Origin of the sequence: Pseudophaeobacter sp. A-200-2 (assembly GCF_041008815.1) — a bacterium.
Classification (GTDB): Bacteria; Pseudomonadota; Alphaproteobacteria; order Rhodobacterales; family Rhodobacteraceae; genus Phycobacter; species Phycobacter gallaeciensis_A.
In genome coordinates, this window is the sequence record NZ_JAXGFU010000003.1 from 283,092 (window position 1) to 478,116 (window position 195,025).

The 195,025-nt window shown below is 63.0% G+C and carries 194 protein-coding genes, 2 tRNA genes and 2 pseudogenes (1 of these 198 running past the window's edge); 91 read left to right on the top strand and 107 right to left on the bottom strand.

Translation table 11 applies throughout. The features are described from left to right. A protein-coding gene (locus SM766_RS06260; RefSeq protein WP_274831390.1) for a tripartite tricarboxylate transporter TctB family protein crosses the window boundary here: on the bottom strand, nucleotides 1–395 show its 5' portion. The gene continues 136 nt to the left of window position 1, outside the view; 395 of the gene's 531 nt are visible here — the first part of the coding sequence; its start codon is at nucleotides 393–395; its stop codon lies off the left edge, out of view. A 73-nt stretch (nucleotides 396–468) separates the two neighbouring features. After that, nucleotides 469–1,413 carry a tripartite tricarboxylate transporter substrate binding protein gene (locus tag SM766_RS06265; RefSeq protein WP_065272570.1) on the bottom strand — a complete coding sequence of 315 codons (945 nt, stop codon included), beginning with the start codon at nucleotides 1,411–1,413 and terminating at the stop codon, nucleotides 469–471. Between the two features lie 181 nt (nucleotides 1,414–1,594). On the opposite strand from SM766_RS06265, the gene SM766_RS06270 reads away from it, so the two are divergent. Both SM766_RS06270 and SM766_RS06275 read left to right on the top strand, forming a co-directional pair. Beyond that, entirely contained in the window at nucleotides 1,595–2,374 is a 780-nt protein-coding gene (locus tag SM766_RS06270) for an IclR family transcriptional regulator (RefSeq protein ID WP_368947255.1), read from the top strand. Between the two features lie 76 nt (nucleotides 2,375–2,450). Then, nucleotides 2,451–3,806 (top strand): aspartate aminotransferase family protein, encoded by a 1,356-nt coding sequence (locus SM766_RS06275; protein WP_368947256.1) that lies wholly within the window; start codon nucleotides 2,451–2,453, stop codon nucleotides 3,804–3,806. A gap of 173 nt (nucleotides 3,807–3,979) precedes the next feature. Here SM766_RS06275 and SM766_RS06280 read toward each other — a convergent pair whose 3' ends face one another. The 4 genes from SM766_RS06280 to SM766_RS06295 form a co-directional block, all read right to left on the bottom strand. Continuing rightward, nucleotides 3,980–4,714, bottom strand: coding sequence for an FkbM family methyltransferase (locus SM766_RS06280; RefSeq protein WP_368947257.1), 735 nt, complete (start codon nucleotides 4,712–4,714; stop codon nucleotides 3,980–3,982). Nucleotides 4,715–4,844: 130 nt separating this feature from the next. Further along, complete coding sequence (locus SM766_RS06285) at nucleotides 4,845–5,162, bottom strand: 2Fe-2S iron-sulfur cluster-binding protein (RefSeq protein ID WP_347508644.1); 318 nt, start codon at nucleotides 5,160–5,162, stop codon at nucleotides 4,845–4,847. A 30-nt stretch (nucleotides 5,163–5,192) separates the two neighbouring features. After that, a complete protein-coding gene (locus tag SM766_RS06290) occupies nucleotides 5,193–6,482 on the bottom strand; it encodes a type I glutamate--ammonia ligase (protein WP_368947258.1) in 1,290 nt (429 codons plus the stop codon). Nucleotides 6,483–6,661: 179 nt separating this feature from the next. After that, nucleotides 6,662–7,921 carry a cytochrome P450 gene (locus SM766_RS06295; RefSeq protein ID WP_368947259.1) on the bottom strand — a complete coding sequence of 420 codons (1,260 nt, stop codon included), beginning with the start codon at nucleotides 7,919–7,921 and terminating at the stop codon, nucleotides 6,662–6,664. 79 nt (nucleotides 7,922–8,000) lie between these two features. Here SM766_RS06295 and SM766_RS06300 point away from each other — a divergent pair, with 79 nt between their 5' ends. Then, nucleotides 8,001–8,708: a type 1 glutamine amidotransferase gene (locus SM766_RS06300; RefSeq protein WP_368947260.1), complete on the top strand. Its 708-nt coding sequence runs from the start codon at nucleotides 8,001–8,003 to the stop codon at nucleotides 8,706–8,708. 6 nt (nucleotides 8,709–8,714) lie between these two features. Here SM766_RS06300 and SM766_RS06305 read toward each other — a convergent pair whose 3' ends face one another. The 3 genes from SM766_RS06305 to SM766_RS06315 form a co-directional block, all read right to left on the bottom strand. Further along, entirely contained in the window at nucleotides 8,715–9,365 is a 651-nt protein-coding gene (locus SM766_RS06305) for a GntR family transcriptional regulator (RefSeq protein ID WP_368947261.1), read from the bottom strand. 95 nt (nucleotides 9,366–9,460) lie between these two features. Beyond that, a complete protein-coding gene (locus SM766_RS06310) occupies nucleotides 9,461–9,775 on the bottom strand; it encodes a DUF2834 domain-containing protein (protein WP_368947262.1) in 315 nt (104 codons plus the stop codon). Between the two features lie 201 nt (nucleotides 9,776–9,976). Next, nucleotides 9,977–11,617, bottom strand: coding sequence for a sulfatase-like hydrolase/transferase (locus SM766_RS06315; RefSeq protein WP_065272560.1), 1,641 nt, complete (start codon nucleotides 11,615–11,617; stop codon nucleotides 9,977–9,979). A 216-nt stretch (nucleotides 11,618–11,833) separates the two neighbouring features. Here SM766_RS06315 and SM766_RS06320 point away from each other — a divergent pair, with 216 nt between their 5' ends. Beyond that, nucleotides 11,834–12,370 carry a GNAT family N-acetyltransferase gene (locus tag SM766_RS06320; RefSeq protein ID WP_368947263.1) on the top strand — a complete coding sequence of 179 codons (537 nt, stop codon included), beginning with the start codon at nucleotides 11,834–11,836 and terminating at the stop codon, nucleotides 12,368–12,370. 18 nt (nucleotides 12,371–12,388) lie between these two features. On the opposite strand, the gene SM766_RS06325 is transcribed toward SM766_RS06320, so the two are convergent. The 4 genes from SM766_RS06325 to SM766_RS06340 form a co-directional block, all read right to left on the bottom strand. Continuing rightward, nucleotides 12,389–13,531 (bottom strand): nitronate monooxygenase, encoded by a 1,143-nt coding sequence (locus SM766_RS06325; RefSeq protein ID WP_368947264.1) that lies wholly within the window; start codon nucleotides 13,529–13,531, stop codon nucleotides 12,389–12,391. Then, nucleotides 13,528–15,498, bottom strand: coding sequence for an acetyl-CoA carboxylase biotin carboxylase subunit (locus tag SM766_RS06330; protein WP_368947265.1), 1,971 nt, complete (start codon nucleotides 15,496–15,498; stop codon nucleotides 13,528–13,530). Before SM766_RS06330 ends, SM766_RS06325 begins: the two co-directional genes overlap by 4 nt. A gap of 14 nt (nucleotides 15,499–15,512) precedes the next feature. Next, nucleotides 15,513–17,129: an acyl-CoA carboxylase subunit beta gene (locus SM766_RS06335; protein WP_368947266.1), complete on the bottom strand. Its 1,617-nt coding sequence runs from the start codon at nucleotides 17,127–17,129 to the stop codon at nucleotides 15,513–15,515. Between the two features lie 129 nt (nucleotides 17,130–17,258). Beyond that, entirely contained in the window at nucleotides 17,259–19,049 is a 1,791-nt protein-coding gene (locus tag SM766_RS06340; protein WP_368947267.1) for an acyclic terpene utilization AtuA family protein, read from the bottom strand. A 298-nt stretch (nucleotides 19,050–19,347) separates the two neighbouring features. Between SM766_RS06340 and pcaF the strand changes: the two genes are divergently transcribed. The 20 genes from pcaF (at nucleotide 19,348) to SM766_RS06440 (ending at nucleotide 37,128) form a co-directional block, all read left to right on the top strand. Next, complete coding sequence (gene pcaF / locus SM766_RS06345) at nucleotides 19,348–20,550, top strand: 3-oxoadipyl-CoA thiolase (RefSeq protein ID WP_065272555.1); 1,203 nt, start codon at nucleotides 19,348–19,350, stop codon at nucleotides 20,548–20,550. Between the two features lie 22 nt (nucleotides 20,551–20,572). After that, nucleotides 20,573–21,550 (top strand): 1,2-phenylacetyl-CoA epoxidase subunit PaaA, encoded by a 978-nt coding sequence (gene paaA / locus SM766_RS06350; protein WP_065272554.1) that lies wholly within the window; start codon nucleotides 20,573–20,575, stop codon nucleotides 21,548–21,550. An 81-nt stretch (nucleotides 21,551–21,631) separates the two neighbouring features. Then, complete coding sequence (paaB, locus tag SM766_RS06355; protein ID WP_368947268.1) at nucleotides 21,632–21,916, top strand: 1,2-phenylacetyl-CoA epoxidase subunit PaaB; 285 nt, start codon at nucleotides 21,632–21,634, stop codon at nucleotides 21,914–21,916. After that, nucleotides 21,916–22,677 (top strand): 1,2-phenylacetyl-CoA epoxidase subunit PaaC, encoded by a 762-nt coding sequence (gene paaC, locus SM766_RS06360; protein ID WP_065272552.1) that lies wholly within the window; start codon nucleotides 21,916–21,918, stop codon nucleotides 22,675–22,677. Before paaB ends, paaC begins: the two co-directional genes overlap by 1 nt. A gap of 121 nt (nucleotides 22,678–22,798) precedes the next feature. After that, nucleotides 22,799–23,272: a 1,2-phenylacetyl-CoA epoxidase subunit PaaD gene (paaD, locus tag SM766_RS06365; RefSeq protein WP_065273708.1), complete on the top strand. Its 474-nt coding sequence runs from the start codon at nucleotides 22,799–22,801 to the stop codon at nucleotides 23,270–23,272. A gap of 10 nt (nucleotides 23,273–23,282) precedes the next feature. Beyond that, nucleotides 23,283–24,356 (top strand): 1,2-phenylacetyl-CoA epoxidase subunit PaaE, encoded by a 1,074-nt coding sequence (paaE, locus tag SM766_RS06370; RefSeq protein WP_065272551.1) that lies wholly within the window; start codon nucleotides 23,283–23,285, stop codon nucleotides 24,354–24,356. 80 nt (nucleotides 24,357–24,436) lie between these two features. Continuing rightward, entirely contained in the window at nucleotides 24,437–25,198 is a 762-nt protein-coding gene (locus SM766_RS06375) for a Phenylacetic acid catabolic protein (RefSeq protein WP_274827623.1), read from the top strand. Between the two features lie 376 nt (nucleotides 25,199–25,574). Next, nucleotides 25,575–26,438 (top strand): branched-chain amino acid aminotransferase, encoded by an 864-nt coding sequence (locus tag SM766_RS06380; RefSeq protein WP_065272549.1) that lies wholly within the window; start codon nucleotides 25,575–25,577, stop codon nucleotides 26,436–26,438. After that, nucleotides 26,431–27,501 (top strand): AbrB family transcriptional regulator, encoded by a 1,071-nt coding sequence (locus tag SM766_RS06385; RefSeq protein WP_368947269.1) that lies wholly within the window; start codon nucleotides 26,431–26,433, stop codon nucleotides 27,499–27,501. Before SM766_RS06380 ends, SM766_RS06385 begins: the two co-directional genes overlap by 8 nt. Before the next feature lie 21 nt (nucleotides 27,502–27,522). Next, entirely contained in the window at nucleotides 27,523–27,978 is a 456-nt protein-coding gene (locus tag SM766_RS06390) for a universal stress protein (RefSeq protein ID WP_065272547.1), read from the top strand. A 121-nt stretch (nucleotides 27,979–28,099) separates the two neighbouring features. Further along, on the top strand, nucleotides 28,100–28,663 hold the full coding sequence (locus SM766_RS06395; protein ID WP_368947270.1) for a NifU family protein: 564 nt from the start codon (nucleotides 28,100–28,102) through the stop codon (nucleotides 28,661–28,663). Between the two features lie 48 nt (nucleotides 28,664–28,711). Further along, on the top strand, nucleotides 28,712–29,308 hold the full coding sequence (tsaB, locus tag SM766_RS06400; RefSeq protein ID WP_065272545.1) for a tRNA (adenosine(37)-N6)-threonylcarbamoyltransferase complex dimerization subunit type 1 TsaB: 597 nt from the start codon (nucleotides 28,712–28,714) through the stop codon (nucleotides 29,306–29,308). A gap of 31 nt (nucleotides 29,309–29,339) precedes the next feature. Further along, nucleotides 29,340–29,738, top strand: coding sequence for a GNAT family N-acetyltransferase (locus tag SM766_RS06405; RefSeq protein ID WP_368947271.1), 399 nt, complete (start codon nucleotides 29,340–29,342; stop codon nucleotides 29,736–29,738). Between the two features lie 159 nt (nucleotides 29,739–29,897). Beyond that, the gene (locus tag SM766_RS06410) at nucleotides 29,898–30,893 is read left to right on the top strand and encodes a BMP family lipoprotein (RefSeq protein WP_065272543.1); all 996 of its coding nucleotides are present in this window, start codon (nucleotides 29,898–29,900) and stop codon (nucleotides 30,891–30,893) included. A 190-nt stretch (nucleotides 30,894–31,083) separates the two neighbouring features. Continuing rightward, nucleotides 31,084–32,613, top strand: coding sequence for an ABC transporter ATP-binding protein (locus SM766_RS06415; RefSeq protein ID WP_368947272.1), 1,530 nt, complete (start codon nucleotides 31,084–31,086; stop codon nucleotides 32,611–32,613). Beyond that, nucleotides 32,614–33,708, top strand: a complete 1,095-nt coding sequence (locus SM766_RS06420; protein WP_368947273.1) for an ABC transporter permease — start codon at nucleotides 32,614–32,616, stop codon at nucleotides 33,706–33,708. Continuing rightward, the gene (locus tag SM766_RS06425; protein WP_368947274.1) at nucleotides 33,708–34,715 is read left to right on the top strand and encodes an ABC transporter permease; all 1,008 of its coding nucleotides are present in this window, start codon (nucleotides 33,708–33,710) and stop codon (nucleotides 34,713–34,715) included. The genes SM766_RS06420 and SM766_RS06425 overlap by 1 nt, the downstream gene beginning before the upstream one ends. A gap of 192 nt (nucleotides 34,716–34,907) precedes the next feature. Beyond that, nucleotides 34,908–35,828, top strand: coding sequence for a sulfite exporter TauE/SafE family protein (locus SM766_RS06430; RefSeq protein ID WP_368947357.1), 921 nt, complete (start codon nucleotides 34,908–34,910; stop codon nucleotides 35,826–35,828). After that, a complete protein-coding gene (locus SM766_RS06435; protein WP_065272538.1) occupies nucleotides 35,828–36,622 on the top strand; it encodes a TIGR02186 family protein in 795 nt (264 codons plus the stop codon). Before SM766_RS06430 ends, SM766_RS06435 begins: the two co-directional genes overlap by 1 nt. 89 nt (nucleotides 36,623–36,711) lie before the next feature. Next, the gene (locus SM766_RS06440; RefSeq protein ID WP_368947275.1) at nucleotides 36,712–37,128 is read left to right on the top strand and encodes a VOC family protein; all 417 of its coding nucleotides are present in this window, start codon (nucleotides 36,712–36,714) and stop codon (nucleotides 37,126–37,128) included. 147 nt (nucleotides 37,129–37,275) lie between these two features. Here SM766_RS06440 and SM766_RS06445 read toward each other — a convergent pair whose 3' ends face one another. The 6 genes from SM766_RS06445 to SM766_RS06470 all read right to left on the bottom strand — a co-directional run bounded on the left by SM766_RS06445 (nucleotide 37,276) and on the right by SM766_RS06470 (nucleotide 44,329). Beyond that, nucleotides 37,276–38,016, bottom strand: a complete 741-nt coding sequence (locus tag SM766_RS06445; RefSeq protein WP_065272536.1) for an SDR family oxidoreductase — start codon at nucleotides 38,014–38,016, stop codon at nucleotides 37,276–37,278. After that, nucleotides 38,013–39,548: an ATP-dependent DNA helicase gene (locus tag SM766_RS06450; RefSeq protein ID WP_274827613.1), complete on the bottom strand. Its 1,536-nt coding sequence runs from the start codon at nucleotides 39,546–39,548 to the stop codon at nucleotides 38,013–38,015. Before SM766_RS06450 ends, SM766_RS06445 begins: the two co-directional genes overlap by 4 nt. Before the next feature lie 83 nt (nucleotides 39,549–39,631). Then, nucleotides 39,632–40,273: an acyl-homoserine-lactone synthase gene (locus tag SM766_RS06455; RefSeq protein ID WP_065272534.1), complete on the bottom strand. Its 642-nt coding sequence runs from the start codon at nucleotides 40,271–40,273 to the stop codon at nucleotides 39,632–39,634. A 112-nt stretch (nucleotides 40,274–40,385) separates the two neighbouring features. Beyond that, on the bottom strand, nucleotides 40,386–41,105 hold the full coding sequence (locus tag SM766_RS06460) for a helix-turn-helix transcriptional regulator (protein WP_065272533.1): 720 nt from the start codon (nucleotides 41,103–41,105) through the stop codon (nucleotides 40,386–40,388). Between the two features lie 374 nt (nucleotides 41,106–41,479). Continuing rightward, a complete protein-coding gene (gene ccrA, locus SM766_RS06465) occupies nucleotides 41,480–42,766 on the bottom strand; it encodes a crotonyl-CoA carboxylase/reductase (protein WP_065272532.1) in 1,287 nt (428 codons plus the stop codon). 111 nt (nucleotides 42,767–42,877) lie between these two features. After that, complete coding sequence (locus SM766_RS06470; RefSeq protein WP_274834611.1) at nucleotides 42,878–44,329, bottom strand: 1-acyl-sn-glycerol-3-phosphate acyltransferase; 1,452 nt, start codon at nucleotides 44,327–44,329, stop codon at nucleotides 42,878–42,880. A 163-nt stretch (nucleotides 44,330–44,492) separates the two neighbouring features. On the opposite strand from SM766_RS06470, the gene SM766_RS06475 reads away from it, so the two are divergent. The 3 genes from SM766_RS06475 (at nucleotide 44,493) to deoD (ending at nucleotide 47,639) form a co-directional block, all read left to right on the top strand. Beyond that, nucleotides 44,493–46,469, top strand: coding sequence for a protein meaA (locus SM766_RS06475; protein ID WP_065272530.1), 1,977 nt, complete (start codon nucleotides 44,493–44,495; stop codon nucleotides 46,467–46,469). 120 nt (nucleotides 46,470–46,589) lie between these two features. Beyond that, on the top strand, nucleotides 46,590–46,910 hold the full coding sequence (locus SM766_RS06480) for an H-NS histone family protein (protein WP_065272529.1): 321 nt from the start codon (nucleotides 46,590–46,592) through the stop codon (nucleotides 46,908–46,910). Between the two features lie 24 nt (nucleotides 46,911–46,934). Continuing rightward, nucleotides 46,935–47,639 (top strand): purine-nucleoside phosphorylase, encoded by a 705-nt coding sequence (gene deoD, locus SM766_RS06485; protein WP_368947276.1) that lies wholly within the window; start codon nucleotides 46,935–46,937, stop codon nucleotides 47,637–47,639. Between the two features lie 172 nt (nucleotides 47,640–47,811). Here the strand turns inward: deoD and SM766_RS06490 are convergent, their stop codons facing one another. From SM766_RS06490 to SM766_RS06555, 14 genes are all read right to left on the bottom strand, one after another. Further along, on the bottom strand, nucleotides 47,812–48,669 hold the full coding sequence (locus SM766_RS06490) for an urea carboxylase-associated family protein (protein WP_368947277.1): 858 nt from the start codon (nucleotides 48,667–48,669) through the stop codon (nucleotides 47,812–47,814). Nucleotides 48,670–48,933: 264 nt separating this feature from the next. Then, nucleotides 48,934–50,115, bottom strand: a complete 1,182-nt coding sequence (locus SM766_RS06495) for a type III PLP-dependent enzyme (RefSeq protein ID WP_368947278.1) — start codon at nucleotides 50,113–50,115, stop codon at nucleotides 48,934–48,936. A gap of 361 nt (nucleotides 50,116–50,476) precedes the next feature. Then, nucleotides 50,477–50,686, bottom strand: a complete 210-nt coding sequence (locus SM766_RS06500) for a hypothetical protein (protein ID WP_274827608.1) — start codon at nucleotides 50,684–50,686, stop codon at nucleotides 50,477–50,479. A 60-nt stretch (nucleotides 50,687–50,746) separates the two neighbouring features. Continuing rightward, nucleotides 50,747–50,911, bottom strand: coding sequence for a hypothetical protein (locus tag SM766_RS06505; RefSeq protein WP_274831414.1), 165 nt, complete (start codon nucleotides 50,909–50,911; stop codon nucleotides 50,747–50,749). A 187-nt stretch (nucleotides 50,912–51,098) separates the two neighbouring features. Beyond that, entirely contained in the window at nucleotides 51,099–51,809 is a 711-nt protein-coding gene (locus SM766_RS06510) for a ZIP family metal transporter (protein WP_368947279.1), read from the bottom strand. 121 nt (nucleotides 51,810–51,930) lie between these two features. After that, nucleotides 51,931–52,710 (bottom strand): succinate dehydrogenase iron-sulfur subunit, encoded by a 780-nt coding sequence (locus SM766_RS06515; RefSeq protein WP_065272523.1) that lies wholly within the window; start codon nucleotides 52,708–52,710, stop codon nucleotides 51,931–51,933. Between the two features lie 147 nt (nucleotides 52,711–52,857). After that, nucleotides 52,858–53,739, bottom strand: coding sequence for a hypothetical protein (locus SM766_RS06520; protein ID WP_368947280.1), 882 nt, complete (start codon nucleotides 53,737–53,739; stop codon nucleotides 52,858–52,860). Between the two features lie 128 nt (nucleotides 53,740–53,867). Beyond that, the gene (gene sdhA / locus SM766_RS06525) at nucleotides 53,868–55,673 is read right to left on the bottom strand and encodes a succinate dehydrogenase flavoprotein subunit (protein ID WP_274827605.1); all 1,806 of its coding nucleotides are present in this window, start codon (nucleotides 55,671–55,673) and stop codon (nucleotides 53,868–53,870) included. Between the two features lie 15 nt (nucleotides 55,674–55,688). Continuing rightward, nucleotides 55,689–56,060: a succinate dehydrogenase, hydrophobic membrane anchor protein gene (gene sdhD, locus SM766_RS06530; RefSeq protein WP_065272520.1), complete on the bottom strand. Its 372-nt coding sequence runs from the start codon at nucleotides 56,058–56,060 to the stop codon at nucleotides 55,689–55,691. A gap of 21 nt (nucleotides 56,061–56,081) precedes the next feature. After that, nucleotides 56,082–56,465, bottom strand: coding sequence for a succinate dehydrogenase, cytochrome b556 subunit (gene sdhC, locus SM766_RS06535; RefSeq protein WP_065272519.1), 384 nt, complete (start codon nucleotides 56,463–56,465; stop codon nucleotides 56,082–56,084). Between the two features lie 299 nt (nucleotides 56,466–56,764). Beyond that, entirely contained in the window at nucleotides 56,765–57,811 is a 1,047-nt protein-coding gene (locus SM766_RS06540; RefSeq protein WP_274834617.1) for a MaoC family dehydratase, read from the bottom strand. After that, a complete protein-coding gene (locus SM766_RS06545; RefSeq protein ID WP_065272517.1) occupies nucleotides 57,811–58,014 on the bottom strand; it encodes a DUF1737 domain-containing protein in 204 nt (67 codons plus the stop codon). Before SM766_RS06545 ends, SM766_RS06540 begins: the two co-directional genes overlap by 1 nt. Before the next feature lie 7 nt (nucleotides 58,015–58,021). Next, on the bottom strand, nucleotides 58,022–58,570 hold the full coding sequence (locus SM766_RS06550; RefSeq protein WP_065272516.1) for an NnrU family protein: 549 nt from the start codon (nucleotides 58,568–58,570) through the stop codon (nucleotides 58,022–58,024). Between the two features lie 36 nt (nucleotides 58,571–58,606). Continuing rightward, complete coding sequence (locus SM766_RS06555) at nucleotides 58,607–59,461, bottom strand: HpcH/HpaI aldolase/citrate lyase family protein (protein ID WP_368947281.1); 855 nt, start codon at nucleotides 59,459–59,461, stop codon at nucleotides 58,607–58,609. A 412-nt stretch (nucleotides 59,462–59,873) separates the two neighbouring features. Here SM766_RS06555 and SM766_RS06560 point away from each other — a divergent pair, with 412 nt between their 5' ends. Continuing rightward, nucleotides 59,874–60,188: a hypothetical protein gene (locus SM766_RS06560; protein ID WP_065272514.1), complete on the top strand. Its 315-nt coding sequence runs from the start codon at nucleotides 59,874–59,876 to the stop codon at nucleotides 60,186–60,188. A 42-nt stretch (nucleotides 60,189–60,230) separates the two neighbouring features. Here the strand turns inward: SM766_RS06560 and SM766_RS06565 are convergent, their stop codons facing one another. Beyond that, nucleotides 60,231–60,986, bottom strand: coding sequence for a sulfite exporter TauE/SafE family protein (locus SM766_RS06565; RefSeq protein WP_368947358.1), 756 nt, complete (start codon nucleotides 60,984–60,986; stop codon nucleotides 60,231–60,233). A gap of 160 nt (nucleotides 60,987–61,146) precedes the next feature. On the opposite strand from SM766_RS06565, the gene mdh reads away from it, so the two are divergent. Continuing rightward, nucleotides 61,147–62,109, top strand: coding sequence for a malate dehydrogenase (gene mdh, locus SM766_RS06570; RefSeq protein WP_065272512.1), 963 nt, complete (start codon nucleotides 61,147–61,149; stop codon nucleotides 62,107–62,109). A gap of 67 nt (nucleotides 62,110–62,176) precedes the next feature. On the opposite strand, the gene SM766_RS06575 is transcribed toward mdh, so the two are convergent. After that, nucleotides 62,177–62,764, bottom strand: coding sequence for a TetR/AcrR family transcriptional regulator (locus tag SM766_RS06575; protein ID WP_368947282.1), 588 nt, complete (start codon nucleotides 62,762–62,764; stop codon nucleotides 62,177–62,179). A gap of 84 nt (nucleotides 62,765–62,848) precedes the next feature. On the opposite strand from SM766_RS06575, the gene SM766_RS06580 reads away from it, so the two are divergent. From SM766_RS06580 to lpdA, 9 genes are all read left to right on the top strand, one after another. Then, nucleotides 62,849–63,262 (top strand): DUF4345 domain-containing protein, encoded by a 414-nt coding sequence (locus SM766_RS06580; RefSeq protein ID WP_274837556.1) that lies wholly within the window; start codon nucleotides 62,849–62,851, stop codon nucleotides 63,260–63,262. A gap of 370 nt (nucleotides 63,263–63,632) precedes the next feature. Continuing rightward, nucleotides 63,633–64,826 carry an ADP-forming succinate--CoA ligase subunit beta gene (gene sucC / locus SM766_RS06585; protein ID WP_065272510.1) on the top strand — a complete coding sequence of 398 codons (1,194 nt, stop codon included), beginning with the start codon at nucleotides 63,633–63,635 and terminating at the stop codon, nucleotides 64,824–64,826. A 5-nt stretch (nucleotides 64,827–64,831) separates the two neighbouring features. Next, nucleotides 64,832–65,545 carry a hypothetical protein gene (locus SM766_RS06590; protein WP_368947283.1) on the top strand — a complete coding sequence of 238 codons (714 nt, stop codon included), beginning with the start codon at nucleotides 64,832–64,834 and terminating at the stop codon, nucleotides 65,543–65,545. Between the two features lie 18 nt (nucleotides 65,546–65,563). Next, complete coding sequence (sucD, locus tag SM766_RS06595) at nucleotides 65,564–66,451, top strand: succinate--CoA ligase subunit alpha (protein WP_065272509.1); 888 nt, start codon at nucleotides 65,564–65,566, stop codon at nucleotides 66,449–66,451. Between the two features lie 288 nt (nucleotides 66,452–66,739). Next, nucleotides 66,740–67,030: a hypothetical protein gene (locus SM766_RS06600; protein ID WP_065272508.1), complete on the top strand. Its 291-nt coding sequence runs from the start codon at nucleotides 66,740–66,742 to the stop codon at nucleotides 67,028–67,030. 41 nt (nucleotides 67,031–67,071) lie between these two features. Next, nucleotides 67,072–70,023: a 2-oxoglutarate dehydrogenase E1 component gene (locus tag SM766_RS06605; protein WP_065272507.1), complete on the top strand. Its 2,952-nt coding sequence runs from the start codon at nucleotides 67,072–67,074 to the stop codon at nucleotides 70,021–70,023. Between the two features lie 11 nt (nucleotides 70,024–70,034). Further along, nucleotides 70,035–71,564 carry a 2-oxoglutarate dehydrogenase complex dihydrolipoyllysine-residue succinyltransferase gene (gene odhB / locus SM766_RS06610; RefSeq protein WP_368947284.1) on the top strand — a complete coding sequence of 510 codons (1,530 nt, stop codon included), beginning with the start codon at nucleotides 70,035–70,037 and terminating at the stop codon, nucleotides 71,562–71,564. Nucleotides 71,565–71,666: 102 nt separating this feature from the next. Continuing rightward, nucleotides 71,667–72,056 (top strand): MAPEG family protein, encoded by a 390-nt coding sequence (locus SM766_RS06615; RefSeq protein WP_065272505.1) that lies wholly within the window; start codon nucleotides 71,667–71,669, stop codon nucleotides 72,054–72,056. Between the two features lie 96 nt (nucleotides 72,057–72,152). After that, a complete protein-coding gene (gene lpdA, locus SM766_RS06620) occupies nucleotides 72,153–73,547 on the top strand; it encodes a dihydrolipoyl dehydrogenase (RefSeq protein WP_368947285.1) in 1,395 nt (464 codons plus the stop codon). A gap of 124 nt (nucleotides 73,548–73,671) precedes the next feature. Here the strand turns inward: lpdA and SM766_RS06625 are convergent, their stop codons facing one another. The 4 genes from SM766_RS06625 to SM766_RS06640 are packed head-to-tail and all read right to left on the bottom strand — an operon-like array spanning nucleotide 73,672 to nucleotide 76,586. Beyond that, nucleotides 73,672–74,277, bottom strand: coding sequence for a pyridoxamine 5'-phosphate oxidase family protein (locus SM766_RS06625; protein ID WP_368947286.1), 606 nt, complete (start codon nucleotides 74,275–74,277; stop codon nucleotides 73,672–73,674). Further along, nucleotides 74,255–75,004, bottom strand: a complete 750-nt coding sequence (locus SM766_RS06630; protein WP_368947287.1) for a lysophospholipid acyltransferase family protein — start codon at nucleotides 75,002–75,004, stop codon at nucleotides 74,255–74,257. Before SM766_RS06630 ends, SM766_RS06625 begins: the two co-directional genes overlap by 23 nt. Further along, on the bottom strand, nucleotides 75,001–75,912 hold the full coding sequence (locus SM766_RS06635) for a cell division protein FtsX (protein ID WP_274831423.1): 912 nt from the start codon (nucleotides 75,910–75,912) through the stop codon (nucleotides 75,001–75,003). The genes SM766_RS06630 and SM766_RS06635 overlap by 4 nt, the downstream gene beginning before the upstream one ends. Next, complete coding sequence (locus SM766_RS06640) at nucleotides 75,909–76,586, bottom strand: cell division ATP-binding protein FtsE (protein WP_065273706.1); 678 nt, start codon at nucleotides 76,584–76,586, stop codon at nucleotides 75,909–75,911. Before SM766_RS06640 ends, SM766_RS06635 begins: the two co-directional genes overlap by 4 nt. 205 nt (nucleotides 76,587–76,791) lie before the next feature. Between SM766_RS06640 and SM766_RS06645 the strand changes: the two genes are divergently transcribed. Beyond that, entirely contained in the window at nucleotides 76,792–77,727 is a 936-nt protein-coding gene (locus tag SM766_RS06645) for a zinc-ribbon domain-containing protein (protein WP_368947288.1), read from the top strand. A gap of 100 nt (nucleotides 77,728–77,827) precedes the next feature. Here SM766_RS06645 and SM766_RS06650 read toward each other — a convergent pair whose 3' ends face one another. From SM766_RS06650 to SM766_RS06660, 3 genes are all read right to left on the bottom strand, one after another. Continuing rightward, a complete protein-coding gene (locus SM766_RS06650; RefSeq protein ID WP_368947289.1) occupies nucleotides 77,828–80,470 on the bottom strand; it encodes a TIGR02302 family protein in 2,643 nt (880 codons plus the stop codon). A gap of 75 nt (nucleotides 80,471–80,545) precedes the next feature. Continuing rightward, a complete protein-coding gene (lysA, locus tag SM766_RS06655) occupies nucleotides 80,546–81,811 on the bottom strand; it encodes a diaminopimelate decarboxylase (protein WP_274831425.1) in 1,266 nt (421 codons plus the stop codon). A gap of 74 nt (nucleotides 81,812–81,885) precedes the next feature. Then, the gene (locus tag SM766_RS06660) at nucleotides 81,886–82,473 is read right to left on the bottom strand and encodes a TetR/AcrR family transcriptional regulator (protein WP_368947290.1); all 588 of its coding nucleotides are present in this window, start codon (nucleotides 82,471–82,473) and stop codon (nucleotides 81,886–81,888) included. A gap of 141 nt (nucleotides 82,474–82,614) precedes the next feature. Here SM766_RS06660 and SM766_RS06665 point away from each other — a divergent pair, with 141 nt between their 5' ends. Next, nucleotides 82,615–83,508, top strand: coding sequence for an SDR family oxidoreductase (locus tag SM766_RS06665; RefSeq protein ID WP_368947291.1), 894 nt, complete (start codon nucleotides 82,615–82,617; stop codon nucleotides 83,506–83,508). A 168-nt stretch (nucleotides 83,509–83,676) separates the two neighbouring features. Here SM766_RS06665 and SM766_RS06670 read toward each other — a convergent pair whose 3' ends face one another. Beyond that, entirely contained in the window at nucleotides 83,677–83,853 is a 177-nt protein-coding gene (locus tag SM766_RS06670; protein ID WP_165832669.1) for a hypothetical protein, read from the bottom strand. A gap of 99 nt (nucleotides 83,854–83,952) precedes the next feature. After that, nucleotides 83,953–85,347, bottom strand: coding sequence for an argininosuccinate lyase (argH, locus tag SM766_RS06675; protein WP_368947292.1), 1,395 nt, complete (start codon nucleotides 85,345–85,347; stop codon nucleotides 83,953–83,955). Between the two features lie 20 nt (nucleotides 85,348–85,367). Here argH and SM766_RS06680 point away from each other — a divergent pair, with 20 nt between their 5' ends. From SM766_RS06680 to phbB, 6 genes are all read left to right on the top strand, one after another. Further along, complete coding sequence (locus SM766_RS06680; RefSeq protein WP_197492318.1) at nucleotides 85,368–85,931, top strand: TlpA disulfide reductase family protein; 564 nt, start codon at nucleotides 85,368–85,370, stop codon at nucleotides 85,929–85,931. A gap of 109 nt (nucleotides 85,932–86,040) precedes the next feature. After that, nucleotides 86,041–86,427 carry a hypothetical protein gene (locus SM766_RS06685; protein WP_368947293.1) on the top strand — a complete coding sequence of 129 codons (387 nt, stop codon included), beginning with the start codon at nucleotides 86,041–86,043 and terminating at the stop codon, nucleotides 86,425–86,427. Between the two features lie 13 nt (nucleotides 86,428–86,440). Further along, nucleotides 86,441–87,388 (top strand): sterol desaturase family protein, encoded by a 948-nt coding sequence (locus SM766_RS06690; RefSeq protein ID WP_368947294.1) that lies wholly within the window; start codon nucleotides 86,441–86,443, stop codon nucleotides 87,386–87,388. A 141-nt stretch (nucleotides 87,389–87,529) separates the two neighbouring features. Beyond that, entirely contained in the window at nucleotides 87,530–88,369 is an 840-nt protein-coding gene (locus SM766_RS06695) for an EAL domain-containing protein (protein ID WP_065272490.1), read from the top strand. 290 nt (nucleotides 88,370–88,659) lie between these two features. Beyond that, nucleotides 88,660–89,835: an acetyl-CoA C-acetyltransferase gene (locus SM766_RS06700; RefSeq protein ID WP_368947295.1), complete on the top strand. Its 1,176-nt coding sequence runs from the start codon at nucleotides 88,660–88,662 to the stop codon at nucleotides 89,833–89,835. Between the two features lie 190 nt (nucleotides 89,836–90,025). After that, nucleotides 90,026–90,748 carry an acetoacetyl-CoA reductase gene (gene phbB / locus SM766_RS06705; protein WP_274827588.1) on the top strand — a complete coding sequence of 241 codons (723 nt, stop codon included), beginning with the start codon at nucleotides 90,026–90,028 and terminating at the stop codon, nucleotides 90,746–90,748. A 79-nt stretch (nucleotides 90,749–90,827) separates the two neighbouring features. Here phbB and SM766_RS06710 read toward each other — a convergent pair whose 3' ends face one another. Further along, nucleotides 90,828–90,974: a hypothetical protein gene (locus SM766_RS06710; protein ID WP_156767922.1), complete on the bottom strand. Its 147-nt coding sequence runs from the start codon at nucleotides 90,972–90,974 to the stop codon at nucleotides 90,828–90,830. A gap of 115 nt (nucleotides 90,975–91,089) precedes the next feature. Between SM766_RS06710 and SM766_RS06715 the strand changes: the two genes are divergently transcribed. After that, nucleotides 91,090–92,037: a transcriptional regulator GcvA gene (locus SM766_RS06715; RefSeq protein WP_368947359.1), complete on the top strand. Its 948-nt coding sequence runs from the start codon at nucleotides 91,090–91,092 to the stop codon at nucleotides 92,035–92,037. A 162-nt stretch (nucleotides 92,038–92,199) separates the two neighbouring features. On the opposite strand, the gene SM766_RS06720 is transcribed toward SM766_RS06715, so the two are convergent. The 3 genes from SM766_RS06720 to SM766_RS06730 form a co-directional block, all read right to left on the bottom strand. Continuing rightward, complete coding sequence (locus SM766_RS06720) at nucleotides 92,200–92,379, bottom strand: YdcH family protein (RefSeq protein WP_065272486.1); 180 nt, start codon at nucleotides 92,377–92,379, stop codon at nucleotides 92,200–92,202. Between the two features lie 322 nt (nucleotides 92,380–92,701). Continuing rightward, a complete protein-coding gene (locus tag SM766_RS06725) occupies nucleotides 92,702–93,484 on the bottom strand; it encodes a tRNA1(Val) (adenine(37)-N6)-methyltransferase (RefSeq protein WP_368947296.1) in 783 nt (260 codons plus the stop codon). Further along, nucleotides 93,481–93,696 (bottom strand): putative signal transducing protein, encoded by a 216-nt coding sequence (locus SM766_RS06730; protein WP_065272484.1) that lies wholly within the window; start codon nucleotides 93,694–93,696, stop codon nucleotides 93,481–93,483. The genes SM766_RS06725 and SM766_RS06730 overlap by 4 nt, the downstream gene beginning before the upstream one ends. Before the next feature lie 57 nt (nucleotides 93,697–93,753). Here SM766_RS06730 and SM766_RS06735 point away from each other — a divergent pair, with 57 nt between their 5' ends. Beyond that, the gene (locus SM766_RS06735; RefSeq protein WP_368947297.1) at nucleotides 93,754–94,752 is read left to right on the top strand and encodes a polyprenyl synthetase family protein; all 999 of its coding nucleotides are present in this window, start codon (nucleotides 93,754–93,756) and stop codon (nucleotides 94,750–94,752) included. A gap of 267 nt (nucleotides 94,753–95,019) precedes the next feature. Here the strand turns inward: SM766_RS06735 and SM766_RS06740 are convergent, their stop codons facing one another. The 4 genes from SM766_RS06740 to soxR all read right to left on the bottom strand — a co-directional run bounded on the left by SM766_RS06740 (nucleotide 95,020) and on the right by soxR (nucleotide 100,041). Next, nucleotides 95,020–95,859: a 4-(cytidine 5'-diphospho)-2-C-methyl-D-erythritol kinase gene (locus SM766_RS06740; protein WP_368947298.1), complete on the bottom strand. Its 840-nt coding sequence runs from the start codon at nucleotides 95,857–95,859 to the stop codon at nucleotides 95,020–95,022. Then, nucleotides 95,849–97,588: a tetratricopeptide repeat protein gene (locus SM766_RS06745; RefSeq protein WP_368947299.1), complete on the bottom strand. Its 1,740-nt coding sequence runs from the start codon at nucleotides 97,586–97,588 to the stop codon at nucleotides 95,849–95,851. Before SM766_RS06745 ends, SM766_RS06740 begins: the two co-directional genes overlap by 11 nt. Before the next feature lie 161 nt (nucleotides 97,589–97,749). Beyond that, the gene (locus tag SM766_RS06750; RefSeq protein WP_274827582.1) at nucleotides 97,750–99,399 is read right to left on the bottom strand and encodes an electron transfer flavoprotein-ubiquinone oxidoreductase; all 1,650 of its coding nucleotides are present in this window, start codon (nucleotides 99,397–99,399) and stop codon (nucleotides 97,750–97,752) included. A gap of 174 nt (nucleotides 99,400–99,573) precedes the next feature. Then, nucleotides 99,574–100,041, bottom strand: coding sequence for a redox-sensitive transcriptional activator SoxR (gene soxR / locus SM766_RS06755; protein ID WP_368947300.1), 468 nt, complete (start codon nucleotides 100,039–100,041; stop codon nucleotides 99,574–99,576). A 95-nt stretch (nucleotides 100,042–100,136) separates the two neighbouring features. On the opposite strand from soxR, the gene SM766_RS06760 reads away from it, so the two are divergent. The 3 genes from SM766_RS06760 (at nucleotide 100,137) to SM766_RS06770 (ending at nucleotide 102,371) form a co-directional block, all read left to right on the top strand. Then, nucleotides 100,137–100,517: a VOC family protein gene (locus SM766_RS06760; RefSeq protein ID WP_368947301.1), complete on the top strand. Its 381-nt coding sequence runs from the start codon at nucleotides 100,137–100,139 to the stop codon at nucleotides 100,515–100,517. Nucleotides 100,518–100,857: 340 nt separating this feature from the next. After that, nucleotides 100,858–101,328: a transcription elongation factor GreA gene (greA, locus tag SM766_RS06765; RefSeq protein WP_065272478.1), complete on the top strand. Its 471-nt coding sequence runs from the start codon at nucleotides 100,858–100,860 to the stop codon at nucleotides 101,326–101,328. A gap of 20 nt (nucleotides 101,329–101,348) precedes the next feature. After that, a complete protein-coding gene (locus SM766_RS06770; protein WP_368947302.1) occupies nucleotides 101,349–102,371 on the top strand; it encodes a hypothetical protein in 1,023 nt (340 codons plus the stop codon). A gap of 218 nt (nucleotides 102,372–102,589) precedes the next feature. Here SM766_RS06770 and SM766_RS06775 read toward each other — a convergent pair whose 3' ends face one another. The 5 genes from SM766_RS06775 to SM766_RS06795 all read right to left on the bottom strand — a co-directional run bounded on the left by SM766_RS06775 (nucleotide 102,590) and on the right by SM766_RS06795 (nucleotide 106,772). Next, the gene (locus tag SM766_RS06775) at nucleotides 102,590–103,846 is read right to left on the bottom strand and encodes a molybdopterin-binding protein (protein WP_368947303.1); all 1,257 of its coding nucleotides are present in this window, start codon (nucleotides 103,844–103,846) and stop codon (nucleotides 102,590–102,592) included. After that, nucleotides 103,843–104,655 carry a molybdopterin guanine dinucleotide synthesis gene (locus SM766_RS06780; RefSeq protein ID WP_368947304.1) on the bottom strand — a complete coding sequence of 271 codons (813 nt, stop codon included), beginning with the start codon at nucleotides 104,653–104,655 and terminating at the stop codon, nucleotides 103,843–103,845. Before SM766_RS06780 ends, SM766_RS06775 begins: the two co-directional genes overlap by 4 nt. Continuing rightward, entirely contained in the window at nucleotides 104,652–105,143 is a 492-nt protein-coding gene (mobB, locus tag SM766_RS06785; protein WP_274827577.1) for a molybdopterin-guanine dinucleotide biosynthesis protein B, read from the bottom strand. The genes SM766_RS06780 and mobB overlap by 4 nt, the downstream gene beginning before the upstream one ends. Then, on the bottom strand, nucleotides 105,140–105,775 hold the full coding sequence (mobA, locus tag SM766_RS06790; RefSeq protein ID WP_368947305.1) for a molybdenum cofactor guanylyltransferase MobA: 636 nt from the start codon (nucleotides 105,773–105,775) through the stop codon (nucleotides 105,140–105,142). Before mobA ends, mobB begins: the two co-directional genes overlap by 4 nt. Nucleotides 105,776–105,884: 109 nt before the next feature. Next, nucleotides 105,885–106,772, bottom strand: coding sequence for a formate dehydrogenase accessory sulfurtransferase FdhD (locus SM766_RS06795; protein WP_368947306.1), 888 nt, complete (start codon nucleotides 106,770–106,772; stop codon nucleotides 105,885–105,887). Between the two features lie 65 nt (nucleotides 106,773–106,837). Between SM766_RS06795 and SM766_RS06800 the strand changes: the two genes are divergently transcribed. After that, nucleotides 106,838–107,572 carry an AzlC family ABC transporter permease gene (locus SM766_RS06800; protein WP_368947307.1) on the top strand — a complete coding sequence of 245 codons (735 nt, stop codon included), beginning with the start codon at nucleotides 106,838–106,840 and terminating at the stop codon, nucleotides 107,570–107,572. Further along, nucleotides 107,569–107,916, top strand: a complete 348-nt coding sequence (locus SM766_RS06805; RefSeq protein ID WP_065272470.1) for an AzlD domain-containing protein — start codon at nucleotides 107,569–107,571, stop codon at nucleotides 107,914–107,916. Before SM766_RS06800 ends, SM766_RS06805 begins: the two co-directional genes overlap by 4 nt. Before the next feature lie 58 nt (nucleotides 107,917–107,974). Here the strand turns inward: SM766_RS06805 and SM766_RS06810 are convergent, their stop codons facing one another. Genes SM766_RS06810 through SM766_RS06835 form a run of 6 tightly spaced genes read right to left on the bottom strand, consistent with a single transcriptional unit; the run spans nucleotide 107,975 to nucleotide 112,285 of the window. Next, nucleotides 107,975–108,616, bottom strand: coding sequence for a hypothetical protein (locus SM766_RS06810; RefSeq protein WP_237028373.1), 642 nt, complete (start codon nucleotides 108,614–108,616; stop codon nucleotides 107,975–107,977). 10 nt (nucleotides 108,617–108,626) lie between these two features. Further along, entirely contained in the window at nucleotides 108,627–108,761 is a 135-nt protein-coding gene (locus SM766_RS06815) for an aa3-type cytochrome c oxidase subunit IV (RefSeq protein WP_065272469.1), read from the bottom strand. 11 nt (nucleotides 108,762–108,772) lie between these two features. Then, on the bottom strand, nucleotides 108,773–108,913 hold the full coding sequence (locus tag SM766_RS06820) for a hypothetical protein (protein ID WP_368947308.1): 141 nt from the start codon (nucleotides 108,911–108,913) through the stop codon (nucleotides 108,773–108,775). Nucleotides 108,914–108,953: 40 nt separating this feature from the next. Continuing rightward, nucleotides 108,954–109,493, bottom strand: coding sequence for a DUF6173 family protein (locus SM766_RS06825; RefSeq protein ID WP_370570628.1), 540 nt, complete (start codon nucleotides 109,491–109,493; stop codon nucleotides 108,954–108,956). A 42-nt stretch (nucleotides 109,494–109,535) separates the two neighbouring features. Continuing rightward, nucleotides 109,536–110,582, bottom strand: coding sequence for an MBL fold metallo-hydrolase (locus tag SM766_RS06830; RefSeq protein ID WP_065272468.1), 1,047 nt, complete (start codon nucleotides 110,580–110,582; stop codon nucleotides 109,536–109,538). Beyond that, a complete protein-coding gene (locus tag SM766_RS06835) occupies nucleotides 110,582–112,285 on the bottom strand; it encodes an acyl-CoA dehydrogenase family protein (protein WP_065272467.1) in 1,704 nt (567 codons plus the stop codon). Before SM766_RS06835 ends, SM766_RS06830 begins: the two co-directional genes overlap by 1 nt. A gap of 155 nt (nucleotides 112,286–112,440) precedes the next feature. Between SM766_RS06835 and SM766_RS06840 the strand changes: the two genes are divergently transcribed. Next, nucleotides 112,441–113,406: an L-threonylcarbamoyladenylate synthase gene (locus SM766_RS06840; RefSeq protein WP_065272466.1), complete on the top strand. Its 966-nt coding sequence runs from the start codon at nucleotides 112,441–112,443 to the stop codon at nucleotides 113,404–113,406. Nucleotides 113,407–113,524: 118 nt separating this feature from the next. After that, nucleotides 113,525–113,971 carry a DsrE family protein gene (locus tag SM766_RS06845; RefSeq protein WP_065272465.1) on the top strand — a complete coding sequence of 149 codons (447 nt, stop codon included), beginning with the start codon at nucleotides 113,525–113,527 and terminating at the stop codon, nucleotides 113,969–113,971. A gap of 76 nt (nucleotides 113,972–114,047) precedes the next feature. On the opposite strand, the gene SM766_RS06850 is transcribed toward SM766_RS06845, so the two are convergent. After that, the gene (locus SM766_RS06850; RefSeq protein WP_274831441.1) at nucleotides 114,048–114,602 is read right to left on the bottom strand and encodes a YqgE/AlgH family protein; all 555 of its coding nucleotides are present in this window, start codon (nucleotides 114,600–114,602) and stop codon (nucleotides 114,048–114,050) included. A gap of 275 nt (nucleotides 114,603–114,877) precedes the next feature. Here SM766_RS06850 and SM766_RS06855 point away from each other — a divergent pair, with 275 nt between their 5' ends. Together SM766_RS06855 and SM766_RS06860 are read left to right on the top strand one after the other, a co-directional pair. Next, nucleotides 114,878–115,645 (top strand): protein-disulfide reductase DsbD domain-containing protein, encoded by a 768-nt coding sequence (locus tag SM766_RS06855; RefSeq protein ID WP_274834704.1) that lies wholly within the window; start codon nucleotides 114,878–114,880, stop codon nucleotides 115,643–115,645. After that, nucleotides 115,642–116,106 carry an NUDIX hydrolase gene (locus SM766_RS06860; protein WP_368947309.1) on the top strand — a complete coding sequence of 155 codons (465 nt, stop codon included), beginning with the start codon at nucleotides 115,642–115,644 and terminating at the stop codon, nucleotides 116,104–116,106. Before SM766_RS06855 ends, SM766_RS06860 begins: the two co-directional genes overlap by 4 nt. On the opposite strand, the gene SM766_RS06865 is transcribed toward SM766_RS06860, so the two are convergent. The 6 genes from SM766_RS06865 to SM766_RS06890 form a co-directional block, all read right to left on the bottom strand. Continuing rightward, entirely contained in the window at nucleotides 116,028–119,474 is a 3,447-nt protein-coding gene (locus SM766_RS06865) for an efflux RND transporter permease subunit (RefSeq protein ID WP_368947310.1), read from the bottom strand. The two genes, SM766_RS06860 and SM766_RS06865, sit on opposite strands and share 79 nt — an antisense overlap. Before the next feature lie 3 nt (nucleotides 119,475–119,477). Further along, nucleotides 119,478–120,947, bottom strand: coding sequence for an efflux RND transporter periplasmic adaptor subunit (locus tag SM766_RS06870; RefSeq protein WP_368947311.1), 1,470 nt, complete (start codon nucleotides 120,945–120,947; stop codon nucleotides 119,478–119,480). A 124-nt stretch (nucleotides 120,948–121,071) separates the two neighbouring features. Beyond that, nucleotides 121,072–121,614 (bottom strand): molybdenum cofactor biosynthesis protein B, encoded by a 543-nt coding sequence (moaB, locus tag SM766_RS06875; protein ID WP_274834649.1) that lies wholly within the window; start codon nucleotides 121,612–121,614, stop codon nucleotides 121,072–121,074. A gap of 13 nt (nucleotides 121,615–121,627) precedes the next feature. Further along, entirely contained in the window at nucleotides 121,628–122,248 is a 621-nt protein-coding gene (locus SM766_RS06880; protein WP_368947312.1) for a LysE family translocator, read from the bottom strand. Then, nucleotides 122,241–122,843, bottom strand: coding sequence for a metallophosphoesterase family protein (locus SM766_RS06885; RefSeq protein ID WP_368947313.1), 603 nt, complete (start codon nucleotides 122,841–122,843; stop codon nucleotides 122,241–122,243). The genes SM766_RS06880 and SM766_RS06885 overlap by 8 nt, the downstream gene beginning before the upstream one ends. A 13-nt stretch (nucleotides 122,844–122,856) precedes the next feature. Next, the gene (locus tag SM766_RS06890; RefSeq protein WP_368947314.1) at nucleotides 122,857–123,633 is read right to left on the bottom strand and encodes a uracil-DNA glycosylase; all 777 of its coding nucleotides are present in this window, start codon (nucleotides 123,631–123,633) and stop codon (nucleotides 122,857–122,859) included. 164 nt (nucleotides 123,634–123,797) lie between these two features. Here SM766_RS06890 and SM766_RS06895 point away from each other — a divergent pair, with 164 nt between their 5' ends. Genes SM766_RS06895 through plsY form a run of 5 tightly spaced genes read left to right on the top strand, consistent with a single transcriptional unit; the run spans nucleotide 123,798 to nucleotide 127,626 of the window. Next, complete coding sequence (locus SM766_RS06895) at nucleotides 123,798–124,778, top strand: aspartate carbamoyltransferase catalytic subunit (protein ID WP_274839403.1); 981 nt, start codon at nucleotides 123,798–123,800, stop codon at nucleotides 124,776–124,778. Between the two features lie 5 nt (nucleotides 124,779–124,783). Next, nucleotides 124,784–125,317 carry a hypothetical protein gene (locus SM766_RS06900; protein ID WP_368947315.1) on the top strand — a complete coding sequence of 178 codons (534 nt, stop codon included), beginning with the start codon at nucleotides 124,784–124,786 and terminating at the stop codon, nucleotides 125,315–125,317. 1 nt (nucleotide 125,318) lies between these two features. Then, the gene (locus SM766_RS06905) at nucleotides 125,319–125,714 is read left to right on the top strand and encodes a hypothetical protein (RefSeq protein ID WP_368947316.1); all 396 of its coding nucleotides are present in this window, start codon (nucleotides 125,319–125,321) and stop codon (nucleotides 125,712–125,714) included. Then, the gene (pyrC, locus tag SM766_RS06910; RefSeq protein WP_368947317.1) at nucleotides 125,711–127,021 is read left to right on the top strand and encodes a dihydroorotase; all 1,311 of its coding nucleotides are present in this window, start codon (nucleotides 125,711–125,713) and stop codon (nucleotides 127,019–127,021) included. Before SM766_RS06905 ends, pyrC begins: the two co-directional genes overlap by 4 nt. Further along, on the top strand, nucleotides 127,021–127,626 hold the full coding sequence (gene plsY / locus SM766_RS06915) for a glycerol-3-phosphate 1-O-acyltransferase PlsY (protein ID WP_368947318.1): 606 nt from the start codon (nucleotides 127,021–127,023) through the stop codon (nucleotides 127,624–127,626). Before pyrC ends, plsY begins: the two co-directional genes overlap by 1 nt. A 25-nt stretch (nucleotides 127,627–127,651) precedes the next feature. Here the strand turns inward: plsY and SM766_RS06920 are convergent, their stop codons facing one another. Continuing rightward, a complete protein-coding gene (locus tag SM766_RS06920) occupies nucleotides 127,652–128,368 on the bottom strand; it encodes a GGDEF domain-containing protein (RefSeq protein ID WP_274827559.1) in 717 nt (238 codons plus the stop codon). Nucleotides 128,369–128,765: 397 nt separating this feature from the next. Here SM766_RS06920 and SM766_RS06925 point away from each other — a divergent pair, with 397 nt between their 5' ends. The 4 genes from SM766_RS06925 to SM766_RS06940 all read left to right on the top strand — a co-directional run bounded on the left by SM766_RS06925 (nucleotide 128,766) and on the right by SM766_RS06940 (nucleotide 130,770). Continuing rightward, nucleotides 128,766–129,242, top strand: a complete 477-nt coding sequence (locus tag SM766_RS06925) for a YHS domain-containing (seleno)protein (RefSeq protein WP_065272451.1) — start codon at nucleotides 128,766–128,768, stop codon at nucleotides 129,240–129,242. A gap of 138 nt (nucleotides 129,243–129,380) precedes the next feature. Then, nucleotides 129,381–129,914 carry a GbsR/MarR family transcriptional regulator gene (locus SM766_RS06930; RefSeq protein ID WP_065272450.1) on the top strand — a complete coding sequence of 178 codons (534 nt, stop codon included), beginning with the start codon at nucleotides 129,381–129,383 and terminating at the stop codon, nucleotides 129,912–129,914. A 35-nt stretch (nucleotides 129,915–129,949) separates the two neighbouring features. After that, entirely contained in the window at nucleotides 129,950–130,384 is a 435-nt protein-coding gene (locus SM766_RS06935) for a hypothetical protein (protein ID WP_065272449.1), read from the top strand. 17 nt (nucleotides 130,385–130,401) lie between these two features. Next, nucleotides 130,402–130,770, top strand: coding sequence for a hypothetical protein (locus SM766_RS06940; protein ID WP_368947319.1), 369 nt, complete (start codon nucleotides 130,402–130,404; stop codon nucleotides 130,768–130,770). Nucleotides 130,771–130,824: 54 nt separating this feature from the next. Here SM766_RS06940 and SM766_RS06945 read toward each other — a convergent pair whose 3' ends face one another. The 4 genes from SM766_RS06945 to SM766_RS06960 form a co-directional block, all read right to left on the bottom strand. Beyond that, the gene (locus SM766_RS06945; RefSeq protein ID WP_274827554.1) at nucleotides 130,825–132,195 is read right to left on the bottom strand and encodes a glutamate--cysteine ligase; all 1,371 of its coding nucleotides are present in this window, start codon (nucleotides 132,193–132,195) and stop codon (nucleotides 130,825–130,827) included. A gap of 67 nt (nucleotides 132,196–132,262) precedes the next feature. Continuing rightward, nucleotides 132,263–132,790: a hypothetical protein gene (locus tag SM766_RS06950; RefSeq protein ID WP_368947320.1), complete on the bottom strand. Its 528-nt coding sequence runs from the start codon at nucleotides 132,788–132,790 to the stop codon at nucleotides 132,263–132,265. Further along, nucleotides 132,787–133,620, bottom strand: coding sequence for a GNAT family N-acetyltransferase (locus SM766_RS06955; RefSeq protein ID WP_368947321.1), 834 nt, complete (start codon nucleotides 133,618–133,620; stop codon nucleotides 132,787–132,789). Before SM766_RS06955 ends, SM766_RS06950 begins: the two co-directional genes overlap by 4 nt. Nucleotide 133,621: 1 nt before the next feature. Next, nucleotides 133,622–134,404 (bottom strand): 16S rRNA (uracil(1498)-N(3))-methyltransferase, encoded by a 783-nt coding sequence (locus SM766_RS06960; protein ID WP_368947322.1) that lies wholly within the window; start codon nucleotides 134,402–134,404, stop codon nucleotides 133,622–133,624. Between the two features lie 12 nt (nucleotides 134,405–134,416). Here SM766_RS06960 and ubiA point away from each other — a divergent pair, with 12 nt between their 5' ends. From ubiA to SM766_RS06975, 3 genes are all read left to right on the top strand, one after another. Further along, nucleotides 134,417–135,379, top strand: coding sequence for a 4-hydroxybenzoate octaprenyltransferase (ubiA, locus tag SM766_RS06965; protein WP_368947323.1), 963 nt, complete (start codon nucleotides 134,417–134,419; stop codon nucleotides 135,377–135,379). 61 nt (nucleotides 135,380–135,440) lie between these two features. Further along, on the top strand, nucleotides 135,441–137,444 hold the full coding sequence (locus tag SM766_RS06970; RefSeq protein ID WP_368947324.1) for an OmpA family protein: 2,004 nt from the start codon (nucleotides 135,441–135,443) through the stop codon (nucleotides 137,442–137,444). After that, entirely contained in the window at nucleotides 137,441–137,755 is a 315-nt protein-coding gene (locus tag SM766_RS06975) for a hypothetical protein (RefSeq protein ID WP_274866876.1), read from the top strand. Before SM766_RS06970 ends, SM766_RS06975 begins: the two co-directional genes overlap by 4 nt. A gap of 109 nt (nucleotides 137,756–137,864) precedes the next feature. On the opposite strand, the gene cynS is transcribed toward SM766_RS06975, so the two are convergent. From cynS to SM766_RS06995, 4 genes are read right to left on the bottom strand one after another with little or no spacing between them, the layout of a single operon-like run. Further along, the gene (gene cynS / locus SM766_RS06980) at nucleotides 137,865–138,335 is read right to left on the bottom strand and encodes a cyanase (protein WP_237028372.1); all 471 of its coding nucleotides are present in this window, start codon (nucleotides 138,333–138,335) and stop codon (nucleotides 137,865–137,867) included. A 43-nt stretch (nucleotides 138,336–138,378) separates the two neighbouring features. Continuing rightward, complete coding sequence (locus SM766_RS06985; RefSeq protein WP_368947325.1) at nucleotides 138,379–139,299, bottom strand: ABC transporter ATP-binding protein; 921 nt, start codon at nucleotides 139,297–139,299, stop codon at nucleotides 138,379–138,381. Nucleotides 139,300–139,309: 10 nt separating this feature from the next. After that, nucleotides 139,310–140,146: a nitrate ABC transporter permease gene (gene ntrB, locus SM766_RS06990; protein ID WP_274827548.1), complete on the bottom strand. Its 837-nt coding sequence runs from the start codon at nucleotides 140,144–140,146 to the stop codon at nucleotides 139,310–139,312. Between the two features lie 3 nt (nucleotides 140,147–140,149). Next, a complete protein-coding gene (locus tag SM766_RS06995) occupies nucleotides 140,150–141,538 on the bottom strand; it encodes a CmpA/NrtA family ABC transporter substrate-binding protein (protein ID WP_274834664.1) in 1,389 nt (462 codons plus the stop codon). Nucleotides 141,539–141,739: 201 nt separating this feature from the next. On the opposite strand from SM766_RS06995, the gene SM766_RS07000 reads away from it, so the two are divergent. Continuing rightward, complete coding sequence (locus SM766_RS07000) at nucleotides 141,740–143,599, top strand: sigma 54-interacting transcriptional regulator (RefSeq protein ID WP_368947326.1); 1,860 nt, start codon at nucleotides 141,740–141,742, stop codon at nucleotides 143,597–143,599. A 3-nt stretch (nucleotides 143,600–143,602) separates the two neighbouring features. Here the strand turns inward: SM766_RS07000 and cobA are convergent, their stop codons facing one another. The 14 genes from cobA to SM766_RS07070 form a co-directional block, all read right to left on the bottom strand. Continuing rightward, the gene (cobA, locus tag SM766_RS07005; RefSeq protein ID WP_347509821.1) at nucleotides 143,603–144,547 is read right to left on the bottom strand and encodes a uroporphyrinogen-III C-methyltransferase; all 945 of its coding nucleotides are present in this window, start codon (nucleotides 144,545–144,547) and stop codon (nucleotides 143,603–143,605) included. Between the two features lie 11 nt (nucleotides 144,548–144,558). Then, nucleotides 144,559–145,518 (bottom strand): glycosyl transferase family protein, encoded by a 960-nt coding sequence (locus SM766_RS07010; RefSeq protein WP_368947327.1) that lies wholly within the window; start codon nucleotides 145,516–145,518, stop codon nucleotides 144,559–144,561. Then, nucleotides 145,515–148,139 carry a molybdopterin-dependent oxidoreductase gene (locus tag SM766_RS07015; RefSeq protein ID WP_368947328.1) on the bottom strand — a complete coding sequence of 875 codons (2,625 nt, stop codon included), beginning with the start codon at nucleotides 148,137–148,139 and terminating at the stop codon, nucleotides 145,515–145,517. The genes SM766_RS07010 and SM766_RS07015 overlap by 4 nt, the downstream gene beginning before the upstream one ends. Then, a complete protein-coding gene (gene nirD, locus SM766_RS07020; protein WP_274839391.1) occupies nucleotides 148,136–148,468 on the bottom strand; it encodes a nitrite reductase small subunit NirD in 333 nt (110 codons plus the stop codon). The genes SM766_RS07015 and nirD overlap by 4 nt, the downstream gene beginning before the upstream one ends. Next, nucleotides 148,465–150,909 carry a nitrite reductase large subunit NirB gene (gene nirB / locus SM766_RS07025; RefSeq protein WP_368947329.1) on the bottom strand — a complete coding sequence of 815 codons (2,445 nt, stop codon included), beginning with the start codon at nucleotides 150,907–150,909 and terminating at the stop codon, nucleotides 148,465–148,467. Before nirB ends, nirD begins: the two co-directional genes overlap by 4 nt. A 5-nt stretch (nucleotides 150,910–150,914) precedes the next feature. Next, complete coding sequence (locus tag SM766_RS07030) at nucleotides 150,915–152,594, bottom strand: ABC transporter ATP-binding protein (RefSeq protein ID WP_368947330.1); 1,680 nt, start codon at nucleotides 152,592–152,594, stop codon at nucleotides 150,915–150,917. Nucleotides 152,595–152,599: 5 nt separating this feature from the next. Further along, nucleotides 152,600–153,682: an ABC transporter permease gene (locus SM766_RS07035; protein WP_065272434.1), complete on the bottom strand. Its 1,083-nt coding sequence runs from the start codon at nucleotides 153,680–153,682 to the stop codon at nucleotides 152,600–152,602. Nucleotides 153,683–153,776: 94 nt separating this feature from the next. Continuing rightward, nucleotides 153,777–155,144, bottom strand: coding sequence for a CmpA/NrtA family ABC transporter substrate-binding protein (locus SM766_RS07040; RefSeq protein ID WP_368947331.1), 1,368 nt, complete (start codon nucleotides 155,142–155,144; stop codon nucleotides 153,777–153,779). Nucleotides 155,145–155,417: 273 nt separating this feature from the next. Beyond that, entirely contained in the window at nucleotides 155,418–156,593 is a 1,176-nt protein-coding gene (locus tag SM766_RS07045) for a CmpA/NrtA family ABC transporter substrate-binding protein (protein ID WP_274866864.1), read from the bottom strand. Next, the gene (locus SM766_RS07050) at nucleotides 156,590–157,174 is read right to left on the bottom strand and encodes an ANTAR domain-containing response regulator (RefSeq protein WP_065272431.1); all 585 of its coding nucleotides are present in this window, start codon (nucleotides 157,172–157,174) and stop codon (nucleotides 156,590–156,592) included. Before SM766_RS07050 ends, SM766_RS07045 begins: the two co-directional genes overlap by 4 nt. A 216-nt stretch (nucleotides 157,175–157,390) precedes the next feature. Next, nucleotides 157,391–158,356 (bottom strand): ABC transporter ATP-binding protein, encoded by a 966-nt coding sequence (locus SM766_RS07055; protein ID WP_274831468.1) that lies wholly within the window; start codon nucleotides 158,354–158,356, stop codon nucleotides 157,391–157,393. Further along, the gene (locus SM766_RS07060) at nucleotides 158,353–160,239 is read right to left on the bottom strand and encodes a dipeptide/oligopeptide/nickel ABC transporter permease/ATP-binding protein (protein ID WP_368947332.1); all 1,887 of its coding nucleotides are present in this window, start codon (nucleotides 160,237–160,239) and stop codon (nucleotides 158,353–158,355) included. The genes SM766_RS07055 and SM766_RS07060 overlap by 4 nt, the downstream gene beginning before the upstream one ends. Continuing rightward, nucleotides 160,236–161,183: an ABC transporter permease gene (locus SM766_RS07065; RefSeq protein WP_065272428.1), complete on the bottom strand. Its 948-nt coding sequence runs from the start codon at nucleotides 161,181–161,183 to the stop codon at nucleotides 160,236–160,238. Before SM766_RS07065 ends, SM766_RS07060 begins: the two co-directional genes overlap by 4 nt. Before the next feature lie 57 nt (nucleotides 161,184–161,240). After that, entirely contained in the window at nucleotides 161,241–162,815 is a 1,575-nt protein-coding gene (locus tag SM766_RS07070; RefSeq protein WP_368947333.1) for an ABC transporter substrate-binding protein, read from the bottom strand. A 91-nt stretch (nucleotides 162,816–162,906) separates the two neighbouring features. Between SM766_RS07070 and SM766_RS07075 the strand changes: the two genes are divergently transcribed. The 3 genes from SM766_RS07075 to SM766_RS07085 all read left to right on the top strand — a co-directional run bounded on the left by SM766_RS07075 (nucleotide 162,907) and on the right by SM766_RS07085 (nucleotide 169,467). Beyond that, the gene (locus SM766_RS07075; protein ID WP_368947334.1) at nucleotides 162,907–163,572 is read left to right on the top strand and encodes a DUF1028 domain-containing protein; all 666 of its coding nucleotides are present in this window, start codon (nucleotides 162,907–162,909) and stop codon (nucleotides 163,570–163,572) included. Nucleotides 163,573–163,867: 295 nt separating this feature from the next. After that, nucleotides 163,868–168,322, top strand: coding sequence for a LamG-like jellyroll fold domain-containing protein (locus SM766_RS07080; protein ID WP_368947335.1), 4,455 nt, complete (start codon nucleotides 163,868–163,870; stop codon nucleotides 168,320–168,322). A 290-nt stretch (nucleotides 168,323–168,612) separates the two neighbouring features. Further along, the gene (locus SM766_RS07085) at nucleotides 168,613–169,467 is read left to right on the top strand and encodes a DMT family transporter (protein ID WP_274827530.1); all 855 of its coding nucleotides are present in this window, start codon (nucleotides 168,613–168,615) and stop codon (nucleotides 169,465–169,467) included. 24 nt (nucleotides 169,468–169,491) lie between these two features. Here the strand turns inward: SM766_RS07085 and SM766_RS07090 are convergent, their stop codons facing one another. From SM766_RS07090 to cydD, 9 genes are all read right to left on the bottom strand, one after another. Next, nucleotides 169,492–169,851 carry a DUF5368 domain-containing protein gene (locus SM766_RS07090; protein ID WP_274827529.1) on the bottom strand — a complete coding sequence of 120 codons (360 nt, stop codon included), beginning with the start codon at nucleotides 169,849–169,851 and terminating at the stop codon, nucleotides 169,492–169,494. A gap of 13 nt (nucleotides 169,852–169,864) precedes the next feature. Further along, entirely contained in the window at nucleotides 169,865–171,181 is a 1,317-nt protein-coding gene (locus tag SM766_RS07095; protein WP_368947336.1) for an NAD(P)/FAD-dependent oxidoreductase, read from the bottom strand. A 64-nt stretch (nucleotides 171,182–171,245) separates the two neighbouring features. Beyond that, nucleotides 171,246–171,683: a DsrE family protein gene (locus tag SM766_RS07100; RefSeq protein ID WP_368947337.1), complete on the bottom strand. Its 438-nt coding sequence runs from the start codon at nucleotides 171,681–171,683 to the stop codon at nucleotides 171,246–171,248. Between the two features lie 20 nt (nucleotides 171,684–171,703). After that, the gene (locus SM766_RS07105; RefSeq protein WP_368947338.1) at nucleotides 171,704–172,690 is read right to left on the bottom strand and encodes an SLAC1 anion channel family protein; all 987 of its coding nucleotides are present in this window, start codon (nucleotides 172,688–172,690) and stop codon (nucleotides 171,704–171,706) included. A gap of 80 nt (nucleotides 172,691–172,770) precedes the next feature. Further along, the gene (cydX, locus tag SM766_RS07110; RefSeq protein ID WP_274827525.1) at nucleotides 172,771–172,908 is read right to left on the bottom strand and encodes a cytochrome bd-I oxidase subunit CydX; all 138 of its coding nucleotides are present in this window, start codon (nucleotides 172,906–172,908) and stop codon (nucleotides 172,771–172,773) included. A 13-nt stretch (nucleotides 172,909–172,921) separates the two neighbouring features. Beyond that, nucleotides 172,922–174,085, bottom strand: coding sequence for a cytochrome d ubiquinol oxidase subunit II (cydB, locus tag SM766_RS07115; RefSeq protein ID WP_368947339.1), 1,164 nt, complete (start codon nucleotides 174,083–174,085; stop codon nucleotides 172,922–172,924). 5 nt (nucleotides 174,086–174,090) lie between these two features. Beyond that, entirely contained in the window at nucleotides 174,091–175,704 is a 1,614-nt protein-coding gene (locus SM766_RS07120) for a cytochrome ubiquinol oxidase subunit I (RefSeq protein WP_347509804.1), read from the bottom strand. A 115-nt stretch (nucleotides 175,705–175,819) separates the two neighbouring features. Continuing rightward, nucleotides 175,820–177,466, bottom strand: a complete 1,647-nt coding sequence (locus SM766_RS07125; RefSeq protein WP_368947340.1) for an amino acid ABC transporter ATP-binding/permease protein — start codon at nucleotides 177,464–177,466, stop codon at nucleotides 175,820–175,822. Next, nucleotides 177,454–179,088 (bottom strand): thiol reductant ABC exporter subunit CydD, encoded by a 1,635-nt coding sequence (gene cydD, locus SM766_RS07130; protein ID WP_368947341.1) that lies wholly within the window; start codon nucleotides 179,086–179,088, stop codon nucleotides 177,454–177,456. Before cydD ends, SM766_RS07125 begins: the two co-directional genes overlap by 13 nt. 140 nt (nucleotides 179,089–179,228) lie before the next feature. Here cydD and SM766_RS07135 point away from each other — a divergent pair, with 140 nt between their 5' ends. Next, on the top strand, nucleotides 179,229–179,708 hold the full coding sequence (locus tag SM766_RS07135) for an RrF2 family transcriptional regulator (protein ID WP_065272416.1): 480 nt from the start codon (nucleotides 179,229–179,231) through the stop codon (nucleotides 179,706–179,708). Between the two features lie 5 nt (nucleotides 179,709–179,713). Here SM766_RS07135 and SM766_RS07140 read toward each other — a convergent pair whose 3' ends face one another. Both SM766_RS07140 and SM766_RS07145 read right to left on the bottom strand, forming a co-directional pair. Beyond that, nucleotides 179,714–180,586 carry an MBL fold metallo-hydrolase gene (locus SM766_RS07140; protein ID WP_368947342.1) on the bottom strand — a complete coding sequence of 291 codons (873 nt, stop codon included), beginning with the start codon at nucleotides 180,584–180,586 and terminating at the stop codon, nucleotides 179,714–179,716. A 94-nt stretch (nucleotides 180,587–180,680) separates the two neighbouring features. After that, nucleotides 180,681–181,325, bottom strand: a complete 645-nt coding sequence (locus tag SM766_RS07145) for a peroxiredoxin (RefSeq protein ID WP_368947343.1) — start codon at nucleotides 181,323–181,325, stop codon at nucleotides 180,681–180,683. A gap of 103 nt (nucleotides 181,326–181,428) precedes the next feature. On the opposite strand from SM766_RS07145, the gene SM766_RS07150 reads away from it, so the two are divergent. Beyond that, entirely contained in the window at nucleotides 181,429–182,322 is an 894-nt protein-coding gene (locus SM766_RS07150) for a hydrogen peroxide-inducible genes activator (protein WP_368947344.1), read from the top strand. Nucleotides 182,323–182,344: 22 nt separating this feature from the next. Here the strand turns inward: SM766_RS07150 and SM766_RS07155 are convergent, their stop codons facing one another. Next, complete coding sequence (locus SM766_RS07155; RefSeq protein ID WP_368947345.1) at nucleotides 182,345–183,568, bottom strand: M20 family metallo-hydrolase; 1,224 nt, start codon at nucleotides 183,566–183,568, stop codon at nucleotides 182,345–182,347. 92 nt (nucleotides 183,569–183,660) lie between these two features. Here SM766_RS07155 and SM766_RS07160 point away from each other — a divergent pair, with 92 nt between their 5' ends. After that, entirely contained in the window at nucleotides 183,661–184,422 is a 762-nt protein-coding gene (locus tag SM766_RS07160; protein ID WP_368947346.1) for a FadR/GntR family transcriptional regulator, read from the top strand. Nucleotides 184,423–184,689: 267 nt separating this feature from the next. Here SM766_RS07160 and SM766_RS07165 read toward each other — a convergent pair. Further along, nucleotides 184,690–184,764, bottom strand: a tRNA-Thr gene (locus tag SM766_RS07165). Nucleotides 184,765–184,849: 85 nt separating this feature from the next. Here SM766_RS07165 and SM766_RS07170 point away from each other — a divergent pair. The 15 genes and pseudogenes from SM766_RS07170 to SM766_RS07240 form a co-directional block, all read left to right on the top strand. Then, nucleotides 184,850–185,005, top strand: coding sequence for a hypothetical protein (locus SM766_RS07170; protein WP_165832670.1), 156 nt, complete (start codon nucleotides 184,850–184,852; stop codon nucleotides 185,003–185,005). Nucleotides 185,006–185,010: 5 nt separating this feature from the next. Continuing rightward, the gene (gene murA, locus SM766_RS07175; protein WP_368947347.1) at nucleotides 185,011–186,279 is read left to right on the top strand and encodes a UDP-N-acetylglucosamine 1-carboxyvinyltransferase; all 1,269 of its coding nucleotides are present in this window, start codon (nucleotides 185,011–185,013) and stop codon (nucleotides 186,277–186,279) included. Next, the gene (locus SM766_RS07180; protein WP_274831484.1) at nucleotides 186,279–186,758 is read left to right on the top strand and encodes a DUF2948 family protein; all 480 of its coding nucleotides are present in this window, start codon (nucleotides 186,279–186,281) and stop codon (nucleotides 186,756–186,758) included. Before murA ends, SM766_RS07180 begins: the two co-directional genes overlap by 1 nt. Before the next feature lie 110 nt (nucleotides 186,759–186,868). Beyond that, nucleotides 186,869–188,170 carry a histidinol dehydrogenase gene (gene hisD, locus SM766_RS07185; RefSeq protein WP_368947348.1) on the top strand — a complete coding sequence of 434 codons (1,302 nt, stop codon included), beginning with the start codon at nucleotides 186,869–186,871 and terminating at the stop codon, nucleotides 188,168–188,170. 98 nt (nucleotides 188,171–188,268) lie between these two features. Then, the gene (locus SM766_RS07190; RefSeq protein WP_065272408.1) at nucleotides 188,269–188,748 is read left to right on the top strand and encodes a UPF0262 family protein; all 480 of its coding nucleotides are present in this window, start codon (nucleotides 188,269–188,271) and stop codon (nucleotides 188,746–188,748) included. Between the two features lie 3 nt (nucleotides 188,749–188,751). Continuing rightward, nucleotides 188,752–189,210, top strand: a complete 459-nt coding sequence (locus SM766_RS07195; RefSeq protein ID WP_065272407.1) for an arsenate-mycothiol transferase ArsC — start codon at nucleotides 188,752–188,754, stop codon at nucleotides 189,208–189,210. Continuing rightward, nucleotides 189,207–189,602, top strand: a complete 396-nt coding sequence (locus tag SM766_RS07200; protein WP_065272406.1) for a ketosteroid isomerase-related protein — start codon at nucleotides 189,207–189,209, stop codon at nucleotides 189,600–189,602. Before SM766_RS07195 ends, SM766_RS07200 begins: the two co-directional genes overlap by 4 nt. Further along, nucleotides 189,602–190,183 (top strand): GNAT family N-acetyltransferase, encoded by a 582-nt coding sequence (locus SM766_RS07205; RefSeq protein ID WP_368947349.1) that lies wholly within the window; start codon nucleotides 189,602–189,604, stop codon nucleotides 190,181–190,183. Before SM766_RS07200 ends, SM766_RS07205 begins: the two co-directional genes overlap by 1 nt. Before the next feature lie 53 nt (nucleotides 190,184–190,236). Next, complete coding sequence (locus SM766_RS07210) at nucleotides 190,237–191,115, top strand: carbon-nitrogen hydrolase family protein (RefSeq protein WP_368947350.1); 879 nt, start codon at nucleotides 190,237–190,239, stop codon at nucleotides 191,113–191,115. Nucleotides 191,116–191,200: 85 nt separating this feature from the next. After that, the gene (gene infA / locus SM766_RS07215; protein ID WP_005620785.1) at nucleotides 191,201–191,419 is read left to right on the top strand and encodes a translation initiation factor IF-1; all 219 of its coding nucleotides are present in this window, start codon (nucleotides 191,201–191,203) and stop codon (nucleotides 191,417–191,419) included. Nucleotides 191,420–191,540: 121 nt separating this feature from the next. Continuing rightward, a complete protein-coding gene (locus SM766_RS07220; RefSeq protein WP_274827512.1) occupies nucleotides 191,541–192,122 on the top strand; it encodes a Maf family protein in 582 nt (193 codons plus the stop codon). Beyond that, the gene (locus SM766_RS07225; protein WP_368947351.1) at nucleotides 192,119–193,141 is read left to right on the top strand and encodes a ribonuclease E/G; all 1,023 of its coding nucleotides are present in this window, start codon (nucleotides 192,119–192,121) and stop codon (nucleotides 193,139–193,141) included. The genes SM766_RS07220 and SM766_RS07225 overlap by 4 nt, the downstream gene beginning before the upstream one ends. Continuing rightward, nucleotides 193,138–193,341 (top strand): DNA gyrase inhibitor YacG, encoded by a 204-nt coding sequence (locus tag SM766_RS07230; RefSeq protein ID WP_274831491.1) that lies wholly within the window; start codon nucleotides 193,138–193,140, stop codon nucleotides 193,339–193,341. The genes SM766_RS07225 and SM766_RS07230 overlap by 4 nt, the downstream gene beginning before the upstream one ends. Nucleotides 193,342–193,422: 81 nt before the next feature. After that, a tRNA-Phe gene (locus SM766_RS07235) sits at nucleotides 193,423–193,497 on the top strand. Between the two features lie 616 nt (nucleotides 193,498–194,113). Next, nucleotides 194,114–194,506: pseudogene (locus SM766_RS07240) on the top strand (Shedu anti-phage system protein SduA domain-containing protein); the annotation flags it as partial. A gap of 46 nt (nucleotides 194,507–194,552) precedes the next feature. Here the strand turns inward: SM766_RS07240 and SM766_RS07245 are convergent. Beyond that, nucleotides 194,553–194,906: pseudogene (locus SM766_RS07245) on the bottom strand (integrase core domain-containing protein); the annotation flags it as partial. Nucleotides 194,907–195,025: the final 119 nt, after the last annotated feature.

The following is a 195,025-nucleotide window of genomic DNA, read 5'->3' on the forward strand; positions in this document are numbered from 1 at the left end:
ATCAGGCGACTGCGATAGCCCATGCGCCAGGTCAGCAGCGGCACGAAGACCAGCGTCACCGGCAGATAACCCACAAGCGGCACCAGCAGCACGTAGGCCATGAACCAGGCGACGTATTCCACCGCCTGCCCCCAGCGCCGGGCCTCGTTCAGGTCGAAACGCGTCGTGCGCCGCCAGGGCAGCCGGTAGAGATGCAAGCCCCCCATCAGAACCATGCCGCCCAGGGCCACGCCGGGCCAGAACCGGGGCTGGGCAAAGAGTTTGGTCTTTTTCACCCAAGCGGTCTGATCACCAATCAGCACCAGCAGCAGCACGGAGAGCCCAAGAAACCCTAGGGCAAAAACCAGCTGTCCGCGCCGGGGTCCGGGGAAACGGCGTTCGCGTTCTGTCGTCATGGAGGGGAACTTCTGTCGCGCAGGAAACAAGGGTCCGGGGCGCCCGCGAGGCGCCCCGATCCGGGAGGGTGGGTTATTCGAGGATCGAACCGATCCGCGCCATTGTGTCGATGTCAGCGGCAACACGGGCAGCGCTGTCCTCGGCGTTCTGCCAGTAGATCAGCGCGCCGGTTTCCTTGGCCACGTTCTGGGCGCGTTCGCTCATCACGGTTTTCTCGGCCACCGCGATGATCTTGTCGCGCACGTCCTGCGGCGTGTCCTTGGTCACGAAGAGACCATTCCACAGCGCGATGTTGAGGCTGTCGTCCAGCTCGCCGATCGCAGGCGCATCGGGCACCAGCGGAATGCGTTCATCGGTGATCGAGACCAGCACCTTCACGTCATCAAGGCAGGGCAGGATCAGCTGCAGCGTGGTGTTGATCACATCCGCATCGCCCGAGGCCAGGGTGTTGCAATCCAGCGCGTCAAAGGCCGCGTCAGAGCCCCATTCGAAACCGGCGTTCTTAGCAAAGGCCTTGGTCACTTGGGTCGGGGTCAGCACGTCGCCGAAATGGCCCAGCGCCACGTCGTTTTCCTTGGCGTATGCTGCCAGTTCCTCCATCGAGGAATAGGGCGCATCGCCCGAGGTGGCGATCACGAAGGGATAGGTCAGGAAGATGCCCAGCGGGTCGAACTTGGCCGGGGTCAGCGGCGGGATGTCGATCTGGTGGCCAACAACCGGCACGCCGATCACGAAGGAGCCGATGGTGTAACCATCAGCGGGCGCATTGGCGACCTCGATCGCACCGGGGAAGGGTCCACCACCGCCACCGGGCTTGTTCACCACCGCCGCCGCAACGCCGTATTCGTTCTGGAAATCCTCGGCAATCATCCGGGTCAGCACGTCTTCCAGATCGCCCGGAGGCCAAGGCACGATGAAGTTCACCGGCTTTTCCGGATACTCGGCCTGCGCCGCAACGGCGCTGAGGCCAAGGGCGGTGGCCGCCGCTGCGCCTTTGACGATGGTGGTCAGTTTCATTGCAAGTCTCCCGGTTGCTGTCAGTTGGACTCTGTTGGGTCATGTTGGTTCATTATTCGAACCGTTGGTTTGAATTTAGATTGACAGCCTCCCCGGTTATCTGTCAACAAATTTGAAAGGCAGAGGCGGAAATTCCTGGACTTTGCCTGATCACACAGCACTTACGGGATCGCCGAACCACATGGGTACAGTCTCCAAAGCCTTGTCATTGCTGACATATTTCAATCATGGCCGCACCGAGATCGGCCTCAGCGATCTCACGCGCCTGTCAGGCATGAACAAGGCGACTGTTTATCGGCTGATGGGTGAAATGCAGGAATCAGGCTTTGTCGAACAGGCCGATGGCGACCGGTCCTACCGGCTGGGTCCGCAGGTTCTGCGCCTCGCCGCCCTACGCGAAGCCGCGGTTCCGATCCTGTCCGTCTCGCGCCGGGTGCTGAAGGATCTGAGCGAGGAAACCGGGGAAACCACCCATCTGTCGCTGGTGCAGGGCACCCACCTCAACTCGCTCAGCCACGCCTATTCCCCGCGCCACGCCACCCGCGTGATGATGGAGGACGCCGAGGTGCTGACCTATCACGGCACCGCCTCCGGCCTGGCCGTGCTGGCCTATGCCGATCCCGAGTTCGTCGATGCGGTTCTGTCCGGGCCGCTGCACAGCCACACCGCCGCCACCGTCACCGATCCAGAGGCGATCCGCCGCCAGCTGGAAGAGGTCCGCCGCAGCGGCATGGCGCAATCCGTCGGCGGCTTCGAAGCCGAAGTACATTCCCATGCGGTGCCGGTCTTTGGCGCCGACCGTCAGGTGATCGGCGCCCTTGCCGTGGCCGCGCCGGTGTCCCGCATGACGCCGGAACAAGCCGTTCTGATCCCCGCCGCCCTGCACCGCGCCGGTCAGACCCTGACCCATCGTATCGGCGGCGCCGCCCCGGCCGACTACCCCCAAGAGGCCGCCGCATGATGCCGCATATGATCCCGTTTTTCCGCCTTTCCCCCACCGGCGCCGCCGGATGGCCCCGCAATCAGGAGCTCGTTCCATGAAAGATTCCAATTTCCTCAAAGAACATAACGCCAAATCACTCTGGCACCCGATGGCGCATCCGGCCGACAGCCTTGCCAATCCCCCCACCATCGTGACCGGCGCCCGGGGCGTTTCGATCACCGATGTTGACGGGCACGAGGTCGTGGATGCGGTCGGGGGCCTCTGGAACGTGAACCTCGGGTTCTCCTGCCAGCCGGTGAAGGATGCCATCGCCGCGCAACTGGACGTGCTGCCCTATTATTCCACCTTCCGGGGCACCACCAATGATCAGGTGATCCAGCTCGCTGAAGAACTGAAGGACTTTTTCGCGCCCGATGGCCTCAGCCGCGCGTTCTTCACCTCAGGCGGTTCGGATTCGGTGGAAACCGCCCTGCGGCTGGCGCGCCAATACCACAAGATCCGCGGGCAGGAGGGGCGCACCAAGTTCCTCAGCCTCAAGAAGGGCTATCACGGCACCCATATGGGCGGCGCCTCGGTCAACGGAAACGCGAATTTCCGCACCCAGTACGAACCGCTTTTGCCCGGCTGCCATCACATTCCGGCGCCCTATACCTATCGCAACCCCTTCAATGAGAGCGATCCTGAGCGTCTGGCGCAGCTCTGCCTGCAGGCGCTAGAGGATGAGATCGCCTTTCAGGGCGCGGGCACCATCGCCGCCTTCATCATGGAGCCGATACTGGGCGCCGGCGGGGTGATCCCGCCGCATGAAAGCTTCATGCCCGGCGTGCGGCAGATCTGCTCGAAACACGGGATCCTCTTGATCGCGGATGAGGTGATCACCGCCTTTGGCCGCACGGGATCCTGGACCGGATCGCGTCACTGGGGGGTGCAGCCCGACCTGATGTGCACCGCCAAGGCGATCACCAATGGGTATTTCCCCTTTGGCGCGGTGATGATCGCCGATGCGGTGGCCGACGTCTTTGAAAGCGACGAGAGCGGCAAGGCGGCCATTGGCCACGGTTACACCTACTCCGGCCACCCGGTGGGGGCGGCGGCGGCGCTGGCGTGTCTTGCGGAAACCAAGCGTCTGAACGTGCCGGAAAACGCCGCAGCGCGCGGAACGGAACTGCACGAGGGTCTTCTGGCGCTGAAGGACAAATACAGGCTCATCGGTGATGTGCGTGGTGGCCACGGGCTGATGTGCGCGCTGGAACTGGTTGGCGATCACGTCAGCAAGACCCCGATCGACAAGAAGACCATCGGCATGGTGCAGGAGGTTGCCTATCAATCGGGCGCCATGGTGCGGGTCTCTGGTCCAAATATCATCCTGTCGCCGCCGCTGGTGCTGGAGGCCGCCGATGTCAGCACCATCCTTTCGGCCCTTGATGCGGGCCTTGCTGCCGCCAGCTGATCTGCGCTCTGCTCTGCATTCGTGCGCGGGCGCCTGTGCCGGGCCAATGGCCCGGCACAGGCCACCAGATACCATGGCGGTCCCGAAGCCTCCGCTTCGGGACCGCGCCTCTCGGTGGCGCCGCTGACGCGGCGCGGCACCGGGGTACAGCCAGAGCACTTTATTTCGAGAATTCAGGTGGTTTCCGCTACAGAGGCCCCATCGCCCTCGACCTTTGCCTCCATCCGCAGACAGGTCCAGACGATACGGGTCGACTTCTCCGCGATGCGGGTAAATCCGGCATCCCGTAGCACATTCTTGCATTCCCGCATGCCGCCGATGCCATAGGCCTCTGGGTGAAATTCCAGCACCACGCCCCGGAAACCCGACAGATCCATGTGGCGCAGCAGTTCCAGCTCGCCTCCCTCAATATCCATGATCAGAACATTGGGCTGCAGTTCGGCACAAACCTCGGCAAAGGACCGCGTCGGCACCCGGACCAGGTCCGACGGACGTCCCTCCGGGTTCAGCAGGGAAGAGCCGAGGTAGCTGCTGCGCACATGGAATTCCATCGCCTCCGGCGCATCGGGCGCCGCCACCAGCACTTCGTTGCGCACCTCGATCCGTTCTTCCAGCCCGTTCATCGCATAAAGCGCGCGAGCCACCGGGATCAGCTGCGGGTTGGCCTCGAACGATAGAATACGCTCTGCCCCACTGTGGCGCGCCATCACGCCACCGACGACGCCGATCCCGGCGCCGATTTCCAGCACCCGGTCGCCCTTTTCGATCACATGCAGCGCACCGGCAATCTCCTGCCTCTCATAGCGGGCCGCGTTGATCCGTGCGATGCGCTTTTCATTGAGGAAGCGTGATTGCGGCACCAGAACGCCAAGACAATTGGCCGCCACGACATCGGGCTGCAATTCCAAATCGTCTGCCCTCTGCCCCGTCTCCGCCACGCGCTTGCCCTCGTCCCGTTGTTGGTCTGGCGCAGCCTGCGCAGCGCCCGGACCAAAAACAAGAGCAGCCGCGCCGGGCACCGCTGTTTCGCCGGGCGCGTTACTCTTCGGGCACGATCAGCACCAGCCCGTCCAGATCTGGATGCGCCTCGATCTGGCAGCTGAGGCGGGAGCTGTCGCGCCGTTCCTCGGCCATATCCAGCATCGCGTCCTCGAAATCCTCGGGCGCACCGCACTTGTCGGACCAGGCCGGATCCACATAGACATGGCAGGTGGCGCAGCTGAGTGTGCCGCCGCATTCACCGATGATCCCCGGCACATCATGAGCCAGCGCGGCCTGCATCAGGTTCTGCCCGTTTTCCGCTGCGCCGGTGATCTCTGTGCCATCCGGCAGTTTCCAGGTCACTTTCACTGTCATCTCTCCCCCACTCGGTCCCGCCTGCCGCAATCAGACAAAATGCACATAGAAATCGCGCATCCCGTCGCCTTCCAGATCGCGGGTCTTGCGCACTTCCTTGCGTTTCATGAAGACGTGGTTTGCCACCAGTTCCTCCCCGACTGCCTTTGCCAGAACCGTGTCGCGCTCCAGATCATTGACCGCGCCTTTCAGGTCGATCGCCGTGCCTTCGCGCGCATCGGTGCGGTCAAAACCGTCGCCGGTTTCCATCGGCGGCAGGGAGTAACCCTTCTCGACCCCCAAGAGAGACGCCTGCAGCACCGCCGCCACCGCCGTGTAGGGATTGGCCGAGGCATCGGCCATCCGGTGTTCCAGCCGCGCCTTGGCGCCGCCTTCGGAGCTGATCCTTGTGGTGACGTTGCGGTGATCGCCGCCCCAGTTCTGCCAGTACCCCGACAAGCTGCCGGGCTGCAGCCGCATATAGCTGTTGGCGGTCGGTGCAATCAGACCGGCCAGTCCCTTGTGGTGGTGCAGCACACCAGCAAGGCAACCGCGCGCCAGATCGTTCATGTGCTCGGGCCCGCCGCGTGGGCCGGAGGACAGAGCATTGCCGCCCGCCTCGTCCACGAAGGAATAGTTGATATGCATGCCCGATCCGCCCGCCTCGGCGATGGGTTTGGGCATGAAGGTCAGCACGATGCCGTATTCCAGCGCGATCTCCCGCGCCATCAGGCGGAACAGCACGATATCGTCCACTGCCTTCACCGCATCATCAAAGGTCAGCGTGTATTCGAACTGGGGGCTGTCGAATTCAGCGGTGATCATATCAAGGCTAAAGCCCATCTCATCCGCCATCGCCCAGATCCGGTCGTTGAACCGCAGGGGGTCAGCAAAAGGGCCGGTGCCATAGACCACGCCACCCGGCGCATCGTATGGCATCAGGCGGCCGTTCTCATCGGCCTGCAGGGCAAAGGCTTCAAGCTCGATCCCCACTTTCGGCTGCAGCCCCTTGGCGGACCAGGCCGCCACTGCCCGTTTCAGCGCCCCGCGTGGGCAAAGGGAGAGCGGCTCCCCCGCATCGTCGTAGAGATCGCCCAGCACCACCTTGGTCGAGGCATGCCAGCTGTCGCGGATATCATCGTGCAGCCATTTCAGCTCCATATCCGGCAAGCCCTGTTTGACCAGCGATCCGGGCGCATCCAGCAGGTCCTTGTCGTAATGGGTGCCAAAGACCGAGCGGCAGAACCGCGTGGCATCGTCACCGATCTTGGAATTGGGGAGGTATTTTCCCCGCATGATGCTGAGGTGATCGCAGAACATCGCGCGCAGGCGGGTCTTCATAGCTCAAGGTCCTTCCTGTTGGACGGGCTGCGGCATCTTTTGCGTGCCGTTATGCCCATATCATTTCACCCAATCACCAGAGGACAGCGGCCGACCTCGGGTGGGTGCGTAAGCGCCCTCCCGTGCGGGAGGTCGGGCGCTGTCCGGGCCTTTGCCCCGGACCAAAGGTTTATCCCAGCCTATGCCGCCTTAACCCGCACCGGCAATTCCTTGATGCCGCCGACAAAGTTGGAGCGCAGGAATTTATGCGGCCCCGCCGCCTCGATATGCGAAATCCGCTTGGCCAGTTCCTGAAACAGCACCGTGACCTCCAGCCGGGCCAACCACATGCCAAGACAGACATGCGGGCCGAACTGCCCAAAGGACACATGCCGGTTGGGGCTGCGCATCAGGTCGACTCGGAAGGGATCACCGAAATAGCTTTCGTCCCGGTTGGCCGAGATGAACCAGTAGAGCACCTTGTCGCCTGCGCGGATCGTCTTGCCGTGCATCTCAACGTCGCGGGTCGCGGTGCGGCGGAAGTAAAGCGCGGGCGTGGCCCAGCGGATGATCTCATCCGCCGCCGTCTCCCACACCGCGCCGCCCGCCTGCATCTGCGCGAGCAGCTCGGGCTGATGGCACATGGCCTGAATGCCAGCGGCGATGGAATAGCGCGTGGTATCGTTGCCCGCTGCAACAAGCAGGCAGAAGAAATTGCGGAACTCGGTCTCGGTGATGGTGGATCCATCCTTGGCCGGTTCCAGGATCAGGTTCAAAACGCCAGAGGTGTCGCCCTTCTTCGCCTTCGCCTCCATCAGCTCCTTGGCATAGACATAAAGCTCTGCCCCGGCGGGGGAGTTGAAGGGCATCATCCGGAATTCATCCGTGTCCATCTTGTCAAGAACATGGGTGGTGAAATCCGGGTCCGTATTGGCAATCAGCGCATCGCCCTTTTCCACCAGCCAGGGCAGGTCTTCCTCCGGCAGGCCCACCACGCGCCCCAGCATCCTCATTGGCAATTGCCGGGCAATTTCCTTGGTGGCGTCAAATGTGCCCTTCGCCAGCGCCTGATCCAGGATCTCGGCACAAAGCGTGCGAATATCCTCTTCGTATTGCGCCATGGTGGTCTTGGAGAAGGCCTTGATCAGCTTCATGCGCACCTTGGAATGCTCCGGCGGATCAGTCTCCTGAAAGGTGCGGCGGGCGAGGTATTCCTCGTAGGACTGATCCTCCATCCGGATACCGCGCGCCGAGGAAAACACCTCGGTGTTCTTGTTCATCGCGGTGATGTCTTCATAGCGGGTGACGGACCAGTAGTTTTCACCGCCCGCATAGTCCGTCCAGTGCAGGGGATCGTCGCGGCGCAGCCGGGCAAAGGTGTTGTGCGGCGCGCCATTGGCAAAGGTGTCGTGGCTGCTGAGATCGGCAAAGCCGTCGTCCTGCGGTGTCCAGATCGTCATGAGGGGCTTCCCGAATGGTTGCTTTGTGTATATTATTAGACCTCATAAATATGTAAACGAAAATCTTGCGAGGCATATCATGCACTTGGCCATTCTGATGACCAACACGGACGAGAGCGACTTTGCCGCGCATCACCCCAAGGATGGTGAGAAGTTCACGGACCTCATCCATATGGCCCGCCCCGGCTGGGACGTTTCGGTCTTTTCGGTAAAGGATGGCGTGTTCCCCAAGGACATCGCGGATTTTGACGGTGCGATGATCACCGGCAGTCCGGCCTCGGTCCGTGATGATCTGCCCTGGACCCCGCCGCTGATGGATCTGATCCGGGACATGAACGCCCGCAAGCAGCCCCTCTTTGGTGCCTGTTTTGGCCACCAGGCCGTGGCGCAGGCCCTTGGCGGTGCTCTTGGTAGCAACCCTTGCGGCTGGGTGCAGGGGCTGACGCTCAACACCTTGCAGGACACCCCGCCCTGGGCGCGGGAGCTACCCGATCCCCTGCGCCTTTATGGGTCTCACAAGGAATGCGTCTGCGCCATGCCGCAGGGCGCGGTGCGGACAGCCACCAGCAACGGCATGATCGCGGGGTTCACCATCGGCCGCCACATCTGGACCACCCAGCATCACCCGGAAATGAGCCATGGCTTCATCACCGCCCTGACCGAGGAAATGAAGGGCATGTTGCCGGAAGATGTGCATGCGCAGGCTGTGGCAAGCCTTGCGGAGACATCTGATCAGGCCCGCTTCGCCGAGGCGCTGGCGCGGTTCTTCGAGCAGGGCATCGGCTGAGGCAGCTCAGCCCAGCGCCGCCAGCAGATCCATCACCGTGACCTGATCAAATTGCACATGAGCGGCCATCTCGGCCTCCGCTGCTGCGCTGTCATGCGCCGCAATCAACCCAGCCAGCCTGCGGTGGTCCTTGGCCGATTGCGCGATGGAACCGGGATAGCGGTAGCGCGCCCGGTAATAGGCCATCAGTTTGCGCGCGTTCGTTTTGATCATCTCCACAAGGAAGGGATTACCCGAGCCAAGCGCGATCACCTCGTGAAAGCGCAGGTTTAGCTGATAGTAACCATCGGGATCGCCGTCGCCCTTCTCGGCCGCGTGCGCCTCGCAGGCAGAGACGATGCGCTCCAGCTCTTTGCCCTGCGCCTTTGTCATGCGGCGCGCGGCAAGGCCCGCGGCCTGTCCTTCCAGCTTGGCGTGCACTTCGAGGATGGCGAGGAATTCCTCCAGCGTCGGCTTGAACAGCACCGCGCCCTTCCTCGGCAGACGGCGGATCAGCCCGGCGGTTTCCAACTGGATCAGCACCTCCCGCACTGGCGTGCGCGAGACGTTGTGCCGGGCCACAAGACCGGCTTCGTCCAGCACATCGCCCGGACTCAGCCGCCCGGCGTCGATATCGCTGAGGATCGCATTGAGTAGCTGCTCGCTCTGCCCGGCCATGCCTGTTCCGTTCTCCCGCCTCTTTGGCTTTGGCCGCAGGATAGGGTGCCCCCCGGCCAGAGGCAACGGCGCCCGGCCCCGGCAGTCTGACAAGATCAGGTCGGGCCCATCCGCCCTTCGCGCATCCAGAGATACAGCGGCAGTGCAAGGGATAGCCCAACGGTGCAGCCTGCAGGTAGGACCAACCACCAGCGGCGCAGGCCCAGATCGCGGGCGTCCCGCCAGCTCCAGACCCAGAACACCAGCATCGACAGCAGAACATCGGCAGAGAACCCTGCCGCCGCGCCATTGGCAAACAACCCACGCAGAAAGGCCGGGATATCAATCCCGTTGAGGGCAAAGAAGGAGCCGAAGAACAGCCAGGGCACCAACGTGCCGATGATGGCTGAGACGGCATAGAATGTGCGCATCCGATCTCTCCTCACGAAGGGGGCGGAAGGCTCCCGCGCCCGCAGGACCACCAGCGGGGCCGGGTCGTCCCTGGCGGCCTTGGGCATGGCACCGTGCTTTGCACGGTGCAGCGCCGCGCCCTGCGCGGCGCCCGGCCCAACGGGCCTGCGTCCTTTTTCAAAAGGACCCGGCCGGGCGGGAGCCTCCCCGTATTGCCTGCCCTATTCTGACGGAACAGCGCCCCTGTATTTCGCTGTCAGCTCGGGCGCCAGCTCATCCGGTTCATAGACGCCCAGCAGGATGCCCTTGCGCGGCGCCTTGCCACGGCGTGCGGCAATCTGTTCATCCGACAGGGTGATGCGCTGGGACATGCGCAGCCCCCAGGCCAGCAACCGGTCGTACATCAGGTCGATCACCTCGGCATGCTCGGCGCTGGCGCCCAGATCCACCAGCTCGTCCGGATCGGTTTCCAGATCGAACAGCATCGGGCGCAGGCCGCCTTCGGCATGCATGAACTTCCAGCGCCGGTCCACCACCATGAACAGCCGCGCATCCTTTGGCGCCAGCCCCAGCGTTTCGCAGATCGGGTTGGTGGCGTAATCGAATTCGGCCACCGCATGATCGCGCCACTCGGTTTCCTCCCCGCGCAGCAGCGGCATCAGTGAGCGCCCCTCCAGGATATGCGGCGCCGGAGCGCCGCCCGCGACCTCAAGGAAGGTGGGCAACAGGTCGATCGCCTCCACCAGCTCATCACAGGTAGTGCCCCGGGTGACATCGGCCTCGGCGCGCGGATCGTAGATGATCAGCGGCACCTTGATCGACGGTTCGTGAAACAGGTTCTTCTCGCCCATCCAGTGATCGCCCAGATAATCGCCATGGTCCGAGGTCACCACGATCATCGTGTCCTTCATCCGCCCGGTCTCTTCCAGCCAGGCGAACAGTCGGCCCATCTGGTCGTCGGCCTGCTTGATCAGCCCCATGTAGGCGGGGATCACCCGCTCGCGCACTTCATCACGCGAGAATGTCTTGCCGATACGGTTGTTCATCATGCCGCCAAAGACCGGATGCGGATCTTCCCGCTCCGCTTCCGAACGCACGGCGGGTAGCACGTGTTCGGGGCCGTACATGTCGTGATAGGGCGCCGGAACGATATAGGGCCAATGTGGCTTGATATAACTCAGATGCGCGCACCAGGGCTGATCGCCCTTCGCCTCAGCCTGCGTGATGAACTCCATCGCCTGGGTGGTCAGCCAGGGGGTTTCGCTGTCCTCCTCGGCGATATTGGCAGGCTTGTCGGCATTGACCATGAACCAGCCCGAGGCGACGTCATTACCCTCGACCCCGGCATTGGCAAAGTCGTTCCATGGGTTTTCGCCAGGATAGCCCTTGGATTTCAGGTATTCGTTATACGGGCTGCGCTTGGCATCGTAGAACCCGTCCGGCCCCTCGGCCCAAAGCCCGTCGTCGCGAATGAATGGATCAAAGCCGCATTCGCTCTGCCGCACGCCGATCACACTGTCGGGCGCCAGCCCCAGACGCTCCATCCCGTCGGCATCGGCCACCATATGGGTCTTGCCGATCAAATGGCAGCCCATCCCGGCACGGCGCAGGTGATCGCCCATAGTCCATTCCCCAACCCGCAGGGGATAGCCGTTGAACTGCACCCCGTGGCTGGAAGGATAGCGCCCGGTATAGCTGGACATCCGCGACGAGCCGCAGGTCGGCGACTGCACATAGGCGCGGGTAAAGCGCACGCCCTTTGCTGCCAGCGCATCGATATGCGGCGTCTGCAGATGAGGGTGCCCCGCACAGCTGAGGTAATCGAACCTCAGCTGGTCAAACATGATGTAGAGAATATTCATCGGCGCTCCCCTCCCGTTGCTCCGCGATTTGTCCGCAAACTATTAAACAGGTGAAGCAAGAAGGCCAGCCGCAAAAGCCTAAGATCAGCGCACCCGGCCTGTTGCCGCCACACCGCAACCACAGCGCGAAATGCAGGCGCGCCATTTCCACCGCTGCCGGGATGTGATCCCTGTTGCGGCGCAACGGATGCGCAGACAGAAAACGGAAAGACCCCCATGTCCGCAAAGCCCCAAACCAAACACCTCCTGCAGCTGCGCCCGGCAAAAACCACCGATTGCGCCGCGCTGGCGGCGCTGTCGATCGAGGTCTGGACCGGCACCTACCTGCGCGAGGGCGTCAATGACACCTTTGCCACCTTTGTGCTGGAGGCCTTTACCCCCGCCCATTTCGCCGCGCTGCTGCAGGACCCGGGTGAGACGCTGATCGTGTCGCAGAACCGGGTCGGGATCGATGGTTATATCCGGATCACCGAAGATCGCCCCTCACCAGTCGGCGGCACAAACACCGAGATCACAACCCTTTACGTGCAGCCGCGCCACCACGGGCGGGGCATCGGACAGGCGCTGTTACGGGCTGGACTGGACCATTGCCGCGCCAAGGGATTGGGCGCGCCGTGGCTCTCCACGAACTCCGAAAACACTCCCGCCATCGGGTTTTATCACCGTCACGGATTTGCCTCGGTTGGCGAAACCGTCTTTGAGATCGACGGCACCGGCTATCCCAACACGGTGCTGCACTACACCGGCGATTGACCGCTCCGGCCCTTTGCCTCAGCCCTCCAGCGCCGCCTGAAGCCTTTCGTAGCCACGCAGGAAATCCTCCTTGAAGGCCTGCACCACCGCGCCTGCGGACATGGCCTGCGTCATCAGACCAACGCCCTGCCCGACCCAATAGGTGGCCAGCTCCTGTGCGCCTGCATCGCCTGTCTGGCTCAGCTGGTCGATCCGCGCCAGCGCCGGTTCAGATACCAGCGTCTGCAAGGGCATCGGCAGCGGTTTGGGCGCGCCTTTCCCTTCCCAGGCCTCGGTCCAGCCGCTGATGAGCTGGCGCGAGGGCTTGCCGGTGCGCGACCGCGCCCGCACCGTATCGGCGCTGCTGGCCGCCAGCATCTTTTCCTTCACCACCGGGTTGGTCTCCGCCTCGGTGGTGGTCAGCCAGACCGAGCCGCACCAGGCCCCCGCCGCCCCCATCGCCATGGCGCCCGCCATCTGCGCGCCGCTGGCGATGCCGCCCGCCGCCAGCACGGGCACATCAGCGCCCATATCGGCGATGGACTGAACCACCTCGGGCACCAGCACCATGGTGGAAATTTCACCCGTGTGCCCGCCGGCCTCTCCGCCTGCGGCAACGATGATATCCACCCCGGCCGCGACCTGCGCGCGGGCGTGCTGTGCCGTGCCCACCAGCGCCGCCACGGCGACGCCTTGTGCCTTGCCCATCTCCAGCATGTCGGCAGGCGGCACGCCCAGCGCATTGGCAATCAGCGCGATGGGGTGGCGAAAGGCGACCTCCAGACTGCGTCGTGCCCCATCCGCACTGATATTGTCGCGAAAGACCAACAGCTCCTGCCGCCGCGCGTCCAGATCACCGGGATCAAGGCCCTTGTCGCGCAGCACCGAGGCCGCGAATTCCTTATGCCCCTCGGGCACCATGGCAAGGATCTGTTCGTCAGGAATGTCCTGCCCCTTGGCCTCGAACTTATTGGGCACGATCAGATCGACGCCATAGGGTCGCCCGTCCACGTGATCGTCGATCCAGCTTAGTTCCTCTTCCAATTGCTCGGGGCTCATCATCGCGGCGCCAAAGACGCCCATGCCGCCCGCATTGGTGACGGCGGCCACCACATCGCGGCAATGGGAAAAGGCAAAAAGCGGAAATTCAATGCCAAGCTGCTTGCACAGATCCGATTTCATGCCGCGCCGCCTGCCACGTCGATGGAAACCAACAGATCGCCTGCCTTGACCTGCGTGCCTGCGGCGACCGGAACCTCGACCACCACGCCAGCAGCGGGGGCAAGGATTTCATGCTGCATCTTCATCGCCTCCAGCACCGCGAGGCGGCTGCCCGGTTCAACATTGTCGCCCACCACGACGCAGACCTCCAAGAGCGCGCCATGCATCGGCGCGGTGATCTGGCCATCAGCCTCTCCTGCTGCCGCGCTGGCCCCGGCGCGGATGCGCGTGACCTCGAAAATGCGCGCGCCCGTCGCCAGGAAAAGACAATCGCCCTCCATATGAGTGTGCCGCAGATCCGCGCGGGTGCCATCCACGCGCAGCGCGCTGTCCAGCCCGGTCACTTGATGCGACCACTCCCCCCCTGCGACGGTCAAGACACCGCCCATCTCGCTGAGCCTCAGATCATGGACCGCCTCACCGGCAGCGATCTTCAGCCGCGCTTGCAAAGCCCCTTGCGCGGACCAGCCAAGAAGCTCGGGCGCAACGCCGCTGGTCTTGGCCATCGCCGCCTGATCACTGCGATAGATCAGCGCCGCCGCCAGAGCGACCTCTGCCGAACCAAGCGGTGCGGTCAGATCCTCAGGCAGATGATCTGCAATGAAACCGGTGGTGGCCTTCCCCTCGGCGAACTCGGGATGGTTCAGCACCCTGAGCAGGAAATCGCGGTTGCTCGCCGGGCCGAACAGCGCCAGATCCTTCAGTGCGCCGATCAGCCGTTCCAACGCCTCGGCCCGGGTCGCGCCATGGGCGATCAGTTTCGCCAGCATCGGATCGTAATAAGGAGAGACCTCCTGCCCGCTGGCAATCCCCGCATCGACGCGGATGCCCGTGCCAACCGGGGGCTGCCACTGGGCAATGCGCCCGGCCTGCGGCAGGAAATCCTGTGCGGGGTCCTCGGCATAAAGGCGCACCTCAATGGCGTGGCCGGTCAGGGTCACATCCTCTTGCACGATGCCAAGGGGCTGCCCCGCCGCCACGCGGATCTGCAGCGCCACCAGATCCAGACCGGTGACCATTTCGGTGACCGGGTGCTCCACCTGCAGACGCGTGTTCATCTCAAGGAAGTAGAAGGCACCGCTGTCGTCCAGCAGGAACTCCACCGTGCCGGCGCCGACATAGCCAATGGCGCGGGCGGCCTCCACGGCGGCGGCGCCCATGCGGGCGCGCAGATCCGCATCAAGCGCCGGGCTTGGCGCTTCCTCCACCACCTTTTGATGGCGGCGCTGCACGGAACAATCGCGTTCGCCCAGATGGATCGTGTTGCCATTCCTGTCGGCAAAGACCTGTATTTCCACATGGCGCGGGCGGATCACCGCTTTTTCCAGGATCACCTCGTCTGATCCGAAGGCGGACAAAGCCTCGCTTTGCGCCAGCCCCAATGCACCTGCGAACTCCGCTTGCGCCTCCACCAGACGCATGCCGCGCCCGCCGCCACCTGCTGCTGCCTTGATCATCACCGGATAGCCGATGCGCGCAGCCTCTGCCGCCAAGACATCCGCCGACTGATCCTCGCCCTCGTATCCCGGCACACAAGGCACCCCCGCCGCGATCATGCGGCGCTTGGCGGCGGCCTTGTTCCCCATCAGCGCAATCGCCTCGGCACCGGGGCCGATGAAGATGAGGCCCGCCCCTGTGCAGGCGCTTGCGAATTCGGCGCTTTCCGACAGGAAGCCATAGCCCGGATGCACCGCATCCGCACCCGCCTCCCGTGCCGCCGCGATCAGTTTTTCCGCCGCAAGATAGCTGTCGCCCACTGGCCCCGCGCCAATGCAAATGGCGCGGTCGGCAAAAGCCACATGCGGGCTGGCGGCGTCCGCCTCGGTGTGGACCGCGATGCAGGTGATGCCCATGGCGCGGGCGGTTTTCATGATGCGCAGGGCGATCTCGCCTCGGTTGGCCACAAGGAGTGATGTGATCTGTGTCATGTCCGTCTCCCCCGTCATGCCCGCGCCACGCCAAAGGCGTTGGGCCGCAAATCGCGCGCGCGCCCTTCGGCGCAGGTGGCAAGGCAAAAGCCGATCACCCGGCGTGTGTCACGCGGATCGATCATCCCCATGTCGAGCATATGGCCCGAGGTGTAAAACGCATCCGATTGCCGGTCGAAATGCGCTGTGATCTTGGCCCGCTGGGCGGCAAGTCGTTCCTCATCCACCGGGAAGCCCTTGCGTTCGGCGGTGCGGCGGGCGACCTGCTCCATGGTCAGCGCGGCTTGTTCGCCGCCCATCACGCCGGTCATGGCATTGGGCCATGTGAACAGGAAGTCGGCGCCAAAGGCATGGCCGCACATGCCATAGTTCCCGGCCCCGAAACTGGCCCCCACATAGAGCGAGATCTTGGGCACCCGCAGGTTTGTGACCGCCTGGATCATCTTGGAGCCGTGTTTGATCATACCGCCGCGTTCATATTCGGTGCCGACCATGTAGCCGGTGGTGTTACCCAGAAAGACAACCGGCGTGCCCGCCTGATCCATCGCCTGCAGGAAATGCGTCGCCTTGGTGGCGCCGTCCGGGTCGATGGGGCCGTTGTTGGCGAGGATCCCCACCGGCTGCCCCATTATGCGCGCCTGCAGACACAGGGTTGCAGGCCCGTAGCCCGGTTTGAAATCCAAAAGGCGCGAGCCATCCACGATCCGCGCCGCGACCTCGCGCATGTCGTAGGGTTTGCGGTAATCAACCGGCACAACGCCTGCGAGTTCATCGGGATCGTGGTGCGGCGCGTCATAGTCTGGAACCTGCGCAGCCCCCGAAGGCCAGCCCAGCCCGGCGACCACATCGCGGGCGATTTCGATCCCGTGGGCGTCATCCTCGGCCAGGTACTCCACCAGTCCGGTCACCTCGGCGTGCATCTCGGCACCGCCAAGGTCGACGTCCTTGGCGACCTCTCCGGTGGCGGCCTGCACCAGCGCGGCACCCGCCAGCATAGCCATGCCGTTGCCCTTGACCCCGATCACATAGTCCGACAGGCCCGGCTGATACGCGCCCCCGGCGGTCGATGCGCCATGCAGCACCGTGATCACCGGAATGCCTGCCGCCGAGAGCCTTGCAAGCCCAGCAAACATGCCCCCGCCATGGGCCCAGAGTTCCACCGTGTAGCGCATCAAATCGGCGCCCGCGCTTTCGACCAGATGAATAAAGGGCAGCTTCTGGCGATGCGCGATCTCCAGCGCGCCCAGCGCCTTGTCCACCGATTTGCCGGTCATCGCGCCCGCGTTGATCCCCGCATCATCGGCAAAGACCATGCAGCGCACACCCGAGACATAGCCGATCCCGGTGATGATCGAGGCACCGGGGATCGAGGTCTCGGGATCCGGGTCATCCACGAGGTATGAGGCCATGTTGTAGAGTTCGACAAAGGGCATGCCGGGATCCAAGAGCGCCGAGATCCGCTCACGCGGGGAGAGCTGGCCACGCTTGTCAAAGACCGGGCGGCGCTCATCGGATTTCGCGGCCGCGCGGGCCTCAAGCGCGCGCATCCGATCCACCAGCGCCAGCATCTCGGCGCGGTTCTGCTGAAAGGCATCGCTGGCCGGGCTGATCCGGCTTTGAAAGACTGTCATGTCACGGCTCCCTGTATCATCTTGCCTTGTCCCGCCCGGCCAACAGGCCGGGCAGCGCCCGTCCGCCCCCATGGGCGGGCGCTTCGCTTCCGCCCGCGGACGAGCTCTGCCCTTCTGGCTGACACTTCGTTATTCATCCCACTCCCCCAGCAGATCCGCATCCACCGGCACCGGGGCGGCCAGCAGCAGCTGGGCGTATCCCTTGGCCTGCGGGTCATTGCGCAGCGAGGAGGTGCCGCCCCCGCCCAGCGCGCCATGCAGCAGGATGTTCATCGACGCACTCCCCGGCAGGTAGAACCGCTCAATCCGGCCTTTGGTGAAATGACCAAAGACGCGGGTCAGGTGGTCCGCGTCCAGCGCGGACCAGATCCAGGGCATGAAGTCTGGGCGACGGGCGAGAATGCCAATATTGGCGGTGTCACCCTTGTCACCGCTGCGCCCATAGGCCAGGCGCACGAGCGGCACCTCGACCACCCTATTCGCTGCCGAAGCTACCGGCAGCGCAGGGCGCCTGGGCGGATCGGCGGGCTGCGGCGCAGCCGCCGGGATCTCGACCTCTCCCGCCCCGTCACGCAGGGTGACCGACACCTGATCCTTTGGCGTGAGGTAGGAAAACAACGCCAGCACCGGGCTAGGCCGGGGCCGTGTGCCCGCAAATCCTGAAAGGCCCGGCGGAGTGGCAAGACCCAGGCCGGTTGCCTCTTTCATGAACAGCCCCACGGCGCGGGCATCGACGTGGCGCACGGCGATCTTGGCGGCGACCTCGCGCGCAGGCGGACTTTGGCGCATCGCGCCGAACTGGCTTTCGGTGCCGATCAGCTCCACGCTGACATCGGTGAAATCCGGCGCGTTCATGCGGGTCAGAGACGCGCGGGTCCGCGCCAGCGCCGCATCGGCAAAGGCCTGGGCCTTTTCCTCGGCCTCCAGCCCGTAGAAGGTAAAGATATGCCCGCCGCGATAGCCATCGGCATGGGTGAGGCAGGTCTTGTAGTCGCCGGGGACGCCGCGCCCCTTGGCCCCCGCCACATGCACCCGGTTCGGAGCGGTCTCTGTCAGTGTCACATTCGAGAAGTCACAGATCACATCCGGCAGCACGTAGGATTGCGGATCGCCGATCTCATAGAGCATCTGCTCGCCCACCGTGCCGCAAGAGACCAGCCCGCCGGTGCCTTCGGGCTTCACGACATCAAAGGAGCCATCGGGACAGACTTCGGCAATGGGATAGCCAATGCGGTCCAGCCCCTGCACCACATCGCGCCAATCGGTGAAATTCCCACCGGTGGCCTGCGGTCCGCATTCCAGGATATGCCCTGCCAGTGACCCGCCTGCGAGCCGGTCCAGATCCTGCGGCGCCCAGCCGAAATGATGCATGCAGGCGCCAAGGGTGACGGCGCTGTCGACGCAACGACCTGTAATGACGATATCAGCGCCCCGGTCCAGCGCGGCGGCAATGGGAAAGGCGCCAAGATAAGCGTTGATGCTGGCGATCTTGTCCTTGGGCGGGAAAGGCGCGCCCGAGAACATCTCGACCGGGCCTGTTGCGGCGATCTCTTCAGCCTGCCCGGTCAGATCGTCGCCTTCGATGGTGGCCACTTTCAACGACAACCCCTGCCGGGCGATTTCCTCGCGCAGGGCTGCAGCACAGGCGCCGGGGTTCACCCCACCCGCGTTGGAGATGATCCGCACACCCTGCGCCGCGATCTGGGACAGGTTGGGCGCCATGGCGCCGCTGACGAAATCCGTGGCGTAGCCTGCGCCCGGATCCTTGGCGCGCGCGCGGGCCAGGATCGCCATGGTGATCTCGGCCAGGTAGTCATAGACGATGAAATCCAGCCCGCGCGCTGCCAGCAGTTGCGGTGTGGCCAGCGCAGCATCCCCCCAGAAGCCGCTGGCGCCGCCGATGCGCAGAATATCCGCCATGTCCTCTCCCCCGTGACGCAATGCGCCTGTTTCAGGCCTAGCAAAGCTGTCGCGATGTCCTCCGCACCACAACAGACCGATCGTTCTGTTTCAGCCTGCCTGAAAGCGCAGGCAGGCCGCAACAGAAAATCCGCGCCGATGGAAAAGGACGTTAAGTCATTCAGATTCCGACAATGTGTTACAGATTTTCCAATCATCTACCTTTTACGTTACATTTTGCTTGCCGCGAATCGCTGCTTTAATGTACACCGACTACACGGTCGGCTAATTTTTGAGCCAAACAGGAGACGCGAACCCCATGGATGCATTCATCTGCGATGCCACCCGGACCCCCATTGGCCGCTACGGCGGCGCCCTCAGCCAGGTCCGCACCGACGATCTGGCCGCTGCCCCGATTGCCGCGCTGGTCGCGCGCAACCCGGACGTGGACTGGGCCAGCATTGACGATGTGATCTTTGGCGATGCCAACCAGGCCGGGGAAAGCAACCGCAACGTGGCCCGCATGGCGGCCCTGCTGGCAGGCCTGCCGGTGGATGTGCCCGGCACCACCATCAACCGCCTATGCGCATCCGGCATGGACGCAGTGGGCATGGCCAGCCGCGGCATCCGCGCCGGAGACTATGACATGGCCATCGCAGGCGGCGTCGAAAGCATGAGCCGCGCGCCCTTCGTGATGCCCAAGGCAACCAGCGCCTTTACCCGCGCCAATGCGGTTTACGACACCACCATCGGCTGGCGCTTCGTGAACAAGAAGATGCACGAGATGTATGGCACCGACTCGATGCCGCAGACCGCTGATAACGTTGCAGAAGATTATGATATCTCGCGCGAGGATCAGGACGCATTCGCCGCCCGCAGCCAGGCCCGCTGGGCCAGCGCACATGAGGCAGGCGTCTTTGCCGAAGAGATCACCCCGGTGACCATCCCGCAACGCAAGGGCGATGCCCTGGTCGTGGACACCGACGAACACCCCCGCCCCGGCACCGGCGCCGACAAGCTGGCGAAGCTGAAGGGCGTCAACGGCCCGGACAAGAGCGTGACCGCAGGCAATGCTTCGGGCGTCAACGACGGCGCCGCTGCCATCCTGATGGCGAATGAGGCAGCCGCGGCCAAGAACGGCCTGAAACCGATGGCCCGCATCGTCGGCATGGCCGCCGCCGGGGTCGAACCCCGCGTGATGGGCATCGGCCCGGTCCCCGCGACGCAAAAGGTTCTGGCCCGCACCGGCCTCACCATCGACCAGATGGACGTGATCGAACTCAACGAGGCCTTCGCCTCGCAGGGGCTTGCGACCCTTCGCGCCCTTGGCGTGGCGGACGATGCGCCCCATGTTAATCCCAATGGCGGTGCTATCGCCATCGGCCATCCGCTTGGCATGTCCGGCGCCCGGCTGGTGCTGACCGCCGCCTATCAACTGCAACGTACTGGCGGGCGCTACGCGCTGTGCACCATGTGCGTTGGTGTCGGACAGGGCACCGCCCTGATCCTTGAACGTGTGTAATCAGTAAGGGAGGAAACGCGCTATGTATGCTCAGATGGTGAAATCCGAGGCCACGCAAGACGACCCCGAAAAACTCGCCGCCTTTCAGGCGCGGATCGACCGGGGCGAAAAGATCGAGCCCAAGGACTGGATGCCCGAGGGCTATCGCAAGACGCTGATCCGCCAGATCGGCCAGCACGCCCACTCGGAAATCGTCGGCCAGCTGCCCGAAGGCAACTGGATCACCCGTGCCCCGACGCTGGAGCGCAAGGCGATCCTGCTGGCCAAGGTGCAGGACGAGGCGGGCCATGGTCTGTATCTTTACTGCGCGGCGGAAACGCTGGGTGTGTCCCGTGACGAGCTGACGGAAATGCTGCTGGATGGCCGCATGAAGTATTCCTCGATCTTCAACTACCCGACGCTGAACTGGGCCGATATCGGCGCAGTGGGCTGGCTGGTGGACGGCGCTGCGATCATGAACCAGGTGCCGCTGCAACGGACCTCGTTCGGCCCTTACAGCCGCGCCATGATCCGGGTCTGCAAGGAAGAAAGCTTTCACCAGCGCCAGGGCTATGACGCCATCCGCAAGATGGCCGAAGGTACGCCTGAGCAGAAGAAGATGGCGCAGGACGCGCTGAACCGTCTGTGGTTCCCGTCGCTGATGATGTTCGGTCCCTCGGACAAGGATTCGGTGCACTCGGCGCAATCGATGGCCTGGAAGATCAAGATGAACACCAATGACGAACTGCGTCAGAAGTTCGTCGACCAGACCGTGCCGCAGATCGAGTTCCTGGGTCTTGAGCTTCCCGATCCCGGCATCAAGTGGAACGAGGAACGCGGTCACTATGATTACACCGATCCCGACTGGTCGGAGTTCTTCGACGTGATCCAGGGCAACGGCCCCTGCAATACCGACCGTCTGGCCGCGCGCAATGACGCCTGGAAAGACGGCGAATGGGTCCGTGACGGCCTGCTGGCCCACGCCCAGAAAAAGGCCGCGCGCAAACACGCCGCCGAATAACCGACCCAAGCCTTATCTGCCCCCTGCCCAGTCCATCATAGACCTGCGGCAGGGTGGCCCCTCAGCCAGGAGGAACACCCCATGAAACATGAATGGCCCCTTTGGGAAGTCTTTATCCGCGGTCAGCATGGCATGAGCCACCGCCACGTCGGATCGCTGCACGCGCCGGACGCCGAAATGGCGATCAAAAACGCTCGCGACGTCTACACCCGCCGCAACGAAGGCGTGTCGATCTGGGTGGTAGAGGCGAAAAATATCGCCGCTTCCTCGCCCGGTGACAAAGGCCCGCTGTACGAGCCGTCGGAATCCAAGGTCTACCGTCACCCGACCTTCTTTGACATCCCCGAAGAAGTGGGAGCGATGTGATGACCCGCGAGGAAGCCTTTACTCAGTTCCTTTTGCGGATGGGTGACAACACCCTGATCCTGGGCCATCGCGTCAGCGAATGGTGCGGCCACGCGCCGGTTCTGGAAGAGGATATCGCGCTGGCCAATACCGCGCTCGACCTCATCGGCCAGACCCAGATGTGGCTTGGCCTTGCGGGCGAAGTGCAGGGTGAAGGCAAGAGCGCCGATGACCTCGCCTTCCTGCGCGACGTCTGGGATTTCCGCAATGTGCTGCTGGTCGAGGTGCCGAACGGCGACTTTGGCCGCACCCTGATGCGCCAGTGCCTGTTCGATGCCTGGCACTCGATCCAGCTGGGTCACCTGATGAAATCCAGTGACGAACGGGTCGCCGCGATTGCCGCCAAGGCCAGCAAAGAAGTCGCCTATCATCTGGAACGCTCGGCCGATACGGTCGTAGGTCTGGGCGATGGCACCGAGGAAAGCCACCGCCGCATGCAAGAGGCGCTGGACTACCTCTGGCCCTATGTGGGCGAGATGTTCCAGTCCGACGATGTGGACGCGGAGATGGTGAAGGCGGGTATTGCGCCCGATCCGGCCAGCCTGCGGGATGATTTTGATGCGCTGATCGGCCGGATCATGGGCGAGGCAACGCTGACCATCCCGGACAGTTCCTTTGGTCACAAGGGCGGGCGCACCGGCAAGATGCACACCGAGCACCTGGGCCACCTGCTGACCCATATGCAGTGGCTGCAGCGCGCCTATCCCGGCGCCAAGTGGTAACGACAACCGCATCACAGTAAGGGCACCCCCGGCCTCGGGTGGGGGTGAAGCCCCCTCCCGTGGGGGAGGTCGGGGGCTGCCCGGCCTATCGACCGGGCAAAGCTAAAGTGGAGTGAGCCACATGAGCCAAACAGTAGACAAGCCAAGCGTGGAGCAGATCTGGGAATGGCTGGACGCCGTGCCCGATCCGGAAATCCCGGTGATCTCTCTGGTCGATCTCGGCATCATCCGCGGTGTCGCCTGGGACGGCGATACGCTGGAGGTGGCTGTCACCCCGACCTATTCGGGCTGCCCTGCGACGGCGGTGATCAACATGGATATCGAAACCGCCCTGCGCGATCACGGGGTCGAGGACATCCGCCTCAAAACCCAGATCGCCCCGCCCTGGACCACCGACTGGTTGTCGGAAAAAGGCCGCGCCAAGCTGGAAGAATACGGCATCGCCCCGCCGCAAGCGGCAGGCGGCCCGGAAAAATGCCCCCATTGCGGCAGCAAGAACGTCACCCGTGTGAGCCAGTTCGGCTCCACCCCGTGCAAGGCACACTGGCGCTGTCAGGACTGCCTCGAACCCTTTGATTATTTCAAGTGCATCTGAGGAGACCTCCATGGCGCGCTTTCACGATCTAGAAGTCACCGATGTCCGCAAGACGATCCGCGATGCGGTTGTTGTCTCCCTGAAGCCCGCCAATGGCGCGGCGGCGGAGTTCGATTTCACCCAAGGCCAGTACCTGACCTTCCGCCGCGATTTCGACGGCGAGGAGCTGCGTCGCAGCTACTCGATCTGCGCGGGCAAGGAGGACGGCATCCTGCAGGTCGGCATCAAGCGCGTCGATGGCGGCGCCTTTTCGACTTGGGCCAATACCGATCTCAAACCCGGTGACACCCTACAGGCGATGGCGCCGATGGGCACCTTCTTCACGCCGCTCGATGCTGGCGCCGAAAAATCCTACCTCGGCTTTGCCGGCGGATCCGGCATCACCCCGGTACTGTCGATCCTGAAGACCACCCTGGCGGCCGAGCCAAATTCGACCTTCACGCTGGTTTACGCCAACAAGGGCGTCAACACGATCATGTTCCGCGAGGAGCTGGAGGACCTGAAGAACCTCTACATGGGGCGCTTCAACGTCATCCACATTCTGGAAAGCGATGCGCAGGAGATCGACCTCTTCACCGGTCTGGTGACCGAGGAGAAATGCGCCCAGCTGTTCGAGCACTGGATTGATATCGACAACGTCGACACCGCCTTTATCTGCGGGCCGGAACCGATGATGCTGGGCATCGCCGCAGCGCTGCGCACGGCTGGCCTGAAGGACGATCAGATCAAGTTCGAACTCTTCGCCAGCGCCCAGCCCGGCCGGGCCAAGCGCAAGGCAAGCGCCGCCGATGCGGCCAGCAACGCGAACCAGACCTCTGCCGCGATCACCCTTGATGGCGCCACCCAGACCATCGAGATGGGCAAGGACACCACCATCCTGGATGCGGCGCTGGAGAACGCCATGGACGCGCCCTATGCCTGCAAGGCCGGGGTCTGCTCCACCTGCCGCTGCAAGGTGCTGGAAGGCGAGGTGGAAATGGTCACCAATCACGCGCTCGAAGATTACGAGGTCGAAAAGGGCTACGTCTTGTCCTGCCAGGCCTATCCTGTCACCGATAGGGTGGTCGTGGATTACGATCAGTAATGCATTTCATGGCGCGCCCTTCCGGGCGCGTCTGTGTTTAAGGGCCCGTTTCACAGGGCCGAATTCAGGGAGGATCAGATATGGCCGAGGACATGAGCCTCAGCAGCTATCTTGCGCAGGGCGGCAAGCTCACCAATCCATCCAACGTGCCGCCGCGCTATCGTGCGGAACTCTTGAAACTGATGGCGACCTTTGTCGACAGCGAGCTCGCCGGGGCGGCGGGCTTTGCCGATATCATCAACGAAGGTCCCGGCATCAAGGCCCGCATCGCCGCCGCCAAGATCGTGCTGGAGAAATCCGACAATGCCGACAAGGTGCTGCGGATCATGGGGGAATTCGGCGCCGATACCGAGGCCTACGCCGATCACCATCCCTGGACCGCGCGGTTGACCCGCGATGCCGACATCGGCCAGAGCCGCAGCAAGCACGACATGCGCCTTGCGGTGTTCAACTACCCGCTGGAAGGCTGGCTTGACGCGGTGGTGATGAACCTTCTGATGGGCCGCGCTGTCACGGTGCAGCTTGGGGAGTTGTCGCAGGTGTCCTACCAGCCTCTGGCAGAGGCTTTCCGCAGCATCGCCCCGATCGAGCAGCGCCATGCGGAGCTGGCCGAAGAGGGGCTGACCCAGCTGGTAGAGAACGGCGAGACAGCGCAGGCGCAGGAAGCGGTGGACTACTGGTGGCCCCGCGTTGCCGCCTCTTTCGGCTCGCAAACCTCGGAGAAATTCGACGGGCTGCGCGCGATGGGCCTGCGCCATGACACCAATGCCGAGCTGCACGACCGCTGGGCCGCAGACGCGGGTGCGATCCTTGGGAAGCTGGGCCTGACACCGGGCAACTGAGCCGCTCCGGTCCCCCAATCCGGCGCAGGTCCCGACACAGGGTCCTGCGCGGTCTCCCAGTAAAGCGCCCATATAGTCAGGCGGGCAGGCAGGCGGGGCACTCCCGCCCGGACGCTGCGCATCACAAATGCGCCTTGTCCCCTTGGGCCGGGCGCGCGCCGGGCGGCGCGCGCAAAGCGCCCGATCCTCGGTGTTTTCCCATTTGTTTCGCGTGCGAAACAGCTTGCCAGCTCCTTGTCCCGGCGCGCAGTGGCAACGCAACACCTCCACAGCCCCCACACACCCATGTGCAAAGAAGCGCCGACCGGGCACTGGACCTTGCCCGAAGAGCCTCCTAGTGTCCCGGGGACGCAAGACATTTTGAAAGGCCCCGATCATGGCAGCTGGCAGCACCATCCACACCTACTTCAACGGTCAGTGGCACGACGGGGACGTGCCAATCATGTCCGCCGCCGACCACGCGGCCTGGCTTGGCTCTTCGATCTTTGACGGGGCGCGGCTGTTTGACGGGGTGACGCCGGATCTGGATCTACACTGCGCCCGCGCCAATGCCTCGGCCTCGGCGCTGATGATGAAACCAACCGTCTCGGTCGAGGATATGGTGGAGATCACCCGCGAGGGGCTGAAACGCTTTGCCCCCGGCGCTGCGGTCTATATCCGCCCGATGTACTGGGCCACCGATGGCGATGCGACGATGATTGCGCCCGAGCCGGAGACCACCAAGTTCGCGCTCTGCCTGGAAGAGATCCCGATGGCCCCGGCGGATGCCAGCGCCACGCTGACCCGCACCCAGTACCGCCGCCCGGTGCTGGAAAACGCCGTAGTCAACGCCAAGGCCGGCTGCCTTTACCCCAACAACGCCCGCATGCTGCGCGAAGCCCGCGCCAAGGGCTTTGCCAACGCGCTGGTGCAGGATGCCATGGGCAACGTGGCCGAAACCGCTACCGCCAATATCTTTATGGTGCGCGATGGCGAGGTCTTTACCCCCATCGCCAACGGCACCTTCCTGGCCGGCATCACCCGCGCCCGTCACATCAAGAACCTGAAAGCCGACGGCGTCACCGTGCATGAGACCGTGCTGAGCTTTAAGGACTTTGAGGAGGCCGACGAAGTCTTCATGTCCGGCAACATGAGCAAGGTCACCCCGGTCACCGCTTTCGACGACCGTCAGTATCAGATCGGCCCCATGGCCCGCCGCGTGCGTGAGATGTATTGGGACTGGGCTGCCACACATGGGTGAGTGGCGGCAAAGCTTTCTGACCATCGCCGTCGGCGGGGTCGGAGCTTTGATCGCCTCCCTGATCCATATGCCGATGGCCCTGCTGGCCGGGCCTGCCATCGGCGTCAGCCTTGCCGGGCTCTGGGGCGCACCGATGGATATCGCGCCCCGGCTGCGGGATGCGGCGTTTCTGGTGATGGGGCTCAGCATCGGTTCGATGGTCAGCCCCGAAAGTTTTGCCGCCATGATGCGCTGGCCAGTGGCCTTTGGCCTGCTGGCGGCCCTGACCATTGTCACGCCCTTCGCCGGGCGTAGCCTGGTGCCCCGCATCCTGCCGTTTGAACGACACGAATCCTTTCTCGCCGCCGCGCCCGGGCATCTGGGGCTGGTGATCGCGCTGGCGGACAGCCTGTCTCTGTCCCTGACGCGGCCGATGGTGCTGGCCTCGATCCGGTTGATGTCGCTGACCCTGCTGGTGCCGCTGGGGGCAACCATTGCGGGGATGGAGATCGGTTTTGGCCTGCCGGGCAGCGCTGCGGTGACACCACTGGGCTGGATCGCGATCCAAATCGCCATCGCCCTTGCTATCGCGCCGCTGCTGCGCCGGATCAAACTGCCCGCCCCGACGCTGATTGCCGGGATAACCGTCGCTGCGACGACCCATCTTGGCGGCTGGACTGCGGGCGGGTTGCCCGGCTGGGGGGCGCAGGGCGCGCTGATCCTGATGGGCAGCCTTATCGGGGGACGCTTTACCGGCATGAGCTGGCGCGAATTGCAGGGCAGCCTGCTGGCGGGCGGCGTGATCGTCCTTCTGACCTGCGGGCTGGCAGCGATAGCGGCCCTGCCGGCGGCCTATCTGTCGGGCCTGCCGCTGTTGGATGTGCTGCTGGGATTTTCCCCCGGCGGGCTGGAAACCATGATCATTCTCGGCGCCGCGCTTGGCGCCGATCCTACCTTTGTCGCGGCGGCGCATCTGTTCCGCCTGATGGTGCTGGCGGTGGTCCTGATGCTCTACGCAACCCGGGTGGCAAACAGCGCCGCACTGAAAAGCAATGGACAGGACGCGGCCCCTCGGGCAGATTGATCAGGATTGTGGAGGCTACAGATGCGCAAATTTCTGGTTGTGCTGGATGACAGCCGCGAATGTCTGAACGCCATGCGGTTCGCCGCGATGCGGGCGGCCCGCACCGGTGGCGGGGTGGCGATCCTGTCGGTGATCCCACCCGATGAATTCAATCACTGGATCGGCGTGGGCGAGGTCATGCGCGAAGAGGCCCGCGAACGCATCCATGCCCATTTCGAGGTTTTCGCCAAATGGATGCGCGACCGTCAGGGGGTGGATCCGGAGCTGATCATCCGCGAAGGCGAGGCCGTGCCCGAGATCCTGGCGCAGATCGAAGCCGATCCCGACATCGGCGTTCTGGTGCTGGGCGCGGGCACCGACCGCAAGGGGCCGGGACCGCTGGTAAACCAGCTTAGCAAGACCTCGGGCAGTCTGCCGGTGCCGATCACCATCGTGCCGGGCGATCTGTCCAAGGACCGGCTGGAAGCGATTACCTGAGCCCTCAATTGCTGCCGCTGTTCCCTGATGCACAGGTGGCTCTGGCAATTTAGAACGGTTCCAAACCTTGACTTGTGCGGCCACGGCGCGCATATCTCCTGCAGACCAACGGAGACCCGAAATGTTCATTCAGACCGAATCCACGCCCAACCCGGCGACGCTGAAATTCCTTCCGGGACAGACCGTTCTGGAGGCAGGCACCGCCGATTTCGCCAGCCCCGAAGCGGCAGAGAGCTCTCCTATGGCCAGCCGCATCTTCGCCGTCAGCGGCGTCACCGGCGTGTTCTTCGGCAATGATTTCGTCACCGTCACCAAGGCCGACGACGTCGAATGGGATCACATCAAACCTGCCATCCTGGGCGCGGTGATGGAGCATTACCAATCCGGTCAGCCGGTGATCAGCGCAGGCGGTGAGCAGGCCTCGGGCCATGCCGAACACAGCGGCGAGGACGGCGAAGTCGTGAACCAGATCAAGGATTTGCTGGACAGCCGCGTGCGCCCGGCCGTGGCCCAGGACGGCGGCGATATCACTTTCCACGGCTTTGAACGCGGCGTCGTCTACCTGCATATGCAAGGCGCCTGCGCGGGCTGCCCTTCTTCGACGCTGACCTTGAAAATGGGCATCGAGAACCTGCTGCGCCACTACATCCCCGAAGTCACCGAGGTCCGCCCGGTCGCCGTCTGAGCGGCAGGACAGACCCGTCGCCATGCTGGCGACCTGAAAGGACAGAGGATGACAACCGAACCACTGGTTCTGGGCTTTGACACATCGGCCGCGCATTGCGCGGCCGCTTTGCTGCGCGGTGACACCCTTGTTGCCGAGGCGCTGGAGCCGATGACACGCGGGCAGGCCGAACGGTTGATGCCGCTGCTGGAAGAGGTGCTGGCGACTGGCGGCGCCACGTGGGCGGATCTGGATGCCATCGGTGTTGGCGTCGGCCCCGGCAATTTCACCGGTATCCGCATTGCCGTTTCCGCCGCCCGAGGTCTGGCGCTGGGTCTTGGCGTTCCGGCGGTGGGCATCGACGGTTTTGACGCCCGCGCCGCCACAGGAACCCTGCCCGGCATTCCCGCCCCGCGTGATCAGGTCTATGCCGCCCTGCCGGATCAGGCACCGCGTCTGATGCCCCGCGAGGAAGCTGAAGAGGCCGCGCGCGGTGCCGGGCTGACCTTTGCGCCCGAGGCCTCTCCCGCAGGGCTGGCCGAGGCGATCGCGCGTCTGGCAGCCGCCCGGATGGATCAGGACACCGCCGCCCCCGCGCCCCTCTATCTGCGCGCTGCCGATGCCGCGCCCGCGCGCGATACTCCGCCTGCGCTGATCGATGGCTGACGCCGTGGCCTCTGCCCCAGCCACAGACGACATGGCTAGGACACACGCGGCGGCCTTTACCCAGTCCCGCCCCTGGAGCGCTGCGGAATTCGCCGACCTTCTGGACAGCCCCCTGACCTTTGCAATCGGTGATGCCCGCTGTTTCGCCCTTGTCCGCGTTATCGCGGATGAGGCCGAATTGCTGACCATCGCCACCCATCCGGAGCATCAGCGCCAGGGTCTGGCCCGGCAAGTGATGCAGGACTGGCAGGATCTCGCCCGCACACGCGGCGCCACCGAAGCCTTTCTGGAGGTGGCCGCCGACAATGCCCCGGCGCAGGCGCTGTATGACGCATGCGGATTCGCCACTTGCGGCACCCGGCCCGGTTATTATGCCCGCAAAGGCGCCGCCCCTGTGGACGCGGTGCTTATGCGGTGCAGCTTACGTTAGGCCACCCGTATGGAATTCCACCGTTTGGTCAAAAAGCGGTTGACCCTGCCGCGATGCTGCGGGCTAAATTGCCGCACCTCTATTCGTCCCGGTCACATAACGCACCGGGCAGCCCAACGGCGGCTGTGACAATCATAAAACACAACTGGGAGTATTCTAATGAGCCTGATGAAAACCCTGATGGGCGGCTCGGCCGCACTGGCCGTCACTGCGGGCGCGGCCCTGGCGGATCCGGCGCTGATCTTTGACCTTGGCGGCAAATTCGACAAATCCTTCAACGAAGCGGCGTTCATGGGCGCAAAACGCTGGGCAGACGAGACCGGCGGCAGCTTCCGCGAGATTGAACTGCAATCCGAAGCCCAGCGCGAGCAGGCCCTGCGCCGCTTTGCCGAAGCGGGCTCCAACCCGATCGTGATGGCAGGCTTTGCCTTTGCTGACGCTCTGGGTCAGGTTGCTGCGGACTACCCGGACACCAAATTCACCATCATCGACATGGTTGTGGACGCGCCCAACGTGCGCTCGGTTGTCTTCAACGAGCACGAGGGCTCCTACCTCGTCGGCATGATGGCAGCTGAGGCCTCCAAATCCGGCACCGTCGGCTTCATCGGAGGCATGGACATCCCGCTGATCCGCAAATTCGCCTGTGGCTATGCACAGGGCGTGATGGCCGCCAACCCCGACGCCAAGGTGATCGCCAACATGACCGGCACCACCCCGGCGGCCTGGAATGACCCGGTAAAAGGCTCCGAGCTGACCAAGGCGCAGATCAGCCAGGGCGCTGACGTGGTCTATGCTGCGGCAGGCGGCACCGGCGTGGGCGTTCTGCAGACCGCTGCGGATGAGGACATCCTGTCCATCGGTGTGGACAGCAACCAGAACCACCTGCACCCGGGTAAGGTACTGACCTCGATGATGAAACGCGTGGACAACGCGGTTTACGAGGCCTTCAGCGATGGCGCTGACATGGAAACCGGTTTCTCGGTCATGGGGCTGGCCAATGGCGGCGTCGGCTACGCGCTGGACGACAACAACGCACCGCTGGTTTCGGACGAGATGAAAGCCATGGTGGACGCTGCAGCAGCCAAGATCGCCTCGGGCGAGCTGAAGGTGCATGACTACATGTCCGACGACAGCTGCCCGGCGCTGTCGTTCTGATCGGCAACCGCTCTGGCCCGTCCTGAAAAGGCATAGCCAGAGCCCACTTTACCCGGAGGCTGCCGCAACGCCGCCTCCGGGTTTGGTTTTTCCACCCCATCCGAGGGACGCGCCGCCGCACCGGTATCCGCCCCCTGCGCATCACACCGGCATCCCCCCGGTCCGCGCCCCCGCATGTTGAGGAGCCAGAATGACGGCACCAGCGATTGAACTGAAAGGCATCTCCAAGGCCTTTGGCCCCGTCCAGGCCAACAAGGACATCTCCATCAGCGTCGCCCCCGGCACGATCCACGGGATCATCGGCGAAAACGGCGCCGGAAAATCCACCCTGATGAGCATCCTTTACGGCTTTTACAAGGCCGACAGCGGCGAGGTCTGGATCAACGGCAAGAAGACCGAGATCCCAGACAGCCAGGCCGCCATTTCCGCCGGGATCGGCATGGTGTTCCAGCATTTCAAGCTGGTCGAGAATTTCACGGTGCTGGAAAACATCGTTCTGGGCGCCGAGGACAGCGGGCTGTTGATGCCCTCGCTGACCCGCGCCCGCAAGGAGCTGAAGGCGCTGGAAGAGGAATACGAACTCTTCGTGGACCCGGACAAGCGCATCGACGAGATCGGCGTCGGCATGCAGCAGCGTGTGGAGATCCTGAAGGCGCTGTACCGCAAGGCCGAGATCCTGATCCTTGACGAACCCACCGGCGTTCTGACCCCGGCAGAGGCCGACCAGCTGTTCCGCATCCTCGACCGGCTGCGCGCCGAGGGCAAGACGATCATCCTGATTACCCACAAGCTGCGCGAGATCATGGAGGCGACCGACACGGTCAGCGTCATGCGCCGCGGCGAGATGACCGCAACGGTAAAAACCGCCGAGACCAGCCCCGAACATCTGGCCGAACTGATGGTGGGCCGCAAGGTGCTGCTGCGCGTGGACAAGGTCCCCGCGAAGCCCGGCAAGCCGATCCTGGAAGTCGAGAACCTGCGCGTCGTGGACGAGGCAGGCGTCGAGCGCGTCAAGGGCATCGACCTCAATGTGCGCGCCGGAGAGATCCTCGGCATCGCCGGTGTGGCGGGCAATGGCCAGTCCGAGCTGCTGGAGGTGCTGGGCGGTATGCGCCCCGGCACCGGCACGATCCGCCTCAATGGCACACCGCTGCCGCTGTCTGGCCCCGGATCGGACGGGCGGGCACGCCGCGCCGCCCATGTGGCCCATGTCCCTGAAGACCGACAGCGCGAAGGGCTGATCATGGATTTCCACGCCTGGGAAAACGTCGCCTTTGGCTATCACCACGCGCCGGAATACCAGCGGGGCCTTCTGATGGACAACGCCGCCCTGCGCGCCGATACCGCTGCGAAGATGGAGAAATTCGACGTGCGCCCGCCGGATCCCTGGCTGGCCGCCAAGAGTTTTTCCGGTGGCAACCAGCAAAAGATCGTCGTCGCCCGTGAAATCGAGCGCAATCCCGACCTCTTGCTGATCGGCCAGCCCACTCGCGGCGTCGATATCGGCGCCATCGAATTCATTCACAAGCAGATCGTCGCCCTGCGCGATGAGGGCAAGGCGATCCTTCTGGTCTCGGTCGAGCTGGAAGAGATCCTGTCCCTGTCTGATAGGGTGGCGGTGATGTTTGACGGTATGATCATGGGCGAACGCGCCGCCGATCAGACCGATGAAAAGGAACTGGGCCTTCTGATGGCCGGTGTCGCGGGGGAGGCCGCGTAAATGGAAAAGATGCCGAAATGGGCCGATGTGGTCCTGATCCCGCTGATCAGCCTGATACTGGCGGCCCTCCTCTCTGCCCTCGTAATCCTGGCCATCGGCGAGGATCCGATTGCTGCGGTCAAGATGATGGTAACCGGCGCGCTCGGCTCCACCTATGGCTGGGGCTACACGCTGTACTATGCGACCAATTTCCTGTTCACCGGCCTTGCGGTCGCCGTCGCCTTCCACGCCCGGATGTTCAACATTGGCGGCGAAGGTCAGGCGATGCTGGGGGGGCTTGGCGTTGCGCTTGTCTGCCTTTACATCCCCTGGCCTCACTGGTCTTTGGCGCTGATCTTTGCCTCCCTCGGCGCCGCCCTCTTTGGGGCCGCCTGGGCTGCCATACCGGCCTATCTTCAGGCCAAGCGCGGCAGCCATATCGTCATCACAACCATCATGTTCAACTTCATCGCAGCCGCGGTTCTGAACTATATGCTGGTCAATGTGCTGAAGCCCGCAGGGGCCATGGATCCAGCCACAGCCCGCTTTGCCGAAGCTGTTCACCTGCCAAGCCTGCACGAGCTTCTGGCCCCATTCGGTATCGCCTTTTCCAAATCGGCACCGGCCAACGTGAGCCTTCTGGTGGCCGTTGCCGCCTGCGTGGTGGTCTGGCTGCTGATCTGGCGTACGCGGCTGGGGTATGAAATCCGCGCCTATGGCCATTCCGAACCCGGCGCTCTTTATGCCGGGATCTCTCCGGTGAAGATCATCATGATCTCGATGCTGATCTCGGGTGGGCTTGCGGGCATGATGGCGATCAACAACGTCATGGGCGAGGCCGAGCGTCTGGTTTTGAACTCTACCGAGGGCGCTGGTTTCATCGGCATCGCCGTGGCGCTGATGGGGCGCAACCATCCCTTTGGCGTTTTTCTGGCCGCGATCCTCTTTGGCTTCCTCTATCAGGGCGGCGCGGAACTGGCGCTCTGGACCTCGATCCCGCGCGAATTGATCGTCGTCATTCAGGCGCTGGTCATCCTCTTTACCGGCGCGCTGGACAATATGGTGCGGATACCGCTTGAAAAGATCTTCGTTGCATTGCGGAAGGAGAAAGCCTGATGGAATTCCTGACCATCATTCAGGTGCTGGACAGCACCGTCCGTCTGGCGACGCCGCTGCTTTTGGCCTGTCTGGCCGGCCTGTTCTCAGAGCGCGCGGGCATCTTTGACATCGGCCTTGAAGGCAAGATGCTGATGGCCGCCTTTCTGTCCGCTGCAGTGGCCGCAGTCACCGGCAATGTCTGGCTGGGACTGCTCGCGGGTATCGCCTCCTCGCTGGTGCTGGCTGGGCTGCACGGGGTCGCTTCGATCACCTTCCGGGGCAACCAGTTGATTTCCGGGGTTGCCATCAACTTTCTGGCCGCAGGCATGACCGTGCTGATCGCCCAGGATTGGTTCCAGCAAGGCGGGCGCACCCCCTCCCTGCTGCGCGAAGGACGCTTTGGCGGTCTTGAACTGCCATTTGCCATCGGCCCCAGCGACGCCGAGGCAGCGGGCCGCCCCCTGTCCGAACTGATCGCCGAAGCGGGCATGTTCCAGCAGATCTATTCCGAGCTGCTGTCGGGGCATTCCATCCTCGTCTATGCCGCCTTCCTCGCGGTGCCGCTCACCTGGTGGGTTCTGTTCCGCACCCGTTTCGGCCTACGTCTGCGCGCGGTCGGGGAAAACCCGGCAGCGGTGGACACGGCCGGTGTTTCGGTGGTGGGGCTGCGGTTTGCCGCCGTTGCGATCTGCGGCCTTCTGTGCGGCATCGCGGGCGCCTATCTGGCCACGGCCCTGCAGGCTGGTTTCGTGAAAGACATGACCGCCGGGCGCGGCTTCATCGCGCTGGCGGCGCTGATCTTTGCCAAATGGCGCCCCTGGCACGCAATGGGCGCCTGCCTGCTGTTCGGCCTGTTGCAGGCGGTCGCGTTGCGGTTCCAGAATATCGAACTGGGCAGCGTTACCATCCCGGTGCAGGTGATGGATGCCCTGCCCTATATCCTGACCGTGGTGATCCTGGCCGGTTTCGTCGGCAAGGCCATTCCGCCCCGCGCCGGCGGCGAGCCTTACGTGAAGGAGCGCTAAGAGCGCACCGCTCACATAGCTGCATGACCCAGTCAAACCGCCCGGCCCCGCGCCGGGCGGTTTTGCGTTTTGCACGTGCCCTTCCCCCTCAGCCGAGGTGATAAGTCCAGATTGATCCCGATTATCGGTCCTGAATGCTGCGGGGCGGCATCGCCAGTTGATTTTGCACCGGCAAAGGGGTCTAAATTGAGTATGCAGATCTACCTTCCCATCGCCGAGGTTTCGGTCAATGCCTTCCTTCTTCTGGGGCTGGGTGGGCTGGTGGGTATCCTTTCCGGGATGTTCGGCGTCGGCGGTGGATTTCTGATGACGCCGCTGTTGTTCTTCATCGGCATTCCGCCTGCTGTGGCGGTCGCGACCGAGGCCAACCAGATCGTCGCCTCCTCCTTTTCCGGCGTCCTTGCCCATTTTCGAAGGCGCACCGTCGACATCAAGATGGGCCTTGTGCTGCAGGCCGGTGGTCTGCTTGGTGCCGCGCTCGGCGTGGTGGTCTTTAACCATCTGAAACAGATGGGTCAGGTCGATCTGCTGGTGAAGCTCTGCTACGTTGTCTTCCTTGGCGTCGTTGGCGGGTTGATGTTCATCGAAAGCCTCAGCGCCCTACGCAAATCCCGCAAATCGGGCGGCGCGCCCTCAGCGCGGCGGCAGCGCAGCTGGGTGCATGCCCTGCCCTTCAAGATGCGATTCCGCACCTCCGGTCTTTATATCTCGGTGATCCCGCCGGTTCTGGTCGGCGTCGCTGTCGGCATTCTGGCCGCGATCATGGGCGTGGGCGGCGGTTTTATCATGGTGCCCGCGATGATCTATATCCTCGGCATGCCGACCAAGGTGGTGGTCGGAACCTCGCTGTTCCAGATCATCCTCGTCACCGCCTTTACCACCATGCTGCACGCCACCACCAACTTTACCGTGGACATCGTGCTGGCCGTGCTCCTATTGGTTGGCGGCGTCGTCGGGGCGCAGATCGGCACCCGCATCGGCACCTATCTCAAGGCCGAACAGCTGCGGATCCTGCTGGCACTGATGGTGCTGCTGGTCTGCGGTAAACTGGGGCTTGAGCTTCTTATTCAGCCGGACGAGCTGTTCTCGCTCGGCGTGGCAGGAGGTCACTGATGACGCCGCTCTTCCGCCTGTTGCTAATTGCCCTGCTCAGCCTTCCTGCGGTTCTCGCTTCCCCGGGTCGCGCTAACGAGCGCGAAGCGGTTGTGCTTGGCCTCAGCCAGAACCGCGTCGCCATTACTGCTGATTTTGACGGCTCTGAAATTCTGGTTTTTGGCGCGGTGAAACGCGACACTCCGATCCCGGCGGATGCGCCGCCGCTCGAAGTGATCGTCACCGTGTCCGGCCCCTCCGCCCCGGTCACCGTGCGTCGCAAGGAAAAGAAGCTTGGCATCTGGGTCAATGTCGACAGCGTGCTGGTCGACTCCGCGCCTAGCTTTTACGCCGTAGCCACCAGCGCCCCCTTCGGCGCGGTGCTGACGGATATCGAGGACCTGCGCCACAAGGTATCGGTCGAACGCGCCATCCGATCGGTCGGGGCCGCGATGAACATCCGCGGCGCCCAGGATTTTGCCGAGGCCGTGGTGCGCATCCGCCGCGAGGAAGGGCTTTACTCCCTACGGCCCAGCACCGTCACCGTGGACCAGCAAACCCTGTTCCGCACCGCGATCGACATGCCCGCGAACCTGACCGAGGGCGCCTATACCACCCGCGTGCTGCTGACCCGCGGCGGCGAGGTGGTCTCCAGCTATGAAACCGCAATCGACGTGCGCAAGGTCGGGCTGGAGCGGTTCCTCTACGCCCTCTCGCGCGAACGGCCCTTCATTTACGGGATCATGTCACTGGTTATTGCCGTCCTTGCCGGCTGGGGCGCCTCGGCAGCCTTCCAGCTGCTGCGCGACCGGTAGGAGCGTCAATTCATGCCGTTTCGCAGTCTAAACAGCCAGTCGGATTGCCACCTTGGCAATCAGATGTATCGCGCAATGGGACAGCAAGCATGATCGCCTATGTCACCGTCGGAGCTGACGATATCACGCGTGCCAAACAGTTCTATTCTGCCTTCCTACCGGCCCTTGGCTATGGGCTATCGGAGGGGCCTGAAGGTCTAAGCTACGCCCTGCCAGTGGAGCCGGGCCAGTCTCCCGCTCTGCCTGATTTCTACGTCAAACCGCCCTTCGATGGAGAGGCGGCCTCGGCTGGCAATGGCGCCATGGTGGCCTTTGAGGCGCGCAGCCAGGAACAGGTGCGCGCCCTCCACGCCGCCGCGCTGGCCGCAGGTGGCTCTGACGAAGGGCCGCCAGGATTTCGTGACACCTATGGCCCCCGGTTCTTTGTCGGCTACTTGCGCGATCCACAAGGCAACAAGATCGCATTGTTTTCCAGCAACCCGAACGAGCCGGGACGAGACGGTTAGCCCAGGTCTTCAAGGGCGACAGGATCACGACCACTCGAAACAGGCAGCGCGCCATGCGCGGTGCCGGGCCCAACGGGATGAGAGCTGCGTCCGCAGACCGAAGACGGGCGGGAGCGCTCCCCCGCCATGTCCCCTGCCCTGCCTTGATCAGCCGCGGCCGATATAGGGCATCTTGGTGGCCATCACCGTCATGAACTGCACATTGGCCTCCAGCGGCAATTCAGCCATATGCAGCACCGACCGCGCCGCATCCGCCACATCGAAAGTGTCCATCGGCGCCGCCTCGGGATTGGCCTCGGCATGGCGATGGGCCAGATCCTCCACCATTGGGGTGCGAGCATTGCCGATGTCGATCTGCCCGCAGGCGATGTCAAAGGGCCGACCGTCCAGCGAGATGCTGCGCGTCAGCCCGGTGATCGCCGATTTGGTGGCAGCATAGGGCGCCGAGCCGGGACGCGGCACATGGGCAGCGATGGAGCCGTTGTTGATGATCCGTCCGCCCTGCGGTGCCTGATGGCGCATCTGCCGAAAGGCCGCCCGCGCCGCCAGGAACATGCCCGTGAGGTTCACATTGACCGAGGCATGCCAGTCCTCCAGCGCGATCTCATCGATGGTACCGGGCGGCGTGAAGATACCCGCGTTGTTGAACAGCACATCCAGCCGTCCGGCCTGCATGGCAAAGCTGTTGACCGCATGATCCACGGCAGTGGCGTCGGTCACGTCCGCAGGCAGCACATAGGCCCGGTCGTGCCCCAGCGCCACATCCGCCAGCTTGTCCGCGCGCCGGGCCAGCAGGCCCACGGTCCAGCCTTGGGTCAGGAACTGTTCGGCCACCGCCCGGCCAATGCCCGAGCTGGCGCCGGTGATCAGGATGGTCTTGTTGCTCATAACGCGGTTTCCTCCTCTGCCTCGAGTGTCAGCGCCGCCACCGGTGCGGCGCGCAGATCGTCCACCCGGAGCGGACCGGTGGGTTTTGCCAGCCGGTTGCGCACCACCCAGATCAGCCGTTCCTGCGCCCTGGTAATCGCCACATACGCGAGCCGCTTCCACAGCGGCTGACCGGCCTCGACCCGGCCCATGCGCGCAGCGGCATAGATATCGGGGGCAAAGACCTGCGCGGTCTCCCATTGCGAACCCTGCGCCTTGTGAATGGTCACCGCCGCCCCATGCAGAAAGGTCGCCCCCATACGCGCGGCAAAGGGGATGAAGGGCTCTTCCTCATCCGGTTTCTCGATCTTCACGATGGAGGCAGCCGAGACCTGCGGATCCTCGGCGCCCATCACGTGCAGGCGGGAAAATCCGGGCTTGCGGCCGGGGCCAAGGTAGATCACCTGCGCCCCTTTGATCAGCCCGCGCGCTTCAAGATCAAGACGTTTCTTGCGGTGTTTCAGCGGCAGTTCGATGCCATCGCAGATCAAAGGTTCGCCTTCGATCAACGCATCCTCGGGGGCGCCATGGACGCTGCGGAAGGCGTTGATCAGACGGATGCGGGTGTTGTTGCGCCAGACCAGCACCGGAGAGCGCGCCATCAGGTCGACCTCGACCCGCTGCCCCCAGACCACGCGCTCGTCGCGGCGGGCGGTGTCTTCGACCATGCGCTCAAAATCCTCGAACCCCAGCTGTGGATCGGCCAGCGCATGCGCCAGATCCAGAATGGGGTTATCGGCCTCCTGCCGGTGAATGCGGCTCAGCACCAGTTTGCGCGTCTCGGGCAGCCCGTCAAAGACCATGGCGCCGGATTGGTTCACCGGTGCCAGCTGCGCCGGGTCGCCAAACAGCAGCAGGGTCGGGAAAATCTCTTTGAGATCGCTGAACTGGCGGTCATCCAGCATCGAGGCTTCATCGACAAAGCCGATGTCCAGCGGATCCTCGCGGCGTTTCCAGCCGGTGATAAAATCGGAGCCGCGCAGCCCTGCCGCCGCCAGCGCCCCGGGGATCGATTTGTTGCGCTCGTAAAAGGCCGCCGCGCGGGCCAGCGCCTCTTCGGTAAGACCTTCGATATCAGGCTCTTCGCCGTTTCCGGCCAACCATTCGGCGATGCGTTCGTATTCGGGATCGTAGACCGGCGTGTAGAGAATCCGGTGAATGGTGGTCGCGGGCACCCCGCGCAGCCGCAGCACGCTGGCTGCCTTGTTGGTGGGGGCCAGGATCGCAAGGGTGCGCTTGCCGCTTTTCTTGCGGCTTTCGTAATCGCCCGACACCACTTCGACGCCGGCATCTTCCAGCGCCTTGTAAAGCTCGGCCAGCAGCAGGGTCTTGCCCGATCCCGCCTTGCCGATCACCGCCATCACCCCGGCATCGCCGCGCGGCGGATGCAGCAGACCATCGTCCAGATCCACCCCGGCCTGGTGCAAAAGCGCAGTCACGCTGTCAAAAGCGGCGGCCTGATCGTCGGAGAATTGAATAAGCGGCTTTGTCATGGCGCGACCCTACAGCTGCGGGGTCGGCTGCACCAGATGCAACCGGCCCCGTGGCATGTGGGGTCGCAAGACAGACCCGGGTCCTAGCCAGTCAGCGCCATCTGCTTCATCGGGTCGGCACCGCCAAAGGAGCGGTCGAACCACAGCCGCGACAGCTCGGGCGCGATGCCCGCGCGGCTGGCCACCATGTCATAGCTGTCCGGAGTGAACTCCCACAGACCGACGTTGATCTGGTCGCGGCCTTCTCCCTCGGTGCCCAGAACCTCGGGGCTGGAGCCGATGGCGCGATAGATCCGGATCATCCGACGGTCAAAGACACCGACGAAATGGCGAATGCCGAAATTGCGCATGATCTCACCCCCGCCCAACATCAGCGCACCTGCCACCTTGGACGGCGCATTGCGCGACAGGCAGAACCGGGTGCATTCCCAAATCAGCGGGCTGGTGATCGGACTGCCGCCAGTGAGATGGCCAAAAATTTCATTCACCATCACGCGCCCGGTGGTCGGCAAAAACCGCATGGAGCCGCCATGGCTGCCATCCGGCATTTCCCAGATCACATAAAGCGGATCCAGCGCATCGTATTGATCGCGTTCCTGTCCGTTGGCATCGACGCTGACCTCCCAGCCCAGACGGGTGCGGAATTGGTCGGCGCGATCCTGAAACATGGAGCGGGCCAGTTCAGGATGTTTATGCAGGTCGTGTCCGTAGATATAGCGAAGCATTTTTTCGTCCCCTTTTGCTTGAAATGCAGGGGGAGCTTACGCCCAGAAGGCGATGCGCCAAAGACATTAACGAATTCATAAGATTGGATTTGAGCAGATTTTCGCGCCCGGATCAGACAACGATAAAACCGCAGCTTAATGCGCGGGCAATTGCATGAGTCGTATTCAGCGCGCCGAGTTTAAATCGAGCACTTTCAATGTAAACGCGCAAGGTATGTTCCGAAATTGAAAGCGTTTGTGCGACCTGCGCACGGCTGTAACCAATTGCCAGCAGGGTCAGTGCATCAATTTCCCTTGGCGACAGGGTTTGGGCCTGTTCCGGGCCGCGATCAGGTTCGAATTCCAGCGCTTTGCGGTTGAAATAATGCGCCATCAGAATCAGTTCGCGGCTGTGGGCTTCGGTGAATTCCTCCCAGTCCTCATCTGAGCAATTGTGATTGACGGTAAAGAGCGCAAATTGCCCGTTGGGGCCGCGAATCGGAATTGAATAACCCTGATTGCCGACCCCATGCGCCAGCGCGTCTTTCAGAAAAATACGCGCCGATTTGGTGGACCAGTCGAGCCGCTTCCAATCGACCGGATGAAACCGCTGATAACAACCAATAATGACCGGATCGGTCCGCAGATAGCCCTGCTCCAGATAGCGCTGGACCCAGACATCATCATAGGTGCCACAGCCGTATTGCTCGCCTGCGCTATCGACCCAGTGATAGACGATATGATCGATCTCAAAGGCATCCCGGACGCGCTCGGTGATCTTTTGCAGACCCTCAAGTGTCGTGGTGGCATCCAAGTCCTCCAGGATGCCGTCCAGATCTACCGTTTTCCCCATAGGATCGCGTACCGTTGTCATCAAGCTGAGGCGTGATCTCTGCATAAGCAATATCCAGCGCGATATCGAGCTGGTCGCCTAGCCTCCCCAGACCTTTTGCAGCGGCAACCTCTCTGAGGTCAACGAGAACGTCCAGAATCCATTCATTTTTTGCCATATCGGCCCCCCCTTGAGCCTATGTCACCCAAGGACAGCCTAATTTTGCGAGAATTTTTCGTATATTCGCAGATTTTCCTTCCCCAGAAATGGTGAGGAAAGCCCAGAGTAACATTCTGAAATTGTTATATTTTAAGATTCAGAAAACAAAAAAGAGCGAACCACTTGAAATGATTCGCTCTTCTGATTTTCAGCAATAGAAACCCGGCAGGGCGGGATTATTTGCCCGCTTCGAGAACGTCCTCAAGGGTGCGAAGACCAGTCTTGGGCGCCTGCACCAGAACCGACATATTGCCGGGCAGATGTTCGTTGCGCAGCATCTTCATGTGCGCCTCAGGCAGGTCGTTCCAGGTGAACACTTCGGACATGCAGGGATCAAGACGACGCTCCAGCATCAGCTTGTTCGCGGAAGACGCCTGTTTCAGGTGGGCAAAGTGGCTGCCCTGCAGGCGCTTCTGGTGCATCCACATGTAGCGCACATCGAGCGTCAGGTTATAACCGGTGGTGCCCGCACAGATCACCACCATGCCGCCTTTTTTGCAGACGAAGGTGGAGACCGGGAAGGTCGCCTCACCGGGGTGTTCGAACACCATGTCGACGTTCACGCCCTTGCCGGTGATTTCCCAGATCGCGGCGCCGAACTTGCGCGCTTCCTTGAACCAGGCGGCATATTCCGGGGTGTTGACCGTCGGCATCTGGCCCCAGCAGTTGAAGTCCTTGCGGTTCAGAACGCCCTTGGCACCCAGGCCCATGACGAACTCCCGCTTGCTCTCGTCCGAGATCACGCCGATGGCGTTGGCGCCGGCGGTGTTGATCAGCTGGATCGCGTAGGAGCCAAGACCACCCGACGCGCCCCAGACCAGAACGTTCTGGCCCGGCTTCAGGTCGTGCGGCTCGTGGCCGAACAGCATGCGGTAGGCGGTGGCCAGCGTCAGCGTGTAGCAGGCGCTTTCTTCCCAGGTCAGGTGCTTGGGGCGCGGCATCAGCTGCTGGGCCTGCACATTGGTGAACTGAGCAAAGGAGCCATCGGGAGTTTCATAGCCCCAGATACGCTGGCTCGGCGAATACATCGGGTCGCCGCCGTTGCATTCCTCGTCGTCGCCGTCGTCCTGGTTGCAGTGCACCACGACCTCGTCGCCGACTTTCCAGCGCTTCACCTTGGAACCAACCGCCCAGACGATACCCGCGGCATCGGAGCCGGCGATGTGATAGGGCGCCTTGTGACCGTCGAAGGGCGAGATCGGCTTGCCCAGCGCGGCCCAGACACCGTTGTAGTTGACGCCGGCGGCCATCACCAGGACCAGCACCTCGTGGCTATCCAGCTCGGGCACATCCACCACTTCCTCGACCATGGCAGTGTTCGGCTCACCGTGGCGCTCCTTGCGGATGGTCCAGGCGTACATCTTCTTGGGGACGTAACCCATCGGAGGGATTTCGCCCATCTCATAGAGATCCTTCTCGGGCGCCTCGTAGGACAGAACGTCGGTCTGCGTGTCCAGAGCCATGATGGCCTCCTTCGTTAAAACGGTTTTGCCGCAATGCAGAATCGCGGGTCTACCTAGGGAATAAAAACGGCAAGGTAATAATGCAACCCCATTTGAGGTTGTTTTGTAATTTTATGACCTCGCAGACGCAGAAATTTCCTTGGCGTCTGCAGCATCCGTGGGCAGGGCCGCTGCAGGCAGCAGGTGACGAATGGAGTTGGCATAGTAGGTCAGCAGGTCCCGTTTGGCGGGCACCGGCACGTAACGCCCGTGTTCTGAGCGCAGGATGCCGCGCCGCACCAGGATCCGCAGCGCTGTTTCAACCGCATAGGACCGGCTGTCGCGAGGCAGATGAATATGGGAGAGTGGCATCCGCTCCAGTAGCGCCGCAAGCCGCTGTTCCAGCGCGCTGCGCGTCATTGCGCCTTCGGACAGCAGCAACCAGCAGACCGCAGGCACCGGCAGTACCGGTACGATATCACCGATCCGCTCCATCAGCTCCTGCGACAGGGGTTCGGGAAGATCTGACGCCGTGACCGGCCCAGAAGGATCGGCAGCCTGCTGCGCGGCGGTGAATTCCGCAAGGCTCAAAGGGCGGCCAAAGTTCACCGCAGCATAGCCGAACCGGTGATAGCGACCGGTCATCCACAGCCACAGCTGCCGCAGCATCCGCGCCATCACCACGCCGATACGGGCGCGGAACCGGCGCTCTCCGGCGCGCCCGGCCGAGGTCAGGATCTTGTCCTCCAGCACCCAGTCGTAATTCAGCCCCACCGGCACAAAGACCACATCCCGCCCCGGCCCGGCCGGATCCCGCGCGTCGACAATGTATTTCAGCAGCCCAAGACGCGGCGGCGCCAGCGCGCCGTCCAGGCTAAGGCCGCCTTCGGGGAACATCGCCTGCGTCGCGCCGCCCTGCGTGGCAAGGCGCACATAGGTGGCCAGCACCCGGCGATAGAGTTCATTGCGGGATTTGCGACGGATGAAATAGGCCCCCATGGCCCGGATCAACCGCGACAGCGGCCAGACCCGCGCCCACTCCCCCACCGCATAAGACAGGGCCGAGCGCCGCGCTGCCAGATAGGTGATCAGCACGTAATCCATGTTGCTGCGGTGGTTCATCACGAAGACCAGCGTCGCCTCCGGGTCGATGCGGCGCAGGGCCTCTTCGTCCTGATGGCCCAGACGCACCCGGTAGATCGCGTTGGACAGCCAGCGCGTGACGCGAATGGCAAAGCTGAAATAGGTGAAGGCGGAAAAGGAGGGCACGATCTCGCGCGCATAGCGCCGCGCCTCTTCAAAGGCGACGTTGTCGGGAATGCCTTCCGCCGCCGCGTGATCGGCCACCGCCTGCGCCACCTGCGGATCATAGATCAGCCGCTGGATCATGTCATAGCGCCGCGCCAGCCGGAATGGCTCGATCGGGCGCTCCAGTCGCTGGTTGAGCCGTGCCACCGCCCGTTCCAGCCGCCGCCGGAAGAACCAGCGCACGGATGGAAACAGGAAATGCGAGGCAAAGGTGACCGCAGCAAACAGCAGGATCAGCACAAACAGCCAAAGCGGAAGCTCTACGGTACTCGTCATGGCCCGACTGTGGCAGCAAAGGCCTGCACGGGCAATTGTAACGCAGGATCAGCGCCTGACGCGGTGTTCGCCGCAACGCAGCGAATTGACATGGGTTTATTATTCCGCTTTACATCGCCACAGCGAAATAAAATTACCCAACACAGAATCGCGAGGCCCGCCCATGTCGCAGACGCAGAATGACCGCAAAGCCGATCGTCCCTGGCTGATCCGGACCTATGCCGGACACTCCACCGCCGAGGCCTCCAACGCGCTGTACCGCTCGAACCTGGCCAAGGGTCAGACCGGCCTGTCCGTCGCCTTCGACCTGCCGACCCAGACCGGGTATGACAGCGATCACGTGCTGGCGCGCGGCGAGGTGGGCAAGGTCGGTGTGCCGGTCAGCCACCTGGGCGACATGCGTACTCTCTTCGACCAGATCCCGCTGGAGCAGATGAATACCTCGATGACGATCAACGCGACCGCGCCCTGGCTGTTGTCGCTTTATATCGCCGTGGCCGAGGAACAAGGCGCTGACATCAGCAAGCTGCAAGGCACGGTACAAAACGATCTGATCAAGGAATACCTGTCGCGCGGCACCTATATCTGCCCACCGAAACCCAGCCTCAAGATGATCGCGGATGTGGCTGAATACTGCTACACCAATGTGCCCAAGTGGAACCCGATGAACGTCTGCTCCTACCACCTGCAAGAGGCCGGCGCGACGCCGGAGCAGGAGTTGGCCTTTGCGCTGGCCACCGCACAGGCGGTTCTGGACGAGCTGCGCCCGCGTATCGCGCCCGAAGATTTCCCGGCGCTGGTGGGACGGATCTCGTTCTTTGTGAACGCAGGCATCCGGTTCGTCACCGAGATGTGCAAGATGCGTGCCTTTGTCGATCTCTGGGACGAGATCTGCGAAAAGCGCTATGGCGTCGACAACCCGAAATTCCGTCGCTTCCGCTATGGCGTGCAGGTGAACTCCCTTGGCCTGACCGAGCAGCAGCCGGAAAACAACGTCTACCGCATCCTGATCGAAATGCTGGCGGTGACGCTCTCGAAAAAGGCGCGCGCCCGCGCCGTGCAGCTGCCGGCCTGGAACGAGGCGCTGGGTCTGCCCCGCCCCTGGGATCAGCAGTGGTCGATGCGCATGCAGCAGATCCTGGCCTATGAGACCGACCTTCTGGAATACGAGGACCTGTTCGACGGCAACCCGGCGGTAGACCGCAAGGTCGAGGAATTGAAGGACGGCGCCCGTGCCGAGCTGGCCAACCTCGATTCCATGGGCGGGGCGGTTGCCTCGATCGAATACATGAAATCGCGTCTGGTGGATTCCAACGCCGAACGCCTGAACCGGATCGAGCGGAACGAGACCGTCGTGGTCGGCGTCAACCGCTGGACCGAGGGCGAGCCCTCGCCGCTGCAGACCGAAGATGGCGGCATCATGGTCGTCGACCCTGCCGTAGAGCAGCAGCAGATCGCCCGCCTCAACACCTGGCGCGCCGAACGCGACAATGCCGCCGTAGAGCAGGCGCTGGCCGCGCTGCGTCAGGCGGCCAAGGACGGCAGCAACATCATGGAACCCTCCATCGCGGCAGCCAAGGCAGGCGTCACCACCGGTGAATGGGCCGAGGAAATGCGCAAGGCCTATGGCACCTATCGCGGCCCGACCGGCGTCTCCGGCTCCCCCTCTAACAAGACCGAGGGTCTTGAGGACCTGCGCGATGCCGTCAACGCGGTCAGCGACCAGCTGGGGCGGCGGCTCAAGTTCGTGGTCGGCAAACCCGGCCTTGATGGTCACTCCAACGGCGCCGAGCAGATCGCCTTCCGCGCCCGCGACTGCGGCATGGACATCACCTATGACGGTATCCGCATGACGCCCCAGGAACTGGTGGCTCAGGCTCAGAAGGACGACGCCCATGTGATCGGCCTGTCGATCCTGTCCGGCAGCCACCTGCCACTGGTCGAGGACATGATGCAGCTGTTGCGCGATGCCGGGCTGGATCACATTCCGGTGGTTGTCGGCGGTATTATTCCCGATGACGATGCCGAACGGTTGAAAAAAATGGGAGTGGCGCGGGTCTATACGCCAAAAGATTTCGAGCTAAATTCAATTATGAGCGACATTGTCGACCTCGCAAAACCACCCGCGATTGCATCTTAATGGGTTGATCACGATTTTTTTCCCAAAATGGGGAAAATTCCGCTAATATTTCCGGGTCAATATCGTCATATAGGGCCGCACGAAAAATCGGGTGTGGCCCTAACGATCCGGAGTATCACAATGAGCATTGATCTTTCTTCCATGTCGCGCAGCGAACTTGTTGAGCTGAAATCTCAAATTGATGCGGCAATTAAATCGGCAGAAATCCGCGAACGTCAGGAAGCCCTGAAAGCCGCCGAAGCCGCTGCTGCCAAATACGGTTTTGCTCTGGAAGAGATTACCGGTGGCAACCAGCGTGGCGGCGGTAAAAAACAAAAAGCGGCCGCCAAATACCGCAATCCAAACAATCCCGAAGAAACCTGGAGCGGCCGTGGCCGTAAACCGCACTGGGTGCATGCTGCCCTGACCGCCGGAATGGATATCTCGGATCTGGAAATCTGATCCTGACCGGACTGGAGAAACGCAGTGACAATCCATATTGGCGCCAAAAATGGCGAGATTGCCGAAACGGTTCTGATGCCCGGCGATCCTTATCGCGCGAAATGGGCGGCAGAAACCTTTTTACAGGACGCCCGTCTGGTAAATGACGTCCGGGGCATGCTGGGATTTACCGGCAGCTGGAACGGCAATCCGGTGACAATTCAGGGGAGCGGCATGGGAATGCCATCGCTTTCCATTTACGCAAATGAGCTGATCCGGGATTTTGGCGCCAAAACCCTGATCCGTATCGGCTCCTGCGGTGGCATGCAGAAAACGGTTGGACTGAGAGATGTCATCCTCGCGATGACGGCCACCACTGCCGGATCCCCCTCGGACACAATCTTCAAAGAGGTCAATTTCGCCCCTTGCGCTGACTGGTCGCTGCTGCAGGCCGCTGCGCGGGCCGCCGCGGCGCGTGATGTCACCACCCACGTGGGCGGGATTTATTCTTCGGATACCTTTTATGACGAACGGCCCGATCTCAATGACCAGATGGTGCGTCACGGCATTCTGGGCGTCGAGATGGAAGCCGCCGAGCTCTACACCCTCGCGGCCCGCTATGGCTGCCGGGCGCTGGCGGTGCTGACGGTGTCGGACCATCTGCAAACCGGCGAAGCGCTGCCCTCGGATCAGCGCGAGCGCAGCTTTGGCGATATGGTTGAAATCGCGCTGGAAGCCGCCTTCGCCTGAGACTGGCGTGGTCACGATCTCTAAGGAACATAAGAAAGGCAGCGGATCGCCTCCGCTGCCTTTTTTCATGTGCTTGCGTCAGGCGATGGCGCAGCGCGCGGCACGCGCGCTGCCGGGCCCAAGGCTTTTGCGGCCCCCGGCAGGGCTGCAAAGAGGCGCGGGAGAGCCCGCTTTAGCAGCCGTGACTGCGGTCGTAGCCATTCACCGGCGGGCTGCTCCATCCCTCCAACGCGCCCGCAGCGGGGGCAAAGACCTCTACCAGCAGCGGATGGCATGCGGCGGTATCACTGGAATGCTCAGAGGAGCAATCCCCGCCGGGGCAGGCGCTGAGCGCGCCCAGCAGGTCTATCTCGGCAAAGAACTCCAGATAATCGCCGGGGCGGACCGGGCTGGCCTTCATGAAATACTGCCCGGTGTCGCGGGTGAAGCCGGTGCACATGAAAACGTTCAGCACATCATGCACATGCGGCTCCGCCTCCACAAGACTCACGCCCAGATGATCGGCCAGCGCCCGGGTCAGGTTGGAGTGGCAGCAATAGTGGTACTGGCTGCCCGCCAGCAGATTGCCGGTATAGGGATCACAGCGGGTGCCGATCACATCGTGCACCGATCCGCCATAGGCATCCATGCCGTACCACTCCAGCGTATCCTCGGTGATGGTGGCCATTGGGCGCAGATACGGAAAACTGGTCCACATGCGCTCCCCGCTGGTCAGGTGGGTGCCATGCAGGGCGCGGCTCTTGCCGGAATAGAAACGCTCGGACAGGTCATTGCGGTTCCACAGGTTGAGATCCCCCACCTGCGGCCCCTCGACCGAGGAGATGCGGAAGAAATGCCCGGCGGGCACTTCGAAACAAGCCGCATCGCGGGCCGGAACCAGCACCTCGCCGGTCTTCTCCGCGCCCTCGCGCGCCGCCCGGTAGAGCGGTAGATCCGGCACCGGCAGTGTTTCATTGGGATAGCAGATGACCGGTTTGACGGCCTTGCGGGCCTCGGCGTCTGCCGGGGCGGGATGATGGGTATGGGTCATGGTCGCAAGGGCTCCTCGTGTCTGGGTACCGTGTCTCCTCTTCCATTGCGCGCAGGACAGGCCTCGCCCGTGGTGGGGGCAAAGCCCCCGCCTTGGGGGCGGGCGGGGGCTGTCCGGCCTATGGCCGAACAAGCGGTCGATCTGCGACGATGGGCGCGGTGTCCGGTTGTCGTTCTCTGCATTCAAAAAACCAAAGGCGCCCGGGTACAAGCCCCGAACGCCCTTGCGACCTTCAAATTTCCCTGATCATGGCCCGCGCCGGGGTCAGATCACCACCACATCCAGCGGCGGGAAGCCATTGAACCCGACCGAGGCATAGGTCGAGGTATAGGCGCCACAAGCATGGATCACCACGCGATCCCCAGCCTTGAGGCCAAGCGGCAGCTGGTAGGGCTGCTTTTCATAAAGCACATCCGCGCTATCGCAGGAGGGCCCCGCCAGAACGCAAGGCCCAGTGCTCTCATGATCGCGGTCAGAGGTGATGCGATAGCGGATCGCCTCGTCCATGGTTTCCGCCAGCCCCGAGAACTTGCCGATATCCAGATAGACCCAGCGGTGCAGGTCGTCTTCGTGTTTCTTCGACACCAACAGCACCTCGGCCACGATGGCGCCCGCCTCTGCCACCAGACCGCGACCCGGCTCGGCCATTACCTCGACCGCATCGGGGAAACGCGCATCAACCTGCGCCATCACCCCGCGGGCATAGTCACTCGGCCCCATCACGGTATTGACGTAAGACGCCGGAAAACCGCCACCGATGTTCAGAAGGCGCATGGAATGGCCTGCATCTTTTGCGGCCTGCCAGACAACGTGGACCTGATCCAGCGTCGCCCCCCACATCATCGGGTCACGTGTCTGCGAGCCGACATGGAAAGACAGACCATCGGCCACGAGGCCCAGCGTGCGCGCACGATCCATCAGCGCCAGCGCCATATCCGGGGTGCAGCCAAATTTGCGGCTGAGCGGCCAGTCGGCGCCAGTGGCATCGACCAGCAGACGCACACAGACGTGGGCGCCGGGCGCGTGGTCGGCCAGTTTCTCCAGCTCCTCCACCGCATCGACAGCGAAATGACGGATGCCAATGCCATGGGCAAAGGCGATGTCAGCCGGGCGTTTGATGGTGTTGCCGAAGGTGATCTGATGCGGCGCGGCACCGGCGGCCAGGCACATCTCGATCTCGGCGCGGCTGGCCGCATCGAAGTTGGAACCCGAGCGCACGAGGCGGCGCAGCAGGGCTGCTTCGGGGTTGGCCTTGACCGCATAGTGGATGCGGGCGCGGCCCAGACCATTTGCCAGCGCCTGATACTGGCGCGACACGGCGGCGCCGTCGATCACAAGGGTCGGACGTGCGAAAGCGGTGTTCGCGATATACTCGATGTGGCGTGCTGTAGGTACGACTTCACATTCGCGGGCGATTTGCCCGGTGACGTTTGCGTTCATGGTCATCTCCAAAAGACCCGGCCATCTATGACCGCTCACTTCAATCAGAGACGTTACCGTCGCTACGTAACCCTAGGGCTTTGAGCCCTTTCGACAGAGGCGCGTGCGTTGGCGTCTTAAGCGCGCATATCGGGCAAACCTTTGAGTCGTTCAAGTGGTTTTCTGCACGAGGCTGCGGATTTTTTCAGCGCCCCGATAGCTGCACTGAATCGGCAACGCCCGGCCCTACCCTAGGGGTGCAACCCTCGCGTCAGAAACACGCCATCTGCCGCGTGTCCCGCGCCGCGCGTCGCGCGGCGCTACGCCCAAGGGCGAAAGGCAGCATCTGGCTGCCGTGTCGTGCGCGGGAGATCCCCCGGCGCCCCGATCAGCGCCCTCCCCTGCCCTGTCTTGCCGGGTTCAGGCATTGGCGCGGCGCCGCATCACCCGGCTGTACCGCGCCGCAAAAGGTGCAGCGCCACTGGCCCTTGCTGCGCTCGGCGCGCCAGCGGCAGTTGCGGGTCAGCGAAGACGTGGTATGGCGCCAAATGAAATAGGCAAAGACACCGGCGAGAAGGATCAGCAGAAGAATGGGCATACGCGCTGTCTAGCGCCCTCCTGCAAGCCTATCAATCCGGCCTCGGCCAAGGTGCCCGGGTCAGGCTGCCTCGTAGTAAGGCGCGTAGGCGGCAACCGGCTGCTCTTCACGCGGCTGCGGCAGGGCAGCGGGGGTGAAATAGGCCCATGCCTGCTCCAGATCCTTGAGCGCTGCGGCGGCTTTGTCTTCGATGAGTTTGACGGTCTGTGCGACGGTATTTTCCATGGAAACATGTCCTTGTGTTCAGGCTGCTTCCTCCCTTGGCCAGAACATATGCAAGGAACGCAGGCGTGAGCAGGCCGCTTTTGAGCAAAGTCGCCATGCAGAAATGACAAACCTTTGACCCAAGAAGACCTGGCGCAGCGGCAGCTCTGCCGCCCCACAAACGGGCCATCGCTGAACAGCCCGCACATCATCCGATCAGCAGATGCCCGGCCAGCCCAAGCGCGAAGCCTGCCACGACCCCCAGCGACGGCGCCGTACTGCCCGCCTCATGCACTTTCGGAGCAATGTCCTGAAGCAGAAGATACAGGATCCCGCCCGAGGCAAAGACCATGATCACGTCCAGGATATGCGACTGCTGTTCCAGCCAGATCAGCCCCACTGCGGCACAAAGCGGGCCAAGGGCTGCCAGGCCGACAAACAGCAGCAGCACGTGCCAGGCTGGACTGTCGCAACGCCAGATATCGCGGAATGCGGCAAAGCCTTCGGGCACGTTCTGCAAAAAGATCATCAGCGCCAGCAACAGCGCGGTGCCATCCTCCGCACTCAGCATGGCGCCAAGGGCCAGCGCCTCAGGCAGGAAATCCAGCAGCATGGCAAACAGCAGCGCCAGGCTGCCCTGCCCCCGGGACATGCCCTTGTCGATCCAGTAGAACGCGAGCCCGCCTGCCCCCAGCCAGAACAGGGCCTCCATCGGCGTCAGCATTCTTGTTCCCTCGGGGATAAGCACCAGCGCTACCGCGCTCAGCAGGGCGCCACCGCCAAAGGAGGTAACCCAGGACAGCACCGCTTTGTGAAGCTCTGCATCGCGGATGTTCTCGATCCACGCCAGCGCACCACCAATCGGCAGCGCCAAGCCGGCAAAACCAGCCAGAACAAGGGCAGAGATGAAAGGATCCATGCCGGTGAATTAGACAGGTTTGGCAAAGCGCGGCAAGGAGGAGCGGCGCCCCCAGCCCAAAAGAAACCGCCGCGACGAGGGACTCGTCGCGGCGGATCAGATTTCAAAACCGTTATTGGGATCAGACGGCGCGTTCGACCATCATCTGCTTGATATGAGCAATCGCCTTGGCGGGGTTCAGGCCCTTCGGGCAGGTCTTGGCGCAGTTCATGATGCTGTGGCAGCGATAAAGCTTGAACGGATCTTCCAGCTGATCCAGACGCTCGCCGGTGGCTTCATCGCGGCTGTCGATGATCCAGCGGTAGGCGTGCAGCAGCGCGGCCGGGCCGAGATAGCGATCGCCGTTCCACCAGTAGGACGGGCAGGAGGTCGAGCAGCTGGCGCACATCACGCATTCATACAGCCCGTCGAGCTTCTTGCGGTCCTCGATGGACTGCTTCCACTCCTTCGCCGGGCGGTTGGTCTTGGTTTCCAGCCAGGGCATGATCGAGGCATGCTGCGCATAGAAATGCGTCAGATCGGGGATAAGGTCCTTCACCACCGGCATATGCGGCAGCGGGTAGATCTTCACGTCGCCCTTCACCTCATCCAGGCCATAGATACAGGCCAGGGTGTTGATCCCGTCGATGTTCATCGCGCAGGAGCCACAGATGCCTTCGCGGCAGGAGCGGCGGAAGGTCAGCGTCGGATCGATCTCGTTCTTGATCTTGATCAGCGCGTCCAGAACCATGGGACCGCATTTGTCCATGTCCAGGAAATAGGTGTCGACCTGCGGGTTCTTGCCGTCATCCGGGTTCCAGCGATAGATCTGGAACTTGCGGACATTGGTTGCGCCTTCAGGCTTGGGCCACGTCTTACCCGTGGTGATCTTGGAGTTTTTCGGAAGTGCGAATTCGACCATAGATCTGTCTCCTTGCTTAGCCGCCCATCGTCAGGGACCAAAGCGGTGCCTGCAGACAGGAGATCGGATGAACCGGCGCGGGGCGACCCTGCCGGAAAGCGAGTGTTGCGCCCAAAAGGGCGTCAGCGTTGTTATCTGCGGGGGCCATCATGCCAGCCCTCCGTTTGCCATTGGCGCCTTGGCCGCGATGCCGGACAGCACGGCAGCATCTGCGGGGAACAGGCGCGACAGCCGGTCGGTGAGCGCAGTATCGCGCGCCGCAAGGTGCAGCACCGCCTGATATTCCGCATCCCCGGCCATCTGGCGCCAGCGTTGATCGGTTTGCAGGTCTTCGGCGCTCTGCGCCTCTTTCTGGAAAGAGGAGCCACCGCCATAGCGCTGCACCGTGCCAAGGGTATTGTCGCGGGTCTCAAGACCCAGCTCTCCCAGCAGCGCGGCGCGATAGGCCGCGTCACCGCACCAGCGATCATAAGAGATGCAGCTGATCGCCAGATCGCGGGCCTGTTCGACCAGTCCCAGCAGCCGGGTATAGGTGTCCATGGCGCGCAGCAGGATCGCGTTGCGCCGCACCAGGCTGTAACCGGAATTGCCCTGCATCTTTTTCAAAAGCGAGGCGGACCAGTTGAGGAAACTGCGATAGATCACCACGTTGCGGGTCAAGAGCCCCTCGTCAAAGGGACCAGAGACCTGCCGCTCGCCGGTGAATTCAGCCGGAGAGGTATCCTCGTAGGACATCACCAGAAGCGCGCCATTGCCTGCCGTGCCTGCAACCGAAGCCATATCACGCAGCGCCTTGTGCTGGGGCGCGTGGGCACCATCCACTTCGATCCCGCGAAAGGACCGGAACGGATCGTTGCCCGGCTTACAATTGTTAAGGAACACCGACCGTCCGCCCGGCGCATTGCGTTGCATCCACCCCACGATGGCGTGGTTGCCCGAGCGGCGCATGCCGAACAGGCGCAGGGCAACGCCCGGGATAATCCCCAGTTGCTGCCATGCAGAGACCGGTTGCGATGCGACAGAGGCCATCAGATGCCCCTCCCGTCACAGGCAATATCACAGGCCCGCATAGCCCCGCATGCAGGCAGGCGCCCCCCTGGAAGGGGACGCGCTGCATGATGCAAGGGATATGCGACCAGAGGCATGGGTGCTCTGCCTCAGAAGGTCCGCGCTTTGGGCGCGATCCGCTTGAGGCTGATGCCGCCCTCGGCTTCGGTGCTGAGCGGATCCACGACCACCGGACGATAGCTGAGATCGACCGAGTTGCCTTCGACGCGGGCAACCGAGTGGACGCGCCAGTTTTCGTCGTCACGGGTGGTGAAATCCTCATGCGCGTGGGCGCCGCGGCTTTCCTTGCGGGCCTCTGCGCCAACAATGGTGGCCAGCGCGTTCGGCATCAGGTTGGTCAGCTCCAGCGTTTCCATCAGGTCAGAGTTCCAGACCAGCGAGCGGTCGGTGACCTTGAGGTCCCCGAGTTTCGCGGCGATGGCGGTCATCTTCTCGACGCCTTCGGCCATGGTTTCCGAGGTGCGGAAGACCGCCGCGTCGGATTGCATGGTGCGCTGCATTTCCAGACGCAGATCCGCGGTCGGGATACCGCCATTTGCGTTGCGCAGCCCGTCGAACCGATCAAAGGCCTTGTCGATCTGGGACTGGTTCAGCACCGGGTTCGGCGCGTCTGCGTCGACCACCTTGCCGGCGCGGATCGCAGCGGCGCGGCCGAACACGACGAGGTCGATCAACGAGTTCGATCCCAGACGGTTGGCACCGTGCACCGAGGCGCAGCCCGCTTCGCCCACGGCCATCAGACCCGGCACCACGGCGGTGGGATCTTCGGCGGTGGGGTTCAGCACTTCACCCCAGTAGTTGGTCGGAATGCCGCCCATGTTGTAGTGCACCGTCGGCAGAACCGGGATCGGCTCCTTGGTGACATCGACACCGGCAAAGATCTTGGCGCTTTCCGAGATGCCCGGCAGACGTTCGGCCAGGGCCTCGGGCGGCAGGTGCGACAGGTTCAGGTGAATGTGATCACCATGTTCGCCCACACCGCGGCCTTCGCGGATCTCCATGGTCATGGAGCGGGAGACATAGTCGCGCGGGGCAAGGTCCTTGTACTGGGGCGCGTAACGCTCCATGAACCGTTCGCCTTCGGAGTTGGTGAGATAGCCACCTTCGCCGCGCGCGCCTTCGGTGATCAGGCAGCCGGAACCGTAAATGCCGGTCGGATGGAACTGCACGAATTCCATGTCCTGCAGCGGCAGACCCGCACGGGCCACCATGCCGCCACCGTCGCCGGTGCAGGTGTGAGCCGAGGTGGCGCTGAAGTAGGCACGGCCATAACCGCCGGTCGCGAGCACGACCATCTTGGCGTTGAAGACATGCATGGTGCCGTCGTCGAGTTTCCAACAAACAACGCCCTGGCACTGCCCGTCTTCGGACATGATCAGGTCGATGGCGAAATACTCGATGTAGAACTCGGCGTTGTTCTTGAGGCTCTGACCATAAAGCGTGTGCAGGATGGCGTGACCGGTCCGGTCAGCCGCGGCACAGGTCCGCTGCACGGCGGGGCCTTCACCGAATTCGGTGGTGTGGCCACCGAACGGACGCTGGTAGATCTTGCCTTCTTCGGTACGGGAGAACGGCACGCCATAGTGTTCCAGCTCGTAAACCGCCTTGGGCGCTTCGCGGGCGAGGTATTCCATCGCGTCGGTGTCACCCAGCCAGTCCGAGCCTTTGACGGTGTCATACATGTGCCACTGCCAGTGGTCCGGGCCCATGTTCGACAGCGAGGCGGCGATACCGCCCTGCGCCGCAACCGTGTGGGAGCGGGTCGGGAAAACCTTGGTCACACAGGCCGTGCGCAGCCCCTGTTCGGCCATGCCGAGAGTCGCGCGCAGACCGGCGCCGCCGGCACCCACCACGACCACGTCATAGTCATGTGTTTCGTATTCGTAAGCAGCCATTGGGAACCTCGGGGATTAAAGGGCCAGACGGACGAGGGCGTAAACCCCGGTCACGGCGACGGCGTAGGACAGGCAGGTCATCAGGATGATCGCCAGACGGCCCTTGAAGCCGTGGACGTAATCCTCAAGCATGATCTGCGCACCCGATTTAAAGTGCATCATGCCGACCCAGATGGTCAGCGCGGCGATGATCGCCGGGAAGGGACGCGCGTAATAGGCGGTGATCTCTTCATAGGATCCGCCCAGCGCGCAGCCGAAGGTGAAGATGAACAGCGGCACCAGGATCAGCAGCGCGACCGAGCTGACCTGCATCGACCAATGATGCTCGGTTCCGGATTTCGCGGCGCCCATGCCAATGGCGCGCTTGCGGTCTGTAAGATATCGCATAGCTTTCTCTCTCCCTTGGCGTCAGACGATGATCAGGGTGATGGCGGTCAGGACAACCGACCCGATGACGACAACCCAGCCCAGTTTCTGCGCGGGTTCCAGATCCATCATCTTGCCGTTGTCCCAGAGCAGGTGACGCACACCGGCCAGCAGGTGATACCACATGCCCAGGACCGACAGGCTGAGGACCAGATCGCCGAACCAGCTGGTCAGCACTCCGTTGGCGATTGCGAAATATTCAGCAGAGGTCGCCGCAGCGAGGAACCACCAGACAACCAGCAATGCGGTCACGATCAGGGCGTTGCCTGTGATCCGCGTGAGGATCGAGGTGACAGAGGTGATCTGCGGGCGGTAAATCGACAGATGCGGCGAAAGCGGGCGATTGCCCCGATTTACATCGGCCATGTTGGCTCCTTTCCGGTTAGCTGCTCACGTTTTAGCGGATTTTTGCGCGCTGTCACGCAAACGAGTGGTAAAAATCGGGTCATATTTGTACTGCATCGCAGAAAAGCCGGATTTTGTGATCACGCGGGTCAGATAAGTGATCACAAATCTTGGTTTCCCAAAAATTGCGCAGAATCACGGCTGCGGCGCTTCGGCTCCGCCTGGCCGACGATATATCCGTATTTCGATGTCAGAAGTGTAGTGCCCCCGCACCGTCCCGGGCAACAGCCGGGTCGCAAGCGGGGGCGGGTCTTTTGAGCTTACTTGGGCATCAGCGCCCAGTAGTCGAGATCCAGCAGGACCTCGGGCAGGTATTTGCCGTCTTCGCCCTTCAGCGCGAAGGGGGCGCCGCCGCTGGTGGCGACCAGGCGCAGGCGGATGGCACCGACGCCGGGGGCTTCGGTATCGGCCTTGTCCAGTACCTCGGACCAAGCGCGGATGGTGGTGCCGGACAGGCAGGGGTTCGCATGCGCACCGCCGTTGAGCCCGACGATCATCTGCGCATTGGCCAACCCGTTGAAGGACAGCGCCCGCGCCATGGAGATCACGTGACCGCCATAGATCAGCCGAGTACCATCGGGCCGCGCGGTGGCGTCGAAATGCACCTTGGCGGTGTTCTGCCACAGACGGGTGGCCAGCATATGCTCGGCCTCTTCGACTGTCACACCATCGACGTGGTCGATGGTCTCGCCCACCTCGTAATCGCCCCAGCGATGCGCCTCACCCGCCAAGGTGAAATCGTAGCCGCTGAAATCAAGCCCACCGGGGATCTTCAGATCCGAGGCCGGGATCACCTTGCTCAGCTCGGGGATCACAGTTTCGGGCGCGGGCGCATCAAGGTCCTTCTTACGCACCATCACCCAGCGCACGTATTCCATCACGACATCGTCGTTCTGGTTCAGCCCGCGGGTCCGCACGTAGACCACGCCCGATTTGCCGTTGGAGTTCTGCTTGACCCCGATCACCTCGGATTCCGAGCGCAGGGTATCGCCCTCGTAAACAGGCAGCAGCCAGCGGCCCTCAGCATAGCCCAGGTTCGCCACGGCATTGAGCGAGATATCCGGCACCGTCTTGCCGAATACGATGTGGAAGGCCGCCAGATCATCCAGCGGCGCTGCAGGCAGACCACAGCCGCGCGCAAATTCATCCGAGGAATAGAGCGCATGACGCGCCGGATAGAGCGCGTGATACAGCGCCCTTTCGCCCCCCGAAACGGTGCGCGGCACCGCGTGGGCGATCACATCCCCCACCTTGTAGTCTTCGAAAAAGCGCCCCGGATTGGTTTTCGCAGCTGTGGTCTTCGCCATCAGTGCTCTCCTAGTTTTGTGTCAGGTGTGTAGGTGCCCTCCACCTCTTTCACCACGGATTGGCCGCAACGCATGATGCCTTTGACCGGGTCAAAGGTCTGGGTGGGACTGCCATACAGCTCCCATCCCTTGTTCAGCGCATCGGTCACCTTGTGACAAAAGGCAGAAGTGTCGTCTTCGCTCAGAAAGCGGTAAAGTTTCATGGCTCAGTTATCCCGGAAATGGTGTGGGGCCGATCAGCCCGTGAATATAGCCGATCACCGCGAGCAGCACGATCGAGGCGACAAAGAACATGCCATCCTTGGCGATGCTGCCCTTGGGGCCGGGCGTCCATTGCGGCTCTGCACGGTTGATCAGCATCATCTGCACCGGCACATAAAGCAGCATACCGCCAAACAGCACGATCGAGGCGAGATCGCCATTGACCAGAAGGTGCGCAATCGCCCAAAGCGCGAAACCCGTCAGCATCGGATGCCGCATACCGGACAGCAGCGCGCCCTTTTTCGGGGCCGGAGACATCATATAGATGGCGATCAGCACCAGCAGGTTATTGATATGCACCATGAAGGACGGCGGCGCCCAGACGTAGATGAAATCTGTAGCGCGATAGCCGATGACCATCAGGACAATGCCCGCCACGATGGCCAATGCGGTGATCCCCTTGCCTTTGTCGCCAAGGGAGGCGCGCGCGTCGGGGGCGAGGCGTTTGAACATATGCCCGCCCCACCAAAGCAGGATGCCCAGGACCAGAAGTGCCATATCAGTCTCCGATTTAGGTGTTAAACTGATTCACACCTAGGCCGAAATGGCTGCGATTGCATCCGCTTTTGCAAGAATCTCCCGCGCCGTCGCCACGTGCAGGTTCTCGACGATCTTGCCATCAACCACGGCTACGCCCTGCCCCGAGGCTTCGACCTCTTCAAAGGCGGCAATCTGGCGGCGGGCCAGATCAATCTCGGCCTCAGACGGGGCAAAGGCGGTGTTGGTCACATCAACCTGCGCCGGGTGGATCAGCGTCTTGCCGTCGAACCCCATGTCGCGGCCCTGATCGCATTCAACTTTCAGCCCCTCATCATCCTTGAAGGCATTGTAGACGCCATCGACGATGATCTTACCTTCGGCCTTGGCCGCGAGCAGGCACAGGCCCAGCCCGGCCATCATCGGCAGGCGGTCGGCGCGGAAACGGGTCTGCAACTCCTTGGCCAGATCGTTGGTGCCCATCACCATGCCCTGCAATTTGGGATGCGCTGCGATCTCCGCCGCATTCAGCATGCCGCGCGGGGTTTCCATCATTGCCCAGAGCGGCTTGTCACCGGTGATTTCGGCCAGCGCGTCCAGATCGCCGGGAGAGGAAACCTTCGGCAGCAGGATCGCATCGCAATCCATCTTTGCCGCCGCCTCGGCATCGGCGCGGCCCCACTGGGTGTCCAGCCCGTTGATCCGCACGATCCGCACCCGGGCGCCATACCCCCCTTCGGCCAGCGCGGCAGCCAGCGTGTCGCGGGCGTTTTCCTTTTCCTCGACCGAAACCGCGTCCTCGAGGTCAAAGATCACCGCATCAACCGGCAGGTTGCGGGCCTTGTCCAGCGCGCGCGGCTTTGAGCCGGGGATATACAGAACCGAACGATAAGGGCGGGTGCGCGGGTCCATCTGATCTCTCCAAGTTATTTTGTTGCGCAAACCGGTACAGATTCGGCCAGATACTTTCAAGAAAAATCCTGCCGCAGTGCAGAAAGCACAAAATCCGCGCAACAAAGTCCTTGAATTTCCAACCGAATCGTGAGCGCGCACAGGGTTAACCTGTTATCAGCACCTTCTTGGCACAGTTTACCTATCGCGCAGGTGATCACGGCCAGCCCATTTCAGTCCGACTGTGATCCGCCCGCACGGGGCCGGAATGGCCTGCATTGAACCTGCTGACCCGGCGGTCCGCAGCACTCCCCTGGGCCAAAGGCCCGCATAACGATTACGTCACTCACACACCGGCCCACACATGGGACTTCGGAAGAGCGCAGGTTGCTGTCTCTTTCCCTGTCAGGCCGTTCGGGAAAGGGTAAAACCCATGAAGAAGACGATGTTCAAAACAACCGCAGGTCTGGCCATCCTGGTGCTGACCGCAACGCAATCCTTCGCCCAGGGCCGCAACTGCGCCCCACGCGAGGTCGTCGTCGGACGACTGGCCGAGAAATACGGCGAAAGCCGCCAAAGCATCGGCATTGGCGGTCAGGGCGTGGTGATGGAGACCTTTGCCTCGACCGAATCCGGCACCTGGACCATCACCGTGACGATGCCCAATGGCATGACCTGCCTGATGGCCTCGGGCCAATCCTACGAGGCGCTGGCCGAAGCCCTGCCCAACGCAGACAACGACGCCTGATACGGCCTGCTGACACGGGCCGGGATGCGCAGGGCGTAGCCCTCAGGTCAGCCCGTCCCAGATCAGTTTGACGCCCGTCACCGTCAGCAGGACATAGGCCAGGGCAAAGAATACCCTTTCGGGAATGCTGTGGTGCAGCCGCACCCCCGCCCATGTCCCGAATAGGGCAAAGGGCGCCAGCATCAGATCCAGTTTCAGCGTCTCGGCGCTGAACAGGCCCAGCCCGGCATAGGGCACGGCCTTGGCGATGTTCAGCACCCAGAAGACCAGCACCGTGGTTGCCTGATATTCGGTTTTCGTGGGGCGGCGGCTCAGCAGATAGACCGCGGCGGGCGGCCCGCCCGCGTGGCTGACGAAGCTGGTGAAGCCCGCAACGCCCCCGGCCAGAACCCCGCTCCAGCCGGGCAGATCGCGCTGCGCCTGCATGGCCAGCCCGATGCGGCCGCGCAATTGCCAGATCACAAAGGCAATCGACAGCCCCCCGATCAACAGCCGCATGGTATCGGCCTCGATTGCGGAGAACAGCCAGGCCCCCAGCGCCACCCCCGGCAACCCGCCCGCGATCAGCAACAGACCATCGCGCCCATTCCAGCGCCGCCAATAGGGTCTGAGAGACGCCACATCGATCAGCATCAACAGCGGCAGCATCAGCGCAAGCGCCTGACCCGGCTCGACAATCAGCGCAAGAATCGAAGCTCCGGCAAAGGCCGCGCCCGAGCCAAAGCCGCCCTTGGACACCCCGGCAAAGACCACGGCAGGCACCGCAACGGCGAAAAACATCGGGCTGACATCCACCATCGGCACGCAGCAGAACTCCTTTATTTCAAAATCATTTAGCCCGCCTATCTACTGGCCCGCAAGCCGCGCAAACCCCACGCCGCAGCGCAGAAGGCTTGCGTGGCGGCGCGTTAGGGCTTAGGCATCGCTGCAAATTCAACCGGACCGGAGAGACATCCCCATGGCACGACCCAAAATCGCCCTTATCGGCGCAGGTCAGATCGGTGGCACCCTTGCCCATCTCGCAGCTCTGAAAGAACTCGGCGACGTCGTTCTTTTCGATATTGCCGAAGGCACCCCGGAAGGCAAAGCGCTGGATATCGCAGAATCCGGTCCCTCCGAAGGCTTTGACGCCTCGCTGAAGGGCACCCAAAGCTATGCCGATATCGCGGGCGCAGACGTCTGCATCGTCACCGCCGGCGTGCCGCGCAAGCCGGGCATGAGCCGCGATGACCTGCTGGGTATCAACCTGAAAGTCATGAAATCCGTTGGCGAAGGCATCCGCGACAACGCGCCCGACGCCTTTGTGATCTGCATCACCAACCCGCTGGACGCGATGGTCTGGGCTCTGCGCGAATTCTCGGGCCTGCCCCACGAGAAAGTCTGCGGCATGGCCGGCGTTCTGGACTCCGCCCGCTTCCGCCACTTCCTGGCCGAAGAATTCAAGGTCTCCATGAAAGACGTCACCGCCTTTGTTCTGGGCGGCCACGGCGACACCATGGTTCCGCTGACCCGCTACTCCACCGTTGCCGGTATCCCGCTGCCCGACCTGGTGCAGATGGGCTGGACCACACAAGAGAAGATGGACGCCATCGTGCAGCGTACCCGTGATGGCGGCGCCGAAATCGTTGGCCTGCTGAAAACCGGCTCCGCCTTCTACGCACCGGCGACCTCGGCAATCGAAATGGCCGAAGCCTACCTGAAAGACCAGAAGCGCGTTCTGCCCTGCGCCGCCTATGTGGACGGTGCACTTGGTCTCAACGGCATGTACGTGGGCGTGCCCACCGTGATCGGTGCCGGCGGTGTCGAGCGCGTCATCGACATCAAGATGACCAAAGACGAGCAAGCCATGTTCGACAACTCGGTCAACGCAGTCAAAGGTCTGGTCGACGCCTGCAAAGGCATCGACGCCTCGCTGGCCTAAGACCAGCACCAAGCGATTTGGAAAAGGGTCCGGTTTTCCGGGCCCTTTTTCGTTGCGGATCAGCGGCTCACTGCTTGACCAGCGCCAGGGTGATCACCCGCTGCATCTCGGCCAGATAGTCCGCATCGGACCAGCCGTTTTCCAGCACGCAATGCGCCCATCCATCCATGCTGAGCAGGGTGAAGTAGAGATCCGTCGCCTGTTCTTCGCTTAGATGCTCCAGCAGGTCGCCATCTGATTTCAGCGCCTTCACCGCCTCGGCGCAGCCTTCCTTCATGGCGCGGATCCTGTCCTGCCAGGCGGATTTCGCCTCTTCATCACTCGCGCCCATCCGCATCAACGACTGTTTCAGCGGGTAGATCTCCGGAAAGAACTCCAGCATCGCCCGAGTGTAGGCCTCCAGGCGGCTGCGCCCGTCCGGCGCCGTGCGGCTGGGCGCCAGCCGCGCCTCTATATCGAGCTGATCGCCGAAATGCAGGATCGCCGAGATCAGCATCTCCGAACGGTTAGAAAAATGGGCATAGACCGTTTGCCGGGTCACCCCGGCAGCCTTGGCCACATCCACCATCCGCAGGGGTGATCCCCCGGGGGCCAGCAGCAACGACAGGACGGTTTCAAGGAGTAGATTGCGGGTTTGAACGCGCTTATTTGACACGATGTAAGATTTCCACTTGACGCAATGTAAGATTTTGCGCCACAAGACCACAAATCTTACATCGTGTCAAAAGGAGGCTCTCTCATGTCGAAATTCGTGAAACCCTATCTGTTTCTGTCCGCCGCAGTTCTGCTCTTCGTCGGGGTGATGCTCAGCTTTGCGCCCGAAGCGCTTTATGCCAGCTCTGCCCAAATCCTGCCGGACAGCACCATGATCCGATCGGACCTGCGCGCAGGCGGGGTGGTGGTACTGATTTCCGGCCTTTTCGTGCTGGGCGCGGCGCTGCGCGGACGGGATATGCAACCTGCCCTGCTGCTGTCCCTGCTGATCTATGCGGGCTACGGGCTGGGCCGCATCGTCAGCATCGGATTTGACGGCACCCCAGATGCCGCACTGATCATCGTGACTGTGACCGAATGGGCGTTTGTCCTTGGCGCGCTGATCCTGCTGCGGCGCGGGCGATCTGTCGACACTGCCCAGCCGATGGCGGCGCACTAACCCACCCACCTCCAGAACCGGGTCTTGCGGGTTTCATCCCTTCTTCAATCAAAAGGGGATGAGGCCCGTTTTGCGTTCCGGGGTTGCGCTGACGATCTGGTCACCGTGTTGTTCCGGGGGGTGCCATGGTGACGGGCCTTGGCAGTGGCGCCCGCGCGGGGGTGACGACATTCGGTATTTTGAATAAATTTTCAGCGCCAGACGAATCAAGCGCCTCGTCGGCATTTTTGTGATCACAGCCCTCAAACGTGTGATCACAAATGCGAAAAAACTTCATCATTTCTCGGACTGCCGTCAGAAAACCCTTTAAACCTTTGCTCTATGACGGCGTTATAGTGACGACCAATTTAGCCAGACGGGACAGTTTTCTATGAACATCCACGAATATCAGGCCAAGGCCCTTCTCCGCAGCTACGGCGCTCCGGTGTCCGACGGGCGCGTGGTGCTGAAAGCCGATGAAGCAAAAACCGCAGCCGGCGAGCTGGACGGCCCGCTCTGGGTTGTCAAAGCGCAGATCCACGCAGGTGGCCGCGGCAAGGGCTCCTTCAAGGAAGCCGATGCCGGTGAAAAAGGCGGCGTGCGCCTGACCAAATCGGTCGAAGAAGCCGCCGAAGAAGCCAAGAAGATGCTGGGACGCACCCTTGTGACCCACCAGACCGGCCCGGCGGGCAAACAGGTCAACCGCATCTACATCGAAGCCGGCTCTGGCATCGAGACCGAACTGTACCTGGCGCTGCTGGTAGACCGCCAGACCTCGCGCATCTCCTTTGTCTGCTCCACCGAAGGCGGCATGGACATCGAGGAAGTCGCGGCAGAAACCCCGGAAAAGATCCTCTCCTTCTCGGTCGATCCGGCCACCGGTTACCAGCCGTTCCACGGCCGCCGCATCGCCTTCTCGCTCGGTCTCAAGGGCGCGCAGGTCAAGCAGTGCGTGCAGCTGATGGGTCAGCTCTACAAAGCCTTCGTCGAAAAAGACATGGAGATGCTGGAGATCAACCCGCTGATCGTGACCGATGGCGGCGATCTGAAGGTGCTTGACGCCAAGCTGGGCTTTGACGGCAACGCCGTTTACCGCCACCCCGACGTGGCCGCCCTGCGCGACGAGACCGAAGAAGACCCCAAGGAACTCGAAGCCTCCAAGTATGACCTGAACTACATCGCGCTGGACGGTGAGATCGGCTGCATGGTAAACGGTGCGGGTCTGGCGATGGCCACAATGGACATCATCAAGCTCTACGGCGCTGAGCCTGCGAACTTCCTCGACGTGGGCGGCGGCGCCACCAAGGAGAAAGTGACCGAGGCGTTCAAGATCATCACCTCTGACCCGAACGTCAAAGGCATCCTGGTGAACATCTTCGGCGGCATCATGCGCTGCGACGTCATCGCCGAGGGCGTTGTCGCCGCGGTGAAGGAAGTCGGCCTCAAGGTTCCGCTGGTCGTGCGTCTGGAAGGCACCAACGTCGAAGCGGGCAAGGAGATCATCAACACCTCCGGCCTCGACGTGATCGCGGCAGACAACCTGTCCGACGGCGCCGAGAAGATCGTGAAAGCGGTGAAGGGCTGAACTTGATGCGCCTGGTCAGCTCCTTGCTGTGCACCTGCCTATTCGCGATGGCCGCTTGCACCAGTGACTATGCCTCTGGCAACAGTCAGCAATCTATTTTGTCGACAAACCCAGCTGCATACAGTGCGCCCTTGCCAGGTGCTGAAGGCGGGAGATATGATCCCGCGACCGATACCTACATCCCAGCGGCCACATTGCACTCTGGTGCGATGTCGCCTGCGGATCTGCCTCAGGGTGGCCAGCGTTCAGGCGTCGGCGCAGGGCCTGCAGCGACAGCCTACGTTGCTCCGTCCTATGTTGATGGTGGAACTGACGCGTCTGTTGTCGACGCGACACCGGACCACTTGCTGGGCGCTTCCCGTGAAGCGAAGATCTTCAGGCAAGTCTGCGCAAACAATGCACCCGCTTTAGAAGCGTACGCCATTGAGCATGCTGCACGTGCCACCATCTACTCTGCAAAGAACTTCCGCGGAGCTGGTGTGGCATATGACGCTGGGGAATCCTGCAGAGTAAACTTTGGAGGAGCCCCTGCTCCAGCCGACGCGACAATCCAAAGCATCGCAGTGGATTTTGCCCGGAAGACTGGTGGCAGCCTGCGTGCTCGCAAGAGCGCGATCGGCGGCAGCAAATGGTACGAAGTGAAAATTGGCCGCACCAAGTTCGGCATTGAAGGCGGCGCTCGTGGCGGCGTCGCCTACTACACAATCGCAAAAAGATAGAACAGGAGACTCCTAAAAATGGCAGTCCTCATCGACGAAAACACCAAGGTCATCTGTCAGGGCTTCACCGGCTCGCAGGGCACCTTCCACTCTGAACAGGCCATCGCCTATGGCACCAAGATGGTCGGCGGCGTGACCCCCGGCAAAGGTGGTCAGACCCACCTTGACCTGCCGGTCTTCAACTCGGTCCACGAGGCCAAGCACGTGACCGAAGCCAATGCATCCGTCATCTACGTGCCGCCCCCCTTCGCGGCGGATTCGATCCTCGAAGCCATCGACGCCGAGATGGAGCTGATCGTCTGCATCACCGAAGGCATCCCGGTTCTGGACATGATGAAGGTGCAGCGCGCGCTGGAAGGCTCCAAATCGCGCCTGATCGGCCCGAACTGCCCCGGTGTCATCACCCCCGACGCCTGCAAGATCGGCATCATGCCCGGTCACATTCACAAACGCGGGAGCGTGGGTGTTGTGAGCCGTTCCGGCACCCTAACTTACGAAGCCGTGAAACAGACGTCTGATATCGGCCTCGGCCAGTCCTCTGCGGTTGGCATCGGCGGTGACCCCATCAAGGGCACCGAGCATATCGACGTGCTGGACATGTTCCTCGATGACGACGAGACCCAGTCGATCATCATGATCGGTGAAATCGGCGGCTCCGCCGAAGAGGAAGCCGCAGCCTTCCTCGCCGAGCAGAAGAAGAAAGGCCGCTGGAAGCCGGTTGCTGGCTTCATCGCCGGCCGTACCGCCCCTCCGGGCCGCCGCATGGGCCACGCGGGCGCGATTGTCGCCGGCGGCAAGGGCGGCGCCGAAGACAAGATCGAAGCCATGAAATCGGCCGGTATCGTGGTCGCCGACAGCCCCGCGGGCCTGGGCGAAGCGGTGCTGAAAGCGATCGAGCTGGGCTGACGTGTCTGCCGCTGACCATATCAGCCACGGGCAGCGCCCGACCCTGGGGGGGTGCGAAAGCGCCCTCCCATGGAGTGGGTTGGGCGCTGCCCGGCGTTGCCGCCGGGCGGTGTCTTCAGTTTTGACAAATCACATTCACCCGGACCCTGTTGCTGAAGAGGCCATCCCGGCGTCTTTTGCAGCAGCGTCCCGTTGCGGCTTCACCTTTCGGAAACCCGGGTCGGCCAGTCTGCTCCGAATGACCACAGGCCAAGTCGCACACGGTTCCACCCTGCAAGAGGCGCCCAAATGACTGAACACAACCCAGATGATGTCTTCCCTGCGTCCTCATTCCGCACGCGGCTGCACACCACTGCAGGCGCGCTGTGTCTTTCCGTGCTGACCGCAACCTCCGCTGCGGCCATCACCGCCCCGATGCAGGGTGTTCTGAATTTCGAACCCGGCACCCCCATCGAGGACATCAAAGCCCGCCTCGCAAACGAAATCTGCAAAGGCGCCAGTTCCATAACAATTACCTCCGGCCCGGAACCGGCGCTTGACCCGACCAAGGAACAAGTCACGTTCCAGTGCGAACCCTGATCTGACCCCACAACCGCATACCGACTCTTCGGGAGTTATAGATGACCGACCAAAGCCCAAATGACATTTTCCATGCGTCCTCGTTCATGCAAGGACACAATGCGGAATATCTGGAGCAGCTTTATGCCCAGTATGCCAATGACCCGAGTGCGGTAGATGCCGCCTGGGCCGAGTTCTTCCGCCAGATGGGCGATGCCGAGCTTGACGTGAAAGCCGAGGCCGCAGGCCCGTCCTGGGCCCGCAGCGACTGGCCGCCCGCGCCCAATGACGATCTGACCGGTGCGCTGACCGGCGAATGGCCCGCTCCGGTGGAGGCCAAGGCCGCAGGCAAGAAGATCGCGGAAAAGGCCGCAAAGGCCGGGGTTGAGGTCTCGGACGAACAGATCCAACGCGCGGTGCTGGATTCGATCCGCGCCCTGATGCTGATCCGAGCCTACCGGATCCGGGGCCATCTGGCCGCCGATCTGGACCCGCTGGGCATGCGCGGCCAGACCCCGCACCCGGAGCTCGACCCCAAAACCTATGGCTTCACCGATGCGGACATGGACCGGCCGATCTTCATCGACAACGTGCTGGGGCTTCAGGTCGCCTCGATGCGGCAGATCATCGACATCGTGAAGCGCACCTATTGCGGCACCTTTGCGCTGCAATACATGCATATCTCGGATCCCGAGCAGTCCTCCTGGCTGAAAGAGCGGATCGAAGGTTTCGGCAAGGAAATCCAGTTCACCCGCGAGGGCCGCAAGGCGATCCTCAACAAGATGGTCGAGGCTGAAGGTTTCGAGAAGTTCCTGCACGTCAAATACATGGGCACCAAGCGCTTTGGCCTGGATGGCGGCGAGAGCCTGATCCCGGCGATGGAGCAGATCATCAAGCGTGGCGGTAACCTCGGCATCGAGGAAATCGTCATCGGCATGCCGCACCGTGGCCGCCTGTCGGTTCTGGCCAACGTGATGCAGAAGCCCTATCGCGCCATCTTCAACGAATTCCAGGGCGGCAGCTTCAAGCCCGAAGACGTGGACGGCTCAGGCGACGTGAAATATCACCTCGGCGCCTCCTCGGACCGCGAGTTCGACAACAACACCGTTCACCTGTCCCTGACCGCCAACCCCTCGCACCTTGAGGCGGTAAACCCGGTGGTTCTGGGCAAGGTCCGCGCCAAGCAGGACCAGAAGAGTGACGCCACCCGCACCAAGGTTCTGCCGATCCTGCTGCACGGCGATGCGGCCTTTGCCGGTCAGGGCGTCGTGGCGGAATGTTTCGCCCTGTCGGGCCTGCGCGGTCACAAGACCGGCGGCACCATCCATATCGTAGTGAACAACCAGATCGGTTTCACCACCGCGCCGCATTTCTCGCGCTCCTCGCCCTACCCCACCGACAACGCACTGGTGGTCGAGGCGCCGATCTTCCACGTCAACGGCGACGATCCCGAAGCCGTGGTGCACGCCGCCAAGGTCGCGACCGAGTTCCGTCAGAAGTTCGGCAAGGACGTGGTCATCGACATGTTCTGCTACCGCCGGTTCGGTCACAACGAGGGCGACGAGCCCATGTTCACCAACCCGCTGATGTACAAGAACATCAAGAGCCATAAGACCACGCTCAGCCTCTATACCGAGCGTCTGGTCAAGGACGGTCTGATCCCCGAGGGCGAAATCGAGGACATGAAGGCCGCCTTCCAGGCCAAGCTGAACGAGGAATTCGAAGCCGGTAAGGACTTCAAGCCCAACAAGGCCGACTGGCTGGATGGCCGCTGGTCGCATCTGGACAAGCAGAAGGACGACTACCAGCGCGGTCAGACCTCGATCAGCGAAGAGACCTTCAACGAGGTTGCCGGTGCCCTGACCCGCCTGCCCGACGGTTTCCCGGTGCACAAGACCATCGGTCGCTTCCTCGATGCACGCGCCAAGATGTTCGAAAACGGTGCCGGCATCGACTGGGCCACCGGCGAGGCACTGGCCTTTGGCTCGCTCCTGACCGAAGGCTACCCGGTACGTCTGGCCGGGCAGGACTCCACCCGCGGCACCTTCTCGCAGCGCCATTCCGGCATCGTGAACCAGGACACCGAAGAACGCTACTACCCGGTCAACAACATCCGGGCGGGCCAGTCGCAATACGAGGTGATCGATTCCGCCCTGTCGGAATACGCGGTTCTGGGCTTTGAATACGGCTATTCGCTGGCCGAGCCCAACGCGCTGACCCTGTGGGAAGCCCAGTTCGGCGATTTCGCCAACGGCGCCCAGATCATGTTCGACCAGTTCATCTCCTCCGGTGAAAGCAAATGGCTGCGGATGTCCGGCCTTGTCTGCCTTCTGCCGCATGGTTTCGAAGGTCAGGGCCCCGAGCACTCCTCGGCGCGTCTGGAACGCTTCCTGCAGATGTGCGGACAGGACAACTGGATCGTCGCCAACTGCACCACGCCGGCGAACTACTTCCACATCCTGCGCCGTCAGCTGCACCGCACCTTCCGCAAGCCGCTGGTGCTGATGACACCGAAGTCGCTGCTGCGCCACAAGCTGGCGGTCAGCAAGACCGAGGAATTCACCACCGGTTCCAGCTTCCACCGGGTGCTTTGGGATGACGCCCAGCACGGCAATTCGGAAACCAAACTGGCTGCCGACGACAAGATCAAGCGTGTCGTGCTGTGCTCGGGCAAGGTCTATTACGACCTTTTGGAAGAGCGCGACGCCCGCGGCATCGACGACATCTACCTGATGCGGATCGAACAGTATTACCCCTTCCCGGCGATCAGCTTGGTGAAGGAGCTGGAGCGGTTCAAGGATGCCGAAGTGGTCTGGTGCCAGGAAGAGCCCAAGAACCAGGGCGCCTGGACCTTTATCGAGCCCAACATCGAATGGGTGTTGACCCGCATCGGCTCCAAGCACACCCGGCCCCAATACGTCGGCCGCGCCACATCGGCTTCGCCCGCGACGGGCCTGGCCAGCCAACACAAAGCCCAACAAGCCGCGCTTGTGAATGAAGCGCTGAGCATCTGAGGAAAAGAGATATGACCACCGAAGTGCGCGTACCCACCCTGGGTGAATCCGTGACCGAGGCAACCGTGGCCACCTGGTTCAAGAAACCCGGTGATGCGGTTGCTGCCGATGAAATGCTCTGCGAGCTGGAGACCGACAAGGTCACCGTCGAAGTGCCCGCCCCCGCCGCTGGGGTGCTGGCCGAGATCGTTGCCGCCGAAGGCGACACAGTGGGCGTTGATGCGCTGCTGGCGAATATCTCCGAAGCAGGCAGCGCCGGCTCCGAGACGCCGCAGCCCAAGGCCGCAGCCCAGGCCGAAGCGGCCCCCGCAGGCGGGGAAGACACCGCCGCGGCCGGCGGTGCCTCCACCGACGTGATGGTGCCGACCCTTGGCGAATCCGTGACCGAGGCGACCGTCTCCACCTGGTTCAAGAAGGTCGGCGACACTGTCGCGCAGGATGAAATGCTCTGCGAGCTGGAAACCGACAAGGTCTCTGTCGAAGTGCCCGCGCCCGCCGCTGGTGTTCTGGCCGAAATCACCGCGCCCGAAGGCACCACCGTGGATGCCTCGGCGAAACTCGGCGTGATCTCGGGCTCCGGTGCTGCGGTGGCGGCGGCCCCGGCTGCTGCGCCCGCTGCAGCTGCGGCACCTGCCGCCGCGGCCAAGGACGTCGCCAATGCGCCCTCGGCAGAAAAGGCCATGGCCGAAGCCGGGATCTCCGCCGCCAATGTCGAAGGCACCGGCCGCGATGGCCGCATCATGAAGGATGACGTCGCCCGCGCCGTGGCCGCCGCAGCCTCTGCCCCCGCGCCCGCAGCAGCCCCCGCCGCACCGCGCGCACCGGTTGCTGCCGACGATGCTGCACGCGAAGAGCGGGTGAAGATGACCCGCCTGCGCCAGACCATCGCCAAGCGTCTGAAGGACAGCCAGAACACCGCCGCCATGCTGACCACCTATAATGAGGTGGACATGACCGAGGTGATGGCCCTGCGCAATCAGTACAAGGACCAGTTCGAGAAGAAGCACGGCGTGCGTCTCGGCTTCATGTCCTTCTTCACCAAGGCCTGCTGCCACGCGCTGAAAGAGGTTCCCGAGGTCAACGCCGAAATCGACGGCACCGACATCGTCTACAAGAACTTCGTGCATATGGGCGTTGCCGCCGGCACCCCCACCGGCCTCGTGGTTCCGGTCATTCGCGATGCGGACAGCATGTCCTTTGCCGAGATCGAAAAGGCAATCGCCGAGAAAGGCAAGCGCGCCCGTGACGGCAAGCTGTCGATGGCGGAAATGCAGGGCGGCACCTTCACCCTGTCCAACGGCGGTGTCTATGGCTCGCTGATGTCCTCGCCGATCCTGAACCCGCCGCAGTCGGGTATTTTGGGTATGCACAAGATCCAGGACCGTCCGATGGCCATCAATGGTGAGGTGGTAATCCGCCCGATGATGTATCTGGCGCTGTCCTATGACCACCGCATCGTCGACGGCAAAGGCGCCGTGACCTTCTTGGTGCGCGTCAAGGAAGCCCTGGAAGATCCCCGCCGCCTGCTGATGGATCTGTAAAGAACTTAGGGCAGCGCCCGACCCTGGGTGGGTGCGAAAGCGCCCTCCCGTGGGGAGGGTCGGGCGCTGCCCGGCACTGCCGGGCAAACGAAGAGGCTAGGAATGACCGCTGAACTCACCGCCCTCACACTTGCCGCCCTGCTGCAGGTTCTGCAGTTCTTCGCCTATTCCATCACCGCCAACCGGCAGGTCGGCCCTAAGGTAGCAATGGGGCCGCGTGACACGCCGGTGCAACTGACCGGCACGGCAGGCCGCCTACAACGGGCGCTGAACAATCACTTCGAAGGGCTGATCCTCTTCACCATCGCATGTGTGGTGGTGACCCTTGGTGGCCAGTCCACCCCCTTCACCGCCGCCTGCGGCTGGGTCTATCTGCTGAGCCGGGTGCTTTATGTGCCCGCCTATGCATTCGGCCTCACGCCCTGGCGGTCGGTCGTCTGGTCGGTCGGCTTCCTGGCCACCACCCTCATGCTCATCGCGGCGCTGATCTGATGCGCGGCGCTCCTCCTCATATTCCCGAATACGGGCCGCTGGCGATGCGTGACCATTGCCCCTGCCCTCTCCTTAGTTCCAACGAAAGGACCTCCCATGGCTTCCTATGACGTGATCATCATCGGCGCCGGCCCCGGCGGCTATGTCAGCGCCATCCGCTGCGCTCAGCTGGGTCTGAAGACCGCTATCGTCGAAGGGCGTGAAACCCTTGGCGGCACCTGCCTCAACGTGGGCTGTATCCCGTCCAAGGCGCTGCTGCATGCGACGCACTCCCTGCACGAGGCAGAGCACAACTTTGCCAAGATGGGTCTCAAGGGCAAATCGCCGTCCGTCGACTGGAACCAGATGAAGGCCTACAAGGACGATGTCATCGGCCAGAACACCGGTGGCGTCGAATTCCTGATGAAGAAGAACAAGATCGACTGGCTGAAAGGCTGGGCGTCGATCCCCGCTGCCGGTCAGGTCAAGGTTGGTGACGACGTGCACGAGGCCAAGAACATCGTGATCGCCTCCGGCTCGGTTCCCTCCTCCCTCCCCGGCGTCGAGGTCGACAACGACAAGGGCATCGTGGTGGACAGCACCGGCGCGCTGGAGCTGCCCAAGGTCCCGAAGAAGATGGTCGTCATCGGTGCCGGCGTCATCGGACTGGAGCTTGGCTCGGTCTATGCCCGCCTTGGCGCTGAAGTCACGGTCGTCGAGTATATGGATGCGGTCTGCCCCGGCATGGACAAGGACGTGCAGCGCACCTTCAAGCGGATCCTTGAAAAGCAGGGCCTCAACTTCATCATGGGCGCCGCCGTTCAGGGTGTCGAGACCACTAAGACCAAGGGCAAGGTGACCTACCAGCCCAAGAAAGGCGGCGATGCCGAGGTACTTGACGCCGATGTGGTGCTGGTCGCCACCGGTCGCAAACCCTACGCCGAGGGGCTGGGGCTGGATGCGCTGGGGGTGAAGCTGACCGAACGCGGCCAGATCGCGACCGATGCGAAATGGGCCACCAACGTGCCAGGCATCTACGCCATCGGCGACGTGATCGAGGGTCCGATGCTGGCCCACAAGGCCGAAGACGAAGGCATGGCGGTGGCCGAGGTGATCGCGGGCAAGCATGGCCACGTGAACTATGGCGTGATCCCCGGTGTCGTCTACACCACGCCTGAGGTTGCCACCGTCGGTGCCACCGAGGACGCGCTCAAGGCCGAGGGCCGCAAGCTGAAGGTCGGCAAGTTCAACTTCATGGGCAATGGCCGCGCCAAGGCCGTGCACCAGGGCGAAGGTTTCGTCAAACTGATCGCGGACAAGGAAACCGACCGCATTCTGGGCGCAGCCATCATCGGCCCCGGCGCCGGTGATCTGATTCACGAGATCTGCGTTGCCATGGAATTCGGCGCCTCTGCCGAGGACCTGGCCCTGACCTGCCACGCGCACCCGACCTACTCCGAGGCCGTGCGCGAAGCGGCCCTGGCCTGCGGCGACGGTGCTATCCACGCCTGACACCAGGCATATGAGGGCAGCCTGCCCTTTGACCAAAAACAAGCGCCCCCGCAACATGCTGCGGGGGCGTTTTCATTTAGCAGGCCCGGTGCAGAATACGCAGGCCGCGCTGGCTCCTGCCCTCTCACCACATGGTCGCAGCCGCCCGTGCGCCCCAGGCGTCATCATAGGGTTTGCCACCCTCCTCGCCATTCGTCTGCTCGGCCAGGATTTCGCCCATGCTGGGCAGCCCCTCACTCTCGTCGCCTGCGGCCCATGTTCCCGCCCGCATCAGGGCGCGGGCGCATTGGCTGTAGATCTCGTCGATGGCGATCACCAACACGGTGGCGGGCTGTTTACCCTGCCGGTCGAACCGGGCGCGCAGATCCGCATCTGCGGTGATCCGTGCCTGACCGTTCAGACGCACCACGTTGTTCGATCCGGGCACGAAGAACATCAGCGACACCCGCGGATCCACCACGATATTACGAAGCGAGTCGATCCGGTTGTTGCCGCGCCAATCGGGCAGCGCCAGGGTGCCGGGGTCCAGCTCCAGCACGCAGGGACCATCATCGCCGCGCGGGCTGGCATCGGTGCCTTCGGGACCGACGGTCGAGAGGACGCACAGGCGCGAGGCCATGATCCATTTGCGATAGAGCGGCGTCATCCGACGCGCCACTTTTCGTAAAGAAGGCGCTCCCGGTTCCCCGTAAAGCGCCTCCAGATCTTCAAGTGTTTCGATGTAATCCATCCGGTTCAAACCCCGCTTCGCGCATCAATGCATCGGATCGCTCTTCGACCCGGTCTTCCAATATCTTCATGAATTCCTGCCGCGCCATGCCCGGCTCAATCGGGTCAAGGAACTCCACCACCGCGACACCGGGGCGGCGCATAATGCCCTTGCGCGGCCACAGCACACCGACGTTGGTGGCCACCGGCACGCAGGTTTGCTGCAACTGTTCGTAGAGCACGCCGGTGCCGACCTTATACTCGGCCTTCACGCCTGGGGCCACGCGGGTGCCTTGCGAGTAGATCACCAACTGGCCCGCCTCCTGCCGCCCGGCATGCACGTCGGCAACCATCTTCTGGATGGCGGCGCCGCGCTTGCCCCGATCCACCGCCACACAGTCCAACAGCTTGGCATACTGGCCGATCACCGGGGTGCGCAGGATTTCCTTTTTCATGATGAACTTGGCCGTTGGCAGCGCGGTGAAGATCATCATGATATCAAGGAACGACTGATGCTTGGCCGCGATCAGCGCTTCACCCGATGGCGGGGTGCCGCGCACCTCGCAGCGGATACCGACCATCCAGCGGGCGCTCCAGAACACCCAGCGCGAATAGGTCTTGCAACAGACGCGCGCACCGCGCTTGCTGAAGATCGCCCAGGGCGCAAAGGCAAGGCCAATCACCGGCATCATCAGATAGATCTGGCCCACGAACAGCAGCGAGCGCAGCCATTGAATTGCATCCTTCACGTCAATTCTCCCAGACGTTTGTTGGCCGCGCGGGTCGTCGCCACATAGGCCACCAGCGCCCCCAGCACCGGAATGACCAGCGGTAGCAGCCAGCCCCAGCCCTGAAAGCCAAGCCCGGTCAGAAAGCCGCCCTCGTCCGAGGCGGCCGGCATCAGCCAGACACCCAACATGCCAAATCCCATCCCCACAACCGCGCCACTGAAGGCCCGCAGGGTAAACCGGCGGATAAAGGCCTGCGCGATATAGCTGTCCTGTGCGCCGACAAGGCGCAGCACTTCGATCACCTGGGCATTGGCCGCAAGCGCCGCATTGGCCGCAAGCGAGATCATCGCCCCCATGGCGCCACCGATCAGCAGGATCGACACCACCGCCAGACGCCGAAGCGATTGCGCCGCATCCACCAGCGGCGCCCGCCAGCGGGTGTGATCGTCCAGCACCGCACCGGGCACCTCGGCCTGCAGGCGCAGGCGCAGGCCGGTGGCATCATAGCCGGGATCATCCTCGATCACCTCGATCAGCTGCGGCACCGGTAGCGCATCAATCGGCACCGAGGCGCCGAACCAGGGCGCCAACAGCGCCGCCTGTTCCTCGGGGGTAAAGGCGCGTGCCGAGGCCACGCCCGGCGTCTGCCGCAAAATGGTCAGGGCCGCCTCGGTCTGGGCGGCACGCTGTTCGGCGGGAGCATTGATGCGCAGGGTCGCGGCGCGGGCCAGTTCATCCGCCCAACGGTCCGCCAGCCGCCCCGAGGCCAGCGACAGCGCCAGCGCAAAGACCGCCAGGAACGCCATCGCCCCGGCAGCAAACAGGGTCAGCTGCGCCGTGAAGCCACTGGGGGGCACCACCCGGTCGGCCTGTGCATCGCCGCTGATCAGCGCCCGCAGGCGCCCGCCAAAGCCGTCCCTGCTCATAGATCCGCTCCCGCAAGATGCAGCTGTTTGTCGTAAATCCTCAGTACCCGGGCCTGAACCTGGTTCTTGGCCGCCCGGATCAGCGACAGATCGTGGGTCGCCACCAGAATGGTCTTGCCCATGCGGTTCAGCTCGACCAGCAATTGCAGCAGCCGTTGCGACATTTCCCAATCGACGTTCCCAGTCGGCTCGTCGGCGATGATCACATCCGGCGACAGGATCACCGACCGCGCCAGCGCCGCACGCTGGCGTTCGCCGCCGGACAACTCTGGCGGCAGCGCATCCGAGCGCTCCGCAAGCCCGACCCAGTTCAGCAATTCGCGCAGGTTCGCCTGCTCCTGCCCCAGATCCCGCCCCGAGACGGTCAGCGGCAGAGCGATATTCTCGATCACCGGCAGGTGGTCCAGAAACCGGCAATCCTGATGCACCACGCCGACCCTGCGGCGCAGAAAGGCCATCTGGTCCCGGTCCAGCCCTTTGACATCCATGTTGAAGACGCGCACCCGGCCCGAGGTCGGGGTCAGCGCTCCATAGCAAAGCTTCAGCAGGGTTGTCTTGCCGGTGCCCGAAGGACCAGTCAGGAAATGGAAGGATCCCGGCGCCAGCTGCATCGACAGATTGCTCAGCAGCTCTCCGCCGCCATAATTGTAGCCTACGTTGTCCAGCTCGATCACGGCGTCCCCCTGGTGCTGCTTGCTCGTTTTGCCTCAGAGCACCGCCAGTTTCAATGGCCCGCAGCCGTGCGGGCGCCGCCGGTCACGCCCGCGTGCGCGGCGCCCCGCGCAATTGCCCCTTCCTTGATGGCCCCGAACTCCCTATGGTCATTTGAAAATACCGCTGAATTGCACCCGGAAGACTCCGGGTCCAAGGAGACCGAGAATGCGCCTGACATGTCCGAATTGCGCTGCCCAGTACGAAGTGCCGGATGACGTTATCCCGGAAGAAGGACGCGATGTTCAGTGCTCCAGCTGCGGCACCACCTGGTTCCAGCCCGCTGCAGGCGCCAGCGCAGAGCCCCCTGTGGCCGAGGACACAGCCCCAGAGCCTGAGGGCACACCAGAGGTATCCGAACAGGTCGCCACAGAAGAAGCCATCACATCAGAGGCCGCAGCCGAGGAAATACCTTCCCCAGAACACGCTCCCCATGTTGAAGAAGAGCAGATGCCCGAGGCGGCAGAGGATCTGACCACCTCCGAGGAGCTGCCAGCCGAGGAAGAGGACGAGCCGGAAGAGCCTGCCCCCGCCCCTGACATGGACGACGAAGCCGAACGCGCCGCGCGGCGGCAGCGGGGCCTGGACCCGGCGCTATCGGACATCCTGCGCGAAGAGGCAGAGCGCGAAGCCTCCCTCCGCGCGGCCTCTGCGCCTGCACAGGGGCTGGAGAGCCAGCCCAATCTGGGTCTGGATGATCTGCCCGAAAACGAACAGGCCCTGCGCGCCCGTCAGGCCAAGGACCGGATGGCCCGGATCAAGGGGCAGGACCCGCGTCAACTGGCAGCCGAAGCCAGCGGACAACGCCGGGGCGTGCTGCCGGATATCGAAGAGATCAACTCGACCCTGCGCGCCGGGGATGCCGCCGCCGTTCAGGCCGCTACCGAGGACACGCCAGTGCCACGCAAAAGCGGCTTTGCACGCGGTTTTGCGCTCACCATCCTGCTCGCGCTGATCCTGATGATGATCTACACCAACGCAGCCAAGATCGCCGAGGCGGTACCGCAGGCCGATCCTTACCTCAGCAGCTATGTCACCTGGGTCGATCAGGCACGGCTGTGGCTGGATGCGCAGGTCAAGGCGCTGCAAACACCGCAGCCCTGATCACCCCGCTGGTCCAGCAGGCGCATTGATCAACTGCGTTTGAGACCGTCATTTCCTTAGGGAATGCCGTGCATAGGGTCTCAATTCCCCCCTAGCGGCTTCAGAACCGGTCGAACAGCCGCTGCAGATAGTTGCGCTCTTCCTCGCTACGGCTGCGATCCTGCGACCGGCGGCGGATTTCCTCCAACAGATCCCAGGCCCGGCCATGCGCCGAACCCCGGTCCGGAACCGCACCTCTATCGCCATTGTCCATGCCGCTGGCGCGTCCCAGCGGATCCAGCCCCTCGGCCGAGCCATTGGGCTGGGCCTGTCCCTGCTGTCCCTGGTTCTGTCCCGGCTGCTGGCGCTGTGCCATGGCTTCGCCAAGCGAGCGCATGCCTTCGCGCAGGGCCTCCATCGCATCGGATTGCTGGTCGATGGCCTCGGCCAGATCGCCGTTCCGCAACGACTCTTCGGCACCCTCCATGGCGCGGCCTGCCCGATCCAGCGCATCGCGGGCATTGCGCCCTTCCTCGCCCCCAAAGGGCAGGCCGTCACGCTGACGTTCCAGCTCGTTCCGCAGGGCCTGCTGACGCTGAGCCAGATCGCCCGCGCTGGGATTGCCATCCGCGCCAGAGCCGCCCTGCCCCGGCTGGCTTTGTCCCGGATCGCCGCCGCCACCCTGCTGCTGGCCGGATTGTTCGCCACCCTCACCGGTACCGCCGGTTCCATCGTGGCTCTGTCCACGGCCCTGACCGCCGTTGCGGCCCTCGTTGCCCTGGCTTTGACCGCGCTGTGCATCGCTGTTGAACTGTTCCTGCAAATCGCGGAAGGCCTGATCGGAGAGGCCCTGCTGTTCGCGCAGGGTCTCGGCCAGACCTTCCATGGCCTGCCGCCCCTGATCGCCGCCCTGCTGGCCTTGCTGGCCGCGGGTCATGCGCATGTTTTCCATCATCTGCTGGAGTTCGCGCAGGGCCTGCTCGGCCTCGGCCATGCGACCCTGTTCCATCAGTTCCTGAATGCGGTCCATCATCGCCTGCAGGTCGTCCTGGCTGAGCTGCATCATGTCCTCGGGCATCTCACCCGGTTCCATCATCTCGCCGTTCTGTTCGGCCTGCCGTTGCAGCTGGCGCAGGTAATCATCGGTTGCTTCGCGCAGCTCCTGCATCAGGCGGGCGATCTCCTGATCGCTGGCGCCTTCGCGCATGGCCTGGCTCAGCCGCTCCTGAGCGCGTTTCATCCGCTCCAGCGCGTCGCCCACATCGCCTTCCTCGAGCGCGATGGCCAGATCCCACAGCGCCGCTGCGATGTCTTCCTGCGCAAGGGGTGTCAGTGCGCCTGCCGCCAGATGGCTTTCGAGCCGCCGCAGAATGCCGCGCAGGCGCAGATAGCTGCCCGCATCGCGGAAAATCCCATCGGGGCGATGCGACACCGCCCGAAAGATCTGCGCCACCCGCGGCGCATTGGCCCGCGCCCAAAGGATATCACGGCGCTGCTCGGCTACCGAAGCGGCCAGCGGATCAAAAAAGCGCCGCGCTGTCAGCGGCGCGCCAAATGGAGCCGCTGTGCCGCTCTGCCCCGCCGCGTCCTGCGCAGTGAAGGTATAAGTGACCGGCAAATTGGCCCAGGGATGCTGCGAGAAATCCTCGATCAGGCGTTCGGTAAAATCGCTGCGCCCGCCAGTGAGAGGCAGCGGCAGGTCCAGTACGATATCCTCGCGCGGGTCCGGGTCGATCTGCAGCCCGTGCCGCCGGTCCAGCGCCGCAAGGTCCAGAGAAATCCGCACGGTTCCGCCGACAACGCCGTAATCATCCTGCGCCGCGAAGGGCAGGTTCAGCGCGCCTTCGGGGCCTAGATCCGGCGCGCCCGCCACCGCAACTGCAGGCGGTGCATCCGGCGTCACCGTGACCTGCCAATCGCGCCCACCCTGCCCGGCGATGGCCAGCTGGCCTTCCTGACGGACCTCGAATTCCTGCTGCGGATCGGTCGCCGGGGGTAGTTCGCCAGTGCGGGCGGAAACGGTTTCATCCAGCGTCAATGCGCCGATCTCACCATAGAACCGCAGGGTGATCTGGCTGCCCTCGGGCAGGGTCAGCTCTCCGGCAGGCTGATCGTTGAGGTAAAGAACCGGCAGGCCCGTGTAACGCGGCGGTGCGATCCAGCCTTCCCAGGTCGGCCCGTTCATCGCTGAGGCCGCGCCCGGTGTCATGCCACTGAGGCTGCTGACCCGCCAGAACGAGCCGAAGACCAGCGCCACGACCAGCGCCAGCAGCGCCATATACCGCAGGGCAAAGGGATCCGCCGCTGCGATTTTCAGATTTGGAGAGGGCGCGCGGGCCTGCCGCGCCGCTGTCGCCATGCGCCGCTGATGTGCCTGCCACAAGGCCGCCGAGGCCGGGTCGGAAGCGCCAATCGCCTGACTATCCAGAAGCGCGCTGACTGGTCGCCCCGGCAGGGTTGCGTCCAGCCGCGCCAGCGCCGCCGCATGGCTTGGCCAGGAAAACCGTTTGATGCCCCAGATGAGCGCCAGCCCCAGCGCTAGCACGCTGAGCACGGCACCAGACCAGACCAGTTCGACCGGTAATTCATCGTGCAGCCCCAGCATCACCGCCGCCAGCGCCAGCATCAGCACCGAGGCCGCAGGCCACAGGGCGCGCAGCAGCTGCTCCGCGATCATGCCCGCCCGCGTCAGGCGCAGGGGCCAGCGCAGCGGTTTCAGACGCGGGTCAGCCTTGGGGGGGAATGCAGCGTCGGATGCGGCCATTTCGGCGATGCCTCTCTGCGCGGGTGCGGGCGCGGTTGCGGGGGTGCCCCGACCGCGAAAAGTCCGCAGCCGCGATCAGAGCCATTCCGGAATGGTATCGCGGTTTATCATTTCGTCAAAGGTCGGACGTCGGCGAATAACCGCGAATTGATCCCCATGCACCAGTACCTCGGGGATCAGGGGGCGCGAGTTGTATTCGCTCGACATCACCGCGCCATAGGCTCCGGCGCTGCGGAAGGCGATCAGATCCCCGGCAGCCAGCGGCGGCATATCGCGCTGCTTGGCAAAGGTATCGCCGGATTCGCAGACCGGCCCGACGATATCATAAGGCTGGCTTTCGACGCCCGGCTCCGGTTCGATCACCGGCACGATATCGTGATGCGCCTCGTACATGGCGGGGCGGATCAGATCGTTCATGGCCCCATCGATGATCAGGAAATCACGGCCCTCGCCGGATTTCACATAAATTACCTTGCTGACCATTAGCCCGGCATTGCCCGCGATCAGGCGACCCGGTTCGATCTCGATCTCGCAGCCGAGGTGGCCCAGCGTACGCTTGATCAGGGCGCCATACTCCATCGGCAGCGGCGGCGCCTCGTTCGAGCGGGTATAGGGAATGCCAAGCCCACCCCCCAGATCGAGGCGGCGGATGTCATGACCTTCGGCGCGCAGGGTCTCGGTCAGCTCCGCAACCTTCTGATAGGCGGCCTCGAACGGGGCCAGCTCGGTCAGCTGCGAGCCGATATGCACGTCGATCCCGATCACCTCCAGCCCCGGCAGGCTGGCGGCATGGGCGTAGACCTCGCTGGCGCGGGAAATCGGGATGCCGAATTTGTTCTCGGATTTTCCGGTGGCGATCTTGGCGTGGGTCTTTGCATCGACATCGGGGTTGATGCGGATGGTGATCGGCGCACGGGTGCCCAGTTCCAGAGCGACCGCGTTGATCACCTCCATCTCGGGCTCGGATTCCACGTTGAACTGGCGGATGCCACCGGACAGGGCGCAGCGGATTTCCTCGGCCGTTTTGCCAACGCCGGAAAAGACGATCTTGTCGCCCGGCACACCAGCCGCCTTGGCCCGCAGGTATTCGCCCTGACTGACCACATCCATGCCCGCGCCCGCCTGCGCCAGCGTCTGCAGGATGGCCTGGTTGCTGGCCGCCTTCATCGCAAAACAGACCAGATGCTCGGTGCCTTCCAGCGCCTCGTCGAACAGGCGGAAATGCCTGAGCAGCGTCGCGGTGGAATAGACATAGAACGGCGTGCCTACGGCGGCGGCGATTTCAGCCACCGGAACGTCCTCGGCGCAGAGCGCGCCATCGCGGTAAAGAAAATGATCCATGCCTTGGCGATTAGACCAAAAGAGGCCGCCGGATCAATGGAATTTGTCCTGCTACAGCGTTGTCCACTGCGCGTTTATCCCCGCAGCCCCGATGCGATCATGGTAAAGGCGGTCTCGCGCCGCAGGGTGGCGATCTTGGACCCCGCATCGAACAGGCTCAGATGCAGGAAAACCCCATCCAGCATCGCGATCACCGCCCGCGCCAACGCCATCGGATCGCAGTCAGCGCGGATTTCCTGCGCTTTGGCAAGATCTGCGAAATGTTCTGCCCAGTGCCGGGCCAGCCAATCGAAAAATCCGTCAATGATCTCTACGGCACGGGGATCCTTGAACCCCGGTCCCAGCACTTCAAAGATCAGCGATGTCATATCACGCTGCGCCAGGATCACCGTCTGGCGCAGGCCATCCAGATAAAGCTCAAGCGTCTGCGGGGCGGGCAGCAGGGTAATCTGGCCCCTCAGCCCGTCGAAATATTGCCCGATCAAGCTCAGGATGAGGTCATCCTTGCCGTCGCAATAAAGATAGAGCGTGCCCTTGGCCACGCCCGCGGCCCTGGCAATATCGGTCATTTTGGTGGCCTGATAGCCCGTGCGCGCAAAACACATCATCGCCGCCTCGAGGATCTCAGCCCTCATTTTATCCTTGTCGACGATCTTCGGCATTGCCGTTCCTTTTGGGCCTGATTGCACGGAATGCATAGCGGGGTTGACCTGTCCCGGCATATAAATGACTTGCGGGTCAGTCATGCGGCCCCTAGATAGCGCGCTATATCTGACCAATTGGTCAAAAATGGATTAGTGTCAATGAGTGAAAATCAGAAGATTGCATTTGTCGCCGGTGCAACTGGCCATCTGGGGCGCCATCTGGTGGCGCAACTGTCGGCCCGGGGCTACTCCGTGCGGGCACTGGTCCGGTCCGGCTCGGATACGTCCGGGTTTCCCCGAGGTGTTGAAATCGTCACCGCAGAGGCCACCGACCCGGCCAGCCTCAGCGGACTTATGGATGGGGTGGAACTCGTTGTCTCGGCTTTGGGGCTGACCCGGCAGACCGACCGTGTGACCTATCTGGATGTGGATTATCAGGCCAACCTCAACCTGCTGAAAGAGGCGGTGAACGCCGGGGTCGGTCAGTTTGCCTATGTGCATGTGCTGACCCGGGGCACCCCCACCTCTGATCTGGTGGCGGCCAAATCGCGGTTCGTTGGCGTGCTGCAAACCGCCCCGCTGCAGGCGTGCGTCATCCGCCCCAACGGGTTCTTTGCCGATATGGAAGAGATCCTGTCGATGGCGAAAAAGGGCCGGGTCTGGCTGATCGGTGACGGATCGGTGCGGATCAACCCGATTCATGCCCTCGATCTGTCCTGTGCCATTCTTGATGCCATCGAAGCCGGGGAGGCGGATGTGGAGATCGGCGGCCCCCAGGTGCTGAGCCTCGATCAGATCGCAGAACTGGCCTTTGACGCCCTCGGTAAACCCGCCCGGATCACCCACCTGCCGCTGTGGCTGGGCCATGCGGCCCTATCAGTGATGAAACGTTGCACCCCGCGTCATGTCTGGGGGCCGTTCGAGTTTTTCCTTACTTCCTGCCAGCAGGACGCCATCGGACCGCAATATGGCAGCCGGTCGCTGGGCGATCACTATGCTGGGATTTGTTCAAATCGTGCCGGTACAAAGGTTTCGGCGTTCAGTTCCCGATAGAAACGCCAACCCGGGCGTACCCCGAAACTGTCACACCCGACCCGGGTGTCTGAGACGCAGAGCTACCGCTTGCGGTATTCGTGGTGCGTTCAGGGGCCAGCGGCTCACATCCCGCCAAAGCGACCACGACCGGCAGCCAGAGGACGGCGCAGGCCGCGCGCGAAGGCATCAGAAGCCCAGAAGAAGGCTGAACGGTCCCTGCTGAACACCAACGCTGCCCCCGGCATGGACACCGCTGGTAGAGACCCCGACCCCGGCATTGAGTGTGGGGCGCACCGGCTCTCCATCCACGCCACAGGCCGCGAGTGTTGTGGCTGCAACGAAAAGAAAAACAAGAACGCGCATCGGAGAGAAGCCCTCGGCTCGGGTGGGTATTCGTTCAATATGGGCGGGGCGCTGGCCAATCACAAGCGCCCCCGCCACAGGATCTCGGCAAAGGCCTGCTTAGCCCGCCAGGATCTCTTTCCAGCGTTTCACCTGCGCGCGCACCTGCGCGGGCGCGGTGCCACCATAGGACATGCGCGAGTTGACCGAGTTTTCGACTCCCAGAACGGTGAAGATATCCTCGGTGATGCCTTCGTGCACGCCCTGCATGTCCTCAAGGCTGAGGTCAGGCAGATCGCAACCACGGCCCTCGGCCATCGCGACCAAGGCGCCGGTGACATGGTGGGCATCGCGGAAGGGCACCTTCAGCACCCGCACCATCCAGTCGGCCAGATCGGTGGCGGTGGAGAAACCCGAACCTGCGGCGGCAGCCAGCGACTCGCGGTTGGCAGTCATATCCTTGACCATGCCTTCCATCGCAGCCAGCGCCAGCATCCAGTTGTCGGCTGCATCAAAGACCTGTTCCTTATCTTCCTGCATATCCTTGGAATAGGCGAGCGGCAGGCCCTTCATCACCATCATCAGCGCGGTATTGGCGCCAAAGATCCGGCCCACCTTGGCGCGGATCAGTTCGGCCGCATCCGGGTTCTTCTTCTGCGGCATGATCGAGGAGCCGGTGGAGAAGCGATCCGAGAGCGTCACGAAGCGGAACTGAGCCGAGGACCAGATCACCAGCTCTTCGGCAAAACGGCTGAGGTGCACGGCGCAGATCGATGCGGTGCTCAGGAACTCCAACGCAAAGTCACGATCCGACACGGCATCGAGCGAGTTTGCCGCAGGCCGGTCAAAGCCCAGCGCCGATGCGGTCATGTCACGGTCGATGGGGAAGGAGGTGCCAGCCAGCGCCGCCGCACCCAGGGGCGATTCGTTCATCCGGGCGCGGGCATCACGCACGCGGGACAGATCGCGGCCGAACATTTCCACATAGGCCATCATGTGATGGCCCCAGGTCACCGGCTGCGCGGTCTGCAGGTGGGTAAAGCCGGGCATCACCCAGTCAGCGCCTGCCTCGGCCTGATCGACCAGCGCCTTGATCAGCGCCAGCAGGCCTTTTTCGGCAGCGTCGAACTGATCGCGCACCCAGAGTTTGAAATCGGTCGCCACCTGATCATTGCGCGACCGGCCGGTGTGCAGACGCCCGGCGGGCTCTCCGATCACCTCTTTCAGGCGCGCTTCGACGTTCATATGGATGTCTTCCAGCGCGGTAGAGAACTGGAAGCTGCCGCTTTCGATCTCTGACAAGACCGTGAGTAGCCCTTCCCGAATGGCCTCGGCGTCGTTATCCGTAATGACGCCTGTCGCGGCCAGCATGGCGGCATGGGCTCTTGAGCCTGCGATGTCCTGGGCTGCCATACGCTTGTCAAACCCGATCGAGGCATTAATTGCCTCCATGATCGCGTCAGGGCCAGCGGCAAAGCGGCCGCCCCACATCTGGTTTGAGGATTGATCTGTCATGGCTGAACCCCGGAGATAACATGCGTCTGTTTCGTCACCTCACCCTTTATATGGCCCTTGCCTTGGGTGCAAATGCCGCCTTCGCCGCAGATGTCGCGACGCTGGAGGCGCTGCGCGCCGACAGTCTGAAACGGCTGGTCGTCCATTCCGAGCCGCGCCCCGTCTCTGACGCGGAGTTCTTTCTGGAAAACGATGGCGGCACCGCCACGCTGACCGATTATCAGGGCAAGATCGTTCTGCTGAACTTCTGGGCGACCTGGTGTGCCCCCTGCCGCAAGGAAATGCCGCAAATCGCCGAGTTGCAGGAAGAGTTCGGCGGCGAGGACTTCGAGGTCCTGACCATCGCCACCGGGCGCAATTCCCCTGCTGGTATCGTCAAGTTCTTCGAGGAAAACGGTATCACCGGCCTGCCCCGCCACACCGATCCGAAACAGGCGCTGGCCCGCAACATGGCAGTGATCGGCCTGCCCATTACCGTTCTGATCAACCGCGAAGGCGAAGAGGTTGCCCGCCTTCTGGGCGATGCGGAATGGAACAGCGACAGCGCCAAGGCGATCATCAAAGAGATGATTGCAACGCATTGATCTGCGCATCCCGCAACGGGTCCGGCCGCGCCCCGATCACGGCTTGACCTCACGCGACCTTTGACAGGCTCCTTCCCGGTCCGCCAATGTAGGGATCAGGGAGGAGCATATGCCACTAGAGATCCTGCTGATCATGGTTATCGGCGGCGTCAGCGCGGTCGCCGCGATCCTACACCTGTCGGGCCGCTCGGCGCAGACGGTGCTGTCGGTCGAGGACGCCCGCGCCGAGTGGCATCGCCATTTCCCCGATGATGTGATCCACCAGGTGCTGATCGCCGAAAACGGCCACGCCGCGCTGGTGCGGATCGAGGGCGGAACCGGCCTTCTCTGGGCCTTTGGCGCCGATACCGTGGCGCGCCATCTTATTGATTTTGATGTCTTTGAAACCGGAACCGGCCTCAGGCTGGAGTTCCACGATTTTGGCACGCCGGGCGTCTCGCTCTCTCTTGCGCCGCACGAACGCGCAGACTGGCAACAGATGATGATCCCGTCCTGAAGGAACCCCGCCGATGAGCGATCCAATCTCTTACCCCGATGTGACCCAATACGCGGTGCCGTTTTTCATCGCGGCGATCCTGGCCGAGTTCCTGTGGATCGCGATCAAAGGCCGGGGCGGGCGGTATGAAACCCGCGATGCATTGACTTCGCTGATCATGGGGGCGGGCAGCGTCGCGGCAGGGATCCTGCTGGGTTTCATCGCCTGGGCGTTCTTCATGGTTCTGTGGCGGCTCACGCCGCTTGATATGGGGACGTCGATCTGGGCGGTTCTGGTCTGTTTCGTGCTGGACGATCTGCGCTATTACTGGGTGCACCGGTTCGGCCACCGGGTACGCTGGGTCTGGGCCAGTCATGTGAACCATCACTCCAGCCAGCATTACAACCTGACCACCGCGCTGCGGCAGACCTGGACCGGCACCTTCACCTTCATGATGGTGGTGCGAGCGCCGCTGGTGCTGCTGGGATTCCACCCGGCGCTGGTGCTGTTCGTCGGTGGCCTCAACCTGATCTACCAGTTCTGGATTCACACCGAAGCGATTGGCAAGATGCCCCGCTGGTTCGAGGCGGTGATGAACACCCCCAGCCACCACCGCGCCCACCATGGCCGCAACCCGCGCTATCTGGACTGTAATTATGCCGGCGTCTTCATCATCTGGGACCGGATGTTCGGCACCTTTGTTCCCGAGCAGGAGAACGACCGCGTCGATTACGGCCTTGTCCACAACATCGGCACCTTCAACCCGCTGCGCGTTGCCTTTCACGAATGGGTCGGCATCTTCCGCGACATGACGCAGCCTGGCCTGACCCTGAAACAACGGCTGCTTTATGCGCTGGCGCCGCCCGGCTACAGCCACGATGGCAGCCGCGACACCAGCGAAACCATCAAGGCGAAGCACCTGGCCCGCAACCCGGGTGACCGCGGCACACCGGGATTTGAACAACCAACCGGCCCGACCTGACAGACCGGGCCGCGACATCAGATGCGACTTTTCCTAAAGTTTTAAATTTAATCCATGGTTTACCCTTTTGTCCGAGAGTGCAAAGCAACGCATAGTTTCCATGCACATGATCAGGCACAGGTATAGCCAGGGGGCAAAACAGTGAAACACAGTCGCTGGAAAAAAGCGGACCTGCCAGAAGGCTCAGAAAACCCACTGAACGCAGCGGTAGTATCCCGCGACCGGTCCACATTGGATATGGTTGCCGAGGCGGTGAAGCATGACCAGACGATGCTGGCCTTCCAGCCGGTCATGCAGGCCATGCCCCCGCATCAGACCGCCTTTTATGAGGGTTACATCCGGGTTCTGGATGCCACCGGCCGGGTGATTCCTGCCCGTGACTTCATGCATGTGGTCGAGGAAAAGGAAATCGGCCGCGCACTGGACTGTCTGGCGCTGCAGCACGGGCTGCGGGCGCTGATGAAGTCGCCCCAGATCCGCCTGTCCGTGAACATGTCGGCGCGCTCCATCGGCTACGGCCGCTGGATGGACGTGCTGAACCGCTTCCTGAAGAAAGACTCCACCATTGGCGAACGTCTGGTTCTGGAAATCACCGAAGCCTCGGCCATGGCCGCGCCAGAGCTGGTCATCGACTTCATGGAGCGGCTGCAGAAACACGGCATCGCCTTTGCGCTGGATAACTTCGGGGCCGGCACCACGGCCATCGCTCACTTTCGCGAATTCTTCTTTGACGCGGTCAAGATCGACGGTCAGTTCATCCGCGGCATCAGCGGCAATCCCGACAATCAGGCCGTGACCTGCGCTCTGGTCGGCATTGCCAAGCAGTTCGACATGCTGGTGGTGGCCGAGTCGGTGGAATCCGAAGCCGATGCGCAATACCTTGTTTCCATCGGCGTTGACTGCATGCAGGGCTTCCTGTTCGGCGCCCCGACGGTCAGCCCACCCTGGCTGGAGGAACTGAAGGAACGCAGCCGCGCCTGACCCGCTGCGCTGCAGCGTTCGGGAATAGCTTCCTTGTTTCAGGGCCTTCTGTGCATCTGACCGCATGACCCCCAAAAAAGAGCCACCGTCACCGGTGGTTTTTTGCGTTTATGCCGGTTGACTTCCCGTCAGCCGCTGGGACACCCTGTCGATTGCTGCAGGTGCAGCAATACGCTATGCCTGCCCCGGAGTACGGGAGGACGTGTTTGCCATCGCGGGGTTTTGATTTCACCACCGACCGCGCGGGTGCAACATCTCCGGAGTTAATTGATGGCAGAGGACCCATATCAATGACCAATGTTGTAATCGCATCCGCCGCACGGACCGCCGTCGGCAGTTTTGGCGGCTCGTTCGCCAATACGCCCGCCCATGATCTGGGTGCCGCTGTTCTGGAGGCCGTTGTTGCCCGCGCCGGCGTCGACAAAAGCGAGATCTCTGAAACCATTCTCGGTCAGGTTCTGACCGCCGCTCAGGGCCAGAACCCGGCCCGTCAGGCACATATCAATGCCGGCCTGCCCATCGAAAGCGCCGCCTGGGGCATCAACCAGGTCTGCGGCTCCGGTCTGCGCGCCGTGGCCCTCGGCGCACAGCACATCCAGTTGGGCGATGCCGCCATCGTTTGCGCCGGTGGCCAGGAAAGCATGACCCTGTCGCCCCACGCCGCCCATCTGCGCGCCGGTCACAAGATGGGTGACATGAAGTATATCGACACCATGATCCGCGACGGTCTGTGGGACGCCTTCAACGGCTACCACATGGGCCAGACCGCCGAAAACGTCGCCGAAAAATGGCAGATCTCCCGCGATCAGCAGGATGAATTCGCCGTCAGCAGCCAGAACAAGGCCGAAGCCGCCCAGAAGGCGGGCAAGTTCGCCGATGAAATCACCCCCTTCACCGTGAAGACCCGCAAGGGTGACATCGTGGTGGACAGCGACGAATACATCCGTCACGGCGCCACCATCGAAGCCATGCAGAAACTGCGCCCCGCCTTCACCAAGGACGGATCGGTCACCGCTGCCAACGCCTCCGGCCTGAACGACGGTGCTGCCGCCACCCTGCTGATGAGCGCCGATGAAGCCGAGAAACGCGGTATCGAGCCGCTGGCCCGCATCGCCTCTTATGCCACCGCTGGCGTCGATCCCTCGATCATGGGCGTCGGCCCGATCCACGCCTCCCGCAAGGCGCTGGAGAAGGCAGGCTGGAGCGCCTCGGATCTGGATCTGGTTGAGGCCAACGAAGCCTTTGCCGCGCAGGCCTGCGCCGTGAACAAGGAAATGGGCTGGGATCCAAGCATCGTCAACGTCAACGGTGGCGCCATCGCCATCGGCCACCCCATCGGCGCCTCGGGCTGCCGGGTTCTGAACACGCTGCTGTTTGAAATGAAGCGGCGCGGTGCCAAGAAAGGCCTCGCCACGCTTTGCATCGGTGGCGGTATGGGCGTCGCCATGTGCGTGGAGCGCCCGTAACGTGGCCTCGTAACCGGACATATCTAAGGGCGCCATCTTGGCGCCCTTTTCTTTTAGGCTTCAAAGGTTTGTCAGGGGTGCGACAATTTATGCGGCGGCGCAGCAAAATCCATTGCGCAATATTGTTGCTCAAACTAACCTCTGCATGTAGCAAGATTACCAAGTAAATGAATCACTGGAGGACAACTCAATGGCACGAACTGCACTCGTCACAGGCGGCTCCCGCGGCATCGGCGCAGCAATTTCCAAGGCTCTGAAGGCCGAAGGCTATGACGTCGCAGCCACCTATGCCGGCAATGACGAAGCCGCGGCCAAATTCACCGAGGAAACCGGCATCAAGACCTACAAGTGGAACGTGGGCGACTACGAGGAAAGCAAGGCCGGTATCGAAAAGGTCGAAGCCGATCTGGGTCCCATTGACGTCGTGGTGGCAAATGCTGGGATCACCCGCGATGCCCCCTTCCACAAGATGACGCCCGAGCAGTGGCACCAGGTGATCGACACCAACCTGACCGGCGTCTTCAACACCATTCACCCGATCTGGCCCGGCATGCGCGAGCGCAAGTTTGGCCGTATCATCGTGATCTCCTCGATCAACGGTCAGAAAGGTCAGTTCGCTCAGGTAAACTATGCTGCCACCAAGGCAGGCGATCTGGGCATCGTCAAATCCCTGGCGCAGGAAGGCGCCCGCGCAGGCATCACCGCCAACGCGATCTGCCCCGGCTATATCGCCACTGAAATGGTGATGGCCGTGCCGGAAAAGGTGCGTGATTCGATCATCGCACAGATCCCGACCGGCCGCCTGGGCGAGCCCGAGGAAATCGCCCGCTGCGTGACCTTCCTGGCCTCTGATGACGCAGGCTTCATCAACGGGTCGACCATTTCCGCCAACGGCGGTCAGTTCTTCGTCTGATCCGAGTGCGCAATGGTAAAAACAACAAGGGCCGGTCCTGATGGACCGGCCCTTTTTCAATCCCGTAAGGACATGTGCACTATGCCCAGCGGGAAACCCTTGTGCTGACCAGCGAAGGCTTGCCACGGCGGAACAGGCGCGCCCAGAAGGATTTCAGCACTTGGCCGCGTTCTTCATGTGCACGCTGCATGGCCAGTTTGATATCGGCGTTGACTGTATATTCCATCTCGCAAACCTCCGTTTCGGATCAGCATCATTAACCTGACACCAATATGATTGCGGGTGAAAAAACTTACAAACGAGACTTTTCAGCCATTCAGTTAAGTATTACTTATGTGACCATGCCAGAACGCCTGCCCCCCCTGACCGCCCTGCGCGCCTTTGATGCCGCCGCCCGCCACATGTCCTTTGCTAAGGCGGCAGAGGAGCTGAACGTGACCCCAGCGGCGCTGTCCTTTCAAATCAAATCGCTCGAGGAGCACCTCGGCGCGCCGCTGTTCCGTCGGCTCAACCGTGCGGTGGAGCTGACCGAGGCCGGACGCACGCTGGCCCCAGGCGCCGCCGAGGGTTTCGAGATTCTTGGCGATGCCTGGCGCGCCACCCGGCGGCTGCAGGACAACAGCACACTGACGGTGACCGCTGGTCCAGGCTTTACCGCGAAATGGCTGGCGCCGCGTCTTTATGAATTTGCGCGCGCCCATCCCGAAATCGACCTGCGCTTTTCCGCGACACTCAGACAGATGGATTTCCAGCGCGACGAGGTCGATGTGGCAATCCGGTTTGGCGTCGGCCCGGACGAGGGCCTTTGGTCCCTGCCCCTGCGCAAGGAATGGATGACACCGGTGATGACGCCGGAACTAGCAGAGAAATACAAAACCCCCGAAAGCCTGACCGAGGCGCCGCTTCTGTTCGACGAATCCCTGAACTTCCTGCAGCCGCCCTGCGACTGGCCAGCATGGTTCGCCGCCGTCGGAATCGATTTTGCCCCCACGCATGGCGCGCATTTCTCGCAGGCTGACCATGCGGTGGATGCCGCCCTGACCGGGGCGGGCGTCGTGCTTGGCCGCCGCGCCATGGTGGTGACCGATCTGCACGCCGGGCGTCTGGTGGCCCCTTTCGCGACTGCGATTGAAACAGAAGGACGGTTTCGCTTTGTCTGCGCCAAGGGCACCGAGGATCGCCCCCAGATCAAGGCGTTCCGCGACTGGTTCATGGGGGAGATCGACAAGACATCCTATGTGTCTGAGCGGTTCGATATCATCCCGGTCACCGATATCGCCCACCCCTGAATGCAGCATTCCTGACCACTCGCACGCGGTTCGCCCAGACAGCCCCTTTCAAAAGCAAAAGGGCCACCAGATCTGGCAGCCCAATTTCATCAGACATATCGTGGGCGCGCCGCCCGTGCCGGTTTTGCTCCGGTTTGCGGCTGCGCCCGAGTTGCTCGCGCGTCAGTGCGCCAGTTCGCTTGCGGACAATCGCTCAATCTCTTCCTTGAGCTTCAGTTTCTGCTTTTTCATGGCAGCGACTTCCAGACCGTCGGTACTGGGTGCACGTTGGGCCTGTTCGACTTCCATGCTGAGGTGCTCGTGCTTCTTCTTCAGTTCCGTGAGATGCGAGCTGAGGCTCATGCCGTTCCTCCTTTTTGAGCAAAATACGCCCTGCGTCAGCAGGACACCTCAAGTGGAGCATAAGAAAATGCGTCTGTCACGCTGCAGGCGCACAGTTTTGTCATCAATTTGTTGCATCGGCTGAAGACTGCCAAAAACCGCCGCTCAGCCTTGCAATAAAGGCGCAAAGCCACGGTAAAACGACTATGTAACGCTTGAAAGACGCAAGGGTCCTACCCATATGGGCGTCCGCTCGGACAGGCCCCTGCGACGCTCAGATGGCAGCCCCCGATACCACGTCACCGTCTTGGCGACCGACTCGCCGCGATAGAGGATTGGCTGCTCAGGCGGGCCGCTTTTCCCCGGGCCAGGGCAGGGCCGCACCCTGCCGCAGCACATCGGCCACCTCTTCCTGATAGCTTTCGCCGTCCCGCTCGTGCCGCGCGCCCTTGTGCAGGATCAGCGGCGCGTGCAGCCGGAACTCCGCCCGCCCCTCCTTGCGCGCGCGCAGGATCACCAGCTCTGCCGCCCGCCCCTGTCGCGGCGCCAGCGGCAGCACCTCCAGCGACCCCAGCCTCCCGGCACAGGCCACCAGCATATCCGGCAACCGATCCGCGCGCTGGATCATGTGCAGGTATCCGCGCGGCGCCAGCCGTTTGGCGGCAACGGCGATCCAGTCCTGCAGCGGTGTCTCTTCTCCGAGGGCAACCCGCCGCCCGGCATCCTGCGCCGGGCTGTGCCCCCCTGCCCGGTAGTAAGGCGGGTTGGCAATCACATGGGCGAACTGCGTCTGGCGCAAAGACACCGGCAACTGCGCCAGGTCAGCCTCGATCACATCGACATCCTGCCCGTTCAGCGCGCCATTGCGCCGCGCCAGGTCGGCATAGGCCGCCTGCAACTCCACGCCCGTCAGGCGCAGCCCCGGCACCCTTGCCGCAAGGCACAGCAGCGCCTGCCCCGCACCGCAGCCGAGCTCCAGCACATGATCCCCCGCCCGCGCCGGAACAGCGGCCGCCAACAACACAGGATCAACCCCGGCACGGTAGCCTTTGACGGGCTGATACAGCCGCACCCGGCCGCCCAGGAAATCGTTACAGGTCAGATCCGCGTCGGCAAAAATGCTCATTGGCCCAGCGGGATGTCATTGTCGCGCATCACCCGCAAAGCCGGGTCGTAATCATCCGGATGCACCATAAGGCGGCGCGGAAAAATTCCGATGCCGCCCTCGAGGATGCTCATATTTACGTCCAACTGAAAGCAGTCTATATCCTCTCCCTCAAGAAGGGCTGAGGCAAAGGCCAGGACGGTTGGATCGGTGCTGCGCAGAAGTTCCTTCATGGGGATGGATCTAAGAGCAAGGGCAATACCTTGTCGAGCCTGAAAGCCGGGAAAGCAATGGACCAAGTCATGACGCAAAAGCCGCATGAAATGCTGGCAGCCACCCTCAGCGACGAGATGGCGGCGGTAAACACGCTGATCCGCACAAGGATGGCCTCCGAGCACGCGCCCCGGATCCCCGAGGTGACCGCCCATCTGGTTGAGGCCGGCGGCAAGCGCCTGCGCCCGATGCTGACCCTGGCGGCGGCGCGCATGTGTGGCTACGAGGGCGACAATCACGTCAAACTGGCGGCCACAGTGGAGTTCATCCACACCGCTACCCTGCTGCATGACGATGTGGTCGACGAAAGCGGCCAGCGCCGCGGCCGCCCCACCGCCAACCTCTTGTGGGACAACAAAAGCTCGGTTCTGGTCGGCGATTACCTCTTTGCCCGCAGCTTCCAGCTGATGGTGGAAACCGGCTCTTTGCGGGTGCTGGACATCCTCGCCAATGCTGCCGCCACCATCGCCGAGGGCGAGGTGCTGCAGATGACCGCGGCAACCGACCTCAAAACCGACGAAGCGATCTACCTGCAGGTGGTGCGCGGCAAGACGGCAGCGCTGTTCTCCGCCGCAACCGAGGTCGGTGGCGTCATCGCCGGGGTGGAGGAGGCGCAGATCAAGGCGCTGTTCGATTACGGCGATGCCCTGGGCATTGCCTTCCAGATCGCCGATGACCTTCTGGATTATCAGGGCGACAGCAAGGCGACGGGCAAGAACATCGGCGACGATTTCCGCGAACGCAAGCTGACCCTGCCGGTGATCAAGGCAGTGGCGCAGGCCACCGATGAAGAACGCGCCTTCTGGACCCGCACCATCGAAAAGGGCCGCCAGGAAGAGGGCGATCTCGACCACGCTCTGGCGCTGATGGGCAAGTACAAGACGCTGGAGGCCACCCGCGACGACGCCATGGCTTGGGCCGAAAAGGCAAAGACCGCGCTGCAAAGCCTGCCGGAGCACCCGATCCGCCAGATGCTGCATGATCTCGCCGATTACGTGGTGGCTCGGCTGCACTAACCGCCGGAGCAACACGCCAAAGTCGGCATATCAGCCCCTTTCTTCCAAAGTCCGGGTCAAGGGAGGCGTTAGCCTCCGCGCCGCGCGCGGCTTGCCCTTGAGGCGGATTTTGGAACTCCACACTCGATGTGGCGCCTGCAGCGCAGACCTGCACTGCAGGCGCCTCTCAGCAGATCTGGAAAACAGCGCGCCGCAGGCGCGCTGCCGGGCCCAAGGCGGTTCGCTGCATCTTTGATGCGGCGATACAGGCGCGGGAGCCCCCCGCGCCTAGAGCAAGCGCCCCGAAGCCACCCACCAGTCAGGGTGTTTCGCACGAATATCCTCTGCCGTGCTTTGCGCCTGCCCCTCGTCAGGTTCGAACAGCGCAAAACAGGTGGCGCCAGAGCCGGACATGGCCGAAAACAGCGCCCCCGAGCCACGCAGCGCGTCCAGAACCTCTCCGATCACCGGCGCAGCGGCCACGGCTGGGGCCTGCAGATCGTTACGCTGCCGCGCCAGCCATGCCGACAGCTCCAGCGCATCGCCCCAGCCCGGCAGGTCCTGCGGCATGGCCGGATTCTCGCGCGAGGCCAACCCGCGGAACACCACCGGGGTCGAGACCGCCACACCAGGATTCACCAGCAGGATATCGCAGGACGGCAAGGGTGGCAGCGGCGTCAGGTCCTCGCCAATCCCGGCCATGCGCCAGGCTCCCGGCGCCATGCAGACGGGCACATCTGCGCCGAGGCTTAACAAATCCGCTTCGCCGGGCAGCTCCACATCCCAAAGCTGCGCCAACGCCCGCAGCGTTGCCGCCGCATCCGAAGAGCCGCCACCGATGCCAGCCGCTGCAGGCAGGTGTTTTTCCAGCGTAATCTCAGCGCCCTGCCCGGCAGGTTTCAAAACCTCTGCCGCCCGCATCACAAGGTTGGAACCGTCCGTGGGCACGCCAGCCGCCCGTGGCCCGCTTACCTGCAGGGACAGATCCTCAGCCGGGCGCACCCGCACCTGATCCCCGACATCGCAAAACGCCACCAGAGAAGCCAGCAGGTGATAACCATCGGCGCGCTGGCCGGTCACATGCAGGGTCAGGTTGATCTTGGCCGGGGCGAAAGCCTCAACCGCCATTGGCAACCTTCAGGGGATCCGCACCTTCTTCTTCCAGCACCACATCCAGACCGACCTCGATCTTGAGGCGGATCCGTTCGGGATCGGCTTCACCATCGCCTTCGCCAGAGTGGATGAAGGACAGCGCTCGTTTCCACTGGAATTCCGCCTCGCGTTGGCGGCCTACTGCCCAGAACACATCGCCAAGATGGTCATTCACCACCGGATCCACTGGCATCAATTCCACCGCGCGCTCCATGTGGCCCACCGCCTCGCTATAGCGGCCAAGACGATACAGCACCCAGCCCAGCGAATCGACGATATAGCCCGACTCGGGACGTGCTGCGACGGCGCGCTCGATCATGTCGAGCGCCTCATCTAGGTTCTTCTGCTTTTCCACCAGCGAGTAGCCAAGGTAGTTCAGCACCTGCGGGCGGTTCGGCTCCAGCGCCAGAGAGGCACGGAAATCGGCCTCGGCCTCGGCCCAGTTATCCAGCCTTTCGTGGCAGATGCCGCGGGCATAATAGAGGAACCAGCGACTCGGCGATTGCTCGGGCGTGTAGGTCAGCGCCTTGTCATAGGCGGTCACGGCGCCAGTGTAGTCTTCCTGCTGTCGCAGCAGGTCGCCCAGGCTGACCTGAACCTGCGGCAGTTCAGGATAGATCTCTGCCAGTTGCGCCAATACCTCGGCTGCGGCGTCCGGTTTGGCCGAGCGGCGCAGCGCCTCGGCGCGGCCCATTTCAGCGGCATAATAATCGGGATGGCTGCGCGGCACCTGTTTATAGGTGGCAATCGACAGCGGGAAGCGGCCCAGCTTGTCCAAGAGCTCCGCGCTTAGCAGAACCGCATCGACGTGATCCGGGTTCAGGACCGAGGCCATGCGGGCATACATCAGCACATAGTCATCCGCCTGCTGCCCATTCAGCGCCGATCCCATGGTGAAAAAGACTTCGGCGATCCCTTCGACCGGGCCGGGCGCCATGGTAAAGCCAAGCGCCTCGCCTGCCTCAAGTCGGCCCCGCAAATCCGCAAGCGCCGGATCAAAGCCGCTGCTGAAGGCCCCGCTCAGCACCTCAAGCGCCTTTTCGTTCTGCCCCAGCTGCGACAGGATCTGCATCCGCGCCAGAACCGATTGGCGCGACAGGCGGGTCAGCTTGCCATCCTCGGCGGCGAACATCGCCTCTGCGCCCTCGTAGTCCCCGACCGAGGCCAGCGCCAGCGCCTGATGAAACTGCGCGTAGGGGCGCAGGTTCTGGTCTTCGGCAAGGGCTTCGAAACTCTGCATCGCGGCGGAGACAGCCCCTTCGCCCATATGCGCCCAGGCTGTCAGCAACCCATCCACCAGCGGGTGAATATCGCGGATCGCCAGATCCCGCGCCAGAATGTCGACAAAGGCGCCGCGGCGGGCGAAATCGCCCACCATGACCATATTCGTCGCCTGGCTGCGCAGCTCCATCTCCCACAGGCGCTGTGCCACTGGCAGTGCACGATCCAGATCGCCCTGCGCCAGCTGGGCAAAGACCACATTTTCCATCAACACGGGGTTCTTCGGATCGCGGACCAGAGCGCGGGTGTAATATTCGGCAGCTGCCGAGAAATCACTCTCATAGGTGGCGGCACGACCAGCGAGGTAAGCCCCCGCCAATCCGTTGGCTGCAACTGGCGCCGCAAGGCCCAGCGTGGATGTGACCGAAACAGACAGCGCAACCAGCGCCGCGGATGACAGGTTGCGAAGATTTTGAACCGGCACCGGGACCTCCCCCAAGGGTATGTATTCGTGATTGTGAAAAAGGGTAATCCGGGCGCTGACAACACGCAATGGGGCGCCTCGGAAGGCGCCCCACTTTTGCGTTATTTCCGGCAAAACCGGAGGAAATCCGCCCGGCTGCGGGCAGATCTGCCCAAACCGGATCACATATTGGGATAGTTCGGCCCGTCACCGCCCTGCGGCGTGGTCCAGGTGATGTTCTGGCTCGGGTCCTTGATGTCACAGGTCTTGCAGTGAACGCAGTTCTGGAAGTTCACCACGAACTCCGGCTTGCCGTCCTTTTCGACCACCTCGTAGACGCCGGCCGGGCAATAGCGCTGCGCCGGTTCGTCGTATTTCGGCAGGTTGACCGAGATCGGCGTATCCGCATTGCCAAGGTGCAGGTGGCAAGGCTGGCTTTCCTCGTGATTGGTCATCGCAAAGGAGACGTTGGTCAGCCGGTCAAAGGACAGGGTGCCATCGGGTTTCGGGTAATCAATCGGCTTGTGCTTGCTGGCTTCTTCGGTGGCTTCGGCGTCGTTCTTGCCGTGACCAAGGGTGCCAAAGAAGGACAGGCCAAGGATGTTGTTGGTCCACATATCCAGACCACCCAGCATCAGCGAGGCGGTGAGACCCCACTTCGACCACATCGGTTTGACGTTGCGGACCATCTTGAGGTCCTTGCCGATAGCGCCTTCGCGCACGTCTGTTTCATAGGCGGACAGCTCGTCACCGGAACGCTCGGCCTTGATGGCGTCATATGCGGCTTCGGCTGCGGCCTTGCCCGACAGCATGGCGTTGTGGTTGCCCTTGATGCGCGGCACGTTGACCATGCCTGCGGCGCAACCCAGCAGCGCCACACCGGGTGCCACAAGCTTCGGCATCGACTGCCAGCCGCCTTCGGTAATGGCGCGGGCGCCATAGGCCACGCGCTTGCCGCCTTCCAGCAGTTCGGCGACCATCGGGTGGTGCTTGAACCGCTGGAATTCCATGTAGGGGAACAGGTAGGGGTTCTTGTAGTTCAGGTGCACCACGAAGCCCACGTAAACCTGGTTGTTTTCCAGGTGGTAGATGAAGGAGCCACCGCCAGCGTTGGAATTCAGCGGCCAGCCCATGGTGTGGGTGACGGTGCCTTCCTTGTGTTTGGCCGGGTCGATCTCCCAGATCTCTTTCATGCCAACGCCGTATTTCTGCGGCTCCTTGCCATCGGACAGGCCGTATTTGGCGATCACTTCCTTGGACAGCGAGCCACGTACGCCTTCACCGAGGAAGACATACTTGCCGTGCAGCTCCATGCCCGGCTCGGTGTTGGGACCGTAAGAGCCGTCGGCCTCCAGACCGAAGACACCGGCGACCACGCCTTTGACTTCGCCGTTGTCGCCGTAGATCAACTCGGAGCAGGCCATGCCCGGGAAAATCTCGACGCCCAGCTCCTCGGCCTGTTCAGCCATCCAGCGGCAGACATTGCCCATGGAGACGATGTAGTTGCCGTGGTTGTTCATCAGCGGCGGCATCGGGAAGTTGGGGATCCGCACCTCGCCCGACTCGCCCATCATGTAGAAGTTATCTTCCTTGACCGGCGTGTTGAGCGGCGCGCCCTTTTCCTTCCAGTCGGGGATCAGCGCATCAAGACCGCAGGGATCCAGAACCGCGCCCGACAGGATATGCGCGCCCACTTCGGAGCCTTTTTCCAGCACCACGACCTCAAGGTCGCTGTCCAGCTGCTTCAGACGGATCGCCGCCGACAGACCCGCAGGGCCGGCCCCGACGATCACAACGTCATATTCCATCGCTTCGCGTTCAATCTCGGCCATAGATGATGTGCTCCTTGGCTATCGTTCGTTTCTGTCCCCATCGGACAGATGGTCCTGGGCGCAATTTTCTTTCGCGGTTGCTTAGCGTTTGGGGATTACAAAGGTCAATCCATACTCTGCGTTACGTTCCAGCAGAACGGGCTTTTCCGTATAAAACATACTCATTTCCGACGCTCATCCGTCATTTTCAACCTCTGGGCTGTCCCCCATCAGATAGCGCGGGCCGGTGCCCTTCTCTCCTGCCTTGTCCTGCGGATTATATAGCGCGCATCTCGGCAAGGACAGGCAGCCGCATCCGATACAGCCATCAAGGTTATCACGCAGCTTCATAAGCGTCTCGATTCGCTGATCCAGATGATCGCGGAAGTCCGAGGAAATCGCCGCCCAATCCTCTTGCGTCGGGGTGCGCCCGCCGGGCAGGTTTTTCAGATACTCGCGGATCTCCGGCAGGGAAAACCCGAACTGCTGCGCGATCATGATGAAGCTGAGCCGCCTGAGATCCGAGCGCAGGAACCGCCGCTGCCCGCCCGCATTGCGCCAGGGCTCTACCAGACCCTGCGCCTCGTAATACCGGATGGCAGAGACGGCCAGCCCGGTGCGCTCTGCCAGATAGCCAATCGAAACACCTGCGGATTTTGCCATGTCGGATCCCTTCCCTGACGTGATGAAAAATACCTTGATCTAAAGTTAGGTTTAGAAATTACACAGGATGCAGAGATTATCAAAGGAGATTCGAAATGACCGCCATTCTTGAACACGCGAACCTCTGCGTCAGCGATCCCCATGCCACCGCCGCCTGGATGGAAAAGGTCTTTGGCTGGCGCATCCGTTGGCAGGGTCCGGCAATCCACGGCGGCCTTTCGGTCCACGTCGGCAGCAAGGACAGCTATCTTGCGCTTTATACGCCACCGGAAGACCTGGGTGATCCGCTGCCCCGCTATGCCAACAAGGGAACGCTCAACCATCTGGCGCTGATCGTCGAGGATCTGGACCGCACCGAGGAGGCGGTTCGGGAGGTCGGCTTCACGCCGATGAACCACGCCGATTACGAACCCGGACGACGGTTCTATTTTCTGGATAGAGAGGGGGTGGAATATGAGCTTGTTCAATATGATTGAGCTGTTGGGTCTCGACGCACACAGGCGGCCCCGAGGCAGGCACACCACGCGGTTCCATGGCGATCAGGCCGAGGCACAGTTCTGGCGCATCGAAGCGCATCTGCCGGTGCCAGACCCGCTGCCACCGCGACATATCAAGCGGCGATAAATCCCGCAGCAAGTCCCGGTCCCTGCAGCAAAACTCTGCCCGTGGCCGCAGGTCCCCCTTGCATTTGGCCCCGCGATTGGGTCAGGTAAATGCCAACACGAATAAATGCCCCGTCGCACCTGCGGCGGGGCTGTCACGTTCAAAAGACCCGTAGCACATGCACGGCACGACCAGACGAAAGCGGAGCAGACCATGGAAAAGATCCCGATGACGCCGACGGGCTTTCAGGCCCTCGAAGCGGAACTCAAGAACCTGAAATCCGTCGAGCGCCCGGCCATCATCCAGGCCATCGCCGAAGCCCGCGAGCTCGGCGATTTGTCGGAGAATGCCGAATACCATTCGGCGCGCGAAAAACAGTCCTTCATCGAAGGCCGCATCAAGGAACTTGAAGGCATTCTGAGCCTCGCCGATGTGATCGATCCGGCGAAACTTTCGGGGTCTGTGAAATTCGGCGCCAAGGTCACCGTGGTGGATGAAGACACCGACGAGGAAAAGACTTGGCAAATCGTCGGCGAACACGAGGCCAATATCGAAGCGGGCCTGCTGAACATCAAATCACCGATTGCCCGGGCCTTGATCGGTAAGGAAGAAGGCGACAGTGTGGAGGTACGCACCCCCGGCGGGGAGCGCGCCTATGAGATTTTGCAAATCGTTTATTCCTGACAAGACAGAACCCATCCGCCATGACCGCACCGGATCCCGCCTCAAAGACCGCCCATAACCAGCCGCTCAGCACGTTCGAGCGCCCCTCGGCCACGGGATTGGGCGGCGCCGAGATGGGGGCGATCGTGCTGGGCTGCATCTGGCTCCTGGCAGTTCTGGCGGCCTACCTTCTGGCTCCTGCTGAAACGGACGGCGCCGATGGCTGGACCGGCTGGGTGCAGACGGCGCTGGCCGTCTGCCTGCCGGTGATCCTGCTCTGGGGCGGCGCCATGGTGCTGCGGTCGATCCGGATCATGCGCGAGGAAACCCTGCGCCTGCAATCGGCCATCGACGGGCTGCGGCACAGCTACCTGACCCACGCCCAGCAGGCCACGGCGGTGGCGGAGCCTTCGGTCACCAAGAAGCTCGAGGAAATCGCCGAGGCGACGCGCAAGACCGAAAGCGCATTGGCCACTTTCCAGAGCAGCCGCCGCAACCCGCCCCGCCCGGCGATCCCCGCCGAAGCCGCCCAGATGGCCGCAGCGGATCAGGGTACGCTGGCCCTTGGCACCTCCTCGGAAGACATGTCGCCGCCGCTGCCGGTGGACCAGTTCATCCGCGCGCTCAATTTCCCGGAAACCGCAGAGGACGAAGAAGGCTTCTCGGCCCTGCGCGCCGCGCTCAAGGACCGCAAGGCCTCGCAGGTGATCCAGGCGGCGCAGGACGTTCTGACCCTGCTCAGCCAGGACGGCATCTATATGGACGATCTGCGCCCGGATATGGCACGCCCCGAAATCTGGCGCCAGTTCGCCCAAGGCGCCCGCGGTCGCGCCGTGGCGGCGCTTGGCGGGGTGCGGGACCGGACATCGCTGGCCCTGACCGCCGCGCGGATGAAACAGGATCCGATCTTCCGCGATGCCGCGCATCACTTCCTGCGCCGGTTCGACCAGATGTTCACCGAGTTTGAGACCGAAGCCAACGACAGCGAAATCTCCGCTCTTGGCGACACCCGCACCGCGCGCGCGTTCATGCTGGTGGGCCGCGTCGCGGGCACCTTCGACTGATCCTCAGCCACTCCCCCCGTTTCCCCCGCCAGAGCGCTCCCGTCCGGATTCCGGCGATCACAGATCACCGCTCTCCCGTTGGGTCCGGCGCCACGCTAGGCGCGGCGCGGTTGCCACCATCCAGCGCCCTGCACCGCAGGGCGCCCGGCCCAACCGCGAAGGTCATTGCCTGCAATGATACTGAATGGGCGGGAGCTTCCCGCCCCACAGACACCAGCCTAAAGGGAAAAACTGCCATAGGGCAGGAAACGCACCGGATCGCCGGGCCGGATATGCGCCGCATCCTCGCCAATCTCGACCAGACCCTCGGCCCAGCTAAGGCCACTAATCCGACCAGAGCCTTCGGATTTGAACACTTCAACTCGCCCCTGCCGGATACGGGCGCGCAGGTATTCCCGCCGCCCCGGTTTCTTGCGCTTCTCAAACCCGGCAGGCACATCGAACCCCTGCGGTTCCTGCCACCCGGCCCCCGCCATCACCCCGATGGCAGGGCGCGCAAAAATCAGCGTACAGACCAGCGCCGCCACCGGATTGCCCGGCAGGCCAAAGACCGGCATTCCCTGCCACATCCCCAGCGCCAGCGGACGGCCGGGTTTCAGGGCAATGCGCCATTCCTGCATGGCGCCTGCCTCGCGCAAGAGGGCCGAGACATGATCTTCATCCCCCGCCGAGGCACCGCCGCTGGTCAGGATCACATCCGCCTGTGACGCCGCGCCGTCCAGCCGCGCCCGCAGCGCGGCGCGATCATCGCCGACGCGTCCCAGATCCACGGCAATCACGCCCAACTGCCGCAGCAACGCCAGCAGCATCGGCCGGTTGGCATCATAGATCTGCCCCAGCCCGGCAGGCGCACCCGGATCGCGCAGTTCATCGCCGGTGGACAGCACTCCAACGCGCAGGAGCTGCCGAAGTGGCAATGTGTCGTTTCCCGTCGCCGCGGCCAGCGCCAGGTCGGCAGGTGTCACCACCCGCCCCGCACTCAGAATCACATCTCCGGCCGCCACATCCTCACCGGCGCGGCGGGTATTGGCGCCCTGTTTCAGCGGCCCGTGAAAGGCGATCTGACTGCCATCCGTTGTCACGTCCTCTTCCAGGATAACCGTATCGACGCCTTCGGGCAGAGCGGCCCCGGTCAGGATACGAATGGCCTGCCCCGCAGGCACCACGCCGTCAAAGGGCACCCCCGCCGCCGCACGCCCGGCAACCAGATCCATGACCTGTGCCCCTTCGGCTATGGGACCGGAAAAGCCATAGCCATCCACCGCGGTATTGGGCTGCGGCGGGTTCGATCGCTGCGCCACCACATCTGCGGCCAGCACCCGCCCCACGGCCTGATCCAGCGGCAGGCTCTCCACGCCTGTCACCGGCCCCAGCCGCTGCCGCAGCAGCGCCAGCGCATCCTCGACCGGGGTCCAGTTCACGCCCGCCGGCAAGGCAAAGCAATCATCGCGCAGGGGCGGCGGCTTCAGGGTCATCTCGGCTCCACTCCAAGGATCCAGCCCTCTTCGGGGGCGGTGATATCCAGCATCTTCTCCAGTTCTGCCACAGGGCGGCGGGCAAGTTCCAGAGCCACCTGCTGCACCTGCCAGGCATCCTTGATCATACCAGCAGGCGGCGTAGAAACGGTGAGAGAGGGCCAGATCTCGACCAGTGCCACCGGCCTGTCCAGCGCCTCAAATGGCCACGCGGCCACATGCGGCGCAAAGCGGCGGCGCAACCGGGACAGCACCGGCAATCCCATCATCACCTGCCCACCGACAGAACCTGCCCCGGCCATCTGCCAGCAGGTGAAGGCGCCCGGCGCCAGATGTTCGACCGCGCGCCGATCCGGAAAGGGGTTTTGGTAGGTGCGCTTGGTGCGTGGCAGCCCGTCGATATCGCGCTTCAGCGCATTGGCCCAGAAAGGCCCCTGCCCGCCAAAGCGGCGGTTGATCTCGCCCGCCAGATCAAAGCGATTGTTGGCCTTGGGGCTGTCTTCGATCCGCGCCTCGAACCAATTCCAGAGCGCCAGCGGATCGCTCTGCCCGGTCAGCGCCGGGCCAAAGCCTGCGGGATAGCCAAAGGGAAAATCAAATCCGATGCAAAGCCGTTGATCCCGGCTCAGCGCCAATTCCACCTGATCGCAGAGCCAGTCTTCGACCAGCTGGCGATTGCGGAAATAAAGCGGGTCTTCTGCGCCGTCCCGGACCGCCAGACAAGCCCAGATCGCATCGCGGCGTGGACGCGGTCCGGCATCGTTGCCGCCGGACCAATCCACCATCACGAAGGTGTCAAACGGCCTCACAAGCCCAGTTCACCCGCGATGAAATCGGCAATCGCCACGGTATCGTCCAGATTGAACACGGGCCGATCCAGATTGAGGGAAATATCGCTGGCCACGGCCCGGATCGATTGATCCCCCGGCGCGATCAGCGGATTGCCCGCATCGGTGCGATAGGCCTCGATCTTGGGATGCGGTTCGCGTTTGAAACCCTCGACAAGGACCAGATCCACCGGATTGAGCCGCGACAGCAGATCAATAAAGGACGGCTCTTCCGCATCGCGCAATTCCTGCATGATCGCCACCCGGTTGGGCGAGGCCAGAAGAACCTCTGAGGCGCCCGCGCTGCGATGGCGGTGGCTGTCGGTGCCGGGTTGATCGACATCGGTGCTGTGATGGGCATGTTTCAGGGTCGAAACGCTCAGACCACGGGCACAGAATTCAGCCACCAGCCGCTCCATCAGGCCTGTCTTGCCGGCATTTTTCCAGCCGGTCACTCCGTAAATTTTCATTTTAATAATCTCTCTGCACGCGCCAAATCTTCCGGCGTGTTGACGTTAAAAAATGGATCAAACGGGTCGGCCTCGAACAACGCTTCGCGCCCGCCATGGGCGTCGGTCCACAGGACCACCTTGCGCAGGCCATCGTTTAGGGCCGCGCGCAGATCATCGCGCAGGGCCACGGGCCAAAGGCCGAATGTGGGGTGGCGGTTCACCTTGCTGCGCCCGCCGGATTTCAGCTCTTCCCCGGTGCGCGGGGTTGTGGCGAGCACCAGGGGATGGGTCTGCCCTTCGGAGGCTGCCATCAGCCGCGCCGCCAGATCGGTCGGGAAGAAAGGCGTGTCGGCAGCCGCCGTCACGATTGCTTCGGCGCCTTGCTCGGCGGCCCAGTCGAGCCCCGCCAGCACGCCCGCCAGTGGCCCGGCAAAACCTTCGATACTGTCGGCCACCACTGGCAGGCCGAGGTCGGCAAAGCGCGCAGCATCCCCATTGGCGTTGAGCGCGAGGCCTGCCACCTGCGGCGACAGCCGATCAATCACGCGGAACAACAGGCTTTGCCCACCGATATTCAGCAGCCCCTTGTCGCCACCGCCCATGCGGGTGGCGAGACCACCAGCCAAGATTACGCCGAGCGGTTTGGTCATGCCACACCCTCCCAGCGTCCGACCCGGCGGGGAGGGTGCGAAGCGCCCGCCCCGTGGGGGGCGGGTTGGGCGCTGCCCGGCTTTGCCGGGCAATGACGAGTAGCTGACATCATTCTGCGCTCTTCCTGCGATGTTTCTTGTCTTCCTGTGGCATCGATGCGGGGTCCACGTCCCGTTCCAGCCGATCATCGCCCGACAGGCAAATGAACCGCTGGCCGCGCATCCGGCCAATCAGGGTCAGGCCAACCTCGCGGGCGATCTCTACCCCCCAGGCGGTAAAGCCCGAGCGGGAGACCAGCACCGGAATGCCCATCATCGCCGTCTTGATCACCATCTCAGAGGTCAGCCGCCCGGTGGTGTAAAGGATCTTATCCGCCGGATCGCTGCCCGTGGACAGCATCCAGCCCGCGATCTTGTCCACCGCGTTGTGGCGACCAACGTCCTCCATATAAACCAGCGGGCGGTCACAGTGGCACAGCACCGTGCCGTGGATGGCCCCGGCCTCAAGGTATAAGGACGGCGTGCGGTTGATCTTATGCGCCAGCGCATAGAGCCAGGAGGTGCGCACCGGCGTTGCGGGCAGGCGGACATCCTCCAGCCCCTCCATCATGTCGCCAAAGACGGTGCCCACGGCGCAGCCCGAGGTGCGGGTCTTTTTCTGCAGCTTTTCCTCGTAAGAAGTCTCGACCTCGGTGCGCACAACGGCGGTTTCCAGCTCTTCGTCGTAATCGACGCCGGTGATCACATCATCGTCGCGCAGCATGCCCTGATTGCGTAAAAAGCCAAGCGCCAGGTACTCGGGATAATCCCCGATTGTCATTGCGGTGACGATCTCCTGCCGGTTGAGATAAATGGTCAGCGGACGTTCCTCGACCACGGAAATCTCGCTTTGGGCGCCGGTGTGATCGACGCCCGTCACCGCGCGGGTCAGCCGCGCGTTCTGCGGCGCAGGCGCGATGATATACTCTGCGTGATCTTCGGCTTTTGCCAATTGCAAACCTCCCCAATCCCCCGTAGGCCATGACAGCAGCCCCGTGCTGCGTCTCAATTTAGGACGTGCAAATGGCGATCACCACACCCAAATCAGCCTTTTGGAAGGGCGTCCGCGATGGCGCACCATTTCTTCTGGTGTCAGGACCTTTTGGCCTGCTGTTTGGTGTTCTAGCCGCCGAGGCGGGACTTATTGTCCCCGAGGCACTGACCTTCTCGCTCGCGGTGTTTGCCGGATCGGCACAGTTCACCGCTCTGCAACTGATGCAGGAGAACGCACCGATTCTCATCGTGCTGATTTCGGCGCTTGCGGTGAACCTGCGGGTGGCGATGTATTCGGCCTCTCTGACGCCCTATCTGGGGTCGGCGCCGCTGTGGCAGCGGGCGATTGCCGCCTATTTCACCGTCGATCAATCCTATGCCCTGTCGATCGTGCAATTCGAAACCGAGCCGGAGATGACCGTGCCGGAACGCATGGCGTATTTCTTTGGCACCAACGGGTTGGTGGCACCGGGCTGGATGATCGCGACCTTTACCGGCGCCATGATCGGCGCGCAGGTCCCGGACAGCTGGGGCCTCGACTTTGTGCTGCCACTGGCCTTTCTGGCGATGATCGGCCCGATGCTGCGCACCCCCGGGCATGTAGTGGCCTGTTTCGTCGCTGTCGCGACTGCGCTGCCGGCTGCGGCCCTGCCCTATAACCTGGGTCTGATCGTGGCTGGGTTGGCTGGCATGATGGCTGGCGCCCAGACGGAGGTCTGGCTGGAAAACCGGCTGCGCCGCAGCCAAGAGGAGACCGCGCAATGACCAGCACTGCCCCTGCCCTGATCGACCCCGTGATCCTGTGGACGGCCATCATCGGACTGGCTGTTGGCAGCTTCGCCCTGCGTTTTGCCTTTATCGGGATTGTCGGCGGGCGCGCCATGCCGGACTGGCTGATGCGCCACCTGCGCTATACCGCTGTTGCCATCATCCCGGCGCTGGTGGCGCCGCTGGTGGCTTGGCCCGCTCCGACCGGCGGCACCCCAAGCCTGCCGCATGTCGCGGTGGCGGCGCTGACGCTGGCAGTCGGCTATCTGACCAAGAATGTACTCTTGGCCATGGGAACTGGCGCAGGGTCCTTCGTGCTGCTGCTCTACGTATCGGGCTAAAACGCAAGCGTCGGCCACGGATCCACCGCTGCGGCGCACTTTCTGAGGATGCGCCGCGCTACTCTCCGTTTAGGATCGCATTGTTGCGCGCGAGCCCTTCCTGAAGGTCGGCGCTATCGTTCTCGTAATACCGGGTGGTTTTCACGCCGGGCCGCTGTTCAAACTGGTCGGCCAGCTTCACCGGATAAAAGGTAACCTTGATATCCTCGAAACCGGGAACCTGTTTCAACACCGAAGCGGTGGCATTGGCGCAATAGGCACCGGGCACGCGGCCATTGCTGACAACCAGTTCATAGGCGCGTTGCGCCTGTTCCGGCGTCACTGCAACTTCCTGAACCATCACGTGATGGGTGCTGCGGGCGTGCGATCCGCGATAGGCCTTTTCCACGGCAGGCGTGATCCCGTAAAGCACGTCATCCCGTTCGGGTACGCGGTCTGCATAAAACGACCCGGCGGGATCAAAGATGACCCGCTCCGAAGCATTGACCATCAGCGAGGTATGCCCGCCCTGTCCGGTCCGGTTGTTGACCATCGTATAAAGGGTCAGGGATGGGGCGCCCTCGGCGCGATACGCGACACGTTCCAGCGTTGCATCATCGGCATTGGGCTGCGGCTGCGACGCGCAGCCCGACAGCGCAAAAGCTCCCCCTGCAACCGACGCACAAAGCGTCAGGCGCAGCAGCAAACGGCCCACGGACATGGCCCGAAGATCAGGTCGCGAAGACGGCCAGGAAGACCGCGAAGAGCGCCAGAGCGATGCAGAAGCGCACCGTGAAGGTCACAAAACCCGCAAAGGTTTTTTCCTGAACCGAGATGTCCATGGTTCCGTGTTTATGCTCAGCCATGTCTAAATGTCCTATTCGCGTTCGATTTCCTGCTGATTACTGGATTTCCCGCGCCCTGTCACGACGTCAATGCAGCGCAGCAGGGCGAAAAACCCAAGGCCTGCGGCCTGTTTGCACAGCAGTTTCGCCCCGACTTGCGGGTCGTCACGCATCAGATCGCCGAATCGCGCGGTTGCCCCTGCACCGGGTCTCTCAGGTATCCGGCTCTGCCTCTGCCACGATATCGGGATCAGCATCCGGGGCCGGATCAGGCTCCAGATCCTTCGCCAGACGAAATCCGATCCGCATGGCCGGGGTTTCCGGCTGCGCCTTGGGCAGGGCCCGCAGCATCACGTTGAGCTGCGTCACATGCTGGACCAGCTGCGTGCGGGCACCGGAGTTATCCGACCCGTAAAAGGTCACGATGTCAGGGTCGAAATAGCCCATACCCTCTATCCGCATGACACCGGCGTCGCCACCGGCAAACCCCATCGCGACCTCATGAGCGCTGTCCAGCTGCTCCTCGAAGTTCTTGATATAGAGAATCATCCGCTCATAGGCCCAGCGGGCCGGGCTTTTCTCTTCGGCCGGTTTCTGCATCGCCTTGGGCAGCGTCGGGCTGCTCTGGCCCGGCCTCGGGTCGCAATGCACCTCATGCACCTGCGGCAGGATCGCCGCTTCGACGGCCTCGGCGCTGGTATCGATACTGTCGTGAATGGCCGAAGCGCCCGGTTTGCGTGTCTTGTCACTCATCTGTGCCCGCCTTTCCCGGCGTAGCGCCCTGGCGCCACCCCGTCAGTCTTTGCGTTGATACAGCCAGGCGCCGTCTTGGCGCTGTTCGCGTGTGACCCGCCCCAGATGGAAGAGGTGATTGACGTGGGCCACCGCCTCGACCAGGGCCAGGCCGTATTCACCCGGCCCGATGGCACGTTTGAACAGCGGCGAAAAACACTCGGCCGCGGTGCGCGGGCTGTCGAGATGATCCATCAGCCGATCCAGTGCGCCGTGGTGGTTGTCGATCAGCTGCCGCATCCGCAGCGGCAGGCGCGAGAACGGCAGCTTGTGACCCCCAAGGGCCAGATGATCATGCCGTGCCAGCGGCGCCAGACGTTCGCAGGCCTCCAGCCATTCGCCCAAGGGGTCCGCCATCGGTTCGGTGGCATAGACGCCGATATTGGGGCTGATCGACGAGAGAATCTGATCCCCGGTGATCACCAGATTGTCGTCACGACTCCAGAAGGTGGCATGTTCCGGCGCGTGGCCGTTGCCCATGTGCACATCCCAGTCGCGCCCGCCCATGCGGAACACATCGCCCTGCTGCACCCGGGTAAAGCCCAGCGGCATCGGGTAGACGGTATCGGCAAAATTGAACGGCCGGTCCGCAACCCGCTGGTCATAGATTTCCTTGTCCATGCCCGCGCTGCGGTAATAGGCCAGCGTTTCCTCGGGCCAGGTTTCCTGCACATCCAGCGTCAGCATGCGGGCGAACAGCCAGGCAGTGCGGGTGGTGACCAGCTCGGCGCCGTATTCGGACTGGAACCAGCCCGCCAGACCGATGTGATCCGGGTGATGGTGGGTGGCGACGACACGGCTGATGGGTTTGCCCTTCAGCGGGCCTGCCATCAGGCTTTGCCACAGTTCGCGGCTCTTGCGGGTGTTGAACCCGGTGTCGATCACCGTCCAGCTATCGCCCTCATCAAGCGCGTAGACGTTGACGTGATCTAGCTTCATCGGCAGCGGCTGGCGCATCCACAGGACGCCTTCGGCGACCTCGATCACCTCGCCCAGCGCGGGCGGTTCTTCCCAGGGGGTACGCGGGCCGACTTCGGGAACGGAGGCCATCAGCTGGCCAGCTCGTCCAGTGTCAGCGCCATGGCACCCTCGATACCTTCCTGCGCGTGCTGCAGCAGGCCGACATGCTCGGGCAGCATCCGCTTGATGTAGAAGCGCGCCAGTTTTTCGCGTGGGCCGCCCTTGTCAGCCAAGGCCGCCATCAGGTGGTAATGCCCCCCCAGAACACGGGCAAAGGCCCGCAGATAGGGCACCGCCCCGGCAAAGCGGTTCTGCAGATCACCCTGCCCCACCAGCCAGTCGGTCGCTTCGCGCAGGCTTTCGCAGGCCTGCCAGACGGCTTCGGCCATATTGGGGTGGGTCGGACGGGCGCGTTCGGCCAGTTCTTCGATCTCATCCATCAGACGGTTGGCCATCTCGCCGCCATCCATCATCTTGCGGGCAACAAGATCCATCGCCTGAATGCCGTTGGTGCCTTCGTAGATCGAGGTCACGCGCACATCGCGGCAGAATTGCGCGGCGCCGGTTTCCTCGATGAAGCCCATGCCACCATGCACCTGCAGGCCGATATCTGCGACGCGAATGCCGGTGTCGGTGCCGAATGCCTTGGCAATCGGCGTCAGGAAGGCCGCGCGGGTCTTGCAATCTGCCTCTCCGGTGGCAGTGGACATGTCGATGGCCTGAGCACAGGCCAGCAGGATCGCACGGGAGGCAAAGAGATCCGCCTTCATCTCCATCAGCATCCGGCGCACGTCCGCGTGGTCGACGATGCCGCCCGACGGCGTCTTGCCCTGCTTGCGCTCCAGCGCATAGGCCAGCGCCTTCTGATAGGCGGCTTCGGCAATGCCGACACCCTGACCGCCGACACCCAGACGCGCGTTGTTCATCATGGTGAACATGGCCGCCATACCGCCATGTTCCGCGCCCACCAGCCAGCCGGTGGCGCCATCATATTGCATCACGCAGGTAGGGCTGCCGTGCAGGCCCAGCTTGTGTTCGAGGCTGACCACCTTGAGGCTGTTCGCCTTGCCGGGGTTGCCATTGTCATCCGGCAGGAATTTGGGAACCAGGAACAGCGAAATCCCCTTGGTGCCCGGCACACCGTCAGGCAGCCGCGCCAGCACCAGATGGCAGACGTTGTCTGCGAAATCGTTGTCGCCCCAGGTGATATAGATCTTCTGCCCGGTGACGGCATAGGTGCCATCGCCATTCGGCACGGCCTTGGAACTGAGCGCGCCCACGTCCGATCCGGCCTGCGGCTCGGTCAGGTTCATGGTGCCGGTCCATTCGCCCGAAATCAGCTTCGGCAGGTATAGCTCTTTCAGCGCGTCGCTGGCGTGGTGATCCAACGCCTCGATCTGTCCCTGGCTCATCAGCGGGGCCAGCTGCAACGACAGGCAGGCGCCGGACATCATTTCATTGACCGCCGAGGTGATCGTCATAGGCAGCCCCATGCCACCGTGCTCCTGCGGTGCGCTCATCCCGAGCCAGCCTCCCTCAGCGATGGCACGCCAGCCATCGGCAAAGCCGGGCGAAGTACGCACAACGCCGTTTTCCAGATAGGCCGGGTTCAGATCTCCCGGACGCTCCAGCGGTGCCATCACCTCGTCGCACATCTTGCCCGCTTCGGTCAGAATCGCCGTCACCATGTCGTCCGAAGCCTCGGCAAACAGGTCGGTTGCGGACACATCCTCAAAACCGACGATGTGCTTGAGCATGAACTCATACTCGGAAACGGGGGAACGGAAGGTCATTGGCGTCCTCTTGGCGTCCTGTGGGGCTCTCTCGTGTCTGGGCTAGTCTTTTACCCAGTCTTGGCATTGCTTACGAGGCCCTTTATATCTCGCGGCCTGTCCGATTACCTATCCTCTCGACCTTTTCAATCAACCGAAACGCCGCGTCACCCGCCATGTCCAGCCTGACCACCGAAATTCTGGGGACCTCGGATGCTGATCTGAGCCGCGCCGCCGATCTTCTGAAGGCGGGGCAGCTGGTGTCCTTTCCGACCGAGACGGTCTACGGCCTGGGCGCCGATGCCCGCAACGGCACGGCGGTGGCTTCGGTCTATGCAGCCAAGGGGCGGCCCAGCTTTAACCCGCTGATTGCCCATGTACATTCCGTCGCGGCGGCGCAGCAGCTGGTGCAGTGGAACGATTTGGCCGAACGGCTGGCAGCGGCCTTCTGGCCCGGGCCGCTGACCCTGGTCTTGCCACTGCGCGAGGACCACGGCGTTTCCGGACTGGTGACCGCGGGACTTCAGACACTGGCAGTTCGGGTTCCGGCCCATCCCACCGCCCTGCGGCTGCTACGCCTCGTGGACGGACCGGTGGCAGCGCCCTCGGCCAACCCGTCGGGACGGATCAGCCCCACTACGGCCGCGCATGTGCTGGCCGGGCTGAACGGCAGGATCGCTGCCGTCGTGGACGATGGTCCCTGCGGCGTAGGAGTGGAATCCACCATCGTTGGCCTCAGCGGACCAGACCCCATGCTGCTGCGCCCCGGCGGACTGGCAGCCGAGGACATTGAGGCAACCCTCGGTACGTCGCTGACCGACCGCGACGCAGCCGATCCCCTGTCGGCGCCGGGGCAGTTGCTGTCCCACTACGCGCCCAATGCCCGCGTCCGCCTAAACGCGACAGAAGCCGGTGAGGGCGAGCTGCTGCTCGGCTTTGGCTCCATGGACTGTGATCTGAACCTGTCAGCGGTCGGCGATCTAGCCGAAGCCGCCGCCAATCTGTTCGAACACCTGCACCGGCTTGATGCAATCGGTCAGCCGATTGCTGTCGCGCCCATCCCCGAACACGGGCTTGGCAGCGCGATCAACGACCGTTTGCGCCGGGCCGCCGCGCCCCGGGACGACAGTTCCGCGCACTGACCCAGCCCGAACGGCCAGCCAGATCCGCCAAAACCCCATCAATTATTCATATATTCGCTAGTCTCTATGCATAAATGGGATACCGGGCTATCCTGACCTCCTACTAGGGAGGAACATCATGAAACATTTACTGACAGCGGCCGCTGTAGCCACAAGCCTGTGCGCAGGCTGGACCACCGCAGCCCTTGCCGAAGGCGCCACGCATCACATCGCCGTTCACGTCAATCAGAATGACCCCAAGGTCATGAACATGGCGCTCAACAACGTGCAGAACCTGACCCGCTATTACGAGGCGCAAGGGGACACGGCGGTTGTGGAAGTTGTCGCCTACGGCCCCGGCCTGCACATGCTGATTCCGGGGAAAAGCCCGGTCGCGGACCGCATTGCAACCATGAGCCTTGAGAACGACAAACTGTCCTTTTCGGCCTGCGGCAACACCCACCGCAAGATGAGCGAGAAGGCAGGCAAGGAAGTTGCCCTGCTCGAGGAAGCCTCGATCGTGCCTTCCGGTGTGGTCCGGCTGGTGGAACTGCAGGAACAAGGGTTCTCTTACGTCCGTCCATAATTGGCGCAGACCTGACAAACAATAACACGCAGGGGCGACCCGTCCCTGCGTATCTCGCCGCACTGACCGTGTGGGGTCAGGCGGTTCCGGCGCTTGAGGACAGCGACACCGGGTCCACGCCCAGTGTTTTCAACGCCGCGCCCCATTTTTCCAGATCGTCCATCTCGAACAACAGCTCGGCGCTGGCCTCGGCCGTCAGCCAGCCATTGGCGACGATTTCGCTTTCCAGCTGCCCCGGCCCCCAACCAGCATAGCCCAGCATCACGACCATCTTCTCTGGCCCGCTGCCTTCGGCAATGTCTTCCAGAATGTCCAACGTCGCGGTCATTGCAAAACCGCCCGGAACATCAAGAGAATTGACCCGCGAATGATAATCGTCCGAATGCAAAACGAAGCCGCGCTGGGTCTCGACCGGACCACCGAAACGGACAGGCAGAGATGCAACATCGGTGTTTGCCTCGATCTCCAGCTGTTCCAGCAGACTGCCCAGCTGCACGCCCGGCGCCGTCTTGTTCACGATCAGCCCCATCGCCCCCTCATCACTGTGAGAGCACAGGAACACCACCGCATGTTCGAACCGCGGATCGCCGATTCCCGGCATGGCAATCAAGAGTTTACCTGTCAGATCCATATCGCCTGTCTTTCTGTCTGCTTGGTCCATCGGACCAGACCGCATGCGACCAGCATGCAGCCCCACGCCCAGAGGTGCAAGGGCTGGTCCCCTGCGACACTGAAGCAGCCAGATCTGACGAAGTCTGACCGGAACGTGACTTGGCATTTGCAGCCGGAATGCGCATTTATTGGTGTATGAGACATGAACGCCCCTCCTCTCGACCTGTGTCCCGATCTGAGTTCGGGCTGGCCCGTTTGAAATCCGCCTTGGCGGCCTGCGCCGTTCTTGCGCTGATGCCGGTTGCGACTGTGCAGGCGGGCGCATCGCCCGATCCGGTACAGATCGAGATCCTCGATGGCGGGATGACGAAACGGGGCACCTATATGGGCGCGCTGCGGCTGACGCTCGACAGCGGCTGGAAAACCTACTGGCGGGCGCCCGGGGATGCCGGCATTCCGCCCAGATTTTCCTGGCGTGGATCGCGCAACATTGGCGACGTGTCGATGACTTGGCCCGCCCCCGAAGTCTTCATGACCTCCGGCTACCGCACCATCGGCTATCACGATCAGCTGGTGCTGCCGATTGAGATCACCCCCGCGAATCCTGCCAAACCCGTCCGCATCAAGGGACGCATGGAACTGGGCGTCTGCAAGGACGTCTGCGTGCCATCCGAGCTGTCCTTTGATCACCGGCCAGACCCCGAGGCAGGCCGCAACCCGGCGATCGTCGCGGCGCTGGCCTCGCGCCCCTATTCGGCGCAGGAAGCAGGCGTCTCCTCGGCGATCTGCAGCCTGTCCCCCGGCAGTTACGGTATGCGCGTCGAAGCGCAGATCACCATGCCCAGCGCCGGCGGCGAGGAAGTCGCGGTGATCGAACCGGGCACACCGCATCTGATGGCCGGGGAAACCAGCACCGAACGGCGCGGCGGTATTCTGCTGGCACGGACCGAGTTCATGCCCGCAACCAGCAACAGCCCGACCTCCATTGACCGGTCGAAACTGCGCATTACCGTGCTGGGGCGCAGCCATTCGGTGGACATCAAAGGCTGCGACGCCGGATGAGCCGCCCGGTTCTGGGCGCGCTGGCGGTGGTCTGCCAGACCGTGGCCGGACAGGACAGCGTGATCCTGATTCAGCGCCGCAATCCGCCCAACGCAGGCTGGTGGGGCTTTCCCGGCGGTCATGTGGAATGGGGCGAAACCGCGCTGGAGGCCGCCGCGCGTGAATTGCACGAGGAAACCGGCGTCCTTGCCCGTCCGCGGGGCTATCTGACCAATGTCGACGTGATCCTGCCCGGCCCGGACGAGGCGGTTGCGCACCACTACCTGCTGACCGCCGTGCTCTGCGATTATGTCAGCGGTGCACCGACCCCGGATGATGATGCGCTGCAGGCCAAATGGGTGGCGGTGGACGATCTGCCCCGCAGCGGGCTGGAGCTGATCGATCAGGTGGCCGAGGTCGCGCTCTTGGCCCGGTCGCGCTGGCGCGACCGCAGCCCGTGGGACAGCGCCCCGATCACATAGGTCAGCAGCCCGAACACCACGGCCCCCAGCAGGAACAGGATGAGCCCCGCCCGCACCGGCTCCATCGTGGCCAGCCCGGTATCCGAGGCCATAAGCCCCCCACGCAGGGCCGGATGCAGCGCGCCGGTGGCCATGGCCCAGCCCAGCGTCAGCACCAGCCAGCCGAGCTGTACCAAAGCCGATCCGGCGATCAGCCAGCGCAAAACCCGGGTATGAGCGCGCTGACCGGACCGCAGGGCCCGGCGCAGCGATGTGATGGGCCGCGCCGCGTCCCGCTGCACCGCGACCAGTGCGGGAACCACCAGAAGCACCAGGAACATGCCAAACCCCAGCCCGTAAACCAGCGTGATCACCGTCGGTTTCAGGAACTGTGCCTGCTGCGAGCTTTCGTACATCAAAGGCGCCAGACCCAGCACCGTGGTCAGCGTCGTCAGCATTACCGGACGCAAACGATCCGCGGCCCCGTCGATGATCGAGGGCACCAAGCCGCGCTCAGCCGCGTATTCGTCGATGGTTGTCACCAGCACGATGGAATCGTTGATGATGATCCCGGTCATGCCCAGAAGCCCCACCACCGTGAACATGCTGAGCGGCACCTCCCAGATGTAATGCCCCCAAATCGTGCCCACGAGGCCGAAGGGAATGATCGCCATCACCACGATGGGCCGCGTCCAACTGGCAAAGATCCAGGCCAGCACCAGGTAGATGCCGGTCAGGCACAGGATCAGACCGGTGCCCGCCTCAGACAGGAAAGTGTCTTCCTGCTCGCTGAGGCCCGCAAGACGCCATTCCACCTGACGCTCGCTGGCGATTGTCGGCAGGATCTCCTCCTGCAGCGCGGTGATCACCGCCTCGGCGCGGGCGGGATCGTCCTCGGAGATATCGCCGGTAACGCTGATCACCCGAATGCCGTTTTCGCGCCGCACGGTGGAAAACCCGCTGCGTTGGCTGACCGAAACGATATCGGCCAGCGGCACATAGCTGCCGCCCGGCGCCCGCATCAGGGTACGCTCCAGGAAATCCGCCGTCAGCTCTCCCTCGGGCAGTTCGACCCGGATGGTGGCGCTGCGCGGTCCGTCCGGATAGGTCGCTGCCTCGATCCCGTTGAGCCGCGCCCGCAGCGCCCGGCCCAGACTGTCGATGGTAAAGTTCAACGCCTGCCCCTGCGGAGTCAGATCCAGAATGACCTCTTCCTTGTCATAGGCGAGGTTGTCCTCCACCGCCGAAACCTCAGGATAGCGCAGGACGGCGGTTTTCAGATCCTCCGACGCCGCCTTCAGCGTCTGCACATCGGCGCCGTAGAACTGTACGTCCATCGCATCACCGCCCGGCCCTGAACGCCAGCTGCGGAAGGAAATCGTCTCGGCCAGCGGATGGCGCACCACCCGTTGCTGCAGCTCCGCGACAAAGGCAAAGCTGGAATAATCGCGCTTGTCCGCGTCGATCAGCTCGATCGAGATGCCACCCAGCAGGTCAGCGTCCTTGGCCTCGACACCTGACAGACCGCGCCCGGCATTTCCGCCAATCTCGGCCATGACGAAATCCAGCGGGTTTTCACCATAGCGTTCAGCGTATTCCGCGCCCAGCGTCTCGGTCGCGCGCTGCATCTCGCGCATCATCTCCAGCGTGTCTTCGCGGGTCGCCCCCTCGGCCATGGCGAAATTGCCGGTGATCGAACCGCGCTCCGGCGCATTGAAGAACCGCCATTTGACATCGCCGCCAATGAACAGCGCCAGCTGGCTGGCTAGAATGACCGCCGCGCCTGCCAGCACCACGTAACGCGCGCGCACCACCAGCGCCATCAGCGGGCGGAACAGGGTGTCGCGCAGCCAGCGAAAGCCCTGGTTCACCACCCGGTTGGGCCAGTCGTACCAGTGCCGCTGCTGCGCGTGCGTCAGGGCATGGGCCATGTGGTTCGGCAGGATCAGGAAGCATTCCGCCAATGAGGCCGCCAGCACCATGATGACCGTAAAGGGAATATCCCGGATCAGATCGCCAAAGCGCCCGCCGATGATAACCAGACCAAAAAAGGCGATGATCGTAGTCAGGGTTGCAGCAAACACCGGCAGAGCCATGCGCCGGGCCGCGTTCTCGGCCGCCTGCATCGGCGTCTCGCCCAGCCGCCGAACCCGGAAATCGGCATGTTCGCCCACCACGATGGCATCATCGACCACGATCCCCAGGGTGATGATCAGACCAAATAGTGAGACCATGTTGATGGTCAGCCCCGCCGCGTACATCAGCGCCACGGCCGCAAACATCGCCGCCGGAATGCCTGCCGCGACCCAGAAGGCGATGCGCACATTGAGGAACAGGAACAGCAGGATCAACACCAGCCCAAGCCCCATCAGCCCGTTGTCCACGAGGATGTTGAGCCGGTCCGAGATCGCCTCGGCCCGGGTGCGGATCAGCCCGGCGGTGACCCCCTGCGGCAGGCTCAGCTGCAATTCGTCGACGACCTTTTCAACCTTGTGCTGGATGCCGATGGCATCGCCCTGATCCGAGCGGTCGACCCGCACCGACATCGCCGGATGCTCCCCCACGAAATAGGAGCGGCTGCGGTCGACACCTTCGACCCGGATCGTTGCCACATAGCCAATGGTCAGCGCCGAGCCGTCCGCATTGGTGCGCAGGACAATTCCGGCCAGCTCGTCCGGCGTGCGTTTTTCGCTGCCGGTGCGCACGCGGGTATTGGCGCCGGTGACATCGCCCGCCGGATCGGCATCGACCTCGGCGGCGATGGCGGCAGCGATTTCCGCCATGCTGACATCATAAGTGATCAGCGCAGACGAGGGCACTTCAACGATGGTTTCCGGCGCAGCAACACCGCGGATGGTGGTGCGGGTGACCCCGACCTCGAACAGGCGCACGACCAGCTCATCCGCAAAAAGCCCCAATTGCTCGGGGCCGATATCGCCGGTGATCACCACGTCGGTCACCCGATCGCGCCAAGCACCGCGTTTGACGGTGGGCTCTTCCGCCTCTTCCGGCAGGGTGGTGACCAGGCTGACCGCTGTCTGCACATCATCCGAGGCGCGTGACATATCCCAGCCCGGTTCGAACTCCAGCGTGATGGTGCCCAGCCCCTCGCGGGAGATGGCGCTGGTTTCCTCGACCCCGTCCACCGCCAGAAGGGCCGGTTCCAGCGCCTGCACGATGGCGCTGTCCACGTCCTCAGGGCCGGCACCATCCCATTGCACCCGGACGGTGACGTTTTCCACGATCACATCGGGAAAGAATTGCGCCCGCATGTTGGGGATCGCCGCCGCGCCCAGCACCAGCAGGATCACCAACAGCAGGTTGGCCGCCGTCCGGTGACGGGTGAAGTAGCTTAGCAGGCCGCCAGCGGGCCGGGACAGATCGCGCATGGATCAGCCTCCCTTGCGGGCTTCGATACGGTTGACCAGTTGCGCAGGCACCGCCGTTTCCGAGAGCTGCGCCAGCACCCGTTTGCGAGCCTCTTCCGGCATCCGCGCGTTGCCTTCGACAAGAGCGACAAGACGGGCGCGGCGATCCTCGGTCAGCTCTATCAGCTCAGGCCCTGCGGCTTCGGGGGCAATCTCAGCCTTGGCGTCGATCCGCAGCGGCCGCACCCGGATACCCGCGCCCAGAAGGGGCGTGCGCCCAGTGACGATCTCGCGCCCTGCTAGGCCTTCGCCCCGGATCAGAACCGCATCGCCCTGCCTGCGCACCAGTTCCACAGGCAGCGCCTCCAGCCGGTCTTCGGCGCCCAGCACCAGCACCTGACCATCGCTGCCCAGCGCCGAGGCAGGCACCCGCACGACATTCTCCACCGGCGGTTCGGTCACCGAAACGGTCACAAAATCCCCCGGTTTGAACCCTGGCGCCGCATCAAGGCGCGCATAGACCAGACGGCCGGTCTGCCCGTCCCCGGCGGCGCCGCTGACCCGCGACAGCTGCCCGGTGGCCGACAGCGCGGCCCCGGCAGCATCCAGCATCACCCGCACCGGGGCCTCGATCAGGTGCCCGGCATCATCCAGCAGGCGGGCGTATTGCAGGGTCGAAACCCGGAAAGCCACCTCCAGCCGGTCCGCGTCCACCAGTTCGGCGAGTTTTTCATTGGCCGAGACGAGGCGCCCCTCGACCAGGCTGACCGCTTGCAAGGTACCGCTGAAGGCGGCCGAAATCGTGGTATCCGCCAGATCGCGCTGTGCGGTTTCCAGCGCAATCCCGGCGCGGGCCACCCGCGTCTTGGCCTGATCCACCCGGGCCTCGGCCTGCGAAATCGCCTGCCTGCGGGAAATCACCGCCTGCCGTGCCTGCGCTGCCGCCAGCGCTGCGGTTTCCACCGTTGCCGTGGTACCGACACCTCGTTCCTCAAGATCCAGCTGCCGCTGATAGGCCTTGCCACGCAATTCCGCCTGATCCTGCGCGGCTTCGAGCTCATCATTGGCCAGGATCAGGGCCCGTCCCGCATCACGCTCTTCGGCGCGGGCATCCATCATGTCAGCCTCGGCCCGGTCCAGTGCCGCCTGCGCATCGGCAGGATCGATCTGCACCAGCAGCGCGCCTTCCTCGACGCCGCCCCCCTCTTCGAAATTCTCGGACAGGTGAATGACCCGACCGGCCAACGCGGTGCGCAACTCCAGCGTCCGACGGCTGTCGATGCGGCCAAAGGCGATCAGCTCTGGCGCGATGGTCTGTACATCAGCCGAGACTACCCGCACCGCAAAAACGCGCTCGCGCGCAGGCGGCGTGCGCGGTTCGGCATTGAGCCGCGCCTGCACCGCGCCCATCACCAGCCAGCCCGCGTAGAGCAGCAGACCCAGCATCGCCGCCGTCAGAAAAAGACCCGTCAAACTATGCCGCAAAAACCGCATTCATATTCCTTCCGGTGGCAGATGTTGCCGCTTCGATCCCGCACAACACCCGGGCAGGCGCAATCGCCCACCTGAAAAGATAGCAACTGAACATACCCGTTACGAGGTTACACGCGGCCGCGGATCACTTCCGTCGCAGATGTTCGTCCAAACGGGGCATTATCTCGACGAAATTGCAGGGGCGGTGGCGGAAATCGAGCTGTTTGCCCAGGATTTCGTCCCAGCCGTCCTTGCAGGCGCCCGGGCTGCCCGGCAGCGCGAACAGATACGTGCCCCCGGCAACACCGCCCGTGGCCCGCGACTGCACCGCCGAGGTGCCGATCTTCTGCATCGACACGATGGTGAAGACGGTACCGAAGGCGTCGATTTCCTTTTCATAGACATCGCGGTGCGCCTCGACCGTGACATCGCGGCCCGTAAGGCCGGTGCCGCCGGTGGAAATCACGACGTCCACCTCCGGGTTCGCCACCCAGGCGCGCAATTGATCGGCGATCTCGCTGCGCTCATCCGGCAGGATTTTCCTGTCGGCCAGCACATGCCCTGCCTCGGTCAGCCGATCCACCAGGACCTGCCCGGAGCGGTCCTCCTCCAGAGAGCGACTGTCCGAGACGGTCAGGATGGCAATGCGGACGGGAATGAAGTCTTTGCTCTCATCGATACGCGACATGGTCTGCTACGCCTTATGCTTTTTCCAGAATGGCCAGCCTCAGCGCGAGACTGGCGAAGATACCGCCAGAGATCCGCCCCAGCCAGCGCCCCGCCACCGGGTTGGTGATCAGCCGCCGTCCGGCCTGCCCCGCAAAGATCCCGACCAACCCGTTGATCACGAAACCGCCCAGCGACAGGACCGCACCGAAGATCAGGAACTGCAGCAGCACGGGGCCCGCCTCGGGGACCACGAATTGCGGGATAAAGGCGAGGACGAACAGGATCACCTTGGGGTTGGTGAGATTCACCAGAAAACCGGAACGAAAGGCCCGCGCCGCGGGCACCGCAGGCGCATCGCCCGTCACAGGCCCGCTGCGGAAGGTGGTCCAAGCGAGATAGAGAAGATAGGCCACGCCGACCCAACGGATTACATCGAAAAGTCCCGGAACCGCAGCAACCGCCGCGCCAAGGCCGAGACCCGCCAGTGCCACATGCACGAAACACCCGGCCGTGATCCCGGCGCTGGCCGCGACCGCCGCGCGCCGCCCCGAGCGCAGCCCCTGCCCAAGGCAGAACATCATATCCGCCCCCGGCGTCAGGTTCAGCGCCAGCGCCGCGGGCACAAAGGCAAGAAGCGTCAGCGGATCAATCATTGCTCACCTCAAAAAAACTGGCCGTCGGGCCAAGGTTGGCACAGGCCGTCTGCCCGATCTTCCCGCGCGTGCCCCAGGCCTCGTGCACGTGACCGAACAGGGCCAGCTGCGGCTGCAGGCGCTCAATCGCAGCCCGGATCGCTGTGGAGCCGACCGACAGGCCGGTGGAGGTGAGATCGCCCAGCCCCTTGGGCGGCGAATGGGTCACCAGCACGTCTGCCTGCGTGCAGGGTGCGAGCAGGTCCTCGGCTGCGTCTTCGGACAGATCCCAGGACCAGGCGCCAAAGGGTGTTTCCGGCACGCCGCCGCCCAGCCCCCAGAAGGTAATGCCATCGATTGTAACACCATTACCATGGAGCACATGGGCATGCCCGGGCGCAGCAGCGCGCTGCTCTTCGGCACTTTCGGCATTGCCGGCGACCATGACCATCGGCGCGGTAATACCCGAAAGCAGCTCCATCGCCTGATCCAGCCCCTGCCGCCCGTTGCAAAAATCACCGGCACCCACCACCAGATCTGCATCGGCGCTGGCCGCCACCAGATCGGCAGCGCGGGCGCGGGCCAGATGCAGGTCGGAAAAGGCAAGAATATTCATGTGCAAAGCCTCGTCAAAGGGCGGTGAGCCGCGCCTTCAGCTCCAGAAGGTCGGCCCAGGCGGCGCGTTTCTGCGCAGGTTGGCGCAAGAGGTAGGCCGGGTGGAACATCGGGATCACCGGCTTGCCCCAGACCTGATCCCACTGACCGCGCAGCCGGGTGATGCCACGTTTGCCCAAGACCGCCTGACAGCTGATATTGCCCATCAGCACCAGCACCTCCGGCTCGGCCAGCTCCACGTGGCGTTTCAGGAAAGGCACCATCATCGCCATTTCCGCAGGCAGCGGATCGCGGTTCTGTGGCGGGCGCCAGGGCAGCACGTTGGTGATATAGACGTTCTTGCCGCGGTCCAGATCGATGGCACCCAGCATCTTGTCCAGCAATTGCCCGGCACGGCCCACGAAAGGCCGCCCCTCGCGGTCCTCGTCGCGACCCGGGGCCTCTCCGATGATCATCACGCGGGAACCGGCCTGACCGTCGCAGAACACCAGATTGCGGGCGCCGCGCTTCAGCTCGCAGTGATCGAAGGCGGCCATCGCCTCGCGAAGGGCAGGCAGGGAGGTCGCAGCTGCGGCGGCCTTTTGCGCGACTTCGACCGGGTCCACCTCGGGGAGGCGCTGGATCTGTCCGGGCTGCGGTGCATTAGGCTGGGCGCCGCGCGCGGGTTTGGGCGCCTGCTGCTCCAGCTCGTAGCGGTTCACGGGCGTCTCGCACAGGGCTTCGGTTGCGCCCAGTTCGATCTGCCACGCGAGCAAGGCGCGGGCGCTGTGATAATCCAATGCCGATTCCATGGCGCAAAGCTACTCTGCCTCAGCGCCAAGCGGAACCAGAGACTTGCGCATCGGGACAAGAGGTAACACCTTTGAGCCAAACCAGTCCGCGGCGGCAGCACGGTGCCTTGCCCGGCAGCGACGCCGCGCCTATAAGGGCGCGCAAACAGCGCGGAGCCTGCCTCATGTCTCATGTTTCCCCACCCCCCACCGGCCCCGGTTTTGCAGCCCGTCATCTGTTGGGGATCGAGCATCTGAAGCCCCATGAGATCACCGAGATCCTGGATCTGGCCGATACCTACGTGGATCTGAACCGCCGCCCGGAAAAACACTCCGACGTGCTGTCGGGGCTGACGCAGATCAACATGTTCTTTGAAAACTCCACCCGCACGCAGGCCAGCTTCGAACTGGCCGGCAAACGGCTGGGCGCGGATGTGATGAACATGGCGATGCAGGCGTCCAGCATCAAAAAGGGTGAGACGCTGATCGACACAGCGATGACGCTGAATGCGATGCATCCCGATCTGTTGGTGGTGCGCCATCCCCATTCCGGCGCCGTGGACCTTTTGGCGCAAAAGGTAAACTGCGCGGTGCTGAACGCGGGCGACGGCCGGCATGAACACCCGACGCAGGCGCTGCTGGATGCGCTGACCATCCGCCGCGCCAAGGGACGGCTGCATCGCCTCAACATCGCGATCTGCGGCGACATCGCCCACAGCCGCGTGGCGCGCTCAAACCTGATCCTCTTGGGCAAGATGGAAAACCGCATCCGCCTGATCGGGCCGCCAACGCTGGTGCCCGGCCATTTCGCCGAATTCGGCGCCGAGATTTATGATGACATGCGCGAGGGGCTTGAGGGTGTTGATGTCGTCATGATGCTGCGCCTTCAAAAGGAACGCATGGACGGCGGTTTCATCCCCTCCGAACGCGAATACTACCACCGCTACGGGCTCGATGCCGAAAAGCTGGCGCTGGCCAAACCCGACGCCATCGTCATGCACCCCGGCCCGATGAACCGCGGTGTCGAAATCGACGGCACCATCGCCGATGACATCAACCGCTCGGTCATTCAGGAGCAGGTGGAAATGGGCGTCGCTGTGCGCATGGCCGCAATGGATCTTCTGGCCCGCAACCTGCGCGCCGACCGCGTCGCAGAGGCGGGCTGATCCCGGTGGAGGGTGTCATACATATCCCTGCGGGCGAACACGGCGTGATCCGCCTGTTCCAGCTCGACATGCGCCTCGAACAGGCCGTCTTTCTGCGCGAGCCAGGCGCACTGGCGCAGGTGCTGGGGATTGATGCGCTGGATATGGAACAGGTCGAAATCTTCCCGGTCAGCGACCTCGAAGAGCTTGGTCTGGCAGGCTACCTGACCGAAGGCATGGGCGTTCCGGAAGAGCAGATCGCCCCGGACCGGGAGCGCCTTGCCGCGCTCGAAGGACATGTCATGGTGATCCGCTCGCGCGCCTTTGGCGGACGCGAGATGCGCCTGACGCCCGCCGAGCAGATCCAGCCCGTCGCCACCTACGGCACGCCCGGCACCAGCTGGAGCGGCGCCCCGATTGAGACCGAAAGCGCCAAACCCTATTCCGCACCGAAGCTGGCCCCGCGCAAAGCGCGCGCCGAGGCCCGCCGCATCGGCGCCACGCTTTTTGCGGTGGTGATGGGGTTGGTCGGGCTCGTGCTCTATCTGCTGGTGCGCTGACATGCAGCAGGGTACCGACGAGATCACCTTCACCCCCGACCGCAGCGCCTATATCCGCGCCCACGCCTGGATGGCGGCCTTTGCCATGGCGGCGGGCATGGGGATCCTCTGGGCGGCGGGCAATCCGCATATCTGGACCGGCGCCATCGGCGGGCTTGCTGCCATCGCCCTGCGCGGCTGGTATCTTGCGAGCGAGGAAATGGCCGTCGTCTGGCGCATCGCAGATGGTGTGCTGACCGGCCCCGCCGAACGCCGGGTGCCGCTGGGTGAGATCGAGACCGCCCGGTCGATGGCCAGCTATGTCCAGATCATCACCAGGGGCGGTGACAAGCACCTAATTAAGTATCAGGCCGATCCGGCCGCCACCCTCTCAGCCATCGAAAGAGCCCGCGCATGACCACTCTGTTCATCAATGCCCGACTGATCGACCCCGAGGCCGGAACGGATGCGCCGGGGGCTGTGCTTGTCGCGGACGGTCAGATTACCGAAATCCTGCCCGAGGGTACGCAGGCAGAGCACCTGTTTCGCGCGCGAAACATTGACCCGACAGAGGCCGAAGTGGTCGATTGCGGCGGCAAATGCCTCGCCCCCGGTATCGTCGATATTGGCGTGAAGGTGTGCGAGCCGGGTGAGCGGCACAAGGAAAGCTACAAGACCGCCGGCCTTGCGGCGGCGGCGGGGGGTGTCACCACCATGATCACCCGCCCGGACACCAATCCCGCAATCGACAGTCCCGAAACGCTGGAATTCGTCACCCGCCGCGCCCAAGCCGACACGCCGGTCAACGTGCTACCTATGGCCGCCCTGACCAAGGGGCGCGAAGGGCGCGAAATGACCGAGATCGGTTTTCTGCTGGATGCGGGCGCCGTCGCCTTTTCCGACTGCGATCACGTGGTGGCCAATACCAAGGTGTTTTCCCGCGCGCTCTCCTATGCCAAGAGCTGCGGCGCGCTGGTGATCGCCCACCCGCAGGAACCGGTGCTGAGCGCGGGCGCCGCCGCCAGCAGCAGCAAATTCGCCACCCTACGCGGCCTGCCTGCGGTCTCTCCCATGGCGGAGCGCATGGGGCTGGACCGCGATATCGCACTCTTGGAGATGACCGGCGCGCGCTATCACGCCGACCAGATCACCACCGCCCGCGCCCTGCCCGCATTGGAGCGTGCCAAGGCCAATGGGCTGGACATCACGGCTGGCACCTCGATCCACCACCTGACCCTGAATGAGCTCGACGTGGCCGACTACCGCACCTTCTTCAAGGTGAAACCGCCGCTGCGCGCGGAAGAAGACCGGCTGGCGGTGATAGAAGCGGTGCGCAGCGGGCTGATCGACACGATTTCCTCGATGCACACGCCGCAGGATGAGGAAAGCAAACGCCTGCCGTTTGAAGAAGCCGCTGCCGGCGCCGTCGCACTGGAAACCCTGCTGCCCGCAGCCCTGCGCCTGTATCATGCCGAGCAACTGGATCTGCCGACCCTGTTCCGGGCGATGTCCCTGAACCCGGCAAAACGGCTGGGTCTGGCTTGCGGACGCCTCACTGCCGGGGCACCTGCGGACTTGATCCTGTTCGATGCGGATGTGCCTTTTGTGCTGGACCGCTTTACGCTGAAATCGAAATCGCAGAATACCCCCTTTGACGGCCAGCGGATGCAGGGCAGAGTGCTGGCAACCTATGTGGCCGGCGCGCCCGTTTTCCGGAGAGACTGATGCCTGCATTCGACACCCCGTTCCTGATGATGCTGCTCTGGGCCCTTGTGGGTTACGGGCTGGGGTCAATTCCCTTTGGTCTGGTGCTGACGCGGCTGATGGGACTTGGCAACCTGCGGGACATTGGATCGGGCAATATCGGCACCACCAATGTGCTGCGCACCGGATCGAAACTGGCGGCCTTGCTGACGCTGCTCCTGGATGGCGGCAAGGGCGCGGCCGCGGTGGTTCTGGCACGGATGCTCGCCGGAGAGGACGCGGCGCAGCTGGCGGGGCTTGCGGCTTTTCTCGGCCATTGTTTCCCGGTCTGGCTCGGCTTCAAGGGTGGCAAGGGCGTTGCGACTTTCCTGGGCCTGATGCTGGCCCTGGCCTGGCCGGTGGGCGTTGCTGCCTGCCTGACCTGGCTGGCAGGCGCTGCGATCACCCGCATGTCATCGGCTTCGGCGCTCCTATCAGCGCTGGCCGCCCCGGTTTGGGCACTGCTGCTGGGTGTGCCGCAGATCGTGACGCTGACCATTGCCCTGACCGTGATCGTTTTCTGGCGCCATTCGGAAAACATCGCCCGCCTGCGCGCCGGAACCGAACCGAAAATCGGCCAGAAATAACTCCGGCGCACCCGGCGCACCCGGCCTATGTGGCCAGCGGCAGCGGCGCCCCAACGCGGTTGCGACCTTGACGCTTGGCCAGATAAAGCGCCTCATCTGCGCGCCGCAGCACCTCCTCCACCGGGTTGCGGCCATCGGCATAGCCAAGCCCGATGGAAATCGTGCAGTTCAGCTCTTTGTCCAGCACCTTGACGGTCTGCCGCTCCACCGCCTGCCGGATGTCCTCGGCGCGCTGCATGGCATCATCGAGATCCTTTTGCGGCAGGCAGACCACGAATTCCTCGCCGCCATAGCGCGCCGCCAGCCCGTCCTGCTTCACGTGTTCTTCAATCACCGCGGCGACGCGGCGGATCACCTCATCCCCCACAAGGTGGCCATAGGTATCGTTCACCTGCTTGAACAGGTCGATATCCAGCATCAGGAAACTGCCCCGTAGATCCCCCTGCATCTCATGCATCTGCCGCATGAAATGACTGCGACTGAGCAGGTTGGTCATCTGGTCATGGGCCAGAAGATGCTCCAGCTGTTTGTTAAGCTGGTGGATTTCAAGCGAGCGGTTGGCCGACATCAGGCAGGCAGGCGGTGCGATCAGCAGCGGCCCCAGAATCGAAGCCCGAAGCATATCGGTCGACAGCCCATCCCCCAGCAACAGCCATGTCAGCAGGACCGAAAGGCAAACGGCCATGCCGGTAATGCCCACGACATATTTCCATTTGTCGGCCTCGGAGCGAATTTTAAACATGATGACTCTTGATCGGATGTGCGGTCCGGTTCCTAGCATGCAATGGTTAAAGCTCCCTGCCGCGCAAAAGCAGTTTTAACCATTCTTTTGCGTCAGACCCTGTTCATCCGGTCAGGCTCCCTGTCCTTTGTTCGCAATACGCTGGTGCGGCGCAACATTCGACACTGCGACCGCAGGCGCCGTACCCCCATCACAGAAAATACGCAGCCTTGTGATGTGCAGTTCTGAACACCCAAAAGTGCCACCAAGCGCAGTCACTATGAGTTGTTTTGAACGTGAGCGCCTCTGCCTCCACATGGGTGCTGTGACAGCCGCAAAGGGTTGCACGCAGACTATCGACCCAAGGGCCGACACATGGCGCATTTCGCCATCGGCCCGCATTCCAAAGGATGGAACCATGAACAAATTCAAGACTATTGTGAGCGGTGTCGCGCTGTCCGTTGCACTGGCGACTTCGGCGATGGCAGCAGGCGTGGAACTGAACGCGTCCTCGACCGGCCTGGCCCTGCAAGGCTACGACCCGGTTGCATATTTCACCGTTGGTGAGCCGACCCCCGGCAACTGGAAAATCACCGCGCTGCACAACGACGCTCTGTATCGCTTTGCTTCCGAAGAAAACAAAGTTGCATTTGAAAAGAACCCCGAAGCCTACCTGCCCGAGTACGGCGGATACTGCGCATTCGGCGCGGCCATGGGCTTCAAATTCGACGGCGACCCGACCCTGTGGAAAATCGTTGACGACAAACTGTACCTGAACCTGGCAACCGACATCCAGGAGCGCTGGGAAGGTGACGTCGCAGGCTTCATCGAAAAAGCCGACGCAAACTGGGGCGACATCGAGCACAAAGATCCGGTTGAGCTGCAGAACCAGTAAGGTTCCCACGCCTTAGCAAAAGCGACCTCACTCACGGACGCTTTACCCGGCGGCAGGATTCCCCTGCCGCCGGTTTTTTCTTGACTCGACTCGCGATCCAGTTATTTCTGCAATTACAGAAATTTCAGGATCACTCGAATGAACCTCACCCCGGCCATGCAGAACTTCATCCTCCACTGGGGGGAAATGGGCTCCAAATGGGGCGTGAACCGGTCTGTTGCGCAGATCCACGCGCTCTTGCATATCTCGCCCGATGCGCTGACCGCCGAGGAAATTTGCGACACGCTGAACCTTGCCCGTTCCAACGTATCCAACGGGCTAAAGGAACTACAGTCACAAGGGCTGGTCAAATCCTCCCGCCAGCTGGGCGACCGACGCGATCATTTCACCTCGATCCGCGACATGTTCGATCTGGTGGATGCCGTGATCGCCGCCCGCCGTGAACGCGAGTTCGCCCCTACCTTACGCGCCCTCGAAGAGGTCATGGCCGAGGCCGAAGAGGACAACACCCCCAAGGTCATCAAGGCGCGCATGGGCGAGACCCTGCGCGTGATGCAGATGTTTGATGACTGGTACATGGACTTTTCCCGCCTGCCCCGCGCGGTGCATCTGGCGGTGCTGAAGATGGGATCGAAACTGGTGCGCTTCCTGCCCGGCGGTAAATCCGACTAGACCTGCCCAAAAAATTTTACCTGGAGATTTCACAAATGACAGAAATAACTGATAGGTTAAAAAATACTGAGCCCGAAGTCGTGGCAAAGCGCCACCTGGTGGACCCCGTTGCCTTCGCCCTCGCCGTCGTCGGCGGGCCGCTGCTGGCTGGATTGATAGGAGCACCGACTCTGATCAGCCCCTTCGCCACCCTTATCGGCGGACCAGTTTATGTTCTGGCCGGAACACCAATAATGCTGGCCTACCTGGCCATGCGCGACTCCACTCCGGAAGCATGGGCAGGGCTGGCATTTCTTACCAACCTCATTCTGTTTGGGATCATTCTACAACTGCCTGACATGTCCCGTTCCACACAAAGCTGGGATGGCATGCGCTTGGTTTGGGGAAGTCTCTTTGCCCCTATCTGGGGCTGGATTAGCGGCTGCATTTACGCCTCTCTCAAACGTGATTTCTACAAACAACCCCTCTGAATCGAAAGGACACCACCATGCTGTTTCAAATCGCAACCTACCTCGCCCTCGCCCTCCTCATGGTCACCGCGATGACCCTGATGATCCTCAAAATTTCCAGCATCTTAGGCGACTGCCCACAATCGGGCCGTGCCGCGCAGGCGGCAGGCGTCACCATCGCAACCGGCTATGCCATGATCGCCCTCGGGGGCATCGGGCTGATCGGCGCCGCGATGCCGGTGCTTAACCTAGGTGTCTGGGGCCTGTTGCCCACGCTCGGCTTTGCTGCGATCTGCCTCGGTCTCGGCTTCGCCCACGCCGTCGCCACCCTGCGCGCCGTGGTCCGCGAGGCGGTTAACCCACCTGCTACAGTGCCCACAGGCAAACCGGTCACCAGCGCCGCCTGAGCGCAGGTCCCAGAAAGCGGGGCGTCTCAGCGGCGCCCCGTTTTACGTTTTGGATCAGTAGCTGTATTCGGCGTAGATCCGGGTCAGATCGCCGTTCCAGTCGCCGTGGTAATGCTCCAGCAGCTCATCTGCCGGGACCTTGCCGCTGTCGATGCTTTCCTTCAGAGCGTTGAGGAAATGCGTCTCGTCCGGGACCATGCCACCAGCGCCGGGACGGGCGCGCGCCTTGAGGCCTGCCTCGGAAATCTCCAGCACCTGACGCGCCAGATCGTGCATCTTGATGTCGCCGACCTCGGCCTGCAGCGCCTGTTCCGCCGCGCCCACGCGCAGGGCCTCGCGGGTTTCTGCATCCCAGCCCTTGACCAGATCCCAGGCCGCATCAAGGCTGTTTTGGTCGTACATCAGCCCCACCCAGAAGGCCGGCAGCGCACAGAGCCTGCGCCAGGGGCCGCCATCGGCGCCGCGCATCTCCATGTATTTCTTGATCCGCGCCTCGGGAAAGGCGGTGGTCAGGTGGTCGGCCCAATCGCTGAGCGTCGGGGTTTCACCGGGCAACGCGGGCAGTTTGCCATTGAGGAAGTCGCGGAAGGACTGACCCAGCGCGTTGATGTATTCACCATCGCGGTAGACGAAATACATCGGCACATCGAGCGCGTATTCCACGTAGCGTTCAAATCCCATGCCCTCTTCAAAGACGAAGGGCAGCATGCCGGTGCGGGCATCGTCGAGATGGCGCCAGATCTTGCTGCGCCAGGACTTGTGGCCGTTCGGTTTACCTTCGAAGAAAGGCGAATTGGCAAACAGCGCAGTTGCCACCGGCTGCAACGCCAGGGCGACGCGCAGTTTCTGCACCATGTCGGCCTCGGAGGCGAAATCAAGGTTCACCTGCACCGTGGTGGTGCGGCGCATCATGTCCCGGCCCATGGTGCCGACCTTGGCCATGTAATCGTTCATCAGCCGGTAGCGCCCCTTGGGCATCAGCGGCATCTCGTCATGGGTCCAGATCGGAGCAGCGCCAAGGCCGATGAAACCGACGCCAATCTTGTCGGCGATTTCCTTCACCTCGCGCAGGTGGACGTTCACCTCGTCGCAGGTCTCGTGAATGGTTTCCAGAGGCGCGCCCGAAAGCTCCAGCGCCCCACCGGGTTCAAGGCTGACGTTGGCGCCATCCTTGGTCAGACCAATGAGGTTGCCGCCTTCGGTGACCGGCGACCAGCCATAGCGGTCGCGCAGCCCTTCCAGCACCGCCTGGATCGAGCGTTGACCGGCGTAGGGCAGCGGTTTCAGCGTGTCCTTGCAATAGCCGAACTTCTCGTGCTCGGTGCCGATGCGCCAGTCGGCGCTCGGTTTACAGCCGGAGGCCAGGTATTCGGCCATCTGTTCGTGGCGTTCGATCGGTCCGCCGCCGGACTGGGGAATGGACATGCCGGGCACTCCGTCCTGTTGTTTCGCTGTTTTCGGCGGTCAGAAGTGGGGCCAAACGACGCCGGTGTCAATGCAGCCTTTGGTGGGTGGGTCGGCTTGGGATGCGCTCCCAGATCACGACCTGGTGAGCACCGGCCTTGCGCAGCTCGGCCAGCATCCGTTCCGTGCGCAGCCCCGGAAGGCTGGCAAAGACGTCAAACAGTGCCTCGTGACCTTCGGCGTTCACCGGGATCGCCAGCGGCGGCTGCCCCGGCTGCTCCAGCACCCAATGGGGCGGTTTCGCGGTGTGATCCAGCCGCAGCCGTTCGATTTCAGAGGCCGCAACGGCGCCACCTGTGAGAGGGCCGAAATAGGCGATCTGCCCTTCGTCCACCTGGACCACACCCGGCCCGCCCGCGCCCAGCCGGAAGCGCAACCGCTGCGCGCCTACCACGGCCAGAACCAGCCCGACCGCGATCAGCGCCCAGCCGGTCATGGCGGTAAATCCATAGAAGGTGAAAGCCCACTTCAGCCCCACCAGCAGCATCAGCGCCGCGACGATCAGCTCGCGCCAGCGCCACAGGCTGGCCTGTGCTTCGGGTCGGATGAAACTCATGGCACCTCCTGTTCCGGGGCAAAAAGCACCAGAGAAAATGATCCAGCGGGCCGGAACCCGATTGCCTCATAGGCGCGCGCTGCTGCCGGGCTGGCGGCGAACAACACGGCCCGCTGCGCCCCGGCCTTGCGGGCCTCGTCCAGATGCAGGGCGACGGCAAGGCGGGCCACCCCCCTGCCCCGCAAATCCGGCGGTGTATAGACGCCACCGATCTGCACCACCTCCGGTATCTGGGCATTGAACCCTGTCATGGCAACCGGCTGGCCTGCAATAACAAGGACCCGGTGACTGTCACGATCGAGGTAACCGGCGATATCCTGCGCCGCCTTTTCTTCGCAAACATCATCCGAGGTTCCCAGAACTTCGCGGTGATAGGCCGCCCGCCAGTCCAGCACCAGATCGCGCGGCGCCGCGGCCAGCGGGATCAGCTCTGCCTCTTCGGCATCCGGTATCTGTAACTGGTCAAGGTCAAGGGAGAACCCCGGCTCGTCTTCATCCAGCCGGGTCGGGCGGGAGACAAGATCGCTAGCGGCGAGGAAGGTGCGCAGCTGGGTTGTCTCTCCAGCGCAGCCCGCGATGCTCCGCCCGGCCAGCAGCGCAGATGCCTCCTGCCAGTCTTCGGCGCGCGCGTGGGGCGCCTGCATCAGCACCATGCCCGCCTCTGTCAGACCAAAGACGCCCGAGTGGTCATCCTGCACCCAAAGATCCATCACCTGTCCATTGCCGGGATCCTGCAGGTTGCCCAGAAGGAACATCGAGCTTTGCAAATGCTGGAGCAGCAGGCGCTCTACCGGCGGAATGTCAGCCGCGCGGGCGGCGCGCCAGACCATGTTACCAATCCCCGAGACTTTGCTGCCACAGGGTCATTGCCGCCACCGCTGCGGTGTCGGCGCGCAGGATCCGCGGGCCAAGGCTGACCACATGGGCCTGCTGCATCCCGTGCAGACGCTTACGCTCCACCTCAGAAAACCCGCCTTCGGGACCGATGAGGATGGCCCAGGATCCTGGCTGAGAGACTTCGCCCGGACGATAGGCCGGGCAGCGCCCGTCCGCCCCCGGACGACCGTCGCCCTCAACACGGTCCAGAAACAGCCTCTGCCCCACCTCGGCCTCGTCGCAGAACATCAGCTGACGCTCCTGCGGCCAGTGATCCAGCAGGCGCGACAGTTTCTGCAGGTCCGTCACCTCGGGAACGAAGGTACCACCGCATTGCTCGGCAGCCTCCACCGCGTGGGCCTGCAGCCGGTCCTGACGGATGCGCTCAGAATTGGTGAATTCGGTCTGCACCGGCATGATCCGCGCCGCGCCCATCTCGGCGGCTTTTTCGACGATAAAATCGGTGCGCGCCTTCTTGATCGGGGCAAAAATCAGCCACAGGTCTGGCGGCATCTGCAAGGGGCGCGTCTGCTCAAGGCAGGCCAGAACCCCGCCGCGTTTGCCCGCTTCGGCCACCTCGGCCAGCCACTCCCCATCCCGCCCGTTGAACAAAGCTACCTTGGCGCCGACAGCCTGCCGCATCACGCCAAAGAGGTAATGCGCCTGATCCCGGTCCAAAGGAATGGTTTGCCCTGCCCCCAAGGGGTGCTCTACATACAGTCTGATCTTCGCACTCATGAGGTCCTACATATGCAAGGGCAATCGCCAACACCAGATGGTCAGGTCGCAGATGCGGTCAAGGGGAATTGGGTGGACACCCACGCGCCCGCCTGGTCGCGCCCCTATCTGCGGCTGAGCCGCGCAGACCGCCCGATCGGCACATGGCTGTTGCTGATCCCCTGCTGGTGGGGTCTGGCGCTGGCCATCCTCTGGGATGACACCCCGGTCTGGCAGGACGCCTGGATCTTTGTCGCCTGCGGCTTTGGCGCCTGGCTGATGCGCGGCGCGGGCTGCACCTGGAACGACATCACCGACCGCAACTTTGACGGCGCGGTCGAGCGCACCCGGTCGCGCCCGATCCCCTCGGGTCAAGTCTCGGTGCGGGGCGCGGTGACTTGGATGTGCGCGCAGGCGCTTGTGGCCTTTGGCATCCTGATGACCTTCAACTGGGCTGCCATCGGCATGGGCGTGCTGGCGCTGTTGCCGGTTGCCGTCTACCCCTTTGCCAAACGCTTCACCTGGTGGCCGCAGATCTTCCTTGGGCTGGCCTTCAACTGGGGGGCGATGCTGGCCTGGGTGGCGCATACCGGATCGCTGGCCTGGCCGCCGGTCATCCTCTATCTGGCGGGGATTGCCTGGACGCTGTTTTATGACACCATCTATGCGCATCAGGACACCGAGGACGACGCGCTGATCGGCGTCAAATCCACCGCCCGCCTGTTTGGCGACAACAGCCCCAGCTGGCTGCGCCGTTTCATCGTGGCAACCGTGGGCCTGATGGCCCTTGCCGTGGTGCTGGCCGCACATGTCGATGCCAACCTGCTGACCCTGCTGATTGCGCTTGCCGGTCCCTGGGCTATGGGCTGGCACATGACCTGGCAATTGCGCGTATTTGATCCCGAAAACAACCCACGCCTGTTGAAGCTGTTCCGGCTCAACCGCGATACCGGCTTGATTCCGCTGATCTTCTTTGCCGTGGCCACTTTCGTGTGATTGAACAGGCCGCCGCTGGCCTGTATGACAGAGCCCAACCGTATCTGGGAATGCTGTTGCAATGCGCCTGTCTTCGTTTCTGATCCCGACTTTGTCCTTCGCCGCGGCGGCAGGGCTGAGCCTGATCGCAGCGGGGTTTGCCGTCACAGCCGTCGAGCGTGGCAGCGAGCGCGAAGTGCGCCGGTCTCTGGATGTTGCGGGCCTGCACTGGGCCGAGGTCACCGCCGACGGGCTGCGGGTCACCCTGCAGGGCACCGCCCCGGACGAGGCCACCCGGTTTGCAGCGATTTCTCTGGCAGGCAGCATTGTCGATGCGGCGCGGGTGATCGACGATATCACGGTGCCGCCCTCGGACGGATTGGCGCCGCCGCGGTTTTCGGCGGAAATCCTGCGCAATGATCGGGGGATTTCAATCAGCGGGTTGATCCCGCTGTCCGCCTCGCGCGAGACGCTGGTCGGTCAGCTGGACCGGATCGCCGAAGACAACAACAAGAAGGTCGCCGATCTTCTGGAAACCGCCGATTACCCGCCCCCCGATGGCTGGGACCCAGCGTTGAAATTTGGCGTCGCGGCGTTGGAGCTGCTGCCGCGTTCCAAGATCTCGGTCGAGGCAGGCGCGGTTTCAGTGACCGCAATCGCCGACAGCGTCGAAGAACGCGACAGCTTCGAACGCCAGCTGAGCAAGATGGCACCGCCGCAGATCCGTCTCAGCCTTGATATTGCGGCACCGCGCCCGGTGATCACGCCCTTTACCCTGCGGTTCCTGATTTCCGAAAGCGGCGCCCGGTTCGATGCCTGCTCAGCCGAGGATGAGGAAAGCCGCGCCCGCATCCTGTCCGCCGCCCGCGCTGCCGGGCTGGAGGGAGAGGCTGACTGCGTGATTGGCATGGGGGTTCCCTCCCCCACATGGGCCGACGCCGCCGAACTCAGCATTCAGAGCCTTGCGGAATTGGGTCAGGGATCGGTCACCATCGCCAACGCCGATATCACCCTTGTCGCCGCCGAAGGCACGCCGGAGGCCCAGTTCGACACGGTGGTTGGAGAGCTGGAAACCGCGCTGCCGCAAGTCTTTGCTTTGCATGCGGTGCTGCCTATGCCGGAAACCGATGCCGCTGCCGGACCGCCCGAATTCACCGCCACGCTCAGCCCCGAAGGCCAGGTGCAGCTACGCGGGCGCATCACCGATGCCGCCACCCGAACCATCGCCGACAGCTATGCCAAGGCGCGGTTCGGCTCCGACAGCGTCTATACTGCGGCGCGGGTGGCCGAAGGCCTCCCTGCCGACTGGCCGGTGCGGGTGCTGGCCGGGCTTGAGGCGCTTTCCTATCTGGAGCGCGGTGCAGTCAGCGTCACGCCGGAGGATCTGACCCTGCGCGGCATGAGCTACCGCAAGGATGCCTCCTCCGAGATCGCCAAGTTCCTCTCCGCCAAACTGGGCGAGGCCGAAGACTATGAGCTCGACATCACCTATGAAGAGCCGCCCGCGCCCAAGGATCAACCGATGGCGCCGGAGCTGTGCCAGGCGGCGCTGACCAGCGTGCAGCTGGAGAATGGCAAGATCACCTTTGAGCCCGGCTCGGCCACGGTGGAGGCCGGCAGCAACGTGATCATCGACAAGATCGCCGCGATCCTTGAGAAATGCGGCCCGGTGCGGCTGGAAATTCAGGGCCACACCGACAGTCAGGGCCGTGAGGAGATGAACCAGAACCTCAGCCAGGCGCGGGCGCAATCGGTGCTCAACGAATTGCGGGCGCGGCGGATCCTGACCTCGACCTATATCGCGCGTGGATTTGGCGAAAGCAGCCCGATCGCCTCGAATGACACCGAGGAAGGCCGCGAAGCCAACCGCCGCATCGATTTCCGCCTGCTGCTGCCGACAACCGGCGAGAGCGAGGAAAGCACCCTCGACAGCGCCGCGGCGCCCGTGGAGGAGACAGCAGCAGAGGCCGAAAGCACTGAGGCTGATACGCAAACCGAAACCCAGGCTGACGATACGCAAGGTGACGACGCACAGGCGGCTGACACTGAGACCGGCGACACAGAACAGGAGACATCGGGCCAATGAACAGGACAGAGTTCATCCTCACCACCGCAATCATCCTGTTTGCCGCCTTCGCGATGGGCTGGTTCGCCAACTGGCTGGTGCACCGGTTCACCCGCGTCAAGCAAAGCGACGTGGCCGATCTGGACCGGATGAGCCAGGAATTGCACGAGGCCGAAGAGACCCGCGATCAGGCCATTACCTATCTGCAACAGCGCGAAGCGGAACTGACCAACCAGCTGACCCAGACCGAAGCCGAGCTGAGCGCGGCCATGGAAGGTCTGCGCGATGCCCGCCGCGAGGCAGAAGAGCTGCGCGCGCAGCTGAACCACTGATCCAAAATAGACCACCCCGACCATCCTGCCCGGGAAGAGGATCGGGCGGAACGGCCGGGGCGGCGGTTTCTGCGGCCCATGTTCCAATGCACATGGGCCGCTTGATGGCTTACCAGGAATTATAGCCGAGGTATTTGCCGGACATCTCGATCTTCACCCGGTCGCCCTTTTCATGGGGCACGCGGATCACCTGCATATCGAAATCGATGGCCGACATGATGCCGGTGCCGAATTTCTCTTCGATCAGCGCCTTGATGGTCGGGCCGTAGACGCCGACGATTTCGTACAGTCGATAGATGCAGGGATCGGTGGGGATGGCTTGTTCCCAGACCTTGGTCGGCGGCTCTTCCAGAACCGAGACCGCCTCTTGCGGCAGGGCAAGGGCCGTCACCAGCGCTTCGGCCTTGTCCTTGGGAAAGCCATTCATGCCCATGCAGGCCGAATGGGTCCAGACCGGCGACATGCCGATCTTTTCGGCGATGCCTTCCCAGGTCATCCCGGCCTGTTTCTTGGCCGAGAGGATCATCATGGTCACGTCTTCTTTGCTCATCATCGTGGGCACCTCAAAAGTATCTTTCATCTGTTGTCCTCCTGATTTGTCTTCAGTCGGCCGCGCCGACCTGTCAGTTGTTGACCGCCTGCAGGTGGCGGGCAGGTTCCGGTTCTGGTGCGGATTCGGTGGCGGGTTCTGCCGCAGTTTTGTCGATCCGCACGGTTTCGGGCCGCTGATCGGGATCGTCGCTTTTCTGTCCGGCCAGTTCTTTCGACCTCTGGCCAAGGAACTGCACCAGGTGGTTCCGGATGGCGTAGTAGTTGGGATGTTCGACGATCTCGGTACGGCTGCGCGGACGCGGGATGGTGATCTCCACCGACTCCGCCACGCGGGCAAAAGGACCGTTGGTCATGAGCAGGATGCGGTCAGCCAGCAAGATCGCCTCATCGATGTCATGGGTGATCATGAATACCGTCTGCTCGGTCCCGCCCCAGATCTTCAGGAGTTCGTCCTGAATGGTGCCCCGGGTCAGCGCATCCAACGCGCCAAAGGGTTCATCCAGCAGCAGAAGCTTGGGATGGTTGGCAAAGGCCCGCGCGATGGAAACCCGCTGACGCATGCCGCCCGAAAGCTGGCTCGGCTTGCGCTGAACCACGTCGCCTTCAAGCCCGACCATGGCCAGATATTCCCGGGCGTGTTCCTCGACCTTGGCCTTGGACCAGTCGGGATAGCGCGCCTTCACGCCAAAGGTGACGTTCTTCAGGGTCGAAAGCCAGGGCAGCAGCGAATAGTTCTGGAACACCACCCCGCGGTCCAGCGACGGGCCGGAGACCTCGGTTCCATCCATCTTGACCACGCCCGAAGTCGGCTCAGCCAACCCGGCAAGGATGTTCATGATCGTCGACTTGCCGCAGCCAGAGTGGCCAAGGATGCAGACGAACTCTCCCTTTTCGATGCCAAAGGTGGCGTTTTCGAAAACGGTCAGGGTGCCCCCCTGACCGTCGGGGAATTTCTGCGTCAGACGCTCGATACTGAGAAAGGGTTTAGGCATTGGAATGCTCCTATTCGGCGTAGGCGACGGCGCGCTGCAGGACACCAAAGGCGGCATCCAGCATCATGCCAACAACGCCAATCATGAGGATCGAGAAGATGACGGAGGTCAGGTCGAGATTGTTCCACTCGTTCCAGACGTAGTAGCCAATGCCGGTTCCCCCCACGAGCATCTCTGCCGCAACGATCACCAGCCAGGCGATGCCGATGGAGATCCGCATACCGGTGATGATGGTCGGCGCCGCCGCAGGCAGGATCACCGTAAAGGCGGTGCGCAAAGCGCCGAGTTCATGCGTGCGGGCCACATTGACCCAGTCCTCGCGCACCCCGGCCACGCCAAAGGCGGTGTTGAGCAGCATCGGCCAGATCGAACAGATGAAGATCACGAAGATCGCCGAGGCCTCGCTGTCCTGAATGATGAACAGCGCAAGCGGCATCCAGGCCAGCGGCGAAATCGGGCGCAGCACCTGAATGAAGGGGTTGAAGGCCTTATAGGCGACCTGGCTCATCCCGATGAGGAAACCCAGCGGGATCGCGATCAGCGCCGCCATCAGATAGCCGGTCAGCACCCGGTAGATGGAATAGCCGATCTGGATGCCGATGCCCTTGTCGTTGGGGCCTGCATCATAGAACGGGTTCGACAGCTGTTCCCAGGCCTTGGCGATCACCTGGCTTGGCGGGGGCACCCCGGCCTTGGGGGCACCGCCGCCGGTCAGGCGCTCGTATTCCGTCAGCTCGGACGCGGCCTTCTGCGCGGGAATGGCGGCCTCCCAAATCAGGAGGCCCACCACCAGCATCACCACGGACAGGATCACCGCACGCTGATTGACTGAAAGGTTATCCAGCATGGATCACCCCTTTCCGATCGCAAAGCTGGACACGTATTCTTCGGGCTTGGCCGGATCGAAGGTCTTGCCCATGATGGTGTGCGATTTGTAGGTGACGTCGGGCGCCTCGTAGCCGAGATCGTTCATCACCTTCTTGGCGTCGGCGGCCAGATAGACCTGCTCAGCCACCGTTTTGTAATCGACGTCGCCTTCGATATAGCCCCAGCGTTTCATCTGGGTCAGGATCCAGACCCCCATGGAATGCCAAGGGAAGGGGTCGAAATCGATCCGGTCGGGCACGCGCTGAACCTCGCCCAGACCATCGGCATAGGTGCCGGTCAGCACCTGTTCGATCACCGGAACCGGCTGGTTCAGATAGTTGGTCGGTGCGATTGCTTCGGAGATTTCCTTGCGGTTTTCCGGGTTTGACGCGTATTGCGTGGCGTCGATGATCGACTTCAGCAGGGCGCCGTATGTGTTCGGCAATTCGGTCGCAAAGGACAGCGGCGCGGCAAAGGCACAGCAGGGGTGACCTTCCCAGATGTCCTTGGTCAGCATGTGGATATAGCCGATGCCTTCCCAGACGGCGCGCTGGTTGAACGGGTCGGGCGACAGGTAACCATCAAGGTTGCCGGCGCGCAGGTTGGCGACCATCTCCGGCGGCGGCACCACGCGGATCTGGATATCCACATCCGGGTCCAGCCCGTGTTCGGCCACGTAATACCGCAGCAGGAAGTTGTGCATCGAATATTCAAACGGCACGCCGAAGGTGAAGCCTTTCCACTGTTTCGGATCGCGCTTGTCCAGGTGTTCGTTCGACAGGACGATAGCCTGGCCGTTGATGTTCTCGACCGCGGGCATGATGTAGGGTTCAGCGATGGATCCGGCGCCCAGCGTCATTGCCAGCGGCATCGGCGTCAGCATGTGGCTGGCATCATATTCCCCCGACAGCGACTTGTCGCGGGCCACGGCCCAGCCGGCCGTCTTGATGACCTGCGCGTTGAGACCATAACGTTCGTAGAACCCCATCGGCTGCGCCATGATGATCGGGGTGGCGCAGGTGATCGGCACAAAGCCGATGTTGAGATCGGATTTTTCCGGCGGACCCAGCTCGTCAAGGATCGCCGCCTTGGCCTGCTCCATCGGAAAGACCGAGGCCAGCGCCGCAGCCACCGTGCTGCCGCCCAGCATGCCCATGAAAGAGCGGCGACCGATGTCATTGTGCCCAAAGACCGAACGCACAATGGCGCTTTCGACGGCGCGTTCCATCATGTCGTCAGAGGACATATGCTGTGGCTCGGTGTGGCCCTTGTCATGGCCGTGTCCGGACAGGCATCCATCGCAACCGCAATCGGCGCCGTGTCGCAGATCGGTCTTATCCGAGAACGGATTTCCAAGGCTCTTTGTCGTCATGGGTGTCCCCTTTCAGTCAATGTTTCGTAAACTCTGACAGCCGCCACGGGACAAAAAAAGCAGCCGCCCAACATTTGTGCAGCAAACAAAAACACATTATTCCAGTACGTTATGCTGATTTCTGGACACCCATATTTACGATATATCGTAAATTACGAAATTTCGTTTAAACCTGACGAGGACGAGGTTTAACCTTTTCCCATGTCACTCGATCTTCTCAACGCCGATTCCCTTTTGCAGTCGATTCCCGAGGCCATGCTTGTCCTCGACACCACGGAAGACCGGGTGGTCGACTGGAACCAGGCTGCTGCCCGGATGCTCTCGGGGGAGGACAGCGGGCTTCCCCTGCCCTTCTCACACTATCTGGGCAAGGACATGCCCCGCTTCGTGGTGTTCCTCGAGGAGGTGGACCATCGCGGCGCAAGCTGGACCCGCGACGTTACTCTGCGGGCCGGGGACGGTAGCGCGCTGAACTGCGAACTCCGGGCGCAGCCGGTACCGGGACAGGACGGCTGGATCATCCTGGCGCTGACCGATCTGCGTGCCCTTGATCAGCGCGCCGAAACCGCCGCCCTGGCGGAAACCTTTCGTGCCGGCCTTGTGAACTGGAAACGCACCGAAGGTTTCTTTGCCGAGCTGGAACGCCAGAACCAGCTGATCCTCAACGCTGCAGGCGAAGGCATCTACGGTGTCAACGCCGAGGGCAAGACCACATTCGTCAACCGCGCCGCACGTGAGATGCTGGGCTGGACCTCCGAAGATCTGCTGGGTAAGGACATCCACTCGATGATCCACCATCATCACCTCAACGGCGAACACTACCCGTCACAGCAATGCCCGATCTACCGTTCCTTCCGCTTCGAACAGGTCCACCGGATCGAGGACGAAGTGTTCTGGCGCAAGGATGGCAAGCCGATCCGGGTCGAATATGTCTCGACCCCGATCTACGATCAGAAGGTGCTGGTTGGGGCGGTGGTGATCTTCCGCGACATCACCGAACGCAAGGAAAGCGAACGCAAGCTGCGCGAGGCGATGGAAGAGGTCGCGGCCCTACGTGACCGGCTGGAACAGGAAAACGCCTATCTGCAAGAGGCAATCACATCAGAGCGCGCCCATCACGACATCATCGGATCCTCGCCCGCCATCCGGCAGATCGTGGCCCGCATCGATCTGGTGGCCAAGACAACGGCGACTGTCCTGATCAGCGGCGAAACCGGCACCGGGAAATCGCTGGTCGCCACCGAAATCCACAAGACCAGCCCCCGCGCCCGGCGCCCGCTGATCCATTTCAAATGCAGCTCCGTCGCCCCCGAGGAGGTCGAGGCCGAACTTTTCGGCCAGATGCGCGGCGCCCCGAATGGCGCCATGCGCGACAAGCCCGGTAAACTGGAACTGGCCCACGGCGGCACCCTGTTCATCGACGATGTCGAGGAACTGCCGGTCGAAATTCAGGGCAAGCTGCTACACGCCCTGCAAAGCGGATCCGTCACCCGGCTGGGCGATACCCGGGAAAAGCCGCTCGATATCCGGGTGATCGCGGCGACCTCGCTGGCTGAGGAGACAGTGCGCCGCACCGGGCGCATCCGCGAGGATCTGTTTCTGTTCCTCAACGTCTTTCCCATCAACTGCCTGCCACTGCGCGACCGCCGCGAAGACATTCCGCTGCTGGCCGCACACCTGCTGAAGATCGCCTGCCGCAGGCTGAACCGGCCGGTGCCGGTGATCACCGAACGGGTGATGCAGCAGATGCAGGCCTATGACTGGCCCGGCAATGTGCGCGAATTGCACAATGCGATGGAGCGCGCCGCCATCGTCTCGCAGGATCGCAAGCTGGTCATCGAACTCTCCGGCACGACCCAAGACGCCCCGGCGCCCGGCACCAGGTTCCATACCGAGGCCAGAATGCAGGAGATGGTCCGGGACAATATCATCGCCGCCCTGCGCGAAGCCGGTGGGCGCGTCTCCGGCCCGACCGGCGCCGCCGCCCTTTTGCAGATTAAACCGACGACGCTCTATTCGCGGATCAAGTCCTTTGACATCACGCCGCTGGACTGGGCCTGAAGATCAGACAACCGCCACGGCCTTTGGAACCTTGGCGGTCTGGCCCGCCGCCGTTTGCGATTGCACTGTGGGCACCCCGTCCTCTGGCCAGGTGACCAGCAGGATCGCGCAGCCGGTGATGTGGCAGGCCGCGATGACATCCGCCAAGGAGCCGACAGTGGCAGCAAAATGCCGCTCCCCGGGTTTGGAGACCTCCACCGCGATATCAACGGGGCTGTCCGCAGGCAGGCCTTTCTGCATCAACTGATCCGCGAGCCGCCGCGCCTGACGCACCGACATGTAAAAGGCCGTCGTCGTGCCCGGCCCCGACAGGCGGGTGCAATCGGGAAAGGGATCGCTGGCACAGCCGGTGCCCGTGGTCAGCACCAGCGCATTGGCAACACCGCGACTGGTCAGGCTGCGCCCCAGCGCCGCCCCAGCGGCTGAGGCTGCAGTGATGCCAGGCACCAGCTCAACCGGGATGCCCGCCTCATCAGCCGCCTCCATCTCTTCGCTGGCGCGGCCAAAGATGCCGGGATCGCCGGATTTCAGCCGCACAACGCGGCGTCCTTTCAGAGCTTCGGTTACGATCACGCGGTTGATCTTCTCCTGTGGCCAGCTGTGCGCCCCGACATGTTTTCCGACAAAGACCATTTCAGTACCGGGCCGGGCAAGCTCCAGCACTTCAGGATCAACCAGGCGGTCGTAGAAAATCACGTCGGCCTGCTGCAGGCGTTTGACCGCGCGCAGGGTCAAAAGGTCCGCCGCCCCCGGCCCTGCCCCGACCAAGGCGATATGACCTTTTGCCTGCCACTCCTTCGGCGTGGAAGGGGCGCTAAGCTGGGGTGTCATCCGGTCCAGCGTGCGGCCCACCCGCGCCAGGATGAGGGAGGCAGGCCCTGAAGCGAGAGCAAGTGTTTGCGCCGGGCCAAACAGGGGGATGTGAAACAGCCGTTGCAGCAATGTCATGTGATGTCCTTTCAGGCTGTCAGGGGAAGGGCCGTCGGCACAGGGCTGCCGTCGGGAAAATGCAAGGGGCTCTGCGCACAGCCCAGCGTGTCCATCGCCAGCCGCGCGGTTCCAAGGATGACTTCACTCTCAAATCGCGGCAGTGCGGCAGGGCTGATCGCCACCTTCAGCGAATTGATATGGCCTGCGCTGTCCGCCAGGCGCCGGGTTTCCTGTAGGCGCGGTGCCTCGGTGTCCTGCCAAAGCGCGCTATCCCGCAATCCGAAGGTTTCAATCGCCTTGGCCGGGTGACGTTCGAATTCGCCGCCACCCCCCTTGATCACGGTCAGGGACTGCCAGCCAAGTCGCTGGGCGGCATCGGCCTGCAACAGCCGGTAGGAGGGGTGAAAGACGCCCTGAACACTGGCAGCCGCGCCAGAGGGGTTTAGCATCCGGCACACCGTGTTGACGCAAGAGCGCAGACCAAGCACGGCACGCAGGGACAAGAGGTGCATAAGGGGCGGGCAAAGATCTTCCAGCGGCATATAAACGATATTCCCCGCGTTCAGCGCGGCTTTGGCCTCGGCGGGGGTATGGGCAATCGGGATGCCAAGGGTTTCAAGACCGTTTCGCACAGTGGGATCGGATCCGTTCCAGCCATGCAGCATCACCCGCTTGCCGCTTTGTGCCACCATCAGCGCCGAGACAAGGAACCAGGGCAGCCCACGCGTGCGCCCTGCCGCATAGGACGGCCAGTCGAGGTCGACCTGCGGCAGCGCCGGGGCCTGTTCTTGCACGGCGGCCGCAAAACCGGCGATCTCTTCCGCCGTTTCGCCCTTCATGCGCAAGAGCATCAACAGCGCGCCAATGGCCTCGGGCGCGGCGTCCTTGCCCAGCATCAGGGTCATGGCGTCCCGCGCTTCGTCTTGGGTCAAAGAGCGGGAGCGTCCAGAGCCACGGCCCAGGGTGCGCACATGATCGGCCAGGCTCATTCCGCAGCCTCCCGTTGATGGGTGCTGGCCAGAATGGCGGCCAGTTCCGGGCGGCAGGAGCCGCAGTTGGTCCCCGCCTCCAGTGCGACACCGATCGCTTCCACCGTCATCAGGTGCTGGGTTTCGATGGCGCTGATGATGGTGTTGATCCCAATCCCGAAGCAGGAGCAGATCACCGGACCGGGATCCGGCACATCCGCCGGGGGGCGACCGGTCAGAACCTCTGTGCCTGCCGCATCCGGGAGCGTGGCAAGATAGTCCCGCACCACCGCCACCGGTTCCCGGTCCACAAACAGGGCCGCAAGCAGGCGCCCCTTGTCGAACAGGGCGATCCGGGCTGTTCCCCGTGCGGGGTCCAGAATGGTGGCAGCTTCGGCGCCGGGCAGATCGAACAGGCGGCGGGCTTCCTCTTCCCAATCGGGCGCAGGCGCGTATCCGGCCATCTCGGCGCGATAGCCACCACGGGTGGGGGCCTGCGCCCAATAGTCGGCGTTTGGTGCCATTGGCCGGGTCGAGACCGCGAAACCATACCAGGCGGCCTCCATCTTCTGGACGGCAACGACGCTGGCCTTGCTTTCGGGCTGGCCCGACACAGGGTCGGTTTCGGCTGCGACCAGATCGTCGATCCGGCCAGAGGGCGCGGTTTCCCCGGTCCAGTGGATCGGCGCAAAGACCTGCCCGGGTTGCACCGCATCGCCGATCCGGGCGCGCAGGATGGCGCGTCCATTGGGGCTGCGCACCTCCACAAGATCGGCAGGGGCGATACCCAATGTGGCGGCGTCATTGGGATGCAGGTCAAGGAAGGGTTCCGGCATATGCGCGCCAAGGCGTGGCGACAGCCCCGTGCGCGTCATCGTGTGCCATTGGTCGCGAAGCCGCCCGGTGTTCAGCCGGAAAGGGTACTTCGGCCCCGTCCTGGCTGCGGGCGGGCGATAGCGCAGCGGCAGCAGCCGGGCCTTTTTGTCGCCATGGTAGAAATTGCCATCGGCAAAGAACCGGCCACCGCTGCGATCTGCGATGACGGGCCAGCGGGTGGGGGCAAGGGTGTCGTAGGCCGCCGCATCCAGTCCAGCGAGGCCGGAGATGTCGAAATCACGCCCGAACTGACCAGCGATCCCGGAGAGGGCAGCATATTCGCGGAAAATCTCGACCGGGCTTTCATAGTCAAAGGCCGCGTGCCAGCCCATGCGTTTGCCCACCTCGCAGAGGATCTGCCAATCGGGGCGGGCCGCACCGGGTGCGGGCAGGGCCGCGCGCTGGCGGCTGATGGTGCGGTCTGAATTGGTGACGGTGCCGTCCTTCTCCCCCCAGGCGCTGGCGGGCAGCAGCACCCGTGCCAGACGCGCGGTGTCACTGTGTTCGGTGATGTCACTGACCACGGTGAAAGGGCAGGCCTTGATCGCCGCGCGCACGGCGGCGGAGTCGGGCATCGACACGGCCGGGTTGGTGTGAATGACCCACAGCGCCTTGATCCGCCCATCGGCAACAGCGCGGAACATGTCCACCGCTTTCAGCCCCGGCACCTCGGGCATCTGCGGAGCCTGCCAGAAATCGCGCACCGCCTGGCGGTGATCAGGGTTTTCCAGATCGAGATGACAGGCCAGCATGTTCGCCAGCCCGCCGACCTCGCGCCCGCCCATGGCATTGGGCTGGCCGGTCACCGACAAGGGCCCCATGCCGGGATTGCCGATGCGCCCGGTCGCTAGGTGGCAGTTCAGAATGGCGTTGACCTTGTCGCTACCGCTGGTCGATTGGTTGACCCCCTGGCTGTAGATGGTGACGGTCTTTTCTGTGCCGATCCACATGTCGCAGAAGGCGCGGACCTCGTCCTCTGTCAGCCCGGTCGGGGACAGGGTCTCAAGCTGGGCTGCTTCGAGCGCAGCTTCGAACCCATTGGTGTGTTGCAGGAAATCGGGATCCATCGCGCCGCGCGCGTCGATCTCCCTTAGAAGGTAGTTGAACAGGGCCACGTCCGACCCCGGCTGCAAGGCCAGATGCAGATCAGCGCCGTCGCAGCTGGCGGTGCGGCGCGGGTCCACCACCACAATCTTGGTGCCGCGTGATTTGCGGGCCGCAAGAAGGCGCTGGTAGAGCACCGGATGGCACCAGGCGAGGTTCGATCCCACCAGCACCACCAGATCAGCCTCGTCCAGATCCTCGTAGGTGCCGGGCACGGTATCACTGCCAAAGGCACGTTTGTGCCCCGCCACGCTGGAGGCCATGCAGAGCCGTGAATTGGTGTCGATATTGGCCGAGCCGATGAAGCCTTTCATCAGCTTGTTGGCGACGTAGTAGTCTTCGGTCAGCAGCTGGCCCGAAACATAGAAGGCAACGCTGTCCGGCCCGTGATCGCGGATCGTCTGGGAAAACCGATCCGCAACCAGATCGAGCGCCGTGTCCCAATCGCTGTCCTGCCCGTCTATCTTTGGAGCAAGCAGACGATGCTCCAGCCCCAGGGTTTCCCCCAAGGCTGAGCCTTTTGAACAGAGCCGCCCGAAGTTGGCCGGATGATCCGGGTCGCCGCGCACGGAAAGCGCGCCGTTCTTGTCCTCAGACAACAGAACCCCGCAGCCCACCCCGCAATAGGGGCAGGTGGAGCGGATCCCGCCGGGCGCGCTCATGCGGCGCTCCGCCGGGCAAGGGCACTGGCATCAATCAGAATGCGCGCCCCTTCAAGACGCAAGGGGTAGGTCTCGATCCGCCCGTCATCAGCGCCCTGCGCCTCTCCTGTATTGAGGTCAAAGACCCAGTTGTGCAGCGGGCAGGTCACCGATTGCCCATGCACGATGCCTTCGGACAAGGGGCCGCCCTTGTGCGGGCAGCTGTTGGAGGCGGCAAAGACCTCTGCCTCGCCTGTGCGAAAAACCGCGATACAGCCCATCGGAGTTTTCAAAAGCCGTGCCCCGCGCAGGGGCACCTCGTCAATATGTCCGATATCGATCCAGCTCATTCCGCGGCCTCCAGGGTGAGATCGGCAAGGGGGGCATAAGAGGCGGATTTCTCCTCCACTTCCTTGGCCCAGGGATCCTTGCGGTAGATGGTTTGTGACAATTCAAACGCGTCTATCAGGCGCTGGCGTTCTTCCAGATCGTCCACGACGCGGGCCTTCACCCAATCAAGGCCGACCTTGGCGACCCATTTGTAGGGCCGGTCGAGGTATTTGGCGTTCTCGCGGTAAAGCTGCATGAAGGCGGTGGCGAGGTCGAGCGCCTCTTCCTCGGTTGCCACATCGGCCAGCCGTTCGGTTTCCTTCACATCCATGCCAGCCGCGCCTGCGACACCGATCTGGTAACCGCTGTCGACGCAGACAACGCCGATGTCCTTGCAGGTGGCCTCGGCGCAGTTGCGCGGACAGCCCGAGACGGCCAGCTTCACCTTATGCGGAGACCATGAGCCCCACAGGCGTTTTTCCAGCTTGATGCCAAGGCCGGTGCTGTCTTGGGTGCCAAAGCGGCAATGATTCTTGCCGACGCAGGTCTTCACCGTGCGCAACCCCTTGGCATAGGCGTGCCCCGAGACCATGCCCGCCTTGTTGAGGTCGGCCCAGATATGCGGCAGATCCTCGCCCTTGACGCCAAGGAGGTCGATCCGCTGGCCACCGGTCACATGCACGGTGGGCACGTTGTATTTCTCGGCAGCATCGGCGATGGCGCGCAGCTCGTCCGGGGTGGTCATGCCCCCCCACATGCGCGGCACCACGGAAAAAGTGCCGTCCTTCTGGATATTGGCGTGCTTGCGTTCGTTGACGAAACGGCTTTGCGGATCGTCCTGATATTCCACCGGCCAATCGGCGAGCAGGTAGAAGTTCACCGCCGGGCGGCAGACATGGCAGCCATTGGGGGTTTTCCAGCCCAGTTCCTGCCAAACGGCGGCCTGTGATTTCAGCTCTTGTGATTTGATCAAACGGCGCACGTCTTCGTGCGTCAGATCACAGCAACCACAGATGGGCTGCGCTGTGGGCGCGGCGTAATCGTCCCCAAGGGTGACGGCCAGCACCTGTTCCACCAGTCCCGTGCAGGTCCCGCAGGAGGCAGACGCCTTGGTGCAGGCCCGCAATGCGCCGAGATCCGTGGCACCATCGTGGATCGCCGAGACGATATCGCCCTTGCATACGCCGTTGCAGCCGCAGATTTCCGCATCATCCGGCAAGGCTGCAACGGCTGACAAAGGGTCCGCTGAGGCGCCCCCCTGATAGGCCGGACCAAAGATCAGCGTATCGCGCATCTCGCTGATGTCGCTGCCATCCTTGATCTGACTGTAGAACCAGGCGCCATCGGCGGTATCGCCATACATCACCGCGCCGATCAGTCGATCGCCTTCCAGCACCAGCCGCTTGTAGACGCCGCGCGCGGGATCGCGGAAAACGATATCCTCGCGCCCTTCGCCTGTCGCGAAATCTCCGGCGCTGAACAGATCGCAGCCCGTAACCTTCAGCTTGGTCGAGACCTCCTTGTTCACGAAACGCGCGTCCTGCCCCAGAAGGGTCTGCGCCAGCACCTTGGCCTGATCGTAAAGCGGCGCCACAAGACCAAAGAGCGCACCATCGTGTTCAACGCATTCACCAAGGGCAAGGATGTCGGGATCCGAGGTCACCATGTGGTCGTCCACCACGACGCCCCGGTTGCAGGAAAGGCCCGTTGCCTCTGCCAGCGCCATGTTTGGGCGGATGCCCACCGCCATCACCAACAGATCGCAGGGCAGTTCGGTGCCATCCTCCAGCCGCAGCGCCTTCACATGGCCAGTGCCGTCATCAATGATCTCCTTGGAGTTCGCCTGGCAAAGGACCTTGATCCCCTTCTCGACCAGCGATTTGCGCAAGAGGTATCCTGCCGCCTCATCCAGCTGGCGCTCCATCAGGTGGCCCATGATATGGACGACGGTGACATCGACGCCGCGCGCGGCCATGCCTGCTGCCGCCTCCAGCCCCAACAGGCCGCCACCGATCACGACCGCCTTTGTGCCGGGCCTGTCGCCAAGGGCCATCATCGCCTCGGTGTCTTCCAGATCGCGGTAGGGGATCACGCCTGTCAGATCATGGCCGGGCAGGGGGATCATGAAGGGGTTGGACCCGGTGGCGATGACCAGCTTGTCGTAAGCGACATCGCCCTTTTCACCGCGCACGACTTTCTGCGCAGGATCGATGGCGAGGGCCTTTTCACCAAACCGGCAGGTGATGCCATTCTCGGCGTACCAGTCTTCGTCATGGGTGACGATCTCGGCATAGGTCTTTTCGCCGGACAGCACCGGCGACAGCATCAGCCGGTTGTAGTTGCCGCGTGGTTCGGCGTTGAACAGGGTAATGTCATAGGTACCTGGGTCTGCGTTCAGCAGATGCTCCAGCATCCGCCCCGAGGCCATGCCTGCCCCAATTATCACGAGTTTCTGCTTCATGGTCCTCACTCCGCAGCTACGGCTTTGAGCGCCGGTTTTTTCGGTTTCGCGCCGTGCTCGTATTCTTCCAGGAAATCGAGCACCTCTTGCCGGTAGGTGTAGTAATCCGGGTGTTCGAGCAGCGCCTTGCGGGTGCGTGGGCGCGGCAGGTCGACCTCGGTGATCTTGCCGATGGTGGCCTGCGGACCATTGGTCATCATCACCACCCGGTCAGCCAAAAGGATCGCCTCGTCCACATCGTGGGTGACGCAGATGGCGGTCACTTTGGTGCGGGACCAGACCTCCATCAGCACCTCTTGCAGTTCCCAGCGGGTCAGGCTGTCGAGCATCCCGAAGGGTTCATCCAGCAGCAGCAATTTGGGCGACAGGGCAAAGGCGCGCGCAATGCCCACCCGCTGCTGCATGCCGTTGGACATGTCGCTAGCCGGGCGGTCCATCGCATCGGCCAGGCCGACGCGTTCCAGATAGTATTCGACCACGTCCTGCCGCTCGGCGCGGCTGGCACCCGGGTAAACCTTATCGACCCCGATGGCGCAGTTTTCCCGCGCGGTCAGCCAAGGAAACAGGTTCGGCGACTGGAACACCACGGCGCGTTCGGGATCGGCGCCCTCCACATGGCGGCGGTCCAGCTTGATCGCCCCCTTGGAGATCGGGTTCAGACCCGCCGCCATGGTCAGGACAGTGGATTTGCCGCAGCCCGAGTGGCCGATCAGCGAGATGAACTCGCCCTTGTTGATCTTGAGGTTGAAATCCTCGACCACGGTGAGCGGCCCCTTCGGCGTGGGGTAGATCTTGTGCAGTTGCGAGAATTCGAGGAAGCGTTCCTCGATCGCGCTTTCCTGGGCCTTGGCCACCGCAGACGGCAGGCCATGAATCGGGGTGACATCCGGCAACAGGCGGGTGCCTTCGACCTTGGATTCGATGCCAACCTCCATCAGGTAGGAGGTGACCTGGCTGCGCAGGGATTTGAACCCCTCGTGGTGGTTCATCTCGACCCGGTCGCGCGGGCGGGGGATGGTGACACGGAATTCCTCGCCCAGGGTGCCATCGGGATTGAGCGCAATGATGCGGTCGGCCAGAAGGATCGCCTCATCCACGTCATTGGTGATCAGGACGCAGGTCTTCTTGTCCGCCTCCCAGATCGCCTCGATCTCATCCGCGAGGTTGGCGCGGGTCAGCGCATCAAGCGCCGAAAGCGGCTCGTCCAGAAGCAAAACCTCGGGCGACATGGCCAGGGCGCGGGCAACATTGACCCGCTGGCGCATGCCCCCCGACAGTTCCGCGGGGCGGCGGCTGGCGGCATGGGACAGGCCAACCATCTGGATGTAATGGGCGACCTTGGCGTCCTTTTCCGCCTTGGGCATCTTTGGATAGACCGTATCGACGGCAAGGCGCACATTGCCTGCCACGGTCAGCCAAGGCATCAGCGAATAGCTTTGAAAGATCACGCCGCGTTCCGGGCCGGGGCCGTCGATCTTCTGGCCGCGAAAGCTGACGGTGCCTTTGGTCGGGCTGTCGAGCCCCGCCATCAGGTTGATCAGCGTCGTCTTGCCAGTGCCGGAAAAGCCAAGCAGCACGAGGAATTCGCCTTCCTCCACCTCAAGGTTGATGTTCTTCAGCACATGGGTTTCGCTGGTGCCGGTGCCAAAGCTTTTGGAGACGGTGTCGAATGTCAAAATTGCCATGGCGATCACCGGTTGTTCGTGAAGGTGAACAGGGACTGCAGCGCAAACATCACCCGGTCCAGAAGGAAGCCGATGATGCCGATGGTGAAGACGGCCACCATGATCTTCGCGAGCGAGCTGGAAGAGCCGTTCTGGAATTCATCCCAGACGAATTTGCCAAGACCGGGGTTCTGCGCCAGCATTTCGGCAGCGATCAGCACCATCCAGCCCACGCCGAGGCTCAGGCGCAGCCCGGTAAAGATCAGCGGCAGCGCCGAGGGCAGAACCAGCCGGGTGATCTTGGTCCAGGTGTTCATTTTCAGCACCTTGGAGACATTGACCAGATCCTTGTCGATCGAGGCGACACCCAGCGCGGTATTGATCAGCGTCGGCCAGAGCGAGCAGAGCGTCACGGTGATGGCCGAGATCAGGAAGCTCTTGGAGAACAGCCCGTCATTGGTCGCATAAACGGCGGAGACGATCATGGTGACGATCGGCAGCCAGGCCAGCGGCGAAACCGGTTTGAAGATCTGCACCAGCGGGTTGATGGCGGCATTCGCCGTGGGCGACAGACCTGCCGCGATACCCAGCGGCACGGCAACGGCGGTAGCGATCAGAAAGCCAAAGAACACCGTGCGGATCGAGGTCCAGATCTGCTGGTAATAGCTCGGCGCGCCGGTATAGGCGACGGTCTTGACCTCATCGGCGCGGCCCGCGGCGATCAGTTTCTCGTTGCGCTTGGCCAGCATGGCTTCGAATTTTTCGCGCTTGGCCGCCTTGGCCTGCGCGTCTTCATGCAGGTTCACCACCTCGGCCCAGACCTGCGCCGGACCGGGTACTGCGCCAAGCGAGGTTTGCACCTTGGGCGCCAATGTGCCCCAAAGCAGCAGGAAGGCGAGGATCGCGATAAGTGGCACGGCCAGAAGGCGCCAGATTTCCTTGACCTGAGCCTGTGGGTTGTCGCCTGCAACGGCTTTCAGAATGGGTGTCATCCAGGCAAGGCCCAGAACCTGGAACCATTTGTCGGCGGTGTTGATCTTGGTGAACAGCCGGGCGCGCCGGGCTTCGCGCTCCTCGGCAGCGGCAAAATCGGGGTCGGTCGTGGTCATCGGAAGAGCCTTTCGAAACCGGAAAGAATACGGAGAGGGAGAGGGGGAGAGAGGTGGAGCGCGCCGGTCTCGGCGCGCTCCGGATCAGGATAGGTCAGCCTTCGACACCGGCGCCCACGACAACCTGTTCGCCCTTCAGGCCGATTGGCAGGCTTTCGAGGTAGGCGTTGGGGGTGCGGCCATCAAAGGCGATGCCGTCGATGATATCCTCGGCCGGGGTCGGAGCCTTGTAGCCATCGCTGTCCCAGGGGAAGTCGGCACTGTCGGCAAGGCCCTCGTCGACCAGCATCTTGGCCGCGTCCAGGTAGATATCCGGGCGGTAGACCGATTTGGCGACCTCGTCATACCAGCTGTCGGGCTTGGCATCGGCGATCTGACCCCAGCGGCGCATTTGCGTCAGGTACCAGACGGCATCCGAATAGAACGGGTATGTGGCGTTGTAGCGAAAGAAGACATTGAAATCAGGTACTTCTCGCTTGTCACCCTTTTCATACTCAAAGGTGCCGGTCATCGAATTGGCGATGACGTCGTAATCTGCACCAACATACTCCGGGCGGCTCAGGATCTCGACCGCTTCGGGACGGTTGGCGTTGTCGTTCTCATCCAGCCAGATCGCGGCGCGGATCAGAGCCTTGGTCACGGCGCGGGTGGTGTTGGGGTATTCTTCGGCAAACTCGGCGGTGATGCCAAAGACCTTTTCCGGGTTGTTCTTCCACAGCTCGTAATCGGTGATCACCGGAACGCCGATGCCCTTGAATACAGCCTGCTGGTTCCAGGGTTCGCCCACGCAATAGCCGTTGATGGTGCCCGCTTCCAGCGTGGCAGGCATCTGCGGCGGCGGGGTCACGGACAGGAAGACATCGGCGCCGATCTGGCCGCTCACATTTTCCGGGCTGTAATAGCCGGGATGCAGACCGCCAGCGGCCAGCCAGTAACGCAGTTCGTAGTTGTGCGTGGACACCGGGAAGACCATGCCCATGTTGAAGGGCTTGCCTTCGGATTTATACTGTTCGACCACTGGCGCCAGTGCCTCGGCAGAAATGGGGTGCTGCGGACGACCGTCATCCATGGTGGGGATGTTCGGTTTCATCATGTCCCAGACTTCGTTGGAGACGGTGATGCCGTTGCCGTTCAGATCCATCGAGAAGGGCGTGATGATATGCGCCTCGGTGCCAAAGCCGATGGTCGCGGCCAGCGGTTGCCCTGCCAGCATATGTGCACCATCCAGTTGGCCGCCGATCACCCCGTCCAGAAGCACCTTCCAGTTGGCCTGCGCTTCCAGTGTGACGAACAGGCCCTCGTCGAGGAAATAGCCCTGTTCATAGGCCACGGCGAGGGGCGCCATGTCGGTCAACTTGATAAAGCCGAAGGTCAGCTCGTCTTTTTCAAGTTCCAGGGCTTCGGCAAAGGCCGGGCTGGTCAGAGCGGTGGAGGCCACGAGGCCAAGCATCAGTTTTCTCATCTTCTTCCCTTTCGGTAAGGCCCGGTCGGAGGAGGATGGAACCGGGCAAACGCAAAACAGGCCGCTACGCTACGCGCCGATGGTTTCGGCGGTGCGAGAGCGGCCTTGCTCAGAATATCCCTGTCAGTGGGAGAATTTCGGACCGGTCCACCCCGTTGTGAACCGATGTCCTCATCTTGCGGCAGCGCAGCATGATCGCGAAGAAAAAACGAAAATCTGATCGGGATTTTCCCAACCAGGACGGCCTGGGCGGGATTTCTGCCCAATAAGTGATCAATCCAGGGCCTCTGGGTCAAAAATCCGACCATCAAAGAACGCATCTGGCATCAGGCACAATTCGCCCCGCGTCGAGGCCACCGCCGTTTTGTGTCGAATCGCACCTTCCAGTTTTTCGGAGGCCCCCGGCATATCCACTCCGGCTTCGCTCAGTAGGCTGCGGTGCAGATCCGCGCGGAAAACCCGGGCGACCTCATCAAGGGAGGGCGAGGCTGCGGCCTCATGGGATTGTTGCAGACGATGGGCGATCCATTTCGCCTGACTGCGCCACGGAAAGGTGGCCGCGCCGTGGTGGAATTCGACAAAACTGTCGACCCGGCGCTGCTCGCCTCGATCCGAAACGGTGAACTGCCCCGATAGGGCTCGGTCAATCAGTTCCGGCGACACATCCAGATAGTTCTTGCGCGACAGGATCTCTCCGGCGGTGCTGCGACTTTCGGGTTTGGCCAGCCAGCGCCCAGCCTGCCACAACGCCCGCATCATCCGCCCCAGAAGAGCCGGTTCGCTCTCGGCCCATTCGGTTTTAACGGCGAGCACCTTTTCCGGCGCAAAGCCCCAGATCGCCTTACCCGGCAGCAGCAGCGCCCCTGAGCCCTGATCCACCGCGACCGATCCCCAGGGTTCACCGACACAGAAGGCATCCACATCGCCATTGGCCAGCGCAGTCGCCATCAGCGGCGGCGGCACCGTGCGGATTTCAATCCCCCCAGCCCCAAGGGCAGTGCCTTCGCACCAGTAGCGCAGCAATTCCACATGCATCGAGAACGGAAACGGCACGCCAAAAACAACCGGGCCGGAGCGCACCGCGGCCAGGGCGGCGGCGGCCTTCATCGGATCGGCGAAATCAAAACCATAGCCAATGTCACGCAACCGCTCTTCCAGCGCACGGCCAACACCGATGACGTTTCCATTGACCGACAGGACCGACACCGCCGAAAGGTCCGTTTTCACACCGCCAAGCCCCATGGCCATCGCCACCGGGACCGGTGACAGCATATGAGCGGCCTCGACCCGGCCAAAGGCCAGCATATCCCGCACGGATGACCACGAGGGCGCGGCGATCAGGTCCAGCGCAATCCCTTCGGACTCGGCAAATCCCATTTCCTGCGCGATGATCAGCGGCGCAGCATCGACCAGGGGCATATAGGCGACAGGTAGGTGGCTTCGCTTCATCCCAAGAGCCCCGAAGCCGTGACCAGCGCCTCTGCCACATCCGGCACCCGGCGTCCCTGATCCATCGCCGTCTTGCGCAGCAGCGCATAGGCGGCGTCTTCATCAATGCCCTTTGCCTTCATCAGCAGCCCCTTGGCCCGGTCGATGACCTTGCGCTCTTCCAATGCCCGCCGGGTTTCGGCCAGTTCGTTGCGGATCTGGCGCACCATGCGAAAGCGAGCAATGGCGGTGTCCATAACGGGTTTGATCCGGTCCGGCGCCAGACCGTCCACCACATAGGCCGATACGCCCGCCTCGATCGCGGTCTGCGCCAACCCGCCAGCGGGGCCGGACACGAACATGGCCACCGGCCGCTCCAGAGGCCCGGAGGCCAGCGTCAGTTCCTCCAGCATGTCGCGGGTCGGGTTGTCGATGTCGATCAGAACAATGTCGGGATCATGGGCCGCAATCTTGCGCGCCAGGGCACTGGAATTGCCGATCACGTAGACATCGCACTCGGCGGTATCCTTGATCGCATCGACAACGGCAATTGCACGATCACGATCTTCCTCGACAACAACAACTGTCAATCTGGCACTCATTATTCCCGCTAGGGCGAACCCTGCTGGCTCCGCAAGCAGCCGCAGCGCCGCAGGCCAGCGCCAGAGCCGCGGCCGGACGCCGACCACGGGTGAGTGCTCATTTTATTGGCGATAGCGTCAAAATTTCAGCAGGCGACAAACCTGTGCGGGACGCATATTGCCCCCGGCTATCTGGCCCTATCAGGGACCTACTCCCATGCGCCGCGCGCCAGGGTTTCAGGCCGTTTCAGACAGCGGATGATAGCAGGCAGCCCAGACCCCGTCCGATTGCTGCTCAAGCGGCGGCGGCGCCTGCCTGCATTCAGCGCTGGCGTAAGGACAACGGGCGCTGAAGGCGCAGCCCGGCGGCGGGTTCAGCGGATCGGGCAGTTCGGTCTCGCGTCCCTCCGGCGCCACCAGCGCACGCCCGACAACCGGGGCGCTATCCGCCAAGAGCTTGGTATAGGGGTGTTTCGGCTGGGCAAAGATCTGCTCCGCCGGGCCGACCTCGACCACCGCACCGAAATAGAGCACGGCAACGCGGTCGCTGACTGCCTCGACCACAGCCAGATCGTGACTGATGAACAGGTAGGTCAGCCCGAACTTTTGCTTTAGATCAGCCAGCAGGTTCAAGACCTGCGCTTGCACCGAAACATCCAGCGCCGAGACCGGCTCATCCAGGATCAGGATCCGCGCATCCGCCGCCAGTGCGCGCGCGATGCCGATCCGCTGCGCCTGCCCGCCAGAGAATTCATGCGGGTAGCGGTCAAGGAATTCCTCCCGCAGGTTCACCGCCGCAAAGATCTCCCGGATCCGCGCATCACGTTCCGCCGCAGACATGCCGTGCAGGTGCTTCAGCGGCGCTTCCATGATTTGCCGGATCGTCTTGCGCGGGTTCAGACTGCTGATCGGGTCCTGAAACACATACTGGATCTTGCGGCCAAACACCGCCGGATCGGCGGCGTCCAAGGGCGCACCGTTGATTTCAATCGTGCCGGTAGAGGGCGGCAGCAACCCCACAAGCATCCGCGCCAGGGTGGATTTCCCGCAGCCCGACTCGCCGACGATCCCGAGTGTCTCGCCCTCTTCGACGGAGAGCGACAGGGGCTGCACCGCACGCACCAGCCCCTTGGCCGGGCCGAACAGACGCTTGCCCACAGGAAAGGTCTTGCTGAGGTCGGTTAGTTTCAGAGCCGTCGTCATGCGCGTGCCTCCTGCAGTGTGTCTTCGGGCGCGATGCAGCGCACCCGGTGGTCGGCGCCATGATCGGAAAGCAGGACATCCGCCGCGCGGCAGCCCTCTTGTGCCTTGTGGCATCGATCTGCAAAGGCGCAACCTTGCGGCAGCCGATCAACCGCAGGCGGCAGCCCCGGGATCGCGGCCAGCTCGCGCCGCCCCTGCCCCAATTCGGGCACGCAGGCCATCAGCCGCGCGGTATAGGGATGCGCCGGAGCGTTGAGGATCGTTTCACTGGAACCTTCTTCGACGATCCGCCCCGCGTACATCACCGCGACCCGGTCGCAGATCTGCGCCACCACGCCGAAATCATGGGTGATAAAGATGATCGCCAGCCCCCGTTCGCGCCGTAGATCATCCAGCAGAGACAGGATCTGCGCCTGCACCGTCACATCCAGCGCGGTGGTCGGCTCATCCGCGATGATCACCTCGGGATCGTTGGCCAGCGCCATGGCGATGCCGACACGCTGCCGCATGCCGCCCGACATCTCATGCGGGTAGCTGTCCACGCGCTGCTCAGCATTGGGAATGCGCACGGATTTCAGCAGCTCGATGGCATGAGCACGCGCCGCGGCCCGGTCCGTTGGGTGGTGGGCGCGCACCGCCTCGATCAGCTGGTCGCCGACGGTGTAAAGGGGGTGCAGCGTCGCCAGCGGATCCTGAAAGATATAGGCGATCCGGCTGCCGCGCAGGCTCCGCAGGGTTTCATAGGGGGCACCAATCAGATCCTCGCCCTTGTAGTGGACGGCGCCGCCGGTGATCACGCCGGGGGGCGAGGCCACCAGACCCATCACGCTGAGTGCTGTGACGGATTTGCCCGAGCCGCTTTCGCCGATCACGCCCAGACATTCGCCGGGCTGAACCTTCAGATCGACGCCGCCCACGGCCTTGTAGACGCGGTCCTTGACCTGGAATTCGGTCTTGAGCCCGCGCAGCGCCAGTAGAGCATCATCCGACGCTGCCGGAACCGGACCTGACCGCTCAACACGAGTGGTGGGCATCGGCCGCGACAGCGCGCCGGACTTCAGCCGGGGATCCAGTGCATCGCGCACCCCGTCGCCAAGGAGATTGATCGCCATGACAATCACGAGGATCATCGCCCCCGGCACAATCGAGGTATGCGGGTTGGAGATCAGCGCCGCGCGTGCCTCGCCCAGCATCGAGCCGAGATCGGCCTGCGGTGGCTGCGAGCCAAGACCGAGAAAGCTGAGACCGGCGGTTTCAAGGATCATCCAGCCGACCGTGGTGGACATCGCGATCACGATCACAGGGATCACGTTGGGCAGCACTTCGGTGAGGATGATCCGCCAGTCTTTCATGCCGGACAGGCGCGCCGCATCGACGAATTCTTTGTGCGCGATGCCCACGGTGATGCCGCGGATGTTGCGCGCGAAAAAGGGAATATTGACAGCGGCGACGGCGATCAGCGCATTCATCAGCCCCGGCCCCAGCGCCGCAACGATGGCCAGCGCCAGCAGGATATAGGGAAAGGCCATCAGCATATCGACGCCGCGCATGATGATATTGTCGGTGCGCCCGCCATAGAACCCGGCCACGATCCCGATCGCAGCGCCCAGAGTGGCGGCGATCACCGCGGCGGCAAATCCGACCGCCAGCGACAGGCGGGTGCCCCACATCAGGCGGCTCAGCAGATCGCGGCCCAGATGATCGGTACCCAACAAGCCGCCCTCGGACAGGGGCAGTTTGAACCGGTTTGCCGTATTGGTCACATCCGGATCAGCCAGCGGCAACAGCGGCGTCACCAGCGCCAGCAGCACGACGACGCCCATCACGATCAGCCCGCCAAGGGCAAGCCGGTTGCGGGCGAGAAGCGAAAGAAAGCTCTTCATGTCTTGATCCTTGGATCCAGCATGCTCTGGGCGACATCGACCGCGATGTTGAACAGCACGTAACAGGCCGCCACAAAGACCACGCCGCCCTGCACCAGCAGGATGTCGCGTTTCAGGATGGCATCGACCAGCATCCGCCCGACACCCGGCCACTGAAACACCATTTCGATATAGACCGCGCCCGACAGCACGAAGCCCGCCTGCACCCCCAGAACCGGGATGATGCCGACCATGGCCGCGCGCAGGGCATGGCGCCAGATCACCGAGCGTTCATGCACGCCCTTGGCCCGCGCGGTGCGGATGAAATCCTGCCGCAGGACCTCCAGCATGGCCGAACGCGACAGCCGGGCAATCACCCCGGTCGCCACCACCGCCAGCGCCAGCGCGGGCAGGGTCAGATGGCTGATCAGAGCTGAGAGATCGCGGGCGCCGTAGATGGGCCACATGCCCGACACCGGAAACCAGCGCAGCTTCACGGCAAAGATCAGGATCATCATCATGCCAAGGAAAAACGACGGGATGGAAATCCCCAGAAGCACGGCAAAGGTAATCGCCTTGTCCGCCAGACCGTATTGGCGCGCCGCGGAAACAACGCCCGCAGCGATGCCAAGAATGGAACACAGCACAAAAGAGGTACCAGCCAGAACCAGAGTGGCGCCAAAGCGGTCCAGAACCTCGTCCAGCACGGCACGGTTCAGAGAGAAGCTGCGGCCGAAATCACCCTGCAGCATATTGCCAAGCCAGATGAAATACCGCTGCACCATCGGCTGATCGAGACCCAGATCCCGGTTCAGTTTCTCAACATTCTCCGGCGTGGCATAGGAGCCCAGAATAGCCGTGGCCGGATCACCGGGGATCATCGCCATGATGACGAAGACGATGATGGAAATACCAAACAGCACAGGTATCGCCGACATCAGCCGTTTCAGAATATAGCCCGCCATGGCGCGTCCCTCCGGAGTGGCGCCGCCGCAGGGTCAGCTGCGGCGACGCCTTGTTTCTTATTTCTTGGCCACGTCATCCAGCAACAGGAAGAACGACGGCTGCAGGGCAAAGCCTTCGACCCGATCAGAGGTCACCGCGTTCTGCTTCCAGTTCGCAACAAAGACCCACGGGGCGTCTTCCTGCACGATGGTCTGCATTTCGCGGTAAAGCTTGGCGCGCTCCTCCTGATCGGTGGCAGCACGGGCGGCTTCCAGCAGTTCATCAACCTTGGGATTGGAGTAGTAGCCGGAGTTGAAGCCGCCTTCTTCGGGCCATGCACTGGTGCGCAGCGCCAGGAACGGCAGGGTGTCCGGATCGTTGGTCATCCAGGCCATCTCGGCCATGTCGGCCTTGCCTTCCAGACCGGGATTCACCTGGCCAAGGAAGGTATTCCATTCGTAGGTTTCGATTTTGACGTCAAACCCGACAGCCTCGAGGTCGGCCTGAATGGCGGTCCCCATGGCCAGCGGATCCAGCATGCCCGAGCCACCTTCGGTGACGTAGAAGGTCAGTTCCGCCCCTTCGGCGCCCGCGTCAGAGATCAGTTCCTTGGCCTTGGCCGGATCATAGGGATAGGGTTCCAGTTCCTCGTTATAGGCCCAGGCAAAAGCCGGAGGCGTCGGACCGGCGGCGACTTCCGCGGTGCCTTCCAGAACGTCATTCACGATCGCGGATTTATTGATCGCATAGTTCGCCGCCTGACGTACGCGCTTGTCGGCAAAGGGGCCTTCCTTGGCATTGAGGATCAGGAACCAGACGTGCGGGCCAGCCTGTTCGTGCACGGTGTAGGCGTCGCTCTGGAATTCACCCAATGCTACCGGAGGCACCTCGACCATCAGGTCGATCCCGCCCGCCAGCATTTCCGCAGTGCGGGTGTTGGCATCGGTGATCGGGCGGAACACAACCGCGTCCAGCTCGGCCGCGCCATCCCAGTAATCGGCGTTCTTCTCGATGACCACCGCCTCGTTCGAGCGCCATTCGGCGAATTTGAACGGACCCGTGCCGGACGGGTTGCGACCGAAATCGGCGCCGTGTTCGGCCACGGCAGCGGGCGAAACGATCAGGCCGGTCGGATAGGCCAGGTTCGACAGGAACGGAGCATAAGGCGCGTTGAGCGTGAATTTCACCGTCAGCGGATCGACAACCTCGACCTCTTCCACGGCGGAAAAGAAGAAGGCCAGCGGGAAGGGACCGGTGTTGTGATAGGGGTGATTTTCATCCAGCATCCGGTCAAAGTTGAACTTGACCGCCTCGGCATCAAAGGCGCTGCCATCGTGGAAGGTCACGCCCTCGCGCAGGGTGAAGGTATAGGTCTTGCCATCCTCGCTGATGTCCCAGGCGGTGGCCAGCGCCGGTTCAATTTCCAGCGAGCCATCCTTGTAACGCACCAGACCGTCATAAACATTCATCAGAATACGGAAGTCATTGACGGCGGTGACCGCAGCGGGGTCCAGCGCCTTCGGCTCGGCAATCTGGCCGACAATCAGGACACCCGGCGGCGTCTGAGCAGCCGCAGAAAGCGGGGAAAGGGCGAGTGCCGTTGCTGCGCCAGCAGCCAACATCGCCCTGCGGGTCAGTTTCAGCAGAGTCATGAGCGGGTCCTTCCCTGTTTATTTATCATAATGAATTGCATTCACGCAAATTATCATGATAAATACAAGGGAAATGTGATTGGACCCTGAAATGACCTTCTCGATTTTGACATACGACCGCAAAACAGGCGTTTTCGCTGCGGCGGCCGCCACTGGCAGCCTTTGCGTGGGCGGCTGGGTGCTGCGGGGGGATATCGAATCGGGTCTTGTGGCGTCTCAAGGCACGGCGCCCAGCAGCTTCTGGCGCGATGACGTGCTGCGGGCCATGTATCAGGGCGAGGACGCCGAAACCGCAGTCACCCGTGTCACCAGCGCCGATCCGGGGCGTGGGCACCGGCAGCTCACCGCGCTGGACCGGCAAGGGCGCACACAGGGCTTCACCGGCGATCAAAGCGTTCCCTATGCCAGCCATATCGCGGAGCTGGGTCTTGTCATCGCCGGCAATATGCTGACCGGTCCCGAGGTTCTGGAAGCGATGAAGACAGCGGCGCAAGCAGAAGCCCTCTCGCCCGCCGAACGCATGCTACGGGTGCTGACCGCCGCAAAAGACGCAGGCGGCGACAGCCGCGGGCTAAAGTCCGCAGCCCTGCTGGTGCTGGAGCCGGAGCGCCCGCCACTGGATCTGCGCATCGACCAGCACGACAACGATCCGATCTCGGCACTGGAGCAGCTTTGGCAGAAAACCTGCCAGTCCCCCTATTTCGACTGGTTGGCCGAGGTCCCCGTGCTGAACGACAAAAGCCGCGCGCCGCAATAGACCGCGCCACAATCGCTCCTGCAAAGGCTGAACCACGGGCTTCACGCTGACGCATTTACGCTGCGCGCAACACGTTTTCGCCACATTTCCGCCGCAATCGCTAATTGGTTAATGGCACTCTTGCCCATGCGCGGCATGGTTTCAGGGGTTTAGCCCCTTGTTGCATGTTTTCGCCGATCCCGGACGCAATGGCCCAACGCCACTTTGCCGCCACCTTTGGCGCGACATTGCCCGATAAACTTCTCCCCAACAGCAACCACAGAACATAGGCTAAAGCAAAAAGAGGACCCTGAGCATGGTCGCGAATACCCCGACTCCGGTTTTCACGAGAGAAGCCGACCGCATTTATTCCGGCGCGCAGGAAGACATCCTGAACATCCGCCATTCCGATGCCTATGAAACCCGCGCGGCGACGGTGTCGCTCAGTTTTTCGCTGGACCGGCTGCCGGGGGAAATGGCGCTGATCTCCAAGGATGGCAAAGGCGACGGGGAAGGTGATTTCACCCTCTGGGTCAAGGATGGCACCCTACAGCTCAGCCAGTCGGACGGGGCCGAGACCGAATACCTGAAGGTGCCTGATCTCGTCCTGTCGGCGCAGACCAAATACCACATCTCCGTCAGCTTTGGCAGCGATGGGCTGATGATCTGGCTCAATGGCGCGCTGGTCGCGGCAGAACCGGAGTTCAAGCAGGGCCTGCAACTGAACGATCATTCGCTGGTGGTCGGCGGCAGCCGGGCCTGGCGCGAGGGGCAGGACGACGACGCCCATTCCCTGTTCAAGGGCACCATCGGCGATGTCATGATCTTTGACCGCCAGCTGGGTGCAGACAGCCAGTTGGCGCTGGCCGAAGCCGCCGGAGCCGATCTGGCCATGGGCGCGCAGATGCAGGCCGCGATGGCGGATCTGGCGCCGGTCTTTGGCCAGCTGCACGGCGCCAGCGACACCTTCCTCGACATTCTGGCGGATTACGGCGTCAGCGCCCATGGTCACATGGAGAGCCATCTCAACATGATCAGCCGCAATGGCGGCGACAACCGCGTTGCAGGCACCGGCGGCGCCGATGGCATCAACGGCGGTGGTGGCAACGACCGGGTCAAGGGCAAGGGCGGCGCCGATGTGCTGCAGGGCGGCTATGGCAATGACCGCCTTTTGGGCAGCGGCGGGCATGACGTGCTGGATGGCGGCCACGGCGAGGACACGCTGAAGGGCGGCGGGGGCAACGACCTGCTGATCAGCCGCGCCGACGGGCGCGAGGGCGCCATCTTCTACGACCCCGACCGCGACGAGGGCGATCCGCTGAACGAGCTGACCGATGGCAAGCTCTATCCCGATCAGCCGATCCCGGCCGATGACCTGCTGATCGGCGGGCGCGGCGCCGACATCTTCTACTTCCAGACGCTGATCAACGCCAAGGAACGCTATATCGAAAAGCACACCCGCGAAGATGGCACCATCAACTGGCACGGCGTTGCGGGCGAAAACGACAAGCTGCACGACCATTGGGTCGATATCCTCGGCAACGATGTGGTGCAGGATTTCAGCCGCGCCGAGGGCGACAGGCTGGTGATCGAAGGGCACACCACTCAGATCGCCTCGATCACCTATGGCGATGCTGATGGCAACGGGGTGATGGATCATTCGGTGATCGCGCTCTACTCGGATCAGGGCAACAACGGCGGCGCCCATAATGACGACCGGCTGGGCACCATCACCGTCTACGGCGATCTGGTGAAACGCTCTGATATCGAGCACACAGCCGCTCCGGCCTATGGCATTGTTAAATCCATCGACGATCTGGAAGAGGCGCTGGCCCCGCTGGACCCCGGCACCGACAGCGGCCTGATCCGTGCGCCCGGATCCCAGCTGCCCGATGCCGCCGGGCTCCCCCTGTCCGAAACCCGCATGCCAGTACTTTCCATGCCCGGGGCCCATGTTTTGAGCGGTGAAGAGGGCGATTACCTCAACGCGGGCCATCTGGACAGCCTTTCCTTACGCGCGGCGACGGTTTCGCTCAGTTTTTCACTGGACCGGCTGCCGGGGGAAATGGCGCTGATCTCCAAGGATGGCAAAGGCGACGGGGAAGGTGATTTCACCCTCTGGGTCAAGGATGGCACCCTACAGCTCAGCCAGTCGGACGGGGCCGAGACCGAATACCTGAAGGTGCCTGATCTCGTCCTGTCGGCGCAGACCAAATACCACATCTCCGTCAGCTTTGGCAGCGATGGGCTGATGATCTGGCTCAATGGCGCGCTGGTCGCGGCAGAACCGGAGTTCAAGCAGGGCCTGAAACTGAACGATCATTCGCTGGTGGTCGGCGGCAGCCGGGCCTGGCGCGAGGGGCAGGACGACGACGCCCATTCCCTGTTCAAGGGCACCATCGGCGATGTCATGATCTTTGACCGCCAGCTGGGTGCAGACAGCCAGTTGGCGCTGGCCGAAGCCGCCGGAGCCGAGCTGGCCATGGGCGCGCAGATGCAGGCCGCGATGGCGGATCTGGCGCCGGTCTTTGGCCAGCTGCACGGCGCCAGCGACACCTTCCTCGATATTCTGGCGGATTACGGCGTGAGCGCCCATGGTCACATGGAGAGCCACCTCAACATGATCAGCCGCAATGGCGGCGACAACCGCGTTGCAGGCACCGGCGGCGCCGATGGCATCAACGGCGGTGGTGGCAACGACCGGGTCAAGGGCAAGGGCGGCGCCGATGTGCTGCAGGGCGGCTATGGCAATGACCGCCTTTTGGGCAGCGGCGGGCATGACGTGCTGGATGGCGGCCACGGCGAGGACACGCTGAAGGGCGGCAAGGGCAACGATCTGCTGATCAGCCGCGCCGACGGGCGCGAAGGCGCCATCTATTATAACCCCGACCGCGACGAAGGCGATCCGTTGAACGAGCTGACCGATGGCAAGCTCTATCCCGACCAGCCAATCCCGGCCGATGATCTTCTGATCGGCGGGCGCGGCGCCGACATCTTCTACTTCCAGACGCTGATCAACGCCAAGGAACGCTACATCGAAAAGCACACCCGCGACGATGGCACAATCAACTGGCACGGCGTTGCGGGCGAAAACGACAAACTGCACGACCATTGGGTCGATATCCTAGGCAACGACGTGGTGCAGGATTTCAGCCGCGCCGAGGGCGACAGGCTGGTGATCGAAGGGCACACCACCCAGATCGCCTCGATCACCTATGGCGATGCTGATAGCAACGGGGTGATGGACCATTCGGTGATCGCGCTCTACTCGGATCAGGGTAACAACGGCGGCGCCCATAATGACGACCGGCTGGGTACCATCACCGTCTACGGCGATCTGGTGAAACGCTCCGATATCGAGCACACGGCGGCCCCGGCCTATGGCATTGTCAAATCCATCGACGATCTGGAAGAGGCGCTGGCCCCGCTGGACCCCGGCACCGACAGCGGCCCGATCCGTGCCCCCGGGTCCCAGCTGCCCGATGCCGCGGACCTAGGAAATGAAACAGATGCATCAGCGGTATTCGCCGTGGCGGGCAGCCACGCGTTTTCCGCCGCGGACCGGTCGGCATATGTGTTCGACCACACGGACAGTCTCGCCTTGTCCAGCGGCACCATCGCCTTCCGGTTTTCCGCAAACAGCTTGTCGAGCTACCAGACACTGATCTCCAAGGATGCATCGGACTACGGTCAGGGCGGGCATCTCTCCGTCTATATAGACGCAACCGGCGAGTTGGTCGTGCGACTTCAGGACGAGACGGAATCGCATTACCTTATCGCCAGCAACGCGATCACCGTCGGTGAGGAATATGATTTCAACCTCAGCTTTGGCGCGGACGGTCTTGAAGTCTACCTGAACGGTGCACGCATCGCCTATGATCCGGAGGTCCGCATAGACTGGAGCCAGAACACCGAAGCCCTGATTGCCGGGGCATCGGGCTGGAGCAACACAGCTGGCGAGACCGACAACCTCAACAGCTACTTTGACGGAACGATTGAAAATCTTGCGATCTATGACGAGGCCCTGACGGCGCAAGAACTGTTCGGTAACGCTCAGCGCGCGGACTACACTTATTTCGACGGCAGCATCGACCGGTTTGACTTTGGCCGGGGCGAGTCCGGCAGCGTCGTGGTCAGCCGCGGCAGCACCGAGACAGAGCTGACCGGAGGAACCGGATTTGCCGCCTTTGATGGGCTGACGGTGCGTACGGCGGATATCCAGATCGGCTCGCGCAGCGATGATGAGATGCGCGGCGGTGACGGCGCCGATGTGCTGAACGGCAAAGGCGGCAACGACCGGTTGATCGGCATGGGCAACGACGATCTCATTCTGGGCGGGCGCGGCGATGACACTCTGTACGGCGGCGATGGGCGCGACACCCTTTTGGGTCAGGCGGGCGATGACAAGCTGCAGGGATCGGACGGTCAGGACGTGCTGCACGGCGGTGATGGCCATGACACCCTTTTTGGCGAAGAAGGCAATGACCGGCTGTACGGCGGCCTTGGCGATGACACCATTTATGGCAGTGTCTGGAATGACGCCGGTTCGGACAACAAGGACCGGGCGATGTTCGACGGCAACTTCTCCGACTTCAGTTTCGAAAGCGGAACCTACTTTGAGTCAAACCGGGGGCAGGACGTCACTTGGCTGGCGGTGACGGATGCCGCCAATGGCGGCCGGGATGGATATTACGAAGGACGTGATATGCTGATCGATATCGATCTTCTGGTCTTTGCAGACCAGACCGTCGCCTTCGACGATCTTCTGTAGACCGCGCTTGCAGCGAACGGCCGGTCCCGGAGTGCACTTGCCGGTATGCGCCTGACGGCGAACTGATCTGCGCACTCCGGCTTTGCATTGTCGGGGCTGATCATCCTATATGAGCACACAAGCGGCGTTGGCGCCGCTTGGATTTGCCTTTCCGGCCTTGCTTTCCGAAATGCATTTCTATCCTTACCCGTCTTAGAAGGCGCTGAAATATTGCTGAAAAATAATCGGTTCGCATGGTCCACGCCGCAGCGCCACGGTGACGCAACGGGTTTTTACACGGGGACCACCCGATGAGCCTGCAAAGCCGCGCCATTTTGCTGATGATCAGCGCGATCTTCTGTTTTTCGGTGATGGATGCCACAGTCAAGGCACTGGCGCCCAGCGTTGGCGTTCTTCCAGCGCTCTGGGCACGCTATGCGGGGCAGATGCTGCTGGTGCTGGTGATCGTTATGCCCCGGCTGAAACAGGTGGTGCGCACCCGGTATCCAGCGCTGCAATTCCTGCGCTCTGTGCTGCTGATGAGCGCCACCGCCTTCTTTTTCACCGGCCTGAGCAAGATCCCCCTGACGGATGCTGCGGCGCTGATGTCCACCAATCCTGTGCTGATCACCCTTGGCGCGGCGCTGTTCCTGGGCGAGGCTTTGGGTGTGCGGCGCATCGCCGGGATCGCGGTGGCCATGATCGGCGCGATGATCGTCATTCGCCCCGGCAGCGATGTGTTCAGCCCTGCCGCGCTTTATCCGCTGGCGGCCGCGTGCTGCTATTCCGGCTATGCCCTGCTGACGCGCCGGGTCGGCGCCGATGAAGACGTCTGGACGTCGCTGTTTTACACCGGGCTGGTCGGCACCGTTCTGCTGAGCCTTGCGGTGCCCTTTCAATGGCAATCCCCGGATCTGTTCGGGATCGGCCTGATGATCATCATCTCACTGGCCGGGACCATCGGGCAGCTGGCCCTCATTCAGGCGTTTTCCAAAGGCGAAGCAGCAATGCTGGCGCCGTTTTCCTATTCCGGGCTGGCGTTTGCTGCGGTCTGGGGCTTTGTGTTCTTTTCCGAAGTCCCGGATTTCTGGACCATCTTCGGCAGTGTCATGATCGCCGGCGCCGGGCTTTATGTCTGGTATCGCGAGAATTACCGCAAACGCTGAGACACCCGGCGCCAGAGAGGAAGGCTATCTGCGCTCTGCCGCCGGGGGCCAGAGCAGTGACTGCACCGTGTAGACGAGGATCGCCGCACCAACGGCCCCGCCCGCAGCAACCCCCAGAAGCACGATCAGATCGACCGGCCCGCCGATATTGGCCAACTCGGAATGCGTCATCACCAGCACGAACCACACCGCAAGCACCGCCCCCACCGGCATCGACAACTGCGCCAGCAGGAACTTGTGCCAGCTGATCTTGCGATCCCGGATCAACACGTAAACGTATCCCAGCGTCACAACGGCCGCCAAGCCGACCATAGCCCAGAACAGGCCGCGACCAAAAATCTCTTCGAACACCGCAATCAAGGTTCCAACTGTCAGGTCTTTCATCGCCTCTTCCTCCTCAGGCCCGGCCACGCAGCATGGCGTTATAGGTGGCCTTCAGCGCCACTTCCTTCATCAGCCAGCTGATCCACAGCTCCTCAAGCGGGGCGATGATACCGGGGAAGGAGGGCACAAGATTGTCGTTGTAATCAAACTCCACCAGCATGGCCCGGCCGATCTGGGTGATCATCGGGCAGGAAGTGTAGCCATTGTAGGTCTGGGTGGGGTCAGTGCCGGTGATGGCCGTGACAAGCCCGTCCTCGACCACTGGCAGCTGCCATTTCACGCTGGCGGCGGTCTTGCCCTTGGGAACGCCCGCCACATCACCCAGCGCCCAGATCTCCGGATAGCGCAGGTGGCGCAGGCTCGCCATGTCGCATTCGACCCAGCCCTGATCGGTCCATTTGTCAGCCCAACTGAGACCGGACTGACGGATCACCTCAGGCGCGCGTTGCGGCGGGATGACATGGATATAGTCGTAGTCCAGTTCGACCGAGCCATCCGGGGTCGAAAAGCGCGCCCGGCGCCGCTCGGCGTCGATGCCCTGCAACTGGTGCTGCATATGGCTGGTGATTCCGCGGTCCCCGAACAACATGCGCACCTTTTCGGCGACGATGGGCACGCCAAACAAAGAGGTCTGCGGCGCTGCGTATTGCACGTCGATCTTGCCGCCGTTGCCCGCGCGCTTGGCGATATCGTCAATCAGGAAAGTATGCTTCAGTGGCGCGCCCGCGCATTTCATCTCGGTTTCGGGGCGGGTGAACAGGCCAACGCCGCCCTCCTCAGTAAACTTTGAGGCCGCCTGCCAAGTGCGTGCCGCGTAGTCCGGCCCGGCATAAAGGGCGCCAATGCCGTTTTGCCCGACCATATCGAGCGAGAAGCCTTCGATGGCGTCGTGATCCAGGACCAGCCCCGGGGCCACCACCAGGAAATCATAAGCAAGTGTCTGGCGCCCCTCGGTGGTCACGGTTTTGGCGACCGGGTCAATCGCGGCGGCTTTTTCCGGGATCAGGGTCACGCCATCCGGCAGCCAGTCGCCTGTCTGGCTAAGCACGTAATCCGCAGGCTTCAGACCGGCGGCAACCAGTGTCAGGCCGGGCTGGTACAGGTGCTCTACGCGCGGATCCAGAAGTGTGATCTCGGCGCCCTCAAGGCGGCGCACCAGCCGGTTGGCCAGCGCCGTACCACCGGCGCCCGCGCCGATGATGACGATCCGTGCCTTTGTGGGGACCGGCGTGCTGGCGCTGGCCTGCGCACCAAGCGCCGCCGCCACGCCCGCCGAGGCCGCAAGGCCAAAGAGCTGGCGGCGGGTGGGGTTCGTTATGGATTTCGTCATCATCTCTCCTCCGAAAGGGAACTGTGGGCCTGCGCGCCGGGTCCGCGCGCAGGCCGATCGCCGGTCAGTAGCTGGCGATCCGCGCCCCGGGGGCGATCATCGCACTGGCCATCGCCGGGGGTTTTGCAACAGTCACGCCATCCAGCAGGACAGAGGGGTCCGCGCCGCGTCCCGGCAGGTAGATCGCGCAGACCTCGACCTTGGCGCCGGGCATCGCGGCGATTTTCTGCATCAGGCCCTGCGGGCTCATGCCTTTGGGCGGCTGCGGGGCGGTGGCCGCATCCGGCGCGTCTTTCAGCGCAAGATCCCCGGCCGGGCCACAGAGCAGCACATGCTGCGCGACGCCCTGTTTGGCGGCTTGCATGGCCAGAACCATCGCCATCAGCTGGGTCTGCGGCTCGGGCGCGGTCAGGATCGTCACCAGCGTCTCGGGCTTGTCCTGCGCCACAGCAGGCGTGCAAAGGCCAAGGGCGCTGATCGCTGCAATTGCAAGTTTTTTCATGTCTGAAGTCCTTTCCGGGATCACTCAGGTTGACAGATTTCCCCGCGCAGAACGGCGCGGGCCGTGCGGTAGACCAGCCCACCGACGATGAGGCACAGAACGCCGACACCGACGTTTCCGGCCAAGATGTGCAGCGGGCTGGAAATCAGCGCTCCGAACCGCAGCGTCGCGATTGTCAGTGCCGCAACCGGAAAGCTGAGCGCCCACCAAGACAGGGCAAAGGGCAGGCCGCGCAGCTTGGCCACCTGTGTCGCGGCCAGCGCCGTAAAGACCAACGCCGCGCCATAAAGGATCCGCGCGAAGGCATCGATCACGTCGCCATTCAGTTGCAACCAGGCAAGGAAGCCAACCGCGGGCGGGGCGATAAGGATGGCCAGGGTCGGCACCATGCGTCCGGGCAGCGGATCGTGGAACACCAGCCGGTTCATCACCAGCACCAGCAGCACGATCCAGAACACCAGCCCCGCCGAGAAGAACACCCAGGAGGTTTCCGGAAATCCCAGCTGCACACCCGCCACCGGCGCGACCACGTTGCCCACTGCCGGGATGAACCAGGCAGGCGAGATATGGATGGTCTGAAAGGTCCGGTGCCCGATCCAGTTCGACAGCACCGCCAGCGTCAGGATGCCCTGCCCCAGCGCGCCGATCAGCCAGACCAGCCGCGCGCTGTCATGCGACACCGGCTGCAGGGCGGTGGCGATCAGCAACAGGGAAATCGACACGGCAGGAAAGAAGGCCAGTTTCACCGGATGCCGCCATTCGGCCAGTATCGCCTGCGGATAGCGCATAGCCTTCAGCGCGTAGACCGCTGCCAGCACGGCAAAGACCAGAACCGTCGCGACCAGTGCCGTGCGGCTGGCGGCTTGCATCCCCGCCGCATGCAGCGCAAGCGTCAGCCCCGACAGCCCCATGACGGCGGCGAAAAAGGGCACCGGAAAGTGCTGGAGCCTCGGCTCCGCAGCCGCAGGATCGGCTGGGGTTTCGGGGGTCTTGGGATCAGCGGTCATCACAGGTCTCCGCAGAAGGTTGGGATCAGGTCCGGAATCGGCAAGGCCGGATCCAGCTTGCTTTGCGTGTCGATGCAGGCTCAGCGCTTATGCTCTCCCACCGGGCACTCCCCCTCTTCCGCGAGGCAGGCATCGGTGCGCAGCTCCAGCCACATGGCGTTCAGGACGGCAAAGAGAGCAGCGAGGGGCAGGCCAAGAAGCCAGGCAAAATACCACATGATATCAACTCCTTCAGTATAGCGTGTCGGCGTTTTCGGTGACGTCTGCCTCGGTGACCTTGCCCCAGAGCACTTTGTAGACCCACGCGGTGTAGGCCAGGATCAGCGGCATGAAGATCGCGGTGACCACCAGCATGATGAACAGGGTCTGATGCGAGCTTGAGGCATCCCAGACGGTCAGCGAGCTGTTCGGGTCCACGGTCGAAGGCAGGATGAACGGGAACATGGTCAGACCGACCGACGCGACAATCCCGGTGATCGCCATCTTTGACCACAGAAGCGTCGAGACCTCGTGCCCCGCCTTCAGCCCGCGTATCGCCATGGCGATCCCGGCAGATCCCATCAGTGGCGCAACCACGATCCAGGGCCGCGCGACATAGGCCGCAAGCCAGCTGCCTTCCCGGGTTACCTGCGAATACAGCGGGTTGGACGGGCCGTTCGGCACCACATCGGTCACCAGCGCAAACCCGTCGATGCCAACCGCCAGCCACAATCCGGCAAGCACATAGCTCCCTGCAGCCACCATTCCGGCCACGGTGCCGATGCGGCGGGCGCGTTCAGCGATCACGCCTTCGGTCTTGAGCGTCAGCCAGGCCGCGCCATGCATCAGCAGCATCGAAAAGGACACTACACCGGCCAGCACCGCAAAGGGATGCAAGAGGCCCAGGAACTTGCCGTAGAAGCTGCCTTCGTACATCGGCATCAGGTCTGCGGTTAGGAAAAAGGGCACGCCAAGCAGCACATTGCCCACCGCCACGCCGAACAGCAGCGCCGGAACCGCGCCTCCGGCAAACAGCGCCCAATCCCAGCGCGTGCGCCATGTGGTGCTGTCGCGTTTGGAGCGATACTTGAACGCAACCGGACGCACGATGAGGGCCGCGAGCACCACAAACATCGCGAGATAAAAGCCCGAGAAGGACACCGCATAAAGCGGCGGCCATGCAGCAAAGATCGCGCCGCCGCCGAGAATGAACCACACCTGGTTCCCTTCCCAGACCGGCCCAACGGTGTTGATCACCACGCGACGTTCCACATCCGTCTTGGCGACAAAGGGCAACAGCGCGCCAACGCCCATGTCGAACCCGTCGGTCAAGGCAAATCCGATCAGCAGCACGCCCAGAAGCGCCCACCAGATGATCCGCAGCGTGTCAAAATCGATCAGTTCATGAAGGATCATAAGTCTTACTCCGCAGGGGTTGCAGGGGCGGCAGCATCACGGGCCGCACCGCGCAGGCGCGCTTCGTGCTGGTCCTGCCAGGCTTCGGTCTCGGCAACGTCCTGAAACGGACCTTTGCGGATGTATTTCACCATCAAGCTGACCTCGATTACGAAGAGGATCGTGTAGAAGATGACGAAACCAGCGAGGGTGATCAGCAGATCCGCGACGCTCAGATGCGAGGCCGACAGAGCCGTCGGCAACACGCCATCCACCGTCCAGGGCTGGCGCCCGAACTCGGCCACGAACCAGCCAAGCTCGGCCGCGATCCACGGGGTCGGAATGATGGCAACAGCGGCATAAAGCGACCAGCGCGGGAAGCGCATGTTGCAGAAAGACGCCCGGTAGAAGAAGAAAGCCATCACGCCGATAAAGCTGAAGCCCAGCGCGACCATCAGGCGGAAGGCCCAGAACAGCGGCCCGACGCCCGGAATGGTATCCTCGGCCGCCATGGCAATCTGCTCTTCGGTGGCGTCACGCGGATCGTCCACATAGCGTTTCAGCAGGTAGGCAAACCCCAGATTGTCTGAGTTCTGCTCAAAGATGAACCGCGCCTCGGCCGGGACATTGCCGCGGTTTTCGCGGATGGTCATCAGCGCGTCATAGGCGATGACACCATGGCGGATACGGTCTTCGGCCTCAGCCACCAGATCGTTGATGCCGGGGATTTCCTTGGTCAGGCTGCGGGTGCCAATCAGACCCATCGCCCAGGGAATATGCACCGCGTAATGGGTCTCGCGGGCTTCCTTGTCGGGCAGGCCGAACAGGGTAAAGGGCGCAGGCGCAGGTTCGGTTTCCCACATCGCCTCGATCGCGGCGAGTTTCATTTTCTGGGTATGACTGGCGGAATAACCGGATTCATCGCCCAGCACGACCACCGACAGTGCCGCCGCCAGACCAAAGGACGAGGCCACCGCGATCGACCGCCGCGCCAGATCCTTGTGCCGGTTCTGGATCAGATAGAGCGCCGAAACCCCCAGAACAAAGACTGCGGCGGTGACATAGCCCGCGCTGACGGTATGCACGAATTTGGCCTGCGCCACTTCGTTGAACACCACATCAAAGAAAGAGGTCATCTCCATCCGCATGGTGTCGGGGTTGAACTCTGCGCCGACCGGATTCTGCATCCAGCCATTGGCGATCAGGATCCACAGCGCCGAAAAGTTCGACCCGATGGCGACCAGCCAGGCCACCACCATGTGCTGTACTTTCGACAGCTTGTCCCAGCCAAAGAAGAACAACCCGACAAAGGTCGCCTCCATGAAGAAGGCCATCAGCCCCTCAATCGCCAGCGGCGCACCGAAGATGTCCCCCACGTAGTGGCTGTAGTAGCTCCAGTTCATACCGAACTGGAATTCCATGGTGATGCCGGTGGCGACGCCAAGGACAAAGTTGATGCCGAACAGGGTGCCCCAGAACTTGGTCATCTGTCGCCAGATGGGGCGGTTTGTCATGACATAGACAGTCTCCATGATCGCCACGAGGATCGACAGACCCAGCGTCAGCGGCACGAAGAGAAAGTGATACATGGCCGTCATCGCAAACTGCAGGCGCGACAGCTCGACCAGTCCGATCTCCATGATGCGAATCCTTTCCATAGGTTTTCCGCATCAAAGATACGGATTTTCAAACTTCATATTCTATATTTGCAATATAACTTTGACGCAGATCAAATTTCCAATCTTAGATGCAGATTTAATTGCGAATAACCTCGACACAGCGGTCAGCGCCTTCCGTTTCTGCGCTGCGGTGCCCCGCGATCAGAAAAGCCGCATCGGGACAGGCGCGGCGCAGACCGGTCATCACGGCGCGCGCGGTTGCGGAGTCCAGCCCTTCGCTCGGCTCATCCAGCAGCAGAAAGCGCGGCCTGCGCAGAATCGCCCGGGCCAGAACCAACCGCCGTGCCTCGCCGCCCGACAGACCCGCCCCGCGAAAGCCAAGCCGGGTGTCCAGCCCCTCGCGCTGCCGCAGGGTATGCGACAGCTGAGTCGCCTCCAGCGCCTGCCACAGCTCGGCGTCTGGGGCGTTCGGCGCAGCAAGCCGCAGGTTCTCGGCCACGCTGCCCGCGATCAGAGCGTGGCGCTGCGGCACCAGGGCGATGCTTTGCGTGCGTGTTTCCAGCGGCAGCTGCGCCGGATCGAGACCGCCGAAACGCACTGCGCCAGCCGAAGGTGTCAGCGCGCCTGCCGCCAGCAGCAAGGCGGTGCTTTTGCCGCTGCCGCTGGGGCCCTGCAGCACAACCGTTTCGCCGGGGGCGACCGTCAGGCTGAGCGGGGCAAAGACCATCCCGCCCCGCCCCCTTTTCAGCGCTACAGCGTCGAAGGTGAGAGAGCCGGATGGAGCCCGGATTGATCCCTGACTGGATGCGATCTCGGTTTCGACGGAGGGCAGGATACGCCGCGCGGCCTGCGTCATGCGGCCAATCTCGGCCAGCGCGCGCCGCACCGGCGCTACCGTTTCGCCAAGGGCCAGCGCCGCGAAGATGGCGATCGCCGCCTCAGCCGCCGTGATGCTGCCCTGCTGCACCAGCGCCATGCCCATCCCGAGGGCCAGCGCCGTCATTGCCGCAGCAGTCAGATCCAGAAACGCTCCGGCGCGCCGCTCGGTCCTATCAAGCCGCGCGCGTGCTGCACCATGCCGCGAAAAGGCAGAAAGGACCGCATCGGTGGCGACCCCGATCTGACCATATACGGTCAGATCATCGCGCCCGGCGATCAGGTCGATCAACCGGCTGCGGCCTGCCTGCATCGCAGCCTCAGCCCGCCGCGCTGATTTTGTCGCCAGTTTCTGCCCCAGCAGGAACACCCCCGTCGGCAGCAGCAGGTAGCCGCCCCCGATGGTCAGCGCCAGCGCCGGGTGCACCAGCACCCATAGCAGCAGCGTGCTGAGCAGGATCACACTCCAACCAGCCAGCGCGGGCAGCATCAGCCGCAACAGCGCCCCATCCAGCGCATCCGTATCCGCCGTCACCCGGTTGAGGAAAGCATTGGCGCGCATTCGTTCCAAATGCCGGTGCGGGCTGTGCAGCAGCCCCGCCAGCAACCGAACCCGCAGCGCCGACAGCGCCCGAAGGGTCGCATCATGGGTCAGCACCCGCTCTCCGTAGCGGGCGGCGGTCCGCCCCAGCGCCAGAAGGCGCACCATCGCCGAGGGGGCAAAGACGTTGAACAGGATGCCAATCCCAGCCATGCCGGCAGCCGCCGCTGCGGTGATGAACCAGCCCGACAGGCCCAGAAGCGCCACGCCCATGGCCAGCACCACCACAGACAGCAAAAGCCCCCGTAGCAGGCTGCGGCGCTCTGCGCGCAGGATGACCCGGAGCAGGTGTATCAGATCCCGCATGACGCCTCCTCCGACTTACCAAGTGCGATCTGCCGCTCCATACGCCCGGCCAGCGCCGGATCATGCGTGGCTATGATCAGCGTGCCGCCCGTCTGCGCAAAGCGCATCAACCCATCGGTGATGGCCTTTGCGGTTGCGGCGTCCAGATCCGCAGTTGGTTCATCCGCGATGATCAGCCCCGGTGCGCCCTGCATGGCACGCGCCAGCGTCACCCGCCGCGCCTCTCCGCCCGACAGACCCGCACCGCGTTCCCCAAGCAAGGACAGATCGCCCTTTGGCAGCGCCTTCAGCACCTGCTCCAACTGCGCTGCCTCCAAAAGGTCCGGCTCCAGCGGCGCGCTAAAGGCGATGTTATAGCGCAGGCTGCGATTGAGGAAATGCGGCGCCTGAGGCATCCAGCCGAGCGACGCCCGCCACGCCGCAGCGTTGCTATCATCCAGCGGCTGACCATCCAGCAAGACCGCGCCCTGATCCGGCTGCTCCAACCCCGCCAGCAGTCGCAAAAGAGTGGACTTGCCGCAGCCGCTAGGACCGGTAAGGGCGACAGTCTCCCCGGGGACGATGGAAAGATCAGGATAGGCAATGCCGCGATGCACCACATCCGACAGCCGCAAGACTGGCTGTGGGGTCAACGGCGTGACCTTTGAACCCTGCCCCATCCGCACCGGGCGCTCTTCTGCACGCCATCCGGCAATCTCATCCAGCACCGCCTCGGCTGCCGCACGATCATGCCAGGCGGCCGCAAGATCCCGCAGAGGCTGGAAAAACTCAGGCGCCAGCAGCAGAAGGTAGATCCCCGCCGCCGGAGACAGTTCCGTGCCCCAGGCGCCCCAGCTGAGTTCCCCCAGCAATGAAAAGCCGACCCAGATCGCAACCATCGCCACGCCCAGCGCCGAAAACAGCTCCAGCACCGTGGAGGACAGGAAGGCGATCCGCAGCACCGACATCGTCCGCTCCCGCAGGTCTTCCGAGGCGCGGGCGAAGCCATCGACCATCTGCGGCCCGGCCCCGATCAGGCGCAGATCCGACAGTGCCGCCAGCCGGTCCACCAGCAGATCGCTGAGCTGACCAATCTCCACCATCTGCCGTTCGCTGGCCGATTTGGCCGCCCAGCCCACAAGCGCCATGAAGACCGGGATCAAAGGCCCTGCCAGCAGCAGGACCAGCGCAACCGCCCAGCTGTGCCAGACCGCGATGCCGAGGATCACCAGCGGCATCACCGCCGAACGCATCCGCGCCGGGCGATAGCGCATGAGATAGGGGCGCAGCGCCTCCAGTTTCTCCCCGGCCAGCGCAGCCAGCGCGCCCGGCCCGCCAAGGGCAGAAGGAAGCGTGCTTTGCGCCTCAACTGTCGCGATCTCCTGCCGCATGACATCGATCCGCGCATCGGCAGCCTCGGCAAGGCAGCGATCCGACATGGCGGACAGCGCAGCCCGCAGCGCGGCCAGCGCGAAGAAACTCGTCGCCATAAGAACGGGTGACAGCACCGCAGGATCCGTCAGCAAAGCCGCCAGCGACCAAGCGATCACCGCAGCAGCGGCCAGCCATGTCAGCGATGCGGCAAGGCTCAGCAGTGTGCCAAGGCCCTCGCCCCGGATGGAAGAGGCAGTCTGCAATCTCACGGAGAACTCCGGATTAACCCGCATTTTGAATATGACTTTATCCAAGGTAACGGGATGGTGATTTGATCTGGCGCAAGACAAAATCCGAATGGCCGGTGTAACAAATATGCCAACCCAAGGGCCAAACACCGGGAGCGCCGATGAGACTGACAACCCGCACCAACCTGGCTGCGCGCATTCTGATGGCCTGTGCGACCAACGGGGACCGGCTGCTTCGAACCGCCGAGATCTCCGAACTGTGCAACTGTTCGACCAATCACGCCGCCCATGTGGTGCAGCGCCTGCATGCCGAGGGGTTCCTGACCACCCTACGCGGTCGCACCGGTGGCATTCGCCTGGCGCGCGCGGCCGACCAGATCTCCATCGGCACGATGTTCCGCCTGTTCGAGGCCGACATTCCCTTTGCCGAGTGTTTCGATGCCGAGCACAACAGCTGCCCCCTGACCGAGACCTGTCGCCTGCGCAGCTATCTGGAGCGCGCCCTGGGAGCGTTCTACCATGAACTCGACATGGTGACGCTGGAGGACCTGGTGCGCGGCAATTGCGGTCTTGCCAAGCTTTTGGCGATGCACCCGGCCCCGCCCGCACAATGCGGCGCGGAACTGGGCCAGGGCGGCTGAAAACCTTAGCGAGGTTTGAACTGATCCAGCGGCAGTTTCAGGTAGGAATGGCCATTCCCTTCGGGCGCGGGCAGGCGCCCGCCGCGAATGTTGACCTGCAGCGCCGCCAGCATCAGCCGTGGCAACGGCAATGTGGCATCACGCGCATCCCGCAGGCTGCGATACTCCGCTTCGCCGGGGGCGTCCTTCAGATGGATATTCGCCGCCTTATGCTCGGCCACCGTGGCAACGCATTGCGCGGCGCGCCCTTTGGGGGCGTAATCGTGGCCGACAAAGACCCGGGTGTCATCGGGCAGCGCAAGGATATCCTGAATGCTGTCGAACAGCGCCTTTGAACTGCCGCCGGGAAAATCCGCGCGGGAGGTTCCGCTATCGGGCATCATCAGCGTGTCATGCACAAAGGCCGCGTCGCCTGCCACATAGGTGACCGAGGCCAGCGTGTGCCCCGGTGAGAACATCACCCGGACCGGCACCTCGCCGACATTAAAGGTTTCTCCATCGGTAAACAGGTGGTCCCACTGGCTGCCATCGGTCGGGAAATCGTCAGGCAGGTTATAGATTTCCTTCCACAGCTTCTGCACGCCGACGACCTTTTCCCCAATCGCGGTGGGCGCGCCGGTCCGGGCCTTCAGCCACTGCGCAGCAGAAAAATGGTCTGCATGCGGGTGCGTGTCGAGGATCCAGACCAGATCGATACCCGCCGCCTGCACGTAATCCAGCAGGCGCTGAGCATTGGCAGAGCCGGTGGCACCAGACAGCGGATCGAAGTTCAGCACCGGGTCGATAATGGCGCCCTTCATGGTCGCCGGATCGTGGAACACATACTGCCAGCTTCCGGTGGGCTGATCCCAGAAGGCTTTCACAACAGGGTTTTGCATGGGAGTGTCTCCTAAGTCTTGGGATTTTCGGCGCGGAAGGGTCAGCCCGGCGGCGTGTTCTGGCCGCCGGGCTGGATTTCACGTTCGAAGCCGATCAAAGGCTACGGGTCGAGAAGTACCAATCGACCGTGTCATAGCCCTCTTCAATACGAGCCATGGCAGCATCGGGCGTGGCGGGCGTCGGCACGATCACCGGATCGCCGGGCGTCCAGTTCTCGGGCATGGCGCATTTATTCTCATCCGCGGTTTGCAGCGCCACCAACAAGCGGTGGATTTCGTCCACGGACCGGCCCGCGGTCATCGGGTAATAGACCATCGCACGCAGCACGCCCTCGGGGTCGATCAGGAAGGTGGCACGAACCGCAGCGGTGTCCGAGGCCCCCGGCTGGATCATGCCATAGGCCTGCGCCACTGCCATGTTGAGGTCGGCAATGATCGGAAACCCGATCTCAACGCCGAACTTTTCCTTGATGTTCAGCATCCAGGCGATGTGGCTGTAGTGGCTGTCGATCGAAAGGCCCAGCAGTTCGGTGTTCAACGCGGCGAACTCACCCTGCTTCTTGGCAAAGGCAATGAATTCGGTGGTGCAGACCGGCGTAAAATCCGCCGGGTGCGAGAACAGGATCAGCCATTTCCCACGATAATCCTCCAGCGTTTTCTGACCATGGGTGGTCAGCGCGTCAAACGCCGGAGCAGCTTCATTGAGGCGGGGTCCTGTGGGGGCAATCTGGTCGGTCATCTGTCATCTCCTGAGCAGGTCGTTTCGATGATCTGAAGATGGGGCCTTGCCATATATTTGTGAAATTGAATATTTATTAGTTAGTTATAGAGAGGATCTATAAATGTTCACCCTGCGCCAGCTTCGCTTTCTGATCGCACTCGCGGACGAGCTGAACTTTTCCCGCGCGGCCGAGATCTGTTTCGTGACCCAACCCACGCTAAGCGCGGGGATACAGGAGCTTGAGGCGCAATTGGGTGTAACCCTGTTCGAACGCACCCGGCGCAGCGTGATGCTGACCGAGGTCGGATCACAGGTCGTCGCCCGCGCCCGCAGGCTGCTGGTGGATGCCGAGGACATCCGTGTGCTGGCGCAGGCGCACAGCAACCCGTTTGAAGGCGACCTGCGCCTTGGCGTCATTCCCACCATCGGCCCCTACCTGATCCCGCAGACCCTGCCAGACATCCGCAAGACCTTTCCAAAGCTGCGGCTGTTCCTGCGCGAAGAACTGACCGAAAGCCTGATCGACGGACTGCACAGCGGGCGGCTGGACCTGATCCTGATCGCCCTGCCCTTTGAAACCGGGTCGCTGAGCATCGAGCCGCTGTTCGAGGATGGCTATCAGCTGGCGACACCACCGGGCAGCCCCGCAACGCCGGGCAAAGGGTCTGAGACCCTACTGACCTCCGGCCATCTGATGCTGCTGGAAAAGGGCCACTGTCTGCAACGCCACGCGCTGGAGGCCTATCCCGGGAAAATCGCGAACCAGCAAGATGATTTTGCCGCAACCAGCCTGCCGACGCTGATCGCTATGGTGTCCGAAGGGCTGGGGATCACGCTATTGCCCAACCTCGCGGTGGAGGCCGGTGTGGTCGCCAAGGGTCAGGTGCAGCTCACCGATCTGCCCGATGCCTGTCCCCGGCAGATTGTCCTGGCCTGGCGGTCCGGATCCGCCCGCGCCGAGGTATTCCAGCGTCTGGGCGAGGTGCTGAGAGGGGATCGCCCCCGCCCGGAATAGGTTCCCCCCCCCCCCCCGCTGATCACGCGCCAGTAGGCAAGGAGGTCAGAAAGGTCGAAACCGCCTCAATCGCGGCCGCCATGTCGGCGTCTGATGCAAATTCCTCCGGCTTGTGGCTGACGCCATCCTTGCAGCGGAGAAACAGCATCGAGATCGGACAAAGATCTGCCATGGCCGAAGCATCATGCGTCGCCCCCGACGGCAGCCGCGGCGCGGTCGGGCAGCCCTGTCGCACTGATGTTTCAAGCGCCGTCACCAAACCCGCATCACATGGTACTGCGGGCTGATCATATGTGCGCTGCATCGCAAAGCCCGCATTGCGTTTCTGGGCAATCTTCTGTCCCAGCGCCTGCGCGAATGCGGCAAACTCTTCACGGGCTTCATCCTGCAGAGCCCGGATTTCCAGCGTCAGCTCCACCTGGCGAGGGATTGCATTCACAACATTCGGAAGCAGCGAAAGGGATCCCACCGTGGCGCGCAGGTCCGCAATTTTATTGGCGGCATCAAAAACCTCGGTAATAAACTCCGAGGCCGCGACCAAGGCATCCCGGCGCCCTGCCATGGGCACCGTGCCCGCATGGCCAGTGTCACCGGTAAAGATCACCGTGTTGCGCTCGATCCCGCAGATGCCGGTGACAATGCCAAGCGCCACATCCGCGTCTTCCAGCACCGGCCCCTGTTCGATGTGAAGCTCCAGATACCCCAAGGTTGCCGCCGGATCGCGCCGCAGCGCCGCCACCCCGTCCGGATCGCCACCAAAATCCGCCAGCGCCTGCCGCAGCGATACACCGCTGCGGTCGGTCATCTCCAGAACAGATGGATCAAAGGTCCCCGCCAGAGCCCGTGGCCCCATCAGCGCCGTCGGAAACCGCACGCCTTCCTCATCCGCAAAGGCCAGAACCTCAACCGCGAAGGGCAGATCAGTGCCCTCCGCTGTCAGCTTTTCAACCGCAAGACATCCCAGAGCGACACCCATGATGCCATCGTAACGGCCACCGTTGCGTACCGAATCCTGATGCGAGCCGATCAGAAAGGTCGGCGCCCCGGCGGGCCCTTCCTTGCGTCCGATCAGGGTTCCTGCGGCATCCCAGCGCACCGCCATCCCGGCAGCATCCATCCAGGCGCGGATAATCTTGGCCGCCTCACCATGTTCGGTGGTGAACGGAAACCGCGTAACGCCTTCGGAATCTACGCTGCACTGCGCAATCTCTGCCAAACGGTTCTGCGCGATCTGACCCCAGTCCATCCCGGCCTCCATATTTATAATGATAAATTAGGCACTACACATGGCGCCCTATGAAGTCTATATTTTTATAATGATAAAAACAGAGGTTCCGAATGGACGGCAGCAACACGCCCCCCACAAAACCCAAGAAATCCCGCCCCGTCCGGGTCGCGGAAGAGATCAAGCAGTGGGTGGTCGAGCGTGACCTGAAAAAGGGCGACAAGCTGCCCAATGAAAGCGCCATGATCGAGGAATTCGGCGTCTCCAAGGGTACAGTGCGCGAGGCGCTGCGTATCCTTGAGGCGCAGGGCCTGATCGTGACCAAGACCGGCCCCGGCGGCGGCAGCATGGTTGGCGAGGTTTCTGCCGAACGCGCCCGGTCTCTCTTGGCGAATTATTTCTACTTTCAGGACCTGTCGGTGGCGGACATCTATCAGATGCGCCGGGCGCTGGAGCCGGAACTTGCCGCCAGCCTGGCCGGAAAGCTGAGCGAGGCACAACTGACAGAACTGCAGGAGCTTGCCGAACGCTATCCCGAGCCGGCCAAATCTTCGGAAGAAGAGAAAGAGCAGCATATCGCCTCTCTCATCTTCCATGCGCGGCTGTCCGATTTCGCCAACAACAGGCTTTTGGGCTTTGTCATCGGTTTCATGGCGCAGATCCTGACCGATCTGACGGTGTATCGCGGTCTCTATGATCCGCCGAATGTGGAGCTGTGGCGCAAAGGGCGCAAACACCAGCTGCAACTGGTCGAGGCGCTGCGCAGCTGCGATGCAGACCGGGCGCGCGAGATCATGGCCTCGCACATGCAGGTGGCCGAGGACCTGATGCGCGGCCAAGAGGCCCATCTGATGCGCCGCTTTATCGGGGAGTGAGGCGGCGCGGCCGGGGCGTGAATCGATCTCTGCCCCCGGATGTTTTGTGGTGGCCAGCTAATGGCCGCACCATTTTGGCAGGCATGCGGGAATCAGACGCAGAGGCACGAAACAGCCTGCAGGGAATCGACCGGATTACCGCAATTCGAATCGCAGTTTGCATAGCGGATAGTCACGAAACCCGCGCAAATTGGGCCAGTTCACATGGCAAAACCATAAGACCGACATGGCGGGCTATTTACGGGATATATCGTCGGGAAAGTTTACTGGTGCTGCTGGAGAGAATTGAACTCTCGACCTCTCCCTTACCAAGGGAGTGCTCTACCTCTGAGCTACAGCAGCGCCGGTGAGGGGGCTTTTAGGGATAAACGCAGAGCGGCGCAAGACCATTCTGGACGGTTTTTTCACACTAAGTTACACAAGGTTTATGGCAGATAAAAAATCACCAAAAACCAGTGCTCAGTCCACCACCCGCGAGGATCGCCTCAAGGCCGCCCTGAAGGCCAACATGGCCCGCCGCAAGGCGCAGGCTAAGGCGCGTGCCGGGAAACAGGACGAGCAAACAGGCGGTTCGGAAAGGTAGAGCGGATGGATTCGATTCTGGTAACGGGCAATGGCCCCCTTAAGGGGCAGATCCCCATCGCGGGGGCAAAGAATGCCTGCCTTACCCTGATGCCGGCAACGCTGCTCAGCGAAGAACCGCTGACCCTGACCAATGCACCGCGGCTGAGCGACATCAAGACGATGACCCAGCTGCTGCAATCCCTTGGCGCCGAGGTTTCCGCGCTTCAGGACGGTCAGGTGCAGGCCATGTCGAGCCACAACCTCGACAATCACGTGGCCGATTATGACATCGTGCGCAAAATGCGGGCGTCGAATCTGGTGCTGGGGCCGATGCTGGCCCGACTGGGTCAGGCGGTGGTGTCGCTGCCGGGGGGCTGCGCCATCGGTGCGCGCCCAATGGATCTGCATATTCACGGGCTGGAGGCGCTTGGCGCCGAGATCGACCTGCGCGACGGCTATCTTCATGCCAAGGCGCCTGGTGGACTGAAAGGCGCGGTGATCGATCTTGCCTTTGCTTCGGTCGGGGCCACTGAAAATATCCTGATGGCGGCGACCCTGGCCAAGGGCACCACCGTCATCAACAACGCCGCGCGGGAGCCGGAAATTTCGGATCTCGTCGATTGCCTGCGCAAGATGGGCGCCCAGATCGAAGGCGACGGCACCTCGCGAATCGAAGTGCAGGGCGTTGACCGCCTGCACGGCGCCACCCACCAGGTGGTAACCGACCGGATCGAGCTTGGCACCTATATGCTGGCACCGGTTATCTGTGGCGGCGAAGTCGAACTGCTGGGCGGCCGGATGGATCTGGTCGGCGCTTTTGCCGAAAAGCTGGACGAGGCAGGCGTCGCCATCGAGGAAACAGACGCGGGCCTGAAAGTGCGCCGCCGCGGCGACAGGGTGAAGGCGGTCAATGTGACCACAGAACCCTTCCCCGGTTTCCCGACCGATCTGCAGGCGCAGATGATGGCGCTGATGTGCACCGCCGATGGGGTCAGCGTTCTGGAAGAAAAGATTTTCGAAAATCGCTTCATGCACGCGCCGGAGTTGACCCGCATGGGCGCCCGCATCGACGTGCAGGGCGGCACCGCCACCGTAACCGGGGTTGACCGGCTGAAAGGTGCCCCGGTGATGGCCACCGATCTGCGCGCTTCGGTCTCGTTGATTCTGGCGGGACTTGCGGCCGAGGGTGAAACCCTGGTCAACCGGGTCTACCATCTGGACCGCGGCTATGAGCACGTGGTGAGCAAGCTGTCCGGCGTTGGCGCAAAAATTGAACGGATCAAGGGGACCTGATGGCAGACGCAACCTTTGAAGAGGGCCGCGAGGCGCCGCTGAACCTTGGCGCGCAGGAAGAAGAGGACCTGAAGGTCATTTCGGCGCTGGTGCAGGATTCGGTGTTTCCGGTTACCGAAATGCGCTGGCAGGCCTCCCGGCACCGCTTTGCGCTGCTGGTCAACCGGTTCCGCTGGGAGGATCGCGCCGCAGCCGAAAAGCGCGCCCGCGCTTACGAGCGGGTGCAATCGCTGCTGGTGGTCGACAATGTGCTGGGCGTCGCCTCGCAAGGGGTCGACCGCAGCGACAAGGATCTTGTGCTGTCGCTGTTGTCGCTGTCCTTTGAACCCGGCGAAGATGGTGCCGGCCACCTGGTGCTGACCCTGGCCGGCGATGGCGCCATCCGCCTCTCTGTCGAGGCCATCGATGTTTCGCTGCGCGATGTGACACGGCCCTATACTGCGCCTTCCGGCAAGGCGCCCGATCACGGCGACGACTGACGCCGCTGCCCGGCGGGCTGCGGCAGGGCAAACTGCTGCACCCGGCGGCAAAGGCTTGTCCCGGCGCGGTTCGCTCTATATGTCCCGGTCGCACCAGCCGGAGTGACCAGATGCCTGTATTCCTTGATACCTCTGATGCCGATTTCGAGGCTTCCTTTGCCGCGCTTCTGAGCGCCAAGCGCGAGGACAGCCCGGACGTGGACGCCACTGTCGCGGAGATCATTGCCGATGTACGCAGCCGCGGCGATGCGGCCCTGATCGATCTGACAGCGAAGTTCGACCGGCTGGAGCTGAGAGCCGACAAGCTGGCAATTTCCGAGGCCGAAGTGACCGCCGCGATCGCAGGCGTCCCTGCTGCGGAACGGGCGGCGCTGGAACTCGCTGCGGATCGCATCCGCGCCTATCACGAACGGCAGATGCCCGAAGATGCCCAATGGACCGACCCGGCGGGCGCCATCCTTGGCTGGCGCTGGTCGGCGGTTTCTGCTGCAGGCCTCTATGTACCGGGCGGGCTGGCCTCTTACCCCTCTTCGGTGCTGATGAATGCCATTCCGGCCAAGGTCGCCGGGGTCGAGCGTCTTGCCATCACCGTGCCCACGCCCGACGGGGTGCTGAACCCGCTGGTGCTGCTGGCGGCGCGGCTGGCCGGGGTGGATGAGATCTATCGCATCGGCGGCGCTCAGGCGATTGCGGCGCTTGCCTATGGCACAGAAACCATCGCGCCGGTGGATAAAATCACTGGCCCCGGCAACGCCTTTGTCGCCGCCGCCAAGCGCCGCGTCTTCGGCAAGGTGGGCATCGACATGATCGCCGGGCCGTCGGAAATCCTGGTGATCGCCGACAAGGACAACAACCCCGACTGGATCGCGCTGGATCTGATGAGCCAGGCGGAACACGACGAAAGCGCCCAGTCGATCCTGATCACCGACGATGCCTCCTTTGGCCGCGCGGTGGCCGAAGCCGTGGACAAGCGCCTTGAAACATTGGAGCGCCGCGCCATCGCCGGAGCCAGCTGGCGCGATTTCGGCGCGGTGATCACCGTGCGCGATCTCGATGAGGCCGCAAACCTGTCGAACCGCATCGCGCCCGAGCACCTGGAACTCTGCGTCGGCGATCCCGAAGAACTGAGCCAGAAAACCATCCACGCCGGGGCGATCTTCCTGGGCCAATACACGCCCGAGGCCATCGGCGATTACGTCGGCGGCCCCAACCACGTGCTGCCCACGGCGCGCTCGGCGCGGTTCTCTTCAGGCCTGTCGGTGATGGATTTCCTGAAACGCACCACCCTGGCCCGGATGACGCCCGAAGCGTTGCGCGCCATCGGCCCGGCGGCAGAAACCTTGGCGCAAAGCGAAAGCCTGGAGGCGCACGGCCTGTCCGTCACCCAGCGTCTGAACGCGCTGAACGACTGATCACGGCCGGACGCGGCGCAAGGCAGCCCTCAAAAGATTGCCGCGCCGCGCGCCATCGGCTAGTGAGGATGCGATTCCCGGTTAAGAGATCGCACGCCATGAGCCGCATCAGTCATATCGAGCTGGACGACAGCAACCTGCCGCCCCCGACCCCCGAGATCGAGCAGGAGCGCAAGGTGGCGCTGTTTGACCTGATCGAGGAGAACTCCTTTACCCTGCCTGCCCGTGATGGGCGCGCTGTCCCCCCCGGCCCCTATCATCTGGGGCTGGCGATCCGGGATAAACGGCTGGTCTTTGATATCACCACCGAAGACGGGCAGAAGGCGGCGGAATTTCATCTGTCGCTGTCGCCCTTCCGTCAGGTGGTGAAGGATTACTACCAGATCTGCGAAAGCTATTTCACCGCCGTAAAGACCCTGCCCCCCAGCCAGATCGAAACCATCGACATGGCCCGGCGCGGCATTCACAACGAAGGCAGCCGCGTGCTTCAGGAACGCCTGGAGGGCAAGGCCGAGGTGGATACCGACACCGCCCGCCGCCTGTTCACCCTGATCTGCGTCCTGCATTTCGGAGGCTGACGGGTGGAGCAGTTACCGCAGTCCATCCTGTTCTGCTGTGACCACAATGCGGTCCGATCCCCCATGGCCGAGGGGATCATGAAGAAGTTCTATGGCGCCGGGACCTATGTGCAGTCGGTCGGCGTCAAGAACGACATGGAAATCGACGGCTTCTGCATCGCTGTCTGCCAGGAAATCGGGGTGGAACTGTCGCGCCACCGGTCGCGCTCTTTCGACGAGATGGAGCAATGGGGCGATGATCTGTCGTCCTTTGATCTAGTGGTGGCCCTGTCGCCTGCCAGCCAACGCCGTGCGCTGGAGCTGACCCGCTATTTTCACCTCGAAGTCGAATACTGGCCGATCATGGATCCGACCGGCCTTGGCGAAACCCGCGAGGCCAAGCTGGACAGCTACCGGCAGACCCGCGACCAGATCATTCAACACCTGAAAGCCCGCTGGGGCGAACCGACGGAGCTGTTATGAGCGACACCATTACGCGCTATTTCGCGGCCTTCAACGCAGGCGACACCCAAGGCATGATCGATTGCCTGTCTGACGACGTGGCCCATCACGTCAACGAGGGCAACATCCGCGTTGGCAAGGAAAAATTCGCCGAGTTCTGCGACCACATGAGCCGCTGCTACCGTGAGGAGCTAACTGACATGGTGGTGTTTTCCACCCCGGACGGCAGCCGCGCCGCCGCCGAATACATCGTCAACGGCACCTATCTGGAAACCGACGCGGGCCTGCCCGAGGCGCGCGGCCAGAGCTACCGTCTGCCTGCAGGCTCCTTCTTTGATCTGAAGGACGGCAAGATCTCCCGCGTCACCACCTATTACAACCTCTCTGACTGGATGGCGCAGGTCTCGGCCTGATGGCGGTTAAGGTCAAAGCCCTTTCGGGCGAGGCATTGGAGGCCGCCCTGCCGGATCTGGCACGGCTGCGCATCGAAGTGTTCCGCGCCTTTCCCTATCTCTATGATGGGGACGAAGCCTATGAGCAGCATTATCTGCGTAGCTACCGCGACACGCCCGATGCGGTGCTGGTGGCAGCCATATCCGAAGGACGTGTGATCGGCGCGGCCACGGGCATGCCGCTGAGCAGCCATGGCGATGCGGCGCAGATCTCAAAGGGCGAATTGCCTGTCGAGGATGTGTTCTACTGCGCCGAATCCGTGCTGCTGCCAGAGTTCAGGGGACAGGGTATCGGCCATGCCTTCTTTGACCACCGCGAAGCGCACGCGCGCACCCTTGGTTTCAGGCTTTCGGCCTTTTGTAGCGTGATCCGCCCAGAGGATCACCCGCTGCGCCCCGCAGACTACCGCAGCAATGATGTGTTCTGGCGCAAACGCGGCTACCGCCCGATGCCGGGTGTGCTTGCAGAGTTCACCTGGACAGACATTGGCGACCGCGCCGAAAGCAAAAAGGCGCTGCAATTCTGGAGCCGGGAGCTGTAGGCTCACTTTGAAACGACCGGCGGGGTACCCGCCAGACAAAAGGGATCTCGCCCGTGAAAATCGCTACCGCCGCCTACCCGCTCGATTGGCTCGACAGCTGGGCTCAATACGAGGACAAGCTGGCAAAATGGGTCGGCGATGCCGCCAAACAGGGCGCCGACCTTCTGGTCTTTCCCGAATATGGCGCGATGGAACTGGCGACCCTGGATGGCGCTGACGCCGCGCTCGACCTGGAGCGGTCCCTGCATGCCGTATCGGATCGGATGGAGGATGCCGCCGCGCTGCACCTGAAACTGGCCGCCGAACACGGTGTTCATATCCTCGGCGCCTCGGCCCCGGTGAATGCCGGCTTCGAGCGCCCGGTGAACCGCGCCGAATTCTACGCGCCGACCGGAGAGCGGGACCATCAGGACAAGCAGATCATGACCATGTTCGAGCGCGATCCCTGGAATGTCTCCGGGGGCGGACCGCTCAAGATTTTTGACACCGCGCTTGGCAAGATCGGCGTGCTGATCTGCTATGACAGCGAATTCCCCCTGCTGGGCCGGGCGCTGGAAGAGGCAGATATCATCCTTGTCCCCTCCTGTACCGAGGCGCTGGCGGGATATTGGCGAGTGCGTATCGGCGCCATGTCGCGGGCGCTGGAAAACCAGTGCATCACCGCCATGGCCTCAATCGTGGGGCAGGCAGACTGGTCCGAAGCGGTTGATGTGGGATGCGGCATGGGTGGCATCTTTGGTCCGCCGGATACCGGCTTCCCTGCGACCGGCGTCTTTGCCGAAGGCACCCTGGACCAGCCCGGCTGGACCCTGGCCGAAGTGGACATCGCACAGGTCGCCGAGGTCCGTCGCAATGGGGTCGTCCGCAACCACAGCCACTGGGACGAACAGAACAGCAGGACAAAAACCTGCACAATTCGCCTCATGCCGTGATTGCGCCCTTGAAAAATTGGGAAAATAGGCTCATTTAAGCGCTCATCCCCGCAGATTGACGGGGTAACGCAATGATGGAGAGAACATGGCCAAGGAAGATACGCTCGAATTTCCCGGTGTCGTGAAGGAACTCCTGCCCAATGCGACGTTTCGGGTCGAGCTGGAAAACGGCCATGAGATCATCGCACATACGGCAGGCAAGATGCGCAAGAACCGCATCCGTGTTCTGGCTGGCGACCGGGTTCAGGTGGAAATGACCCCCTATGACCTGACCAAGGGCCGGATCAACTACCGCTTCAAATAAGCGACCGATCCGACTTGATGACCAAAGCCCGGCCCAGATGCCGGGCTTTTGTTTTTGGGGGTTTACTCCTAAAACAAGGGCCCACGGCAGCATTGGCACGGTATAGATAAAAGGGCCCCTCATGGCATTCATTCTGGGATCTGGCAGCCCGCGGCGGCTGGAACTTCTGGCACAGCTTGGCGTCACCCCGGACGCGGTCCGCCCGCCGGATATTGACGAGACCCCTCACAAGGGCGAGCTGCCGCGCGATTACTGCGCCCGCGTGACACGTGAAAAGGTGCAAGCCGTGCCAGCAGGGGCCGATGACGTTGTGCTCTGTGCCGATACCACCGTCGCGATGGGGCGGCGAATCATGGGCAAACCTGCCGATGCCGGAGAGGCCGCCGAATTCCTGCTGGCCCTGTCTGGCCGCCGTCACCGGGTCATCACCTCGGTCGCAGTGCGCCGCGGCGAGAGGGTCTGGCAAAAGGACGTGGTCAGCCAGGTCAAGATGAAGCGCCTCAGCGATGAGGAACTGAACGCCTATCTCGCCAGTGATGACTGGCAGGGCAAGGCCGGTGGCTATGCCATTCAGGGACCAGCGGGGGCCCTTATTCCCTGGATCAACGGCTCCTTTACCGGGATCGTCGGCCTGCCGCTTTGCGAAACCGCCCATCTTCTGCAGGCCGCGGGCTGGCCACTATACAAGGAGGCCGCCGCATGAAGGGCCGCACGATCGTTCTGGACCACATCGAAGGCCACGAGGCCGCCGCGCTGATGGTCGATGGCAAGCTTGAGGATTTCCTGATCGATGGCGATGCCCCCGTGCCCGGCACCGTCTACCGCGCTCGCGCCGACCGGCCGGTCAAGGGCCAAGGCGGCATGTTCCTCAGCACGCCTGATGGCGCCGCTTTCCTGCGGCAGGTCAAGGGCATGGCCCCGGGCCAGCAGCTTCTGGTGCAGGTCACCGGCTATGCCGAGCCGGGCAAGGCGATCCCGGTCACCCAAAAACTGCTGTTCAAAAGCCGCTACGCCATCGTCACCCCCGAGGCCCCGGGGCTGAACATCTCCCGCTCGATCCGGGACGAGGATGAGCGTGACCGCCTGCTGGAGGTTGCTCATCTTGCGATGGAAGGCACCGATTACGGCCTGATCCTGCGCTCTGCCTGCGCGGGCGCGGATGCCGATGAGGTGGCCGAGGATATCGCCGCCATGGCAGCCCTAGCCGATCAGGTCCTGAACGATCACGGAACCGAGGTGGAAACCCTCGCCGAAGGCGACGGCCCCCATATCCGCGCCTGGCGCGACTGGGTCGAACCGGCCGAGGTCGAACGCACTCCGGGCGGCTTTGAGACCCACGGTGTGCTGGACGCGCTTGACCAGGCCCAGGGTATCCGCGAACCGCTGCCGGGCGGCGGGTTCCTTTATATCGAACCCACGCGCGCACTGGTGGCCGTCGATGTCAACACCGGCACCGATACCTCTCTCGCGGCCGGCCTGAAGGCCAACATGGCCTGCGCCAAAGACTTGCCCCGGGCGCTGCGTGTTCGGGGACTTGGCGGACAAATCGTGCTGGATCTGGCGCCGATGCCGAAAAAGGACCGGCGCGCCTTTGAAACCACTCTGCGGGCCGCGCTGCGCGCCGACAGCGAAGAAACGGTTCTGGTCGGCTGGACCAACCTGGGCCACTTCGAACTGCAACGCAAACGCGGCCGCCCGACCCTGCGGGAGATTCTGCGATGAGCTGCCCGATCTGTGGCGAGGAAACCGCCCGCGCCTACCGCCCCTTCTGCTCTCGGCGCTGCGCGGATCTTGATCTGGCGAAATGGCTGAACGGCGCCTATGCGGTCCCCAGCCGGGACCCGGAAGACATTGAAAAGGCGCTGGAAGAGACCGAAAGATCGCTGTCCTCCGGAGAAAAGCCCTCACAGTTCCGGCATTGAAAAATTTCTTTCAAAAAGCCTCTGGACACCGCCCGCCCCACAGCATAGAAGGCCCACACCCAAGGCGAGACGCCTTCCCGTGCCCGGGTAGCTCAGGGGTAGAGCAGTGGATTGAAAATCCTCGTGTCGGTGGTTCGATTCCGCCCCCGGGCACCATTTTTACCAAACAAAACAATGCTTTGCTTAACTCGATGCTCAATCGTTCCTGTGCGATTTTCGGCTTGGGTAGCACTGGGGTATCATTTTCACTCTTGAGCGCTATGCAGGCATGCCCTCATATGTGATTTCCCCTTGCAGACGGTGCGAATTTCATACGGATAACAATATGCTGGAATTTGAGGTGAACGAATTCATAGAGAGCGGAGCTAATCTCCAAGTTCTAAATTCGTTGCTTCAGCGTTGCATGGATGATGGCGGAACAAAAGCGATGAGCTATGTCAGTCGTCTTTTCGAGGACGACTACGATGGGATGACCTACAAGTGGGATCTGAAAGAACCCGCTGGGTTTGCGTTGCTCTACTGGCAACAAGCCGGATTGGACGAATTAGCTCGAGCCGCCGCGCGAAGTCCGAAGTCCTCAAACACCAACATAGCATTCGACATCTTGTCATCGGCAGCATCAGGTGAATTCTCAACTATGCTTTCTGATCATTGGTGGGGAGATTTGAAGAAGCGTGTCACCAGTGCAGGAGGTTTGTCCGCGGAAATGCAGCACCACGCACGGCGGACATTAGTCGAACTTGTTCTCGGAGCGAGAAATGAGGACGATCTTATGCTCTCGCTTGGAAGCGTCTTTCAGCGCCACTACGCAAAGCGGGACGGCGTGAATGCCGCGAAGAACTTGGTACAGGCAGTTGCGAGCAGATGGTTCGCAATCGGCGACCGAACTCTGCAGGAATATCAAGATTTGATCGAAGATTTTTCAGACGATGAGCCAAGCTTTCAGCAGTTCTTTGAAGCTAACCCCCAATTCCTAGACCCAATGGCTGTCGAAGTGTGGCCCGAGCCAAATCTGTTTGGTTCCCGAAAACCTGACTTTGTGGTGAAGCGTTCAGATGGGAGCTACCTTGTCGTGGAAATTGAGTGCCCGAGCAAAGCCTTGATAACAAAGGCAGGACATCCCTCCGCAGATGTCACTCATGCCGAACACCAAGCAACGGATTATCGCAAGTATATGATGGGACATGACCTGCCCCCCGAGGCTCCCTTATTCATAACGAGAGTCTGCGGGTCTGGTTTTCATATTCTCCGTCGTCTGATTGGGCAAGCGCGCCGGGCGCGGAGCCCTCAAATTGCTCAAGCGTCCGGCGCGCTTCTGCGGGTGTTTGGTTGCCGAGCGATGAGTGCGGCCTGACGTTGTTGTAGTCGTATCGCCAGAGCGCCAGCTTGCGCCGGGCATCCTCCAGGCTGTCGAACATCTCCTCGTTCAGGAGCTCGTCGCGCAGGCTGCCGTTGAAGCTCTCGATGAAGGCGTTCTGCTGCGGCTTACCCGGATCGATGTAGTGCCAGTCGACGCCGTTGTCGTTGGCCCACTTTAGGATTGCCCGGCTGGTGAACTCGGTCCCGTAGCACGTCGGGAAGAAGCGCCGCTGAGAGGTTATGGCCACGCGCGCAGCCCCAAAATAGCGCAGCGGGTGGCCATAACCGGGTCTCAGGTCTCAACAGTGGTTTTGCGTAAACCACA

Coding starts and splice junctions, on each gene's coding strand:
- paaD (WP_065273708.1), top strand. CDS start 22,799: ATGAGCCAAACAGTAGACAAGCCAAGCGTGGAGCAGATCTGGGAATGG.
- paaA (WP_065272554.1), top strand. CDS start 20,573: ATGTATGCTCAGATGGTGAAATCCGAGGCCACGCAAGACGACCCCGAA.
- cynS (WP_237028372.1), bottom strand. CDS start 138,335: ATGAAAGATACTTTTGAGGTGCCCACGATGATGAGCAAAGAAGACGTG.
- mdh (WP_065272512.1), top strand. CDS start 61,147: ATGGCACGACCCAAAATCGCCCTTATCGGCGCAGGTCAGATCGGTGGC.
- SM766_RS06725 (WP_368947296.1), bottom strand. CDS start 93,484: ATGAGCATTTTTGCCGACGCGGATCTGACCTGTAACGATTTCCTGGGC.
- SM766_RS06665 (WP_368947291.1), top strand. CDS start 82,615: ATGAGTGAAAATCAGAAGATTGCATTTGTCGCCGGTGCAACTGGCCAT.
- SM766_RS06555 (WP_368947281.1), bottom strand. CDS start 59,461: ATGGACCCGCGCACCCGCCCTTATCGTTCGGTTCTGTATATCCCCGGC.
- SM766_RS06865 (WP_368947310.1), bottom strand. CDS start 119,474: ATGCGCGATCTGTCCCGGCCCGCTGGCGGCCTGCTAAGCTACTTCACC.
- SM766_RS07050 (WP_065272431.1), bottom strand. CDS start 157,174: ATGAGTGCCAGATTGACAGTTGTTGTTGTCGAGGAAGATCGTGATCGT.
- SM766_RS06945 (WP_274827554.1), bottom strand. CDS start 132,195: ATGTCCATTCCCCAGTCCGGCGGCGGACCGATCGAACGCCACGAACAG.
- SM766_RS06510 (WP_368947279.1), bottom strand. CDS start 51,809: ATGGATCCTTTCATCTCTGCCCTTGTTCTGGCTGGTTTTGCCGGCTTG.
- paaC (WP_065272552.1), top strand. CDS start 21,916: ATGACCCGCGAGGAAGCCTTTACTCAGTTCCTTTTGCGGATGGGTGAC.
- SM766_RS07200 (WP_065272406.1), top strand. CDS start 189,207: ATGAGCGACACCATTACGCGCTATTTCGCGGCCTTCAACGCAGGCGAC.
- SM766_RS06505 (WP_274831414.1), bottom strand. CDS start 50,911: ATGGAAAATACCGTCGCACAGACCGTCAAACTCATCGAAGACAAAGCC.
- SM766_RS06970 (WP_368947324.1), top strand. CDS start 135,441: ATGCGCCTGTCTTCGTTTCTGATCCCGACTTTGTCCTTCGCCGCGGCG.
- SM766_RS06490 (WP_368947277.1), bottom strand. CDS start 48,669: ATGACCCATACCCATCATCCCGCCCCGGCAGACGCCGAGGCCCGCAAG.
- SM766_RS07065 (WP_065272428.1), bottom strand. CDS start 161,183: ATGGCGGGCTATATTCTGAAACGGCTGATGTCGGCGATACCTGTGCTG.
- SM766_RS06680 (WP_197492318.1), top strand. CDS start 85,368: ATGCGTCTGTTTCGTCACCTCACCCTTTATATGGCCCTTGCCTTGGGT.
- SM766_RS06650 (WP_368947289.1), bottom strand. CDS start 80,470: ATGGCCGCATCCGACGCTGCATTCCCCCCCAAGGCTGACCCGCGTCTG.
- SM766_RS06815 (WP_065272469.1), bottom strand. CDS start 108,761: ATGGCTGAGCATAAACACGGAACCATGGACATCTCGGTTCAGGAAAAA.
- SM766_RS06435 (WP_065272538.1), top strand. CDS start 35,828: ATGACGCCGCTCTTCCGCCTGTTGCTAATTGCCCTGCTCAGCCTTCCT.
- SM766_RS06340 (WP_368947267.1), bottom strand. CDS start 19,049: ATGGCGGATATTCTGCGCATCGGCGGCGCCAGCGGCTTCTGGGGGGAT.
- SM766_RS07135 (WP_065272416.1), top strand. CDS start 179,229: ATGAGACTGACAACCCGCACCAACCTGGCTGCGCGCATTCTGATGGCC.
- SM766_RS06385 (WP_368947269.1), top strand. CDS start 26,431: ATGGGTGAGTGGCGGCAAAGCTTTCTGACCATCGCCGTCGGCGGGGTC.
- SM766_RS06410 (WP_065272543.1), top strand. CDS start 29,898: ATGAGCCTGATGAAAACCCTGATGGGCGGCTCGGCCGCACTGGCCGTC.
- SM766_RS06415 (WP_368947272.1), top strand. CDS start 31,084: ATGACGGCACCAGCGATTGAACTGAAAGGCATCTCCAAGGCCTTTGGC.
- SM766_RS06455 (WP_065272534.1), bottom strand. CDS start 40,273: ATGCTTCGCTATATCTACGGACACGACCTGCATAAACATCCTGAACTG.
- SM766_RS06635 (WP_274831423.1), bottom strand. CDS start 75,912: ATGAGCAGGGACGGCTTTGGCGGGCGCCTGCGGGCGCTGATCAGCGGC.
- cydX (WP_274827525.1), bottom strand. CDS start 172,908: ATGTGGTATTTTGCCTGGCTTCTTGGCCTGCCCCTCGCTGCTCTCTTT.
- SM766_RS06405 (WP_368947271.1), top strand. CDS start 29,340: ATGGCTAGGACACACGCGGCGGCCTTTACCCAGTCCCGCCCCTGGAGC.
- SM766_RS06950 (WP_368947320.1), bottom strand. CDS start 132,790: ATGAGTTTCATCCGACCCGAAGCACAGGCCAGCCTGTGGCGCTGGCGC.
- cydB (WP_368947339.1), bottom strand. CDS start 174,085: ATGATCCTTCATGAACTGATCGATTTTGACACGCTGCGGATCATCTGG.
- SM766_RS06590 (WP_368947283.1), top strand. CDS start 64,832: ATGCGCCTGGTCAGCTCCTTGCTGTGCACCTGCCTATTCGCGATGGCC.
- ccrA (WP_065272532.1), bottom strand. CDS start 42,766: ATGGCTCTGGACACGCAGACCGACGTTCTGTCCTACGAGGCGCCCGAG.
- SM766_RS07205 (WP_368947349.1), top strand. CDS start 189,602: ATGGCGGTTAAGGTCAAAGCCCTTTCGGGCGAGGCATTGGAGGCCGCC.
- sdhA (WP_274827605.1), bottom strand. CDS start 55,673: ATGGCTGCTTACGAATACGAAACACATGACTATGACGTGGTCGTGGTG.
- SM766_RS06670 (WP_165832669.1), bottom strand. CDS start 83,853: ATGCGCGTTCTTGTTTTTCTTTTCGTTGCAGCCACAACACTCGCGGCC.
- greA (WP_065272478.1), top strand. CDS start 100,858: ATGGAAAAGATCCCGATGACGCCGACGGGCTTTCAGGCCCTCGAAGCG.
- argH (WP_368947292.1), bottom strand. CDS start 85,347: ATGACAGATCAATCCTCAAACCAGATGTGGGGCGGCCGCTTTGCCGCT.
- sucD (WP_065272509.1), top strand. CDS start 65,564: ATGGCAGTCCTCATCGACGAAAACACCAAGGTCATCTGTCAGGGCTTC.
- SM766_RS06775 (WP_368947303.1), bottom strand. CDS start 103,846: ATGACCCTGAAGCCGCCGCCCCTGCGCGATGATTGCTTTGCCTTGCCG.
- SM766_RS06450 (WP_274827613.1), bottom strand. CDS start 39,548: ATGACAAAGCCGCTTATTCAATTCTCCGACGATCAGGCCGCCGCTTTT.
- SM766_RS06545 (WP_065272517.1), bottom strand. CDS start 58,014: ATGAAACTTTACCGCTTTCTGAGCGAAGACGACACTTCTGCCTTTTGT.
- SM766_RS06580 (WP_274837556.1), top strand. CDS start 62,849: ATGTCGAAATTCGTGAAACCCTATCTGTTTCTGTCCGCCGCAGTTCTG.
- SM766_RS06390 (WP_065272547.1), top strand. CDS start 27,523: ATGCGCAAATTTCTGGTTGTGCTGGATGACAGCCGCGAATGTCTGAAC.
- SM766_RS07045 (WP_274866864.1), bottom strand. CDS start 156,593: ATGAAGCGAAGCCACCTACCTGTCGCCTATATGCCCCTGGTCGATGCT.
- ubiA (WP_368947323.1), top strand. CDS start 134,417: ATGCAAGGGCAATCGCCAACACCAGATGGTCAGGTCGCAGATGCGGTC.
- sdhC (WP_065272519.1), bottom strand. CDS start 56,465: ATGGCCGATGTAAATCGGGGCAATCGCCCGCTTTCGCCGCATCTGTCG.
- SM766_RS07030 (WP_368947330.1), bottom strand. CDS start 152,594: ATGGCAATTTTGACATTCGACACCGTCTCCAAAAGCTTTGGCACCGGC.
- SM766_RS07085 (WP_274827530.1), top strand. CDS start 168,613: ATGAGCCTGCAAAGCCGCGCCATTTTGCTGATGATCAGCGCGATCTTC.
- hisD (WP_368947348.1), top strand. CDS start 186,869: ATGCCTGTATTCCTTGATACCTCTGATGCCGATTTCGAGGCTTCCTTT.
- mobB (WP_274827577.1), bottom strand. CDS start 105,143: ATGAAAATTTACGGAGTGACCGGCTGGAAAAATGCCGGCAAGACAGGC.
- SM766_RS06275 (WP_368947256.1), top strand. CDS start 2,451: ATGAAAGATTCCAATTTCCTCAAAGAACATAACGCCAAATCACTCTGG.
- SM766_RS07040 (WP_368947331.1), bottom strand. CDS start 155,144: ATGAGAAAACTGATGCTTGGCCTCGTGGCCTCCACCGCTCTGACCAGC.
- SM766_RS06265 (WP_065272570.1), bottom strand. CDS start 1,413: ATGAAACTGACCACCATCGTCAAAGGCGCAGCGGCGGCCACCGCCCTT.
- SM766_RS06960 (WP_368947322.1), bottom strand. CDS start 134,404: ATGAGTGCGAAGATCAGACTGTATGTAGAGCACCCCTTGGGGGCAGGG.
- soxR (WP_368947300.1), bottom strand. CDS start 100,041: ATGGCAAAATCCGCAGGTGTTTCGATTGGCTATCTGGCAGAGCGCACC.
- SM766_RS06835 (WP_065272467.1), bottom strand. CDS start 112,285: ATGACCTTCCGTTCCCCCGTTTCCGAGTATGAGTTCATGCTCAAGCAC.
- SM766_RS07010 (WP_368947327.1), bottom strand. CDS start 145,518: ATGAGCCTGGCCGATCATGTGCGCACCCTGGGCCGTGGCTCTGGACGC.
- SM766_RS07100 (WP_368947337.1), bottom strand. CDS start 171,683: ATGAAAAAACTTGCAATTGCAGCGATCAGCGCCCTTGGCCTTTGCACG.
- SM766_RS06420 (WP_368947273.1), top strand. CDS start 32,614: ATGGAAAAGATGCCGAAATGGGCCGATGTGGTCCTGATCCCGCTGATC.
- SM766_RS06975 (WP_274866876.1), top strand. CDS start 137,441: ATGAACAGGACAGAGTTCATCCTCACCACCGCAATCATCCTGTTTGCC.
- SM766_RS06445 (WP_065272536.1), bottom strand. CDS start 38,016: ATGAGCAACAAGACCATCCTGATCACCGGCGCCAGCTCGGGCATTGGC.
- SM766_RS06475 (WP_065272530.1), top strand. CDS start 44,493: ATGTCGCAGACGCAGAATGACCGCAAAGCCGATCGTCCCTGGCTGATC.
- SM766_RS06770 (WP_368947302.1), top strand. CDS start 101,349: ATGACCGCACCGGATCCCGCCTCAAAGACCGCCCATAACCAGCCGCTC.
- SM766_RS06850 (WP_274831441.1), bottom strand. CDS start 114,602: ATGGATCTGACAGGTAAACTCTTGATTGCCATGCCGGGAATCGGCGAT.
- SM766_RS07075 (WP_368947334.1), top strand. CDS start 162,907: ATGACCTTCTCGATTTTGACATACGACCGCAAAACAGGCGTTTTCGCT.
- SM766_RS06810 (WP_237028373.1), bottom strand. CDS start 108,616: ATGTCCGTGGGCCGTTTGCTGCTGCGCCTGACGCTTTGTGCGTCGGTT.
- SM766_RS07220 (WP_274827512.1), top strand. CDS start 191,541: ATGGCATTCATTCTGGGATCTGGCAGCCCGCGGCGGCTGGAACTTCTG.
- tsaB (WP_065272545.1), top strand. CDS start 28,712: ATGACAACCGAACCACTGGTTCTGGGCTTTGACACATCGGCCGCGCAT.
- SM766_RS06730 (WP_065272484.1), bottom strand. CDS start 93,696: ATGAAGGAACTTCTGCGCAGCACCGATCCAACCGTCCTGGCCTTTGCC.
- SM766_RS06480 (WP_065272529.1), top strand. CDS start 46,590: ATGAGCATTGATCTTTCTTCCATGTCGCGCAGCGAACTTGTTGAGCTG.
- SM766_RS06425 (WP_368947274.1), top strand. CDS start 33,708: ATGGAATTCCTGACCATCATTCAGGTGCTGGACAGCACCGTCCGTCTG.
- nirB (WP_368947329.1), bottom strand. CDS start 150,909: ATGAAGCAGAAACTCGTGATAATTGGGGCAGGCATGGCCTCGGGGCGG.
- SM766_RS06460 (WP_065272533.1), bottom strand. CDS start 41,105: ATGGGGAAAACGGTAGATCTGGACGGCATCCTGGAGGACTTGGATGCC.
- SM766_RS07170 (WP_165832670.1), top strand. CDS start 184,850: ATGGCAGATAAAAAATCACCAAAAACCAGTGCTCAGTCCACCACCCGC.
- SM766_RS06955 (WP_368947321.1), bottom strand. CDS start 133,620: ATGGTCTGGCGCGCCGCCCGCGCGGCTGACATTCCGCCGGTAGAGCGC.
- SM766_RS06515 (WP_065272523.1), bottom strand. CDS start 52,710: ATGGTCGAATTCGCACTTCCGAAAAACTCCAAGATCACCACGGGTAAG.
- ntrB (WP_274827548.1), bottom strand. CDS start 140,146: ATGCTGGATAACCTTTCAGTCAATCAGCGTGCGGTGATCCTGTCCGTG.
- SM766_RS06315 (WP_065272560.1), bottom strand. CDS start 11,617: ATGAATATTCTCTACATCATGTTTGACCAGCTGAGGTTCGATTACCTC.
- SM766_RS07035 (WP_065272434.1), bottom strand. CDS start 153,682: ATGACCACGACCGACCCCGATTTTGCCGCTGCCGAGGAGCGCGAAGCC.
- SM766_RS07150 (WP_368947344.1), top strand. CDS start 181,429: ATGTTCACCCTGCGCCAGCTTCGCTTTCTGATCGCACTCGCGGACGAG.
- SM766_RS06495 (WP_368947278.1), bottom strand. CDS start 50,115: ATGACCATGAACGCAAACGTCACCGGGCAAATCGCCCGCGAATGTGAA.
- infA (WP_005620785.1), top strand. CDS start 191,201: ATGGCCAAGGAAGATACGCTCGAATTTCCCGGTGTCGTGAAGGAACTC.
- SM766_RS06310 (WP_368947262.1), bottom strand. CDS start 9,775: ATGCGCACATTCTATGCCGTCTCAGCCATCATCGGCACGTTGGTGCCC.
- pyrC (WP_368947317.1), top strand. CDS start 125,711: ATGACCACTCTGTTCATCAATGCCCGACTGATCGACCCCGAGGCCGGA.
- SM766_RS06685 (WP_368947293.1), top strand. CDS start 86,041: ATGCCACTAGAGATCCTGCTGATCATGGTTATCGGCGGCGTCAGCGCG.
- SM766_RS07080 (WP_368947335.1), top strand. CDS start 163,868: ATGGTCGCGAATACCCCGACTCCGGTTTTCACGAGAGAAGCCGACCGC.
- SM766_RS06930 (WP_065272450.1), top strand. CDS start 129,381: ATGAACCTCACCCCGGCCATGCAGAACTTCATCCTCCACTGGGGGGAA.
- SM766_RS06760 (WP_368947301.1), top strand. CDS start 100,137: ATGACCGCCATTCTTGAACACGCGAACCTCTGCGTCAGCGATCCCCAT.
- SM766_RS06880 (WP_368947312.1), bottom strand. CDS start 122,248: ATGATTGATCCGCTGACGCTTCTTGCCTTTGTGCCCGCGGCGCTGGCG.
- SM766_RS06845 (WP_065272465.1), top strand. CDS start 113,525: ATGAAACATTTACTGACAGCGGCCGCTGTAGCCACAAGCCTGTGCGCA.
- SM766_RS06905 (WP_368947316.1), top strand. CDS start 125,319: ATGCAGCAGGGTACCGACGAGATCACCTTCACCCCCGACCGCAGCGCC.
- SM766_RS06895 (WP_274839403.1), top strand. CDS start 123,798: ATGTCTCATGTTTCCCCACCCCCCACCGGCCCCGGTTTTGCAGCCCGT.
- SM766_RS06470 (WP_274834611.1), bottom strand. CDS start 44,329: ATGACGAGTACCGTAGAGCTTCCGCTTTGGCTGTTTGTGCTGATCCTG.
- SM766_RS06325 (WP_368947264.1), bottom strand. CDS start 13,531: ATGAAATCGGATCTGTGCAAGCAGCTTGGCATTGAATTTCCGCTTTTT.
- SM766_RS07180 (WP_274831484.1), top strand. CDS start 186,279: ATGGCAGACGCAACCTTTGAAGAGGGCCGCGAGGCGCCGCTGAACCTT.
- SM766_RS06800 (WP_368947307.1), top strand. CDS start 106,838: ATGGCGATCACCACACCCAAATCAGCCTTTTGGAAGGGCGTCCGCGAT.
- lpdA (WP_368947285.1), top strand. CDS start 72,153: ATGGCTTCCTATGACGTGATCATCATCGGCGCCGGCCCCGGCGGCTAT.
- SM766_RS06750 (WP_274827582.1), bottom strand. CDS start 99,399: ATGGCCGAGATTGAACGCGAAGCGATGGAATATGACGTTGTGATCGTC.
- SM766_RS06520 (WP_368947280.1), bottom strand. CDS start 53,739: ATGGCCTCTGTCGCATCGCAACCGGTCTCTGCATGGCAGCAACTGGGG.
- SM766_RS06870 (WP_368947311.1), bottom strand. CDS start 120,947: ATGCGGTTTTTGCGGCATAGTTTGACGGGTCTTTTTCTGACGGCGGCG.
- SM766_RS07145 (WP_368947343.1), bottom strand. CDS start 181,325: ATGACCGACCAGATTGCCCCCACAGGACCCCGCCTCAATGAAGCTGCT.
- SM766_RS06935 (WP_065272449.1), top strand. CDS start 129,950: ATGACAGAAATAACTGATAGGTTAAAAAATACTGAGCCCGAAGTCGTG.
- paaE (WP_065272551.1), top strand. CDS start 23,283: ATGGCGCGCTTTCACGATCTAGAAGTCACCGATGTCCGCAAGACGATC.
- SM766_RS07230 (WP_274831491.1), top strand. CDS start 193,138: ATGAGCTGCCCGATCTGTGGCGAGGAAACCGCCCGCGCCTACCGCCCC.
- SM766_RS06285 (WP_347508644.1), bottom strand. CDS start 5,162: ATGACAGTGAAAGTGACCTGGAAACTGCCGGATGGCACAGAGATCACC.
- plsY (WP_368947318.1), top strand. CDS start 127,021: ATGCCTGCATTCGACACCCCGTTCCTGATGATGCTGCTCTGGGCCCTT.
- SM766_RS07060 (WP_368947332.1), bottom strand. CDS start 160,239: ATGAAGAGCTTTCTTTCGCTTCTCGCCCGCAACCGGCTTGCCCTTGGC.
- SM766_RS06720 (WP_065272486.1), bottom strand. CDS start 92,379: ATGAGCCTCAGCTCGCATCTCACGGAACTGAAGAAGAAGCACGAGCAC.
- SM766_RS06290 (WP_368947258.1), bottom strand. CDS start 6,482: ATGAAGACCCGCCTGCGCGCGATGTTCTGCGATCACCTCAGCATCATG.
- SM766_RS07120 (WP_347509804.1), bottom strand. CDS start 175,704: ATGGAGATCGGACTGGTCGAGCTGTCGCGCCTGCAGTTTGCGATGACG.
- SM766_RS06320 (WP_368947263.1), top strand. CDS start 11,834: ATGTCCGCAAAGCCCCAAACCAAACACCTCCTGCAGCTGCGCCCGGCA.
- odhB (WP_368947284.1), top strand. CDS start 70,035: ATGACCACCGAAGTGCGCGTACCCACCCTGGGTGAATCCGTGACCGAG.
- SM766_RS06840 (WP_065272466.1), top strand. CDS start 112,441: ATGTCCAGCCTGACCACCGAAATTCTGGGGACCTCGGATGCTGATCTG.
- SM766_RS07225 (WP_368947351.1), top strand. CDS start 192,119: ATGAAGGGCCGCACGATCGTTCTGGACCACATCGAAGGCCACGAGGCC.
- SM766_RS06830 (WP_065272468.1), bottom strand. CDS start 110,582: ATGGCCTCCGTTCCCGAAGTCGGCCCGCGTACCCCCTGGGAAGAACCG.
- sucC (WP_065272510.1), top strand. CDS start 63,633: ATGAACATCCACGAATATCAGGCCAAGGCCCTTCTCCGCAGCTACGGC.
- sdhD (WP_065272520.1), bottom strand. CDS start 56,060: ATGCGATATCTTACAGACCGCAAGCGCGCCATTGGCATGGGCGCCGCG.
- SM766_RS06615 (WP_065272505.1), top strand. CDS start 71,667: ATGACCGCTGAACTCACCGCCCTCACACTTGCCGCCCTGCTGCAGGTT.
- cobA (WP_347509821.1), bottom strand. CDS start 144,547: ATGACATTGCTGCAACGGCTGTTTCACATCCCCCTGTTTGGCCCGGCG.
- SM766_RS06925 (WP_065272451.1), top strand. CDS start 128,766: ATGAACAAATTCAAGACTATTGTGAGCGGTGTCGCGCTGTCCGTTGCA.
- SM766_RS06380 (WP_065272549.1), top strand. CDS start 25,575: ATGGCAGCTGGCAGCACCATCCACACCTACTTCAACGGTCAGTGGCAC.
- SM766_RS06825 (WP_370570628.1), bottom strand. CDS start 109,493: ATGAGTGACAAGACACGCAAACCGGGCGCTTCGGCCATTCACGACAGT.
- SM766_RS07140 (WP_368947342.1), bottom strand. CDS start 180,586: ATGCAAAACCCTGTTGTGAAAGCCTTCTGGGATCAGCCCACCGGAAGC.
- SM766_RS07000 (WP_368947326.1), top strand. CDS start 141,740: ATGTCACTCGATCTTCTCAACGCCGATTCCCTTTTGCAGTCGATTCCC.
- murA (WP_368947347.1), top strand. CDS start 185,011: ATGGATTCGATTCTGGTAACGGGCAATGGCCCCCTTAAGGGGCAGATC.
- SM766_RS06430 (WP_368947357.1), top strand. CDS start 34,908: ATGCAGATCTACCTTCCCATCGCCGAGGTTTCGGTCAATGCCTTCCTT.
- SM766_RS06605 (WP_065272507.1), top strand. CDS start 67,072: ATGACCGACCAAAGCCCAAATGACATTTTCCATGCGTCCTCGTTCATG.
- SM766_RS06500 (WP_274827608.1), bottom strand. CDS start 50,686: ATGCCCATTCTTCTGCTGATCCTTCTCGCCGGTGTCTTTGCCTATTTC.
- SM766_RS07155 (WP_368947345.1), bottom strand. CDS start 183,568: ATGGACTGGGGTCAGATCGCGCAGAACCGTTTGGCAGAGATTGCGCAG.
- paaB (WP_368947268.1), top strand. CDS start 21,632: ATGAAACATGAATGGCCCCTTTGGGAAGTCTTTATCCGCGGTCAGCAT.
- SM766_RS06540 (WP_274834617.1), bottom strand. CDS start 57,811: ATGGCGAAGACCACAGCTGCGAAAACCAATCCGGGGCGCTTTTTCGAA.
- SM766_RS06805 (WP_065272470.1), top strand. CDS start 107,569: ATGACCAGCACTGCCCCTGCCCTGATCGACCCCGTGATCCTGTGGACG.
- SM766_RS06625 (WP_368947286.1), bottom strand. CDS start 74,277: ATGGATTACATCGAAACACTTGAAGATCTGGAGGCGCTTTACGGGGAA.
- lysA (WP_274831425.1), bottom strand. CDS start 81,811: ATGGATCATTTTCTTTACCGCGATGGCGCGCTCTGCGCCGAGGACGTT.
- SM766_RS06700 (WP_368947295.1), top strand. CDS start 88,660: ATGACCAATGTTGTAATCGCATCCGCCGCACGGACCGCCGTCGGCAGT.
- SM766_RS06300 (WP_368947260.1), top strand. CDS start 8,001: ATGCACTTGGCCATTCTGATGACCAACACGGACGAGAGCGACTTTGCC.
- SM766_RS06335 (WP_368947266.1), bottom strand. CDS start 17,129: ATGACAGTCTTTCAAAGCCGGATCAGCCCGGCCAGCGATGCCTTTCAG.
- SM766_RS06710 (WP_156767922.1), bottom strand. CDS start 90,974: ATGGAATATACAGTCAACGCCGATATCAAACTGGCCATGCAGCGTGCA.
- SM766_RS06600 (WP_065272508.1), top strand. CDS start 66,740: ATGACTGAACACAACCCAGATGATGTCTTCCCTGCGTCCTCATTCCGC.
- pcaF (WP_065272555.1), top strand. CDS start 19,348: ATGGATGCATTCATCTGCGATGCCACCCGGACCCCCATTGGCCGCTAC.
- SM766_RS06295 (WP_368947259.1), bottom strand. CDS start 7,921: ATGACGATCTGGACACCGCAGGACGACGGCTTTGCCGATCTCAGCAGC.
- SM766_RS06440 (WP_368947275.1), top strand. CDS start 36,712: ATGATCGCCTATGTCACCGTCGGAGCTGACGATATCACGCGTGCCAAA.
- SM766_RS07055 (WP_274831468.1), bottom strand. CDS start 158,356: ATGACGACGGCTCTGAAACTAACCGACCTCAGCAAGACCTTTCCTGTG.
- SM766_RS06395 (WP_368947270.1), top strand. CDS start 28,100: ATGTTCATTCAGACCGAATCCACGCCCAACCCGGCGACGCTGAAATTC.
- mobA (WP_368947305.1), bottom strand. CDS start 105,775: ATGACCAAACCGCTCGGCGTAATCTTGGCTGGTGGTCTCGCCACCCGC.
- SM766_RS06375 (WP_274827623.1), top strand. CDS start 24,437: ATGGCCGAGGACATGAGCCTCAGCAGCTATCTTGCGCAGGGCGGCAAG.
- SM766_RS06330 (WP_368947265.1), bottom strand. CDS start 15,498: ATGACACAGATCACATCACTCCTTGTGGCCAACCGAGGCGAGATCGCC.
- SM766_RS07105 (WP_368947338.1), bottom strand. CDS start 172,690: ATGACCGCTGATCCCAAGACCCCCGAAACCCCAGCCGATCCTGCGGCT.
- SM766_RS07095 (WP_368947336.1), bottom strand. CDS start 171,181: ATGACGAAATCCATAACGAACCCCACCCGCCGCCAGCTCTTTGGCCTT.
- SM766_RS06740 (WP_368947298.1), bottom strand. CDS start 95,859: ATGGCGGTTGAGGCTTTCGCCCCGGCCAAGATCAACCTGACCCTGCAT.
- moaB (WP_274834649.1), bottom strand. CDS start 121,614: ATGTCGCGTATCGATGAGAGCAAAGACTTCATTCCCGTCCGCATTGCC.
- SM766_RS06940 (WP_368947319.1), top strand. CDS start 130,402: ATGCTGTTTCAAATCGCAACCTACCTCGCCCTCGCCCTCCTCATGGTC.
- SM766_RS06860 (WP_368947309.1), top strand. CDS start 115,642: ATGAGCCGCCCGGTTCTGGGCGCGCTGGCGGTGGTCTGCCAGACCGTG.
- SM766_RS06820 (WP_368947308.1), bottom strand. CDS start 108,913: ATGCGTGACGACCCGCAAGTCGGGGCGAAACTGCTGTGCAAACAGGCC.
- nirD (WP_274839391.1), bottom strand. CDS start 148,468: ATGAGCTGGATCGATATCGGACATATTGACGAGGTGCCCCTGCGCGGG.
- SM766_RS06660 (WP_368947290.1), bottom strand. CDS start 82,473: ATGCCGAAGATCGTCGACAAGGATAAAATGAGGGCTGAGATCCTCGAG.
- SM766_RS06690 (WP_368947294.1), top strand. CDS start 86,441: ATGAGCGATCCAATCTCTTACCCCGATGTGACCCAATACGCGGTGCCG.
- SM766_RS06550 (WP_065272516.1), bottom strand. CDS start 58,570: ATGGCACTTCTGGTCCTGGGCATCCTGCTTTGGTGGGGCGGGCATATG.
- SM766_RS06735 (WP_368947297.1), top strand. CDS start 93,754: ATGGACCAAGTCATGACGCAAAAGCCGCATGAAATGCTGGCAGCCACC.
- SM766_RS06715 (WP_368947359.1), top strand. CDS start 91,090: ATGCCAGAACGCCTGCCCCCCCTGACCGCCCTGCGCGCCTTTGATGCC.
- SM766_RS07160 (WP_368947346.1), top strand. CDS start 183,661: ATGGACGGCAGCAACACGCCCCCCACAAAACCCAAGAAATCCCGCCCC.
- SM766_RS06560 (WP_065272514.1), top strand. CDS start 59,874: ATGAAGAAGACGATGTTCAAAACAACCGCAGGTCTGGCCATCCTGGTG.
- SM766_RS06270 (WP_368947255.1), top strand. CDS start 1,595: ATGGGTACAGTCTCCAAAGCCTTGTCATTGCTGACATATTTCAATCAT.
- SM766_RS06985 (WP_368947325.1), bottom strand. CDS start 139,299: ATGCCTAAACCCTTTCTCAGTATCGAGCGTCTGACGCAGAAATTCCCC.
- SM766_RS07190 (WP_065272408.1), top strand. CDS start 188,269: ATGAGCCGCATCAGTCATATCGAGCTGGACGACAGCAACCTGCCGCCC.
- SM766_RS06890 (WP_368947314.1), bottom strand. CDS start 123,633: ATGGAATCGGCATTGGATTATCACAGCGCCCGCGCCTTGCTCGCGTGG.
- SM766_RS06565 (WP_368947358.1), bottom strand. CDS start 60,986: ATGGTGGATGTCAGCCCGATGTTTTTCGCCGTTGCGGTGCCTGCCGTG.
- SM766_RS06855 (WP_274834704.1), top strand. CDS start 114,878: ATGCCGGTTGCGACTGTGCAGGCGGGCGCATCGCCCGATCCGGTACAG.
- SM766_RS07070 (WP_368947333.1), bottom strand. CDS start 162,815: ATGACTCTGCTGAAACTGACCCGCAGGGCGATGTTGGCTGCTGGCGCA.
- SM766_RS07015 (WP_368947328.1), bottom strand. CDS start 148,139: ATGAGCGCGCCCGGCGGGATCCGCTCCACCTGCCCCTATTGCGGGGTG.
- phbB (WP_274827588.1), top strand. CDS start 90,026: ATGGCACGAACTGCACTCGTCACAGGCGGCTCCCGCGGCATCGGCGCA.
- SM766_RS06920 (WP_274827559.1), bottom strand. CDS start 128,368: ATGTTTAAAATTCGCTCCGAGGCCGACAAATGGAAATATGTCGTGGGC.
- SM766_RS06305 (WP_368947261.1), bottom strand. CDS start 9,365: ATGGCCGGGCAGAGCGAGCAGCTACTCAATGCGATCCTCAGCGATATC.
- SM766_RS07090 (WP_274827529.1), bottom strand. CDS start 169,851: ATGAAAGACCTGACAGTTGGAACCTTGATTGCGGTGTTCGAAGAGATT.
- SM766_RS06645 (WP_368947288.1), top strand. CDS start 76,792: ATGCGCCTGACATGTCCGAATTGCGCTGCCCAGTACGAAGTGCCGGAT.
- SM766_RS07125 (WP_368947340.1), bottom strand. CDS start 177,466: ATGCGGGATCTGATACACCTGCTCCGGGTCATCCTGCGCGCAGAGCGC.
- SM766_RS06885 (WP_368947313.1), bottom strand. CDS start 122,843: ATGAATATTCTTGCCTTTTCCGACCTGCATCTGGCCCGCGCCCGCGCT.
- SM766_RS06995 (WP_274834664.1), bottom strand. CDS start 141,538: ATGACGACAAAGAGCCTTGGAAATCCGTTCTCGGATAAGACCGATCTG.